This is a genomic window from Myroides oncorhynchi (genome assembly GCF_020905415.1).
Taxonomy (GTDB): domain Bacteria; phylum Bacteroidota; class Bacteroidia; order Flavobacteriales; family Flavobacteriaceae; genus Flavobacterium; species Flavobacterium oncorhynchi_A.
This window is the reverse complement of the sequence record NZ_JAJJMP010000001.1, coordinates 587,501-818,186: the sequence shown is the minus strand read 5'-3', so window position 1 is coordinate 818,186 and position 230,686 is coordinate 587,501. Positions and strand designations below refer to the sequence as shown.

Genomic DNA, 230,686 nt, shown 5'->3' with positions numbered 1-230,686 from the left:
TTGTACTAGCACGTAAGTGGTTGTTTCCACATATTAAGTTAAAACAGGTTGTGGCAGGGGATCAAACAATCTCTTTTTATAGAGCTGATAAAGTACTTAGTATGCGCTATGAAGACGTGACTAAAGTAGATGTGGCAGTGGATAAGTACGAAGGAGGAGATGCTATAATGAAGGTCTCTACATACTATTTTTATACGACTAAAGGTAATTTTAGCTTAATAATGGATTATAGTAAAGAAAAAACGATGCTATCAGACGAATTTCATCAAGTCATTAGGGCTAGACTTCGTATGGAGGAGTATAGTGTAAAACAGAATGGGGGTACTAATAAGTTCGTAAGGACATATAAGCTAAAATTATAAGTTATGCAGAAGAGTGATTTTGTGTTTAAGGGTAGTAAGAAGTTGAGTAATCTGTGGATGACTGCTATCGCTATAGCATTGAGTTTTTTAGCGTTCTACGTGATTTCCTTTATAGTGGAACGTACTTATGGAGCATTTACAGTCAAGGAACTTCATCGCATAGTGGCGATAGGGTATTTCGGTGTATGTTATGGTATAGGATATGGTATCGTGTCTTTATATGTAAAGATGAACCTATCTGGAGTATGGCAGATAGAAATTGAAGGAGATAGTGTCCTTATAAGTTTTAAAAAGGAACAATGGAATATCGCTGTCAAGGATATAAAGAAACTATCTATTTCAGGGGATAAGTGCCAACTAGTCATGGAGATATACACTAATACTGCATCATTATCAATAGAGACAGCATGGGATAAATCTAATAAACAACAGAATGCTGGTATCTATGCTTTTGTTAATGTATTATGCCAAAAGGTAGATCAAGAACAATTAACAAGTGTCAGCGGTATGCCTCTGATAGAAGGGGATAAAGTAGAAGTAAGGTATGAAGTAAAATAGGGCTGTAATAGTTGTTTTTTTTCTCACGATGTTTAACCTTCTAAGGTATGTCAAGACAGTTTAGACTATTGAAAATTGCCATGAGTGATTTTTTGAATTACAGCATCCTAGGGTTTAAAATATTTATTATAAGTTGTTTTGTGTTAAGCACAACAGGTAAACATAATATAACTCCGATTTTTTAATATATGAAAAATGTTATTTTTGACTTAGATGGTACATTGTGGGATTCTCGTAGTAGTATTGTTAATGCATGGAATCAAGTGTTTGTTAGACGTGGTTATGAGTTGATTAACGCTGATAAGTTAACTCCTTTAATTGGCTTGTCTCAAAAGGACATTATAAGAAGCCTTTACAAATTATCTGACAAGGAGATTAATGATTTGCAAAGGGAGTTGTCTAGTGAGGAATTATTATACTTAAGAAAGTATGGTGGTGTCTTATATCAAGATGTGGAAAAATGTCTGAATACTCTAAAGAAGGACTATAATTTGTTTATTGTTAGCAATTGTCAAGATGGGTATATTGAGGTGTTTCTGGAATACTATCAGTTACAAAATCTGTTTCAAGATTTCGAATCAGCAGGTAGAACTAAGATGGAGAAGTCTGAGAATATTAGGCAAGTTATAAATCGAAATAATATAACTGATACAGTGTTCTATGTTGGAGATACTGAGTATGACTTAATATCTGCAAGGAAAAACAATATCCCTTTTATATTTGTTGATTATGGTTTTGGTAATACACAGGATTATGATTTTGTGATAAAAGAGTTTAAAGAACTACCTGTATTATTAGATAGCTTATAATGATTAATTATTGCAATAAAGTCGTAGAGTGAAGAATACCTATAATGAGCATTATAAGTTAAAATAGTCTACCCCTTCCTCTTAAAATAAAAATGCAAAGACTGATCTTTATGTGTCAGAATCTCTGTAGGGGATAAGTTTGTATAGGTCATACAGTCTTTAATAAAGTGAGACTGATCATAGTATCCACTGTCTAACACAATAGATAAGTAGTTAGTTTCAGTAGTTAGAAATAACTTGCGCAGGGTACTTTCGAATCGACTTACTACTTGAAACTTCTTAGGGGTAAAACCAAACTCTTCTTTAAACTTGCGTTCGAAGTGGCGAGTACTCATTGTAAGTTGCTTACTGATATCACTGATACAAGTGGCATTGTGATTAGTATATATCGTACGCATTGCTTGATCTAGAATGCTGTTCGTCTTTTGATGTTTTAAGAGTTGAATGGAAAAGAACTCATTTAAGAGTTGTTCTCTGTGAGTGATTTCTTTAGCGTAATATAGTTGGTTTATTAGTATGTCACCATCTTCTTTCCACAAGTCCTGTAGAGTCAGAAAATTATTATTTAGCTCATTAAAATTGATGTCACAGAAATGTCTAAAAGCACCGTGGTTAAAACGAATAGCGATAAAATCTAAACTGTCTGCCATACTAATATCCATATACTGACGAGGGCAGAGGATATGAGAGGTTGGTAACGATTGTTTATTAACAGAGAATGAGGTGTCGAAATGTATATATACATCGACACCTGTACCCGCTACTAGAGGAAACATAGTAATCGCTTCTACTGCTGTAGTAGAACTTCTCCAATAATATCTATTGATATAAGCTAATAGATTAGCTGTAGGCTTACGATGTGTTAATTGCATTGTTATTTTATAATCTCGATAATTGGGTCTTTAACATAGGTATGACCTACCGCATTAATAAATGTAGTGAAATGTGCTGTCTGCGTATGAGTATCAAAGCTAGCTTGATCTTTAAATTTCTCATTGAACACAAAATGAGTATCATCCTCTACATCTTGATATAAATTATACGCTATATTACCCGCTTCTAGTCTAGTGTGCTTGATTAATGCACTAGTCAACGTTCTGAATTCATTGATGTATTCAGGTTTGATATAAAACTGTGCAACTACAAATTTTTCCATATTGATAAAGATAAGTTATTAATTAGAACAAATGTATTTCTTGTGAATATAGTACCATTGTAAAAATGCGACATATTTGTAAAGTCGTATATATTTATCTCATAGCAGGTACATCTGTAAAGTTCTCTTTTTTCATTCTTTCTGTTCTTCTGTTATAGTGTCAAGCTCTAATATAGAACGTGAGTCATTGTTCGGTTTTTTATCCATTTGGTTCGTTTTTTCCTCATTTTCTGTTGTTTTAGCGTGCTTGATAATCTCTTTGTTTACTTTTCGGATAAAGCCAGGAGGAGTCCACTTCTTTAATTTTTCTTCTTTGAAGGGGATCCTGAAAGGTGGGATAGTTTTATCTTCATTAGAGCATTTCTCTGAATCTATAGTTGGATTTTGATCCAGAGTATGTACTTGATCTATTACCTGATTTTCTTTGAAAGAAAGTGTAATGGGAGATATAGTCTCTACTTCAGTTTTTGATTCCACTTCTTTAATTTCTCTTCTTTGAAGGGGATCCTGAAAGGTGGAATAGTTTTATCTTCATTAGAGCATTTCTCTGAATCTATAGTTGGATTTTGATCCAGAGTATGTACTTGATCTATTACCTGATTTTCTTTGAAAGAAAGTGTAATGGGAGATATAGTCTCTACTTCAGTTTTTGATTCCACTTCTTCTAGAAAGTTTTTAAGAGAGATATTTCTAGCTTGTTCTATAGGTATAACCTCAAAATGTAGCTGGTTTCCGTTCTAAGCTCCCTGTTCCCCGTTTCCTGCTTTCAGTTCCCCGTTTACTGTTTCCTTCTCTAAATTTCCCAATTCTATTATTCCGTGAAAGCAACTTGTACTATTGACACTGCCATCAGCGGCTTTCCACATACTCCAAAAGTAAACAGTACCCTTGTCCCAATCAGCAGGTATGCTAAAATGAGCGTACTTATCTACGCGATTTCCCACATCAGATATAGCTAAAAATTGATCCAAGGTCTCGTTATACAGCATCATTGTTAGTTTATCTGTATTTAGTGTTAGGGCATTAATCAATCCATTTCCCATTGTACTTTAAACTAGCCAGTCTTTAGACGATTAATCTTTTTAATTACTGCAGGGGCGAGGTTGCCGATAGATAATAAAGCTTCTTCTACTTTGACATGTTGTTCCCCATTGATTAAATTGATGCCTTGTGTCATTAGTCTAGAGATCATTTGTTCCTTACCTGCTATCCATTTTTTTCCCTTCAGCACAGGTGGACAATTTGCATTGACAAAATCCTTGAATTTACTTGCAAACGTTGATACTAGGCTCATCTTATCCCATTGGAGTAATTGCTTCATTGATGGTTTTTTGCTTGATTTACGAGGTTTAGCGCGGATGTAATTTACTCCTCTCCACGTTACTCCAACTACTGTTCCTATCTTACCATTTACGGGACCTAGTATACCCTGTTTGATTTCTGCCATGATTTTTGTTTTTTCGTGATGTTGTTTTTTTGTTGAGTCGAATTGTAATTCGTCCATACTATTCCCTATTTTCTAATATATAAAAATCTGAATGCCAAGTATATAATTGTTGAGAAAGTTTTATCGGTCGTTCAGCCCTTTGATGCTCTGACTTGATGGTTGAATGCGAATGGAATAGGTGTTCAAAAAGAGTGAAATATTTCCTTTTTTAGTCAGATTTCATTTTGTACAGGTTATAATTCATATTATAGTAAGTAAAGAATGAATGCTGAATAATAGATGTATGACAGCTGGTTTCTTGGAGATTTAAGCATTATCCCCAGTTATTGTCCTATCATTCTCCTATAATTGTCCTAGGAGTTAAGTATAAGGTAGATGTAGAGTAGGATTGAAGGTTGTTCTTGAGAAGTTCGTTGTTTTTATTTTTAAAATTAAGGTGTTGTTTTATAGTGTTTTGTGTTTTTTTGGATAGAAAAAAGATTTGTTTTTTTTTAGAATTTAGGTGTGTTAGATACTATATATGGATGAAAGAGAGGTAAAAAGATTTCATATTAAGGGATTAGTTCAATCTTTCTATACAGTTAAGGGATTAATTAAAAAAAATACGAAGTATTATTTTGAACATGAAGGTGCGTATTTTGAAGGATTTTTTTTTGTACTAATTTTTTAGATGACTATTAAATAGAACAATTAATTGTAATTCGATTGTAGTGAGGTTAGGTATAGATTAGTTGTATTATTCTTTGCTAAATGATATATGCACAAGTATAAAAAAGGACTATCGAAGCCTAGTTGAAGGTAATAATTAAAATTTTTAGAGAAATGTTATTAAATTGTATTATCTTTTGATTTTGTTTGTAAAAAAAATTAAAACATTGATTTGTGAACCTATTACTGGTTTATATTATGGATAATTTGGTAATTATTTTATAAAATATAGATTGGGATATTAGTTAAAACGGGTATTAATAAGTAGTAGCACGGATATATTCAAAAAAATCATATATTTTTGCTTCACAAAATAATGAAGTATGGCAAAGAATTTAGTGATTGTTGAGTCACCTGCAAAGGCAAAAACCATTGAAAAATTTTTAGGACAGGATTATCAGGTAGAATCTAGTTATGGACATATAGCAGATTTACCTTCTAAAGAAATAGGAGTAGATGTAGAGAATAACTTTAAGCCTAAATATGAGGTTTCATCCGATAAAAAGGCATTAGTTAAGAAGTTAAAGGATCTTGCAAAGAAAGCTGAAATGGTTTGGTTAGCATCCGATGAGGACCGCGAAGGGGAGGCTATTGCATGGCACCTAGCGGAAGAACTAAATTTAAAAGATACAAATACTAAGCGTATTGTATTTCATGAGATTACAAAAAATGCGATATTAAAAGCAATTGATAATCCTCGTCAGATAGATTATAACTTAGTGAATGCTCAGCAAGCTAGACGTGTATTAGACCGATTAGTAGGATATGAGCTTTCACCTATATTATGGAAAAAAGTAAAAGGAGGGTTGTCGGCAGGACGTGTGCAGTCAGTAGCTGTACGTCTTATCGTGGAGAGAGAAAGAGAGATTAACGACTTTAATGTAGAGTCATCATATCATATATCAGCAGAGTTTAAAACTGCTGAAGGAAAAACATTAAAAGCTAAACTACCTAAGAATTTTGCGACTGAAAAAGAAGCAAAAGATTTCTTAGCGATTAATATTGGTGCAGCATATAGGGTAGCTGATTTAGAAACTAAACCAGCAAAAAAATCTCCAGCAGCACCATTCACCACTTCTACACTTCAACAGGAAGCTGCTAGAAAACTTCACTACTCAGTAGGTCAAACGATGATGTTAGCACAACGTCTATATGAGAGTGGGTTAATTACCTATATGAGAACGGATAGTGTGAACTTATCAAAAGATGCAATGGGAGCGGCTGCGGCTGAAATCACAAAGTCTTATGGTGCGGAATATTCTAAACCACGTACTTATGTAACGAAAAGTAAAGGTGCTCAAGAAGCTCACGAGGCAATTCGTCCAACTAATATGGCACTTCATAATGCTGCTGTAGATAGAGATCAAGCTCGCTTATATGACTTGATTTGGAAGAGAACATTAGCTTCTCAGATGAGTGATGCTCAACTAGAAAGAACTAATGTACGTATCGAAGCAAACAAGTTTAAAGAACAGTTCGTGGCTTCTGGGGAGGTATTGTTGTTCGAAGGGTTCTTAAAAGTGTATTTAGAAGGGCATGATGATGAAGATGAAGAGGTAGAAGGAATCTTGCCAGCATTAAGAGTTGGAGAAGGATTAGAGCAGAATGCTTTAGTAGCAACACAGCGTTTTACGAAACCAGCAGCTAGATATACAGAAGCTTCTTTGGTTAAGAAATTAGAAGAGCTTGGTATCGGTAGACCTTCTACATATGCACCTACAATATCTACAATTATCGCAAGAACGTATGTAGAAAAGGGACAGACAGAAGGAAAAGAGCGCAACTATAAGATGATGATGCTTAGAGGTACTGAGGTGAAAGAGACAGTTCTTACGGAGAAAACTGGTTCTGATAAAGGGAAGTTAATCCCTACAGATATTGGTATGATTGTGAATGATTTCTTAGTTAAAAACTTCAAAACAATCTTAGATTATAACTTCACAGCTAAAGTTGAAGAAGATTTTGATGAGATTGCAGCTGGAAATGAAGATTGGGCAAAGATGATGAAAGAGTTCTATGACCACTTCCATCCAACAGTTAAGGATGTAGAGGAAAATGCAGAACGCGAATCAGGAGAGCGTATATTAGGAGTAGATCCTAAATCTGGACGAACTGTATTAGTTCGTTTAGCTAAGTTTGGACCTGTGGCTCAAATCGGTAATCCAGAGGATGAAGAAAAGCAATTTGCAAGTTTGGCAGCAGATCAAAATATTGGAACTATTACATTGGAAGAAGCTTTAGCTCTATTCTTGCTTCCTAAAACGCTTGGAGATTATAAGGGAGAAGAGGTAGAGGTAAACAATGGTAGATTTGGACCTTATGTTAGAGTAGGTAAAACGTTTATTTCATTGCCAAAAGGTGAAGAACCAGCTGATGTGACTTTAGACAGAGCTTTAGAGTTAATCAAGGAGAAAGAACAAGCAGATGCTCCTATCGCTACTTACCAAGGATTAGCTGTTCAAAAAGGTGTTGGCCGTTTTGGTCCATATCTAAAATGGAATGGTGTTTTTATTAATGTTAATAAGAAGTATAATTTTGATAACTTATCTCAGAATGATATTAATGAGTTGATAGAAGATAAGATTCAAAAAGAAAAAGATAAAGTTATTCACGACTGGACAGCAGAGGGAATAAGAGTTGAGAAGGCTAGGTGGGGACGCTCTGTAATTCTTAAAGGCAAGACTAAAATAGAATTGAGCAAGGATATAGATGCGGCTGCATTGTCTCTAGAAGAAGTAAAAGCGATGATAGAGGCAAAAGCTCCTGCGAAGAAAACTGCTGCTAAAAAGACTACTACAACGAAGAAGGCTACTGTAAAGAAGACAACTAAAAAGTAAAGAAAAATGATTTACGAACTATTAAAACCTATAGATAAAGACCTTATCAATTATATTGATGGGCTTCAAAGTCAATGTATAGGGAAGAAAGTTACTTTTTTTTCTGGTGGAAAATTTGATAATGAGGGTCGTTATTCTATTGCTATTATCGGTGTGAATGATAATAGAGGAAATGCAGATGCTATTGGTATCGTTGATATTTCTAAAATACGAAAAGCATGGTATTCTTTGTATCCAGGGAATTGGGGCGTAAATATTATAGATCTTGGAAATGTAGTTGCTGGGGAGCGTTTAGAGGATACTTATTATTTAATTAAAATGTTGGTAGCTGACTTGATTAAGCAAGGAGTTGTTCCTGTTTTAATCGGTGGGTCTCAGGATATGACTTATGCTATGTATAGAGCATATGATGTGTTAGAACAATCTGTAAATTTGGTTTCTATAGATGCTAAATTAGATTTGTCTAAATCTGAAGGGGATGTAGCGAATAGTTATTTAACACGTATTATTTTAGAAGAACCAACTAATTTGTTTAATTTTTCTAATATAGGATATCAGACGTATTTTAATGCACAGGAAGAGATTGATTTAATTAGTAGTTTATTTTTTGAGGCGTATCGCGTAGGAGAAATTTCAGGTAATGTTAAATTAGCAGAACCTGTATTAAGAGATGCTGATATTGTGAGTATAGATATGACATCTGTTAAATCTGCAGATTCAGGAAACTTTGAATTCTTTAATCCAAATGGATTCGATGGAAGAGAGATTTGCGCTTTAGCAAGATATAGTGGATTAAGTGATAGAGTTTCATCTTTTGGTATATTTAATTATAATAATAATAAGAATGAAACGTTATTAATAGCACAAATGCTTTGGTATTTCGTCGAAGGAGTAAATTATAGATCAAATGAATATCCCTTTGTTAGTAAGGCAGGGTATCTGAAGTATATCGTACCTGTAGAGGGATATGATGACCTGATATTTTATAAGAGCGATATCTCTGAACGCTGGTGGATAGAGGCTTCTATAGAGGCTGAACGCAAAGTATTATTACCTTGTAGTTATGAAGATTATGAGCTGGCTATAAGCCAAATTGTCCCAGAAAGATGGTGGCGAACAATAAAAAAAAGTATAGTGTGAAATTAATTTAACAAAAATAAATAATTTAGTTAAATTAATTTTTAGCTTTGTTTTGTGAAATAAAAGAAAAAAAAATTACTTGTTAGTATTTTAATTAATACGTAAAAAACCTAAAATTATATGAAGAAGATCATTACGTTAGGAGCAGTTTTGGCCTTAATGACCAGTTGTGGAACTGGGGATAAAGGAGAATTGATGCATGGTGTAGAAGGGAAGAAATGGATGAGTGATAAACCACAAGGGATGTCACTTATACCAGGAGGAACTTTTACAATGGGTCAAGCAAATGAGGATTTCTTAGGAGCTCAGGATGCGCCAACAAAAACAGTTACTATCGGTTCATTTTATATGGATGAAACTGAAATATCGAATAACCAGTACCGTAAGTTCGTAGAATGGGTAAAAGACTCTGTTGTTCGAACTAAATTGGCTGTTGCAGCTGATGAGATGGGTGTGTCTAAAGAAACTGGAGGTATCGGTGCTTATGCATTCGTTGATGCTGAAGAAAATTTAGAAAAGATGTCCGCTTACCAAAAGTATATGTATGAGAATTACTATAGCCTTCAGGTCAGTGATGATATCTATTCAGGTCGTCGTTTAAACAAAAAAGTGCCTTTAATTAAAGACACTAAGAGATATCCAGATGCAAATTATGTTGAGGTGATGGATTCATTGTATATCCCAGCTAGTGAGACATATAATGGGATGACTACTTTTGACAACTCTAAACTTAGATTTAAGTATTCTTATGTAGATGTAGATGCAGCTACTAGAGATAGATCTAATGAGAATAGAGGAAAGAGAAATAGACACTTAAAAACAGAGACACTATTAATTTATCCTGATACTACTCGTTGGATTAAAGAATTCCAATACTCGTACAATGAGCCAATGCACAATGATTATTTTTGGCATGAAGCATTTGGTGATTACCCTGTAGTAGGTGTTAACTGGAACCAAGCTAAAGCATTTGCTGCTTGGAGATCTATGTATAAAAATAATTTCCTTAAAGATAGTAAGCAAACTATCGAAATTAATGAGTTCCGTTTACCAATGGAAAGTGAATGGGAATATGCTGCAAGAGGTGGTCTAGAAGGGGCTATGTATCCATGGGGTGGACCTTATGCAACAGATGAGAAAGGTTGTTTTATGGCTAACTTTAAACCAACTCGTTATGATTATGCTGCAGATGGAGCACTTTATACTGCAAGTGTAAGATCTTATCCTCCTAATGGATACAACTTATACAATATGGCAGGTAACGTAGCTGAGTGGACTAGTACTACGTATGACCCATCAAGTTATTCACATATGTCTGCTTTAAAACCAAGAAATAGACCTAGTGATAGCCCTCTTAAAGTAGTTAGAGGTGGTTCATGGAGAGATCCAGCTTACTTCTTACAAGTGTCTACTCGTGATTCAGAGTATGCAGATTCAGCAAGAAGTTATGTTGGATTTAGAACAGTACAGTCAGTGTCAGGTTCTTTATCTCGTGTAAACCAAGCAAAAATGGCTCGTTAATAATTAAGTAAAAAAATAAGAAAGAAAGAAAGCTATGGTAATACCAAAAAGAGTGATGAACTTCTGTTATGGAATAGGAGCATCAATAGTAATCGTCGGTGCATTATTTAAAATTACGCACATGGAATTCGGACCGTTAAATGGTAACAATATGTTAACTATAGGTCTATTAGTAGAGGCGTTTATTTTCTTCTTATCTGCGTTTGAGCCAGTTGATGACGAACTAGATTGGGCAAAAGTATATCCAGAATTAAAAGATGGTAAAGCAAGAGAAGTTAAAGTTGCAAAACAAGCTGTAGCTGCAGAACCACAAGATACAGAAGGAATGCTTTCTAAAAAGTTAGATCAAATGTTGAAGGATGCTAAGATTGACGGTGAGTTAATGAATAGCTTAGGAAACAGTATTCGCAACTTTGAGGCAGCTTCTAAAGAGATGTCTCCTACAGTTAATTCTGTTGCTTCAACACAAAAATATGCACAAGAGATGACATTAGCTGCACAGCAGTTAGAGTCTTTGAATATAGCTTATAAAGTACAACTAGAAAGTGCAAGTGCGAATGCTGAGATTAACAAAGCAGTAGCAGAAAACAATGCTCAGTTAAAAGAGCAAATGCAAGCATTAACAAACAATTTAGCGTCATTGAACAACGTTTATGGTGGAATGCTTTCTGCTATGGGTGGTGGAAACAGAAATGCTAATTAGTTTATAATTTAAAAACATTATAAGGTAATGGCACAACAAAAATTGACACCTAGACAAAGGATGATTAACCTTATGTACCTTGTGTTCATCGCAATGATGGCTCTTCAGGTATCTACAGAGGTTTTATCAGCTTTTGGAGTAGTGAATGAGAAATTTGAGGCTGCTAATGATAATGCAGTTAAGAATAATGAAGGGTTACTTTCAGGTTTAGAAAAGAAAGCTGAGGATGATCCTACGCGTTTTAAAGAGCCTTTTAAGAATGCTCAGCAAATTGCTAAAATCACAGAAGAGTTTTATGCTTACATTGGTAGTGTAAAGCAAAAAGTATCTGCTCCTTTTGAAGGTGAACGTACAGAAAATGGAAAATTACCAGCTGAACGTATGGAAAAGGGTGAGGTATTAGATAACCTTTGGTTTAAAGGGGATAAATATTCTGCTGAAGGGGATGCGTTTGTTACAGAAATTGAGAAGTACAAAAAAGCACTTACTGATATTTTAACAAAAGATGTCAAATTTAAATTTATTGTGGATGATATCAACAGTAAGTTTGATTTAGGTGAAGTAGTGGATGGAGAAGGTGTAAAAAAGAAGTATTTAGATTACAACTTTAAGAAATTCCCAGCTATCGCTTCTTTGACTAAGTTATCTACTATGCAGAATGATGCTAAGATAATCGAGTCTGAAATCTATAATGCTTTTATGGGGAATACCCTTAGTAAAGCAGCTTCTATGAAGAATTACCAAGCAATTGTAGTGGCTGAGAAATCAACATTATTCGCTGGTGAAGCTTATAAAGCAAAAGTAGTTTTAGGACGTTATGATAAATCAACTGTCCCTACTAAAGTTGTAGTTAATGGTCAAACAGTGGACTTGTCTAAAGCATTAGTTGATGGACAAGTGCAAGTTGGGTTTACGGTAGGTAATGTAGGAGAACACCAGATAGGTGGTAAGTTTACATTTATCGAGGATGGACAACCTGTAGAGATTGATATCAAAGGTAGTTATGTAGTAGTACCTAAACCTAATTCGGCTAATATATCAGCTGATAAGATGAATGTTGTGTATCGTGGTGTTTCTAACCCAATTACAGTTTCATTCGCTGGTATTTCTAATGATAAAGTTGTGGCTTCAGCACCTGGCTTAAGTAGTCTAGGAGGAGGGAAATACACATTGAGACCACAAGGAGGTAGAGAGGTTGTTATTAATGTAACAGGAACTTTACCTGGAGGACAACAAGTGTCAGATCGCAAGGTGTTCCGTATTAAAGATATTCCTGCACCAAGAGGTACGCTGCGTGGATCTTCTAATGATAAGGGACCAAGAGCTAATCTTGAAGTTATCACAGTTAACGCTTCATTAGATGACTTTGACTTCGATTTAAGCCTTACAGTTACAGGTTTCGTTGTACAAGTGCCAGGACAACCAAGTATCGTGGTAAGCGGAAATAGAATGAACGATAGAGCTAAAGCAGCCATTCGTAGAGCTCAGGCTGGGGATGTTGTTGTAATATCTGATATTAAGACTCGTCTAGATGGTGTAAGTGATTACGCGTTAAAGAAAACAGCACCTTGTACTTACGAAATTACGCAATAGTTTGCCTAGAAATTATAAGAAGAAAATTTTGAAGAATATGAACTGGAAGAATTTTTCACTATATATAGTGTTTACGATGTTTTCAATAGGAGCTTTTGCTCAGACTAACCTATTGAATGTTAAATCTGCTGCGGATATTGGTATTGTACCAATAGAACAAATTTTAATTAGAGCAGAAGGACCTATTCCTTATGGATTTGTTCGTGAGAAGGATATCTTATTTGGTATCAAAGTTTGGGAGAATATTTCTTTAGCTGAAAAAGCAAATGAAATGTATTTATATCCTTTGGATGAATATACAGAAGGAGGAAATAAACCTCTTTTTAAAGTACTATTAGACGGAATAAAATCTGGAGATATTGATGAAGTATATGATGATAGTGATTTTAAGAATAAGCGTAACTTAAAAGATATTCAAGATTCGTTCGTTAAAATAGATACTTTAGATGCAGGTATTGAGTATTTAAATGCAGGAGAACAAGTTCCTGCTGAGTATATCCAAAGAACAGAACTTACAGCTGCAGATGTAAAAGAGTATCATATTTTAGGGATGTGGTTTTTTGACAGAAACGAAGGTCAGTTAAAATATAGATTGCTTGGTATTGCTCCGGTTGTAGCAGATTTGTATACAAAGGGATCAGCTCGTGAGAATTATGTGGAATTGTTTTGGGTTTTCTTTGCAAATGCTCGAGAAGTTTTGTTCCAAAACTATGCGTTCAATGCTAAGAATCCACTTAATCCAATCAACTTTGATCACTTGTTAAACTCAAGAAGATTTAGTGCTACTATTTACAAAGCAGATAATCAATACGGAAACCGTAAAATTGACGATTATATCAAGAATAATGATTTAAAACGTTTATTTGAAGGAGAAAGAATTAAAGAATTGATTCGAAACCTTGAAGATGATATGTGGAATTACTAATTTTGTAGTTTCTAATTTATTAAGCTCTTATCTATTAGATTAGGTAAGAGCTTTTTTAATGCTTATAGGTATGGTAGATTATATTGTAGTTGGAACTGGTTTGGCAGGGATCTGTTTTACTGAGAAACTTGCATCTGAGGGTAAGACCTTCGTAGTAATTGATAATGAACAACGCTCTTCGTCTTTAATGGCTGGTGGGATGTATAATCCAGTTGTTCTAAAGCGTTTTACAGATGTGTGGAAGGTAGAGGAGCAGTTAGAGATAGCAATGCCTTTTTATGCTGCTTTAGAAGATAAATTGGGAGTTCAGTTTATGTTTGAGATGCCTTTGTATAGAAGATTGTTATCTGTAGAAGAACAGAATAACTGGTTTCACGCAGCTGATAAACCTAATCTAGAGAAATTTCTTAAGCCTAAGTTAGTTAGGGAAGATGTAAACGGGGTGAAGTCTCCGTTTGGCTTTGGAGAAGTAAGTTCTACAGGGTATGTAGAGACCAAAACGTTGATAGGAGCTTACAGAACTTATTTGTCTTCGATAAGCAGCTATAGACATGAAACATTTGATTATGATCAATTAAGTTATACTGAAGATAGTGTTACTTATAAAGATATTGAGGCGAAGCATATTGTATTTGCTGAGGGATTTGGTATGTTGAATAATCCTTTCTTTAAAGATCTGCCACTTGACGGAACTAAGGGAGAAGTGTTATTAGTTAAGATTCCAAATCTAAACATCGACTTTATCCTTAAGGCGAACGTGTTCTTGATTCCTATTGGTGATGACTTGTATAAAGTCGGAGCTACTTATGATTGGGAGGACAAGTCTGATACGCCTACAGAAGAGGGATTAAAAGAGCTTATAGAAGGATTAAAAGACGTTGTGGAATTAGACTTTGAAGTAGTAGCTCATAACGCTGGTGTGCGACCTACAGTGAAGGATCGTAGACCATTATTAGGAAGAAGTAGAGAATCAGCAAGAGTTCATGTTTTAAATGGACTGGGAACTAGAGGTGTTCTTTTAGGTCCTTTCCTAGCTGATAAATTATATAATAATATTGAAAATGCTATGGTGTTAGAAGAGAATATCTCTATCCATAGATATAAGAAGTTTAAATTTTAGTACAATCTAAGTATGTTAAATATACACAATCTATCAGTTTCTTTTTCTGGTGAGTATTTATTTGAGAATGTGACATTCCGCATCGGCGCAGGTGACCGAGTGGGGTTAGTTGGGAAGAATGGAGCTGGTAAGTCCACTATGTTGAAATTATTATCAGGAGATTTAGAACCTGATACGGGAAGTATGGCTATTGAGAAAGAGCTCCGTATCGGATTCTTAAGACAGGATATTGAATTTACACCTGGTAGAACTGTACTAGACGAAGCTTATCAAGCTTTCGTAGAGATCAAGAAAGTCGAAGCAGACCTTGAAAAAGTTAATATTGAATTAAATGAGCGTACAGACTATGAGTCTGAAAGTTATAGTGAGTTAATCGAGAAGCTAAGTGACTTGACGCATCGTTTTGAGATTATCGGAGGATATAACTACGTGGGTAACACAGAGCGTATCTTAATAGGTCTTGGTTTTAAGCGCGAGGATTTTAATAATCAGACGGATACTTTCTCAGGGGGATGGCGTATGCGTATTGAGTTAGCGAAGTTATTATTGCAAGATAATGATTTGCTACTTCTGGATGAGCCGACGAACCACTTGGATATCGAGAGTATCATTTGGTTAGAACAATTCTTAAAAGCTTATGCTGGAGCAGTAGTGATTATTTCCCATGATAAGATGTTCTTAGATAATGTAACTAACCGTACGATAGAAATATCATTAGGTAAGATATATGACTTTAATAAGCCTTATTCGCAGTATTTAATACTACGAGAAGAGCTTCGTGAGATGCAATTAGCTTCTCAAAAGAATCAAGCGAAGAAGATAGAGGAGACTGAGAAACTTATCGAGAAGTTTAGATATAAAGCTACAAAGGCTTCTATGGCGCAATCTCTTATCAAGAAACTTGATAAAGTAGAGCGTATAGAAGTAGATGAGGATGATAATGCGGTAATGAATATCTCATTCCCTGTAAGTATTGATCCAGGAAGAGTAGTTCTAGAGATTGATAAAGTAACGAAGCGTTATGGGGATAAAGTTATCTTTAAAGATATTGATTTATTAGTAGAGCGTGGAATCAAAGTAGCATTCGTGGGACAGAATGGTCAAGGTAAATCTACGTTAATCAAAGCTATAATGGAGGAGTTTGAATACGATGGTACTATTAAGTTAGGACACAATGTTCAGTTAGGATATTTCGCACAGAATCAAGCAGATTACTTAGATGGTGAGAAAACTGTACTAGATACAATGTTAGATGCAGCTACTGATGGTAATCGTGTGAAGGTGCGTGATATGTTAGGATCGTTCTTGTTTAGAGGAGATGTTGTAGAGAAGAAGGTTAAAGTCCTTTCAGGAGGTGAGCGTAATAGACTTGCGTTATGTAAGATGTTGCTTCTTCCTATCAATGTGTTGCTGATGGATGAGCCGACGAACCACTTGGATATTAAGTCTAAGAACGTATTAAAGAAAGCGCTAGAGAACTTTAAAGGGACTTTGCTATTAGTATCTCACGATCGTGATTTTCTTCAGGGGTTAACACAGTTAGTTTATGAGTTTAAAGATCAAAAGATAAAGCAATACTTAGGTGATATCAATTACTTCCTAGAAGAGCGCAATGCACAGAATATGCGTGAGATTGAGAAAGTAACTGTTGCTCCAGTGGCTAAAGCAGTAGTAGTGGAGGAGAAGAAAGTACCTGTGTCTTATGAAGATCAAAAGAAGCAAAAAACACTTCAAAATAGATTGAGCAAGATAGAGAGTGAAATAGCTGAACTTGAGAAGAAAGTAGCTAAAAATGATGAACGCCTAGCTGTAGAATATGAAAAGCTAATGGCTGATGCTAGTTTCTTTAGTGAATACGAAAAGAAAAAAACTAAGATAGATGCATTAATGACTGAATGGGAAGAGATTCAAGAGCAGTTATCGTAGATATAATAAATAGTAGAGCCGTTATAGACGGCTCTAGTTTTATCCAATAAAAAAAGGGATTACGTTAAGTAATCCCTTTTTTTATAAAATAGGCGTAATAAAGTTATATTATTTCAAGAAAAAACCACTTCATATTATGAAGTGGTTCTCACTTAGTAGCGGGAACAGGACTCGAACCTGTGACCTTTGGGTTATGAGCCCAACGAGCTGCCTACTGCTCTATCCCGCGCTATTGTGGTACAAATGTACAACCAATATTCGATTTGACAAAATGGAACAAGTTGCAATAATCTTACTAATCGACTTTGGTTGTTAATATTTGTTTAGGTAAAATGGTTTTTGTTTAGGCTTTTTTGTATTGTTTTATTTCTTTAGTTATAATCTGTTTAGTGTGTTAGGGTATAAGGCAGTAGATAGGGTGTGTAAGTGTTGTTTGTTAATTAATAAGGGTATTAAATTATTATTTTGTGATTTATTTAGTATTTTAGTCGCTGTAATAATCAATTTAGACAAATTAATATCGTCATTTTATCGACTTATGAAGAATATAGAAAGAACTTTCCAAATCATTAGTTACTTACAGTACCCGTTTATGTTATTGGCGTTGTTTTATTGTGGCAAATCTATTTATGACATTTTTGTTTTAGGTATTAAAGATACCTTTCTACCAAATTTTAATACCGCTTTAATGTTAATGGGGATTGGAGTGAGTTTTTCTGCGTTGCAGGATTCAACGAAGACTCAGAATAACTTCTCAAAAAAGATATGGCAGAATAAAAAGAAGGGAGCTATCGGGTTGTTATTGATGACTTGTATGGTTTTGTTCTTTTTCGTAGCAGGAGGAATTGGCTATTTTACTGCGACGAGCAGTATTTTAGAAGAGATATCTATCGGGTTGATAGTCTTAGGTATTGGATATATGGGGGTGCTTAGTGTAGCGATAAATATGTATAAGTATCAACAAAGTTTACTAGAAGAATAGGTGGTCGCCTAATCTTATCAGTTAGTATTCGTTACTATTTACTCCGCTTTGCTTAGTTTAGCTCAGTTTTGTAAGAATATTTTCTGTAAAATTAAAGCATAAAAAAAAGCCACTTCGTTAGAAGTGGCTTGACTTAGTAGCGGGAACAGGACTCGAACCTGTGACCTTTGGGTTATGAGCCCAACGAGCTGCCTACTGCTCTATCCCGCGTTATTGTGATGCAAATATAGAACGAATATTCGGAACTCACAAACTAGTTATCGAAATATTTTAAAGTTTTTTGCTATTAGATATCCTGTGAAGCTTGATTGTACCTATGATGAGCATCTATTAGTGATTCGATATCATTGGAACATAGTTGCTTAAGTAGTTTGTTTAGCTTTTCTTCTTGCCACTCATATATTTTTAAATCAATCAAGTTTTTTATTGTTTCTTCTGAGAATCGCTGTTTTATTGGCTTGGCTGGGTTACCTGCTACTATAGTATAAGGGGCCACATCCTTTATAACGACAGCTCCTGAGGCAATAATAGCGCCTTCACCTATCTTAATGCCTGGCATAATCATAGAACGCATTCCTAACCAAGCTCCATCACTAATGATTGTGTTCCCCTTAGCTTGATATGATTCTTGTATTGTCTCACTAAAGGGATATAGGCTAAACCAATCTGTGCGATGAGTATTATTGCCTCCCATTAGGATTACTACTTCTGCTGCTATACAGACGTGAGATCCTATATATAGCTGATCGATATGCCATAGAGGTTTCCAAGTCTGAAGACTATAGTCATCTCCATATAAGTATCTCACAACACTTTCTTCAAAGTTACCTGACCAAGCATTGCTATAATAACTTGTTGTTCCTTTAATATGTATGTTTGGATTCTTCACTGTTTCGTGTAGATATTCTACTTTAGACCAATGTTTATTATGCTCTTCTGTCATAGTATTTGCTCTTTATTTTTGTCCTTTTACTTATATGTTGCAATATATTCAATGAATATTTAAAACTTAAATATATATAAAGTGTTGTTATAAATATTATTTAATTTTTCCTATGTCATTGATATAAGCTACCTTTGCCACTGAAAAAATTAAATAATATGACGCATAAAGCTGGTTACGTTAACATTATTGGTAATCCAAATGTAGGTAAATCAACACTAATGAATGCTTTAGTAGGAGAGAGATTGTCTATCATCACTTCTAAAGCACAGACAACTAGACATAGAATATTAGGTATCGTGAATGGAGATGATTATCAAATCGTATTCTCTGATACACCTGGTATTATTAAACCTGCATACGAATTACAAGAGTCAATGATGGACTTCGTTAAATCTGCTTTTGAGGATGCGGACGTATTGATTTATATGGTAGAGATAGGGGAAAGAGAGTTAAAAGATGAAGCATTCTTCGCTAGAATTAACAACTCTAAGGTACCTGTGATGTTGTTACTTAATAAGATTGACAAATCTAATCAGACTCAACTGGAAGAACAAATAGCGCTATGGGGAGAGAAAGTTCCCAATGCAGAGATATTCCCAATTTCTGCGTTAGAGAAGTTTAATACACAGGCTGTGTATGAACGTATCATCGAGTTATTACCTGAATCACCACCTTATTTTCCTAAAGACTCTCTTACAGATAAGAATGAGCGTTTCTTCGTGAGTGAGATTATTCGTGAGAAGATATTGCTTAATTATGATAAAGAAGTACCATACGCAGTAGAGGTAGAGACAGAAGAGTTCTTAGAAGATGAAACTATTATCCGTATTAGAGCAGTTATTATGGTAGAACGTGATAGTCAGAAAGGAATTATCATCGGACATAAAGGAGCTGCGCTTAAACGTGTAGGTATCACTGCAAGAGAAGAGATGGAAAAATTCTTCTTAAAGAAAGTACACTTAGAGCTTTTCGTGAAGGTGAATAAAGATTGGAGATCTAACGACTATCAATTACGTCGTTTCGGATATAACCAAAAGAAGTAAGGAATAGTAAAATAATCAGTATAATATCGCATTGAAACACTAACTTTGCGACATATTTAAAATATTTATGAGTAGTATAGTAGCCATAGTTGGTAGACCAAACGTAGGAAAGTCAACCTTTTTTAATCGTTTGATTCAAAGAAGAGACGCCATCGTAGATTCGGTTAGTGGAGTGACACGTGATAGAAACTACGGCAAGTCGGAGTGGAACGGACGTGAGTTCTCAGTGATAGACACTGGAGGATACGTTAAGGGTTCTGACGATATTTTTGAAGGTGAAATTAGACATCAAGTTACCCTAGCGATAGAGGAAGCTGATGTAATAATATTTGTAGTAGATGTAGAAGAAGGTATCACACCTATGGATGCTGAAGTAGCCCGTCTATTGCGCAAAGAGACTAAACCTGTATTAGTAGCTGTTAATAAAGTAGACAGTTCTAAACGTATGAATGATACTTTCGAATTCTATAACTTAGGATTAGGTGAGGTATTTCCTATTGCTAGTATTAGTGGTAGTGGTACAGGGGATTTATTAGACGAAGTAATTAAAGCTTTACCTCCAGAGGAAGAGAAAGATGAAACTGAAGAGGAGTTACCACGTTTTTGTGTGGTAGGTCGTCCTAATGCAGGTAAATCTAGTTTTATCAATGCACTTATTGGAGAAGATCGTTATATTGTTACTGATATAGCTGGTACTACACGTGATGCTATTGATACGCGTTTTACTCAGTTTGGTTTTGACTTTAACTTAGTAGATACTGCGGGTATCCGTAGAAAAGCAAAAGTAAAAGAAGATCTTGAGTTCTATTCAGTAATGAGATCTGTGAGAGCTATTGAGCACAGTGATGTATGTATCTTGATGATTGATGCTACACGTGGTTTCGAAGGACAAGATCAAAGTATATTCTGGTTAGCTGAGAAAAACAGAAAAGGTATCGTAATCCTTGTTAATAAATGGGATTTAGTTGATAAAGATACAATGACTGCTAAACAGTATGAAGATAGAATTCGCGAAGAAATAGCGCCATTTACTGATGTGCCTATCATATTTACGTCTACGATCACTAAACAACGTTTATTAAAAGCGTTAGAAACTGCTGTAGAAGTATATCAAAATAGAAAAGCGAGAATTTCGACTTCTAAATTTAATGAAGCAATGTTGCCTGTAGTAGAGCAGACGCCACCTCCAGCAATTAAAGGAAAATATATCAAGGTAAAATATTGTATGCAATTGCCTACACCTACGCCGCAATTCGTATTTTTTGCTAACTTGCCACAATATATCAAAGACCCTTACAAACGATATATCGAGAATAAGTTAAGAGAAATGTACAACTTCAGTGGTGTGCCTATTGAGATTTATTTCCGTCAAAAATAGTAGATAATATATTTTATATAATCAAGCGGTCTTTGTGTACTAACATTGACCGCTTTTTTTATGAGAAAATTTCTGAGCTTACTTCTAGTAATATCCTTTGTGAATGCCTATTCACAAAGTACGGTGAATATGACTGGAACTGTACTAGATAGCCTTAAGAAACCTATTGAGGTTGCAACTGTCTATCTTTCTAAAGAGCGGGATTCTAGTCTGGTAGAGTACACGATGACAGATGCAAAAGGAAATTTTAAACTTGCATTTAATAAAGTAAGTGAGCCTGTGCTATTTAAAATTTCGATGATTGGATATAAAGACTTTACCAAGAAGTTTGATAAAGGTATATCGGAAGATATTGATCTTAAGATACTTATTCTGAACGAATATGGCAACCAGCTTGATGAAGTAGTTATTGTGGCTGAAGCTCCGCCTATCCGCATAAAGAAAGATACCTTAGAGTTTAATGCTTCTTCTTTTAAAGTCCGCCCTGATGCGAATCTAGAGGAACTATTAAAAAACTTACCAGGTGTACAACTTGATGAGAATAAAAAGATAACTGTCAATGGTAAACCTGTCAATGAAATACTTGTGAACGGTAAGCCTTTTTTTAATGAAGATGGAGCTGTTGCTCTAGAGAATCTTCCCGCTGAGATTATAAAGAAAGTTCAAATAACGGATAAGAAGACGAAGAGAGAGAAATTCACAGGCGAGAAAAGTCGATCTGATGATGCGAGTATTAATATCACAATAGACGAAGATAAGAATAAAGGGCATTTCGGAAGAGTTTCTGGAGGATATGGAACCGATGATCATTATGAGAGCGGACTGTTCTTAAACACCTTTAATAAGCATAGAAAAGTCAGTTTGATCGGTTCTGCTAATAATATTAATGCAGTAGGATTCTCTATGGATAAGGTCTTTGATAATATGCGAACTGGTCGTTCTCGTGGAGGATTGACAGAGTCACGTATGTTTGGACTTAATTTTGTAGAGGATGTGTCTGATAAATTAAAGGTCAATGGTAGTTATGATTATAACTTCGCAGAGACAGAACAGGCGAATAAATCTTCGAGTACTAAGTTCTTGCCTTCAGGACAGTTTAGTACAGATTCTAATTCTGCTTCACTAGGAGGGAACGAAGGGCATAGAGGAAATGTATCTATTGACTATACAGGAGAGAAAGACGCTTTTTATTTTAGTCCTCATTTTAGTAAAGATCACACTTTCTCTAATAGTAATAGTGATCAAATGTCTTTTGACGAGAAGGGTGATAAATTAAATAGCAGTACTTCTACTAATTCATCTACTGGGAATTCTATTAGTTTTGGGAGTTCAGCTCGCTATACTCGAAAACTTAAGCAGAAAGGGCAATATTTTAGTGTTGAGATGAATAATTCTAATCAGAACTCTACTCATGATGCATTGAGAGAGTCGCTAACTCAGTTCTACCAATCTGAAAAGGTAGATGATAGGCGTAGACAGTATAGACAAGATTATAGTACAACAGATAATTATGGTATCTCTGTAGAATTTACACAGCCTATCACAGACTCGTTAAGTGTCTCTGTAGGTACAGAGTGGAGTAGAAGACAGAGTATAAATGACCTTCAAGTATTTAATTACAATGAGAAGGAACAAGGATATACTGATCTGAATATATTAGAAACGAATAGATATACGACCATAGGTAACACAGTGTCGCCTTATGTGAATTTTGCTCTTAATAAGAATAAGTATAATGTTAATGTAACTACGAATACCCAAATAGTTAAGAATACTGCTACAGCTCTTTATAATGAGAAATGGTATGATTTAGATACACGTTATGTAAATCCGAATGTGAATGCGATGTTTAATTATCGCTTGTCTAAGGATAACAGTTTATTCGCTATCTATCGTTATAATGTTTCTTATCAGAGTGCCAATCAGCTCTTAGATATTACAGATATTTCTAATCCATTAAGCACTACGATAGGTAACCCTGATCTTAAACCGACAGGACAGCATAATGCTAATGTTAGTTATCGCTCTTATAACTTCCAGACTAGAGCAGGATATAGTATCTCAGGAAATCTGAGTGTATATGATAACAGTATCGTAGGCTCCGTGATTTATGATGAAGATAAGAAGGCTATTTCTACCTATAAGAACATTAATGGTAATTATCAGTGGGGAGTAACGGGAGATTGGTTTAAGAATAGCAAGTGGGGAGAACACACATTGAGATACGGTATTATGCTTAGATATAATCAAACAGTGAGTAACGGTTATATAGATGGAGCTACTTATACTGCTACTAGTAATACAATAGGCCCCCGTGTGTATCTAACGTATGATTATGGCGAGTGGTTATCCATCAAGCCATCTTATAACTATAATCACAATAGTACCAATTATACAAACTTCTCTGTGGATAAAGCGTCTAATTTTACTCATCGATTTAATATACAGACGACTTCCTATTGGCCAAAGAAAGTAACTTTCGGTAACGACTTTGCTTACAATTTTAATTCGCAGATTGCTTCTGGCTTTAAGAAAGACTTTTATATGTGGAATATCAGTTTAGCGTATGACTTTTATAAGGATAAGTTTAGTGCTAAGGTAAAAGTATATGATGTGTTAAATCAAAATACTAGTAGTACTCGTACTATCGACCCCATGCAGATCGTAGATTCAGAGAGCTTAGTACTTAAGAGATACGCGATGTTCTCTATTACTTATAAACTAAATGAGTTCGCAGGAACTAAAAATAAAGGCAATAAAGGGAGAATGGGAGGAAGTAGACCGATGAGAGTGATGAGTTATTAGATTGTAACAAATAATAGAATTAAATAAAACAAGAGGGTGATGACTGCAAAAACAGTTGTAATCCTCTTGTTTTTTTATTTGATGTTGAGTGAGTCTATGATGAGTCCATAGTGAGTCCATAGTGAGTCCATTAAAACAACCTTTTTAATGCTGTCAATATGGATGCACGATGTTGTTAATATGTAATGATTAGAAATGTACTAGTATAAAAAAAAGCAGGTAATATAAACTCTGGTTGAGAGCTATATTACCTGCTTATGTATTATTTGTTTAAAATGTTTACCAGCTACCGCTAGATCCTCCACCAGAGAATCCACCTCCGCCAAATCCGCCTCCAAAGCCACCGCCTCCTCCGCCGAATCCACCACCTCCACCGAAGCTACCTCCGCCTCTGCTACTTCCACTGCCAAGGCTACTAAGAACTAAGATGTCAAGTAGGGTACCTGCTACATTGCGATTGCGGGAGTTACCGCCGCCACCGCCTTTATTGTTCTTGTTACTAGAGATAATAGCGAATACGATCATAAAGATAATAACACCTAAACATACAAGACCTCCTATACTATTCTCTCCATCTGAGCGAATAGTCTTATCTGCTTGATAAGTTCCAGTTAGTAATTCGAATACTGCATCAGTACCTTTATCAAGTCCAGCGTAGTAGTCGTTTCTTTTAAATTCAGGAATAATGATATTACGGATGATTTCTCCTCCTTGTCCAGCTGTTATCTTATGTTCTACACCATAACCTGGATAGATACCTATCTTGCGTTCTTTAGCAGCCATTAAGATAACGATACCATTGTCTTTTCCCTTTTGGCCGATTCCCCACTCTTGTCCCCATTTAGGTCCTAGCATACCGATATCTTCTCCTTTAAGGGATGGAATGGTAATTAAGACTATTTGGGTAGAAGTAGAGTCACTATACGCTATTAATTTTTGTTCTAATTGTTGTTTTTGATTTGTATCTAAGATTGTTGCATAGTCATATACTGAAGTCTGAAACGATGGTTTCTCAGGTACGTCAAATTGAGCATAAGTGAATTGTGATAATAGCAAGGCTATAATCACTAATATGAAATGATATGCTTTTAATATTAGCTTGATCATTGGTGTTTATGCTTTAGATATTTCGTTTGGTAATTCGTTTTTATTTTCGTCAGAAGAGGGGAAATGAACTTTTAGTTGGCTTCCTGCTTTAAGAATACCATAGATTAGACCTTGTTTAAATAAGCCTTGCTTAAAGTGGTTAATCACTAGTTCTTTTGTTCCTTCCCAGAAATTCTCTACTTTGACTTTATCATCTATTCCTTGATCTCCTAATATCACGAAAGCTTTAGAGGTCGTACAGATGTAGAATAACACACCATTTCTAGCAGCAGTTTTATCTATTCCTAGTTCGAAGAATACCTCTTGTGCTCTCTCGTATGGAGGCTTTTTAGATGTAGTCTCGATGTGTACTCTTATTTCTCCAGAAGTGTTCTTCTCTGCTTGCGTTATTGCTAGCACGATTTCCTCTTCGTCTGTCTTGGTTAGATAGTCTCTTAGCCCGCTCATAGTTGATTAGATTAGAATTTTACTTCAGGAGCTTTCTCTGATCCAGCTTCAGCTTGGAAGAAAGGTCTTTCTTTATACTCACTTAAGAACCATTTAGCAGGTACTTTTAATACATAACCATTGTATGCAGCTACAGCATCGTTAAAACGAGTACGTTGCGTTAAGATTTGGTTTTCAGTACTAGCTAGTTCGTCTTGTAGTTTTAAGAAGTTTTGATTTGCTTTTAAGTCAGGGTACTTCTCTACAGTTACTAATAAACGACCTAAAGCACTAGATACACCAGATTGTGCTTGTTGGAACTCTTGTAATTTTTCAGGAGTCATATTCGTTGGATCTACAGTTACTGAAGTCGCTTTAGCACGAGCATTAACTACTGCTTCTAGTGTTGATTTTTCGAAGTCAGCAGCACCTTTTACAGTGTTTACTAAATTACCAATAAGGTCAGTTCTACGTTGGTAAGCACCTTGTACATCAGCCCAAGATTTGTCAGTAGCTTGTTTATAAACTAATGCAGAGTTGTTATAGTTCATTGACATCATAAAATATCCACCAACTAGGACAACTAATACGATAATAATAGGTAACGCTTTTTTCATTTCTTTTTTATTTAGAGTTCATTTTTAATATTTAGTAGAGCAGTTTTGATTCCTTCTAACTTTTGTATAATCTCAAAGTTATCCATAATATCTTTAGCATTTTTTTTCATGTGTTCTTTTGCACCCTCTAATGTGAAACCTCTCTCTTTAACAAGGTGATAGATAAGTTGTAAATTTTGCACATCTTGAGGAGTGAACATACGATTTCCCTTAGCGTTTTTTCTAGGTTTTATAATATCAAATTCTTTTTCCCAGAATCGCAATAAAGAAGTATTTACGTCAAATGCTTTTGCTAGTTCACCAATACTATAGTATCTTTTATCAGGTAAGTTTAATTCCATTAGTCAAGTGATTGATTTTCTTGGTTAGCTTCTTGAGATAGAAGTTCAAATTCTTTAGCAGAGATTTCTCCATAGTAGTAGTTCAGTGGATTGACTACGTTCCCTTGGTAGTGTACCTCATAGTGTAAGTGTGGACCAGAACTTCGTCCTGTACTACCAACATAACCAATGATATCACCTCGTTTAACTAATTGTCCAGCCTTAGCCTGATATTTACTTAAGTGAGCGTATCGAGTGAGATATCCATATCCATGATCGACCTCGATAAGATTTCCATATCCTGATAATTCATTATTAGCACGTATCACTTTACCATTACCTGTAGCATAAATAGGAGTTCCTACTTCAGCAGAGAAGTCCATACCAGAGTGAAATTTCTTAATTTTCGTAAAAGGATCGCTTCGGTAACCATATCCTGATGCCATTCTCTTTAAGTCTTCATTTTTGACTGGTTGTATTGCTGGAATAGATGATAGAAACTCTTCTTTTTTCTTAGCTAGAGCGATGATATCGTCTAGTGACTGCGATTGAATAGCTACTTGCTTTAGTAGTTGGTCCATCTTGACATTTGTTTCCGTTAATAGTCGTTCATTATTTAATCCAATAAATGTGCGATATCGATTAATCCCTCCAAGGCCTGATTTGCGTTGTTCGTCTGGAATAGGAGCTGTATTAAAATAGGCTCTGTAAATATCATTATCTCGAACTTCTAATTCATCTAAAACTTCTGCGATAAGATCAAGCTTCTTGTTTAGAAGAGTATAATTCGTTTTGAACTCAGCTATTTCTCTTGCTTGCTTCTTTTCTTTAGGAGTTTGGAGGATATCACTGTTAATTAAAAAAATCAATCCCATTACACCAAAAATAGCCGCAGTAATGATAAATAGGAGTATATTTCCTAGTTGTTTAAACTTTTTAGGACGTATTTTTAGAAACGCTAATTTTTCAGGGTCGTAATAATATTTTACCTTAGCCATATTTTAAAAAAACCACTATTTTTGCACTATCTTTTTGAACCTTCTTAGAAGGGATGAAGTTGGTTAGATAACAAATTTAAAAAATGTTTTCGTTATATCAGTAATTTAAGTGTCAAAGAGAATAAAATAAAGTATAGTTATTCGTTAATTTATAATATGTTTAACAAGTAAGCGACTAACTTAATAATAAGAATATAAAAGAATAATTTAGTTTCCAAAGGATATGAAATCACAAGAAATTCGTCAGAAGTTTTTAAGCTTTTTTGAAGAGAGAGGTCACATGATAGTGCCTTCTGCGCCGATCGTTCTAAAAGACGATCCAACATTAATGTTTAATAACTCTGGGATGGCCCAGTTTAAAGAATATTTCTTAGGAAACGCCAAGCCTAAAAGTAACCGTATCACTGATACACAGAAGTGCCTTCGAGTATCAGGTAAACACAATGACTTAGAAGAGGTAGGTATTGATACTTATCATCATACGATGTTTGAGATGCTTGGGAACTGGAGTTTTGGAGATTACTTTAAAGAGAAAGCGATTAATTGGGCTTGGGAGTTGTTAACTGAAGTTTATAAGATTCCTAAAGATATTTTGTACGTTACTGTATTTGAAGGTAGTGAGGAAGAGAATGTCCCTTTCGACCAAGAAGCTTATGATATCTGGAGTGGTCTAATCGGTAAGGATCGTATCCTTATGGGTAATAAGAAAGACAACTTCTGGGAAATGGGAGATCAAGGACCTTGTGGACCTTGTACTGAGATACACGTAGATATCCGTAATGCTGATGAGAAAGCACTTATTCCTGGTCATGAACTAGTGAATGGTGATCACCCACAGGTAGTAGAGATATGGAACAACGTATTTATGGAATTTAACCGTAAAGCGGATGGTTCATTAGAGAAACTTCCTGCTCAACACGTAGATACAGGTATGGGATTTGAACGTCTATGTATGGTGCTTCAAGGTGTACAGTCTAACTATGATACAGATGTATTCTCTCCGCTTATCGCTAAAGTATCTGAGCTGACAGGTGGTAAATACACGATGAAGGCTAAGGATGAAGAAGAAGAGAAGATAAATATCGCTATCCGTGTAATTGTTGACCACGTTAGAGCTGTAGCATTTGCTATTGCTGACGGACAGTTGCCTTCTAATGGAGGTGCAGGATATGTTATCCGCCGTATTTTACGTCGTGCTATTCGTTATGCATTTACTTTCTTAGATAAGAAAGAACCGTTTATCTATCAGTTAGTAGATGTATTAAGCGCTCAGATGGGTGAGTTCTTCCCAGAAATCACTAGTCAAAAAGACTTAGTAAAGAACGTAATTAGAGAAGAAGAGGCATCTTTCTTAAGAACGTTAGATCAAGGCTTACACTTATTAGATAATGTAATCGCTCAAACAGAAGGTAAAGTAGTTTCAGGAGTGAAAGCTTTTGAACTATACGATACATTCGGATTCCCTATTGACTTAACTGCTCTTATCTTAAGAGAAAGAGGATTTGAGTTAGATGAGGCTGGATTTGACGCTGCGATGTTAGAACAAAAAACTCGTTCTCGTGCAGCATCAGAGGTATCTACAGACGACTGGAGTGTATTAATACCAGGTAACGTAGAACAATTCGTAGGATATGATCAATTAGAGAATGAAGTAAAGATTACACGTTTTAGAAAAATAGATAGTAAAAAAGATGGTAAGTTATTCCAAATCGTATTAGATGCTACTCCATTCTATCCTGAAGGAGGAGGTCAAGTAGGAGATAACGGAGTGTTGGTATCTGCTAATGAAACTATCGAAGTTATCGATACAAAGAAAGAGAATAACTTAATCTTACATATCGTTAGAGAGCTTCCTGCTAATGTAGAAGCATCATTAGTAGCAAAGGTAGACGTAGATGCACGTAAACAATCAATGGCTAACCACTCTGCAACGCATTTATTACACCAAGCGTTGCGTACTATATTAGGTACACACGTAGAGCAAAAAGGTTCGCTAGTATCACCTACGCACTTGCGTTTTGACTTCTCTCACTTTGCTAAAGTGACTGAGGAAGAGCTAGCACAAGTAGAGGCTTTCGTTAATGATAGAATCCACGATCACTTGCCTTTAGTAGAACGCAGAAGTATTCCGATGGCTCAGGCTATCGCAGAAGGAGCTATGGCTTTATTTGGTGAGAAATACGGTGATGAAGTACGTGCTATTAAGTTTGGTGAGAGTATGGAACTATGTGGAGGAACCCATGTAACAAATACTAGTGATATCTGGCAGTTTAAAATAGTAAGTGAAGGAGCTGTAGCAGCTGGTATCCGTCGTATTGAGGCGATTACTAATAAAGGAGCTCGTCAGTTCTATACTGAGCAAGAGATCTTGTTAAAAGAGATTAAGATGGTATTAAAGAATCCACAAGATACTTTAAAAGCTGTAGGAACTCTTCAAGATGAAAATACTAAGCTTAAAAAACAAATAGAGCAGTTATTAAAAGAAAAAGCAAAGAACTTAAAAGGCGACCTTAAAGGTCAAGTCCAAGAAGTGAATGGTATCTCTTTCTTAGCTGTAGAAGTTGATTTAGATGCTTCAGGCGCTAAAGATTTAGCGTATGAGTTAGGGAATGAATTTTCTAACTTATATGTATTATTCGGAAGTGTGGCAAATGACAAACCGATGTTGACTTGCTATGTATCTAAAGATGTAGTAGAAAGCAAAGGACTTAATGCTGGTACTATCGTACGCGAGTTAGGTAAATATATCCAAGGTGGAGGTGGAGGACAAGCGTTCTTCGCTACAGCAGGAGGTAAAAACCCAGCAGGTATGGCAGAAGCTATAGCACACGCTAAAGATTACTTAAAATAGTGATATACATAAAAAAGATTCTCAGTAGAGAATCTTTTTTTATACAACCTTAAATACGCAGAAAACGTTTAAACGAGAATAAATTATACTAAACAGAGTAAAATTTGATTAAAGCACACTACAGTGTGGTTTTAGAGCTAATTGAAGCTATGTGAAGTAGAATTAATTCGCAGTAAATGGTAGTTGTGGATTTAAGGTTCAAGAGATAATAGGATATGAAGTTTAGTACAGTCGTGCCCATAAAAGAGGCAAAAGATAGAATTAAGTATGACGATAAGATCTTGTCTATAGGATCTTGTTTTGCTGTTAATATAAGTGATAAGCTTAAGAACTTTCAGTTCCAGAGTGTGGTGAATCCATTCGGTATTCTGTTTCACCCGATCGCGATAGAGCGTGTGATAGAATATGCTGTTAATGGACACGAGTTCACAAGTGAAGATGTGTTTTGTCATAATGAAGTATGGAGTAGCTTTATTGCCCATTCGGATTTGAATGAGTTAGACGAAGAGGATATTGTGACGAAACTAAATGTAAAGCTGTTTGACTTGCAGACTGCTCTAAGAGAGAGTACATTCTTATATATTACACTTGGGACGGCTTGGGTGTATGAGCATATAGAGTCAGGCATGGTAGTTGCTAATTGTCATAAAGTAGCTCAGAGTAACTTTAAGAAGAGATTACTTTCTTATGATGAAGTATATGCTAGTCTATCTAATATTATTAAATTAGTAAAGACAATCAACCCTATGATACAAATAGTCTTTACAGTCTCTCCTGTGAGACATTTTAAAGATGGTATCATAGAGAATCAGAGAAGTAAATCTGTCCTGTTTGCTGCACTTCACGATGTGTTAGATCAGCAGAATGAGGGAACTGTAAGTTACTTTCCGTCTTATGAGATCGTGATGGATGAACTGAGAGATTATCGCTTTTATAAAGCAGATATGCTGCACCCTAATGAACTAGCAATAGATTATGTATGGGAGCGTTTTAATACTATTTGGATTCATCCAGATATGTATCCGATAATGCAAAAGGTAGATGATGTACAGAAAGGTCTAAATCACAGACCATTTAACCCTACGGCAGAACAGCACTTAGCATTCTTAGATACATTAGTAGAGAAAATAGATTACTTGTTAGAGAAATATCCATTTATGAGTTTTAGATAATTATGAGAAAGTTGTTACGTGTAGTTTTCGGAATATTTGTAGTGCTCTTTTTTATGTTTTCAGGAGTAGTAGTGTATAACTACCTAGTGAAAGGAAAGAGTGATGATATGCAATATAACACTGCCCTGATCCAAGAGCAGTTAAAGAATGTGAGCAAATTAGTGGTGACAGAGGCTACTTTCTCTCAAGTGATGACTTATAAAGATCAGCAGAAGTATCTGATGAACTTGGTTTCTTTTGATAAGAAGGCTGTTGTAATCGTCAATGCTAAAGCGACAGTGTCTTATGATTTGAGTCAACTGAAATATCAGATAGATGAGAAGAATAAGGTAGTTCAGTTATTATACATACCTGAAGCAGAAGTACAGATATATCCTGATTACCAAATACTCGATGTCGAGCAGAGTAAGTTTAATCCTTTTAAAGGGGATGATTATAATAAAATTAACGCTAAGGTTAAGAAAGACTTGGAAGATAAAATAGAAAAGTCCACTTTAAAATCGAATGCAGAGAATCGACTTATAAGCGAACTTTCTAAAATATTAATAGTTACCCAAACTTTAGGTTGGAAACTAGAGTATCAAGGTAATGTGATACAACAAGACAAAGACTTGGTCTTCGATATGGCTTTATAAGCTTTTATTGATTATCTCAATACCGTCTTTGATTAAATGAGCTACCTCAGGTCTGTTACTTTGAACAGATGTTAGGTGGCTCATTGCTTTTTCAGCTAATGGTGTATTAGAAGCTTTTTTAGCTAGTTCTAGTATTTCTACTGTCAACAACCAATCTGTAGCGTAATCTTCCTTTATAGTATCTAAAATAAGGTCTAGATTAGCAGCTTTATTCTCTTCTCTCATTGCTCTAACTTCTTGATATAAGTTCTCAAGCTTTATCTTCTTTTCGTCTCTCTTTGCCTTTATTGTTTGGCTAGAAGGAACGTGATTAATTAAATCAAAACTGTTGTAATCTGCAGGTCCTGAGAACGCAGAGATAACATTAGCTCCTACGGCCATATCATAAGTTCCCCATTCAGGTTGGAACAATACTTCATCATAATGCTTTACTGTACAGTCGCTGAAACTAATCAGAATAATCTTACCCTGTATATTTCTAATTCCAGTGATATTTGTTCCTGACACAGTGATACCGCCTTCAAACTCTAAGGTTACAGGTTTTCCTTCATATAGATTATAAGCTTTTAAGTCTCTAGGACTCATATCTTCGATAGCTAAGTTGATTCCTTTTAGGCGACCTAATGCAGTACCAAATCCATGAGGATGTGTATCTGTACCATGTCCTACTAGTTCTTTTTCTCTATAAGATAGAGCTGTTTTACCAATAGTCTGTACATAGGCAGGTTTGCCTTCGTGTTCGATAGCACGTGTGAATACACCTGATATTTGCAACCCTGTATTCAGTTCTATCGTACCTAAAGCTTTAGAATCAATCAGTTTGTTTATTCCCATTAAACCTCCTTTTCTTAAAGCCATCTTATTTGCGAACTCTTCTAGGACTTCACTTAGGTAAGCAAAGTCAGGTGTTACATATAGCTGAGGTTGAGGTTTAGTAATATCAAAACCTTGAAAAGCTGCCTCTATGCTATAAGGAAGTTTCTTTACATTGTCAGTCATACACCAAGCACTCTCTCCAATAGAAGATAACAATCCTGCTCCATATATCTTTGGGGCTTCAGGAGTTCCTATTAGACCATACTCAACAGTCCACCAGTGAAGATTGCGTATTAACGCCATTTCAGAAGGTTCTTCTGTTAGATTCTGTAGATAATCTACTTGCTCTTCTGCTTTTTTGATTTGGTCAGAATCTACACCCTCAGCCTCTTTAAGAATAGACAGTAGTCGGATAGCTTCATATATTTCATAATCTCTACCTGAAGAAATAGCTTTACACCCTATCTCGCCAAATCGTCTTAAGTATTCAGCATACTCTGGATTAGCGATAATAGGTGCGTGCCCTGCTCCCTCGTGTATAATATCTGGTGCGGGTGTGTATTCTATATTTTCTAATTGTCTAATATCTGATGCAATAACAAGTACTTTATAAGCCTGAAACTCCATAAAGGCATTAGGTGGTATAAAGCCATCTACTGCTACAGCAGTCCAGCCTATTTCTTTTAATATTCTATTCATCCCATACATACTTGGGATACTTTCTATAGAAATACCTGTTTTAGCTAGACCTTCAAGATATGATTCGTGAGCGACTTTAGATAGATAATCAACATTTTTACGCATTACATATCTCCATACAGCTTGATTGATAGGTGTATAGTCTTGATAGCTCTGCGGCTTGATAAATTGTTTCAAATGCTGTGGTAATCTTTCGATCAAGTCGTTACTTTCATATTCTTGTGTTTTCATAAATGAAATTTGTTATTGTTTGATGTAAATATAATAAAAACAATGAATCAATTAAGCTTAGAATTAATATCAAGTCTAAGCTGTTGATTTTGTTTTTTTAAGATAGTAAGTCATAACATGATATCCTAGCTATTTGAATAGTGTTAAAGTAAATAAAATTTGTTTGAATAGGTTTAGTAATAGATTTGATAGGTTTTGAATGATATTGTTATTTAGTAATCACTAATTAACCAATATAAATATAAAATTATGAAAAAATTATTATTGTTTTTTTCTGGGTTTTTATTAGTTCTTTCTGCATTTTCTTGTAGTGAGGACAATACACCAGATGACACAATACAAAAAGAATTGTTTGTGATAATTCCTAAGAATGCAATAAGTGTAGGTAGTTCAGTATCACTTAAGGCTGTAGATAGGGAAAGTAAAGAAGTTTCTGATGTTGATTTTTATGTTGATGAAACAAAAATTACCAAAGAGCATAAATTTGACAAGCGCGGTATATATAATATTGTTGCTAAAAAAGTAGGGTATATGAATAGTACACCTACAGCTATCATGGTGGGAGATGTTGTATCTCAAAAGTTAGAACTAGCAGTGACTAGTATAGATATTACAGTTAGAGAAGAGGTTGAGTTTAAAGTTTCTTTAGGAGGAAAAAGCATTTCAGGTTACTATATTGAGGCTATTGATAATGGATTACTAAGTGGAAATAAATGGAGTAGCAATGTTCCAGGTACATTTAAGTTTTTTGCATTTAAAGAAGGTTGTTTTAATAGCGAAGAAATTATCATCACTGTAAAACCTAAAGAAATTAAAGACAATCAGGCTTTCACAGTCAATGGTAAAAAGTATGGTGTAGATAAAGTATTCTTATATGTGGATGTAAAAGAGGAAAATCAGCAGCAACCATATTTTTATAAAACCGAGAAAGGAGATACTTATTTACTTTATAATCTTCATGCTTTTGATGATCAGACTGCTCTATGTACTTATCAATTTGCCGTATTTACTCCTAACAATAAAGAGGTTTTCGTTTTGCCAAGTGAAGTTAATCCTTCAGATGTGGTATTTATTGGGGGGATTGCTGTGCTAGAAGAAACTGTAGTTTTAAGTTATGGAGTTTCTAGATTTGATAAGAATTGGGTAGAATGGCAAGCTCCTTTTGATGGTCCAAGTAAAAAACCAGGTAAGATTAAGTATGGTTTCAAATCTAAAGATGGAAAACTAGGTCTTAATTATGAAGGAGAATTCTTTGGTCTATTGCCTCAGCCTGTAAAGAAAAGAATAAGTAATAGCACGCTAGAGGAACCTAAGTACGGAGAAGTTAGGTTAAATAATTTGAAAGTAACTCCAATAAAGTAACGTCTAGGATACAACTGTAAGTCAATTTTTAGTAATTGATTTTAATACTCAAATTTAAATTTAAACAAAATGAAGAAGTTATTTATATATTTTTCTATTGCCATCTTCTCTTTAATTGCTATTTCATGCAGTAAAGATGATGATAAAATAGATGAGACCTCTTTGAAGGAATTGTTCGTTAAGTTGAATAAGAAGACAATTGTTCCAGGAGAGAAAGTTGTTTTTAAAGCTGTAGATATTCATAATAAAGAAGTGCTAGGAGTAGACTTCTATGTTAATGATGCGAAAGCAACAAATGATTATGATTTTAACAAAGAAGGAGTTTACTCAATTGTAGCAAAGAAGCAAGGGTATAAGGCTAGTTATCCTGAGAATCTAATGGTCGGCAATGTTATTGATTTAAAATTAAAACTTGTGGCTAATAAAAGTGAAATTATAGCAGGTGAAGAAGTGAGCTTTACTGTTACATCTGGTGGAAAAGTGGTTACAGGTTTTTATATCGAACAGATTGGCTCAGGGCTATTATTGTCAGAAAAATGGACTGCTCATAAAGCGAGTACTTATAGCTTGTATGCTTTCAAAGGTGGATATGTAAAGAGTGAGGTAATAACTATTAAAGTAAATCCTAAAGAGATTAAGGATGATAAAAGTTTTGTAATCAATGGTACCAAATATGGTGTAGAAAAGGTGCTTTTAGTAGCTGATGCAAAAGACGAAGGAAGTGATAAACCAATACCATATTTATATACAGATATAACAAATGGAAAGAAATATCAAGTATTTAGACTCTATGCTATAAATTATCAATCTCAAGCAATAGGAATTTATACGATGGGGGTTTATGTGTCTAATGAAAAAGATTTTGTTTTACCTAGTAACGCTAATCCAGCTGACGTGTTTCCTCTTGGTGGAATTGGAGTTGTTGGAGATAAAGAAGTTATTAAGTTTGGCAAAGAGGGTATTGATCGTGCTTTTTCAAATTGGTTAGCGCCTTTTGATGCAGTAAATGAAAGACCAGGTAAGATAAAATATGAGTTGGTTTCGAAGGACAAGAAATTAGAAGTGAAGTATGAAGGTGATTTTTATGAATTGTCATTTTTTCCTATTAAAAGTAATGTAAAAAATATTTCTTCAAATAAGAAGCAAGAATATTTAGGTTTTAGTGAACTTCAAAGAATAGATTTTAAATAATAAGTGTAAAGAAATTAGATATGAACAAAATAGGCGTATATTTTTCTATTGTATTATTGACTATAGTTACCATATTAGGTTGTAGTAAAGATGATTCAATAGATAATTTGAATAAAAAAGAACTTCTTTTAACCGCAAATAAGAGAAGTGTAGTAGTGGGTGATGTGGTAACTTTCTCTGCTTTAGATAAGTCAAATAACGAAGTGTCTGACGCTGTTTTTTACATCAACCAACAAAAAATAACAAAGACATATAAATTTGATAAAAAAGGAGTGTATAATGTTATAGCTAAAAAAGTTGGCTATCAGAATAGTACTGTATTTTCTGTTTTTGTATCTGATTCGGGTGAAGCAATTGTAGAGCCTTTAAAATTAGATGTTGATAAACAAATTATTAATATTGGAGATAAAGTCCAATTCTCTGTAACTACAGAAGGCGGAAAGGATATAAAAGATTACAAAATACAAGAGGTAGGGGGGACTGTTTTGAGTTCTAATATTTGGACTGCAGAGAAGGCTGGGAAATATAAGTTTATTGCTACTAAAGCAGATTATGCTAATAGTAATGTTATTGAAGTGGTAGTAAAACCAAATTCAATTGTTGAAGCTCAAACTTTTGTAATCAATGGAGTTAAGTATAATATAAAAGAAGTTGTATTAGCTGTAGATGTGAATGAAAGTACTAAGAAAGCAATTCTGTATACTGAAGGTAATAGTGCTTATTTTGTATTTAAATTATTTGCTGAGTATTCTAACTCTACTTTTGCAATGACTGTAATGAAAGTGCTGGTACCGAGTGATACACAAAAAATTGTTTATCCTTATGAAGTAGAATCATCGAAAGTTATATCAATAGGGGGAGTGGGAGTTGTTGATGGTCAATTACTAGCAGAAGTGGATGCAGAGGATATAGAGAAAACCAAAGTAAAATGGATATCTCCATTGGTAGATAGAAAAGGAATGGTAGAGTATGATTTTAGTTCTAAAGATAGAAATTTGGAAATTATATATAAAGGAATTTATAGTGGACTGAGTGGTGTTCCAGTAAAACAGAATAATGCAAATTTAAAAGTTGAAAACAGAAATACAGGGTATGTGGATGACCGTTTAAAGTAACGCATAATAAAAAAGAAAGGCTCACTGATCAAGTGAGCCTTTCTTATAATTTATTTTTTTTCTATTGTTGGAGGAAACTTAGTTAATATTTTTTCAATAAAATCATTAATACGTTCTTCTTTTTTATCAGGATTAGGAGCTTTGTCTAGATAGCCTGTACCTATTCCTTGCCAGATTAATACTTTTTTGTTTGTATCTAAGATGTCTACATATAATGTACCTTCTATAGAAGTAGAAACTGTTGTGTTATTTGGTCCCCAATATGGCCCCCATCCCCAACCATAATACCCATAAGGAGAGTAAAAGTTGTTATTGGTTGTTACATTGACTTTTTCTTGTGCTTTAGTAAAGATGTTGATTACAAAGTCAGGGTTCTTATCCGTTTTAGAAAAACCTTTAGCAGTTAGATTTGCATCTATTGCAGTAAGTATTCTTTTTTTGTCTAAGTCGTTAATTTTAGCCTGATCAATCCCTTCTTTAAAGAACGCATAGGTCTTGTATTGCCTAAAGTCTACAGCTTTGTCGTAATCTGCTGTTACTCGAACACTACTACATGACGCTATAAAAAGCATCAATAGTGCGAATGGTAATAATTTAATAGCTTTCATGAGTTTATTTTTAATGGTTATTTTAACAAATCTTCATTTACAATATTAGGTATTGTCACTTTTAAAAGTGGTTCTACTTCCATTGCTCTTTTTATAGCAAAGATTGCTTCGTCATTACGAGCCCAGCTTCTTCTAGCAATACCGTTATTTACATCCCAGAATAACATTGATTCTAATCTCTTCTGAGCATCTAATGTACCATCAAGTAACATGCCAAAACCTCCATTTATTACTTCTCCCCATCCTACTCCACCACCATTGTGTATAGATACCCATGTAGCACCTCTAAAACTGTCACCGATGACATTGTGTATTGCCATATCTGCAGTGTACTTAGAGCCGTCATATATGTTAGAAGTTTCTCTGTATGGTGAATCTGTACCTGATACATCATGATGATCTCTTCCTAATACCACAGGACCTATTTTTCCTGCTTTAATAGCGTCATTAAAGGCTCTAGCAATATTAATACGTCCTTCAGCATCTGCATATAAGATACGAGCCTGTGAACCAACTACTAATTTATTCTCTTGTGCACCTTTTATCCAACGAATATTATCAGCCATTTGTTGCTGTATTTCTATTGGAGAGCTTTTAATCATCTCTTCTAGTATTTCACATGCTATCTGGTCTGTCTTAGCTAAGTCCTCAGGATTACCTGAAGCGCATACCCATCTAAAAGGACCAAAACCATAATCAAAACACATCGGTCCCATAATATCCTGTACATAACTAGGATATTTAAAGTCTATGCCATTAGGAGCCATAATATCTGCCCCTGCACGTGATGCTTCTAATAAGAATGCATTACCATAGTCAAAGAAATATGTGCCCTTAGCAGTGTGTTTATTGATAGCTGTAGCCTGACGTCTTAGGGAATCTTGTACTAATTCTTTAAACTTCAAAGGATTATTAGCCATTAGATCATTTGCTTCTTCAAAAGAAACACCTACAGGGTAATATCCCCCAGCCCAAGGATTGTGTAGTGATGTTTGATCAGAGCCTAAATCAATATACAAATTAGCTTTGTCAAACTCTTCCCATATCTCTACAGCATTACCTTGATAGGCTATAGATACTATTTCTTTGTTTTCTTGTGCTTTTCTTACTCTTGTTATTAAGGTAGTTATATCAGTAATTACTTCATCTACCCATCCCTGAGTGTGTCTAGTGTGTACTGCTTTAGGATTTACTTCTGCACATACAGTGATGCACCCAGCTATATTACCAGCTTTAGGCTGAGCACCGCTCATACCACCTAATCCTGAAGTAACGAATAACTTACCTGCTAGCCCCTCTCCATTCTTAGCGATTTTTCGCCCACCATTAAGAACAGTGATTGTAGTACCATGTACTATACCTTGTGGGCCAATGTACATATAACTACCTGCTGTCATTTGACCATATTGTGTCACTCCTAGTGCATTGAATTTTTCCCAGTCGTCAGGTTTAGAATAATTAGGAATCATCATACCGTTTGTAACTACTACACGTGGAGCGTTCTTATGCGAAGGGAATAAACCCATCGGGTGGCCTGAGTACATTACTAATGTCTGTTCATCTGTCATTTCCCCTAGATACTTCATTGTTAGCAAATACTGAGCCCAGTTAGAGAACACAGCACCATTACCACCATATGTGACTAGTTCATGAGGGTGTTGTGCTACTGCATAGTCTAGATTATTCTGTATCATTAACATAATGGCTTTAGCTTGTAAGCATTGTCCCGGATAATCTTCTATAGGTCTGGCATACATTTTATAATCTGGACGCAAACGATACATGTATATTCTTCCATACTTTTCAAGTTCTTCTTTAAACTCAGGAATCAGTGTACTGTGGTGCTCACTAGAGAAGTAACGAAGTGCATTTTTTAGAGCTAATACTTTTTCATCATCAGACAGTATGTCCTTTCGCTTAGGAGCGTGATTTATAGTAAGATCATAATCCTTCTTAGGAGGCAGTACAGTAGGAATTCCCTGTAAAATATGTTCTTGGAAAGTCATGTTTATATTTTTTAGTTTGTTAATAATTTTTACTTAAATACTAATGGATTAGCAAAAATCATTAAGTACTTTTGCTAAGTTACATTTATATTACACAGGTGTGTAATAAACTGATGGGAAGATAGTAATAAAGTCGGAGAAAATTAATATCCCTTTTATTAAAAAAGTTCTAAAAAGAAGATGATTGTTGTATGTAAATATTTAGTGCCCGAGGGATTTGATGGAATAACTCTATATCCATTTATATTTTTGAAGTCTAAAGACAGTAAGAATAATCTCTATTTAGTAAATCATGAGCGCATACACTTACATCAGCAAGCAGAACTCTTGATTGTTTTTTTTTATCTATGGTATCTGATGTCATTTTTTTATTACTATCTCAGATTGAGGAGTGTGAAGCTAGCTTATAAAGAAGTTATATTTGAAAGAGAGGCTTACCAAAATGAACATAATTTAGAATATTTAAAGACGAGAAAGTTCTTTTCATTTTTAAGAAATAACGCCCATGTTTGAGAGTGAGAATGTGTATAATGAACAACTTAACCTTGAGTTACCTCAGGGTATTTCTGTTTTTGTCAAAAGAGAAGATTTACTTCACGCTGAGGTATCGGGAAATAAGTTTAGAAAGTTAAAGTACAATATTATAAAAGCGAAGGAGTTAGGATATAGTAGGCTGCTGACTTTCGGAGGAGCATATTCTAATCATATAGCTGCTACAGCTGCCGCAGGACGAATATGTGGAGTGGAGACTATTGGGATTATCAGAGGAGACGAGTTAAAGGATAACTATGAAGATAATCATACATTGACTAAAGCAGTTGAAGATGGGATGCAATTAGGTTTTTTATCTCGATCTGATTATAGACAAAAAACTTCACCTGAGATTTTAAAACGACTTGGAGATGTTTATGGTAATTTTTATCTTGTTCCTGAAGGAGGTACAAATGAAGAAGCTATTAAGGGAACAGAAGAAATATTAAAACAAGGTGATGAAGCATTTGATTATGTATGTACAGCTGTAGGAACGGGAGGTACTATTGCTGGTATTATAAATAGTTCATTCACTAATCAGACAATTATTGGCTTTCCTGCTTTAAAAGGTGATTTTCTATATGAAGATATTCGTAGATTTGCCAATAAATCTAATTGGGAATTAATTTTAGATTACCATTTTGGTGGTTATGCTAAGTATAACGAAGAGTTGTTATCTTTCTTAAGGGAACTATATAGAAGAACAGGAGTTTTATTTGATCCTATTTATAATGGAAAAATGATGTACGGGCTTATAGAAGAAATAAAAAAAGGAAGATTTATAGAAGGAAGTAAAATACTTGTAATACACACAGGAGGATTACAAGGTTGGAATGATAAAATTAAAATTTAGTAATAGTTATTTATGTTGAAAAAAGTCGTTTTTATTTTTTGTATAATGTTTGTTGTTGGTTGTGCTAGTAAGAAGGCTCCAGCACCAAAGAGTAAACCTTTGACAACGAATAGATACCCTACCCCTACAGGGAAAAAGGTAAAGGAAAAAGAACTAGTTTCTAAATCAGAGTATAGATCTCAACTACACAAGAGTGAAACTGAAAAGAAGAAAGTAGAGAAAAAGAAAAGCGAGAGCGAAGTTTTAGAAGCTACTTCTAGGCTAAGTGTGACTAGTGATATGATACGTGACTATATACTGAAGTACAAAGAAACAGCAAAGGAGAATATGGCTAACCATGGAATACCTGCTAGTATAAAATTAGCTCAAGGTGTTTTAGAGTCTGGATCAGGTCAAGGAACACTGAGTAGAAATGCAAATAATCACTTTGGGATAAAATGTCATCAAGGATGGGAGGGAGAGTCTGTACGCCATACAGATGACGCACCTGATGAATGTTTTAGAAAATATAGCAATCCTGAAGAGTCTTATGTAGACCATTCTCTGTTTTTAACTAATAGAGGTCGTTATAGCAATTTATTCCTATTAGAAAAAGATGATTACGAAGGGTGGGCTGTAGGTCTAAAGAGTGCTGGCTATGCTACAGATCCTAAATATGCAGATAAGTTAATCAGTCTTATAGAGCGATATGAGTTGTATAAATATGATGCAGAGGTTTTGAATAAGAAAGTATCAGGACCAAGACCTCGTACTATAAGTACTGCAAAGGATAGTACTAATGTTGCAAATACAACTAAAAATACTTCTAAAACAGATAAGAATAATACCAAAAGTAAGGGAGGGACACATATCGTAGAAAAGGGAGATACTCTTTATAATATATCTAAACGATATAATCTTACAGTAGAGCAACTTCAAAAAATGAATAGCTTAACTAATAATACAATTTCAATAGGACAAACTTTAAAAATTAAATAATATGTTATACCAAAGAAGTAGTAAGCTTTTTGCAGAAGCTGAGAAAGTAATACCTGGTGGAGTGAATTCTCCTGTACGTGCTTTTAAATCTGTCGGAGGAACTCCTATCTTCGTGAAGGAAGCTAAAGGAGCATATTTATATGATGAAGATGGTAATAAACTAATAGACTATATTAACTCATGGGGGCCGATGATCCTAGGACATGCTTATGAGCCAGTAGTTAATGCAGTAATCGAAAAAGCAAAACTAGGAACTTCTTTTGGTATGCCAACAGAGATAGAGACGGAAATAGCAGAGTTAGCTGTATCTATGGTTCCAAATATTGATAAGATTCGCTTTGTTAATTCAGGGACAGAAGCATGTATGAGTGCAGTGCGTCTAGCTCGTGGGTATACAGATAGAGAAAAGATAATTAAGTTTAAAGGATGTTACCACGGACATTCAGATTCATTCTTGATTTCTGCTGGTAGTGGAGCTGTAACGTTCGGATCTCCGAATAGCCCTGGTGTAACAGCAGGTACAGCTAAAGATACTCTATTGGCTACTTATAATGATCTAGCTAATGTAGCATCTATCTTAGAAGCTAATAAAGGAGAGGTGGCTGCGATCATCGTTGAGCCAGTCGCTGGTAATATGGGGTGTGTGCCTCCAGCTAAAGGGTTTTTAGATGGATTAAGAGCACTATGTGATACACATGGAGCTTTATTAATCTTTGATGAAGTGATGACAGGATTCCGTCTTGCACAAGGTGGAGCACAGGAGTTATTTGGTGTGAGTGCAGACATTGTTACATTCGGTAAAGTTATCGGAGGAGGTTTGCCAGTAGGAGCGTTTGCAGCTCGTAATGAGATTATGAATTACCTTGCGCCAGTAGGGCCAGTGTACCAGGCAGGTACCCTATCAGGTAATCCTTTAGCAATGGCAGCAGGTCTAACGATGCTACAAGAGATTAATAAAGATAAGAATCTATTTAAACGTTTAGAAGAGAAGACTGCTTACTTAGAAAAGGGAATGCGCAAGGTATTAAGTGATAATAATGTATCTTATACTATCAATCGCGTAGGGTCAATGATTTCCGTCTTTTTTGATGATCGAGAAGTAGTGGATTTTGAGACAGCAGGGTATGGTAATAATGACAATTTTAAAAAATTCTTCCATGGGTTGTTAGCAGAAGGAGTGTATATAGCCCCTTCTTCTTATGAGACTTGGTTTATTACAGATGCATTGACTTATGAGGATTTAGATTACACGATTAATGCAGTGAACAAGATTTTTGCTAAATAGTATATATCTGTTGTAATACATATAAAAAGGACTGTTTTCTATTTTTGTAGAAACAGTCCTTTTTATATGGTGTTTTTTGATTTAAATAGGTAGTGGTCGGCATATGATCGGCATGTGGTCGGCTTAAAAGTGCATAAATTGCCTATCACTATGCTATCACCTCGAGAGTACCTACCAATCATCTAAAAGTGTAGAGCAAAAAAACGGGGCTGTCTCATTGCAAAAAGAGACAGCTCTCTTTGTTCTGATATTTTAGATATTGTTTTTAGAGGATTTTCTTAAAATATGCAAACCTCAGAGGATTGAAAAAGGATATTAAAGAAAAAAGGAACTAAAAGAGCCTTTTTAGGCAGCTCTCTTTCTAATATTTTGTGCAATTGCCAATAATCCCCATTCTATTGCGACTTTTTCCTTACCACGAAGCATAAATCGGCGGAACCCATGGTTCTGTTTAATGTTTCCGAAAACTGTTTCTACATCGTGACACCTTTGTGTACGCTTGTCAACACCTTCTTTTGTAGTGAGTAATTTACTTGCTTTTTTTCGGTGTCGTTGTAATTCAAAGTTTATTTCTATAGTCCGATTGCCTTTTGCTTTATGGCATACACCATTTAAAGGACAACCTTGACAATTTTTAGCTTGATATTGCCTTAATGTTTGGATAAAGCCTGTAGTTGTAGCTTTTGTTGTATCTCCAATATAGTGCATTTCTTGTCCCATAGGACATACAAAATAATCACCTTTGTGTTGGTAAAATAATTTATCTGTTGCAAAAGGCTTTGTACTTTGCTTAGCATTCTTCCTGGTTTTTTTTTCTACTTGTTCTTGCTCTTGCTCAAAAGTATTATACTTCACAAAAGCTTTAATTTGTTGATCCTCTAAATAGGTGTAATTTTCTTGACTACCATACCCTGCGTCTGCTATAACAGACTTTGGATATTCGCCATAATTCTCTTTGAATTTTTCTAAGTGAGGTATTAATGTAGTTGTATCAGTTGGGTTTGAATGTATACTATAGGCAAGGATATATTGATTGTTGGTTGATATTTGAACATTGTAGCCTGCTTTTAGAAAACCACTATTCATATGATCTTCCTTCATACGCATAAAAGTAGCATCCTTATCTGTTTTAGAATAAGAATTGCGATCTTCTAGTATAGCTTCATGCTCTTGGTACTCTTGAATTTTTGTAGGGTACTCTTTGCTGATATACTTAAGTTTGTTCTTTACTTTCTGGTCAACATCTGGATTGTCTTTTAACGCTGCATTTAATGTGTCAATGGCTTGATTTATAGTCTCTGCATCTATTTTCTTAAAGTCTGGGGGTGGTGGAAGTTCACTTTCTTGTCTGGCAATAGAGTCTGCATAACCCCATATTTCTAGAATCTGCTGAACCATCTTTTCTTTATAATTTGAAATAGCTTTCTTCCAAACAAAGGTGAATTTATTAGCATTGGCCTCGATTTTAGTTCCATCAATATAAGCCTCTTCAATACTAATAAAACCTTCCGCTATGAATAACTCAACAATCTGAGTAAAGATTTGCTCTATATAATCCTTAAGTTTTGAAGAGCGAAAACGATTAATTGTATTGTGGTCTGGGTAGGACATACCACTTAACCACATATAATGAACATTCTCTAAACAGGCTTGCTCAAGCTTGCGACTACTGTACACATTGTTTAGGTAACCATAAATTAGAACCTTTAGTAACATCTTTGGATGATAACTGATACCACCACATTTAGAGTAGCTATCATATAAGCTTTCTAAGTCTAACTTATCTATTACTGTATTAATAATACGTACAGGATGTAACTTAGGGATAAAATCATCTAAGGAATGAGGAATTAAGCTCATTTGATTCTGAGCGTAGTATTTAAATCTAGGGGATTGTTTTGCCATAAATACATTGATTTATCAACTTAAAAATACTGATAATCAACTAAATAAACAAATAATAAGAGTGTAAATATACTAAATATGACTAAAAAAAGAGGCTGTCTTTATGAGACAGCCCCGTTTATATAAAATGAACTTTGATTATAGTTCTAACTTTAGTTGATCAGGTAAGAGTTTAAATGACATTCTATGATACTTGCAAGCACCGAATTTTACAATAGCTTCTCTGTGCTCTTTAGTTGGATATCCTTTATTCTTTTTCCAATTATACATCGGAAACTCTTCGTGTATCTTATCCATATAGTCATCTCTGTATGTTTTAGCTAAGATAGAGGCGGCAGCTAGGCTAAGATATTTTGTGTCTCCTTTGACAATACACTGGTGGAGTAAGTCAGGGATAGGAGTGAATCGGTTGCCATCTATGATGAGAAACTCTGGTTTAGGATCTAAGTCTAACACTGATAGTGTCATGGCTTTAATAGAGGCATGTAATATATTTAGTTCTTCGATTGTATCTTCATGTAGATGAGTTACTTTGTAAGTTAACGCATTCTCTTCTATTAATTCTCTGAGTTTGTACCGTGTTTTGGCAGTTATCTGCTTAGAATCATTTATTTCCTCATTTAGAAAATCTTTTGGAAGAATTACAGCAGCGGCTGTTACAGGACCTGCTATGCAGCCTCTGCCAGCTTCATCTGTTCCTGCTTCTAGTGTGTATGAAGAATAGTTTGGTAATAACATAATAAGATAAACTTTATTTATAATACAAAAGTAAGTATTAATCTATTGTCTAGTAATAAAAGTCTTATTATAAAATTGATATAAATAGATTCAAACTTATGTTAAAAAGGATGCTTTTTTTTGGCACTTGCTTTTAATAAATAAGCATTGATAAAGCATTGAGAATAATTATGTGTTAATTAAATTAATTGTGTTTTGATTTGTTTAGTATTTCAAATTGTTTTTGAGTTTCTTAATGTGTATTATTTGATTTTAATATTTGTAATATTGTTTGATATTGTGTTGTTTTGTTGATGATAGTTTAATTTGTTATGATTTGTTTTTGTTAGTATAGTTAATAGTGGTGCTTCTGGTTAGGTTATCTAATTACTTTTTTAGATTTGTGAACTAACTAATTCAATTTAATAATGATTTCTAAGTTAAGATGGACTTTAGCTCTGGCAGCAGGGCTAGCTGTGCAAGTTTCTTTTGCACAACAAAAGACTCTATCTGGAGTAGTATCTGAGGGAGGACTTCCATTGCCAGGGGTAACTGTGGTAATTAAGGGAACTCAAGAGGGAACTCAGACAGATCTAGATGGAAAATATTCTTTAAAAGTAAAACCTGGAGATGTATTGGTATACTCTTTCATTGGTATGAACGATAAAGAATATAAGGTGTCTACAGCAAATAACTATAACGTTGCTTTAGAATCTGAGGATTCTATGTTAGATGAGGTTGTAGTAACTGCGTATGGTACTCAAACAAAAACTTCTATTGCAGGATCTATTGCTGTAGTTGATAGTAAACAAATTAGAGATGTAACTACTTCTGATGTAACTCAAGGTTTAGTAGGTAAAGTTGCTGGGGTTCAAATTATGAATAATAGTGGTTCACCTGGTGATAATGCAACAATTCGTTTTAGAGGTTTAGGATCTATTTCTGCGAGTTCTGATCCGTTATTAGTTGTTGATGGAGTTCCATTTAATGGATCTTTAAGTGCTATTAATAATTCTGATATAGAAACTATCTCTTTCTTAAAAGATGCCTCTGCAGCTGCTTTATATGGAAATAGAGGTGCAAACGGAGTTATTATTATTACAACAAAACGTGGTCAATCAGGACAAACTAAAGTATCATTTGATACTAAAGTAGGTATTGCAAGTTCTAATTTCCAAGACTATAATAAGATGAGCAGCCCCTCAAAATACTATGAGTCTTATTATGCTGCTTTGAGAAATAGTTATATGACAGCTGGTAACAGCTTTGATAAAGCTTCTCAGATGGCTTCTCAAGGACTTATTTCTGAAAGTGCTGGTAAACTTGGTTCTGGGTTAGGTTATAATATTTATAATGTTCCTAATGATCAGTTAATCGATCCTACTACAGGAAAGATAAATCCAAATGCTCAATTGATGTATCATGAATTATATGATGATTATTTATTTAGAGATGGGTTGTTTACTCAGAATAATTTAAGTTTTTCAGGAGGAAGTGATAATACAACATTCTCTATGTCTTTAGGACATGAGAAAAATGAAGGTATTGTTGCAAATAATGACTACCAAAAAATTACAGGGCGTTTAAGTGTAGATAGTCGTATTAACAAAACTTTCAAAGTTGGTGGTAGTGTTAATTATTCTCATGTTGAGAGAGAAAATCCAATGGGAGGAGATTACATTAGAGGTAATAATAGCGCTTTTTCAAATCCATTTTTCTGGTCAGCTTCAATAGCACCTATTTACCCTGTTCATGCATATGATAAAGAAGGTAGTATCATGAAGGACAAAAGTGGTAATGTATTATATGATGATGGTTCTGGAAGTATTACTCCTTATGTAAGACCTTTTGGACAAAATTCTAATCCATATGCATCAGGAACTAATGATTACAGAAAATTTGTTTCTGATCAGGTATTTACTTCGACTTATTTAGACATGAAATTAGCTGAGGGATTAACTTTTAAATATGTTCTTTCTGCTGATTTATATAGTAATGTATTACGTTACACTATGAACCCTGTTTACGGTTCAGGTACTGGTGTTAATGGTCGTGCTAACCAAGAAGATGATAAAATGTTTGCTGTTACTAACCAACAGTTATTAAATTATAACAAATGGTTTGGACAACATTCTGTTGACATCTTATTAGGGCATGAAACAATGAATAGAAAGAAAGAAAACTTATATGTGCAACGTACAAATATGTTATTCCCAGATAGTCCATTTGTTGATCATGCTGCTGTTATTCGCAGTGCTAATGGAGGTAATGAAACTTATTCGTTAGAAGGATACTTCGCTAAACTTAACTACGGGTATAATAATAAGTACTTCGTTAATGCTAGTATTAGACGTGATGCTTCTTCTTATTTTCATCCAGATAACAAATGGGGTACTTTCTTTGGTGTTGGAGGTGCATGGGTTATTTCATCTGAAAACTTCATGAAAGACATTGCTTGGATTGACCAACTAAAACTTAAATCAAGTTATGGTGAACAAGGGAATGACAATTTATTAATGATGAACCCTTATCAAAACCAATATTCAATTAAGCCTTCTTTTGATCCAGATGCACCTATTACAATTATTGGTGAAACTAAAGGAAATAAAGATATTACTTGGGAAGTAAATAAAAACTTTAATGCTGGTTTTGAGGCTTCTTTCTTAAATGGAAGAATAGCTGTTGAGGCTGAATATTTCATTAGAAAGGTTGATGATATGTTGTTCTTTGTACCAACACCTCTTGTTACTGGATTTAAGCAAATGCCTTATAATGCAGGTAATATGAAAAATACTGGTGTTGAGGTTAATTTATCTAGTGAAATCGTTCGTACTAATGATTTAAAAGTTAGCTTGAACATAAACGGAACTCATTATAAAAATGAGATTACAAAATTGCCTGCAGGACAAAAAAGTATTAAATCAGGACAGTTTGTTAGAGAAGAGGGAGGATCTATATATGAATACTATTTAAAAGAATATGTAGGTGTTAACCAAGAGAACGGAAATGCACAATTTATCAAAATTGATGATAAAACAGGAGAACGTTCTATTACAGAGAACTGGAATGATGCAACATTACAAAAAATAGATAAATCACCTATACCTACTGTGTATGGTGGATTTGGATTAAATGCAGAATATAAAGGATTTGATTTGTCAGCTAATTTTGCGTATCAATTTGGTGGGTATGGATATGATACTAAATACACTAGCTTCTTCTCAGTAAAACCAGGTCAGAACTTACATAATGATTTTAGCAAAACTTGGGATCCAGTTACAAAACAAGGAAGTTTGCCAAGAGTTGATGTTAGTGATAAAGCGAGTGCTTACGGTGGTTCTACATTAGCATTAATTAAATCAGATTATTTAAGTTTACAGAATATTACTGTGGGATACACATTTAACAAAGAAGTTACAGATCACTTAGGGTTATCTAAATTGCGTTTATACGCTATGGTTGATAATGCTGCTTTATGGTCTAAACGTCAAGGATATGATCCAAGGTTAAATCTAACAGGACTTTCGGGTACAGGTTATCCACTGTATAGAACATTTGCATTTGGTGCTAATATTCAATTTTAATCATTAGGTCGTAATTATTATGAAAAAAATATTATATTCAAGCTTTGTTCTTGGAGCAGTGTTATTAGCTTCTTGTTCAAAGGATTTTACAGAAAATAAATTAAATTCTAAGTTTTCAGATGAACAAATGGCTGCTTTAGCAGCATTTCCTGAGTCAGCTCTTATTCTTAATGAAGGATTAGAAAATGGAGGTTTAAACTTAATGTTTAAATCTGGAGTAGCTGAAGTTGGTCAACATGAAGATTTTGGACAAAAAGGAGTTGATATCGCAGTAGATGCGATGAGTAATGATGTTGCATATGCTAATATGAACTGGTTTTCTTATCAGTATAACTATACAGATAGACTAGAGAATAATAATACTGCAACTATCTATAATTATTATAATAAATTAGCTCATAATGCTAATCAAGTTATTCAATCTTTAATACGAACTAATCCTGATTATAAGTCAAGTGTTATGTATGGTCGTGTACTTGCATTGCGAGCGTTTGCAAATCTTAATTTGATACGTTTATATGAATACAATGGAGACGGAATAAGTTTAGAAACTGTTAATGATAAAGGAGAATTTGTTTATCAATATAACCGTGTTAAAGCCATTGAAGTGAATAAATTCATTGAGCAAGATTTAAAAGAAGCATATAGCTTATTGGAAAAGTATGCTCGTCCAAATATCAATTTTATTGATAAAAGTGTTGTGGCAGGTTTATTGTCAAGATTTTATCTTTATACAGAAAAGTTTGATTTAGCTAAAGAATATTCAAATAAAGCACTTAATGGTAGTGTAGAAGCTAATAGCTATTCTGTAGTAAATAATGGTAACTTTAGTTCAATGTCAAATATTGATTGGATGTGGGCTACTGATATTAACGGAAGTAATACTGGTACCTATGCATCATATTTCTCGCATATGGACGCATTTAATGTTGGATATGGTAAAGTTGGAAATACGACTAAATCTATTGATAGACGTTTATATGACGAAATGAATACTAGTGATATTCGTAGAACAGATTGGTTTGCGGATGGTAAGAAGGTTTATACTTCTCCTAAGTGGGGTAATGATAAAGATGGTAAGCCTGTAACTAAAGTTATTCCTAGATATGTTAATACTAAATTTGTTGATCCAACAATGTTTTTAGGAGATTACTGTTATATGAGAAAAACAGAGATGGTGTTTAACTACATTGAAGCTTTAATTAAACTTGGTGACGAAGGAAGTGCAAAAACTATGTTGGCACAATATATGTCCTCTCGTGATAAGTCATATGATATTAATGCAAGATTAACCAAACATAGTTTGTTTAAAGAATTCCAAATTCAAAAAAGAATTGAACTATGGGGAGAAGGTTTTGGATTACTTGATATGAAACGTTGGAATGTTTCTCTAGAGAGAAAATATGAAGGAACTAATCATATTGTTAATGGACAGATTAATATAGCTGTACCTAGTGCGCAGTTTACATTACAATTCCCATTAGCTGAGCGTAATGCTAATGCTTTATTAGCACCTCAGAATCCAATAAAATAATTATAATGAAGAGGTTGTTTAAAACAACCTCTTTTTTTATTTAACTATCCTAAACAATAAATATGAAAAAATTAAAAATATTTGCAATTCTAGCACTTGTAGGATTGAGTCTTGCATCATGTAGTTCTAGTGATAAGGAAGAGTATTGGCCTAATCCTGATAGAGGTGATTATATGAAAGTTTCGCGTATGGAAGTTATTCGCGACGTAGAGAAACAACATTTACTAGAAGCACTATACACCATTGAGTATAATTATTTTCTTAAGCTTCATAAACTTAAAGAGTTTCAGAATGTTGATTTAACTGCATTACCTGCTAAAGCTCCTATTAGCTATTCGTTTAGTTATCTAAAAGATGATAGTCTAAATAAAATAGTGATTAAGAAAGATGAAGAGATTGATTTAGATGAGTTAACTGCATCTTATCAAGGTGGAGACTTGGTAAGTATAAAAGGAAAAAAAGAAGAGTCAGAAGTTTTATATCAATCAGTGAATGCTAATAATCTTAAAGTTACTCAAGGTTATAAAACTTATGATTATGAGTTTGATAATACTGGTAATTTGATTGCGGTATCTGATAATACAGGTAGATTATTTAGTTATAAGTATGGAGTAGGTCATAATCCTTTTGAGCATAGTGAGTACAATTTGACTTTTGACTATATACCAGGTGGAGAACTTATTCGATTTGTGAAAAGTTCGAGAAATGAGATAATATCTGCAAAGAATGAGAAGACTGGTGAAGAGCTTAATTTTGGTTATAAACTTCATGATTTTGGTTATCCAACTGAAATGATAGTTAATGGAAGTACTACTAAAACATTATTTAAGTTTGAGTATAATATTATTCGCGAACGTGAATAGTTAGAAAGTGACAATATAGTTATAAAGCCTTAGATTCCACTCTAAGGCTTTTTTACTATTATTTAGATAAATGTTAAATTAATGTTATTTGATTTTTATGTAATTGTCAAAATGTTTGATTTTATGGATTGGATTTTTGTGACATTTTGTATAAGATTAGTATTTTGATGCTTTTTATTTGTTAAAATGAGGGTTATTTTTTAAGTTTTGTTTGGTTTGAGAAATCTAAATCTTAATTTAATTATAAAGTTATTCAAATATTTTGTTAGATTTGTTTCAATTACTAATTGAATTATTATGAAATTAAACTACAAATGGATTGTGGCTGCAGGTGTGATGCTTCTATCGCAGAATATCTCGGCGCAACAAAAAGCTCTGAAAGGAGTGGTTACTGAAGGAGGCTTACCTCTTCCTGGTGTAACTGTAATGATTAAAGGTACAGATAAAGGTACCCAAACAGACTTAAGTGGTAATTATACATTAAATGTTCAAAAAGGAGATGTTTTAGTTTTCTCTTTTGTTGGGATGAATGATGCAACTCATAAAGTTGGCGATGCTCCAGTTTATAACGTAAGCCTTACAGCAGAGGGTAATCAATTAGGAGAGGTTGTGGTTTTGGCTTATGGTCAAAGTAAGGGACGTAATGAGGTTACTGGAAACGTTGTAACGGTGCAAGGAGATGTTATTGGAAAAACTCCTACTGTTTCTGTTGATCAAGCTTTACAAGGTAGGGTAGCAGGATTACAAATGGCAACTACATCAGGGTCACCAGGAGCAACGCAAAACATTCGTATTCGTGGTCGTAACTCTTTATCTGCTAATAATGAGCCATTATTCGTAGTGGATGGTATACCGCTTACAAGTGGAAATATATCTGGAAATAATGAAGGTACTTCTCTTTCTTCTATCTCAGGGATAAACTCAGAGGATATCGAGACTATGACTGTCCTGAAAGATGCTGCTGCAACTGCTGCTTATGGAGCTCGTGGAGGTAATGGGGTTATCGTTATTACAACTAAGAAAGGAAGAAAAGGAGAGCCTAGTTATAGTTTAAAAACTTCTATTGGATTTCAGAATTTAGCAAGAAAGGGACCTGACTTCTTAAGTGGAGAGGAGAAAAAAGATTTGTGGTTAGAAGCTAATTTCAATACGCATGGTGCTTCAAAAGGATTTACGATGGATAATGTTTGGGATTGGTATACTGGATATTATGGACCAAATAACGTTTTGACACGATGGGTGGCTAATGGGTCTCAAGATAATGATTGGAGAAATGCGGTACTGAATAAAGATGCGATTACATCTACGGTCTCTCTAGGTGTAAATGGAGGAGATGAGAATGGAACATATTACGCTAATTTCGCTCATGAGAAGTTCGATGGAGTTGTGATAGGTTCTGACTTTAGGAAGGTTTCTGGGGCATTTAATATGACTAGAAAGTTAAATGATAGATTAGATATTAAGATAGGGGCAAACGTATCTAATATTCTTCAGAATGGAATTAACGAGGCAGGAGCATATTTTTCTAATCCTAACTTATCAGGAATGTTTATTTCTCCTTGGGCATCAATCTATAATGAAGATGGGACGTATAACCTTAATATTCCTGCTGGATTGCATAACCCACTGTATGTAACAGAGAATAATATTTCTCGAAATGATGTTATACGAGTGATGTCAAGTAATACTTTAGGATATAAGGTTCTTGATAATTTAAAATTTGAGTCAACTTTAGGATTAGATTATCTATTGGCAAATTATAAAACGTATCTTAATCCTCTTCACGGTGATGGTAGATCTTATGATGGATCTGCTAGTGAGACTGATCGAAAAAGATTTAACTATGTATGGCAAAATAGTTTAAATTATAAGTTTTATGTTGGTGATGATCACAAGTTTGACGCGAGAGTGTTGATGGAGTATCAAAAGAATAAAGCAAATATTTTAGAGGGTAGGGGGGAAGTTTTACCTCCTGGAATGATTAGTCTTGGTGCATCTGCTACTAATTACCAGGCTAGTGCAGGATATACTGATTGGACTAACTTAGGATTCTTAGGATTGTTAAACTATAATTACAATGATAGATACTTAATTGACTTAACTTTGCGTAGAGAAGGGTCTTCTCGTTTTTCTGAAGACAAGAGATGGGGAACGTTCTTTGCTGTAGGAGGTGCTTGGAATATTAGTTCTGAGTCATTTATGCAAGATGTGGAGTTTATTAACTTATTGCGTTTAAGAGGATCTGTTGGTTCAACAGGTAACTCAGAGATTGCTTCTAATACTTATGCTCAACTTTTAAGTCCAGGTCAGTACAATGGAGAATCAGCTATGACATCAACTCAGTTTGGGGGATTGTTAGGTTGGGAAAAACAATCTAAAACGGATATAGGTATTGAATTTGGGATGTTTGACAATCGTTTAACAGGATCGTTCACTTATTTTATGAGTAAGAGTAAAGATCTATTGTATGCAAGACCATTATCACGTACGTCAGGATTCGCTAGTCAATGGACAAATTTAGGGGATTTAAAGAATAGCGGTATTGAAATCGAATTAAACTATGATGTAATTCGCTCAGAAGATTTTAATTGGTCTATAGGTGGAAATTTAGGAACTGTTAAAAACGAAATGGTAAGTATGCCGATAGTTGATGGTAAACCTCTAGAGGTGTTAGGAAGCTTTAAAGGAACTGCTGAAGGAAAAATATTAGAAGAGTGGAGATTAAAAGAGTATGCAGGTGTAGATGCTCAGACTGGTTTAGCACAGTGGTATATGGCTGATGGAACTAAAACATCAAACTATAATGCTGCTGAAACTAGGTATTTAAATACAAGTGCATTGCCAAAAGTTACAGGAGCAATAAATACACATATTGATTACAAAGGATTCTATTTAGATGCTTTGTTTTCTTTTGCTGCGGGTTATAGTGTATATGACTATTGGTCTTCTTATACAAATTCTGTTAATAGTAGATCATTGTATAATTATAATGGAACTACTGAATTGTTAGAAAGATGGCAGAAACCAGGTGATATTACTGATGTACCTATGCTTACAGTGGGGGGTGGGGCAACTTATACATCACCTAGTACAAGATGGTTATATGATGGGGATCATATCCGTTTAAAACAGATAACTTTTGGTTATAATTTGAAACCAAAAGTTGCAAAGTCGTTAGGATTAGATGCAGTTAATTTATCTGTTTCTGCACGTAATCCTTTAACTTGGGTGAAAGATAGTAGATTGAAATGGGACCCAGAGGTTGATGCTACTGGATATATTGAAATGGCAACACCTCCGTTGAAATCATTTGTATTTACGTTAAACGTTAAATTTTAAGAAGAATGAAAAATATAGTTAAAGTCTTTTTACTTGCAGGATTCGTGGGATTAGCAAGTACAAGTTTTACAGCATGTTCATTAGACTCTATAGACTCTAATACGAAAGATAATGAGAAATTTCCTATAAAATCAGTAGAGGAGCTAGCTGCAAGTTTGAATGGTTCTTATGCTCGTATGGCAGCAGAAACGTATTATGGTCGCGATATTATAGCGTTTTCAGAAAGCCGTTCATCGTATATGTATTCAACAGATGAAACTGGTCGTTTTGGTTCTATTTCAGGATTTACAATTCTTCCCACACATGCTTATTCGTTAGATACTTGGGGGCAAGTATATAGAGTGATTTCGAATACTAATCGAGTTATAGAAGCAGATATCGAGGAGAATAATACTGTTAAGTATTATAAAGGTCAGGCTTATGTACTGAGAGCGATTGCTCATTATGATTTGGTTAGATTGTATGGAGAACAATATGTAGGGGGATTAGGGTTGAATGCATTAGGTGTGCCTTATAAAACTTCTTTTTTAGATATTGATGAAAAGATTTCTCGCCCAACCGTAAGAGAAAATCAAAAATCAATATTAGCTGATTTAGAAAAGGGGATCAAAATGATGACTGAAGCAGAGAAGGCTATTGGAGTTGGTAGTCGCGTTCGTTTGAACGTTGCAAGTGCTTATGGTTTTAAATCAAGAATTGCTTTGTTTTTTAGCAAATATGATGCTAGTATGTTAAATGTAGTTGTAGAAAGTTCTGCAAAAGTTATGGAGCTGGCACCTAGTTCTAATGTTGCTGTAATGAGTAGAAGTTCTTTTTTAGATGCCTATAAAGGTGATGGAATTATGAGTAATTCTCTATTTGAATTAGCACAGTCAGGAACTGATAATTTATCTACGAATAGTTTGTTTTATATTTATTCTTTAGATGGATATGGTGATTTGGTTTGTATGGAAGATTCTGTGATAGATATATTTCCAGAATTAGAAGGAGATTTATCTGTAGATGATATTCGTAGTGAGATTGTTGGATTAGATGAAGATGAAGATAATATTCGAAATTTAGGAAAATATACAGTTCGCACATCTAATATTCGTGTTATGCGAATAGAAGAAATTATGATGAACTATATTGAAGCAACTCTAAAAGGCGCTTCTAATGGTAATAATGCATTGGCTCTAGATTATTTGAATGCTATTGTTTCCCAACGTGTTACTCTACAAAAACCGCAAGTAGGAACTGAGGTGCGCCCTTCAGCTGTAGCTAAGAAGTACACAACATTAACATTTGAGGATTATAAGAAGGAAAGGGTTAGAGAATTAATGTTTGAAGGATTCGCTTATGAAGATATTATGCGTTGGGGTGGAGAAGTTTCAAATCCTAAGAGTGAGGTAAATAAGCTTCTAAGTAATGGTAAAGTTGTATTTGGAGATAAATTTGCTGCATTTCCAATACCTCAATCAGAAATTAACGTAAGTAAGATTGAACAAAATCAAGCATACAAATAATAGTTAATAAGTATTATAATTTAATATAGGGCTATCTCAGGTAACAATGAGATAGCCCTTTTTATTTGAATACTTTTAGCAATACTATATTGCTATTTGTTTATGTTAAGTTTATGTTAAGTTATGTATTTAGATTTGTCAAACTAACTAATCAAAGTTTTTATGAAGAAATCTAGACTACATTGGTTTTATGCTAGTTTGTTGTTATGCTCAATAACTACAGGCTATGCGCAAAACAAAACCCTTACAGGTACTGTAAGTGAAGGAGGAACACCGCTGCCTGGTGTTTCTGTCACAATAAAAGGCACGACTGAAGGAACTCAGACCGACTTAAGTGGGAAATATTCATTAAAAGTAAAAGCAGGTGACGTTTTAGTTTTTTCTTTTATTGGTATGAAAGAGACTACTTATAAAGTTGGTGCGGCTAGCTCTTATAATACTTCTTTATTAAGTGAAGACAATCAATTAGACGAAGTAGTAGTTCTGGCTTATGGACAAGTGAAAAAGAAAAATGAAATCACAGGTAATGTTGTTGCTATTAAAGGAGAAGATATTTCAAATACTCCGACTGTTTCTGTAGAGCAAGCTTTACAAGGACGAGTTGCTGGTTTGCAAATGGCTACTACATCAGGTTCGCCTGGAGCAACACAAAACATTCGTATTCGAGGACGTAACTCTGTTTCTGCGACTAATGAACCTCTTTATGTAATAGATGGAATACCTGTTATTAATAGCAATTTGTCTAATTCTACAAGTGTAACTTCTATATCACCATTGGCAGCACTGAATTCAGAAGATATTGAATCAATGACAGTATTAAAGGATGCAGCAGCTACTGCTGTATATGGAGCCAGAGGGTCTAATGGGGTAATCTTGATAACAACTAAAAGAGGAAAACAAGGAAAACCTTCTTATAGTTTTAAATCTTTGATAGGGTTTCAAAATAAAGCAGTCAAAGGAGCTCGTATGCTGACAGGTAACGAGAAAGGAGATTTATGGGTTGAAGCTATTAGTAACACAACGGGGCAATCTAAAGAGAGCGTGATAGATAATTACGCTTCTATTATTGGAAATGACTTATTTCTTTATTGGCATAAAAATGGTCGTCAAGATACGGACTGGTCTGAACTTGTAAAAGTAAAGAATGCGCCTATGTCTAGTTTAAATCTATCTGTTAATGGAGGTGATGAAAGAGGGAGTTATTTTGCCTCGATAGGACATGAAAAAAGTGAAGGTGTAGTCATTGGAACTGATTTTAGGAGAGTATCTGGAAATTTTAGTTTCAACAGAAAATTAAGTGATAAGATAGATATAAGCATTGGAGCTAATGTTTCTAATATTAAGCAAAATGGAATACTTGAAGGTGGAGCTTACTTTAGTAATCCAAATTTAAGTGGGATTTTAATGAATCCATGGGCTGCAGCTTATAATAAAGATGGTAGTTATAACTTGAATAATGGATTGTTAGGTGGGTTACCTAATATTCGATATGTCATTGATAATAATATTAATAGAAATGATATGACTAGAGTGCTTTCTAGTAATACATTTGGATATAAAATTTTAGATAATTTAAAATTTGAATCTACTTTAGGATTAGATTATACATTTATAAACTTCCAAAGTTATAATAATCCAATGCATGGTGATGGAAGAGGGGTTGGTGGTAGTGCTTCTCAATCTGATCGTCGAGTTTTTAATTATGTGTGGCAAAACTCCCTAAATTATAATTTCTATTTAGGAGAGAATCATCGTTTTGATGTAAGAGCATTAATGGAGTTTCAGAAGAATAAGTACAATATGCTTAGCGGAAGTGGTCAAGTTATGCCTCCTGGACTAATAAGTTTAGGTAGTACAGCTGCTAATTATAATGCTACATCTAACTATTACGATTGGGTTCAATTGAGCTACCTTGGATTGTTGAATTACTCTTATGATAATCGTTATCTAGTTGATATGACATTAAGAAGAGAGGGGTCTTCTCGTTTTTCAGAAGATAATCGTTGGGGTACTTTTTGGGCAATAGGAGGAGCTTGGAACATGCATCAAGATTTTTTCAAAGAGTCAGATGTTATAAATACTTTAAGACTTAGAGGGTCAGTTGGGTCAACAGGGAATTCTTCAATTAATACGAATGTATATCAACATCTAGTAGAGGCTGCATCTTATAATAACGAAGCTGGTTTAGTATCAAAGCAGATTGGCGGTGATTTAGGCTGGGAAAAACAATTTAAAACAGACATAGGTATTGAGTTTGGTTTCTTTAACAATAGAATTAGTGGGGGATTTGCTTTTTATAAAAGTAAAACAAAGGATCTTTTATATAGTTTACCTCTGTCTCTTACTACTGGTTTTAGTTCAAAGTGGATTAATCAAGGAGAGCTTGAGAATAAAGGATTCGAAGTTGAGCTTAATTTTAATATAGTTGATAATGCTGATTTTAAGTGGTCGCTTGGAGGAAATGTTGGTTTTGTAAAGGATAAGTTGACAAGTATGCCTACTGCTTTAAAAAGCTATACTGCGGATAAAGAAGGGCATAAGATTAATGAGTGGTATATGCCAGAATATGCAGGAGTGGATTCTCAAACTGGTTTAGCTCAATGGTATAAAGCTGATGGTACTAGAACAAGTAAATATGGGGATGCAGAGAAACGCTTTCAAGGAGCAAGTGCATTGCCTAAAGCAAGTGGAGGTGTTAATACACATGTTGAGTACAAAGGTTTTTATGTAGATGCATTATTTACGTTTGCAACAGGATATAAAGTTTATGATTATTGGTCGCAAATTACAAGTATGCCTAATTCATCTGCTTTGTACAATTACAATGGTAATAGTGAGTTATTAGATCGTTGGCAGAAGCCAGGAGATATTACTATGGTTCCTAAATTGACTATAGATGGTGGTAATGCTTATACTCAACCTAGTACAAGGTTTTTATTTGATGGAGATCATATTCGCTTTAGACAATTAACAATAGGTTATAATCTTAATAAACAAGCGGTTAAAACACTTGGATTAGATAGTGTTAATTTTTCTGTAGCAGCACTAAATCCATTTACTTGGGTTAAAGATAAGCGATTGAAGTATGATCCAGAAGTGGATGCTAGTGGTAATATTGAATTTGCATCGCCTCCTTTGAAATCGATAGTATTCTCATTAAATGTCAAGTTTTAAATATGAAAAAGAAAATAATTAAAATAGTATTAATGTTTACACTGTGTAGCAGTGTAACATTTGTATCGTGTTCTTTAGATCCAAAATTAACAGAGGAAATAGATTTTGATAAGAGTCCTATTAAAAATGACGCAGAGTTAGGTGCTGCTACTATCGGAATCTATGCATTAATGAAGTCGAATGAATATTATGGTAATAATATTATTGCTTTTTCTGAAGTGCGATCAGATAACGCTTATTCTAATAACGCTACTAACCGATTAGGGAATGTTAGTGGTTTTGGGTTGACACCTACAGCTAGTTATGCAGTTGGTACTTGGACTCAAATATATAAAGTAGTATCTGCTTCTAATCGTGTTATAGAAGCATCTTATAATGATATGGGTGGATTTGCACAGATATGTAAAGGAGAAGCACATATTATAAGAGCGTTAGCTCATTATGATTTGTTAAAAAATTATGGGGAGCAATATGTGGAAAATGGAGGACTTGATGCATTAGGAGTTCCTTATGTTAAAAAATATGGAGCAATAAAGACTAGTATAACTAGGAGCAATGTTGCTGCTAATAGAGTCGATATTTATGAAGATCTTGATCGTGGTATTGAATTACTTAAAAATGGCGATCAAAAAAGTAAGGTTAAAGTGACTCTCGCAACTGCTTATGGAATTAAAGCGAGAGCGGCGCTTTTCTTTTCAAATTGGGATACAAAAGATTTAGTAATCGCAAAGGAGAATGCAAAAAAAGCAATGGAACTATCTAGAGGTGATATCATTAGTAGATCTGCATTTAAAGACACTTATAAAGCAGACGATCCTCAGAATAACTCTATTTTTGAAATTAAGTTTTCTGGATCAGATAATCCAGGAACAAACTCACTATACTATGTGTATAATTCTAATAAAGATGAAGGATACGGACCAATTGTAGTGAATTTTAAGGTGTCTAGCTTATTTGGTTTAGATGCACCAATAGGTAAAAATGAAGCAAATGATATTCGTGCTGACATTGAGATGATTGATAATAACTACCGAGGAGTGCTACAAAATATTGGAAAATATGTCAAAATGGCGTCTAATATCAAAGTACTTAGATATGAGGAAATGTTACTGACTTTTATAGAAGCAGATTTTAGACAGAATAATCAAATAACAGGAGAGTCTTTAAAATACTTTAATGATTTACGTGCTAAAAGATTAGTCAACTATGAAGCTGTTAGAACTTATTCTTTGGAGGATATTCGTATAGAGAGACAGAAAGAACTCTTGTTTGAAGGATTTGGCTTTGAAGATGCAATGAGATTTCGAAGAGCAATCAAGAATCCTAGAATTACAGGAGGTATAATGGATTATGGAAAGCCGTTATTAGCATTTCCAATTCCTCAAAGTGAAATTAATGCAAGTGGTATAAAACAGAATAGAGCTTATTAAGTTTATATTTAATAGGAGGGAGAATTTAAATCTCCCTCCTTTTTTTCTGTATTAATTTATAATTCAAAAATGCTAAAATATTTTAGTTGTTAACTTTTGTTTTGATTATTTATTTGATATTTGTTTTGGTTTGTATTGATTATTTTGTATTATGTATTTTTTTTGGTTAAAAATTGTATATTTTGTATAAATATGAAATAATTAAAAAACTTAAAAAAAACTTAACATGTTTAAAATCTTTTGTTAGATTTGTCATACTAACTAATCAATAATTAAAATGAAATCAAAGTTTAAATGGATCTTGGTGGGCTCACTTGCTTTTTTAGTGCAAGTTGGTTTTGCTCAAGAAAAGACTTTTAATGGGGTTGTAAGCGAAGGAGGCTTGCCTCTTCCAGGTGTTTCTGTTACGATTTCGGGTACTGCGGAAGGTACTCAGACAGATCTGGATGGTAAATACACATTAAAAGTAAAGAAAGGTGATGTTATCATCTATTCTTTTGTTGGAATGAAAGACATTAAGCACATTGTCGGTGGTGAAGCTACTTATAATGTGACAATGACTGGAGACGAAGAAATGCTTGACGAAGTTGTAGTAACAGCTTTAGGTATTAAGCGTGATAAGAAAAAGTTAGGTTATTCTTCTCAAGAAGTTAAAGGAGATAATTTATCTGGATCAGGTCAGACAAATGCAGTTAATGCACTTTCAGGAAATGTTGCAGGATTACAAGTTACGTCTCCTTCTTCTATGGGAGGATCTGCTCGTATTGTGTTACGTGGTGTTAAGTCTGTAACTGGTAATAACCAACCTCTTATCGTAGTAGATGGTGTGCCATTAGACAACAGTAACTTCGCTGATGCGAATATGCAACGTGGTTCTGGAGGACGTGATTACGGAGATACATCTGCGGATATTAATCCTGACGATATTGAGTCTGTAACAGTACTAAAAGGAGGGCCAGCATCTGCTCTTTATGGAAATAGAGGAGGAAATGGAGTTATCATCTATACAACAAAGTCTGCTAAAAATGGTAGAACTGATATAGAAGTTAATACTGGTCTAAGTTTTGAAAGCATAAACATTATGCCTAAACTTCAAACTTTATATGGAGGTGGATCTTCAAGTAAGTTACCTACAGCTGTAATCGGTGGAAAGACGTATAATATTGCTGAGTACAAGGTTGATGAAAGCTGGGGTCCAAAACTAGATGGTACACCTTATTTACCATGGTATGCATTTGACCCAGAGTTTGGGGATGACTTTATGAAAGAAGTACCATGGCAAAAGTCTAAAAATGATGTGAAGTCTTTTTTCAATACAGGGATTACACATAATCAATCTGTTTCTATTGGTAAGTCTTATAAAGACAGTAATGTTAGAATGTCTTTTAGTAATAATGTTACTGAAGGAGTTGTGCCTAATTCTAAATTACAACGTAATAATTTTGCTGTAAGTGCTTCAACACAATTAACAGATAAGTTAAAAGCAGAGACTAACTTTAACTATGTTTATACAAAAGGATTTAATCGCCCTGAAGTAGGTTACGGAGATAACTCTGTTGCACAAAAATTCTGGCAATGGGGACAAAGACAGTTAGATTATACTAAATTAAAGGATTATAAATTAGCAAATGGAGATCAACGTTCTTGGAATAGAACTGCTTGGAATGATGGTACACCAGCTTATTCTGATAACCCATATTGGGTAGTCTATGAAAATACATCTCAAGACGTTCGTAATAGAACTTACGGAAATGTTAAGTTGACTTACCAATTCTCTGATAAGTTATATGCTGTAGGTACTGTTTATGGCGACCGTTATAGTTTTACGGTTGAAGAGCAAGTGGCAGTAGGTTCTCAAGCTGAGTCTAAATATACTATCATGAAACGCGATGTATCTGAATATAACTATGAAGGACGTGTTCATTACGACGATCATTTTGGTGATTTTGGAATTAATGCTTTCGTAGGGATTAACAGAAGTGAAAAACGTAGAGATTATGTATTTGGTACTACAGTAGGAGGATTAGATATAGCTGGGTTATATAACTTAAGTAATAGTGTTTCGGATGCAAAAGCTAGTAATGAGAAATTCCATTCAAGAACTAATAGTATATTTGGGTCGGTTAGTTTAAACTATAAGGAATTTTTATTCTTAGAAGGAACAGCTCGTACAGACTGGTTCTCTACAGTTAAAAAATCAGTTACTTATCCATCAGTTACAGGAACTTTCCTTTTTTCTCATTTATTACCTGAGTTAGATTGGTTGTCTTTTGGTAAACTTCGTTTAGGATGGGCTCAAGTAGGTAATGATACTGAGGCATATAGAACAGCTAATTATTACAACCTTGATGGACCGTTCCAAGGGAATCCTACTTATTCTTTAAGTAATACGGCTAACAATCCTGATTTAAAACCAGAAATGATGACTACTAAAGAAATTGGTTTAGAAGCAGCATTTTTGAATAATAGAATTGGATTTGAATTATCATATTACCAAATTGACACAAAAGATTTGATTACACGTGTTCAGTATGATGCTGCAACAGGGTATGCTTATAAGTGGAAGAATGCTGGTGATATGAAAAATAAGGGTATTGAGGCTACAGTTAATTTAGCTCCAATTCGCTCAAAAGATTTTTCATGGGATATTACTTGGAACTTCTCTAAGAATAAGAATGAGTTAACTAGATTGGCAGAAGGAGTGGAATCAGTAGAGATTACACGTGCTCCTTTCCAAGTTTCATTACAAGGTAAAATAGGTGAAGCTTATGGACAAATCTATGGAACTGATTACGTTTATGACGATAATGGAAATAAAGTAGTAGGTGCAGATGGTCTATATAAAAAGACAGGTATTCAACCTTTAGGAACATATCTTCCAGATTATAATATGGGTATTCGCAATAGCTTTAAATACAAGAGCTTTAGCTTAGGTGTATTAATAGATATGCAAAAAGGAGGTAAATACTTCTCTACTTCTCATATGTTCGGAATGTACTCAGGTATGTTAGATAAGTCTGCAGAGAATGATATTCGTGAGAAAGGACTTATTTTGGATGGTGTTAAAGAAGATGGAACTAAAAATGATAAAGTTGTATCTGGGCAAAAATGGGCTCAAAGTCACTATGGTGGTGTAGATGCACAAAACGTGTTTAGTTCTGATTATATTAAATTACGTGAAATTTCGTTGGGGTATGACTTACCTGCAAAATGGATAGGACCATTTAAAGGTATTACAGTTTCAGCTTATGGCCGTAATTTATTCACATGGAACTTAGACTGGAAAGGGATGGATCCTGAAATGGCTTCATACGGAAGTGGAAATATTCAAGCTATTGAAGGTGCTTCATTGCCATCGACAAGAACTTATGGAATGAATGTTAAATTTAAATTCTAAGAACTCTAATGAAAAAGTATATATATAAAATATCTCTTTTAGCTTGCTTTATGGCTTTTGTAAGTTGTGATAAGGACTTAGAAGAGATTAACGTAAACCCTAATAAACCACTAGAAGTACCAACAGGAGGATTATTCAACAAGTCTAATAAAAACTTGATGACAAATACTAGAGGAGGATTTCCTTCGGGTCGTATGACTTTGCCATGGGTACAGTATTCTGCTCAAAGAAATTACACTGATGAGGATCTATATCTATTCCGTACAGGTGTTAATAATAGTCTTTATACAGATATTTATTTAGCTGCAAAGGGATATAAAGAAATTATTGATATTGTTACAAATCCTGCTAATGCTGCAAAGGCTCCAACTTATGGTAACCCTGCAAATATGGTTGCTGCTGCACGTATTATGTTAGTATATTCTCAGCTACAAGCTTTAGAGACTTATGGAGATGTACCTTATTATTCATACGGAAGTGATGATCCTGATTTTCAGGCTATGACATTAGGAACTAGTAATGAAATTACTAACCCACAGTTTGCTCCTCAAGAAAAGATATATAAGGATATGATGAAGGAGCTAAAAGAAGCTTCTGTGGCAATTGAATTAGATAAGACAATTTTTAATCAAGGAGATTTTATTTTTGAGAGTGCTACTAAAATGAAGCGCTTTGCGAATTCACTTCGTTTGAAGATTGCGAATCGTGTTAAAAGTGTTATTCCTGAAGCAAAAGACCATATAGCTGATGCTATTAAAAGTGGTGTGATGTTGTCAAATGACGATACTGTTGGACTACAATTCCAAAATGACAAGGTTAATCCTGCTCCTTTCTATAGAGCTGCGTTTATTGATAATCGTAACGATTTTTCTCCAACAAATACATTCGTTGAGTTATTAAAAGGAGAAGAAAAGATGGTAGGCAAAAAGAACCCATTTAAGAATCTTGTTGATCCTAGATTGTATAGAATGGTTGCTCCTAAAACACAATTACTAGAAGTGACTAAAGATGATGGTAGTAAAGTGAAAGAAGAAGTAACTGTTCGCTTTAGAAGTCATGCTACTATTCCTAGTATTGAAAGTAATAACTATGTAGATAGAACAGCTGATTTTTATGTTGGATTACCTATAGGTATTCTAGGTTCTTTTACAGGATCTCAAACAGATTATGTTTCTCAGTTTTCTGGAAATGTATATAAAGGTGATTATGTAGAGATTTTAATGGAGTATGCTGAAGTTGAGTTTATTCTTGCAGAAAATAACGGATGGAGTGATGTTCATTATAAAAATGGTATTAAGGCTTCTATGGATAGATGGGGAGTAAGTAAAGCACAAGTAGATGCTTATCTTACAAAAGTCCCTGCTGCTAATGAAGAGAATGTAATGACGCAAAAATATATTTCGTTGTACATGCAACCTTATGAAGCTTGGGCTGAGTATCGTAGAACTAAGTTTCCAAAAACATTTTTATTACCAGGAGAGAGCCATGAGTTAGTAGCTGATGGACCTAATGGAGAAAAGAGTTATACATTTGTACCTAGTGTAGCATTGAAAGATTTACCAGACAGAATTACATATCCTTCTGATATGGATCTTGTTAATAAAGTGAATAAAGATGCTGCTGCTGCTCGTATGGGCGGTGACAAAATGGATACAAAACTTATATGGGCTAAGAAATAGTTAGCGTACTAAGTATAAAATAGAAAGCCATCTTCGGATGGCTTTTTTTATTTAATTCAAAAATAAAATTACCTTTGTCCAAATTATAATTTTATGCGAAAGTACTTAAGTGTATTTCTAGTGTTTTTTTGTTTTGTGACTGCTAATGCGCAGTTTCAAACTTTAGACATGCAAGGTAGTTACCGTCCTGACGGTGACCCAAATAAGAAAGAGAAGAAAGAGATAGGTAGCCTTAGACAAAAAGCTAAGAAAGATTCTGTTGCACCTATTAGAGATTATAAGATTATATCAATTAAGAACGATACCATAGCTGTTGATACTGCTCTATCAGTAAAGAAGCACTATGAGTTTAATTATTTAAGAAAAAACCCTTTTGGTCTATTGCAATTTGCAAATGAAGGACAAACGTATAATGTTTTAAAATATAACTATAAAAAAAACAATGTTTTGCCAGGATTTGGATTTGAGGCAAAGCAGATGGCTTATTTAAATATTGAAGATATAAAGTACTATTCTGCACCTACACCTTATACTGATTTATATTATAGGTCAGTAATGAAACAAGGTCAGAATTTAGATGCATTTATCACATTGAACACAAGTAAGAACCTTAACTTTTTTGTTGGTTATAAAGGACTTCGTTCTTTAGGTAAGTATATTAATCAATTGTCTTCTACTGGTAATTTTAGAATAGGATCTAGTTATCAATCTGAGGATAAGAAGTACCTGATGCGTGCGCACTTCACCGCCCAAGATATAATGAACAAAGAGAATGGTGGTATTCGCGATATCGATCTTTTTGAATCTAGTGTAAAACCATATAATAAACGTGAACGTCTTAATGTGTACTATCGTGATGTAGAGACAATGTTAAAAGGGAAACGACTATATTTAAATCACCAATACCAATTAAATAATTCGTTTAAGAATGGAATTTTGTTAACGCATGAATTTACTTACGAAGATAAATTTTTTGAATATAAACAAGCTGATATTAATAGTCAATATACAGATAAAAAGCACTTCGGAGACGCATTTCGTAGCAGTATAAATAATAAAACAAGATACTATAATATCTTTAATAGAGTAGGTGCTGCTTATCAATCTGATGTAGCTGGTCGTTTTGAAGGTTTTGTGGATTTTTATAAATATAACTATCATTATAAAAGTATAGCTCACGTTAATGAAGGTTTGGTTCCTGATCAGATAGAGAAGAATATTACTATGATCGGAGGACGTTATATTTATCATAAAGATAACTGGAGAGCGAATATATTGGTTAGTTCTTCTTTAGGAAATGACAAAACAAGTAATATAGAAGGAAGCCTTAATTATAAGTTATCTGATAATATAGCATTTGATTTGGGGTATCAAAACCTTAAGCGAATGGGAAATCTTAATTACTATTTATATCAAAGTGATTATGTGAATTACAACTGGTATAATGAGTTTAAGAACGAAAAGATTAATCAATTCGATGCTTCGTTTACTACACCTTGGGTAAAATTGTCTGGAACATACTCTGTCTTAAAAGACAAGCTTTACTTCTCTAACGATGCTACAGAGTTTGATAAGTTTGGTATTCCTCAGCAAGTGTTGGTTACTCCTAAGCAGTATGACGGGACAATTAATTATTTGTCTATTCAAGCAGAGAAAGACTTTCGTTTTGGGAAGTTTGGTTTAGACAATACTGTATTGTACCAAAAAGTTGATCAGAAAGATAATATTCTTAATGTACCTCAGTTTGTAACTAGGAATACATTGTATTTTACTGATGCATTCTTTGATAAGGCATTAAAATTCCAAACAGGAGTGACACTTAGCTACTTTAGTAAGTACTATGCGAATGATTATAATCCATTGATAGGAGATTTCTTTGTGCAAGATAAAATTGAAGTAGGTAACTATCCAGTGTTTGACTTCTTTATTAATATGAAGATTAGAACTGCCAGAATCTATATTATGCTTGAGCATTTTAATTCTAGTATGACAGGATATAAGTATTATTCTGCACCTAATAATCCTTATAAAGATTTTACATTGAGATTTGGTGTTTCATGGAATTTCTTCTCTTAAACGGGAAGTTATATAAACAAAAAGAGCTGTTTTAAAAAAATTTAAAACAGCTCTTTTTGTTTAACCCCAAATAGGTAATAGAAATATCAACGAGAAGTAATTATACAAAGTAGGTCTGAATTAGTGACTAAAGCATACTCTAGTGGGGGTGAGAAGCTAATGAAAGAGCGATGAAGTAGAATTGCTTTGTAGTATTTGACTAAGGCAGATTCTAGGTTTACTCTCCGAATAGTACACCGGATACATTCCAATAGCTAAAACTATTTCCTTCTCTTCTTCCTTGGGGTATTTTTATCTCTATAGTATGTACTCCCTTTTTAATGTCTCCTAGAGGTACCCATATAGGGGGGGTGATAGTGCCTGGACACCAATTAGAGCGACTTAAGTCTGATGATGATAATCCTGTATCAAAGTTACCTGAAGCTGGATTGTACTCTCTATAAGAGCCACAGTCTTGTCGCCATGGGTAGTAATCTAATACCTTATTTTGATCTAATGAGATAGAATTGAGTTTTGGGTTAAACTCATCTCCATTTTCCCATCCTCCATGACCTGTTGTGATATATCTTAATCTTGCATTTTTTATATCTGTAGTAGCGGTGAAGGTTATCTTTAATCCTTCAGGTGAAGCAAACATAATCGGATAATTCTGGCCAGCCATTTCCATTAGATTAGTAGTGTTAAAGATTGGCATCATCGTTGTAATTTTGTTTTTTTCTTCTTGTCCATCAGGATGAATAGTGATATCAGCGCTGATCTTATGACCGCCTTTGTCATAGTTTCCAATATATACACCTATATACCATTCACTATTACTTAATAGCGGCAAGAACTCTGTAATCTCCTGTCTGTAGTAGGCTTTGTCCTGCCATTTATAATCTAAGACATCGATATGATTAAATCCTTTTACACCAAATGGAGTGAAAAAACGCATTAATTCTATAGGAGGAGTGTAATTATTCGTTGCGATTACTCCTTGAAATTGCTCTGGGGAGTCCTGATTCTGATATATAGGCAATACTCTAAGACCTTGCTCTAAAGCATCCATAAAAGAGATTTCGTGATAGTGTGGGATTAGAAACATACTGCCTGTTCTGTCATAAGCATCCCCATTAGACTGTTCTGTTAAGTTAATAAATAGCTGATCAGTTGACTTTAGAGCAGGTATCTTGACTTTTGTGACGATAATCGTACCTTTCGCAAACCTCATTAAGTTAGGTTTGGTGATAATTGAGTCAGAGAAATTAAGTAAGTCATCTTCAAATAACTTTATAGTAGTGAATCTACTTTCCCACAGTTTAGTTTTATAAGTTTGGGTATCGACTAAGGTGTTTTCTTCTAATTTAAAATAGTCTCTAAGATCTAGTTTTAAGTCGGTATTGATTTTATTTGCAAGTGTTTTATAAGTTCCATTGCGATCTATCTCGAGTACCAAGCCTAGGTTTATGCCTAAAGTCGTTGGGCTTCCCTTAGTTTTTAGTTCATTCGTGTACCATAGTGTTATGTTGTTAGAGTTGATCTTAATGGTTGCTTTCTTACATCTATAACCAAGGATAAACTTCGTTTCATTGTGAAGGGTAAAGTTTTGATTAGACTCAGGCAACAACATCTTGATTTTATCTTTCTTTGTGAGGTGGGCAATGCTATAATGTGCTTTGCTGTCGTAATCTATGAAAGTTTGTTCATTAGGATATTTTTCTAAACCAATATTTATTTGGTTTTTCTTTGCTACAAAGGTGGTGTGTTCATTTGCAATCAACATTATAGGATCCTCAGCATTAATTATTTTACCATTTGAGTAAGTAAAGTATTCTATAACTGTATTTTGGATAGTTTTTTGTGCGTGTATAATACTAGAAAACAAGATCGTAGTAATACAAACGAAGTAGAATAGTATTCTCATAAGTTTGGTTGGTGTGATTATAGTTTTTTATAAAAATAGAGAAAACCATTTGAATATAACGAACTCACGACTACTTTTATGAAAGAAGCTTTTTTACATTATGTTTGGGCTAATCAGCTCTTTAATACAGACGAGCTATATACAGCCTCTAACGAATCATTAAGTATTATTTCAGCAGGAACGTTTACTGGGTTAGATGGACCTGATTTTTTTAATGCCCGCATATTGATTGGTACTCAGGAGTGGGCTGGCAATGTGGAGATCCACATTAATGGCTCAGACTGGTATGCACATCATCATGAGGTAGATCAGCGCTATGACAGTATTATACTTCATGTGGTTTGGGATAACGATACTCCTGTATTTAGAACAGATGGGAAGGAGGTAACGGTTTTTATTTTAAAGAATTATGTTGATGCAGATGTATTCGCTAAATGCAATGAACTCTTTATTAGAAAGCCTCATTTTAACTGTGAAAAGATAATCTCTAATGTAGCACCTCATATCTGGACAAACTGGAAAGAGAAACTGTTCTTAGAACGCTTAGAAGAAAAAATAGTACCAATTCAAATCTTGTTAACAGCTACTAATAATCATTGGGAACATGTTTTTTTTTGTTTCTTAGCTAAGAGCTTTGGTCTTAATGCTAATGGGGAAGCATTCTTCAATGCAGTGAAAAACTTGCCAGTACTTTCTATTTATATACAATCTCAATCTCTTTTGCAGATTGAAGCATTGTTATTTGGTATCACAGGGTTATTGTCAGAGGAGCAGGAAGTAGAAGATAGCTATGTCAAGGAATTAAAGAGAGAGTGGATATTCTTAAAGCACAAGTATAATATAGTGGAAGAATCAGCAACCGCGATTCGTTTTTTTCAATTGAGGCCACCTAATTTCCCAACTATTCGGTTAGCACAGTTGAGTAGCTGGTTATACCATCATCAGATTCCGATTCACACTATTTTGAACTGCAGTGATATGAGTTATTTTTACACTCTGTTTGATGTCAAAGTCAGTGAATATTGGGAAACACATTATGTGTTTAATAAAGTCAGCAAAAAACAAGTAAAGAAAGTATCTCGAGAGTTTATTGATTTAGTAGTTATTAATGTAGTATTACCAATACAGGTAGCTTATAAACAGTCTGTGGCTATAGATGATTACGATGTAAGTGAGGTAGTTGACTTAGGACTAAAGATAAAATCAGAAAAGAATAGTATTATTACTTTATTTGAGGAGTATAAAGTAGAAGTAGATAATGCTTTAGATAGTCAAGCATTAGTACATCTTAAAAAGAATTATTGTGATCAAGGGAGGTGTCTGGAGTGTCAGATAGGTAAGCAATATCTAAAGCGAACATAAGTTTTATTAACCTTGTTTGTTATTGGATTTACACTGTATTAGTGAGGGATGTTTAGAAAAATAATCATTACATTTGCTTTAGCATATAAATAAGTAAATATGGTTACGGGATTAAGACATTATTTTGAAAAACGTGGTTTTAGAGTATCTAGTCGTGTTGCTGATAGATTGGGGATTCGCGCCACGAGTGTGCGTCTTTTTTTTATTTATTTGTCATTTTTTACCTTAGGGTTGGCGTTTGCATTATACATTACGTTGGCATTTTTAGCTCGTATTAAAGACTTAGTCTATACAAAGAGATCATCGGTTTTTGATCTATAAGATACTTTGAATACTATATGTTTAACTATAGTTATTCTCGTAAATTTCGGGTAAAACAGTACTATGTTTTCAAACTACCGGAAAAAGTTTTATTACTATAATAAATCACAAAAAAGAGGATTGTTCTTTTTGATTTTTTTAATTGTCTTTGTACAACTATTTATCTACTATTATCCTAGTTCTAGTACGACTTCTCTACAAGAAAAATATCCAACCCTGTTCGATGAACAGTACTATGGCAAAGTAAAAGTTCTTGATAGTATTCGTGTTGTCATGCAGGCAAAACGCGATACTATCTATCCTTTTAATCCTAATTTTATTACAGACTATAGAGGGTCTATATTGGGGATGTCTTTAGATGAGATTGATAGATTATTGACTTTTAGAAAAGGAAATAAGTTTGTTAATTCGGCTAAAGAATTTCAACAAGTGACAAAAGTTTCTAATGAGTGGATTAGTAAATATAGTATTTATTTTAAGTTTCCTGATTGGGTGACTAATCCTAAAGGGAAAAGGGAGTACGTGGATTTTAATAAACCAAAAGAAATTGTGCCAATTGTCGCTAGTTGTATAAATAGTGCAACTTTAGAAGACTTGCAGAAGGTAAGAGGTATAGGTCCATATTATGCTGAAAAGATTATAAAAGAACGAGAGAAATATAGAGGTTTTGTTTCTGTTCAGCAATTAAAATTTATCTATGGCATATCAGATGAGACGTTTGAAGAATTGTCTAAGCACTTCATCGTTGAAAAATCTCCTACTGTAATTAAATTAAATGTCAATGAAGCTACAGTAAATCAATTGAAAGAAACACCTTATATGAACTACTATATAGCAAGGGAAGTGGTGAAGCATAGAAGTATGAATGGCGATTTTGTTAATAAAGATGAATTCTTACAAATTGAGAAATTCCCTATTGACAAAATTGATATAATTAGTTTATATTTGAGATTTACGAATTAAAACTATCAACCATGAATTTTGAATACAATGAAACTCAAGCAATGATTGCTCAATCTATAAGAGACTTTGCAGAACAACATATTCGTCCACATATTATGGAATGGGATGAGGCTCAAATCTTTCCTGTAGACTTGTTTAAGAAGCTAGGTGAGATGGGGTATATGGGTGTTTTAGTTCCTGAAGAATATGGAGGGTCTGGATTAGATTATCACGAATATATTACGATAGTTGAAGAAATCTCTAAAGTAGATTCTTCTATTGGATTATCAGTAGCAGCACATAATTCACTATGTACTAATCATATCCTTACATTTGCTAACGAAGAGCAAAAGAAGAGATGGTTACCTAAGTTAGCGACAGCTGAGTGGATAGGTGCGTGGGGATTGACTGAACACAATACTGGATCTGATGCTGGTGGAATGAGTACTACTGCAGTAAAAGATGGTGACCACTGGGTGCTTAACGGTGCGAAGAATTTTATCACACACGCTATCTCTGGTAATGTCGCAGTAGTTATCGTACGTACAGGAGAGAAAGGTGATTCTCGTGGCATGACTGCTTTCGTAGTAGAGAAAGGTACTCCTGGATTCTCTAGTGGGAAAAAAGAAAACAAATTAGGAATGCGTGCTTCTGAGACTGCAGAACTAATCTTTGACAACTGTCGTGTACCTGACACTAACCGTTTAGGTGAAGTAGGTGAAGGTTTTATTCAAGCGATGAAAGTATTAGATGGTGGACGTATTTCTATTGGAGCTTTATCATTAGGTATCGCTAAAGGGGCTTATGAAGCAGCTCTTAAATATTCTAAAGAACGTGTTCAGTTTGGTAAACCTATTAGTGAGTTTCAAGCTATCAGCTTTAAATTAGCGGATATGGCTACAGAGATAGAATGTTCAGAATTGTTATTACACAAAGCAGCTTTCTTAAAAAACAACAATAAACCAATGACTAAAATCGGAGCGATGGCGAAGATGTATGCGTCAGAAGTATGTGTGAAGGTATCTACTGAAGCGATCCAAATCCACGGTGGATATGGATATACTAAAGACTTTCCTGTGGAGAAGTTCTTCCGTGATTCGAAGTTATGTACTATCGGAGAAGGAACTACCGAGATACAGAAAGTAGTTATCTCTCGTAATATCTTAAAAGAATAATCATATTATTTAAACCCAGAATCAGCGTTAGTCAAATACTACAAAGCAATTCTACTTCATAGCTCTTTCATTAATTCTAAAACCATACTAGAGTATGCTTTAATCATTAATTCGGACCTATTTTGTATAATTACTTTTCGTTTATCTGTCTATCACTTATTCTAGGTTATACAAAAAAGGGAAGCTAACTAGCTTCCCTTTTTTGTTTACGTTCGTGAAAGGCAGTAGCCATAAGACTTAATGCGCCATCACCTACGATATTACACGCAGTACCAAAACTGTCTTGTAGTGCGAATATTGTCAATACCAAGGCTATCCCTGTGTCGTCAAAACCTAATAATGAGGTGATCAATCCTAAGGATGCCATTAGTGCTCCTCCTGGTACTCCTGGAGCACCTAAGGCGAATACACCTAATAACAACACAAATATAATTAGTGTTCCTACATCGGGTAAGTGTCCATATAACACTAATGATACGGTCATCACGAAGAAAGTCTCTGTCACCATAGCACCGCATAGATGTACATTAGAGAAGAACGGAATTGTGAAGTTCGTTATTTCAGGTTTTAGTATTTTACTCTTATGAGCGGACTGTAAGGCTACACCTAGGCTAGCTGCTGACGACATCGTACCTAACGCTGTTAGATAGGTCGGCCCGTAGTGTCTAAGAACCTCCCAAGGGTTCTTTTTAGCATATAGTCCTGCTATGATATATAAGACTGCTATCCATATGATGTGGGCTAGGATAACGATGATAATTACCTTTAAGAAGATAGGCAATTGTGACTGTATTGTACCAACATAGCTTAGTAGCGCAAAGTTACACGCTATGTATAAAGGTAACAAGGGCACCAATACTCTATTGACTAGTAGTAACACAATATCTTTAAAGTGATCGAAGGCTACCTCGAGTGGTTTAGATTGTGTCCATAGTATCCCTAGTCCTATCATTAGCGCAAGTACTAGTGAAGTCATCACATCAAATATAGGTGGGATATCTAGTTTAAACAGCATAGTAGGTAATACTCGACCTGTAGTAGCTGATGCAGGGATATCTAACCAAGGCAATATCGTATACCCTAGTGTACCACTAAAGAACCCTGCGCCTATACTGGATAGGTAAGCAATAGCCAATGAGAATCCTATAATCACTGAGGATTTCTGATCTAGTTTAGCGATAGAGGATACGATAAACCCTAGGATAATAAGAGGAACTAAGAACATAATAAGTTGCCCTAATATGTGTTTAGTTGATAAGATTATTTGCAGTAGTATCTCGTTGAGGTAGGGACCTAATAGTAGCCCGATGATTACTCCTGAGATTAGTCTGACGATAGTGTTATTAGCTAGTTTCTTAAGCATAGTCTATTTATAATAAAAAAGGGAAGACATAATCTTCCCTTAAATATAGTTATTTTTCATTGTATTTGGTTACCATAAGGCTGAGCGCTCCATCACCTGTGATATTACACGCTGTACCGAAACTGTCTTGTAATGCGAATATTGTTAATGTAAGTGCTATCCCTGCATCATCAAATCCCAACACAGAAGCGATAATACCTAAGGAAGCCATTACTGTTCCACCAGGTACGCCCGGTGCCCCGATAGCGAATATCCCTAGTAAGAGTACGAATAGAATCATTGTTCCTATAGTAGGTATTGTACCATATAATACTTGAGAGACGGTCATTACGAAGAATACCTCTGTCAATACTGACCCACATAAGTGAATATTAGAGAAGAACGGTATCGTGAAGTTCGTGATTTCGGGTTTTAAGACTTTGCTTTTGTGTGCGGATTGAAGTGCCATTCCTAAAGATGCTGCTGAAGACATTGTTCCTACTGCTGTTAGATAAGCTGGCGGATAATGCTTGATTACTTCCCAAGGATTCTTTCCTGAATATATTCCAGCGATTGTGTATAATACTCCCAACCAGATAAAGTGGGCTACTATTACGATTAGTATCACTGTTAAGAATACGGGTAACTGTGACTGTATAGACCCTTCATAACTTAATAAAGCGAAGTTAGCCATAATATAAAAAGGCAATACAGGTACTAATACTCTATTCACTAATAACAATACGATATCCTTAAATGAATCAAAGGCACGCTCTAACGGCTTAGACTCTGTCCATAGAATACCAATACCGATCATTAATGCTAGTGTAAGTGATGTCATTACTCCAAATACTGGTGGGATATCTAATTTAAATAACATCTCAGGTAGTTCTTTAAGAGTCTCTACGTTAGTCTCTATTTGTAAATGAGGGATGATGTTAAAGCCTAGTGTAGTACTAAAAAAACCTGCTCCAATACTTGAGATATAAGCGATAATAATCGAGAATCCAATAATACTAGTCTGCCCCTTGTCTAGCTTAGCGATAGACGATACTACGAAACCTAGTATGATAAGCGGAACTAAGAATAGGATAATTTGTCCTAAAATATGTCTAGTTGATAAGATAATCTGTAGTAAACTACTACTAAGGTATGGACCTATAAGTAAACCTACAATCACTCCTAATAGCAATTTTACTATTGTATTATTAAAGAATTTCTTCATCTTGCTTTCTTTTCTTTTTGTTTAAAGTACTACTAAATATTGTGTAAAGATATAGAATCACATCAGGTTTTATTACTGTTTTAAGCAATATACCATATTTGTGGTATGTCTATTCTACGTGGGGTATTCACTATTTTGTTGTGTTTCATAGCATAGCGATTAAGAGTTCGGTTGTAGATATACTAGAGTGCGTATGCTTCTATCTTGTTCTCTGTGCTTGTTTCAGAATAAGACAAGAGTTATACCCTAGTATTTGAAGAGATTCTATCTCCTAATCAGTAGTGTAATAAATACCATGCATTATAATTTGATATTCTATTTTTAGTTTTTATACAAATATTAGTCATTTTCAAGATGTTTTACTTGGTATTTAGTTCTACTTTTTTTCTAAATAATTTGATTTAAGCTTTAAATGGTTCTGTTTCTAAAAATAGTTATCATTTTTTTTGAATGTAATATTTACTTATTATGATCTTATTTGGTTGTTTGTTAGGTTGTTAGTTTTAACTTGGTAAATATAGCTTACTATCTTCAATGGCTCTTAATCGTAGTAAATACAAGGCTTGATAGCAAGTTATTCGACAATTCATGGAGTATAGCAAGTGAATAGTGGTAGTTAAGTGGTCATTTGTCGAAGAACTCTCCTTTTATAGTTCTTGTATTCTTCAATAAGTAGGCAATGAATTTAAACTTAATATAGAGTATGTTTCTAGCAGCCATTTGGATAGGTTAGTGGAGTTAGTATGATTATTAATGAGAAAATCACTTTGTTAAAAAATAGTTGCTACCTTAGATTATAATTTTAGAGAAGGAAAATAGTGGAATATATAATAGAAACAGAACGATTGTTATTAAGAGAGTTGACTACAGCAGATGCAGAAAACTTCTATCAATTAAATCTAAATCCTAATGTGATTCGTTATACGGGAGATGATACATTTAGTGATGTAGAGGAAGCACATGTTTTCTTAGCGAACTATAGCGATTATAAAAGAAATGGTTATGGGCGATGGGCAGTCATACGCAAAGAGGATAATGCTTTTTTAGGATGGTGTGGATTAAAGTATAATGCTGATATAGATGAGACAGATATCGGCTTTCGCTTCTATGAGGAGTATTGGAATATGGGATATGCTACAGAGAGCGCAAAGGCTTGTCTTGACTATGGCTTCAGTCAATTAAGACAAAAGGTAATCATCGGTAGAGCGATGAAGGATAATATCGCTTCGATAAAAGTGTTGGAGAAGATAGGACTGCGTTATGATAGGGCTTTTGACTTCGATGGTCATACGGGAGTGTTGTATGTAATAACACAGTAGAGATACAATTTTTTGTATCTATGTATTATAAAAAAAATGAGCTAAAATGGATACAGAAATAAAGGTACATACAGAAAAAGAAATAGAGTTGTCAGTTATATCCACTGTTCACTTAAGGCGTACAGGAGTGTTGGCAAAAGTGTTATTAATGTTGATCTTGGCACAGTTAGTAATACTGTTAATGTTTGATTTTTTTCTTACGAGTGCGAATGTGCCCTCTGTTGGTCAATATTTGGTCATTGTATTTTTAAGTCTTATAAATCTAAATTTGAGCTATGTGGCTTTGTGTTTCCTATTGTTAATCTTAGTGGTTATTTATGTATGCTACCTTTTATATAGATTTAGTTCCTCTTTAGAATTAGCATTAAAGGCAAGAAATAGTGAGAAATTAGAGCATAGTTTCGGTAACCTTAGTCGTATAATTGTTATTATTACTAGTTCTATTTTAGGGATTATTATGACTGTATTTTTAACTTATATAATAATGAAGTAATGGATAATGAAGTAAGTCAAAATAGTCAAAAGTTGATTTTGACAGTGCAATCATTAATATACTTAAAACGCATTAGTAATTGGATAATTCCTCTAATTGTGTTTTGTGCTGTGATAGCCTTAGTAAGTTTTTTTGAATTATTCGTTAGGTTATCGGTGCAAGAGTACCCACCAGTATTTATGAATCTTCTAAGTTTCGTATTGAGTAGTTATGCTTCGATACGGTTACTATCACTAAACAGATTGCTACGAAAAGGTATGTCACAAGGTTCAGAAGAACTATTAGGTGAAGCTTTCGGGGTTATGAGAAAGTTGTTACTTATTATCTGTATTTTCTTTGGAATTAATTTAGCAATGTTGGTGATTATTGGGTTTGTAGGGTAAATAAAGAGGTTAACAGAAACTGCGTTATGATAAGGATTTAGACTTCGATGGTAAGATGCATAGTTTCAATATTTTCAATGCGTAAAATTATTGATGAGATGTTTCCTATCGTCAACAGGACATATTCTGTGGATAATTATTATGCGATAAGGACGTTATTACCATAGTCCTAAGGTGTATTTTAAAAAGCAACAATAATGAGAGCATATATACAAACAGATAAAGACGGAGAATTTTATAACGTGAATGCTTTTATAGCCAATGAGGGGTTTAAACACTTTGGTTATGAAGTTATCAAATACTATGATGTAGATGGTATAATAGAGATTAGTCCCGAAGATGTTTTAGTAGGTGGTATTGGCAATGTCAGAAAGAGGTTAAAGAATGTGGGTGTAGATTTAGATTTGACAGGAATAGATTATCCACTAGAACTAAAGAAATACTTGAAGAGAGAGATTTGGAAGAGTACTTTAGAGGAGATCTTAGAAAATGAACGCTTTGGGATATTTGTAAAGCCTGATGTGGAAACTAAGAAGTTTGCAGGTAAGGTGTTTAATAGTGAACTTGATTTTATAGGATTGATAGATGCGGACAAGCCTACTGTAGTATTGTGTTCTGAGATAGTGGATTTTAAGACAGAGTTTAGATGCTTTATACGTTATAAAGAGATACTCGATATCAGACGATATAAAGGAGATTGGGGTAAAGTAATAGATGTGGAGGTAGTGCGACGTGCAATAGCAGATTTTGATAATCAACCTAATGCTTATGCCTTAGACTTCGGTGTGACTGAGACAGGAGATACTGTCTTGGTTGAGGTTAATGAAGGACACTCATTAGGTAGTTATGGTTTATCAGCACAGCACTATGCTAAGTTCTTATCAGCACGATGGGCAGAGATGACAGGTACGGTAGATTATTTAAATTTTTAGAGGATATAAATCGGTTAATAGTATAGAGCTATTAGCCGTTTTTGGATTAGTTCTATATTGTCTTGCGTTAATATAATATTTTATTCTTGGTGTTATCTTTATATTTGCGTATTTTTAAACAAATTTAGAAATAATGTATATTCAGGAATTTAGTGTGGGTAACTTTAGGTCCTTTAAAGATATTAATACGCTTAATATGATGGCGACTAAGTCTGTGTCAAAATACGCAGAGGTAGATGATAATAATCGTATCTCTAAGGTAGGTATAGATATAAAGCTGCTAAAGACTAAAGCTATCTATGGTGCTAATGCAAGTGGGAAGAGTAATATTATTCAGGCTTTGTCTACATTTATTGATATTGTACAAAACTCGGTTGTAGATAAAACTTTATTGAAGGGTATTATGCCCTTTCTTTTTTCTGTTGAGACTATAGAGAAACCAGCTTATTTTCAACTTGTTTTTTGGGATAAAGGAGTTCGTTACCGTTATGGTTTTGAGGTTGGTAGAGATGAAGTGCATTCAGAATGGTTATATACTAGAAAAGGTAAGCGTGAGGAGCCTTTGTTTATTAGAGAAGGAATGGTAATAATTGAGTTAAATAAAACGTCATTCAATGAAGGGGAAATGTTACTTAATGTTTTGGGTAGTAAGAATGATGATAAAAAGCTATTTAGGCCTAATGCTCTTCTGTTAACAACATTGTCTTCTTTTGGTATTGCAGAGATTTCATCGAATGTGGTTAAATCTATCTCTTCAATTAATATAGTTAGTGGTTTGGGTGATAAAAAATTACAACAAACTGCTGAAGAAGCAATGAAGGATGAGAAGCTTAAAACGTATATACTTAATATTTTAAAAGTAGGGGATATTGGAATTAGAGATGTGTTTTTTTTTGAGACAAGAGAAGAAAGCTCATTAAGTATGAAGGATTCAGATAAGTTTCTTGCTTCTAAAAGACCAGTATTTGATGAGGAGGGGAAAGAGGTGTTTATGGGAGCTATAGCTTTCTTTGATGAATCCGAAGGAACAAAAAAACTGTTTGAGATGGCGCCGTGTATCTATGAAGCATTTAAGAATGAGACGCCATTGATTATTGATGAGTTTGATGCAAGGTTTCATCCTATGTTAACAAGAGAGATTATAAGATTGTTTCAAAAGAATAGTAAGACTTCGCCACAGCTGGTCTTTACTACACATGATATTAATCTCTTAGATAATAAGATGTTTAGAAAAGACCAAATAGACTTTGTGGAGAAAGATTCTATGGGAGCAAGTCATTTGTATAGTTTGATTGAGTTTAAAGGAGTGCGTAATTCAGCTTCTTTTGAAGAGGAATATATTAAAGGAAAGTTCGGCGCAATTCCTTATCTTGGTGATTTCAATAAACTATTTGACTTGATAGACGATGGGGAAGAAAACTAGAGCTATAAAGGTAACAGATAAGAAAGGGGATAAACCTTGGTTAAGACGTACAGGTGATATTGCTATTAAAGTAAGTCACTTAGAGATGCGCAAGACTATTTTGATTGTTTGTGAAGGACAGTCAGAGGAGTTGTACTTTAAGTCTTTTCCTGTAGTAAGCTGTACTGTAAAGGCTGTGTCTTATGGTCAGACTAAAGAGCAATTAGTTGATTTGACCATAGAGTTGATGAAAGCAGATAAATATGATCAGGTGTGGAGTGTGTTTGATATGGATATTAATCAGGGAGAAAAAGAGATTTCTGCTTATGATAATGCCATAACTAAGGCAAAGGGACATAATATTAAAGTGGCTTATTCTAATGATTCTTTTGAACTGTGGCATTGTTTACACTTTGAATACTTCGATCAAAAAAACAGACGAGAGTATTATTATCTCAAGTTTCGCACCCCTATTTCACAGGGTTTAAAAGGATAAAAAAATAGCATGCAAACCAAGGGGGTTCCCTTGGTTTTATTGTATCTTTAAGTTACCACACACAAAGTACAAAACATGCTACAACACGAAGATATTACTAAAGTTGAAGAATTAAAAGGAAAGTTTAAAAAGGTTTGGATGAGTTCTGAATATCTACAGGCGCATCTAAATATTTTAGGATTCAATAAAAATAAAAACCAATTTAACTGGTGCAAGAAAGCGGGTTATTCTTTTGAACAATTAATCGGTTCACTCTTAGTCTTTTCTATTATTGGTATTCAAAGCATTAATGAACTTGTCAGTAGCAAAAACTCAGGTATAAGTTTATGTGGTAAAGATTCTTACTATCGACTTTTAGCAAATCAAAACATCAATTGGAGATCATTTCTATTTCAGTTTGTAAAACAATATTTACAAAAGGAGGAGCTTTTTACTTCAACAGAAAATGCTACGAAGTGTTTAATTTTTGATGATACAGACCTTCATAAAACAGGAGAAACTATCGAAGGTATCTCAAAAATATACAATCATGTTTCAAAGACATACTATCTAGGATTCAAATTACTAGTAGCAGGATATTGGAATGGGAGTATTTTTATTCCAATTGATTTTAGTTTACATCGTGAGAATAAAAAATCAAAACAAAAATATGGTTTAACAATAAAGCAACGTAAAGAGCAAAAAAAGACCACTAGATGCCCTAAAACGGTTGCTTCAAAAAGATATACAGAACTAAACAAAAAGAAGACGGATGTACTAATACAAATGTTTTCAAGGATTATAAAGCGTAAAATAGCAATAGATTATGTTTTAATGGATACTTGGTTTACTAGTATTAGTTTACTTAAAAAAATACGTAGTCTTGGCAAGACAATTCATATTATTGGAATGTATAAATACAATAGTAAAATTGAAGTTGAATCCAAAGTTAAGACCATTTCACAACTTAAGAAACAGCAACTTAAGCCTAAAAGATGTCGTAAACTTAATTACTATTATTATCACTACATATCTGAAATCGATGGACTTAAAGTTGCTGTTTTTATTTCAAAACGTGGTCAGAATGGTAAATGGCATACTTTAATAGCTACAGACACCACATTAACTTTTATCAAAGCAATTGAAATTTACAGTATTAGGTGGTCAATTGAAGTTTTTTTTAAAGAAGCGAAGCAACTCTTTAAACTTGGAAAATGTCAGTCAACGAACTTCGATGTTCACATTGCACAAATAACAATTACAATGACTCAGTATTTACTTGCTAGTATTCGATACCGTATGGAAGCTTATGAAACCTTAGGCGGGTTGTTTAAAGATTTGAAACAAGACTATATTGAACACAAATTAAATATAAGGATATTAGCTGTTGTAAGTCTAATTTTGGAATTTATTGAAAAATTCATTGACAACATTGATATTGTAGAGTTTACAGCTAAAGTAATATCAAGTATAGAAGATTTTGAACTCTTACTAAATACTGTTAACTTTAAACATCAACCACTTACATAATTTTTTTGAGGTGCGAAACTTGAGTTATTATGAATACTTGAGTAAGAAGCTTGACTTAAATTATAGTAAAGTTGGTAAGGAACGAAAGCAATGTGAGGCGATGTATAGTATACTTGCCGATAAGGGAAGTATAGACTTAGCCATTAAGAATGCAAAGAGGTTATATGAGACACAGATGGAATTATCTTACTCACAACAAAACCCAGTAACATTAGTTTATCAATTAGTTGAGTTGCTTAGAGAAAATAGTAGAAAGTAAGATATAAGTACATAAAGTAAAACGGTTAATGGCATAAGAGCTATTAGCCGTTTTTTTATATCTATAAGTGAACAAGAATCATTCATTCCGCACAGACTGTCAACTGTCAACCGTACACTGTCAACCATTCTCCCCATTCGAGCATTAAAACTAACCATTCGCGCAGGTACTTTTTCTGAGGAGGGAGAGGAGATGTAGGTTTGTGATAGAATTAATCAAGAAGAAAGATGAGAACACTACTATGTCTGTTATTAACCTTATGTTTAGGTGCTGTGCAGGCACAACAGATTCAACTATCGGGTACAGTGGTAAACGATAAGAATAAGCCAATCGAGAATGTGAATGTGTACCTTGAAGATAGCTTTGAAGGAGCATTGACCGATGCGAAAGGGTATTTCAGTTTTACAGTTACAGATACAGTAGTGAGTGGAGTACTGAAGTTAATGCACCTACAATATGGTAATCTCGATGTAGAGATCAATACAAAGGAGAATTATAATGGACATTTTGTATTAAGTGGGCAAGATGAGGTGATGGGAGAGATACTTATTACTACGAATAGCAAGAATATGAGAGGACGCGCAGAGAGTATAGGATTAAATGCAATGGATGTAGTGAGTACTGCAGGTAGCCCTGGTAATATTATGGGAGTATTAAGTACCATGCCAGGAGCGCAGACCAATGGAGAAGACGGGAGACTACTGATACGTGGAGGTAGAGCAGAGGAGAGTGGTATATTCGTCAATGGAGTAAGGGTGTTTCAACCTTATACCTCTTCTGTAGGTAATGTGCCCGTGCGTTCTAAGTTTAATCCGTTTCTGTTTAAGGGGATGTCCTTCTCAGCAGGAGGGTATAGCGCAGAGTTTGGAGATGCGCTATCAGGAGTATTGCAGTTAGATACATCAGATGAGATAGATCCGTCACGTAGAGATTATTCTATCTCTACTGTAGGAGGAAGCTTCGCACAGACACATCAGTGGGGCAAGAACTCGCTGTCATATAGTCTAAACTATCTAAACTTAGGAGCCTATACAGCAGTGGTAAAACAGCGATATAATACTAAAAAACCTTTCTCTACAGCTTCAGGAGAGATGATGTATAAGCGCGAGATTAAGGACGGTGGATATAAGTTATATACTGCTGTAGATTTCTCTACTATCAAGTACGAGCAAGAGGTACAACCAAGTAATAGAGTAGATACATTAGGCTTTAAGTCGAGTAATGTGTATATGAATAGCGTGTACTTTAAGAAGCTAACTCCTTATATGAGATTAGATGTAGGTACGGGATTAGGATATATAGATTATACAGGAGATAGCAATGATTTGAGTATAAAGAAGATTAGTTGGGATGTGAATCAGAAGGTGAAGTTGTCTTATCAGTGGAATGGGCAGTTTCAGTCTTTTGTCGGGATAGATGTACAGGCTTCTAAGTTAGATTTGACAAGAAGTAAAGGAAGTAGATCAGAAGACTTAGGTACAGATGCGAATAGATGGGCACTGTTTTTTGAGAACAATTGGAAGATAACATCAGACTTGTCATTGAGAGCGGGAGTGAGAGTAAGTAAATATTCGGCTATATCGGATTGGACAGTAGAGCCACGTGCAATGTTGACCTATCAGTTGACTCCTAAGCATCAGATGTCTTTCTCATATGGGGTGTTTAATCAAGCGATGAACTTAGAGCAGTCATTAGCAATGAAACAAGAAGACTGGATGCAGGCCAATCATTATATACTGAACTATACCTATGAATTTAGAAAGCGTCTATTGAGAGCGGAGTTATTTTATAAAGATTATAGTAAGTTGCTCTTAACGCCATTAGGTAAGCCAAGTGAGTATGCTCAGTTAGGAGAGGGATATGCAAAGGGATTTGACCTATTTTGGAAAGATAATATCACGTTTAAGAATTTTAGCTATTGGGTAACCTATACTTATATAGACTCTCAACGCAAAGAAATGTATTGGAACGAATGGATACAGCCGTCTTATGTAGTGAAGCACAACTTCTTTGTGGTGACGAAGTACTGGATAGAGCAATGGAAATCTCAGGTGAGTATGACGTATAATTATAGCAGTCCACGTCACTTCCACGATATAAATACAACTAATAAAGCTACTTATGAGAGTAGTCCCATACACAATGTGAGTATGAGTTGGGCTTATCTATTCAGTGGACAAAAGATAGTGTATTTATCTGTAGATAATTTGTTAGGTAGAAATCCTGTATATGCTTATCAGTTTAATCAACATGGAGGACAACCAGATATTACAAATGCTTCTGCAAAGCGATTTGTATATGTAGGGTTTATGTGGACGATAAGTGCAGATAAGAAGAAGAACCAATTAGAGAATTTGTAATACGATATAAACAGTAAAAACAACAGTTCGCGCAGTTCGTTTTTTTAAGGTTTGATAGTCAGTGTAGATTTGTTGTGTAATTAAATAATTAGAAAGATGAAAAAGATGAAAAAGATATTGATTTTATTATTCGGTGTATTTAGTGTAATGAGTTTCGGACAATCTAAATACGAAGTAGGAATGCAAAAAGCGTTGCAACAATGGCAAAGCGGACAATCGAAAGAAGCAGTGGCTATGTTAGACCGTATAGCGATGTCTGATAAAGAGAACTGGATACCTGTGTACTACAAGGTGTTTATTAGTATCACAGGAGGATTTAATAATCCACATACTGATGATATAGAGGATATCGTAGCGGCTAATCGTGTACTAATAGATCAATGGTTAGACAAAGGAGGAAGTGAGTGGTATGTACTGAAGGGAATGAATGAGACGCTAGAGTTGATTACTGATCCGATGAATAAAGGGATGGTGCAGACTCCGATTATTAATAAGACGTATGATAAGGCGATAGAGTTAGATCCTACTAATCCTAGAGCGGTGTACTCTGTGGCAAGTTTTCAGATTAATAGTGCTAAGTTTATGAAAGTAGATATGGTTTATTATTGCAAGATGGTAGAGAAGTCGATAGAATTGTTCGATAAACAGAAGAGTGATGTGCCATTCTATCCAGCATGGGGAAAAGATTGGGCATTAAAAACACAAGAATTGTGTAAAGGAAAATAATTGTTACTGTCTTTGTTGTAATTTAGATTTTTATACATGGGAACTATGGTTATTAATTGGCGTCGACATATTCTATTAGCTACCAGCTTTGGAATAATCTTAAGTTTAACGATATCGTATTTTTCTTTTCAAGATAAAGGAATGAGCTTTTTTGAGTTGTTTGGCAATACTCGTTTTCAGAAGGCTACATTCTTCTCATTTGTTTTATCTGTACTTATTTATTTGGCTAATTTCGTTACAAGTAGTTTTGTCTCTTGGGGAATAGAAAGACATGAGAAGAAGATAAATGGACTGCTGAGTAAAAAGGCTAGTAATATAGCATTCTTTATAAATGGAATGGTAACTTCTGTTGTGTCCTATTACTTGTTTTTAGCCATAATGCTCAATCTCTTTTATGATCTTTCTTTTACAGATTTTTATAATGGAGACCATATGCGTTTTGGCAATTTTTTAGCTATTGTGTTGATTAGTGTATTTATTTTACTTGTTGTATTTGTATTTGCCTATAATGATCAGATGAGATTGTTGGAATTGAAAAATAAAGAGATTGAGATAGCGTTACAAAAAAGTCAGATAGCGAGTATGAAAGAGCAGTTATCACCACACTTCTTGTTTAATAATATGAACGTGCTGATTAGCACTATTCAGGAAGACCCTGTGAAGGCGGAACAATTCGCCCGATCGTTCTCCAAGATATATCGCTATGTGTTAGAGAAGCTTGATTATACGTCGTGTGCGCTATCTGATGAGCTGAAGTTTATAGCGGATTATGTATATTTATTGAATGTGAGATACGACGATGCTATTGATTTTAGCATTGATGATAAGGTATTTAAATATGGTGATGTAGAAGTACCAACATTGAGTTTGCAGATATTAATAGAGAATGTGGTGAAGCATAATACTATTCCTTCAGAAGGGAAGATTCGTGTAGAATTGAGAATAGGAGAGAACGGATTGGTGTTGTGTAATGAGAAATGTGCAAAACCAAAGCAAGTAGATTCGACTGGATTAGGATTACAGAATTTGTCTAAGCGAAGCATGTTGTTGTTTAAACAAGATATCGTGATAAAAGATTTAGAAGATAGTTTTAGTGTTAGAATACCTCTGGTTAGAAAAGATAGCTGATGAAAATAGTAATTATAGAAGACGAGAAACCTGCTGCGAGGTTATTAAGTAGAGAATTAGAAAAGCTTGGATTAGAAGTTCAGCATACGCTGTATTCTGTAAGTGAGGCTATCCCTTGGTTTGTACAGCATGAGCAACCTGATTTGATTTTTGCGGATATACAGTTGGCAGATGGGCTGTCATTAGAGATATTCGAACAAATAGAAGTTAAAAGTGCTATCATCTTTGTTACGAGTTTTGATCACTATGCTATTAAGGCATTTAAGCTAAACAGTGTTGATTATCTACTTAAACCGATAGAGTCAACAGAGTTGTTAGGAGCTATTAATAAGTACAAAGCCCAACAACGCAATACTACGCAAACAGTAGAAAGTCTAAGGCAAAGTATTGGAGGGAATAACTATGCTAAACGGCTAATGATAAAGGTAGGTATGCAGATTAAAATGGTGTTGGTAGATGAGGTAGTGTGTTTTTATAGAGAAGATAGAGGGGTGTATATCTCTACAGTAGAAGGAAGGGCTCATCTGTTAGAAGAAGGCTCTATAGAAGCAGCTGTAAAAATGGTTAATCCAGAGAAATTCTTTCGAGTAAATAGATCTCAAGTAGTGTGTATCGATTATATAGAACAGATTATACAATTATCTACTTCCCGATTAAAACTGTCTATGAAGAATTATGCAGACGAGGTAATTGTGAGTAGAGAAAGAGTAGGTGAATTTAAGAGTTGGTTAGCGGAGAATTAAGTAGAAGTAAAATGGATAACAAGGTTTTGTTGATTTCTCTTTACTTTAATAGAATAATAAACAAAGCTCCAAAAATATCTATAGATGCCTTATGGTGCTTTAGTATAATTGTACTGTGAAAATAATAAGTGTTTTTATAAAAACAATGAGTTTGGTGATGTCTATACTTTTTGTAGGTGTAGCCATAAAAGATGTGAAGTTGACTTTTGTGTTATGTAAAGGACAAGATATTCAAGAATATGCCAAGACTACTTCAATATTGTTTCAAGAAAAAGGGTTATTGTAGACTTAACTATGTAGAAATATTGAAGAAGTGTTGAAGATTTTGTTAAGGTTAAAAGGTTATTGAAATTATTTAATATTTTGATAATTACGGGAATATACTTGTTGAGGTAATGGTTTTTATAGTTATAGTTGTTTTTTTTATTAACAAATATTTGTATTAACATAAAATTAAGTATCTTTAATCCTGATTTAATATTTAAAAAAATTGATTGAAATGGATTTTAACAACATGGTAGATGACAGGGAGCTTATTACAGTTCCAACAGAAACTAGGTTTCATTTAGAAAAAACTAGTTCTTATACTAAAGGAATAAGTATAATAGGATTTGTCTTTGCATTCATTCTAGTTCTAGCTTCTTTAGGATTTATGGTCGGAGGTTCTTCTATGGCTAGTATGGTGCCAGGAATGGCTCTGTTAGGAGCAGGAGTTTTTACTTTCTTAGGATTGTTTTTACTGGTATTTACGGTAATATTCATATTCTTAATGGTTAAGTTACTTCGTTTTGGATCTCAGACAACTTCGGGGATAATGAATGAAGACAATCAGAGTTTAGAATTGGGATTAAAAGACTTGAAGACTTATTTCATGGGATGTGGAATATTGGCAATAGTTTCAATTGTATTTGTCATACTTGCAGTTATTGCATTTGGAGGTATGCTTATGGCTGGACTAAGTGGATTATAGTATAAGAATTTTAAAAAATAACAAATATGGAATTTGAAAATAAAAAACTGGCATTTACAGTTAATGCACAGAATTATATCAAAAGCATTTCTAGTTGGGGAATGTTTTTAGCAGTACTTGGATTTATTGGAGCAGCGTTTTCAATTATAAATGTTTTCTCAGGATTTAAGTTAAGTGTTATTTACGGTCTATTTAATTTGATAGTTTTAGCGGTTCAAGTTTTAGCAGCTGTAGGTTTGTTTACTTTTTCTTCTAAAGCGAAGAATGCTTTAGAGAGCAGAGATAATGGTTTAATAGATACTGCTTTTAAAGGTATGATGAGCTATTTTTTGTATACAATAATTTCGATGATTTTAAGTTTCTGTATGCCACTTGTCATGATGACTATAGGGTAGATTGAAAAAAAAACAATAAAAATTGATATTTTTATTGTGATGAATAAAAAAAGTTTTACTTTTGCACCACTAATGAGAGGAGGTGTATGAAAACATGTTAATCATTCCAATTAAAGACGGAGAAAATATTGATAGAGCACTTAAGCGCTATAAAAGAAAATTTGACAGAACAGGAACTTTACGTCAGTTAAGATCTCGTCAGGCATTCCATAAACCGTCTGTAGTTAAAAGAGACAAGATGCAAAAAGCTGCATATGTTCAACACTTAAGAGATGCAGTAGAAATCTAGTAAGTAATTGAATAAAAAATGTAACCGTTGTAATAAAGTATTAACTTTGTTGCAACGGTTTTTTTATGTCAGAAAATTTAGAAAAGTTTATTGAGTATATTCAGAAAGAGCGAAAGTATTCTGATAAAACGGTAGAGGCATATAAAGGGGATATAGGTGATTTTCTCCTTTTTATGGAGGATTTGTCAATGGACTATCTGATGAAGGGGTATGAAGGGGTGCGTTTGTGGATAGTAGAATTGTCTGAAAGAGGGTTGACTAGTCGTTCTATTAATAGAAAAACTAGTGCTCTGAGTTCGTTTTATAAGTTTTTGCTTCGCATCGAAGCTGTGGACACGAACCCGCTTTTTTTACATCGTTCTTTGAAAGTAGAGAAAAAGTTGCAATTGCCTTTTTCTGTAAAGGAGATAGAGGAAGTACGCGCTTTGTTTGTAGGTAAGGAGGATTTTGAAAGCTTACGGGATTTAGTGATTATAGAGATGTTGTATTGTTTGGGATTGCGTAGGGCTGAGCTTGTCGCTATCGATGTAGATGATGTTGATTTTTATTTGCACCAAGTTAAAATTTATGGAAAAGGAGCAAAAGAACGTATCGTTCCTATGTTGAGTAGTTTAGAAGAGGTTTTGAAAAAATATGTGATAGCAAGACGCAAAGTAGTTGGAGAAGATGTCGGGCAGAAGGCTTTTTTAACAAAAGTTTCAGGGAATAAAGTAGATGAAATGTTTGTGTATCGAATTATAAATGGTTACTTTAGTAATATAACATCAAAGGAAAAGAAGAGTCCTCATATGTTACGTCATTCGTTTGCAACACACCTCTTAGAAGGTGGGGCTGATATTAATTCAATAAAAGAATTAATGGGGCATGAAAGCTTATCAACTACTCAGGGTTATGCACAGATTAATCTTGGAGAGTTAAAGAAAGTTTATCAAAGTTCGCATCCGAGAGGGAAGAATAGTAAAAAATAACCTTTTAAAACCGTTAATTATGAAAGTGAACATTCAAGCAATTAATTTTAATGTTGATCGTAAGTTGGTAGATTTTTCAAATGAACGTTTGTCTAAGATTGAAAAGTTTTATGATAAAATAGTTTCAGTTGATGTATTCTTTAAATTAGAAAACAGTGCGGACAAAGAAAATAAAACAACTGAGATAAAATTATTGGTTCCCGGAGATGAAATGATTGTTAAGAAAACCTGCAAAAGTTTTGAAGAAGGGGTTGATGCTGGAGCAGATGCTTTGGAGAGATTAGTTGTGAAACACAAAGAGAAAATGAAAGCTCATTAATTTAAAAAAATAAGTAAATTGTTTTTTTTAATCAATAAAATATATACATTTGCAGTCCGTTAGAAATAGCGGACTTTTTCTATTGAGTCATTTGCCGGTGTAGCTCAGTTGGCTAGAGCAGCTGATTTGTAATCAGCAGGTCGTGGGTTCGAGTCCCTCCATCGGCTCAAAGAAAAATAAGACAGACAATAGATTGAGGGGAGATACTCAAGCGGCCAACGAGGACGGACTGTAAATCCGTTGGGTAACCTTCGCAGGTTCGAATCCTGCTCTCCCCACAGAGAATAAGAGACATCTGCCGGTGTAGCTCAGGGGTAGAGTGCTTCCTTGGTAAGGAAGAGGTCACGGGTTCAAATCCCGTCATTGGCTCAGGTTTTTTTATTATATTTGAACACTAATTATATAACTAAGATTAAATTATTAAATCATGGCAAAGGAAACTTTTGACCGTTCGAAACCGCACTTAAACATCGGTACTATCGGACACGTTGACCACGGTAAAACTACAACTACTGCTGCTATTACTAAAGTATTAGCTGATGCAGGATTCTCAGAAGCTCGTTCATTTGATTCAATTGATAATGCTCCAGAAGAGAAAGAACGTGGTATTACAATTAATACTTCACACGTAGAGTACCAAACAAAAAATCGTCACTATGCACACGTTGACTGTCCAGGTCACGCGGATTATGTGAAAAACATGGTTACTGGTGCTGCTCAAATGGATGGTGCTATCTTAGTAGTTGCTGCTACTGATGGACCAATGCCACAAACACGTGAGCACATCCTTTTAGGACGCCAAGTAGGTATTCCAAGAATCGTTGTGTTCTTAAACAAAGTTGACTTAGTTGATGATGCTGAGTTATTAGAGCTAGTTGAAATGGAAGTTAGAGATTTATTATCTTTCTACCAATATGACGGTGATAATGGACCAGTAGTTCAAGGTTCTGCTTTAGGAGCATTAAACGGAGAGCAAAAATGGGTTGATGCATTATTACATTTAATGGATGAAGTTGATGCTTGGATCGAAGAGCCAGTGCGTGACAATGAGAAACCATTCTTAATGCCAGTTGAAGATGTATTTACAATTACAGGACGTGGAACTGTTGCTACAGGACGTATCGAAACTGGAGTTGCTAATACAGGAGATCCAGTAGAGATCATCGGTATGGGAGCTGACAAATTAACTTCTACTGTAACAGGAGTTGAGATGTTCCGTAAAATCTTAGACCGTGGAGAAGCTGGAGATAACGTAGGTTTATTATTGAGAGGTATTGACAAAACTGATATCCGTCGTGGTATGGTTATTTGTAAACCAGGTTCAGTAAAACCACACGCTAAATTCAAAGCTGAGGTTTATATCTTGAAAAAAGAAGAAGGTGGACGTCACACTCCATTCCATAACAACTACCGTCCACAGTTCTACGTACGTACAACTGACGTAACTGGAACTATCCAATTACCAGAAGGAGTAGAGATGGTTATGCCTGGAGATAACTTAACTATCAATGTTGAGTTATTAAGCCCAATCGCATTATCATTAGGACTACGTTTTGCTATCCGTGAAGGAGGTAGAACAGTTGGTGCTGGTCAGGTAACTGAAATTTTAGACTAATTATTTAGGATAAATAAACATTAAAGTCAGTGGTTAAGGCCACTGACTTTTATTAACAAACGGGTGTAGTTCAAGGGTAGAATAGCGGTCTCCAAAACCGTTGATGGGGGTTCGAATCCCTCCACCCGTGCAAAAACAATATTAACATGGCAAAGGTTTTTAATTACATATCAGATGCTTTCACAGAGTTAAAAAGTAATGTTACTTGGTCTCCGTGGTCAGAAGTTCAGCGATACACTATAATAGTTGCTATTTTTGCAATTTTGTTTTCTTTAGCAACGTGGGGTGTAGACACTGCGTTCGGAAGAGCATTAGGGGTATTTTATAATTGGGCGACTGCTTAGAGAAATAAAGAATAAATTATGGCTGATACAAGTGTCAAAAAATGGTATGTGGTTCGTGCGGTAAGTGGACAGGAGAATAAGGTTAAGAATTATATCGAAACTGAGATAGCTCGCTTAGGTTTATCAGATTACTTATCACAAGTATTAGTACCTACTGAAAAAGTAGTTACTGTAAAAGATGGGAAGAAGAAAACTACAGAACGTGTTTACTTTCCGGGTTATGTTATGATTGAAGCTAACTTAACAGGAGAAGTTCCTCATGCTATTAAATCGATAACAGGTGTTATTGGTTTCTTAGGAGGTGAAAGAGGTGGAGATCCACTTCCTTTACGTGAGTCTGAAGTAAACAGAATGTTAGGTAGAGTTGATGAACTAGCTGTTAAAGTTGAGGCAGGATTAATTCCTTATGAAGTTGGAGAGTCAGTGAAAGTTATCGATGGACCATTCAATGGATTCGATGGTACAATCGAAAACATTAATGAAGAAAAACGTAAACTAGAAGTAATGGTTAAGATTTTTGGAAGAAAAACACCGTTAGAGTTAAGTTTTACACAAGTAGAAAAATTATAATGTTACAATAATCACATCTTTGCTTCCAATAGAGATGTGCCAAATTTTTTTAAGAAATGGCAAAAGAAATTAGTAAAGTAGTTAAACTACAAGTTAAGGGAGGTGCAGCGAATCCTTCGCCACCGGTTGGACCTGCTTTGGGGGCTGCTGGAGTTAACATCATGGAGTTCTGTAAGCAATTTAATGCTAGAACACAAGATAAACCCGGTAAAATTTTACCAGTACAAATTACTGTGTACAAAGACAAATCATTTGACTTTGTTGTTAAAACGCCACCTGCTGCTGTTCAATTATTAGAGGCTGCAAAAGTGAAATCTGGATCTGGTGAGCCTAATAGAAAAAAAGTAGCTAGCGTAACTTGGGAACAAGTTCGTGCTATCGCAGAAGACAAAATGCCTGATTTAAATGCATTTACTGTTGAAGCAGCTATGAGTATGATTGCAGGTACTGCAAGATCTATGGGAATTTCTGTAACTGGAACTGCTCCTTTTTAATTGTAAAAGAAAGAAGAAATGGCAAAATTAACAAAAAAGCAAAAAGAAGCTGCAGCTAAAATCGAGAAGAATAGATTGTATTCTTTGAAAGATGCATCTGCATTGATTAAAGAAGTTGCTTCTGCAAAATTTGACGAATCAGTAGATATCGCAGTACGTTTAGGAGTTGATCCACGTAAAGCAAATCAAATGGTGCGTGGTGTAGTTACATTACCTCACGGAACAGGTAAAGATGTAAGAGTGTTGGCATTGGTTACTCCAGATAAAGAAGCTGAGGCTTTAGCTGCTGGTGCTGACTATGTTGGATTAGACGAGTACTTACAAAAGATCAAAGACGGTTGGACAGATGTAGATGTTATCATCACTATGCCTGCTGTTATGGGTAAATTAGGTCCTTTAGGTCGTATATTAGGACCAAGAGGTTTAATGCCAAACCCTAAAACAGGAACTGTTACTATGGACGTAGCGAAAGCTGTTCAAGAAGTGAAAGCTGGTAAAATCGATTTTAAAGTTGATAAAACTGGTATTGTTCACGCATCAATCGGTAAAGTTTCTTTCGAAGCTGATAAAATTACTGAGAATGCAGCTGAATTAATCCAAACATTAATCAAATTAAAACCAACTGCAGCTAAAGGTACGTATATCAAGTCTATTAATATATCTAGTACTATGAGCCCTGCTATTGCTTTAGATCCTAAAGCAGTATAATTGGTAAATTAATAATTATTCGTATGACTAGAGAACAGAAAGCAGTAGCGATAGAAGATTTAAAAGCTAAGTTAGCTGACGCTAATATCTTCTATATCGCAGATATATCAGGATTGAATGCTGAAGTTACTTCAAATTTAAGAAGAGCTTGTAACAAAGCTGGAATTAAAATTGAAGTAGTTAAAAATACATTGCTTGCAAAAGCGATGGAAGCTTCAGATAAAAATTACGAAGAGTTACCTTCTACTTTAAAAGGAAATAGTGCTGTTTTATTTGCAGAAGTTGCAAATGGACCTGCTAAAATCATCAAAGACTTCAGAAAGAAATCAGCGATTCCAGCTTTGAAAGGAGCTTATATCAATGAGGAAGTTTATGTTGGAGATGAGAATTTAGATGCATTAGTTGCTCTTAAATCTAAAGAAGAAGTTATTGGAGAAATCATTGGATTACTTCAATCACCAGCTCAAAGAGTTATTTCAGCTCTTAAAAACCAATTTAAAGACGAAGAATAGTCACCGACTAAACTTAGTTTTTAAAGTTCATTAGAACGCACATTAATAAATTATATTTTTACAAATCATTAAAAGATAGAAAAATGGCAGATTTGAAACAATTCGCAGAACAATTAGTTAGCTTAACTGTAAAAGAAGTTAACGAATTAGCAACTATATTAAAAGATGAGTATGGAATCGAACCAGCTGCTGCTGCTGTAGTAGTTGCAGGTGGAGCTGCTGAGGCTGCTGAAGAGCAAACTGAGTTTACAGTTGTATTAAAAGAAGCTGGAGCTTCTAAATTAGCTGTAGTTAAAGCTGTTAAAGAATTAACAGGTTTAGGATTAAAAGAAGCTAAAGATATCGTAGATTCTACACCAGCTAACATCAAAGAAGGAGTTTCTAAAGATGAGGCTGAAGGTCTTAAAAAATCATTAGAAGAAGCTGGAGCTGTAGTAGAGCTTAAATAGTTTTTTTCTAAAAAATATTTTAGGTTTAGGTCTTGGGAGCTTCCCAAAGGCCTAAACCATTTTGCGTATAAAGAGATTTATAAGTAAAATACAATTCAAATTCTAATCAAAATTTTTTGTCCATTGATGATCACAAATCAGACTGAAAGACTAAATTTTGCCTCTACAAAGAATATTCCTGCCTATCCAGACTTTTTGGATATTCAGGTTAAGTCTTTTAAAGATTTCTTTCAATTAGAAACGAAATCAGAAGAGAGAGGTAAGGAAGGTTTATACAATACCTTCATGGAGAACTTCCCGATTACTGATACAAGAAACCAGTTCGTCTTGGAGTTCCTTGATTACTTTGTTGATCCTCCTCGTTATTCGATCGAAGAATGTATTGATAGAGGGCTGACATATAGCGTTCCGCTTAAAGCGCGTTTGAAATTGTACTGTACTGATCCTGAACATGAAGATTTTGAAACTATCGTTCAAGATGTTTATTTAGGAACAATTCCGTATATGGCGCCAAGTGGTACATTCGTAATCAATGGGGCTGAGCGTGTAGTAGTTTCGCAACTACACCGTTCACCAGGTGTTTTCTTTGGACAGTCATTCCATGCAAATGGAACTAAGTTATATTCGGCGAGAGTAATTCCTTTTAAGGGATCATGGATTGAGTTTGCTACCGATATTAATAGCGTAATGTATGCTTATATCGATAGAAAGAAAAAGTTACCTGTTACAACATTATTCCGTGCTATAGGATTCGAAAGAGACAAGGATATCCTAGAGATTTTCGACCTAGCAGAGGAAGTTAAAGTATCGAAAACAGGACTAAAAAAATATAACGGAAGACGTCTTGCTGCACGTGTGTTAAACACTTGGCATGAGGATTTCGTAGATGAGGATACTGGAGAAGTTGTTTCAATTGAGAGAAATGAGATTATCTTAGACCGTGATACAGTCCTAGATAAAGATAATATCGAAGAAATCATTGAGGCTAACGTTAAGACTATCCTTTTACATAAAGAAGATAATAATCAGGCAGATTATGCCATCATACATAATACGTTACAGAAGGACCCTACTAACTCTGAAAAAGAGGCAGTAGAGCACATCTACCGTCAGTTGCGTAATGCAGAACCGCCAGATGAGGAAACTGCACGTGGTATTATAGATAAATTGTTCTTCTCTGATCAACGTTACAATCTAGGTGAAGTTGGTCGTTATAGAATGAACAAGAAACTTAATCTTGATACTCCAATTGACAAACAAGTTTTAACAAAAGAAGATATTATCACTATTGTTAAATACTTAATTGAATTAATTAACTCTAAAGCAGAGATTGATGATATTGACCACTTATCTAACCGTCGTGTAAGAACAGTAGGAGAACAATTATCAGCTCAGTTTGGTGTTGGTTTAGCTCGTATGGCTAGAACAATTCGCGAGCGTATGAACGTACGTGACAACGAGGTGTTCACACCGATCGACTTGATTAACGCTAAGACTTTATCGTCAGTAATTAATTCATTCTTTGGTACGAATCAGTTATCTCAGTTTATGGATCAAACGAATCCATTAGCAGAGATTACACACAAACGTCGTTTGTCTGCACTAGGACCTGGAGGTTTATCTAGAGAGAGAGCAGGTTTCGAGGTGCGTGACGTTCACTATACTCACTACGGACGTTTATGTCCTATTGAGACACCAGAGGGACCAAACATTGGTTTGATTTCATCTTTAGCAGTTTATGCTAAAGTAAATAATATGGGATTCATTGAGACACCTTACCGTCCAGTAGTTGATGGTCAAGTTGATATCGTGAATGCACCAGTTTATTTAAGTGCTGAAGAAGAAGAAGGAATGTTAATCGCGCAAGCGAACATTGCTGTTGATGAAAAAGGATTCATCACTGAACAAAAAATAGTTGTAAAAGAAGAAGGGGATTTCCCAGTAGTTGAACCGAAAGATATTCACTTTACTGACGTTGCTCCTAACCAGATTGCATCTATTTCAGCTTCTTTGATTCCTTTCTTAGAGCATGATGATGCCAACCGTGCATTGATGGGATCTAACATGATGCGTCAAGCGGTTCCATTATTACGTCCTGAATCTCCTATCGTAGGTACAGGATTAGAAAGACAAGTTGCTTCTGATTCACGTGTTTTAATTAACGCAGAAGGTGAAGGAACAGTTGAGTATGTTGATGCTCAGAAGATCATCATTAAGTATGATCGTACTGATGAAGAGCGTTTGATTAGCTTTGATCCAGATGAGAAATCATACAACTTGATTAAGTTTAGAAAAACTAACCAAAGTACAAGTATCAACTTGAAACCTATCGTTCGTAGAGGAGATAGAGTAACAAAAGGACAAGTACTTTGTGAAGGATATGCTACTCAACAAGGAGAGTTAGCTCTTGGACGTAATATGAAAGTGGCATTTATGCCATGGAAAGGTTACAACTTCGAGGATGCTATTGTTATTTGTGAAAGAGTGGTACGTGAAGATATCTTTACATCTATCCATATTGATGACTATACTTTAGAAGTAAGAGATACTAAATTAGGTAACGAAGAGTTAACTAATGATATCCCTAACGTATCTGAAGAGGCAACAAAAGATTTAGATGAGAACGGTATGATCCGCATTGGTGCTGAAGTTAAGCCTGGTGATATTCTTATTGGTAAGATCACTCCAAAAGGAGAGTCAGATCCTACTCCAGAAGAGAAATTACTACGTGCTATCTTTGGTGATAAAGCAGGAGACGTTAAAGATGCTTCATTAAAAGCTTCACCATCTTTAAGAGGTGTTGTATTAGATAAGAAATTGTTCGCAAGAGCAGTAAAAGATAAACGTAAACGTTCAAAAGATAAAGACGAATTGGCTTTATTAGAAACGCGATTCGAAGTTAAGTACAACGAATTGAAAGAGCGTTTAGTTGAGAAATTATTCTTTATCGTGAATGGTAAAACATCTCAAGGTGTATTGAATGATTTAGGAGAAGAGATTTTACCAAAAGGTAAGAAATTTACTCAAAAAATGTTATTTGCTGTAGAAGATTTCGCACATTTAACTAAAGGACAGTGGACAACGGATGAGGATACAAATGGTATGATTACTGATTTGATCCACAACTATAAAATCAAATTAAACGATCTTCAAGGGGTTCTAAGAAGAGAGAAATTTATGATTACTGTAGGGGATGAGTTGCCTTCTGGAATTTTGAAATTAGCGAAGGTTTATATTGCTAAAAAACGTAAATTACGTGTAGGAGATAAGATGGCTGGACGTCACGGTAATAAAGGTATTGTAGCTCGTATCGTTAGAGACGAAGATATGCCTTTCTTAGAGGATGGAACACCAGTAGATATCGTATTGAACCCATTAGGGGTACCTTCTCGTATGAACATTGGACAGATTTATGAAACAGTATTAGGATGGGCAGGTCAAAAACTTGGAAGAAAGTATGCGACTCCTATCTTTGATGGTGCTGAATTGGATCAGATCAATGCGCTTACAGATGAGGCGGGTATACCGCGTTTTGGACACACTTACTTATATGATGGAGGTACAGGAGAAAGATTCCACCAACGTGCAACTGTTGGAGTTATCTATATGCTGAAACTTGGTCACATGGTAGATGATAAGATGCACGCACGTTCTATAGGACCATACTCATTAATCACGCAACAGCCATTAGGAGGTAAAGCTCAGTTTGGTGGTCAACGTTTCGGAGAGATGGAGGTTTGGGCATTAGAAGCTTATGGTGCGTCTAGTACATTACGTGAGATCTTGACGGTAAAATCAGATGACGTTATAGGTAGAGCTAAAACTTACGAAGCAATCGTTAAAGGAGAAACTATGCCAGAACCAGGATTACCTGAATCATTCAATGTATTAATGCATGAATTGAAAGGTCTTGGACTAGACATCAGATTAGAAGAATAAACTAAGGTTATGGAGTAAGCTGGTAAAACAGCTTACTCTTTATCATACACTTTAACAAGTAAGTTTACCATGAATAAAAATAAAGAGAAAAGTACCGTAAAAAGGTTTAATAAAATCTCAATCGGTTTAGCTTCACCTGAGTCTATTCTTGCAGAAAGTAGAGGGGAAGTTTTAAAACCAGAAACAATCAACTATCGTACTCATAAACCAGAACGTGATGGTCTTTTCTGTGAGCGTATCTTCGGACCTGTAAAAGATTACGAATGTGCTTGTGGTAAGTATAAGAGAATCCGTTACAAAGGTATCGTTTGCGACCGTTGTGGAGTTGAAGTTACTGAGAAGAAAGTACGTAGAGATAGAGTAGGTCACATCAATTTAGTTGTGCCAATTGCTCATATCTGGTATTTCCGTTCTTTACCTAACAAAATAGGTTATATCCTAGGACTTCCTTCTAAGAAGTTAGATATGATCATATACTATGAACGTTATGTAGTAATCCAAGCTGGTATTGCTAAGAACGTTGATGGTGAATCAATCAATAGATTAGATTTCTTAACAGAAGAAGAGTACTTGAATATCTGTGATACTCTTCCAATAGAAAACCAATACTTAGATGATACAGATCCGAACAAATTCATCGCTAAGATGGGTGCGGAGTGTATTATGGATTTGTTAGCTACAACTGATTTAGATCAATTGTCGTATACTTTACGTCATGCAGCTAATAACGAAACATCTAAACAAAGAAAAACTGAAGCGTTAAAACGTCTTCAAGTAGTTGAGTCTTTCCGTGATTCTAATTTGAATCGTGAGAATAGACCTGAGTGGATGATCTTGAAAGTAATTCCAGTTATTCCACCAGAATTACGTCCATTAGTGCCACTAGATGGAGGTCGTTTTGCTACATCTGATTTAAATGACTTATACCGTCGTGTAATCATCAGAAATAACCGTTTAAAACGTTTAATGGAGATTAAAGCTCCTGAAGTAATCTTGCGTAATGAGAAACGTATGCTTCAAGAAGCTGTAGATTCACTATTTGACAACACTAGAAAATCTTCTGCTGTTAAGACTGAATCTAACCGACCATTAAAATCACTTTCTGATTCATTAAAAGGTAAACAAGGTCGTTTCCGTCAAAACTTACTTGGTAAACGTGTTGATTATTCAGCTCGTTCGGTAATTGTTGTTGGACCAGAATTAAAATTATTCGAATGTGGATTGCCAAAAGATATGGCAGCTGAGCTTTACAAACCGTTCGTTATACGTAAGTTAATAGAAAGAGGTATTGTTAAGACAGTTAAGTCTGCTAAGAAAATTATAGATAAAAAAGAACCAGTTGTTTGGGATATTTTAGAAAACGTAATTAAAGGACACCCAGTTTTATTAAACCGTGCTCCTACGTTGCACAGATTGGGTATTCAAGCGTTCCAACCTAAGTTAATCGAAGGTAAAGCGATTCAATTACACCCATTAGTGTGTACGGCATTTAACGCCGATTTCGATGGTGACCAGATGGCAGTTCACTTACCTCTTGGACCAGAGGCAATCTTGGAGTCTCAACTATTAATGTTGGCTTCTCACAACATCTTGAACCCTGCTAATGGTGCACCAATTACTGTACCATCTCAGGATATGGTTCTTGGATTATATTACATGACTAAGTCACGTAAATCTACTCCAGAAGAAATCATTAAAGGTGAAGGATTGACTTTCTATTCTGTAGAGGAAGTACATATTGCACTTAATGAAGGTAAGTTAGATCTTAATGCTAATGTAAGAGTTAGAGCTAAAGATTATAATGCTGAAGGTGAATTAGTATATCAAATTATTGAAACTTCTGCTGGTAGAATTTTATTTAATGAAGTTGTACCTGAGGTAGCTGGATATATAAATGAGGTATTAACTAAGAAATCGTTAAGAGATATTATTGGTCGTATTTTAAGTATTACTGATGTACCTACTACAGCTGCTTTCTTAGATGATATCAAAAGCATGGGATATGGTTACGCATTCCGCGGAGGATTATCTTTCAGTTTAGGTGATATTATGATTCCTGAGCGTAAACAAGAGTTGATTGATGATGCTAACCAACAAGTAGATCATATTACTATGAACTATAACATGGGGCTTATCACAAATAACGAACGTTATAATCAGGTAATTGATGTTTGGACATCTACTAATGCTATGTTAACTGAGTTAGCGATGAAGAATATCCGCGAGGATAAGCAAGGGTTTAACTCAGTATATATGATGCTTGATTCTGGAGCCCGTGGTTCTAAAGAACAGATTCGTCAGTTAACAGGTATGCGTGGTTTGATGGCTAAGCCTAAAAAATCAACTGCTGGTGGTGGTGAGATTATTGAAAATCCAATTCTTTCTAACTTTAAGGAAGGTCTTTCGATTTTAGAGTATTTCATTTCTACTCACGGTGCTCGTAAAGGTCTTGCCGATACAGCATTAAAGACAGCAGATGCTGGTTATTTAACACGTCGTCTTCACGATGTGGCACAAGATGTAATTGTTAATTCAGTTGATTGTGGTACATTAAGAGGTATTGATGTTAAACCACTTAAAAAGAATGAGGAGGTTATCGAGTCATTAGGAGAAAGAGTTTTAGGACGTGTTGCTCTTAATGATGTAGTAAACCCATTAAACTCTGAGGTTTTAGTTGGTGCAGGTGAAGAAGTTACTGAGGCAATTGCTAAAGCGATTAATGCTTCTCCAATAGAATCTATTGAGGTGCGTTCTCCATTGACTTGTGAGGCTAAAGTTGGTATCTGTGCTAAATGTTATGGACGTAACTTAGCAACTGCTAGAATGGTTCAAAAAGGTGAAGCTGTTGGTGTTATTGCTGCTCAGTCAATTGGGGAGCCTGGTACACAGTTAACATTAAGAACATTCCACGTTGGAGGTACTGCTGGTAACATTTCTGAAACATCTAGTGTTAATGCTAAGTTTAGTGGTCGTTTAGAAATAGAAGACTTAAAAACTGTAAAAGGTGAAGACAATGAAGGTAATGCTATTGATATTGTAATTTCTCGTTCTACAGAGGCAAAATTGTATGATTCAAATACTGGGATTTTATTAACAACTAATAATATTCCTTATGGTTCAACAATTTTTGTTAATGATACTGATGTTGTAGAAGAAGGAAAAACATTGTTCAAATGGGATCCATATAATGGTGTAATTGTTTCTGAGTTTACTGGTAAAGTTGCTTATGAAGATATCGAGCAAGGACAAACGTTCATGGTTGAGATTGATGAGCAAACAGGATTCCAAGAAAAAGTTATTACTGAATCAAGAAATAAAAAGTTAATTCCTACTTTATTAATTTATGGTAAAGACGGTGAATTAATTCGTTCATACAACTTACCAGTAGGCTCTCACTTAATGGTTAATGATGGAGATAAAATTAAAGCTGGTAAAGTTTTAGTTAAGATTCCTCGTCATACATCTAAAGCAGGGGATATTACAGGAGGTCTTCCTAGAATTACGGAGTTATTAGAAGCTCGTAATCCTTCGAACCCAGCTGTAGTTTCTGAAATTGATGGTGTTGTTTCGTTTGGTAAGATTAAAAGAGGTAACAGAGAGATTGTAGTAGAATCTAAAACAGGTGATGTTAGAAAATACTTAGTTAAGTTGTCTAACCAAATCTTAGTTCAAGAAAATGACTACGTGAAAGCTGGTTTACCACTTTCTGATGGAGCTATTACTCCAGATGATATTTTAAGAATCCAAGGACCATCTGCAGTTCAACAGTATTTGGTTAATGAGATTCAAGAAGTATATCGTCTTCAAGGGGTTAAGATTAGTGATAAGCACTTTGAAGTAGTTATCCGTCAAATGATGCGTAAAGTTAGAATCCAAGACCCAGGTGATACATTATTCTTAGAAGATCAATTAGCTCATGCAGCTGACTTTATTTATGAGAATGATAGATTATATGGTATGAAGGTTGTAGTTGAGGCTGGTGAATCTGATAATTTGAAAGAAGGACAGATTGTTACTATGCGTGAATTACGTGATGAGAATTCATTACTTAAACGTGAGGACAAAAACTTAGTAGTTAGTCGTGATGTTATGCCAGCTACTGGTACTCCAATGTTACAAGGTATTACTCGTGCGTCATTACAAACTAAATCATTTATTTCTGCAGCATCGTTCCAGGAAACTACGAAAGTGTTGAATGAAGCAGCTGTGGCAGGTAAAGTAGATGGTTTAAATGGATTAAAAGAAAACGTTATTGTAGGTCATAGAATCCCTGCTGGTACTGGTATGAGAGAGTATGAAGATATTCTTGTTAGTACAGTTGAGGATGAAGGATTTTCAAATAAAGAAAATGATTTAAACTTCTAATATTATGGAGAAAGAGCAAGATCAATTTAGTTTAGAGTTAGATGAAACTATAGCTGAAGGAGTGTATTGTAATTTAGCGATTATCAATCATTCTAATACTGAATTTGTGGTTGATTTTGTTACCATAATGCCAGGAATGCCGAAAGGTAAGGTAAAGTCTAGAATTGTCTTAACGCCACAACATGCGAAGAGATTAATGAATGCTTTGCACGAAAATGTACAACGCTATGAAAGTAGTAATGGACCTATAGTTGATATGGAAGCTTCTAGTGAATTATCGTCTATTAAATTTGGTACTAAAGGTGAAGCCTAAATCAAACAATATCGTTGAGTAATCAACACAAAAAGGTCTACATTATGTAGACCTTTTTTGTTTAAAAAGAGTTTTTTATTCTTATCATTTTAGAATTATGGCTTTACTAATTAATGGAATAAACTCTTTTAGTTTTAAATATTATCAAGCTTAAGTTTGAAGTTAGCTAGTGTAATCGACATTTCATGATCTTTGTTTATAAGCTCTTTTACATTGTCAATATAGGCGTTAAGCTTAAAGACTAATTTTTTATACTTGTCAGTTTCTTGTTCTTTTCTATATAAGGTAATTAACTTAATGGATATATCTATGTATTGTAGATAGAGTATGGGACCTGTTTTTAGATAAGCTTTGTAAGAAGTACATAATACTTCTAATCGACTTATGGCCTCGATATAGTAGTTAATGGCTAAATCGTTATTCCCTTTTTGCTGCTGCTCGTTAGCAAGTTCTTGCTTTAGTTGACAGCTTTTCTCTATATGCATAATACATTCTATACTCATTTCACTAAATTTTGATTGACAAATTCCCAGTTGATTGCATTCCAAAATAATTGGATAAAGCTCGGTCTTGCATTTCTATGATCTATATAGTACGCATGTTCCCATACATCTATAGTTAGTAATGGTGTATTGCCATGTACTAGTGGTGTGTCAGCATCTTTTAGACTCATAAGCTCCAACTTACTTTCTGGTGTTAATACTAACCAGACCCATCCACTTCCAAATAATTTAGTCGCTTTGTCAATGAATTGCGTTTTTAGGTCTTCTAGTGATCCGAAGTGTTTTCCTATCATGTCTAATAGTTCTTCACTAGGCTGAGTACCTTGGATTGACGTGATGGATTTCCAGAAAAAAGAATGATTATAATGTTGAGCAGCATTGTTAAATATAGCTACTTCTCCTTCTGCTTGAGTACCTGTGATAATGTTCTCTAAACATTCATCTTCCCATTTTGTGTTTGTTATTAAATGGTTAAGATTGTTTACATACGTTTGATGATGTTTTCCATAGTGATAGTCGAATCCCTCAGTAGATATAAAAGAATTGAAAGAACTTTTATCATATGGCAAATCAGGAAGTTTGAATTTCATTACTTATAGTTTTATTTTTATTAGACGTGGCTAAATTAATAATTTAGATTAGACTAAAAAATAATTTAGTTATTTTTTTGTTTACAATTATATAACAATGATTAACTGTTTGGTAATCGTTAAACATTGTGTCTACTAATGGCATTTCATTCTTTTGTGACTGTATTAAGTGAGGTATTTAGTACAACCAACAACAACACAATTTTAAGTAATGAAAAAAGTTAGACGTAATTGTCATCAAATTTGTTTGATTATAGGAAGTGTTTTATTGCTACAATCAAATTCATTATTCGCTTCTAATGTTTCAACTGATGCATTAGATAGTATGACTACTAAATCTTCTTCAGAGCAAAGTAGTGGCTCGATTGTAAAGGGAAAAGTAATTGACAACCTTGGATTGACTTTACCTGGTGCAGTGGTTCAGCTGTCTGGATCTAAGCATATCACATCGACTGATCTAGATGGTAACTTTACACTATCTGTGCCTGATACTTTCTTAAAAGGAGAAATCATCATTTCTTTTATGGGTTTTGAAGAGAAGAAAATGATTGTTACTAAAGGAGACTTTGTGAATGTGACTTTAGTAGAGTCTAGTAGTATGCTTAACGAAGTTGTAGTAACTGCTTTAGGTATTAAAAGAGAAGAGAAACAATTGGGATTTTCTCAACAGACTTTAAACAGTGAACAATTAGACAATACTCGTTCTAATACGTGGTCAGATGCATTAAAAGGAAAAGTGGCTGGAATGACTATGACCTCTGCTAGTTCTGGACCAATGAATTCGACACAAATTAAACTACGTGGAGATCGATCATTAAATGCTGATGCTAATGGGGCATTAGTGGTGGTAGATGGTGTGATCGTCAATAGTACTTTGTGGAGCAGTGGAGCAGGTGATTCTTATATAGGTACTGATGCTCCTGTAGATTATGGTAATGGTATAGCTGATATAAATCCTGATGACATAGAGAGTATCTCTGTGCTTAAAGGGCCTGGTGCAGCAGCATTATATGGTTCTAGAGCGAGTAATGGAGTATTAATGATAACTACTAAATCTGGAAAAAAAGACAAAGGATTAGGTATTTCATTTAATTCTAATGTTAGTTTTGATGTGATTCAGAGATGGCCAAAATACCAATATGAATATGGTCAAGGTAGTGGAAATAGCTTTGACAAGGATGGTAACCCATATTATTCTTTTGGTTTATCAGATGATGGTGCAAATACCGGAAGTACGAGTAGTGCATTCGGACCTAAGTTCGAAGGACAATATTATTATCAGTACGATCCTACAACAGAAACTCAAGGTACGGAAAGAACCTTGTGGAGACCGTATGAAAATAATATAAAGGACTTTTGGCGTACAGGTATAACTACCACTAATACTTTAGGTTTATCAGGAGGAAGTGATAAAGGTGATATTAGAACTACGATAACGCACTCTAAGAATGAGTGGATTATGCCTAACACAGGGTTTGATAGAACTACGCTGTCTACTAAGGCTAAGTATAATATCTCAGATGCAGTTACTTTAAACGCTAATGTTAGTTATACAAACAGAAAGAGTGATAACCTACCAGGTACAGGATATGGTAACCATACGATAGGATATTTTATGATCTTTCAGAATCCTAATGTTGACTTAGAATGGTATAGACCTATCTGGAAAAAAGATTATAACCAGACTCAACAGATTCATCCGTTTAGCTCATATATAGAGAATCCTTATCTAATCGCTTATGAGACGACTAATCCAGTAAATACAAACACTATAACAGGAAGCCTATCGACTGATATTACTCTTGCACCTAAATTAAAATTAATGTTACGTGCTGCGCTGAACTCTCGTAATGATAAACGCGAACAACGTAGACCTTATAGCACAACTAAGTTCGGTAAAGGTTACTTTAGAACACAGCAGATTAACTTCCAAGAGATCAACACGGATGTCTTATTAACCTATACAGATAATGACTCAGATATATTTACATATAGTGGATCTATAGGAGGGAATATGCTTGATTCTAAATATCACAGTGTGACATCTTATGTAGATGGACTAGTTACGCCTGGTGTATATATGTTATCGAACGGGATTAATAATCCTATCACAGAAGTTCTAGATGATGACTATAAAGTGAATTCTATCTATGGAATGGCTTCAGTTGGGTATAAAAATATGGTGTTCTTAGATGGAACTATTCGAAATGACTGGTCGAGTACATTACCTCAGATGAATTGGTCATTTTTATACTCTTCATTAAATGCAAGTTTTGTATTAAATGATATCTTTAGAATGCCAGCCAGTATTGATTATTCTAAATTAAGAGTGTCTATAGCAAAAGTAGGTAATGGTACTAAACCATATCAAACGTTGAAGTATTACTCTAATAGTGCATTCGCGAGTTCTGCTACGTCTGCTACGACTTTACATAATGGAGAACTAAAACCAGAAGGAACTAATTCGTTTGAGATCGGGTATGAGCACAAAATGTTTGGTAATAGATTAGGTCTTGATGTGACGGTCTATGAAACTAATACAAAAAATCAAATTATTACCGTACCATTAAATTATGTAACAGGATACAATAAGGCTGTAATTAATGGAGGAGATGTCCGCAATAGAGGTATTGAACTAATGTTAAGTGGTACACCTATTAAGACCAAAAATTTCTCTTGGAACACTTCAGTGAACTGGGCTAAGAACAAGAATAAAATCTTAAGCCTTGCAGAAGAGTTCGAAGGAGGAGATCAACAAGTATTAGCTACATCTGGTACAGCATCTATTATAGCTAAAGTAGGAGGTACTACAGGAGATTTATACGGATATAAATTTGTGAGAGATGATCAAGGGCAAATCGTATATACAGATAAAGGACTTCCAGAACAATCTAAAGAAATAGAATATATCGGTAGTGCTTATGCAGACTGGACGATGGGATGGACCAATACATTTAAATATAAAGGATTTAAGTTCAGTTTTACGATAGATGGACAGTATGGCGGTAATGTGTATTCACAGTCTCATCATAAGATGAGTGAACAGGGTAAACTAGAACATACCTTATACGGTAGAGAACAAGGTTATATCATAGGAGATGGAGTAGTGAGAAATGGAGATGGAACATTCTCTCCTAATACGACTAAGGTAGATCCTGCAAGTTACTATAAAGAATACTATAGAAGAGCTAATCTAGAGTCTAATACATTCGATGCTTCGTATATCAAATTGAGAGAAGTAAGCTTCGAATATAATTTCTCTAAGCAGATACTAAATAAACTACGTCTGAAGAAACTAAGTGTATCTGTATATGGACGTAACCTAGCGATGTTATCAAACTTCCCGTTGTTTGATCCAGAGACAGCAGCCTTAAATGGAGGTTCTATGATGCCAGGAGTAGAGATGGGACAGATGCCATCAGCAGCTACTTACGGCTTTAGTATTAAACTAGATATCTAATATTAAGAAAACGACAGATGAAAATCAAAAATATATTTTTAGGATTATCAGCAACAGTATTGTTGACAGTGAGTTGTACTTCTGATTTTGAAGAGAAGAATATTGATCCTAACCGTTTACAACAGATTAGTCCAGCTACGTTATTAAATCCTATCATCTATGAGATGGCTAGTCATAATATGTACCGCAGTTGGTCTCATAACAATCATTTAATGCAAGATATCGTAGTTTATCATAGTGATGTACCAGGTATGCAACGTTATGATTTAAGTGATGATGTAGGAGCGTCATCGTGGAATGCCTACTACAGATGGTTAAAGAATGCTAGAGATATGGAGTATGAAGCTGTGAAAGTAGCAGATCCTAACTATGAAGCGATGGCTCTAACTCTAAAAGCGTGGATTACCTCTAACTTAACAGATTTGTTTGGTGATGTACCTTATTTTGACGCTTCTAAGGGAGAAGAGAAAATCCTCTACCCAGAATTTGATTCACAAGAGAAGATCTACGACAGCCTTTTAGCTGACTTAGAAAGAGCGAATAGCCTATATGATCTAAATAGAAAGCTATTATATAACCCTGATATTTTATACATAGACTCAAAGACATATTGGGCTGATTGGCAAAAGTTTGCGAATAGCTTGCATTTGCGTTTATTGCTGAGAATATCAAATAAAGAAAATAAGAATGCATATCAACGTATGCTGACGATACTTAGCGATCCAGATAAGTATCCTATTATTAATGATGTGAAGTCACAGGCTAACTTAAAGATAACAGGTGTGACGCCTAATATATCTCCATGGAGTCGTATTCAAGATTTTACATTAAGTCGTAAGATGGCTTCTTTCTTTATTGATAACTTAAATGATTTTAAAGATCCGAGACTTCCTTTATATGCAACAGAAGCCTACAGAGTAGAAGGAAAGAAGAAAATATATATAGGGTATAAGGGAATACCTAGTGCTTATGATGGTTCGGATTCACAGTTTGATTATGAAGCATCTACATTGAATAATGTTATGGCAGCTAATCCTACAGAAGCACCTATACTGACGTATGCTGAAGTATTATTTATAAAGGCAGAGTTAGCTCAGAAAGGGTATTTGTCAGATGCAAAAGGCTATTATGAGCAGGCGGTGAAAGAGGCTATTACATCTAAGGGATTAGAGATGCCAGCTAATTATTTTGCTTTAGAAAGTACTAGGTATAACGGTACATTAGAGCGTATTATGCTACAGAAATATTATGCATTGTATATGAACGATTATCAGCAGTGGTTCGAATATAAGCGTACAGGATATCCTAAACTACCCAAGACAGAGTCAATGCTAAACGATGGGAATATGCCTAATAGATTTCCATATCCGATCAATATACGTACTCAGAATAAAGGTAACTATGATAAAAAAGTAGCAGAGATGGGAGGAGATAATATTAATTATAAGATGTGGTGGCAAAGCAAATAATAGGTTATTATTAATATTTAATACGAGTTTTTAAAGCTGTCAATTATTTCAGCACTGAATACTAAAGGAGTAAAAATAGTAGTGTACCTGATTTAAATCAGATAGAATTGATAGTTCATTTGTATTTGTTTTACCCCTCTGTAGTTTTTTATTCTATTTGAGAAGTGAAAGGCTATTTACGAGGAGTTTAGTGAATTATATAGTTTATAATGTTTGAAAGGAGTTTGCGTAAGTGAGCTCCTTTTTTTATGTTATTAGTTAGAGATTAGCTCCTTATTTTTGAGTTTAGGCAATTAGTGTATCCTCCCTTACATTGAGAAAGAGAGTCTTGCTGAGAAATATTAAGAGAGTTGACAGTATTAAAACAACCCAAAACTAATCTAGATTATAACTATACTAACTCATTCTCTCTTTTCCTCCATAATGTTTAAAACCTTTAGTATTGATTGCTCTTCTTCTATCACTCCTTCATTAGATTGATCAGTATGTACCTTGGATTTCGTGTTTTTAGACTGTTTGATAATGTCTTTATTCACTTTGCGTATATAGCCAGGTGGAGTCCACCTCTTCAATTCCCCTTCTTTGAAGGGGTGCCTGAAAGGCGGGGTAGTTTCCCTTTCTTTATTATTCTGGTTTAAAGGTGGGGTAGTTTCCCCTTCTATAGGAGTATTCACTTCTTCTAGATACTTTTTTAAGGCTATTACTCGTGCTTGTTCGATAGGGATAACTTCCGTTACTTCTTGATTCTCGTTTTCTTGTTCTGTGTTAGATACCATGTATTGCATCTCTACTTGATGTGTATTGTGTGGTTTAGTTTTTTCTGTTTCTTGATCCCCGTTTCCTGCTTTCAGTTTCCCGTTTTCAGCGTTTTGATCCCCGTTCTCTAACTCTATGATTCCATGAAAGCAGCTTCTACTGTTGACACTACCATCAGCCGCTTTCCACATACTCCAGAAATAAACAGTACTCTCATCCCAATTAGTAGGTATACTGAAGTGAGCGTACTTATCTATGCGATTTCCTACATTAGAGATAGCTATGAACTGGTCTAATGTCTCGTTATACAGCATCATCGTCAGTTGATCAGTATTAAGCGTTAGGGCGTTAATCAACCCATTTTCCCATTGCACTTTAAACTTGCCTGTTTTTAGTCGATTGATCTTCTTGATTACAGCAGGAGCAAGGTTTCCGATAGATAATAAAGCTTCTTCTACTTTGATATGTTGTTCTCCATTGCTTAAGCCAATGCCTTGAGTCATTAACCTAGAGATCATCTGTTCCTTACCTGCTATCCATTTTTTACCCTTCAGCACAGACGGGCAATTCGCATTGACGAATTCCCTAAACTTACTAGCAAATGTAGAGACTAAGCTCATTTTATCCCATTGAAGCAATTGCTTCATTGTTGGGTTTTTGCTTGATTTGTGTGGTTTAGCATGGATGTAATTTATTCCTCTCCACATTACTCCAAGTACAGTTCCTACTTTGCCATTTACTGGACCTAGTATACTCTGTTTGATTTCTGCCATAACTTATGTTTTTTTGTGTTTTAGTTTTTTTGTGTTTTAGGATTAATTCACTGCTATCTAATGTATGGTATTGTGTATGAGATGGTTGTTTTCTGTATTTGTAATATAAAAAAATCAGCATACCTAGTACATAAGTAGTAAGCGAAATTCATAGGCTGTTCAGCCCTTAGTGACACTGTCTTGATGGCTGAATTCGAACTTATTAAGAGTGGTAAAAGGCTGAAATAATTTGTTATTTCGTCGTATTTCCTCTTATACTGTTGATAATTGTATCTAAAACGAAAGAAGCATAGGAGGAGAATAACAGTAGATTGAAAGCTGAATTCTTGGAGAAAGAATCTATATCCCCTGTTATTCTCCTATAATTGTCCTAGGATAGGGTAAGAAGACGCTTATATACTGGGGTAATAGGGTGTTAGATGTATTTCAATAAATCAGTTTTTTATTGTAATATATTGATTATTAGTTTATTGTAGTTTTGGTTCTAAAATAAAAACTGAAGTTATTTTTTAGATCTGAACCTGCTAAAGAGCCTAGAGGGGTATTTGAAGATAAAAACAAGGGAATAAATACTTCTAAAAAGGATTTTTTAGAAGTGGAAGGGAGTGGAAAAGTAAAATAATAGGTTAAAATATTAAAGAAGAGTTTAGTATTGAGTGTTATAGGGGTGGATTGTAGATTGTATTAGCTTGATGAATTAAGAATGTTTATTCTTCAGAGATAGTAGAATTTATTAGCTAAATAAAGAATAGTTCTACTACTTTATTGACTGTAATACTACAAGAGCCTAAGTAATAAGGTGAGATTTGGGGAATGAATTTATGTAAATGTGATTTGGAGTATAATTCTCTTAGTATTAATAACGCAAGTGGTTAGAGAGAAGAGTTAACCTAGAATTCAGACAATTATTGTCCGTGTAAGTGATGTTTTTAAGGTGTATGACTTTTTAAATGAGCAAGATAATAATGATCGTTTAAATGTTATAGTACTTTTAAAAAGCAATATTTGGTTATTTAGGTTTAGAAAGTAAAAATTAGATGTTTAATTAAAGTGTCTAATTATAAGGTATTGTTAAATTAATTATCTAAATACTTATCAAATCTAAAATACTTCAAATAAATTTTTCAGTCTAACGTAGATATATTATTTTTGCTTCTCCACAATTAGTGTGGTTAAATGAGAAAGTCTGTATTTTAAACGGAAGACCGTTTATGAAAAGTAAAGTCATATGAGAGAAATTACAAAAGAAGTTTATCTAAAGTGGTATGAAGACATGCTATTTTGGAGAAAGTTTGAAGATAAGCTTGCTGCTTTATATATTCAACAAAAGGTGAGAGGATTCTTGCATTTATATAATGGGCAGGAAGCAGTATTGGCTGGAGCTTTACATGCAATGGACATGTCTAAAGACAAGATGATTACAGCATATAGAAATCACGTTCAGCCTATCGGATTAGGAGTAGATCCTAAGCGTATTATGGCTGAGTTATTAGGAAAAGCTACGGGTACATCTCAAGGTTTAGGTGGATCTATGCACATTTTTTCTAAAGAGCACCGTTTCTATGGAGGTCACGGTATCGTAGGTGGACAGATTCCTGTAGGAGCTGGATTAGCATTTGCTGATAAGTTTTTTGATAGACAGGCTGTGACTATGTGTTACTTCGGTGACGGAGCAGCTCGTCAAGGATCTCTTCACGAGACATTCAATATGGCGATGAACTGGAAACTACCAGTAGTATTTATCGTTGAGAACAATGGATATGCTATGGGTACTTCAGTAGAGCGTACAGCTAACCATACTGATATCTGGAAATTAGGATTAGGATACGAAATGCCTAGTGGACCTGTAGATGGTATGAACCCTATTAAAGTAGCTGAGGCTATGTACGAGGCTATCGAAAGAGCTCGTCGTGGAGATGGACCTACTTTCTTAGAGATGAAAACATATAGATATAGAGGTCACTCTATGTCAGATGCTCAACACTACCGTACTAAAGAGGAAGTAGAAGAGTACAAAAAAATAGATCCTATTACGCAAGTATTAGACGTAATTAGAGAAAAAGGATATGCTACAGAGGCAGAGATCGAAGCAATGGATCAAAGAGTAAAAGATCACGTAGCTGAGTGTGAGAAATTCGCTGAAGAATCTCCATTCCCTGATCAAAACGTAATGTACGATGTAGTATACGAACAAGAGAACTATCCTTTTATACCTCACAGATTATAATAATAAGAGAACATGGCAGAAGTAATTACAATGCCTCGCTTAAGCGACACTATGACAGAAGGTGTGGTTGCAGCTTGGTTAAAAAAAGTTGGAGATAAGATTTCAGAAGGAGATATCCTTGCAGAGATCGAAACAGACAAAGCAACAATGGAGTTTGAGTCATTTAACTCAGGTACATTGTTATATATTGGATTACAAGAAGGTGAATCTGCTCCTGTAGATTCGTTACTTGCTATTATAGGTACTGAAGGTGAAGATATCTCTGCATTAATCAGTGGTGGTGCTAGCACTGCTCCTGTAGCTGAGGCTCCTGCTGCACAAGTAGAAGTTAAAGCTGATGCTCCTGCTCCTAAAGCGGCTGCTATGCCTGCTGGAGTTAAGATCATTACTATGCCTCGTCTAAGTGATACGATGACTGATGGTACAGTTGCTACTTGGATTAAAAAAGTAGGTGATAAAGTACAAGAGGGTGATATCCTTGCAGAAATAGAAACTGATAAAGCAACTATGGAGTTCGAAGCTTTCGAAGCTGGAACTTTATTATATGTAGGTATTAATGAAGGGGAATCTGCTCCAGTGGATAGCGTATTAGCTATCTTAGGACCAGAAGGAACTGATGTATCTGCTATCGTAGCTGGTGGTTTTGCTGTTGAGGCTTCTGTAGAAGAGGCTCCTAAAGCTGCGACTCCTGCTGCAACTGTAAGTGTGGAGGCTACTGCTTCAACTAATGGGAGAGTATTCATTTCTCCGTTGGCTAAGAAGATTGCTGAAGATAAAGGAATAAACATTACTGACGTTAAAGGTTCAGGTGAGAATGGGCGTATCGTTAAACGCGATATCGAAAACTTCACACCAGCTGCTAAGACAGCATCTCCTGTAGCTGCTGCTACGGCTGCTGCACCTGCAGTTAAGGCTTTTGTACCTGCTGGTGAAGTAAGTGTAGAGGAAGTGAAAAATTCACAAATGCGTAAAACTATTGCTCGTCGTTTAGCTGAGTCTAAGTTTACTGCTCCTCACTATTACTTAACTATCGAGTTAGACATGGATAATGCTATCGAGTCTCGTAAGATTATTAATAATCTACCTGATACTAAAGTGTCATTTAATGATATGGTAGTGAAAGCATGTGCTATGGCACTTCGCAAACACCCACAAGTGAATACGCAATGGACTGATAATGCGACTATCTATAACAATCATATCAATATAGGTGTGGCTGTAGCTGTAGAAGATGGATTAGTAGTACCAGTATTGCCATTCACAGATCAGATGTCTCTTACTAACATCGGTGGTAAAGTAAAAGAATTAGCTGTTAAAGCTAAAACTAAAAAACTTACTCCTGCTGAAATGGAAGGAAGTACATTTACTGTATCTAACTTAGGTATGTTCGGTATCCAATCATTTACTTCTATTATCAACCAACCTAACTCTGCTATTCTATCAGTAGGTGCTATTATAGAAAAACCAGTAGTTAAGAACGGTCAGGTTGTAGTTGGAAACACGATGGTAGTAACTTTAGCATGTGACCACAGAACAGTGGACGGTGCTACAGGTGCTCAATTCTTACAAACATTTAAAGATTATGTAGAGAACCCAGTTACTATGTTGGCGTAATCTATTTATAATATAATACTGAGCCCTCATTCATAATGAATGAGGGCTTTTTTATTGTTGATAATTTATACTTTCTCTTAGATATCCTTGAGCATTTATTTTTCATTAGTTAATATCCTTTTTGTATTTTTGATAAAAATATTTACAAATGAGATTTTTAGGTTTATTGGCGACAGTGTTGCTAGTGGGATGTGCTTCTACTAAGGCTCCGATTGTTGCTAAAGTTAATGCTGAACAAAAGAATATTAAAGAGACGTTATACTATTTAGCTTCTGATGAATTATTAGGTAGAGATACTGGTAGTGAGGGAGGTAAATTAGCAGCTAGTTATTTGGCTAAACATTTAGAAGAGTATAAAATAAAATCGTATTATACGAGTTATAATGATACATTAAAGAATGTAAAAGAGGCTTGGAATGTAGTTGGGGTTATTCCTGGTACAGATGCTGTCTTAAGGAATGAGGTAGTCGTATTAGGTGCACATTATGATCATATAGGAATAGAGAAGCCGGTAGCCGGTGATTCTATTGCTAATGGTGCTAATGATAATGCAGCAGGTAGTGCTATCTTATTAGAGTTGGCTCGTAACTTAAAGCTGCAAAATAATAAGCGTACTATCATTATCGCGTTTTTCACAGGAGAGGAGAAAGGATTATGGGGGTCAAAGCATTTGGCAGAACGTCTAAAGGCTGAAAATGTGAATGTAGTATCTATGCTAAATTTCGAAATGCTAGGATTGGCGATGAAGAGGGATTACACTACTTATTTGACAGGATATGATCTATCTACTATGGCAACTAAGCTAAATGAATTAGCAGGTAAGTCAATCGTGGGTAAACTAGAGAAGGCAGAGGAGTTTCAGTTGTTTAAAAGATCTGATAACTATCCATTCTATCAAATGTTTAAAGTACCATGTCAAACGTTCAGTTCTTTTGATTTTGAAAATTATGAATATTATCACCATGTAAAAGATGAAGCTCATTTAATGGACTTAAACTTTATGACTTCTTTTACACAAGATATAATACCAGTTGTAGCTAAACTTGTTAATTTAGCTCCGGGAGAAATTAGAATGTATTAAAATGAAAAACGTAATTGTTACAGGGACAAGTAGAGGTATAGGCCTAGAGTGTGTGCAGTGGTTGTCTAAATTAGGTCATAATGTATTGGCTGTATCTAGAAAGGTATCTGACAAATTAGTAGGTTTAGATAACGTTACTTGTTTAGCTGTTGATATAACAAAAGAGGAAGACTTACAGCAAGTAGTCGCTTTTGTACAAGATAACTGGAGTCATGTAGATATCTTGATTAACAATGCTGGGGCTATTGTTAATAAACCTTTTGAAGAGATTACACAAGAAGACTTTCAATATGTCTACAATGTGAATGTATTCGGAGCAGCTCGTCTAATGCAGTTGACAGTACCATTTATGAAAGTAAATAGTCATGTGGTAACAGTTAGTAGTATGGGAGGAGTTCAGGGAGTACTTAAATTCGGAGGCTTAGCAGCGTATAGCTCAAGTAAAGGAGCTGTGACTATTCTTAGTGAATTGCTTGCAGAGGAATATAAGGATAAAGGTATATTCTTTAATGTAGTTGCTTTAGGAGCTGTACAGACAGAGATGTTAGAAGAAGCTTTTCCTGGATACCAAGCGCCACTTATGCCAGACGAAATGGCAGAGTATATCGTGAACTTTAGTATTCACGGTAATAGATTCTTTAATGGTAAAGTGTTGCAAGTATCAACAACAACCCCTTAAAAAAAAGAATTAATTGATAGAAACGTTACGTCCATATTTGCCAGAGCAATCTGTAGAAGCTGTATTTGAGTTGATAAAGCATTATCATGTACATTTAAAGATTGTACATGAGCGTGTTACTCGCCATGGTGACTATACTCGTAATCACGATGGAAAGCATCTAATCACGATAAATTCTAATTTGAATCCTTATCGTTTTTTGATGACCTTAATTCACGAGATAGCTCACTTAGTGACATATCAAAAGTATGGTGGAAGGATAAAGCCTCATGGTGTAGAGTGGAAGAGTACTTTTCAGTTATTGATGCTTCCTTTTTTGAGAACAGAAGTTTTTCCTAGTGCACTATTGCCTTTATTAGCGAATCACTTTAAGAATCCTTCAGCGAGTAGTGATACAGATGAACGTCTCTCTATAGCGATGAAGCGATATGATGTACAGGATATAAATAATAAAACATGTTTTATATATGAGATTCCTTTGGGAAGTCATTTTAAAACATATAATGGAAAGATATTTAAACGTGGACCTATTAGAGTGAAACTGTTTGAATGTTTAGAGGTGTCAACGGGACGTAGCTATACTTTTAAAGCAAATGCTGAAGTAGAGTTGCTTACCCATTATGTTGTAAATAGATAAGATATATGAGTTCAAATTATTATGCAGTGATAATGGCTGGTGGAGTAGGGTCTCGTTTTTGGCCAGTAAGTACTCCTGAGTTTCCAAAACAATTTCACGATATGTTAGGATCTGGTGATACCTTGATTCAGAAGACGTTTAAGCGTCTGTCTCAAGTAGTGCCTAAGGAGAATATTCTTATTCTAACACATGCGAATTATAAAGAAATGGTAATGACTCAGTTACCAGCAGTACACGAGAATAATATTATATTAGAACCGGATATGCGTAATACAGCACCCTGTATACTATATGCGGCTATGAAAATTAAAAAGAATAATCCTGATGCAGTGATGGTGGTAGCACCTAGTGATCACTGGATAGAGGATGAATTGCAATTCGTATCTAACCTACAACGTACTTTTGATGTATGTGAGCGAGATAAAGTATTAATGACTTTAGGTATCTTACCTACTTTCCCTAATACTGGTTACGGATATATAGAGTTTAACAAATTAGACTCACGTCCGATTAAAAAGGTAGTTCAGTTTAGGGAGAAACCAGACTATGTAACAGCTCGTAAGTTTGTTCAAAGTCGTCATTTCTTATGGAACTCAGGTATCTTTATTTGGAGTGTAGGTGCTATATTAGAAGCCTTTGCTGAGTTTCAACCTGCTATGATGGAATTGTTTAATGAAGGATATGATTTGCTAAACACAGATGGTGAAAAGGCGTTTATAGAAGAGAATTACTTTAAGGCAGAGAATATCTCTATAGATTATGCTGTTATGGAAAAAGCGAATAACGTATATGTACAACCAGCTACATTTGACTGGAATGATCTAGGTACTTGGGGGTCTTTATACGACAAGTTGCCTAAGGATGAGAATGAAAATGCTGTAGTGAATGCGACTGCTTTCTTTAATAATGCTACGAATAATATCGTTAGAACTGCAAAAGGGAAAATTGTGGTAGTAGATGGTCTTAATGACTATATTATCGTGGATAAGGATGATATCTTACTATTATACCCTAAGAAGAAAGAACAGGAGATAAAGGTAGTGAGTCAGCACGTGTCTGATAAACTTAAATAAAATAGGAAAGTAAAAAAGAGTAATGTGATGAACATTACTCTTTTTTTATGATTCATTCCATAAGCAGCATTAGCCAAATATTACAAAATAATTCTACTTTATAGTTCTTTCATTAGCTCTATAACCATACTATAGTATGTTGAAATCACTAATTCAGACCTATCTTGTATAATTGCATTTCGTTTATCTGTCTATCGCTGATTCTGGGATTATTTCTTTTCGTTTCCGATTTGTTTCATAGCTTGGCGAACCATTCTAAAAAGCTCTGATGAGTAAACAAAGTCTACAACATCTTCATTATCTGTCTGAATGATTTCTTTATGATTACCAGACCATGCTAATACACCATTTTTTAAAAATACGATATGCTCACCTATCTCTAGTACAGAATTCATATCGTGGGTGTTGATGACAGTGGTGATACCATACTCATGCGTAATCTCTTGAATTAAGTTATCGATAACGATAGCTGTTTTCGGGTCAAGCCCTGAGTTAGGTTCGTCACAGAATAAGTATTTTGGGTTATTTACTATTGCTCTTGCGATAGCTACCCTCTTCTGCATACCTCCTGATATCTCTGAAGGTTTCTTTTTGTTTGCATTGATAAGGTTAACTCGGTCGATAACTTCATTAACTCTTTCGGCTATTTCAGCATCAGATTTATTAGTGAACATCTTTAAAGGGAATGCAATGTTCTCTTCTACAGTCATTGAATCAAATAGTGCACTTCCTTGGAAGACCATTCCTATTTCAGTTCTTAGTTCTCTTCGTTCTGTAGAGTTAAGTTCAGTAGATATTCTACCATCAAAACTGATGATTCCCGAATCAGGAGTGTGTATGCCTAAAAGTGTTTTAAGCATTACAGTCTTACCAGAGCCACTCTGTCCGATGATAAGGTTTGTTTTTCCTGTCTCGAATGTAGTACTAATACCTTTAAGTACCTGTGTACCATCAAACGACTTTTGTATGTTTTTTACTTCAATCATTTCTTAGTTGCTTAAAAGTAGAGAGGTTAATATATAGTTGGTTAAGATAATAGCTACACTCGTCCATACGAATGAAGTGGTACTCGCTTTACCTACTTCTAAGGCTCCACCTTTCATATAATATCCAAAATAAGATGGTATAGTCGCTAATAAGAAACCAAATAAGAAAGTTTTGATAAAGGCATAAGTTACGTGAAATGGAGTAAAAGAATCTTGTAGACCAATGATGAACTGTTCTGAACTAACGAAGTTTCCCATCACACCGCCAAACCATCCACCAACAATTCCTAAGAACATACTGATACCTATAACAAATGGATATAACATTACTGCTACTAACTTAGGAAATACTAAGTAATTAAGCGAACTAACTCCCATTACTTCTAAGGCGTCGATCTGCTCCGTTACTCGCATCGTACCAATGCTAGAGGTAATAAATGATCCCATCTTACCAGCCATAATGATGGAAATAAAGGTAGGAGCGAACTCTAGGATTACAGATTGTCTAGTAGCGAACCCGATAAGGTATTTAGGTATAAGTGGGTTAGTTAAGTTAAGTGCAGTTTGGATAGCTACAACACCTCCAACGAAAAAAGATAGGAATGCTACAATACCTAAAGATCCGATGATTAAATCATCTATCTCTTTAAATATAAGCACTTTCATAACTTTCCATTTAGTCATTTTGCTAAACATTTCCTTTAGCATTATAAAGTATTGACCTATATGTCTTAATCCAGATTTTATCATAAAAATTTAAATATTGGCTAAATTACCAATTACAATTGAGTTTTAAGTTTATTAAGTTAAAAAAGTAATCAGATGAGTTTTGATTTAATCTTTTTCCAACGGTAGTTACGGATGAACTCACCTTGCTCATCTGTCACTAAGTAAGGTTGTTTTTCATATTTGGCTTTACAATATCCTTTTATATAATCAATGAATAGAAAAGGTTTCTTCTTTTTCATAGCTAGCTTCAGTGCAGCAATAGACGTAATGATGATACCGTAATGCAGTCTATAGAATGCTTCACCTTGTTTATAGCGCGCAGCTTTGTTATACATTGCGCCAGTAGGTTTAAGGTGTTTTACTTTTAGTGTCTCTACAGTGATTATCTTCCAATTATAGAACCTACATAATAGTTCATCTACAGTATCCCACCCCATAGCAGGCTTAAGACCTCCGATCTGTTTAAAACAATCAATGCGATATGCCTTAAATGCTCCTCTAATATGATCTTTATCTGTCAAACTCTCTATGACCCATTGGTTATCTTTCTCTATATATGCAAAGCCACCCACCATTCCAATAGACTCATCTTCTTTAAATCGGTTAGCGATGGTCATGAAGTAATCAGTTGGCAAGATAAGATCAGCGTCTAGCTTGACGATGAAGTCATACTCTTCTAGATTATCTACTTGTGCTAATCCGTAGTTAAATGCCTGTATAACCTTGCTTCCCGGTAAGTGAATTGCTTCTGAAGTCTTATTGATTAGGTTTATATATGGTACACTAGCATAGTTCGTCTCAACTAGGTTAGCGGTATTATCTGTAGAATTATCATTCACTATTATTACACGAGAGGGTAACAATGTCTGCTGTGTTAAACTATCTAAAGTCTGCTCTATAAAAGCCGACTCATTATGAGCAGGCATGATAACTAGGTATTTCATGTAATAATATTTGTACAACTATAGTACTCTACGATAAAGAACTAAGTTGCTTAAGATTTACAAATTTAAAAAAAATAGTAGTTAAGCACTTAATAGCAAGTATATTTGTATTTGATTAACAGAGTTACGCATTAGTATGCAGGACAAAATATCTACTAAACAGGCATTCCTTTTTACTCTTATCAACTACATTGGTGTATTGATAGGTGTGGTGTCGACTGTATTAGTCTATCCTCAAGACAAAGAATTGCTTGGTATTATCCGTTTTGTAGATGCATGTGCGCAGATTATGTTCCCGGTTATTGTATTAGGAAGTACGCATGCGTTGATTAACTTTTATCCTAAACTTAGTGAGCGCCTGAAGGGTAAACTCTTTAGTTTTAGCCTGCTCTCTATGTCCAAATTAACGATAGGGGTTGGGTTACTGCTCTTCGCAGGTTCTTTTGTATACCAGGGAGCAGAGATGAAATACGTTATTATGGGGTTCATATTAGCGATATCAATGGCATATATCGAACTCTTTAGAAGACAAGCAACCAACTTACAACGTATATCGTTTCCTACCTTCTTTGAGAAGATAATTCCTAAGATAGCTTTACCCACTGTGTTTGTAATGGTGATCTATACAAGCTTTTCAGTAGATCAGGCTGTGTGGTATTATATTATAGCTTATTATATCATAGCTATCGTTATCGGTATTTATATACATAAGCACTTTAAATACAGTTGGCATTGGAAGTATGAAGACTTGTTTGCTTATGTAGGGAAGAAGGAGTACTATGCTTATAGTCTGTTTGCTTTTGCAGGAAGTTTTGGTTCTTTCTTTGCGTTTAGAGTAGACTCTCTAATGATCCCTTACTTTATCTCGTATGAAGCAAATGGGACATATAATATAGGGGTTACATTAGCTTCGACGCTAGCTATACCTGCTACAGGGGTATTTGCTTTATACGCACCTATTATTTCAGATTTGATTAAGAGAGCAGAGTTGCGTACGTTAAATATGAAATATAAAGAAGTCGCTCGTAATCTATTCTTTATTGGGATGCTCTTGTTTAGCTGTGTTGCAGTTGGTATAGATCCACTTTTTAAACTATTGCCAACGTATGATAAGCTAGCTCCCTCTATTCCTATTATATACTTATTGGGAATTAATGTAGTGATTAATATGTCGACGGGCTTTAGTACAGAGATTATTTCCTATTCTAAGTATTATCGTTTTAACCTTGTCTCTATTTTGAGCCTGATGGTTTTAAATGTTGTACTAAACTATGTTTTACTTGCCTATACAGATTTGGGGATATTCGGTGTAGGATTAGCATCATTGTTATCTCTAACATTGTTTAATGTAGCTAAGACCTATTATATCTATCAGAAGATGAAGTTGTGGCCATTTGATAAGAACTTCTTTCTATTATTCTTATTAATGCTTGTGTTTGGAGTAGTTGTATTCTTTATCCCTGCTAGTTCACATACGCTGATAGACTTGATTGTAAAGGTAGGTTTAGTTATAGTACTTAACTTTATCATTGTATTTAAAACTAATTGGGTAGCAGGAGTAAAGGCAATGTTAGATAAATTACTTCACAAGTTTGGGCTGTAGTGAAATGCTAGCCAATGGTTTTTGTATAAACGCAAAACAGTATTAGCTATATATTAGATACAATTCTACATCATTATTCTTTAATTATATTGTGCTAAAAATCAATAATTAAGACCTTTTTGTGTTGTTGTTTTTTCGTTTATAGGTTATATGTCTATTAGATATTCTAGGTTTAACTGTAAGTTCATTATTTCAACAGTGGCTCAACACTGCTTCAAGATTAGTACAGCTAAAGGGCTTATATGTGGAGAAACCTTAAAGAAGTGTTGAGGTAATTCTGTCAATGACAGATTTGCTCTAGTCTTGAGTCAACATTGCATATTAGCCCAATAAGGTGTATAAATTAGAAGGGGTTAAAAGCAACAACGCGATGTTCCTTGTGAGAGACATCGCGTGGCTTATATTTTATGTTTTTAATTCTCTGGAATAACTTTCTTCTTAATCTTCGTTAGAAGAAATATCGTAGCTATAATACACAGGCTTCCTAAGTAATCCATTAATTCAAAGTTGACACCGAAGTACATTACTGCTATTAATGTGGCTGATAGAGGCTCTGCGCAAGCTAGAAGACTCGCACGTTGTGGACCGATATTCTTAATTGCCATTAGGAAGATATAGAACGGGATTAATGTTCCTAAGAAGATGATAAATAGCACTGCTAGGTAAGTATCTCTATCCCATATACCTTCTAGTTTATGAGGAGGGTGTATGATACTCATCGCTATCCCTGCTATCAGCATACTCCATCCTATAATAGCGATGGGGCTATATCTATCTAACAAGTGTACAGGCATCAGTGTATAAACTGCCAGAGCAATGGCAGAAGCAATACCCCAAGATAGTGCTGTAGGTGTGATGTTTAGTGTGTTAATGTCACCATGAGTAACAAGTAAGAATGTACCTAACATCGCCATAGCGATAGCTAAGAACTCTATAGGTTTAGGCCATTTCTTTAGTCTTAAGGCAAGATAGATGGCTATAAATACTGGGCCAGTATACTGTATCACAGTAGCTGTAGCAGCGTTAGAGTGTAAGATCGTTACGAAGTAAGTGTACTGGACAGTTAGCATCCCTAAGATACTAAATAAGACTAGCTGTATAGCATACTTCTTGTCTTTCCAAATGTTCGTTATATCAGGATTCTTCTTAACGATTCCGAATAACAACATTAATACACCTGAGATAAGAAGACGAACGGTCACTAACCATTCTGCGTTAAACTCTTTCTCTCTAAAAAGGAACTGAGCAAAAGCTCCTGAAACTCCCCATAGCATCGCTGCGAATATAGCAGATGCGAAGCCTAAAAACTTATTATTTAATTGCATTTCTAACAACGTACTCTTGGTACACTTAAAGTTGAACGAGATAGAGATAGAGAGCGTTCTCCATGACTAAACACGAGTACAAAATTACAGATAAATAAGTGTGTAATTCAATAAAATCTACTTGAGCATAAGAATTATTTACTCCATATATAATGTAATATTTTAAGAAGGGTATTTCTAGTTTAAACACAGAAGCACTACACATTCGACAATATATTTTTACTTTCACAACTGCCATAATTTGGTAGTCTGTAATAGCTATGTTGGCGAATGTGCAGTGTCTAGTTATTTATATGCTAGTGAATCAGTATTATTCCGCAGCTGTATTTTTCTCTTTATTATATAGCTTGATGCTATATAAGATAGCTATTAGCAGTGCGAGAGCGACTAGTAGGTAACGTGTTCCAAGTTCTGATGATGAAGTTATCTTACCTGTAGAAGAGATTAGCAGTGTCATAAATGAAGTTAAGACATATACTAGCCCTCCCATTAATCCACCTGCTGTTCCAGCATTATTTGGGAACTGCAACATTGTAGAGGTAAAGAAGTTGTTAAACAAGGTACCTGAACAGATGTGTATCAAAAATAAGAATCCGATCAAGATAGGTAAACTTTCTATCCATAGCGTAGAGCATAGTAGTAAGGCAATAAGGGATACCTGAACTAAAGAGGGGTGTAGTGCTTTTGGTTTTAGATCTAAGTGCATTCTTTTTTTGCCAATAACTCCGCCTAACATCCATGAGAATCCTAGTACTAGTGTACAATAGCCGATAACAACAGAGTTAAACTTAAAGGTGTCTTCTATTAAGAATGGTCCTGCGATATTAAAGATCATTACGATAGAGTAACTAAGTCCAAGTATCAATGTACCGATCATAAATCGCTTCTCACTTAGCATCATTTTATATAAACCTAATGTATCTGATAGGTTAAATTTCTTCTTCTCAGGAATACTCTCTCCGCTTATACACAGGTCCAAGATTAGTAGTACACCTGCATAAATGGCTAGGAAGTAGAAGTTAGCGTGCCAATTAAATAACTTCTCTAAGTATCCACCTAAGAATGGTGCTAATATAGGTCCACATGACCATACAATAGTAAAATAGCTTAGGTAGTACTGTCTCTTAGTTTCATCATAGATATCAATAAAGATAGCTCGTGTAGCAACTACTAAGGTAGAAATAGCCATACCTTGTATTATTCTCATTATACAGATATAGAATATGCTATCCATCTGTGTAATGCTTAAATTAGTAATAATTAGGATTAGTAAGGCTACTAAACGCGGTTTATAACGACCGATGTTATCTAATAGACTACCTATGAATATCTGTGAGATTCCATAGCTTAATAGGTAGCAGGTAAGCGTGAGTTGAATATCTTGTTCTGATACAGCTAGTCCTTTTGCCATAGCAGGGAAAGAGGGTAGGTATATATCAGTGACAAAGCCCGATAGGGGAATGGAACAAAAGGCTAGTATGGTGGCTAGTTTTTTTCTTTGTTCGCTTGCTTCTCTTAGCATAAATTACAATTGTTGTTTCAGAAGCAAAAGTAAGTTGATACAGGATTCTGTCAATTAAATATCTCAAAGGGATAATTGCAAAAATCAAAGATTGATTACATTGGGCTTTTATATTTCAAAGGTGTAATACCTGCGTGTTTTTTAAAGAAGTTATTAAAGTGGGATGGCTGGTCGAATCCTAATGTATATCCTACTTCTGCAATATCCCAACAGGTGTTTTTAAGGAGGTTCTTCGCTTCGTCAAATAAGCGTTCTTTTATTAGCTGTGTTGTGGTCTTGTTTGTAGCCAATTTAATAGATGCATTGAGATGATTGACATGTACACTTAATGCAGTAGCATAGTCAGATGCTGTCTTTAGATTTAAAGGGTAAGCAGGTGAGTCTAGTGGAAATTGTTTATTTAGCAAGGCATCGAATTGTCTATACAGCCTAGTGCTACTAGTAGATTCTTCTAGTTTTATGTCTTCTACCTTAAGTTGTAAGGCTTGATGTAAAAGTAGTGCTAAGAGGTTTCTGATAATCTCAAACTTTAATGGATAGGCACTGTGCGCCATCTCATACATCTGTTTAAAGTAAGTAGAGGCAAGTTCTTGCTGTGCTTCATTTAAGAAAATAAAGGGGTTGCTCCATTCTTTGAATAAGGAGGTTTTCTTGAAGAACTCTATCGTGCTGTGCTCTACAAGGAATTCTTGGTTAAATAAACAGAAGTATCCTTCTTGTTGATTGCTTAGGCATTCCCATTCATAAGGTATCGTTGGGCAAGGTAAGAATAAGACAGGTTTATCGATTACTATTCTGTGATCTCCATATTTAAATACCCCTTCGCCTATGATTAAGCAGACTTTATAGTAATCACGTCTGTTATAGGGAGTATTAAAGTTACAGTACTTGCGTATGTTAATATTAAAGTGTGATTTGCCACATTGATAGTCTGATATATCAAAGGCATAATGACTTACTGTATTCTCTCTATAGTGATCACTGATTGTCTCTAAGTCTTTACTCATGGTTTGACATATATCTGAATGAAGAGCAAAGTTACTAAAATCAAATAAATAGCATGATTTTTAATTTGCTTATTTAGTAAGGGTATTCTACTTTTAGAAGTAGTACTCTATTACTGTAGAAACAACTTATGTTTGATGTGTTGAGTTGTAAAGAAAGTAAAGACAATGTATAGCCATTAGTTTTTAAAAGAATAACTTCTAAATTAAGGATTGTTTTGTAAAAATGGCATTACTATTGATGTGTATTTAGTAGTATTGTTATTTGCTTTAACTTTCATATAAATGATTAAAGGAGATACGATGAAGTAATTTGTTTAATTGAAAATAGAACACTTTGATTAATTTAGATCGTTTATTGAAGTTTATAATAGTAATAGCTACGTTGTTATTGATTATTGATCTGTTTGATTTTTTTAGTTATAAAATCATTCGTTATTTGTGTTATGGAGCGCTTGGACTATGCGGAATAGGCTTGTTTTATCTAAGTAAGTATTGTGAACAAAAGGAGCAAGATAAAGAGGATTATTAAGTAGAATCTGTATAAATCATAAAGGGAGAGCAAAAGCTCTCCCTTTATGATTTATACTTGATAAGTAAAAGCATTTATATTCATTCCCGCTCCCACTGAAGCAAAGAGAACTATATCTCCTTTCTCTAAGTTATGAGTTTCTAATTTTTTATTAATAATCATGTCATATAGAGTAGGTAAGGTAGCCACACTGCTATTCCCTAGTTTCTGTATGTTCATCGGCATAATATTTTCGGGCATAGCCATGTCATATAATTCAAAGAATCTTTTGACAATAGCTTCGTCCATCTTTTCATTAGCTTGATGTATCATAACCTTTTTTATACGAGTAATATCTATTCCGCTTTTATCTACGCAGTTTTTCATAGCTAAAGGAACATTACTAAGAGCAAATTCATATATCTTACGACCAAACATCTTGATGTATTTTGTGTCCTTATCTAAGTCAGGGTTGTAAGACTTGCCGAAGTGTATAAAGTTTGCTTCATCAAAAGTGAAACTAGCTGATTCGACCGAAAGTATACCTCCTTCTTCATTAGTCAGCTCTAATATAGTAGCTCCAGCACCATCAGCGTAAATCATAGAGTCTCTATCGTGAAGATCTATTACACGAGATAAAGTTTCTGCTCCAATAACTAGGCATCGTTTAGCCATTCCTGCTTTCATAAATGCGTAGGCCTGTATTACACCTTGTAACCATCCAGGACACCCAAATAGCACATCAAAAGCTACGCATGTAGGGTTTTGTATCTTAAGATTGTGTTTTACGCGTGAAGCTAGACTAGGTACACTATCTGATTGTATTGTTCCGTGTTTTACATCACCGAAGTTATGTGCTAAGATGATGTAGTCTAGTGATTCGCGATCTATACCAGCTTTTTTAATAGCATTTTCAGAAGCAATAGTTGCGATATCGCTACTTACAAGATTGTCTTCTACATATCTTCTTTCTTCTATCCCAGTTATTTGTTGAAGTTTATATGCAGTTCGTGCATTGCTGTCTTTTAGAGGATTACCATGCTCATCCCTAAAGTCAAATTGATCAAAGGTTGTATTATTTATAACTTTAGTAGGAATGTAACTACCTGAACTAATTATTTTAATATTCATAGGATCATTTTCTGGTTAATTATAGAGTAAACTTATGATTTTCTTTTGGTTAATGATAATGATTTGTTTTATTTTTTGAGGTATTGTAAAAATTAGAACGTCAATAGTGATTGTTTAGGATAGAAAGTAAACGTTTTTTATGCTTTTAGTCAATTAATTATTTAAAATAATTCTATTTTAAAAATTTATAAATACTTTTTGAAGGTTAATAATTTGTTGTTATTATATTGTGCAAACTAAAAAATACGTTTTGAGAATGAATAGATTAGTTGTTTTTTGTATAGTATTACTAAGTACTATTATGTCGTTTGGTCAAGTTAGTAAACCGAAAATAGAGATTAAGGTTTTAGACTCTAAAATTATTGATAACAGTATGGTTACTATTGTGCTTATGAATAATTCTAATGATATATACTGGTTTCCTTGGGATACTTCAGAGTTAGCCTATGCGGCAAGTATAGGTAGTACATATGAGAATCAAGTATATGTTTTGCGACAAAAAGTTTACAATGAAAAGACGCGTTCAGATGAACCTACATTAATGAGTGGAGATTATGATTCGGAAGGAGTTTTAAAAAGATGGAATGATAAACTAGCAAGTAAAAAGGTTGAGGATTATGTTATTGTTAAACCTAAAAGCTTTGTACAGCTTAGATTGCCCTTCAAAATTGTCCAAAAAATGTCACCTGCATGGTATGCAGCTGAAGAAAAAATAAATGAGGGGGGATTTAAGTATTATGTTACTTATAATTATAATCAAAAAGCAGTAGATCAAGCATTGAGTCCTCAATTATTAAATGAAGTAAATAATCTAGGATATAAGATATACCATGAACCTTTAGCATCTAATAAGGTACCTATAGTGAAGAAATAAAAAAAGAGAAGTATATCCGTATACTTCTCTTTCCGTTAAAAAACAACTGTATAAAATTATACGAATTATTGGCATGTATAAAATTACTAAAGAAGGACGGTATGTTTTATGATACTTATCAGTTTGCTCATAATTGTTTTTAATTTTCATTAATGTTTGATTTTTAAAATGAATCTCTGTTATTAGTTTGAATTGTTATTACTGTCTTTGCTTTTAGGAAAGTATATTTGTCATGAGGTGTTAGAAGTTATTCATAGTTATTAAATGTTTTTATTCAGAAAGAATTGTCTTAGTGCTAGGCAATTCTTTTTTTTTGTATTTACATGATGTTTCTTAAACTGTGAAATCTAGTTTATCTTTGAGTTTTTAAATCCCAATTCAGTTGCCTTATGCTAGATAATAAACATACTTCACTATACTTTAATTCTCTAGTAAACATCATAAATAGTAAGGATGTAACTACACGTTCTAGATACAGGTTGTTAAGAGGGTTATTAGAGAAGATATGTAAGTATGTTACGAAAGATGAGGTGGTGCAGTTCTCTAATCTGTTCTCTCGTGTGTCTTTTATTTGTAATAAATATAAGGCTAGTCGTGTGATCCATAACTTTAGGATGATTAGCAACGAACTAGGGAAGCATGATTCTGCTGATTTAGATCGATACTTCGCTACCTACTGGATGGATGTGAATAACTTCATCTCATTTATATATGATGTTCCCATCCCTGATGAGAATAGACAACACTTTCCATTTAACATACTTCGATTAGAGGTTAAGCATATCTTGTTTGAACAAGTAATCGATAAACTTCGTGTGAATGTCATCGACTTAAAGGGGAATACCCTTATCTGTGAGGTGGAGGATACAGCTGATGATATACCTATCAAAGTTCAGATTATGGAAGAAGGGGTGAACAGTGCATTTAATACCATAGATCAGGTGTGGGCAGGGGCTACACTTCACTTAATCAATATAGGGGTAGATAATCAACAAATTTACCATCCCAAGATATTTATACTAGAACCAGACTATCTTATAGATGTATCTGCTATAGCAGAGTGTTTTCAAGACTATGGAACGTCTTCTCTAAGCTTTATCAAGTCAAAGTTTGATGAGATTCCTAATAATAAGCATTTGTTATTAGGGAATTTTGCCAATGCTGTGATGGATGAGTTGGTAGGTGCGGAGGATGCATCCACCGTACTGTTTAATACAGTCTTCATTAATCACTTTGAGAACTATCCTTTCGAACATACCGCTTGCCCAGATATCTTAGATATAAAGAACTTCAAACAATATACACTAGACTGTGAGACACACTTTAATACTATCAAAAGAGTGTATCTAGAGGAGTTCGTTTATTACGGAATTACTAAAGAGGGAGATATAAGTCTAGAGCCTAGCTTTATGTGTAATGTATATGGTGTACAGGGACGACTAGATTTGCTGCATAACGTAAAGACAGATCATCTAAAGACAACGATCGTAGAACTTAAATCAGGAGGAACTGTGTATCCTGATGATGGTGTAGGAGTGAAGCCTAATCACGCTGTACAGTTATATTTATACCATCTGATGTTATCTGTAGTTAATAACATACCTTACAAAGATATCGGTAATGAGAAATATCTAAGTGGTTTTATCTTTTACAGTAAGACAAGGACAGGTAATCTACGTACTGACCGAATTAACTTAAGTAGAGTACAAGAGATCTGTGAACTTCGCAATAAAATTATAATCAATGAACAAGTCTTAAAGTCTGATGATCTAGAGAAGATAGCGTCAAGACTTGATTATATAAAGGGGGAGTATATAGTACGTGACCCTAATGTAAATACAAAGTTTAAGGCCATGCTGTATAAGCAGATAAACGAGTTTACTCAAGTATTAGAACGTTGTACATCCTTAGAGCGAACCTACTTTTATTCGTTTGTGAGTTTTATCGCAAGGGAGCAGTATATCAGTAAACTTGGCGCGGGTAATCAAGAGGGAAGTCACGGCTTAGCGAGTCTATGGATAGACTCTGATGAGGTGAAGAGGGATAAGTATAGTATCTTAAGTGATCTTGAGATTAGAGAGAATAAAATATCTGAACATGAGAAGATGATTTGCTTTAACCGTACGCTATCAGATGACTTTGTCAATTTCAGAAAGGGTGATGTATGTGTCTTATATCCTCGTAAAGATGAAAAAGATACAGCAGCTAATCACCAAATATTTAAGTGTACTATACAGCAGATTACTAAAGAGAGTGTGACAGTAGTATTTAGACATAAACAGAGAAGAATTGCATATTTTAATCAGTATAATCGATGGGCATTAGAACGCGACTCTATGGATTCTTCATTTACGAGTATGTATAGGAGTCTGTATGCTTTCATGAGTGCTCCGAAGTCTAAGCGCGATGTAATACTAAATGTACTTCCTCCTAAACAAGGTGTAGATTATGGGTATTATAAACCGACGTTATCTACTGAGCAAAATAGAATACTTAATAATGCATTATCTACAGAAGACTATTATGTACTAAATGGTCCTCCGGGTACAGGGAAGACTTCTCATATCATTAAGGAACTAGTAAAAGAATTATATACAAATACAAAGCAAAATATACTACTATTAGCTTATACGAATAAAGCAGTAGATGAACTATGCGGTGCTGTAGAAGAGGCACTTGTTGATATAGAAAATATAGATAAATATGTGCGCATCGGTAGTCCGCTATCTAGTAGTAGCAAATATGAGCATAGATTATTAAATACGATTATCAGTAGAGAGAGTGAGACATTAGAGTTGTCAGGGCGCAAATTTACTCGTAATGTATTGTCAAATATTATCCGCAAGAACCGAGTTTTCTTATCTACTGTAGCGACGATGTCTGGTAAGAATGATGTGTTTAAGCTAAAGCAGTTTGATACTGTAATTATAGACGAGGCATCTCAGATATTAGAGCCTCAAATCATAGGCTTATTGCCTAAGTGCAAACGAGTGATTATGATAGGAGATCATAAACAACTGCCTGCTATCGTAGTACAGAGTGAAGTACTGTCTAAAACGAATAACCCACTCTTAGAACAAATGGGACTGAAGGATAGACGCAATTCACTATTTGAGCGTATATATAACTTCTGTGAGCTACATAACCTACACTATGCCTACGATACACTAACGTATCAAGGACGTATGCATAGAGAGATAGCGGCGTTTCCGAATATTGCTTTTTATGAGGGAAGGTTGAAAGAAGCGTATACTTTAGAGAATCTGACTCCTGAAGCAAAAAAAGGACTGAGCAGACAGTTAGTGCCTCTAGCATTTAAGAGTTTAGAGAATGATTTGTTAGGTAATGTGTTAGGACATAATAGGGTATTATTTATCAATATAGAAGAACAAGAGCTAGGGCTTCAAAAGAAAACGAGTACTAGTGAAGCAATGTTTGTTATCAAAGCTCTTCAGAAGATAGTGATGTTATATCAATCTAAAGGCGAGGATATAGATCTGAGTAAACAGGTAGGTATTATAGCCCCATTTAAAAATCAGATCGCTCTAATTAAGAACAAGCTTGAAGAGAGTGGATTAGAAAATGCAAATGATATCGTAGTGGATACAGTAGAACGCTTTCAGGGTGGGCAACGAGATATTATCATTTACTCTTTTACAGTCAATGAGGTGTTGCAACTAGATAGTGTCGTTAGCTTTAATGAAGATAAGACTGTAGATAGAAAACTCAACGTAGCACTAACACGTGCTAAAGAGCAAATGATTATTATCGGTAACGCTAGTGTGCTTAGTTATAACCCACTATATAAAGACTTAATCACTTTTATAAAGGAGCAAGAGGGATATTATGATTTGAATAGTTTAGAGTAATTAATGCTATTGTTAGTAACTGTGTTGATAACCCTGTTTATAACTGGAGCTATTGTAGAATTCATTGTTGATAACTATATGTTTAATAGTGGGTGAATATTAGATTAATTTGTTTTAATTAATTGTATTATAGGGATATAAGTTTGTTTTTAAATGTGTTTTTATTGTTTGTAACTGTTGATAATAGGTTTAAATGTTGTTAACAATATTGTTGATAAGTGTGATGTGTTGTTTATAGACTGAGCATATTTCGATTAGATATAAAGTATAAATGGAATGACATAAAAAAAACGCCATCGTGATGATGGCGTTTTCTGTATAGTTAAAGCGATTAAGCTTAGTTCTCCATATAAACTTCAATAGGAGCACAAGAACACACTAAGTTTCTGTCACCATAAGCGTCATCGATACGACGTACAGTAGGCCATAACTTGTTCTCAGCTACGTATGGAAGAGGGTAAGCTGCTTTCTGTCTAGAGTAAGGAAGATCCCAGTTATCAGCTGTTAATAAAGCTAATGTATGAGGCGCATTCTTAAGTTCGTTAACAGGGTTATCTAGTGTTGCATTCTCAATTTCTTGACGGATAGATGCCATTGCATCACAGAATTTGTCAAGCTCTTCTTTGCTTTCACTTTCTGTTGGTTCGATCATTAAAGTACCAGCAACAGGGAAAGAAACAGTAGGAGCGTGGAAACCGTAATCGATAAGACGCTTAGCGATATCTGTTACTTCAATACCTTTTTCTTTAAACTCACGTACATCAACGATCATCTCGTGTGCAGCACGTCCTTTCTCTCCTGTATATAGGATAGAATAGTGCTCCTCAAGACGAGACTTCATGTAGTTAGCGTTTAAGATCGCTTGTTGAGTTACTTTAGTAAGTCCTTCAGTACCTAACATCGTGATATAACCGTAAGAGATTAAACACACTAATGCAGATCCATAAGGAGCAGCAGAGATAGCAGTGATACCTTGTTCTCCACCTACTTTAACCACAGGGTTAGTTGGCAAGAAAGGTACTAAGTGCTTCGCTACACAGATAGGTCCTACACCAGGTCCACCACCACCATGAGGGATAGCGAAAGTCTTGTGTAAGTTTAAGTGACATACGTCAGCCCCGATATTAGCAGGGTTAGTGATTGCTACTTGCGCGTTCATATTCGCACCATCCATATATACCTGTCCTCCGTTATCGTGAATGATTTGAGTAATCTCCATAATAGCAGACTCATATACACCATGTGTAGATGGGTAAGTAACCATAAGACAAGATAAGTTGTCTTTATATTGTTCAGCTTTAGCTTTTAAGTCAGCCACGTCGATGTTTCCTTCAGGAGTTGTTTTAGTAACAACTACTTTCATACCAGCCATAGCCGCAGATGCAGGGTTAGTACCGTGTGCAGATGCAGGAATAAGCGCGATATCACGTTGGAAGTCATTTCTAGAGTGGTGGTAAGCACGGATAGCCATAAGACCAGCATACTCTCCTTGAGCACCAGAGTTAGGTTGTAATGTAGTACCAGCAAAACCAGTAATCACGTTTAATTGTTGCTCTAAAGCGTGTAACATCTCTAAATATCCTTGTGCTTGATCAGCAGGAACGAATGGGTGAACATTGTTCCACTGTGCGTTACTCAAAGGCAACATCTCAGCAGCAGCATTTAGTTTCATAGTACATGAACCTAAAGAGATCATAGAGTGGTTAAGAGCTAAGTCTTTACGCTCTAGTTTTTTGATATAACGCATTAGTTCAGTCTCTGAGTGGTAGCTGTTAAATGCAGCGTGCTCTAAGAATTTAGAAGTACGTTTTAACTTCGCTTGGTATTTCACTTCAGTGCTTAATGCAGTAACTTCTGTAGCAGGCTTACCTACTACTTGAGCGAATACATTCACGATAGCATTAACATCAGCTACCTCTACTGTTTCGTTTAACGAAATAGAGATAGTGTTCGCATCGATATAGTTGAAGTTGATATTATTTGCTTCAGCGATAGCTTTTACTTTAACAGCATCAGCTTTCACTAAGATAGTGTCGAAGAAGTTAGCATTAACTTGCTCAATACCTAATTTACCTAATTCAGTAGCTACAGTTACAGCTTTAGCGTGGATTAAAGAAGCGATATTAGTCAATCCTTTAGGTCCGTGGTATACTGCGTAGAAACTAGCCATAACAGCTAATAATACTTGAGCAGTACAGATATTAGATGTCGCTTTTTCACGTTTGATATGTTGCTCACGAGTTTGTAAAGCCATACGTAGAGCGAAGTTATCATCAGCATCTTTAGATACCCCTATGATACGACCTGGCATACTACGCTTGTACTCTTCTTTAGTGGCGAAGAAAGCAGCGTGAGGACCTCCAAAACCTAGTGGAATACCAAAACGTTGAGTAGTACCTACTACTACGTCAGCACCCATTTCTCCAGGAGGAGTTAATAGTACTAATGACATAATATCAGCAGCTACAGCTACTTTAATATCTTTTGCTTTTGCTTGGTTGATAAAGTCAGCATAGTCAGCAACTACACCGTGTTTACCTGGGTACTGTAAGATAGCTCCAAAGAACTCTTCTGAGAAGTCAAATTCTTCGTGGTTACCTACTACTAATTCAACACCAAACGGAGTAGAACGAGTCTGTAATACAGATAAAGTTTGTGGTAAGATTTCTTCAGATACGAAGAACTTAACAGCATTATTTTTCTTTTGATCTCTTGTTCTAACATCGAATAATAAGATCATTGCTTCAGCAGCAGCAGTAGCTTCATCAAGAAGAGAAGCATTTGCAATCTCCATACCTGAAAGTTCGATTACAGTAGTTTGGAAGTTTAATAAAGCTTCTAAACGACCTTGAGCTACTTCAGCTTGGTAAGGAGTATAAGCTGTGTACCATCCTGGGTTTTCAAATACGTTACGGATAATAGCTGCTGGAACTACCGCCTCGTTATATCCTAACCCGATGAAAGTACGGAATATTTTATTCTTGTTTCCCAATGCTTGGATATGAGATAAATACTCATACTCAGTCATAGCTGGAGCAAGATTTAAGTCTTCTTTTAGACGAATAGTGTCTGGAAAAGTTTCGTTGATTAATTGATCAATGCTGTCAGCTTTCACTGTTTTAAGCATTGCTGCCATGTCCTCAGGACGAGGACCAATGTGTCTTAATGCAAATGCGTTTGTTTTCATTTGGACAATAAATAAAAGTTGTGTTTAATCACACAAAAATAACCATTAATCTGACAATTGTATATTTATATCGATTAATTTTGAAAAGTGAATAAGCATAACAGTAGTAGAAGGAATAAGTAATATGGATTTGTTAAAAAATAGAATAGTTGCACTTTATTTAAACGGAAGTATTCACGTTTCCTTAGCGGTATTCGCTTTGGTGCAAATGACTTTTTATTTTTGTCACCTTCCTTTTGATGGAATAGTTTCTCTTTTAGCTTTTAGTGGAACATTGTTTTCTTATAATTTCATTAAGTATGCAGAAGTAATTTATAGACATAAGAATTCATTTACCTTTCGGCTAAAAGTAATAATAGGGATGAGTCTTGTCGCTTTGGTGTTAGGAGTAGTTAGTTTCTTTTTACTAAATCTTAAAGCACAATTAGTAACCATAGGACTTTTGGTATTGGCGATACTCTATGCAATACCTGTGAGTAGTAATGTTAGTAATTTGCGTAATCTCGCTGGGCTAAAGGTCTATATAGTGTGTTTGTGTTGGGCTACTGTAACGCTTATAGTACCAGTGATGAATGCTGATATCCCAATCAGTTGGGATATTGTAGTTAAGTTTATACAGCGTTTTATCTTAGTATTTATTCTAATTGGGATATTTGAAGTCGTTGATTTACAATATGATGATAAGTATTTGAAGACCTTACCTCAGATGTTAGGAATAGCTAATACCAAATGGTTGTTAGGATTGTTGCTAATTCCTTTTTATGTGATTGAATTCTTTAAAGTAGGATATCAGCCTATACAGGCATGGAATAATCTATTGATTGTATCATTAACGCTGTTTTTTATTGTATATGCTTCTCCCAAACGCACCAAGTTCTTTACCTTGTTTTGGGTAGAGAGTGTTCCTATTATATGGTGGTTAATTGTTGTTATTCAGGGTAATGCTTCTATATTAAAGTAGCAAGACTAATTTTGTTTACTGAATTTATAGTATCTTAGATATTAAAGAAAACGTGTATGCATTATATTGAAATATTAAGAAGTTTATTGAAGAACAAGAAATTCTTGTTTATATGTAGTATTGTATTAGCATTACTTTTGTCAGTATTCTTCTTTTTTTTATGTGTAGATTTAATTGATAGATTAAGTATTGAAAAATATAAAGGAGTTGATATATTAAAGTCTGTTTTTTATCTTGTTTTAAGTTTTTCAGTTGTTTTAGTCTTGTTTTTTGCCTATCTGTCATTTGGAACATTATTTGGTGTTTTACTTTGTAGAGAGAAAAGATATAGATGGATATACTTTTGTGTATTTGGGGTATGTAGTCTTTTTGTTTCGATTTCAGTGTCTAGTAGTATGATTAGAAATATGTTGTAAAATAAGATTAAGGATATAGTTTAGTCTTCATTTACATATTCTAATATATCAGCTGGTCGGTAGTCATGCTTTTACCTTATTTTGAGTGGAGAGCGTTCCTATATTGGAGTAAATGTAGAGTATATTAAAACTAAATAGAGTGTATGTCTGATATTGTTTTAATGCATAATTATAGGGGCTTATTCATATTAGGGCTTGTACTGCTAAGTGGTTTGATACATCTGTTCTGTTTATTCAGTAAGCTTATAGTGCAATTCCTTACAGGTGAAATCGTATGGATAGGATTAAAAGGAGTAATAGGTATTCTTTTGTATGTCGTAACTGTAGTGGCTATGACACTTATTTTTATTGGAGCTTATTGTTTGTTAAGTTATGTGATTAAAGAGGTTAGTTGGCAAGGTTATCCAGATCTAGTTTATTATTTTATCTCAATTATGGGATTGTTGATAAGTGGTGGTTACGGGATAATAGTTGTTAAGTGGTAATTATTTAAAGTAAGAAGACCAAGCGCTTAGCTTAGTCTTCATTTACATATTCTAATATATCAGCTGGTTGACAATCTAATTCTTTACAGATTGCCTCTAATGTACTAAAGCGTATGGCTTTCGCTTTATTGGTCTTGAGTATGGATAGATTACTCACTGTGATACCTACACGCTCAGCCAACTCATTAAGCGATATCTTTCGCTTAGCCATCATTACATCAAGGTTTACTATTATCGGCATATCGTGGGGGTTATATGATTAAGTCAGCTTCTTCTTTTAACTTTAAGTGCTGTTTAAGCACTTCTACTATCATTAGCAAAATTAAGGGAATAAAGAAGATTGTAAAATTAAAGTCACCTTTTACAGCTTCTAGGTTATATAAAGATGCTATTCTCGATGCTTCGTAGGTAGATAGATATTCGAGTATGTTCTCGTAAATAGCAAGACCTAAAAGTATAGAAGCTAGTACTTTTATACGTTTAATTTGAATACGGCTAACAGTTTCTCCTTTGTATAAAAACTTTAGAATAATAAAGCTATTGTATAAGGCATAGACTATAAAAACGATAAAAATAAATGAACTCATTATCATAACAGTTCTAAGAAGTGAATAACTAAAAGGAACATCGTCTACACGAATTCTACTTGTTGAATCAGTTACAGCTATTTTAGGTGAGTTATGATTAGTCGTTAGTTTTGCATTGTATTCTATACTGTTTTTGATTGTTATATAGTAAGGATTTGTCAAAGTAGTGCTCCCGCTGTCATAACCTTCATTAAAACCTCTTTTCATATCCTTAAAATGATTGTTAAAGGAAAATAAATAAGCAATGATTAATAATATAGTTAGAAATTTTAGTTTCATAAGATCAAGTTATATGGTTAGTTCAGCATTTTCTTTTAAAGTTAAATGTTGCTTTAATACTTCAACAATCAATAACAGAATTAGAGGAATAATAAATAACGAAAAATCATAGTCATACTTAGCTAGGTCGAGGTTATAGATATTAGCTACTTCTTGTTGTTCTTTGTTTGAATAATAAATAAATATATTCCCTAATACAGGTAGAAGTAGTTGAAAATAAGCTAGAATTTGTAGTCGTCTTATTTGACTATTAGATACTATGTTACCGTTATATAAGTTTTTAAAGAATTTTATAAATACAACAATGATAACTGGGGAAAGGAGTATAGTAAGGATACCTAATAAACCTATGAAGAAATTACTAATCCCGTTTAAATGTTGTTTAGGAACTTCTACTTCAATAGTCTCTTTTATTTCACGTATTTGTATATCAGTAGTTTTTTTATCTGTTAGAGATAAATGAAGGTCAGAGGTATCACTAGGAGTCTGTTTAACGACCAAAGTAGTATACGCTTTATCATCATGACATTCTGTTTCATTATACCCTTGTTGAAAATCTTTAAAGTGTACACAAAGATTGGCTATATATAATACAATAAATATAACTGTAAGTAATTTCAGTTTCATAGTGTTTAGTTTTAAAATAAGACATTAAATATCTTTTCGCATAACTCTACTAATAGAGAACCTAGTTGTATTAATATTTTAATCATAGTACATAATGTTAGTTGGTTAAATAGTTCTCCAAAAGTAGCTGATAATTTTTAATAAACAAATAATATTTATTGTTTTTCGATAAATAATAGTCTAATTACAGTAAATATATCCTTTTGAGATACTTTAGATATATTGACAGACATTTAAGAGTAGCTCTTTTTTAGTTGAGTCTAAAAATGTTATATTTGCCATAACATAAATCGACAAAGATGATACAATTAGTAAATAACATTAAGGTAAACGGAAATGTAGTTTTCGTTTTGAGTAATGACAATAAAGGAACTGTTGAGGTTCCTGCACTTCTAAATGACTTCGTAAAAGCATTTGAAGAAGGAAAGAAAGAAGAGGATTTCGCTAAAATAGGGAGTCAGTATTTCTTCTTTGTGAAAGAGAACGCGACTTTGGAGAAAATGCGTTTAGCAGGTAACAATATCCGCAAACAATTAGACAAAAAGGCTGATAACTTGACTATCGTAGGTAACGGTGCTTCTACATTAGCTTTAGTAGAAGGATTAATGTTGTCTAACTACCAATTCTTAAAGTATTTCAAAGAGGCGGAAGATATGAAGTTCACTTTATCAAATGTTGAGGTAAAAGGTGACTTCACAGCGAAGCAAATCAGTGATTTAAATAATACAGTAAAAGCTGTCTACTGGGCGCGTACTATGGTAAACGAGCCAGTAAGTTTCTTAACTGCTACACAGTTATCTAAAGAGATAGAGTTATTAGGTAAAGAGGCTAACTTCTCTGTAAAAGTATTAGGACGCAAAGAGATAAACGAATTGAAGATGGGTGGGTTAATCGCCGTGAACAAAGGTTCTATCGAGCAAGCAACTTTCACTATTATTGAGTACAAACCTGCTAACCCTATCAACAAAAAACCTATCGTATTAGTAGGTAAAGGTGTGGTATATGATACAGGAGGATTAAGCTTAAAACCAACTGCAGGTTCTATGGACTCTATGAAGAGTGATATGGGAGGTGCTGCTTGTATGGCTGGTACTATCTATGCTGCTGCTTTAAATGAAGTAAATGTACATGTGATCGGGTTAATCCCTGCTACAGATAACCGCCCTGGTGGTGATGCGTATGCTCCTGGAGATGTTATCACGATGTATGATGGTACTACTATCGAGGTATTAAATACAGATGCTGAAGGGCGTATGATCTTAGGGGATGCTATTGCTTATGCTAATCAATATGAGCCTGAGGTAATCATCGATGCGGCTACACTTACGGGTGCTGCATTAGTAGTAGCTGGAGATATGGCTGCGTGTATTATGGGGAATGCTGAGCAAACGATGGATGCTATCATCGCTTCAGGATATAATGTACACGAGCGTCTTGCTAAGTTACCTTTCTGGGATGACTATAAGGATTTGCTAAAATCTAATGTGGCTGATATGAAGAATATCGGTGGACGTTATGCAGGTACTATCACAGCAGGTAAATTCTTAGAGCACTTCGCTAAAGCGCCTTATGTACATATGGATATCGCAGGTCCAGCTTGGATGGATGCACCTAGAGATTATAAAGGTAATGGTGGTACAGGAAGTGGAGTACGTACTCTAGTTGACTTCTTGACTAACTATAAAGGATAATAGTCTTATAGATATAAAATAATATAAACGAGGGTAGTTTTGACTATCCTCGTTTTTTTTATTCTTGTTTTAAGTTTTATCGTATTTTCGTGTTTCTATAAAATGACTAAAACAATGAATAACTTAGCAGAAACAACGACTTTTACGACTGTAGATAAAAGTAATATACACTTAATACTACCTTTAGCAGAGAAGATATGGGAGGATACATACCTTCATATTATCGGACAAGAGCAGATAGATTATATGCTACCGATGATGTATGGTACTGAGCGTATCTTAGGTGAATTAAAAGAAGGGTATAAGTGGGAACTGTTAATGCAAGGGGAGGAGTTATTAGGCTACACGAACTATAAGCTTATGGAAGACAACCGTGTGTTCCTTTCTAAACTATACACGAATGTGTATAAGCAAGTAAAGGGATTAGGTGTGTTTATGTTTGAGCACGTAGTAGAGTATGCTAGACGAGAAGGTGCTACTGCGGTATATCTTACAGTAAATAAGAATAACCAACGTGCCATAGACTTCTATATTCGCAGTAATATGAAGTGTATCGACTCTAAGACTTTCGATATCGGACAGGGATATGTGATGGATGACTATATTTATCAGTTAGATTTATAATAAGAAAGGTTAGCTTATGGGCTAACCTTTCTTATTACTCTACTATATCAATTTCCTTATACACGAATTCATAATCATAAGTTGTACTAGCTTGATCGGAAGGATCTAATTTTACTAATTTTTTGACTTGTGCAGTTATAGGCAAATCTTTAGTGTTATAAGTATAGTCTATTGTCGTCATTAATTCTCTAGTATCTATTTGGACTACATTGTTCTGTTGGATGTAGTTCGTGTACATTAGGTCATCAGGACTTAAATCATTAGAAATATTAAAGGCATAAGGAAGGAAAGAAAAAGGGTATTTCTTTTTGTCGTATGTATAAGTTGTCTTGTTGTTGTCTAAGTTTACAAGTTTAGCATTGTTATTAGGGTCATAGATAAAGTTAGTTGTTTCGGGATCAGAATATTGAGGGAGAGATTTTTTTTCAATTGTTCCTGGTAAATCAAGTTTGTTATAGGTAATCTCACTTACTCTTGATTCATCATAATATTGATCTTTAAATTCGGTGGTTTGTAGTATGTTTTTTTCGTATACTAAGTCTAAAGTCATCTTTTTTTCGCCAAAAATCACTTTGTTTAATTTGTTGTTCTCGTTTAATTCCATTGTTGTTGTAAAGGAATCAGTGGCATTTCCATTTTCTACTAAATATGATTTGATAGAAGTTAATTGACCTAGAGTATTGTAAGCGAAATCATATTTGGTGATAGAAGTTTGGCTTTGACTACTCGATCCTGATACTACATTCATATCACCTTCTAATACTGTTTCGTAAATAGGTACGTGAGTCTTTTCTATTATTTGACTTACAACAGTCATTTTTTTATGTATCTGACCGAGTGCATTTCCTACTGTTAGTAGTAATACAGGAATTAGTAACAACCTTCTTTTCATAGCGCTTTTTATTATATATCAATAGATTAGTTTTTCTTTGGCTATAGTAAAAGTACTGATAAATTAGGATATGTTGTGTATAAAATATAAAGACATCTGTGTACAGATACGCAGATGCCTTTTATACTTTACGTTATTTAGTGATAGGAACTTCTATCTCTTTATAGTAAAACTCCTGTTCGGCAGTCACTCTACTATCTTTATCGTTTGACTTGGATGACTTAGTAATCTTAGCAGTTAGTGGCATGTCCTCTTCATTATATGTATAGTCAATAGTAATAATGTAGTCATTATCCTCTGCCTTGATGATATTATTCTTAGGGCTGTAATGTGTAAAAGTCAACCAATCTATTGATAAATAATAGAATGGATTATTATAATATGGCTGCCCACTTAGTAGATATTTTTTATCATCATAAGACAGTGTCATTACTTCATTAGCATAAGTACTTACTTTTACATTGTACTTCTCATCATATTTAAAACTCAACTCTATTACTTGATTTGGTTTAGTAGCATTACCTAACTGTGCTCTGATGGGTAGCTTCTGTTTATCATAACTGTACGTAGTAAGTACTAACTCTTTAAACTCTGGTTCATAATGTGAAATCTGGTGTAGTAAATTGTTGTCATACACTACTTTTAGTTTATCTGTATCATCATCTAATGATAATGCTATTATCTGCTTTTTAGTATTTAGTTCTACTCCTAAATTAGAAGGATTAATCTCTTTATCTTGTTGGATATTACACGAATAAGTATTGATTATTTGACCTTTTTGGTTATAAGTAAATGAGAATTTGCGCTCTTCTACTTCAGTAGTGATATTTTCTTTGGAGCTGTTAACTTTTTTAGGATCTAATATTGTCTCTGTCACTAAGAGATGGCTTTTCTCTATGGCATAGTCTAATACAGTTACCTTTTTAGTTTTGATTTTCTTTGCATTGCGTGCAGTATTAGAAGTACCGCAGTTCGCTAGTATTAAGAATAGTGGGGCTAGTATAAATATTTTTCTCATTGTTGTTTTGACTTGGTATTAAACCCAGAATCAACATTAGCCAAATACTACACAGCAATTCTACTTCATAGTTATTTTATTTGCTCTATAGTTATGCTATTGTATGCTTAAATCGCTAATTTAGAAATATCTAGTATATTTCTTTTTCGTTTATCTGCCCAATGTTGATTCTGGGCTAAAAATACAATTAATTTCAAAAAACAAAAGTTGTAGTCAAGTTAATTCCCTGTGATTATTACATATTATACAGTGGGATAGTTTTAACTCACATTATGTATTAACTAAATACACTAAGCAATTCTATTTCATAATAGTTGTCTATCTCAATATTCAATATTTAAGTTCTATAATCATGTTAAACAACATTCTTATTTTTATTTAGTTTAAATAATTTATTATATTCGCTACATAAAATATATAAGAGATGAGTACAGATACAATAAACCCAAATTTTGACCAACATAAAGTAAAGCCAAAAGCACCTAAGGTTGCAGAGTTAGTTGATTCATGCAAGTCAGTGATGATGGCTACTATCAGTGAAGATGGTACACCACTAGTAAGTACTGCTCCATACTCTAGAGTAGGGAATGAGTTTCAGATACTAGTGTCTTTTATGGCAAAACACACAAAGAACTTACGCGATCGCAAACAAGTATCGTTTATGTTTGTAGAAGATGAGGCTGCTTCAAAACAGTTGTATGCTAGACACCGCCTTACATTAGATACTCAAGCAGAATTAGTAGAGAAAGACAGTCCACTATATGAGCAAGCTATTGCAGATTTAAAAGTGAGACACGGTAAAGTAGTAGAGATATTAGATAATCTTGAAGACTTCATCATGTTTAACTTTAAACCTATCAAAGGATCATATGTAAACGGATTCGGTAGTGCATACTTCGTAGATGAAAACCTTGAAGTAATGGAACACAGAAGAGGTGCTCATGGTCAACATAACGTAGAGCAAAAATAATAAGTATATTTTTATTAACGGAAGAAGCCTTTAAGCCCTTTTAGGGAGTGGAGGCTTTTTTTTATTGTATTAGAAAGCAGTAGCTTTGAAGATTAAGCTTAAAACCCTGTCATGTCTAAAGGTCAAGTTCATATTCGTTGCTCTAGTTGTGGAACATTTAATGTAGATGTAGAGATCTGCGCTACGTGCGGTCATTCTTTAAATGTGGTAAGACAAAGAGAACAAGTACGCAAAGCTGCTGAGCGAGAACGTATCGCTAAAGTTCTAGCAGAAGAACCAAACGTGATAGAGAAGTTCTTATTAAAGATGACGAAGCATCCTTGGTTAGTCGTTCGCTTATTTTTTAAAGTCATTTATGGAGTATGGTTTGCCGTTATGGCGATAGCTATGTTCTTAGCGTGGTTAATCGGAATGATAGTAGCATGAGGGTGTTAAGACATTGGACTTTTGTAGCGATGGCATTAGTAGGGATGCTTATCTACATTCTCCAGCGATTAGGGATACCATTGCCTTCGATTATCAATAACTACCTTAATGATATGCTGTCTATTCCTATAACCTTATTTATTATATTAGGTGTAGTTCGCACGTGGAGAGGTAAGGCTTATCTATTATCTGTTCCTATGATCATAAGTGTTGTGGCGTATTATGCTATCTATTTTGAATATTATTTACCCATGTACCACCCTCGATATACTGCCGATATACTAGATATCGGTTGTTACAGTCTAGGAGGAATTATATTCTATCTCAACCAAAGGTATTTATTGACAACTCAACATTGATTTAGTACAAATGACAATTTTCTATTGTCATTTTTTAGAGCACAACATTTGTCAAAAAAGGATAAATGTTTTTTTTCTTTTCAAAGCCAAATCAATGTTCTTGAAAGGCATTTCAACCATTTCTATCTCATTTTTTTATGAAATAACCTGCTTTTAAAGGTATTCAATACTTTAAACAAAAAATGAGTGTCAATTTTTTTGAACTAGAAAAACGATTAAGTTATTGGTATTTAGTTGTTTGTTGTTTATTTGTCCTATTCGCTATTTTGACTATACTGCTCTTAACCCTAGTAAATACGTGCTTTGTTTTGCATTCCTTCGAGTATTCCTTCGAGTATTCCTCGAGAATAAGTAGAGAATGGTGGGCTAGAGAGGCAGTTTGTCGAATAAATCTCCTTTTATACTCGAGCTATTGTTCTAGGAAGGAAAAAGAAGAGTTACATAAAAGAGGAATATCTGTGAGGTATGGAATAGTTGATCTCAACAAGAACCCCTCTGCCAATCAAAAAAACAATACCTTTGTGTCCTTACTGGGTTAAGATCATGACTACGCTACACCAGTGAGTTTTATAAAGAAAACAGACTATGATTACAGTATTTTATACAGATTATTATGAGCATGTCTCAGAGGAGAATCTTGAGTTAACGTTAGAAGAATGCCTTGAGTTGTTCGATGAGACTATAAACTTAGTAGATAACTTAGTTGGTATTCAGGTAGGGAAGCACACGATGCAGTTTCACTGTGATGAGGATCACATCTTAGTAGAGGTGATTAATCCTTCTACACTTATTAACGCGCAGATGTATGCTGATAAGGCACAGTGTCTAGAGATCATCAGAGAGATATATGATAAGCAACAACTATTCGTCTATCCACAGATGAAGCTAGTGGATGTTCGCAAAGAGAGTCTTGATGATGTCTTAGAACGAGGAGATCAGTAATCATACAGATCTAGAGTTAGAAGATAAAATATAAAAGCCTGCTAGTAAGATATTGCTAGCAGGCTTTTTATATTTATACAGATGACTGTTTTATATTTTTAGTTCTTTTTTGATATGATAACTAATGTCACAGCCCCTAGTACGAATGCTAGACCTAGTGCTGACATCCAATCAAAATGCTCAGCAAAAAACAACGTACCTACTAATACAGCTACTACTGGTTCCATTGAGCCTAAGATGGAGGTTACTGTAGATCCTGCGTGCTTCACTGCTAGTACTAGACATAAGTCAGAAATAAATGTAGCGAATACTCCTAGTAATATCAGATTTATCCAATCACTTCTTAGTAATATAGGCTGTATTCCTGAAGTGAATAAACAGTAAAATAAGAAGATCAAACACCCCATTAGTAGAACGTAGAATGTCAGTGAATCGAAGTTCATCTCTGCTATTCTACTTTTATTAAGCCCTACGATGTATAATCCGTAGGTAAATATCGTTAATGCTGATAGTATTAATCCTGTGAATAGTGAGGGAGAAGCCTCTCCGTGTATGCACATCATTCCAACTCCTATTAATGATAATACAGAAGCTATGATAAGCGCCATCGACTTCTTTTCTTTATAAAACATAATCATCACTATACTGACGAATATTGGGTATAGAAAGTGCACTGTGGTAGCTAGTCCGCTATCTATATACTCATACGCATCAACTAAAAACTTAGCTGTAGCGGCATATAGTAGCGCCAAGAAAAAGACGACTGCAAGGTCTTTAATAGATATTTTTAAGCTCGTTTTTTTGTATAAACACACTGCACCCATCGTAACAGATGAAAACAAAAATCGGTAAAATAGAATGGTCGGTATACCAATTGCTACCATTCCTTCTGGTCGCAAATTAGGTAAGATCATCGGCAGGGAAAATAAAGGTACCAAGCCAAATGTACCTGAAGAAATCAAAGCGAATAGAATTCCTTTAAGGTTTTTCATTGTTTTAAATTAAAATCTGCGCAAAGGTAAGATTTCATTATTGGCTATTGTGAGCAGTGTGTATTATTGTTAAACTCTTGTTTTAGCTAGGTTAGGACTGTTTGTTTTGACAAGGGATTTGGTAGAGAAAAGTCAAGATGATAACGTTTTTCGTAATTGTTTTAGAATAAGATAATTAAGGAATAGTGTATCTTTAACATAAAATTCGATATGGGAAAAACAATAATGTTGTTTATTCTGATACTTTCTCTATCAGGATGTAAAGAGCAGGGAGTGGTTATCCCTGTACCAGATACACAATTAGAAGGGGTAAAAGGAAAGGTGAAGAGTAGAGTGGCTACTAGTTTTGTTGCTTTATTAGGAGCAGCAAGTAAGCAAATCACTCTGTATGATGAGCAAGGATATAAGATATCAGAAGAGGTACTCTTAGATGAAATTAAGACAGGAGAATATTCTTTATTGGCTAGAATGGAATATACACCATATCAAGATAGTACTAGAATTAGTAAAACGTATGGGGCAGACCACAAGTTATATGATGTGACAACGACTAAATGGCTTACTAGAGATGAGTATATGACAACTATAGATAATGAAGAAGAAAAAGGAGAGATGCATAAGGAGGTAGTAAAGACAGATGATAAGGGGAGGCAATCCTATAAAGTAGTATTAAGAGAGTATATAGGCAAAAGTCAAGTGGATATTATCTCTAAAAATATATATGAGTATGATGATAAGGGGTATAAAGTGTTGGAGAAATCAAGTTTTATGACTGAGTCTTATGGTAAGATTAAAGTAACTAATTTGACATTTGATAAGTATGCTAATATAGTAAGGCAAAAAATATCTAGTGAGGACATAGATGCTAATTATGAAGTAGAGTATACATATGAGTATTATGAATAAAGAATGTTTAGAATAGAGATGAGAAAGATATTATTTTTAGTGTTACTATTAGGGCTGCAAGGATGTAAGGCAGAGGTGAACAATACTCCTCCTACAGATTTGCAACTTGAGGGATTAAGAGGTGAAGTGAAGAAATTAACCGAGGTTACTCGTATGCCAAATACAGCTGTAGTGACTCAGCAGGTGAGTACTTATGGGATAGATGGATATAAAACATCACTAGAATCATTAGATAACGAACTAGACCCTGAAGTATTAGAGTTTAGCACGAATGGTATCGTTAAGTATGAGCCCTATATTAATATGGTGCGCAAAGTAACTAGTTATGACTATGAGGGTAAACAATTAAGTGAAGGCAAACAAAAGTGGTCTACTCTTAATGAGTATACACAGACAACTACCTATATCACTACTCCTGATGTCATCACTACTTTAAAAGGAAAGAGTAATAAGGAAAGATTGCTATTATCGATACAAATAATCAGTAAACTTAAGGCGGATAATCAAGAACAGTTAAACGTTTTGAGTACAATGACCTATGAAGGAAATAGTTATCAGAACGGATTAGTTCAGAAGGACGCTATACTAAAGGAAGAAGAGAAATATGTGGTAGAGAATAATGCCTTTGATAGTTTTGGCAATGTTACACAACAAGTTATTTATACAAATGAAGGAGTGTTGTTTCAGGAGAAGGTGATTAGTTATGAGTATTATTGATTGTGATTGTTATAATAAAAAGAAGTGAGTTTTGTATAATAGATTCTTTTGAGTGGTGATTATTGTGAAATCATTTGTATAATCTAGTATCTTAAGGTAGAATGTGAATTATAAGGTTTGGTTATTTGAGTTAAATGTGTAATTTGCTCAGCTAAACAAAACACCAAACAATAATGAAATTAACCACTACGATTACGAAGTCGATAGCACAAGGGGTATTGGGAGTAGCAATATTCTCTAGCTCATTAGCTATCGCACAAAAACAAGACCCTATAGTAGATGCTATAGTAAAAGAAGGAACGACTAACTCACAGTTGAGAAACTATGCATTCGAACTAATGGATGTGATAGGGCCTCGCTTAGTAGGTACACCACAGATGATGCAAGCGCATAACTGGGTAAAGAATCAGTACCAATCTATGGGATTTGAAGCACGCAATGAAGAGTATGGAACTTGGAAAGCTTGGGAACGCGGTACTACACAAATCACAATGACTTCTCCTCGTATTAAATCAATGGAAGGAATGCAGCTAGCTTGGAGTCCAGCTTCTAAGAAAGGTGGAGTAGATGGCGAAGTAGTAGTACTGACAGATGCAAAGACTAAGGCTGACTTTGAAGCTTGGTTGCCATCTGTAAAAGGGAAGTATGTATTAATCTCTATGCATCAGCCTACAGGTCGTCCAGACTACCAATGGAAAACGTTTGCAACAGAAGAATCATATACGAAAATGACAGAAGAGAAAGCTGTAGCTGAAAAAGCTTGGGCTACTCGTATTAAGAATACTGGGTATACAGCTAAAGAGTTGCCAAAAGTATTAGAAGATGCAGGTGCTGCAGGTGTAGTGATGTCATACTGGACTGGTATCATGGGATCTAATAGAATCTTCGGTGCTGAGACTAAGAAGGTACCGACTATTGATATTGCTGTGGAAGATTATGGTATGCTATATAGATTAGCGGAGAATGGGAAAGCACCAAGAATTACAGTTAATGCTCAGTCTAAAGATCTAGGTACTGCTAAGACGTATAATACAGTAGCAGAATTAAAAGGAGGAGCTAAGGCAGATGAGTATGTTATCTTATCAGCTCACTTAGATAGTTGGGATGGTGGTACAGGAGCTACTGATAACGGTACAGGTATTATCACAATGATGGAAGCTGCTCGTATCTTAAAGATAGTATTGCCTAATCCTAAGCGTACGATACTTATCGGTAATTGGGGAAGTGAGGAGCAAGGACTTAATGGGTCTCGTGCGTTCGTAGCTGATCATCCAGAACTACACAATAAAATACAAGTAGTGTTTAACCAAGATAATGGAACAGGTCGTGTGGCTAATATCTCAGGCCAAGGATTCTTAAACTCTTACCAGTATATTACAGATTGGTTATATGCGGTGCCTGAAAAATATAAGAAAGAGATTAAGACTAGCTTTCCTGGTTCTCCATCAGGGGGAGGTTCTGACCACGTATCATTCGTGAGTAAAGATATCCCTGGATTTATGATGAGTTCTTTGAGTTGGGGGTATGGTAACTACACTTGGCATACTAACCGAGATACAGCAGATAAGATCGTGTATGACGATGTACAGAATAACGCTATCTTAATCGCTATTATGGCTTATAAAGCTAGTGAAGAAGCAGAGTTAGTATCTAGAGAGAAGATAGTACTTCCTCTAAACAATAAGGGTGAACGTCAAGAGTGGCCTGAGTCAAAAGGACCTAAACGTACAAGTAATTAATATAGTAGAAGGATGTTCGAGAGAGCATCCTTTTTTGTAATAGATTCTTGTGTACTAGTTTCTGGTATTTATGTTTGTTATTTGGGGTTAAATTAAATGTAGTATTTATTATAATCTTAATTTTATTGTTTTATGTTTTTATTTTTAGTTAAATAATGTTTTTATAACATATACTTTTATTCTGTTATTTTACATTGCGTACTTAAAATAATAGAAATATGAAAAATATGAGTTTGGTTGTGGTGATGTTGATTACTGTGTTATTAGCTAGTTGTTCTAAAGAGGATATGCCTGCTAATGATAGAGATATAAATGTTCAATACACAGGTACGTCCGTAGAAAACAGAAGTGAGAAAGAGTACACGAATTTCTACTTTACTGTGAAGTCTAAGGTAAAGACTCCTATGGAAGGATATGTAGAGGCGATAACTACTATGAATGAAAAACTAAAGACAGAAAGATTCTCGCTAAGTTTAGGAGAGACGAAAGAAATCTCTATTAAGAAGGAGGGAGTTATAGTGAGTAAAGATTATATCAAAAGCTATAAGGTCTATGCTATACCTGTCAATTTGAATCCTGCATTTCCTAATAAAGGAATACCAGGTTTTATGAATAATCCTATTCCTAATTTACCTGTTAGATGGAGAGAAAGTAAATAAGAAAGGAGCCGCTTGGCTCCTTTTATTATCTGTGAAAGATTATTTATTTAAAAATATCTTTTATTACTTTTCCCTTGCTGTATTCTAATTTTACACCTAATAACTCAGCCATTGTATTTGCAACATCTATCTGTTCATAACTTCCTGTTGTAATGGTAGCATTTTTCTTAAAGTCTGGTCCCATAGCGAAAAACTCTATATGGCGACAACCTCTACAGCTATCGCCGTGGTTTATAAAACCATTTTTCACTCCATCTAAGTGACGTCCATGATCATTAGAAACCATTAGTGTTGTTTTGCCTTTGTAGTTAGGTTGAGTTTGTAAAAAGTCCCAAATCTCTTTAATACTTTGATCAGTAGTTTTGATTGCTTGGATATATTCATTCCATTTGTTAGCATGACCATAGCTATCTACATCTTTTAAGTTAATTACAACCACGTTAGGTTTGTCAGATGTAATTACCTTTTTAAAATTAGCGATGGTCACAGCATCCTCTCTATATCCAGATGGGTTACCTGATATACCAGCATCTGCTTTAGGCATAAACTTGCCATTCCATTCTTTGTTTTTCGTATTGTTTAGCACTTCTAGTTTGTCTTTCGATACGATAACCCAAGCTTTGCTATTGTCTTTTTTAGAGTGTTTAAGCCATTGTTGTAATACAGAAGGATTTGAAGGAAGTTCTTTCCCATTATTCTGTATACTGTCATAGACTCCTGTAATTAAAGCTGTATGACCAGCATTGGTATTTGTCAATCCGTTGTTTTGAAAGTTGTTAATAAATACTCCTTCTTTTAGCAATGATACCCGGTTAGGGATATTCTTCTTCGTTTTATCTTCCCATGTTTCAGACATCCTAGGTCCGTCAATTACCAATAATACCACATTCTCTGTTTGGTATTTTTTGTTTTCTTTTTTATCATCTTTATTATCGTCATTAGAGCAAGATACTAATGAAGCACAAAGTAATAGACTAAAAATAATTCGTTTCATATTTGTTTTTTTTTATTGAGTCAAAGAAACAGTGAATATGTTTTTTAAATGTTATCCTCTTATAAAGCTTGAGTTATCGTACTGTTTATAGAATAATTGAAAGTTGTATTTATTGGAAGTAAATATGTTATTTGTGAAATAAAATATGCTGTTGTGTTAAGATAAATCTAGATATAAAATCTAAGTTAATTAGTAAAGTATGGTAATAGTGAAGTTAATTTATTGAGATAATAGAGACTTTTAAAATTCTTTTAAGTAATTTAGAAACAGCAAAAAAAAGGTGCTATATATATATATGAAAAAAACTAGCTTATATCTTATGATACTTGCTCCACTTATAGGGTTTGGTCAGAAGCCTGATAATCGCATACAAGCGTTATGGGATATTATTCAGAAGCAAGAAGTGAATGCTGAGGTAAAAAGTATGTTACCTAATATTAGGGAAGTATTGTCTTTATCTAAGAAGAATAAAGATTATCCGAGTATGATGAAGGCGATGTTCTATGAAGCAAAGGTTAATATCATTATTCAAGAAGACGAGAAGTATGATATTAATAGTATTATAGATCAGTTTAAAAAAGAAAGTAATACTGCGACAGGTTCTACAAGAGCTATATTAGATACTTATGTAGCTGAAATATATAAGTTGTACTTCGATGCCAATAGATATAAACTGAGAAATAGAACTGCTATAGAAGGAGGAACCTCTTCTTCTATTGAGTACTGGACAGAAGCAGATTTTAAACGCGAAATAGATAAACTGTATAACAGAGGATTAACTCTAGCAGCAAAAGATCAGCAGGCGCTTATCGGTAGTTGGGCTGATGTGTTTTACCTTTCGAATCAGAACTTAGGGATAGATTGGACTAAGTTTACTGTATATGATGCACTAAGATTAAACTTCATAGAGAATTTACAGTATAACTCGTTTGACTTATCAGACGAAGAAAGTGTATTGGTTAAGAATAAGAAAGAACAGCTAGAGACGGAGTTATTAAAGGACTTAAAGGCTAGAGCGAATACTTCTATGTATGTTTATGTACAGATGTATCTCGCAGAGTCAAAGGGTGATGAAGCTGTAATCAAGAAAACATATGCTTCTTTATTAGAAGAGTTTCCTAAAGAACCCTTAGTGTATGAGGGATATGCTAATCATCTTAGAGGAGTTGAGTTAATCGCTTTAGTAGATAAAGCTGTAAAGCTATTCCCTAATACAGATACAGCAGAGGACTTGTTAACAATGAAACAGTATGCTGAAGCTAAGCGATTAAACTATACGCTTAATGCTTATGTGTTAGATGAGCAGGCTATTCCTTTAAGTATAGGGCATCAGAATACGGATAAAGTATATGTGAAGATTTTAAAGAACACAAGTAATCTTAAGAGCACAGATGAGCACTTCTATTCAGGAGAAGAACGCTATCTGAAGCTACTAAAGGATTATCCTGCTGTAGATACGTATGAGCTAAACTTGAGTGCGTTTAAAGACTATGAGATGCACAGAACGATAGCAGCTCTTAAGCCTTTAAAGACGGGTAGATATTATGTGTTAATATCTAGTGTGCCTTTTAATAAGGTAGAAGCAGATAAAACGGATGTACAGATCAGTCATATCAATGTAACGCCTAATATTATAGAGGTAAACAATGGTAAACTAAGAGCATATAACCGCAAATCAGGTAAGCCTCTTAGCAATACCAAGATTCACATAGCAAATGAAGACGAGAGACGTGACAATAATAATTATTGGGAAACTGTCATCACTACGGATGCTAATGGTCAAGCTAGCATAGATATATCTAAGTTAGGACATTATCTATATATGAATGTAAAAGGAGAAGGAGTATACTACTCTCCTTATGCATCTAGTTATTATGGAGATAACGAAACAGAGGAAGCCGATGTTTCGTATAAAGCAACTATCCTTACTGATAGAGCAATATACAGACCTGCTCAAGTGATGTACTTTAAGTCTATCGTAGGTAAGAAAACACTGACTACAGAACAAGTAGTAGGTAAATCAAAAGTAACAATACTACTAACTGATGCAAACGGCACTGAGGTATCTAAACAGGAGCTGACGACGAATGAGTTTGGTTCTGTTAATGGGCAGTTTATATTACCTTCATCAGGAAAGTTGGGATACTATGGTCTAGAAGTGAAGCTAAACGAAGAGTCGATAGGATGGAGTAGTGTAAGAATGGAAGAATATAAACGTCCGAAGTTTGAGGTAGCCTTTGATGAGCTTAAAGGTATTTATAAGCTAAACGAAGAAGTAGCTGTTACAGGTAGCGCAAAGGCTTTCTTAGGAACGAATATAGATAAAGCGAAAGTAGTGTACCGTGTAGTACGCCAAGAGATATGGCCTCGATGGATATGTGGTACTTCATTTCCTTATAGATACGATAAGGGGGAAACGATGATACAGGGTGAGACTGTGACAGATGCTTTAGGTAAGTTCACTGTGAGCTTTAAAGCATTGCCTAAAGGAGAAGCGACTTCTACATTGCCTCGTACATTCACTTATACTGTATATGCGGATGTGACTGATCAGAATGGGGAGACACATAGTCAGAATCATAGTGTAGTAGTAGGAGAGAAGAATATAGAGCTAAGTGTCAACTTGCCTGTGATAACGACTGCTAAAGATTTAAGTAATTTTACTATTAGTACAAGAAACTTAAACGGTATAGATTATGCTTCTCAAGGGGAGTTAACTATCTATCCGTTATTAGCTCCTAATCCTAATCGTATTACTGATGAGTTCGGATTGGTTACAGGAGATTATCAGTTGTATAACTATGATGAGTTCGTAGCCTTATTCCCTAATCTAGTATATGGTGAAGAGAAAGATAGTTCTAAGTGGAAAGAAGGAGTATCTGTGTTTAATACTTCATTTGATACTGCTAAAGGAAATAGTATCGTATATAACGGAGCAAAACAATTGACTTCCGGTAACTATATCGTAAAAGGGTATGTACTAGAGAATGGTATAAAGAATGAGATAGAGAAGACTTTTATCTTAAGAAATGAAGAGCTTAAAGAAGCACCAAAGGCATTAGTAGAACTTAAATCAGAACAAAAAACGTATAAGGTAGGGGATAAAGCTACGGTAGAAGTACGAAGTGCTGAGGATAATACGTATGCTTTCGTTGAGGTAATGGCTAATGGAAAGACTGTTTCTCAAAAAGTAATGAAGATCAGTAAGAAAGGAACGAAAGTAGATATTCCTATCAAACTAGAGTATAAAAAGGTAAATGTATATGCACTAGCTTTAAAGCATAATATGGCGGTACAAGATGCTGCTGAAATAGCTTTAAAAGAAGATGCAGATAAACTACAGATAGTAATAGAATCGTTTAGAGATAAGGTAGAGCCGGGAGCGAAAGAGAAGTGGTCTCTAAAAGTGAAGGGGGAAGAGAAAGAGCAAGTAGTAGCGGAGTTATTAGCAACTATGTATGATGCTTCATTAGATGAGTTCGTTTATCACAACTTGAATGTTGGGTTAAAAGAACCAAAGTATTATTATAACTCACCTTCATTTAATAAATATAACTTCGGTACACTGCGCAGTACAGGATACTTTAGTTCGTTAATGAGTGAAAGGATAGATCAGATTACGCTGACAGTAGATAGACCTGTTATTTTAAATACGTTTGGACTTAGTATATTTAATAATGGATATGGACGTCAAAGAGTAATGTCTGTAAGTCTTAAAAAGGATCTTAGTTATGATTCTGAGAAATCTGTATCCAAAGTAGCTATGACAGGTGCGCCTAGTGCTCTACAAGGTCAAGCAGCAGGAGTAAGTGTTTTGGAAGAAAACGCTGTAACAGAGACTAAAGCAGTAGGTGGAGCAAGTGATAACAAAGAAACCACACCGACTCCAACAGTTCGTAAGAACTTACAAGAGACAGCGTTCTTCTATCCTACGTTAAAGACTGACGAGAACGGTGATGTGAAGTTTGAGTTCACGATGCCTGAGGCATTGACTAAGTGGAAGTTTATGGCTGTTGGTCATACGAAGAACTTACGTCAGGCGTATGCAGAGCAAACTGTAGTAACACAGAAGGAATTAATGGTAGTACCTAACTTGCCTCGTTTCTTACGTCAAGGAGATAAGTTGACTTTATCGACTAAGGTGATAAACCTATCTGATACTACACGTAAAGGGAAAGCAACATTACAGTTGTTTAACGCTTATACAAATGAGTTGATCTTAGAGAAGTCAGGAGAGTTCTCTGCTAATAAATCTGAGTCAACTGCAGTTAATTGGGATATAGAAGTGCCTAATGGTGTCGATGTCGTGACGTGTAGAGTAGTGGCAGTATCTGATAACTTCAGTGATGGAGAAGAGTCTGCATTACCTGTACTATCTAATAGAATACTCGTGACTGAGACAATGCCTATCTATGTGAAAGAGGGACAGAATAAGCTATTCTCGTTTAAAGCATACGAAAAGGAAATTAGCAATACACTACAGAATCACAAGTTGACGCTAGAGTTAACAGCTAATCCGATATGGAATGCTGTATTTGCTATTCCTTATTTGCAAGAGTATCCTTATGATTGTTCAGAGCAGTTGTTTAGCAAAGTATTTGCTAATGCAGTGGCTACAAAAATAATGAATGACAATCCTAAGATTAAGACTGTTTTTGATCAATGGAATGCCAAAGGACAAGTAACCTCTAAGCTTGAGCAAAACCAAGAATTGAAGAGTATCTTATTAGCGGAGACACCGTGGGTGAGAGAGACTGTAAGTGAAGAAGAACAAATGAAGCGTATCACTATCCTGTTTGACTTGAATAAAATGCGTATGGATTTACAGACAGCATTAGAGAAGTTAGCAGAACAGCAGAATAGTGATGGAGGATTCACTTGGTTTAAAGGAGGAAAGTCTGATTTATATATTACACAGACTATCGTAGAAGGTTTTGGAAACTTGAAGAAAATAGGTGTGTTAGAAGAGGATTGGATTAATGAACTAGGTTATAAAACACTTTTATCAGATGCGATTAAGTACATAGATGCTACTCAATACGCTGATTATCTAAACAGAGATAAGAAGGTCAACCCTAATGAGGTGACGAGTATTAATACGCATTATCTGTATGCACGTAGTTTCTTTATTGGAGAGTATGGTATCAATGAGAAGTACGCTCCGATGGTAGCTTCTATTCGCAAGGGAATAGAGAGTGCGAAGCCGTCAGGAAACTTGTATAAAGACGCTATGCGTGCTGTAGTAGCGAAGAGATTAGGATTGGTTAAGACTGCAGATACTATTATCAAGAATATTATGGAGACAGCCGTATCATCTGATGAGAAGGGAATGTATTGGAAGCATAATGTGCCAGGATGGTTATGGTATCAAGCGCCTATAGAAACGCAAGTGGCAATTATAGAAGCTGCTAATGAAGTCGATAAAGACAAGTATGCTAATGATATTGAGCAAATGAAAGTTTGGTTGCTTAAGAATAAACAAACTACTGGCTGGTCTTCTACGAAAGCGACTACTAAGGCTGTGTATGCTTTAATGTATACAGGGAAGTCTTGGATTGATGCTGAGAAAGGACTAGAAGTAAAAGTAGGCGGTTATCCTGTTGACTTGACTAAAGATGCTCAGTTAGGTAGTGGTTATATTAAGCAGACTTGGTCTAAAGCAGAAATGACAGCTAAGAAAGGTATTGTTGAAATAACGAAGACATCTCCGGGTGTTGCTTATGGAGCGATGTATTGGCAGTATTTTGAAGATATAGATGCAGTTAATTCTGCTAACACAAGTATCAAAATGGCTAAGAAGCTTTATATAAAGGTAAATACAGATAAGGGGCAAACTCTTCGTGAGATTGCGAAAGACACTCCGATTAAAGTAGGGGATTTAGTAACAGTACGACTAGAGATTAGCGTAGATAGAGATATGGATTATATCCACTTAAAAGATATGCGCGCTAGTGGATTTGAACCAACGAATGTATTGTCAGGATATAGATGGAAAGGAGAGTTTGGTTATTATGAAGAAACAAGAGATGCTTCAACGAACTTCTTTATTAATAGACTGAGAAAAGGAAACTATGTATTCGAATATGAATTAAGAGCGAATGTAGGAGGTGACTTCTCTAATGGTATTACTACTATGCAGAATATGTACGCTCCTGAGATGAGTGCTCATAGCGAGGGTGCTAGAGTAGAGATTAAGAATTAATATGTAACAGAGTTTATAGGAAGAGGTTTGCTTAGGCAAGCCTCTTTTTTTGTATCTACTCTATACAGATATAGCATAGTGTTCTTCTTGTTGTAGATTAAGTGTTTAAGGCTTGATGAGGTTGTAAATTTGTAATACAAAAACAAAGAGATATGAAAACAAGAAATATTAAACAGATCGTAGCACCACAGCCTGCACACTTTGTAGGGGATGGTTTTAGAGTGCATAACTTTATACCAAGTATGCCAAATATGAATATGCAACAAATGGATCCGTTCATTATGTTTGATTACAATTCAAAATATACATTCGGTCCATCAGAAATACCTAGAGGAGTAGGTGTACACCCACATAAGGGATTTGAGACAGTGACTATCGCTTATAAAGGACGTGTAGAGCACGGAGACAGTAGTGGAGGTGGAGGAATTATCGGTGAGGGTGATGTACAGTGGATGACTGCTGCCTCTGGAGTATTACACAAAGAGTTTCACGAAACTGAATGGAGTAAAACAGGTGGAGAGTTTCAGATGGTACAGCTTTGGGTTAATCTTAAGAGAGAAGATAAGAAAAGACCTGCTAAATATCAAGCGATTGAGAATAAAAGCGTAGCCAAGTATCCTTTAGAAAATAATATGGGAGTAGTGGAAGTAATAGCAGGAGAGTATAATGGCACTAAAGGTACAGCGACTACATTCTCACCTATCCATATGTACAACTTAAAAGCAAAAGCAGGTGCAAGTACTAACTTTGCTTTCCCTAGTGGATATACTACTTTATTATTAGTGTTAGAAGGGGAAGTAAAAGTAAATGGAGAAGTGGTCTTAACAGATCACGTAGCACTTATGGAAAGAGAAGGAGAAGAGTTCTCTGTTGAGGTAACTAAAGATGCTGTAGTACTTGTGATTTCTGGAGAACCGTTAAATGAACCAATTGCACACTATGGTCCTTTTGTAATGAATACATCAGATGAATTAGTACAAGCAGTGGATGATTTTAATTCTGGGAAATTCGGGGACTTAATATAATTAGAATGTCATAATAAGTAGTGAGGCTATATTTTTATAGTGGTTTTGTTTTGGTTAAGGGAGAGGAGTTGATTACCTCTCCTTTTCTTTTTGTATGTAAAATAGCTGTTTATAGCTATTGCATATTTAGTAAGTATGGTTTTACATTTGTGCTTTAATAGACAGGTATGAAAAAACTTAGTATAATAGTATTAGCACTATCTCTTTTTGCAGTTGGTTGTAAGGATAAAGAAGCGGAAACAACAGTGGTAGAAGAGACTCAGGTAGTAACTCCACAAGAACAACCACAAGTAACAGAATTAAAGTTATCTGGTGACAATATGGATATCTATCTAGAGTCAGAGAACAAGATGATGTTGTCTCTAGGTGAAGCAGATCAGTTACGCCTTCAAAAGGCAGTTCAGATTATTGGAAATCTGAATGTGATCTACGCAGAAGATGATGGAATAGACCATGACAAAACTGATGCCGCATTCTTAAAGCAAGTAGGAGACAAAACATTTAAAGAAGTCTGCGTAGTAGCTGAAGGTTATTTGAAAGCAGATCAACAACGTGAGTTTGACCGTATCAATATAATATTAGGTAGTATAAAAGATCCTAAGGCTACTTCTGATGCTGAGCGTTATAATGAAGCACAGCACGATCTGAAAGAAGCTAATAAAATACCTGTTACATTAGATGCTTATACATATAGTGAAGAGTGTTTTCTGTAAAGGTTTACAGTTGTTAGTTAATGGTTGACGGTTAGTAGAGACGGCAATAGATTGCGTTTAGCACGTAATAACCACAATATGGATAATCTTATAAAACAAATAGGGGCTGTCTCATTGCAAAAAGAGACAGCTCTCTTTGTTCTGATATTTTAGATATTGTTTTTAGAGGATTTTCTTAAAATATGCAAACCTCAGAGGATTGAAAAAGGATATTAAAGAAAAAAGGAACTAAAAGAGCCTTTTTAGGCAGCTCTCTTTCTAATATTTTGTGCAATTGCCAATAATCCCCATTCTATTGCGACTTTTTCCTTACCACGAAGCATAAATCGGCGGAACCCATGGTTCTGTTTAATGTTTCCGAAAACTGTTTCTACATCGTGACACCTTTGTGTACGCTTGTCAACACCTTCTTTTGTAGTGAGTAATTTACTTGCTTTTTTTCGGTGTCGTTGTAATTCAAAGTTTATTTCTATAGTCCGATTGCCTTTTGCTTTATGGCATACACCATTTAAAGGACAACCTTGACAATTTTTAGCTTGATATTGCCTTAATGTTTGGATAAAGCCTGTAGTTGTAGCTTTTGTTGTATCTCCAATATAGTGCATTTCTTGTCCCATAGGACATACAAAATAATCACCTTTGTGTTGGTAAAATAATTTATCTGTTGCAAAAGGCTTTGTACTTTGCTTAGCATTCTTCCTGGTTTTTTTTTCTACTTGTTCTTGCTCTTGCTCAAAAGTATTATACTTCACAAAAGCTTTAATTTGTTGATCCTCTAAATAGGTGTAATTTTCTTGACTACCATACCCTGCGTCTGCTATAACAGACTTTGGATATTCGCCATAATTCTCTTTGAATTTTTCTAAGTGAGGTATTAATGTAGTTGTATCAGTTGGGTTTGAATGTATACTATAGGCAAGGATATATTGATTGTTGGTTGATATTTGAACATTGTAGCCTGCTTTTAGAAAACCACTATTCATATGATCTTCCTTCATACGCATAAAAGTAGCATCCTTATCTGTTTTAGAATAAGAATTGCGATCTTCTAGTATAGCTTCATGCTCTTGGTACTCTTGAATTTTTGTAGGGTACTCTTTGCTGATATACTTAAGTTTGTTCTTTACTTTCTGGTCAACATCTGGATTGTCTTTTAACGCTGCATTTAATGTGTCAATGGCTTGATTTATAGTCTCTGCATCTATTTTCTTAAAGTCTGGGGGTGGTGGAAGTTCACTTTCTTGTCTGGCAATAGAGTCTGCATAACCCCATATTTCTAGAATCTGCTGAACCATCTTTTCTTTATAATTTGAAATAGCTTTCTTCCAAACAAAGGTGAATTTATTAGCATTGGCCTCGATTTTAGTTCCATCAATATAAGCCTCTTCAATACTAATAAAACCTTCCGCTATGAATAACTCAACAATCTGAGTAAAGATTTGCTCTATATAATCCTTAAGTTTTGAAGAGCGAAAACGATTAATTGTATTGTGGTCTGGGTAGGACATACCACTTAACCACATATAATGAACATTCTCTAAACAGGCTTGCTCAAGCTTGCGACTACTGTACACATTGTTTAGGTAACCATAAATTAGAACCTTTAGTAACATCTTTGGATGATAACTGATACCACCACATTTAGAGTAGCTATCATATAAGCTTTCTAAGTCTAACTTATCTATTACTGTATTAATAATACGTACAGGATGTAACTTAGGGATAAAATCATCTAAGGAATGAGGAATTAAGCTCATTTGATTCTGAGCGTAGTATTTAAATCTAGGGGATTGTTTTGCCATAAACACATTGATTTATCAACTTAAAAATACTGATAATCAACTAAATAAACAAATAATAAGAGTGTAAATATACTAAATATGACTAAAAAAAGAAGCTGTCTTTATGAGACAGCCCCTTATTTAGTTAATGGTTGAGGCTGTAGCTAACGGTCTACAGTTGTTAACTGCAAACCGTCACTGTTAACTTATAGTAACTTGTTTATTTGATGAAAATGTCTATCATTGTGATAAACCACTATGCGTAGACCATCAGCTATTTTTAGTTTAAACCAAGTAGAAAACATTGTAGTAATTCCCTTTTTATTTAATACTTCTATTGGTATTATACTTATAATCTCTTTTAGGGTAATTAGATTGTTCTCCATCTCAGAGAGAACAACGATGGATAAGTTGTTGTTATTAATAGGATTAGTATGTTTTGGGCTTTTAATCTTCTTTTGGTTTTCTTTATACTGTAGTACATTAGCAAAGTAATTACCAACAATACCAGGGTTGAACTCTTGATTAGAAGTGCTTATATGTAGCTTAGTTGCAACAGTAAACTGAGGCAAGTAGAAATCGAAGTAATGGTTGAGATGTGCTGCACATTGTAGAATATTCCATTGCTCTAAAGTAGGAGTATATTCTAATTGTGCTATAGGAAGTTCTTTTATTCGTTGTAATTGCTCTATATGTTTCTCCGTAAGTAAACGTAAATCATCTAATACTTGTTGGTTTGTCATAGCTTATCATATTTATAGCAAAGATGCAATAATACTTTATTGCAAATCTTGATTCAAATCAAGCTTTTTCAATCGGGAGAACGTCTCAGGTGTCATTCGTAAGTAGCGAGCGATGTATTTCTGTGGTACTTCTTGAAATAATGTAGGAGAACGATGTAGAACCCTTCTGTATCTATCAATTGGTGAATCTGTCAACAAGTCTATTTCTCTTTCTTGAAACTGTATTACAAGCTTCTTTAGTCCTTCCATATCATTTAGTAATGCTGTTGTTTCTTCAAGTGAAGGAACCATAACTTCGGTCTGTCTAATGGCTTGGAGGTAATACACGGTAGATTGGTGAGTTATCAAACTATCTAAAGCACAGATATAACTTCCTTTATATCCAAAACGGATAATGCGTTCCTCACTTTGATCTAAGATATAGAGTTGTAGACATCCACTTACGACATAGTATAATAACTTATTTACATCACCTGCTTGAAAGAGGTAATCTCCCTTTTTAAGTGTGATGCTCTTTGCCTTGTCAGTCATTAAAGGAGGTATGCTCATAGATAAAATAATTTAGCTAACAGCTAACGGTCTACAGCTGTTAACTGTAAACCGTCCACCGTTAACCTATAGTAACCCTGCTCTTTTCAGTAAAGCGTCAGGTGTAGGTTCTTGTCCTCTGAACTTTTTGTATAATGTCATTGGGTGATTTGTACCTCCTTGAGACAATACATTGTTCATAAACTTAGTAGCGATCTCTTTATTAAAGATACCATTAGCTTTAAAGTAAGCGAATGCGTCAGCATCTAATACCTCTGCCCATTTATAGCTATAATATCCAGATGAATATCCACCTTGGAAGATATGAGAGAATGAAGTACTCATTGCGTTTTCTGCTACATCAGGATATTGTTGAGTTGAAGCAAACTGTGTTGATTCGAACTCTTTTAAGCTTTTGATAGCTGTAGGATCTTGTCCGTGCCAAGCCATATCTAATAATCCGAAACTCAATTGACGCATTGTAGCCATTCCCTCTAAGAAGCTTGCGCTCTCTTTAATTTTTTCAACTAATTCCATAGGGATAGTCTCTCCTGTTTGGTAGTGTTTAGCGAATAGCTCTAAAGCCTCTTTCTCATAACACCAGTTTTCCATTACTTGACTTGGTAATTCTACGAAGTCCCAGAATACATTAGTACCTGATAGTGATGGGTAAGTAGTGTTAGCTAACATTCCATGTAATGCATGTCCGAACTCGTGGAATAAAGTCGTCACCTCATTAAACGTAAGTAACGAAGGCTTAGTAGCCGTTGGTTTAGTGAAGTTACACACATTAGAGATATGTGGTCTTTCATTAATTCCATCTTTAATATATTGATTCTTGAATGAAGTCATCCAAGCTCCATTTCTCTTTCCTTTGCGTGGGAAGAAGTCAGTATAGAAGATAGAGATAAACTCTCCTTGCTCATTCATAACTTCAAAAGTACGTACGTCAGCATGGTATTTCTCTATATTGTGTACTTCTGTGAATACTAATCCATATAACTTATTTGCTACTTGATAAGCACCATCTAGTACATTTTCTAATTGGAAGTAAGGTTTTAATAACTCATCGTCTAAGCTAAAGCGCTCTTGTTTTAACTTCTCTGAGTAGTAAGAACCATCCCATTTCTCTAAGCGGTCTATGTTGTCTAACTTCTTTGCAAATGCAGTTAATTCCACAAACTCTTTATCAGCAGCAGGCTTCGCTTTTGCTAATAACTCATTTAAGAACGCATTTACCTTATCAGGACTTTGTGCCATACGCTCTTCTAATACGAAGTGTGCGTGTGTAGCATAACCTAATAGATTAGCTCTTTCGTGACGTAGGTTAACGATGTTTAATACATTTCCCTCGTTGTTGTGTTCATTGTCTTGAAAGGCTTTTTTACCTGAAGCAATCGCCATTTCCTTGCGCAATTCACGATTATCAGCATACGTCATAAATGGAATATAACTTGGATAGTCTAATGTGAATACCCAACCTTCTTTTCCTTCTTGATCAGCTAGTGCTTTCGCTTCTTCTATAGCACCTTCTGGTAATCCTGCCAAGTCCTGTTCAGCAGTGATGTGTAGTTGGTATTTATGTGTTTCTGCTAATACGTTCTCTCCAAACTTAAGAGCAGTAGTCGATAATTCCGAGTCTATAGCTCTTAAACGTTCTTTCTTGTCCTCTGATAACAACGCACCATTGCGTACAAAACTTTTATAGTTCTTTGTCAACAGAGTTTCTTGTTCAGTATTTAAGCTCAAGCTGTCTTTTTGTTCGTGAACTGCTTTTACGCGTTTAAACAACTTTTCATTAAGTGAGATATCATTGCTTAGTGCTGATAACATAGGAGCTACTTCCTGTGCTATTTTTTGCATTTCATCATTTGTTTCTGCAGAGTTGAGGTTAAAGAAGATGTTAGATAATACATCTAATTCCATCCCTGAGTAAGCTAGCGCTTCTAGTGTATTCTCAAAGGTAGGAGTAGCGCTATTAGAAGTAATAGCGTCTATTTCGTTCTTTGTATCTTGTATTGCTTTTTGAAAAGCAGGTATATAGTCTTCCGTTTTAATTTGAGTAAATGGTGCAGTGCCGTGTACTGTGTTAAATGGATTATTTAATGTCGACATAAGTTTTAATTTCTCTATTTATTTAATACTATAAAAGTAAGATTTTTTAAAAGAATTCAGTGTTAGGGATAGTTTAAAATTTAGTTTATAGCATTTACCTATGGTCTAAATTAAGACAACCCCTTGTTTTAGTATGATATATGCCTATTTTAAACTTTAAAGTAATTTAATACAGTTATGGAATGTTTTTTGCACTATATGAGAATAATCACATATTAATGGTACCTTAAGGTAGTTAAATTAATATGTTTGTTTTAATAGATAATTAATCAATCAATAGTATGTTAGAGATTGTATCAGAGGATTTAGATATCCTAAGAAATGAAGTTAAGGAAGCAAAGAAAGTCGGTACACTTACAGAGAAACAATTGAAAGTAATTTTTAGTAATAAGTTGTTTAATATGTTTGTGCCTAAAGAATTTGGAGGATTAGGACTTCATTTAATAGAAGCTTTACAGGTAGAAGAGCAGCTGGCTAGGATAGACGGAAGTCTTGGATGGACGGTAACGATGGGAGCGGGTGCTAATATGTTCGTAGGCTACCTAGAGAGCTTTATGGCTAAGATGATTTTTCAAGACAGTAAAGTGTGTTTTGGGGGTAGTGGTCAAATAGATGGTATAGCTACTGTATCTAAAGATGGCTATGTTGTTAATGGAATATGGGATTATATCGTTGGATTACCACATTGTACTGTACTAACACTTAATTGTCATATAGAAGATAAAGGCAAATTACTATATAAAGCAGACGGATCACCTTATTTTAAGACTTTCTTTTTCTTTCCTAAGGAGGTGACTATTGTTGAGGACTGGAGGTCTATAGGACTTAAAGCTACGGCAAGTCATAGTGTGAAAGTGAACAATTTTAGAGTTAGTACTAATCGTGCTTTTGAAATAGATAGTACTAATCCCGTTATCAATGATCAGACGTATCAATTTCCGTTCGAACAGTTTTCTCTACTTACTTTAACAGCGAATCATATGGGAATGCAAGAGCACTTTATGGATGAACTTAGGAAGTACTTCACAGGTGAGTTATATAATAAATATTTTGAGTTTAAAGATGAGATATTTCATCAGTATGAAGAGAAGTTTTTAGAGCGTAGAGTTGCTTTTTATGCTTTAGCTAAAAGTGCAAGTGATGAAGTACTACTTAACGGTTTTCTTTCTGAAAAGATGCTTAGGGAAATAGAAGAGATGTGTAAGGGCTTAGTGTATAAAGGTCGTAACTCTGTACTTAAAGTTGTTCCTTATTTAGGTATGGCGGCTATGGACTATACAACAGAGATGAACCAAATAGTATGTGATATTCTTACTGCAAGTCAGTTTAATCTGTTATTACCAGATTCTCTAGATTAATTAGCGGTTTTGGAGTATACAGAAAGAGGGTTCTTAATACTCTAGCAAGTGCTTTAAAGTTTCTATTTGTTTAGTAGCAGTTGATATGTTTGATTATTATATGATTTTCGTATTGATTATTATTAATTTTATCATTCTAATTTTAAGTGTATTAATATGAAACATGTAGCTTTTTTTATCAGTTTGTTATTTGTAATGGCTTGTAGTAGTAATGATGAATCAAAGCCAATGGTGATTGATACTTATTATACTATTATGCTTAAGGATGTAAATGGTAATAATTTGCTAGATCCTTCTTTTAAAGGCTCATTCGCTCATAAGGAAATAATGTTATATGGTGCAGATGAAAAAGGTGTAAAAACATCTGTTGTTCTTGAAAAGGAATTAACGTAATTAAGTCTGCATCTATTAATGGTAAGGTTGAATATTATATAGGAGTAAATGTTGGATCGTATGTTGCTCCTAATATGAGTATAGTATACTTGTTATTGCCAAATGGTGACTTAGATAAGCTGGAAATGAAGTATAGACAGAGGGGGAATAGTAAAATGAAATATGAAATTTATTTTAATGATAAAATGATATGGAGTGAAGGAGGAGTTGATTCAGGTTTTGTTATAATCAAGTAAATAGATATAAAAAAGGGAATAGTTGATAATCTTTATAAATCGATTTATCACTTATTCCCTTCTTTTGTATGTAATATAATTCTTAATTATTTTATACTTTCTGCTGCTTTAAGAACAGCTTCTTTTAATCCGTTTTTATATTCAATCATCTTGTTTAGAATATCTTGGTTTTGACTACCTAAGATCTGTAATGCTAGTAGTCCTGCGTTCTTAGCTCCATTAAGCGCTACTGTAGCTACAGGTACACCACCAGGCATCTGTAAGATAGACAGTACACTATCCCACCCATCGATAGAGTTGCTAGACTTAACAGGTACACCGATTACAGGAAGTGGAGACATCGAAGCTACCATACCTGGCAAGTGCGCTGCACCACCAGCTCCAGCGATAATTACGTTATAACCGCGTAAATGTGCATTAGCCGAAAAGTCAAATAACTTCTCAGGTGTTCTGTGAGCAGATACGATATCTACATCTACTTCCACACCGAATTCTTTAATAATATTGATTGCATCTTGCATTACAGGCATATCAGATGTACTGCCCATTACTACTGCTATTTTCATAAGATTTATTTGCTGATTACTTTAATAGTTTCTTTTACAGTTTGTGCTATTTGTCTAGCCTTAGTCATATCACTATTCACGATAGTTACGTGTCCCATCTTGCGGAACGGACGAGTTTCTCTCTTGCCATAGATATGAGGAGTAACCCCATCTATCGCTAAGATATTTTTCATCCCCTCGTAGAATACCTGACCTGTATATCCTTCGGCACCTACTAAGTTCACCATAATACCTGCCACTTTGCTATCTGTATTCCCTAATGGCAATCCTAGGATAGCGCGGATGTGTTGTTCGAATTGTGAAGTATAACTAGCTTCGATAGAGTAATGTCCAGAGTTATGTGGACGTGGAGCGACCTCATTAACTAAGACGTCGTCTTCTTGTGTTTGGAACATCTCCACAGCCAGTAAACCTACGTGGTTAAATTTATCAGACACTTGAAGTGCGATAGCTCTAGCCTTATCAGCTACAGCAGTATCTATACGAGCAGGGCATATTACATACTCTACTTGATTCGCCTCAGGGTGAAACTCCATTTCTACCACAGGATAAGTCTTAATCTCTCCAGTAGCAGAACGTGCTACGATAACAGCCAATTCGTTTTTAAAAGGAACCATTACTTCTGCGATACACTCTACATTAGGCAGTGTGTCTAAGTCAGTAATCGTGCGAACTACTTTTACTCCATTACCATCATAACCAAACTGTGCACATTTCCATACGAATGGCATCGTTAGCTCATTTGCTACAGTAGCAACCTTAAGCTCTTCTATCGTAGAGAATCTCTTATAAGGAGCAGTTGGGATGTTATGAGTAGTATAAAAGTCTTTTTGATTTCCTTTGTTTTGGATAAGACGAAGCGTTTTTGGAGAAGGGAATACTTTTAGCCCTTCCTCCTCTAACTTATCAAGTGCGTCTAAATTGACATTCTCTATCTCGATAGTCAAGGTGTCAACTGTTTTTCCAAAGCGATAAACAGTCTCAAAATCCATTAAATCCCCTTGAAAGAATTGGTGCGCACCATATTGTGCTGGTGCATCTTTGCTAGGATCTAATACATTAGTTGCGATGTCAAATTTGCGAGTGTCAGATAGGAGCATCTTACCTAATTGACCTCCTCCTAATATTCCCAAACGGAAATCAGTAGAAAAGTAATTCATTGTGTAGTTGTATTGTTATTGAGCAAAGATAAATTAAAAATATAAAAGAGGCTGTTTAAAATTTACTCGCCAAAAGGTTTGCTTTTTTATTTTGAAAATAGCTCTTGAATACAGTGAGTTTTACTATTTGTATTAGTTTGAGAAAAGAAATAAAGGATGAATTGTAAAATTGTAGAAATAAGATTAGAATCTAAGTAATAAATGATTTAACTCTAAGTGGTTTATTTTGAGGTTTTTTTTTAACATGACATAGAATGGGGCGATAGTATTTCCGCTTGCTATGTCCTCTTGGCGTAAGGATGGATCTCATTAAATCGGATATGTATCACTCAATGCATTGTGAGTATAGTCGCTATATATGAATGTTTGTTTTGTATGGGAAGTTAAATTGGAAGTCTAAAAGCCTTTTGTTTCAAGACAGTAATTGTCAATATATTATGAATGATAAAAATAAATGAAAAATTGTGATTGTTTGATTTTTGATAATTAGTTGAGGGGTTCTTTGTTTTTACCGTATTTATTGTTTTTATTTTATAATTAATATTAATTATTGATATTAAGTTTAGTTTTTGATATTTTGTTTGATTTTTGTTTACTTTGTATTTGTAATGTTTTATTAAATAAATATTTTTTAGTTAAAAAAATTAACTTATATTTGTTAGGATCGAGCTGTTGAAACAGCTTTTTATAAATTGAAAATTACGTTTTAAGTAGTGAAGATAATCTCAACAATGAAACTATAAACTTTGGTTTTAGAGTTAGATTGAATTAGTTTGTTTTAGGCGTAGCGTTTATATAAACGCTACGTTTTTTTTATTTCAAAAAAGGAATCAAACGAATAGTAAATAACTTGATTATAGATACGTGTTTTTTTAATTTAGGAGGTAATTCCTTTGCATAGAAACGAATAAAGCTGTATTCTTTTTGTATATTTGCAAATTACGAACAATTTCAACACAATGGAAATACAAGTATTAGATAAAGTATTCGTTCCTTTTATATCAGCGGAACGAATCGATGCTAGATTGAGTGAAATAGCACAACAGATAGAAGCAGATATGAATGGGGATGTTCCTGTATTTATAGGGGTTTTAAATGGTTCGTTTATGGTTGTTTCTGATTTAGTAAAGCACTATAAAGGAGCATGTGAGATGAGTTTTATCAAGATGGCTTCTTATATTGGAACACAATCTACTAATCAAGTGAATCAGTTATTAGGCCTAGACATCGATGTTACCGATAGACGCATTGTGATATTAGAAGATATTGTTGACACGGGTAATACTTTAGTCGCTCTAAAGAAGTTATTTGATCAGCACCGTCCAAAAGAAACACGTATTTTTACATTATGTCTTAAGCCTGAAGCGTATAAAAAGGATATCCCTTTAGATTACGTAGCGTTTGAGATAGAGAATAGGTTTATTGTAGGATATGGAATGGATTACGATAAACACGGTAGAAATCTACCAGAGATATACCAAATTAAAGAATAAAGATTAGACTAACAGAATAAACAGTAGATAATGATTGCAATAGTTTTATTTGGAAAACCAGGGGCTGGGAAAGGAACACAAGCTGAGTTTTTAAAAGAAAAATATAATTTAACACATATCTCTACAGGAGATGTTTTTCGTTATAATTTAAAGAATGGTACGGATTTAGGTAAACAAGCTCAGGTATATATGTCAGAGGCTAAGTTGGTTCCAGATGAAATAACGATCAATATGCTAGCTAATGAAGTGGAGAAGAACATGGATAAAGATGGTTTCTTATTTGATGGTTTTCCACGTACAATAAAACAAGCAGAGGCACTAGAGGCATTGCTAAGAGAAAAAAAAATTAGATTAGCTGGTACAGTGGCATTAGAGGCTAATGATGATATTTTGGTAGCACGTATCTTAGAAAGAGGTAAGACGAGCGGTAGAGCAGATGATCAAGATGAAGCTAAGATAAGATATCGTTATACAGAGTATAATGAAAATACAGCGCCATTAATAAAGTATTATCAAGATAAGAATGTATTTCATGCTGTAGATGGTATTGGCAGTATTGAAGAGATTACAGGACGATTAAGTAAAGTTATAGATACTTTAATATAACGTACTCTTTTACCTTATATTTGTAACTACCGTTACTGCGAATTAATTCTACTTCACATAGCTTCAATTAGCTCAAAACCACACTACAGTGTGCTTTAATTACTGATTTTACTCTGTTTTGTATAATTCATTCTCGTTTAAACGTTATCTACAGATTTAAGGTATTACATTAATTAAAAAATATTACCTTTGCCGCCCGATTCCGATTGTATGGAATAGTTTAGGGTTAAAAAATTATAGGAAATGACTGAAGGGAATTTTGTCGATTACGTAAAGATATATGTGGCTTCTGGTAAGGGAGGTAAGGGTTCTATGCACTTACACAGAGAAAAGTTTATAGAAAAAGGAGGACCTGACGGTGGTGATGGTGGTCGTGGAGGTCACGTTTATATTGTAGGAAACGAAGGTCTATGGACGTTATTTCATCTTAAATTTGCTCGTCACATTAAGGCGGGACATGGTGGAGATGGAGGAAGTTCTCGTAGTACGGGGTCTGACGGTGATGATAAAATTATCGAAGTGCCGTTAGGAACTGTAGTAAAGGACAAAGAAACAGGAGAAGTATTATTCGAAATAACTGAACACGGTGAGAAGAGAATCGTGGTAGCAGGTGGTAAAGGAGGGTTGGGTAACTGGCACTTTAGATCATCTACTAACCAGACTCCTCGTTATTCGCAGCCAGGGATGCCTATTAATGAAATGGACATCGTATTAGAATTAAAAGTGTTAGCTGATGTAGGATTAGTTGGATTTCCTAATGCAGGTAAATCTACTTTGTTATCAGTACTTACTTCTGCTAAACCTAAGATAGCTGATTACCCTTTCACCACGTTGAAACCGAATTTAGGTATTGTATCTTATAGAGATTTTAAATCTTTTGTGATAGCTGACATCCCTGGTATTATCGAGGGAGCTGCAGAAGGGAAAGGTTTAGGACACTACTTCTTAAGACACATTGAAAGAAACTCAACATTGCTATTTATGGTGCCTGCTGATGCAGAAGATATCGCCAAGGAATATGCGATTTTAGTAGATGAGCTTAGAAGATATAATCCAGAGATGCTGGATAAAGATCGTCTTTTAGTAATTACGAAATGTGATATGCTAGACGACGAGTTACAAGGAGAGTTAAAAGAGCAGTTAGATGCTGAATTAAACGAAGTACCATATATGTTTATTTCTTCTGTAGCTCAACAAGGGCTGACAGAGCTAAAGGATAAATTATGGGAAATGTTGAATAGATAATATTTTATTAAGAGAATAATCTTCTATTCTCTAATAGGGAGAGTAAGGGTGAGAAAAATGTACTATTAATTATTGTATTACTGATGGTTAGACGTTAATTTTTGTTTTTTTTTGTATATATTTACGACAAACTGAAAATATATATTTAGAGAAATAAAAAAATATGCTAACATTACTTTTTCTCACTTTTGTTCTTGCTTTTGTAGTACTATTTCTAAAAAAGTTCGTACAAAGTAAATTTGTTGCATTAATATCCCTACTTCCATTTTCAATTTTTTTATATCTATTATCTTTTTTACGTTCTGTAAAAGATGGAGTGAATAGTGTGCTATATACATCTGAGTGGGTACCGTCGTTAGGTATCAATTTAGATTTTAAGATAGATGGATTATCACTGTTATTTGGATTATTGATTTCAGGAATTGGAACGCTGGTATATTTATATGCATCTTCTTATTTAAGAGGGCATCCTCTGTTACATCGATTTATTTGTTACCTCACTATCTTTATGGGGGCGATGCTAGGAGTTGTTACTTCTGATAACCTTATAACCTTATTTGTTTTTTGGGAACTTACCAGTATAAGTTCGTTCTTCTTGATTGGATTCAATAATGAAGAAGAAGAATCCAGAGTTAGTGCTCTATGGGCTTTAGCAATAACTGGATTAGGAGGTTTCTTTTTACTGACATTTGGTGTAATACTAGGGACTATATCAGGTACCTATACTATAAGTGAATTACTTACACAAGGTGACGTATTAAAAGAGAATCCATACTATTTACTAATAATTATTCTTTTATTTGTAGCAGCCTTTACAAAGTCAGCACAGTTTCCATTTCACTTTTGGTTACCAGGAGCGATGAAAGCACCTACACCTGTATCTGCCTATTTGCACTCAGCGACTATGGTAAAAGCAGGAGTCTATTTATTAGCTAGATTTACTCCAATCTTAGGAGGAACTATGGAATGGAGTACGATATTATTAGTCGTAGGCGGGGTGACGATGACTTTCGGAGCATTTCACAGCGTATTTAGAAAAGATATGAAAGGTATATTAGCCTACTCTACAATCTCAGCCTTAGGATTATTAGTATTCCTATTAGGAATAGGTACGGAATTAGCGTTATATGCTGTGTCTGTATTTGTATTGGCACACGCTTTATACAAAGCAGCTTTCTTCTTAATTACAGGAATTATAGATCACGCATTACATACTCGAGATATTAATGAGTTAGGTGGATTGCGTAAATACTTTCCTCTGCTAGCAGTAGCAGGTGGGGTAGCTGCATTATCGTGTGCAGGTATACCTTTAACTTTTGGATTTATTGGAAAAGAGTTAATCTACGAAAGTGGATTACATTATAATGACTATAATCTTTCTTTAGTATTAGTAGGAGCATTGTTCTTTACTAATGTTTTCTTGACAGGTTCAGGTTTTTTAATCGGTATTAAACCATTCTATGGCAAACCAGTTAAAGAGTTCTGTGTTTCGCATAAACCAGATTGGCGATTATTAGCACCACCTATTGTATTAGGATTCTTTACCCTGTTATTAGGGATATTACCTGTAATAGCTTACAAAGAGATTATTCTTGCAACGTTTAGCGCGATCAATGGTAGTATGGTAGAAATGCCGCTGGCTATATGGCATGGAGTAAATACAAGTTTGCTTTTAAGTGGATGTACTATTGTTTTAGGAACAGGAGTGTATTTTGCTTTTAAGTGTTGGAAAAACTCAATGAGTATTGTTGAGCGATTTGAAGTAGCATCACCTAAGCATATTTTTTCTATTATCATTGAGTTTTTTAGAATTTTAGCTTATCGATATACTTGGATTTTCCACAATGGATATTTGAGATCTTATCTTGCAGTGATTATAGTATTCTTTATAGGCTTAGTAGGATATAAGCTTTTTACAGATGTACCATTAGCTGTGAATACAATTGGACTATCTGAGTTTAGGGTATATGAGTTAGTTGTGTTTTTGATTACAGTAGCAGCGGTATTATTTGCAATCAATACATCCTCGCGACTAACTGCTATTGCAGCTACAGGAGTAGTGGGATATTGTATCTGTTTAATCTTTGTGTTCTATGGAGCACCTGATTTAGGGATGACACAGTTCGCCATAGATACATTGACAACAGTATTATTCCTACTTGTGATGTTTAAACTTCCAGCATTCTTAAAGCTTGGAAATAGCAAGATACAATTTAGAGATGCTATTATAGCAATCTCTTTTGGTACACTGATTTCGATTATTACATTACAAGCATTAGTATCACCTGCTGATAAGGATATAAGTCGCTTCTATGCAGAAAATGCTTATGTATTAGCGAAAGGTAAGAATGTTGTAAATGTCATATTAGTTGACTTCAGAGGATTTGATACGATGATAGAAGGTATTGTATTGTCTATTGCGGCTCTAGGAGTATTTAGTATGTTAAAATATAAGGAAGATGAAGATTAAACCAAAACACGACGTTAGAAAGTTAAATTCGACTATTCTTAGAACAGCGACGAATTACTTATTACCACTGTTATTATTGTTTTCTCTTTTTGTATTATTAAGAGGGCATTATTTATCTGGTGGTGGATTTGTAGGTGGGCTTATTGCTTCTATTGCATTTGTACTTCATTCTTTTGCTTATACGACAAGACAAACTTTAAGATTGTTTCAAATACCACCACGTCAGTTGATACCTATTGGGTTGACACTTTCTTTTATTAGTGGTTTTTTACCAGTGATATTGGGAAGGTCATTTATGACAGGAGTGTGGTTTGCTGATAAAGTGGCGGTGATTGGTTCTGTAGGGACTGCCTTGTTTTTTGATATTGGGGTTTATTTAGTAGTAATTGGAGTAGTATTGACAATATTGTTGACTATTTCAGAAGGTGAATAAAAAGATAGATTATGGAATTACTTTTAGTGGTATTAGTAGGGGTCTTATATTCTGCAGGTATTTATTTGATATTGCGAAGAAGCATGGTCAAGTTATTATTGGGGTTTATGATGTTAGGTAATGGAGCTAATATTCTGATTTTTTTGATGGGGGAACTTACTAAAGGTAAGGCTCCTATTATAAATGGAGAGAATATACACTTTACAGATGCCTATGCAGACCCTGTGCCGCAAGCATTAATATTGACAGCTATCGTAATTAGTTTTGGGTTAACTGCCTTTGCAATTATATTGTTGAAGAAAGTACACGAAACTACAGGAACGGATGATTTGGATTCACTTAATATACAAGATTTAGATATATGATTTCGAACTTTATACTAGCTCCCATATTTACACATATGTTAACAGCAATTGTATTATTATTCTTTTGGAAAAATGTACAAGCACAAAAAACAGTGAGTGTAATAGGTAACATAATTGGCTTCTTTGTAAGTTGGAGATTGTTTGCTTTGATTTGGGAGAATGGAAATATAACAATGCAAATGGGAGGTTGGCAAGCCCCATTTGGAATTACCTTTGTAGGTGATACTCTTAGTGCAACGATGGTTATGCTTACAGCTATTGTATCATTAGCAGTAGGAGTGTATTCTACTGCTGCGACTAATATTAGTCGTATACGTTATGGACATTTTTTTATCTATCATTTCTTGATTATGGGATTGATGGGAGCTTTTTTAACAGGTGATATCTTTAACCTATATGTATGGTTTGAGGTTGTGATTATTTCTTCATTTGTCTTGTTGACATTAGGAGGAAAGAAGCTACAGATGGAAGGAGCGGTAAAATATGTTACAATGAATATGTTAGCATCAGCTATATTTCTAACAGCTATTGGTATATTATATGGTATCACAGGAAGTTTAAATATTGCTGATTTACCTGAGCACGTTGCTGCAGTAGAGAATAGAGGATTGGTCACTGTGACGGCCTTATTATTCTTTGTGGGGTTTGGTATTAAATCAGCGGTATTCCCTATGTATTTTTGGTTGCCATCTTCTTATCATACTCCACCGTCTGCTATTGGAGCGGTCTTTGGAGGGTTGTTGACTAAGATGGGAGTGTACTCTATGATTAGAGTATTTACAGTGGTTTTTGAACCAGATGATTTTATGTTACAAGTATTCGTAGTCATAGCTATCCTAACGATGATAAGTGGTGCTTTAGGTGTAATCAATAAGCGTAATATTAGAAGAATCTTGTCATATTTTATCGTGTGTCATATTGGGTACTTAATAGCAGGTATAGGAATATATACAGAATTAGCTTTTGTAGGAGTTGTCTTTTATTTGATTCATGATGTTATTGTAAAAAGTAATTTCTTTATGATGAATGGGCTTATACAGAAGATTCGCGAAACACAAGATATTTATCGATTAGGCGGATTTTATAAAGATTATCCTAAGCTATCTATCGTATTTGCCGTTATCTTATTTTCATTAGCAGGTATTCCTCCTTTATCTGGTTTTTGGCCTAAGATTATGTTGTTTCAGGAAGCATTTAAGCAGGAAAGTTATGTGTTATTAGGAACGATGATATTTGCGAGTTTTATAACATTATTCATTGTAGCTCGTATTTGGTCAGAGGTGTTTTGGAAGGATTTACCTAAGCCCAATGGAGAGGAAGTTGATCACTTTGCTCCTTTTCACAGGAGAGGACAGTTAGCTTTAGTATTGCCTGTTGTAGGTCTTGCTATAGTATCATTGTTGATAGGATTTAAAGCATCATTCGTTTTCGAAGTAGCAGAACGTGTAGCGCATGAGTTAAAGAATCCTTCGATTTATATAGATTCAGTAATGCATCATTTAAAATAGAGGAGTTATGTTAAAGTATTTTATACTTAATTTATTATTAATGTTTGTCTGGGTAGCATTAACTGGGCAATTAAATTACTCCAATTTTATTTTTGGGAGTGTAGCAGGATTCTTTATATTATGGATGCTAACACGTCGCTCTCGTGATAAAGATAAGGAGTACTTCTATCGTGTACCTAAGATATTGATCTTTATCTTATACTTTTTGTATGATATGATGGAGGCGAACTTAAGAGTAGCGATAGATGTAATGACACCTAAATATCATACTACACCGGGTATAATCAAATATCACTTAGATGCTAAGACTGATTTTGAGATCACAATGTTGACTAATATTATCGCATTGACGCCTGGAACTATGGTGATTGATATAGCTGAAGATAAGAGTTATGTATACATTCATACGATGTATCTAACAGATAAAAAGAAGTTCATCAAGAACTTAAAGAAAAGAACGGAGACTAAACTATTAGAGATATTGCGATGACAGTAGAAGAGTATTTTATATATGTGATAATGCCCATACTAAGTTTGTCTTTAGTCCTTATATTTATTCGTTTTCTGAAGGGACCTACTGTGGCAGATAGGGTAGTAGCATTAGATTTGTTGATTACAGTTGGTGTAGGTGTTATCGGAGTATTTAGTTTGATAGCTGATGATCCAGTGTTTCTAGATGTAGCAATGATTCTTGCACTGATAGCCTTTTTGAGTACGGTAGCTTTTTCTAATTATTTAATAAAAAGAAATAGAGATGATTGATATGTTTATTATGATATTAAGCACTGTAGGAGCAGTGTTTGTATTAATAGCTTCTATCGGAATAGTGAGGATGCCAGATTTTTATACAAGATTATCTATCACGATTAAAGCAGCTACATTGGGTATAGGCTGTATTTTAACGGGAGCTGCAATACACTTTGCAGAATTCTCTACGACAACTAAAGTATTGGCAATTGTGTTTTTCTTGTTTATCACTTCTCCTGTTGCGGCATTCTTGATTGCAAGAAGTGCGTATATAACAGGGATAAAGTTGTGGAAAAGGTCTGTAATAGATGAATTACAAGACAAATATGACAATAGAAATAATATTCCTTCTAGTTGTTCTAAGGAAGAAAGCAAGGAATAAGTGACAATATTTGAATAATTACCTTAATTGAAGATGAAATTGTCGAATAACATTTATCTTCGCATTTCTAACATACTAATTAATATGAAAAAAATAATTTTATTTTTAACTGCATTTATCTTAGCGATACCTACAACGGTAAAGGCTGATGAAGGAATGTGGTTCTTAATGTTCATAGAGCGCTTGAATCAGCGTGATATGCAAAAGATGGGACTTAAGTTAACGTCTGAAGAGATTTATAGTATTAATAATCATTCATTAAAAGATGCTATAGTTCAATTCGATGGTGGGTGTACTGCTGAGATTATTTCTAATCAAGGTTTAGTATTGACTAATCACCATTGTGGATATGATAAGATAGCTAATCTATCAACTCCAGAGGATGATATCTTGACAAATGGTTTTTGGGCAAAGGACAAAGCAACTGAGCGTCAGGCAAAAGGGTTGTCAGTTCGTTTCTTCGTTAGAATGGATGATGTTTCTAAACGTATCTTAAGTGTTGTTAATGATAAAATGACGGAGTTAGAAAGAGAGAAAGCGATTAACCAAGAAATAGCTAAGATTCAAAAAGAGAATGATGGAGATGGTAAATATACTGTGTCTGTGAAATCGTTCTTCCAAGGGAATGAGTTTTATTACTTCGTGTACCAAGATTATACAGATGTACGTTTAGTAGGTACTCCTCCTAATAGTATAGGTAAATTCGGAGGAGATACAGATAACTGGGAGTGGCCACGTCACACTGGAGATTTCTCTTTATTCCGTGTTTACACAGATAAGGATGGTAATCCAGCAGAATATTCTGCTAATAATGTACCAATGGTACCTAAACACCATTTGCCAGTATCTATCACAGGTATTCAAGAAGGTGACTTCTCTATGATCTTAGGTTATCCAGGAAGAACAAACAGATGGATGCCAGCTCAAGGTGTAGAGCAAAATATCAAATATGCTTATCCAGCTTGGGTAGAAGGTTCTAAACTGGGAATGGATGTAATGAAGAAATATATGGCTTCTAATGATGCTGTACGTCTTAATTATGCATCTAAATATGCTGGTGTAGCTAACTACTGGAAAAATCGTCAAGGTATGATAGATGCTTTAACGCAACACAAAACTGTAGCTACTAAAACGAAAGCAGAGGTAGAGTTCCAAAAATGGGCTTCTAAGAAAGAAAATGTTGCTAAGTATGGTAGTGTAATCGGTGATATCAATGCGTGGTACAAAGCTACTAATGAGAAATCAAGACATGATAATTACTTAATGACTATGATGCGTACTTCTGGATTAGTGTCTGCTCCTTACAGATTAGCTGGAGGGATGGAAGCTTATGTGGCGGCTGATGAGAAGAAGAAGGCTGCGATGTTACCAGAGTTTAAAGAATACATTAATAGTATTTATGATGGTAAATATGAACCTTTAGAAAGAGAAATGTTAGCGAAGCAATTAGCTTTATACGCTACAAAATCTACCGGGTATGAAATAGCTCCTTTTGTAACTCAAATCAATGCAGAATACAATGGTGATTTTGAGAAATATGTGGATGAGATTTTCGAGAAGAGTGTATTTGCTGATATCGAATCGGTTAATGAGTTCTTGGCTAATCCTAAAGATGTAGTTATTTCTCGCGATCCGATGTTCAAACTGTCTCTAGCTATTATGGAGTACAATAGAGCGAAATCTGATGAATTAGCTGCTTTAGAAGATAAATTCCAAAAAGCATATAGATTATTTGTTGATGGTGTTCAGAAAAGTAATCCAACAGGTAAATACTATCCAGATGCAAATTCTACATTGCGTTTAACATATGGTACAGTAAAAGACTTACCTAGAGGAACTAAAGTTAATGATGCTAAAGAGAATTGGTTTACTACCTTAAAAGGAACTATCGCTAAGCATAAAGCAGGTGATGAAGAGTTCGAGGCGCCTCAAAAGTTAATTGACTTATATAAAGCAAAAGACTATGGTGTGTATGCTGATAAAGCTGGACATATGCCAGTTAACTTCTTAACTAACCACGATATTACAGGAGGTAACTCAGGTTCTCCAGTATTAAATGGTAAAGGAGAGTTGATCGGTCTTGCATTTGATGGTAATATTGAGGCTATGGCTGGAGATGTTATCTATGACCCAAAATTACAACGTACTATAAACGTAGATATACGTTATGTATTATTCATCATAGACAAGTTCGCTGATGCTAAACATATCGTAGATGAGATGACGATTATTAAATAGTCGACTATGTTAAAATCACAAAACGCCTAAATTATTTAGGCGTTTTTTTTTGTACATATCTCAATCGTAGTTTAAGTTTACACAATGAAAAAGTATGTGTTATTTCTATGCCTTTTGCTAGTAGTAGGCTGTAGTTTTAAGAAAGACAATCAAGTAGATACGAAGTTGTCTTTTTACTATTGGCGAACGAACTTTCAACTTGATTCATTAGAACGATTTACTCTAAAAGACTTAGAAGTAGAGAGATTGTATATCCGTTATTTTGATATTGGACTACAGATGGATAATACGTTACCTATTCGTCCGATACAGTTTAAAGATTCTATCCCTAATCTAGAGATAGTACCTGTTGTTTATATTAAGAATGATGTGTTATTACATAGAGGCTTGGATCGTGGTTTAGCAAAGAAGATCATAGATTATATCAATCAGATTAATAAGCATAATCATATCGCGACAAATGAGATACAACTTGACTGCGACTGGAGTTTAAAGAGTAAAGATTCATTCTTCGAATTGATTGAACAGATAAAGAGAGAAAGCAACTGGAAAGTGTCATCTACTATCCGATTACACCAAGTGAAATATGCTAGTAAGACTGGTATTCCGAAGGTGGATTATGGGGTACTAATGTATTATAATATGGGAACTATTGCTTCAGATACGCTTAACTCTATTTACGATAGGAATATAGGGAAGAAGTATATCGGTGCTCTAGTTGATTATCCATTGGATCTGAAGTATGCTTTACCAATATATGCATGGGTGATACATACTCGAGAGAATAAAGTGTTGCGTATGATCAGTAGGGTTAGAACAAGTGACGTAGACAAGATAGCTGCTTTTAAGAAAGTAGATAGTACTAGATATATCGTAGTAGAAGAAGGGGTATATTTCGGTCAACTATTCTTAGCAGGAGATCAGATTAAAGTTGAAACAACAACTAGTGAACAGTTATTAGAAATGAAACAAGATCTTCAGAAGGCAAGTGGGAAATGCCCATCTGAGATTATATTATATGATTTAAATTCAAGAAATATTCCTTATTATGAAAAAGAAGTTTGGAAAGAGATTGTTATATGTAAGTAGTTTATCACTGCTATTGGGAGCAGGGGTTTACTCTTATGGATGTGCTGATGGATGGTGGAGCTATTCGTCCATTTCTAGTTTTACACCAGAAGCGTTTGTAGATAAATCATACAAACCTTTATTTTTTGCACCTAGTGAGCGTTTTTACGATGGTGCATATATGTATAATACTGGAATGTATAATGATGATATCGTAAGTGATTGGGTGAAGTATTTAGGTAATGCTATTCCTGAGGCTGTAGTAAAAGAGTGTTTAATCTCAAGCGAGTTTGAGATAGGAACAATGCATACTATCTACAGTGAACTTAAAAAAGGAAAAAAGAGAAGTAGCATCTATGACTTAGATTTAAAAAATAAGAAAGTAGAGAACTTTATTAACTTCCTAAACTTCGCTAAAACGATAGAACAATATTCTGCACAAGATTTTGAATATTGGAACTATGAGAAGCAATTAAGAGATCAACTGCCAAATGATTATGTAGCCAAAGTTCAGAGTTTCTATGAGAAGATGGATAAGAAAGATACTTTCTATATGAACAGAATGTGGTTTCAGGTGATGAAGGCGAAGTTCTATTCAGCAGATAAGGGAAGTGTTATATCTTACTTTGAAACTACAGCTAGTAGCCAACCTCATAATACACTATACTATAGAGCAATGTCTTATGTAGCAGGAGCTCATTATGAGAAGGCAGACTTTATGAAGTCAAATGTACTATATGCAACTGTATTTGATAAAGAACCTTCTATGCGTCAAGTGGCTTTGTATAACTTTAAACCATTAGATAAACCTACGATGACTAAGGTAGTCAATAGTACTTCAGATAAAGAAGTAAAAGCTGCTATTTGGGCTATTATGGGATACTATGGTGATTTAGGTGAATCAATGAAGAATGCTTACGAAGTGAATCCAAAAAGTCCGCATATAGATTATGTATTGACTAGATGGGTGAACCTTCAGGAGCAAGAAGTAAATGTATTTACAGAGAGTAGTTTTAAATCTCGTGATGAGTACTTCAAAGCCATTAAGAAGAAAATAGATCAGAATACACTGAAGTGGATTAAGACTATAGCTGATAAACCTCAAAATGTTGCTAATCCTGTACTTTGGAAATTAGCAGCTGGATATATGGATATCTTCCAAGGTGATTATAAAAGTGCTACGAAGCAAATCGAAGAAGCAAGTGCTTATGTAAAGAAAGGCGATAAACTGCTTGAAGAGCAAGTGAGATTATTTGCGCTTATTAATACTGTATCTCAAATCAAGAAGTTGGATAAGAGTACAGAAGAGAAGTTACTGCCTGAATTAAAATGGGTATATGTTGATTTAGTTAAGAATGACTATAGTGATCCTTTTAGATATGAATATGCAGCAGGATGGATACGTCAGTTTCTATCTGTGGTATATAAGGAACAAGGTAATGCTATTATGTCTGAGATACTAAATTCAAAAGGAGTAGAGTATTATAAAGATGGCAAGCAGTCAGTGGCTATGGAGAACTTCCTATTGCGTACTAATCATTCTGGGATAGAGTCTTTGTTTGCGTTACTATATCAGTTTAACTTAAGTGATATCTATGAGAGTCGCGCTATTCACCTGTTCTATGAAGATAAAATAGATGAGGCAATCGTTGAAATGAAAAAGGCAAAGCCAGTTAAGAAGAAAAATATGTATGATGATGACTATACAGAGATGACGTATAGTTCTAGTCAGCTATATGGCAATCCGTTTAATGGTAAGATTAAGGACTGTAATGACTGTGATCACGCTGCTAAGCAGACTACAGTATATACAAAATTATCGTTCTTAGAGAAACTAAAAGATATGGAGAGCAATGTAGCTAATGGAGTAGACGTCTTTAACAATGCAATGCTAGTTGGTAACGCATTCTATAATGTTACTTATTATGGTAATGGACGTAGCTTTTATTATAATAGTATTTGGGATGAGTATGGAAGTAATACGATCAGTACAGGTAATCGTTCTAATATTCTGAATATGCGCAATGCTCGTAAATATTATGACATCGCTAAAAAGAATGCAACTACTAAAGAACAGAAAGCAAAGTTAGCATACTTCGAAGCAAAATTAGAACGAAATGATTTCTATTCTCTTACATACCACAGTGGGGATTACTACAGTGGTGGATGGGGAGATGCTGTTATGTTTAAAAAGTGGAAGGGATTCGTAGACTTAAAGAATAATTATAGTGATACAAAGTATTACCAAGAAGTAATCAAGGAATGTGGTTACTTTAGAAAATACTTAGGTATAGAATAAAATGTATAAAAAAGCTCAAGATTTCTTGAGCTTTTTTTTATGGGATGTATTTTGATAGAAACCTATAGTATTACCAATGGTAAAAAGGCTACTAAAAAGAATATACTTATGAGGATGATATCAATAGTTATAAATACTTTACTAGTCCATCGGTATGGGAGTAATGAAATCAGTATTCTACTTGTCCAACTGTATAAGAAAAACGAAAATATCTTTATACTATAAGGATTGATAAGATTCGTATTATTACATCCGTTGTGTAGTATAGTGATAAAGTCTCTAGTAAGACCTCTACTTTTACATAAGTATTCAGGTAAGCCTTCGCAAGATGATTTGATGCGCAATTCGTTAGTATCTAAACTATCTATAAAGTATAAGTATAGAAACATCACTGAAAGTAATATAGCAAAGCTTATATTGATGATGAAATACGCAGAACTTTTCTTCACAGATAACTATTGAATAGTATCGGTTTCTTCTGTGAAAATCTCTACCTCTTGATTGTCAGTGTCATCTTCATAATAATAAGGTTCTTCTACTGTATCGTTTATGTTATAACGATCTTGGTTCTCTCTGAGGTCTTTTTGGATTTGACTTCCTATACCCCCTAATAGAGTACCCCAAAATATACCAATAAGTAATGCAACACCTCCAATGGCTAACCCTGCAATAGCTAACCCTTTAGGCTCTCCTGTTTTTTTAGCTTGAACTAATACAATAATTGACGCAATGATTGGAATAAGTGCGATAAAAATAGCAAAGTAACCAAAACAAGGAATAAATGAAACAATTAAAGCAATGATTGCAAACACTAATGAAATAATACCTAATACTGATGTTTGTTGTTGTGGTTGCTGTGGAGGGTAATTATAATTTTGCATGATTTTTTTGTGTAAAGATATTAATATTATTTTAACATTCAATATCGTCTTTGTTTAGCTATGATGAATGTGAAACCTTGAGTTAAGATATTTAAATCAAATGAGAGATGAATTGCAATAAAGTCGTATTTTTACCTATTGAATTAGAATACTAAAAGTCAAAAGAAATATATAATGCGTATACATTTTATCGCAATAGGAGGAAGTGCAATGCACAATTTAGCATTAGCTCTACATGCTAAAGGAGATATAGTGACAGGTAGTGATGATACTATCTTTGAACCATCTAAGTCTAGATTAGCCGCTAAAGGATTATTACCTAAAGAAGAAGGATGGTATCCGGAGAAGATAACAAATGATATAGATGTTATTATACTGGGTATGCATGCTAAAGGAGATAATCCTGAGTTGATTAAGGCCAAGGAATTAGGTTTGACTATATACTCATATCCAGAGTTTATTTATGAGCATTCTAAGAATAAGACTCGTGTAGTTATCGGTGGTTCACATGGCAAGACTACGATTACTTCTATGATCTTACACGTGATGCATTATCATAATGTAGAGGTAGATTATCTTGTAGGAGCACAGTTAGAAGGATTTGACCGTATGGTTAATCTAACTTCTGATAATGAGTTTATGTTGATCGAGGGGGATGAGTATTTATCATCAGCTCTAGATCTTAGACCTAAGTTTCACATCTACCAACCTAATATAGCTTTGTTAAGTGGTATCGCTTGGGATCACATTAATGTATTCCCAACGTTTGATAACTATGTAGACCAATTCAAGATTTTTATAGATAAGATAGTTAACGGAGGTATTCTTGTATATAATGAGGAAGATCCTATCGTAGCTAAGTTAGCAGAAGAGACTGTTAATCCTATCAGAAAGATACCTTATGGGACTCCATCATTTACAATTGATAATGAGAAAACGTACTTAGACACTAATGATGGACCTATGCCATTAGAAGTATTCGGTAAGCATAACTTGAGCAACATCAGTGGTGCGAAGTGGATTTGTCAGAATATGGGAATAGATGAAGAGGATTTCTATGAAGCGATAGCATCATTCAAAGGAGCGTCTAAGCGATTAGAAAAATTAGTAGAAACGGATAGTACTGTTATCTATAAAGATTTTGCTCATTCACCTAGTAAAGTGAAAGCGACTACTGAGGCAGTGAAAGCGCAATATCCAAGTAAGAAAGTTATAGCATGTCTTGAACTGCATACTTATAGCAGTCTTAACTCTGCATTCTTATCTCAATATGAAGGCGCATTAGACAAGGCTGATGAAGCTGTAGTGTTCTACTCATTAGATGCATTAAAGATTAAAAATATGCCAGAGATTTCTCAAGAGCAAATGCAAGCTGCATTTAAACGAGAGGGACTAGCGACTTATACAAATGCAAGTGATTTTAAGAGCTACCTAGATCAACTAGATTTAGCTAACTCAGTATTATTATTTATGAGTTCAGGTAACTATGGCGGACTTGATATGCAAGCTTTTAGTGATAACATAAAGAATAAGTAAGTATAGTTTAATTCTTATAAATGAAATAGAAGTCATCAGCTACTCTTGTAGTTGATGGCTTTTTTTATTAGGAATCAAGTAGATGGGATATATGGCTAATACTGATTTTGGGTTAAAGTAAACATTCTGAATCCTTATTTTTTATTACAACCACTTCAATACTTCTTCAACATTATCACAACATTGTTCTGCTAAAAAGTCTTTTTCCTGAAGAATTCTTGACTCACTCTTGATGAGCTCTTGTCTCAAATAAATTGCTTAATCTCTAATTTTTAATGTTGATCATAGAATGTTGGTAATGTATGTAATTATTTGAATAGTGGTAGTAATTTTACAATTCCTTCATATCACTTTAATACCCAAGGCTTAGTTTTTGATTCGATGTACTGTTCAAAACTATTGATTATGGACAACCAAAAGATTACAATAAAACAGTGGGCTGAAGATGATAGGCCTCGTGAAAAGTTAATGCTTAAAGGAAAGACTATTTTAAGTGATGCCGAGTTATTGGCTATCTTGATAGGATCAGGACATAGGGATGAGTCTGCTGTAGATTTGTGTAAACGGATACTGGCTACTTATAATAATAACTTAAGTGTATTAGCTAAACAGAATATCGCTAAACTTACTGCTTTTAAGGGAATAGGGGAAGCTAAGGCAATCTCTATTATCGCAGCTTTAGAAATAGGACAGCGCAGGAGATTAAGTGAGAGAATAGAAGATCCAATGATTAACTCTAGCAGTGATGTATTTGAGATAATGAATCCGGTGATAGGTGATTTAGAACACGAAGAGTTTTGGGTACTTTATCTCAATAATTCGAATAAGGTTAAGTCTAAATTCTCATTGAGTAAAGGCGGGATAACATGTACAGTAGTAGATGTACGACTTTTATTTCAGACAGCATTAGAACAGAAAGCTGTGGGAATTATCTTAGTACATAATCATCCTAGTGGTAAGGTGAAACCTAGTGATGCAGATATTCAAATTACCAAGAAGATAAAGGAAGGTGGAAAGATTATGGATATTCACCTCTTAGATCATTTAATCATCACAGAATATAGTTACTACAGTTTTGCTGATGAAGGAATTTTATAAGTACTTTTGCTATTCAAATAAAAGATTATAAAAATGGGAGTAAAAAGCTTAACCAGTAAGACAGATATCTTCTTTGATCTAGATCATACCCTTTGGGACTTTGAGAAGAATTCTGCTTTAGCTTTTAATGATGTTATTGAGGAGTTGAAATTACCGTTTAGCACAGAGTCATTCTTAAGCCACTATGTTGCAATTAATAATATGTATTGGGATCAATATAGTTTAAACCAAGTTACAAAAGAAGAATTACGTATCGGTAGAATTAGAGATACATTTGCTAAGTTAGGATATCAGTCTACGGCAGAAGAAATGTTAAAGATGGGAGATGATTATTTAAAAGCAATGCCTAATCACAATTACCTTTTTGATGGTGCAATAGAAGTATTAGATTACCTGCAAGAGAAGTATAAGCTTCATATCATCACGAATGGATTTGATGAAGTGCAGACTAAGAAGTTAGATCGTTCAGGTATATCAGGATACTTTAAGACAGTGACTAATTCTGAAATGGCAGGAGTGAGTAAACCTAATCCAGAGATATTTAACTATGCTTTAGATAAGGCAAAGGTAAAAGTAGGAGAATCTGTAATGATAGGAGATAATTTCCTAGCAGATATAGAAGGTGCATTAGGAGTGGGAATGGATGCTATCTATTACAGTCAATCAAAAGATAAAGTAATACCACAGATTTATCACGTACAGAAACTAATAGAATTAAAAGACCTGCTATAGCAGGTCTTTTTGATTTATGTCGGACTATATTAATAGTTGTATTTAAACTGCCATCTGTTGCGAAGAAATTCTCGAGTACCATTCTCTCTACTATTAGTGCCAGGTTCATAGAGAACTGTACCTTGTATCTCATCAGGTAAAAACTCTTGTTCTACGAAGTTGTTTGCATAGTCATGAGAGTATAGGTATTCTTCTCCATAACCTAGTTCTTTCATTAGTTTAGTTGGTGCATTTCTAAGATGGATAGGTACAGGTAGATCTCCTGTCTGCTTTACTAATTGCTGAGCTTGACCTATGGCTAAATAGGTAGAGTTACTCTTAGGAGAAGTCGCTAAATAGATAGCACATTGACTAAGCAGTATTCTGCTTTCAGGATATCCAATAAAAGATACTGCCTGAAAGGTATTGTTTGCCATAATTAAAGCAGTTGGATTAGCATTACCGATATCCTCTGATGCCGAGATAAGTAATCTACGAGCGATAAACTTAACATCTTCACCACCTTCTATCATTCTAGCTAGCCAATAGACTGCTCCATTAGGATCACTCCCTCTGATTGCCTTAATAAAAGCAGAAACAATATCATAGTGTTGCTCACCAGTCTTATCGTATAGTACAGTGTTTTTCTGAACGATCTGCATTACCTTGTCATTAGTGATGATTATTTCATCCTCATTGGTTGAGTTAACAATAAGCTCAAAAGTATTCAATAGTTTACGTCCGTCTCCTCCAGACATTCGAAATAGTGCTTCTGTTTCGGATAGCGTGATTTTCTTTTTCTTTAATAGAGAATCTTTACTAATCGCACGATCTAGTAATAGTTTTAAATCATCCTTGGTGAAGGCATTTAATGTATAGACTTGACATCTTGATAGTAGAGCAGGTATAACTTCGAAACTAGGGTTTTCTGTTGTGGCACCTATAAGAGTTACCCATCCACGTTCAACAGCAGCGAGAAGTGAATCTTGTTGAGATTTGCTAAAGCGATGTATCTCATCAATGAATAAGATAGGGTTTCTCGGAGTGAATAATCCACCACTAGACTTTGCTTTCTCTATGACTTCTCGGATATCTTTTACACCTGAGTTAATCGCACTTAATACATAGAATGGTCGTTCACTTTCCTTAGCTATGATCTCTGCTAAGGTGGTTTTACCAGTGCCAGGAGGTCCCCAAAAAATTAATGAAGGAATAAATCCTATTTTTAATTGATTGGTTAATATTCCGTTCTCTCCGACTAAGTGATCTTGGCTTACATAATCACTTAATGTTTGAGGGCGTACGCGTTCTGCTAAAGGTGCTTCCATAATGGTAATTAAATGTCTCTTACAAAAATACAATCTCTTTTTTACAATATAATGTTTTTCTACTTCTTCTATGTAATAAGATAGGTGGTATTCGAATGTGGATATGCTAAAATGATGTGAATGGAAAAACAATCAACAGCAAAATACAGTATATTTATAGTAGTAAAGGAATTTAATTATGAGTAAAGAAAAATTACCTCCTTTATCTATTAACCTACTATTGTTGCCAATATTCTTTATTGTATTGATATGGGGGGTATATTGGGTAGATTGGAATAACTATTATGAGTTACATGAGTATGGTGTACGACCTAGAACAATAACAGGATTGAAAGGGATTTTTTTTAGTCCTTTTATACATGGAGGACTAAAGCATTTGTATAATAATTCAGTTGCTTTGTTTGTTTTGCTATTGATGTTGCAATATTTCTATAAGAAACAAGCATTAGTCGTTTTGGTCTTTGGATTATTATTATCAGGATTAGGAACTTGGATTATAGGTAGAGACAGTTATCATATAGGAGCAAGTGGATTAGTATATGTATTAGTGAGCTTTATGTTCTTTAAGGGAGTGCAGACGCGATATTACAGATTAATGGCTTTATCTCTATTAATAGTTATCTTATACGGAAGTACGATTTGGTATATGTTTCCTGATATAGAAGAGGGTATCTCATGGGAAGGTCATCTGAGTGGATTTGTTACAGGGTTATTGTTGAGTTTTTTAGTGTCATCTCCGGACCACATTGAGAAAGGGTATAAGTACGCTTGGCAAGACCCGAACTTTGATCCGCAGTCAGATCCTTTTATGAAATGCTTTGATGAGAGCGGCAACTTTATTATTATTCCAAAAGTTGTAATAGATAAAGATCCTTATAGAAAGACATTACCTGTCTTAGTAAGTTATTATAGTGTGGATAGAGTATAAACTATAAAAGCACCTTAGAAGGTGCTTTTATAGTTTTTGATTGTAAATTCAATAGCTGTTTCTAGGACTTCTCCCATAGTGCTACAGTACTTGAACGATTTCTCATGTACATACTCATATAAGTCTGTTTTGAGTTGATCTATATGCTCTTGAGGAGCAATGGTGTCATGCTTCATGACATTAAGAAGATCGTCTAGACGTTCCTTGTTGCTAAGTACTCTTCTAACTAATACAGAGCGAATCTCTTTTCGATATTGTTCTATCGAAGTATCTTTAAACTTCTCTAAGACAAGTTGAACGATAGTGCTGTTCTCTTTGAAGAACTGTGGTAGGTAAAACTTTAGGTTACCTTCATAGCACTGCTGATCAAAGTCAATAGGACGTATGCGATATACGACATGGTCAAAATCATGTGTAGGAATAATCACATAGTTATAAGAGCGCATATCACCTAAAAGTCCGATTAAACAACGTTCATTGAACTTGACATATTCTTTAGCTATTTGAGATTTCTCTAGTTCACTGCATATAGCGAGGTGCTCTTTGATAAAAACGTCACCAGGAATTCCCATGATATGTTCTTCTATTAATGTATCCTTATGTACAATGTAATTCATCGTATAAGGAGATAACATTTCTTCTAATTCTAAACCATAGATACGAGAAGCATCAGCCTTTTTAATATAGAAGTTAGTATAGATATCATTTAGCTTATTTCTTACTTTTACACGGAAAGGTTGTGAGTTGCCAAAAGAACAAAAATCGATAGAGTCAACTGTCAAGTGCTGTAAGGTATCTACATCTCCATCTGAGTGGAGTAGGGTGTATATCTTAGTTAGGCTTGCTTCAATCTCTGTATATTCATGTTCGGGATAGTAAACTCTTAACCATAGTGTATCATTACCACATTTATCTTCGACACTAATGCAACCACTGAATCTTAGCAAATCTTCATATAATATACTCGTCTTCGTTACACGTTTATATTTATCAAGGTAATTTGCTAGTTCTACCGAAACAGGGTAGCTCGGTTTTTTTTGTTGTCTCTTAGTGTCTTTTTCCATGATGATTATCTTCGTTGACGGATAGCTTCATATAAGAAAGCTCCACAAGCAACAGATACATTTAGAGATTCAATCCCTCCAAACATAGGTAGCTTAGCTTTCTCATCGATAATCTTTAATACAGATGGATTAATCCCTTTATCTTCACTACCCATAATGATAGCTAAAGGTACATTAAGTTCTGCATCATATATTTCTTTTTCTGCTTTCTCTGTCGCACCTAGAGTGATTACACCAGATCCTTGAAGATAGAATACAGCATCTTTAATATGATCTACTTTACAGATAGGAATATTAAATACAGCACCAGCCGATGTTTTAACTGTATCTCCATTTACAGGAGCTGCACCATTCTTAGAAACAATGATACCATCAGCACCACAGCATACCGCAGTACGTATGATAGCTCCGAAGTTACGTGCATCTGATATCTGATCAAGAATAACGAATAGAGGTTTCTCTTTAGCTTCTAATACACCTTCTACTAATGTCTCTAAAGAAACAAAAGAGATAGGAGAGATATTAGCCACAGCACCTTGGTGGTTCTTGTTTGTAAGTTTATTAAGCTTTTCGATAGGCACGTACGAAAAGTTAATGTTGTTCTTTTTTAAGCTCTTTAATAAAGAATTCATTAAGTCTCCAGAAGCATCTTTCTGAATGAATACTTTATCAATATCTTTTCCTGCTTCTACGGCTTCGATTATCGCGCGAATACCAAATATTTGATTGTCCTGTTCCATGGGGCAAAGTTAGTTATAATATATTTCTAAAAAACGCGCAAAGATAGATTAATGTAGTGGAGAGCGTTTAAAATTAGTATGTATATTTTGTTGGTGTTTATTATCACTGAGTTTTTGGTATGTTATATTAAGGTAAGTACTCTTATTTATTAGTAAACAGTACCTATGAGTTCATGTGCAGGCTACAGTGTTATACGAAGTATGTAGTTCTAAGGGATGCTTAATGTAGGTAGGCTTGTCGTAGGTAGGCTTGTCGTAGGTAGGCTTGTCGTAGGTAGGCTTGTCGTAGGTAGGCTTGTCGTAGGTAGGCTTGTCGTAGGTAGGTTTATAATGTTTATGAAGTATGGTCTGTGCTATAATAAAGACCATAATAGTGTTGTGGTCTTTTAATATACTTTCTAAAAGTAATTGTGTAACCTTAAATTAACAACTATTATTTACAACAAATCAATTCTACTTTACATTTCTTCTGTTTGGTGTGACAGCACAGTAGAGTGTGTTTTAATCACTGACCTTACTCTGTTTAGTACAAATCATTCCCGTCTCTACGTTATTAGCGGATTTGATACATAAGAGAAATGCATAAAGATGTCTTTTTTAGGCTGTTGAAGAAGGGGTGGTCGGCTGGTGGTCGGTATGTGATAGGCATGTGCTCGGCTTAAAAGTACTATAAAATAGCCTATCACCTGCCTATCATATAGGTATCACTATCCTATTAAATTGAACTCATATGCTATTTGCTGTTTGTTCCATCTTCTTTTAGTGAGGTTGTTAAGGAATTAATTTGTTCATAGTGGAATTAAAAAATCGAAAAGCGCAGTGAATTACGAGCGGATAAGTAATTTGGGATCACAGAATAGTTTTGTAATGGGTGTGAAAACTTATTTTTGACAGTAAAGAATAGGGTGCTTTATTAGAGATAAGTGATATTTAGCTTTTTTGGTGTTATTATTGTTTGATAGATAGGTGTTTAATACTGCATAATTAGCAATGGATATTAAATATAATTGTTGATAACTTTTTTGAAATAGTTGAAAAGGAAAGAAAAAGTTATTGTGAGTAGTATTTTGGATTTAAAAAATTAATTATGTTGAAAATTAATGCTTTGTGATTTGAATAATTGAAAAATAGTTATACATTTGCAACCCCGTATATAGTGCGGAATAATATATTGTAGAAATTATTAATAAACATTATGCCAACAATTCAACAATTAGTAAGAACAGGGAGAACCCAATTGACTAAGAAGAGTAAATCGGTTGCTTTGGATTCTTGTCCTCAAAGAAGAGGGGTTTGTACGCGTGTTTATACTACTACACCTAAAAAACCTAACTCTGCAATGCGTAAAGTTGCAAGGGTACGTTTAACAAATGGTAATGAAGTAAACGCATACATCCCAGGTGAAGGACACAATTTACAAGAGCACTCGATAGTATTAGTTAGAGGTGGAAGGGTAAAAGATTTGCCAGGTGTTAGATACCACATTGTACGTGGTGCTTTGGATACTGCTGGAGTAAGCGGTAGAACTCAAAGAAGATCTAAATACGGAGCAAAACGTCCTAAAGACAAAAAATAATCGTTTAAACGTTTAAGAAGAAGACATGAGAAAAAGACAGGCGAAAAAGAGACCTCTTTTACCAGATCCAAAATTTAATGATCAATTAGTGACGCGTTTTGTGAACAACTTAATGTGGGACGGTAAGAAGTCAACGGCTTTTAAAGTATTTTATGATGCTTTAGCAATCGTTGAAGAGAAAAAACAAGATGAAGAAAAATCTTCATTAGAAGTATGGAAAGAAGCATTGACTAACGTTATGCCGCACGTAGAGGTTCGTTCTCGTCGTGTTGGAGGTGCTACATTCCAAATTCCAATGCAAATTCGTCCAGATAGAAAAATCTCTATGGCGATGAAATGGATGATTTTGTATGCTAGAAGAAGAAATGAGAAATCTATGGCTGGTAAATTAGCGTCTGAAATCTTAGCTGCTGCTAAAGAAGAAGGAGCTGCTGTTAAAAAGAGAATGGATACTCATAAAATGGCTGAAGCTAATAAAGCATTCTCTCACTTTAGATTTTAATCCATACAGAAACTATATACAATGGCAAGAGATTTAAAATATACAAGAAACATTGGTATCGCTGCACACATCGATGCTGGTAAGACTACAACTACTGAACGTATTTTGTTCTACACTGGTAAAAACCATAAAATGGGAGAGACTCACGAAGGATCTTCTACTATGGACTGGATGGAGCAAGAGGCTGAAAGAGGGATTACTATTACATCAGCAGCTACTACTTGTACTTGGAATTTTCCAACAACTCAAGGAGCTGTAATACCTGAGTCTATGGAGTACCACTTCAATATTATTGATACTCCTGGACACGTTGACTTTACTGTAGAGGTAAACCGTTCTTTACGTGTATTAGATGGATTAGTATTCTTATTTAGTGCAGTTGATGGTGTTGAGCCTCAGTCTGAGACTAACTGGAGATTAGCTGATAACTATAAAGTTCCACGTATGGGATTCGTTAATAAGATGGACCGTCAAGGATCTAACTTCTTAATGGTATGTCAGCAAGTAAAAGATATGTTGAAATCAAATGCAGTGCCAATCGTTTTACCTATTGGTGATGAAGCAGATTTCAGAGGTATCGTTGACTTAGTTAAAAACCGTGCAATTGTATGGCATGATGAGAATCATGGTTCTACTTTTGATGTGGTTGCTATCCCAGAAGATATGTTGGCTGAAGTAAAACAATACAGAGGTCAGTTAATCGAAGAGATTGCTGCTTATGATGAGAATCTTCTTGAGAAATATATGGAAGATGAGAATTCAATCACAGAGGATGAAATTCACGTTGCTTTACGTGCCGCTACTCTTGATATGAGTATCATTCCTATGACTTGTGGATCTTCATTCAAAAATAAAGGTGTTCAGTTTATGTTAGACGCTGTATGTCGTTACTTACCTTCTCCAATGGATAAGGAAGCTATCGAAGGAACAGATCCTGATACTGAAGAGCCAATTATTCGTAAGCCATCAGTTACTGAGCCGTTCGCTGCGTTAGCGTTTAAAATTGCTACTGACCCATTCGTAGGTCGTTTAGCTTTCTTTAGAGCTTACTCTGGACACTTAGATGCTGGTTCTTATGTGTTAAATACTCGTTCTGGAAATAAAGAGCGTATTTCTCGTATCTACCAAATGCATGCTAACAAGCAAAATCCAGTTGAATATATTGAGGCTGGAGATATTGGAGCTGCTGTTGGATTTAAGGATATTAAAACTGGAGATACTTTATGTGATGAAAAAAATCCTATCGTATTAGAAAGTATGGTGTTCCCTGATCCAGTTATCGGTATCGCTATTGAACCAAAAACAAAAGCGGATATGGATAAAATGGGTACTGCTTTAGCTAAATTAGCTGAGGAGGATCCAACTTTTACAGTTAAGACTGACAAAGCGTCTGGACAAACTGTAATCTCTGGAATGGGAGAGTTACACCTAGATGTATTAATCGACCGTATGAGACGTGAGTTTAAAGTTGAAGTTAATCAAGGAGAACCACAAGTTGAGTACAAAGAAGCTCTTACACGCGATGCACAACATAGAGAAGCTTATAAAAAGCAATCTGGTGGACGTGGTAAATTTGCTGATATTGTATTCAAAATGGGGCCTGCTGATGACGTTGATGGAAAACCATTCGTTGGATTACAGTTCGTAAATGAAGTTAAAGGTGGTAACGTTCCTAAAGAATATATCCCTTCTGTAGAGAAAGGATTTAGAGAGGCGATGAAACAAGGGCCTTTAGCTGGATTCGAAATGGATTCAATGAAAGTAACTTTAACTGATGGTTCTTACCACGCGGTTGACTCGGATGCATTATCATTCGAATTAGCAGCTAAAATGGGATATAAAGCTGCTGCTAAAGCTGCTGGAGCGATCATTTTAGAGCCTATCATGAAGTTAGAAGTATTGACTCCTGAAGAAAATATGGGTGATATCGTTGGGGATTTGAACCGTCGTCGTGGACAAATCAACAGTATGGATGATAGAAATGGTGCTAAAGTTGTTAAGGCTTCAGTTCCATTATCAGAGATGTTTGGTTATGTAACTACATTAAGAACATTATCATCTGGTAGAGCTACTTCTACAATGGAGTTCTCTCACTACTCTGAAACACCATCAAACATTTCAGAGGCAGTAATCACTAAAGCAAAAGGAAACGCTTAATTTTAGAGTAAAATGAGTCAAAAAATCAGAATAAAATTAAAATCTTACGATCATATGTTGGTTGATAAATCAGCTGAGAAAATCGTAAAAACTGTAAAAAGTACAGGAGCAGTAGTAACAGGACCTATTCCATTACCTACTCATAAAAAAATCTTTACTGTTCTTCGTTCTCCTCACGTGAACAAGAAAGCTAGAGAGCAGTTTGAATTAAGTTCATACAAAAGATTGTTAGATATCTATTCTTCATCTTCTAAAACTATTGATGCTCTAATGAAGTTAGAGTTACCTAGTGGAGTTGAAGTAGAAATCAAAGTGTGATAATTACACGATAACAAGTAAAATCTATAACTAAGTATTAAGATGATAGGTCTTAATACTTAGTACTTTTAGAAAAATAAAAGAATTTATAATTAATAATTAATATTTATGTCTGGGTTAATTGGTAAAAAAATCGGCATGACAAGTATTTTCGATGAAAATGGAAAAAATATTCCATGTACAGTAATCGAATTAGGTCCAAATGTCGTTACCCAAGTCAGAACCATTGAGGTTGACGGGTATGAAGCGTTACAACTAGGTTTCGATGACAAGACAGAGAAGCATGCTACTAAAGCTGAGTTAGGTCACTTTAAGAAAGCTGGAACATCTGCTAAAAGAAAAGTCGTTGAAATCAAAGAATTCGCTGGAGAGTATAAATTAGGTGATGTTATCACTGCTGATTTATTCAACGAAGGAGAATTTGTAGACGTACAAGGTGTATCAAAAGGTAAAGGTTTCCAAGGGGTTGTTAAGCGTCACGGATTTGGTGGTGTTGGACAAGTTACTCACGGACAAAAAAACCGTTTAAGAGCACCTGGATCAGTAGGAGCTTCTTCTTATCCTTCTAGAGTATTCAAAGGAATGCGCATGGCAGGAAGAATGGGAGGAGTAAATGTAACAGTACAAAACCTTAGAGTTTTAAAAGTAGTAGCTGATAAAAATCTACTTGTTGTTAAAGGAGCTATTCCTGGACACAAAAACTCTTATGTAATCGTTCAGAAGTAATGGAAGTAAAAGTTTTAGATATCACAGGAAAAGATACTGGTAGAAAGGTTGAACTTTTAGATTCAGTATTCGGTATAGAACCAAACAATCACGCAGTATATCTTGATGTTAAACAATATTTAGCAAATCAAAGACAAGGTACTCATAAAGCTAAAGAAAGAGCTGAGATATCTGGAAGTACTCGTAAGATTAAAAAACAAAAAGGAACAGGAACTGCGAGAGCAGGAAGTATTAAATCTCCAGTGTTCCGTGGAGGAGGAAGAATTTTTGGGCCAAGACCTAGAAGTTATTCTTTCAAATTAAACAAAGCTTTAAAACGTTTAGCGAGAAAATCTGCTTTCTCTATCAAGGTGAAAGAATCAAATTTAATCGTTGTTGAGAACTTTAGTTTTGAGACACCAAGTACTAAAAATTTCATTAATGTATTGAAAGGTTTAGGATTGGAAAATAAAAAATCTCTATTTGTGTTTGGTGAATCAAATAAAAATGTATATTTGTCATCACGCAATTTAGGGAAGGCTGCTGTTGTAACTAACTCTGAATTAAGTACTTATGGTATTTTAAATGCTGGAAGTTTAGTGTTAACTGAGGGTTCTGTAGCGGGAATAGTAGAAAATTTAAGTAAATAATAGGAACATGAGTGTTTTAATTAAGCCTATAATTACAGAAAAAATAACTAAAGACGGCGAAATTTTCGGTCGTTTTGGGTTTGTTGTTGATAGAAGAGCTAATAAAATTGAAATTAAAAAAGCAGTTGAGGCTGCATATGGAGTTTCAGTTGTTAGCGTTAATACTATGAACTATGCTGCGAAGCGTTCTGTTAAATACACAAAAAGTGGTATGATCAACGCTAAAACTAATGCTTATAAGAAAGCAATAGTTGAATTGAAAGAAGGAGATAATATAGACTTTTATTCAAATATCTAATAAATAATGTCAGTTAGAAAATTAAAACCTATTACCCCAGGTCAGCGTTTTAGAGTTGTGAATAGTTTTGACGCTATTACAACTGATAAGCCGGAGCGTAGTTTACTAGCACCGAAAAAAAAATCTGGAGGTAGAAATAGTCAAGGAAAAATGACCATGCGCTACATGGGTGGTGGTCATAAACAAAGATACCGTATAGTTGATTTTAAAAGAACTAAAGTTGGTATCCCAGCTACTGTTAAATCAATAGAATATGATCCAAACCGTACAGCATTCATCGCTTTGATTGCTTATGTTGATGGAGCTAAATCATATGTTATTGCTCAAAGCGGTATGAAAGTTGGACAAACTGTAGTTTCAGGACTTGAAGCATCGCCAGAAGTTGGTAATGCTATGCCTTTAAGCAAAATTCCTTTAGGAACTGTTATATCTTGTATCGAATTACGTCCTGGACAAGGAGCTGTTATTGCTCGTTCAGCAGGTACTTTCGCTCAGTTAGTTGCTAGAGATGGTAAATATGCTACTATTAAAATGCCATCTGGAGAGATCCGTTTGATTTTATTAGAATGTATGGCTACTATCGGAGCAGTATCTAATCATGATCACCAGTTAATCGTTTCTGGTAAAGCAGGTAGATCAAGATGGTTAGGTAGAAGACCTAGAACTAGACCAGTAGCAATGAACCCAGTAGATCACCCAATGGGAGGTGGAGAAGGTCGTTCGTCAGGAGGACACCCACGTTCTAGAAACGGGATGCCTGCTAAAGGGTACAGAACTCGTTCTAAAGTTAAGTCGAGTAATAAGTATATCGTTGAACGTAGAAAGAAATAAAAGATTAAGACATGGCACGTTCGTTAAAAAAAGGACCTTATGTTCACTTTAAATTAGAGAAGAAAGTTCAAGTAAACGTAGAGAGTGGTAAAAATGGAGTAATTAAGACTTGGTCTAGAGCTTCAATGATTACACCTGACTTCGTTGGACAAACTATCGCAGTACATAATGGTCGTCAGTTTGTTCCTGTTTATGTAACAGAGAACATGGTAGGACACAAATTAGGGGAGTTTTCACCAACAAGATCTTTTAGAGGTCACGCTGGTGCAAAGAATAAAGGTAAAAAATAATAAGAAGCTATGGGAGTTCGTAAAAGAGAAAGAGCTGAGCAAATTAAAGAAGCTAACAAGCAAGTTGCTTTTGCAAAGCTAAACAATTGCCCTACTTCTCCTAGAAAAATGCGTTTAGTAGCGGATTTAGTAAGAGGACAGAAAGTAGAAAAAGCTCTAAATATATTAAAATTCAGTTCAAAAGAAGCTTCTCGTAATTTAGAGAAATTACTTTTATCTGCAATTGCTAACTGGCAAGCGAAAAACAGCGAAGCAAATATTGAAGAAGCTGGATTGATCGTTAAAGAGATTAGAGTAGATGGAGGAATGATGTTAAAAAGACTTCGTCCTGCACCTCAAGGTAGAGCACACAGAATCAGAAAACGTTCTAACCACGTTACAATCGTGTTAGGATCTAATAATAACACACAAAGCAATTAATAAGCAGTATGGGACAAAAGACTAATCCAATCGGGAATCGCCTTGGTATTATCAGAGGATGGGACTCAAACTGGTATGGTGGAAATGACTACGGTGATAAAATCGCTGAAGATCACAAGATCAGAAAGTATATCCATGCTCGTTTATCAAAAGCTAGTGTATCTAAAGTGATCATTGAGAGAACTTTAAAACTTGTAACCGTTACTATCACTACTGCCAGACCTGGTATTATTATCGGAAAAGGTGGACAAGAGGTAGACAAGTTGAAAGAGGAATTGAAAAAGATTACTGATAAGGAAATTCAAATCAATATCTTTGAAATCAAACGTCCTGAATTAGATGGATACTTAGTGGCTGCTAGTATCGCTCGTCAAATTGAGAGCAGAATTTCTTACCGTAGAGCTATCCGTATGGCTATAGCTGCAGCGATGAGAATGAATGCAGAAGGAATCAAAGTAATGATTTCTGGTCGTTTAAACGGTGCTGAAATGGCTCGTTCTGAGACTTTCAAAGATGGTAGAATTCCGTTGTCAACTTTCAGAGCAGATATCGATTATGCACTTGCTGAAGCTCATACTACTTATGGTAGAATGGGAATTAAAGTGTGGATCATGAAAGGTGAAGTTTACGGTAAAAGAGATCTTTCTCCGTTAGCTGGAATGGATAAAAAACAATCTAAGTCAGCAGGATCTCCAAAAGGAAAACCAAACCCACGCAAAAGAAAGTAATTTTTAAACTGAAGAAAAATGTTACAGCCTAAAAGAACAAAATACCGTAAGGTACAGAAAGGTAAAATGAAAGGGATTTCTCAAAGAGGGCATGAACTTTCAAATGGTATGTTTGGAATCAAATCTATGGACTCTTCATTTATCACTTCACGTCAAATCGAGGCAGCACGTATTGCTGCTACTCGTTTCATGAAGCGTGAAGGACAGTTATGGATTAAAATTTTCCCAGACAAACCTATCACTAAGAAGCCTCTAGAAGTACGTATGGGTAAAGGAAAAGGTGCAGTAGAATACTGGGTTGCTGTGGTAAAACCAGGAAAAATAATGTTCGAAGTTGGTGGAGTGCCAATTTCAGTAGCGAAAGAAGCTTTACGCTTAGCTGCTCAAAAACTTCCTGTAAAAACTAAATTTGTAATTGCTAGAGATTTCGAAGCATAATAAAATTTTTATCATGAAACAATCAGAAATAGTAAATCTATCTGTAGCTGAATTACAAGAGCAACTTACACAGTTGACTAGCACATATAATAACTTAAGATCTGCTCATGCAATTTCTCCAATCGAGAATCCAATACAACTTAAAGTTGTAAGAAGAAGTATTGCAAGAGTGAATACAGAGTTAAGTAAAAGAGAGTTACAATAATTGTATTCTGCCGAAAGATGGAAAATAGAAAATTAAGAAAAGAGAGAATAGGTGTTGTTACTAGCAACAAAATGGAGAAATCTATTGTTGTGTCTGAAACAAAGAGAGTAAAACACCCATTATATGGTAAGTTCGTGTTGAAAACTAAGAAATACGTTGCACACGACGAAACAAATGATTGCAACATTGGTGATACTGTAAAGATTATGGAGACACGTCCATTATCTAAATCAAAATGTTGGAGATTAGTTGAAATCATTGAAAGAGCGAAATAATTATGGTACAACAAGAATCTAGACTTAAAGTAGCAGATAATACGGGTGCAAAAGAAGTTTTGACAATCCGTGTTTTAGGAGGAACGAAACGTCGTTATGCCTCTGTAGGTGATAAAATTGTAGTTTCAATTAAAGAAGCAACTCCAAACGGGAGCGTGAAAAAAGGTAGCGTTTCAACTGCAGTTGTAGTTCGTACTAAAAAAGAAGTGAGAAGAGCTGATGGATCTTATATCAGATTTGACGATAACGCATGTGTATTGTTAAATGCTGCAGGTGAGATGAAAGGTACTCGTGTTTTTGGTCCGGTTGCAAGAGAGCTTCGTGAAAGACAATTCATGAAAATTGTATCATTAGCACCAGAGGTGTTATAATTCGTTCTAAACATGATTAAGCTAAAGATAAAAACAGGAGATACTGTACGAGTTATCGCAGGTGACTACAAAGGAACTGAAGGTAAAGTAGTACGTATTTTACGTGAAAAAAACAAAGCTATTGTTGAAGGGGTGAATATTATTTCAAAACACGTGAAGCCTAGTGCTTCTAACCCTCAAGGTGGGATTGTTAAAAGAGAAGCTCCTATCCAAATCTCTAACTTAGCGATCGTAGATCCTAAGACAAATGAAGTTACAAGAGTAGCTATCAAAAATGAGAATGGAAAAAATGTAAGAGTTTCTAAAAAATCAAATCAAGTATTATAGTTATGGCTTATATACCAAGACTTAAAGAAGAATATAAAAGCAGAGTTATCTCTGCTCTTACTGAGGAATTCGGTTATAAAAACGTAATGCAAGTTCCAAAACTTGAGAAAATCGTTGTTAGCCGTGGAGTTGGTGCTGCTGTTTCTGACAAAAAATTAGTTGATTACGCTGTAGAGGAATTAACTAAAATTACAGGACAAAAAGCAGTTGCTACTATCTCAAAGAAAGACGTTGCTACTTTTAAATTAAGAAAAGGAATGCCAATTGGTGCAAAAGTAACGTTACGCGGAGAGAGAATGTATGAATTTTTAGATCGTTTAGTAACTTCTGCTTTACCACGTGTAAGAGACTTTTCAGGTATTAAATCTGATGGTTTTGATGGAAGAGGAAATTATAACTTAGGTGTTACTGAGCAAATCATTTTCCCGGAAATCAATATCGATAAAGTTAACAAGATCGCTGGTTTTGATATCACTTTCGTTACATCTGCTATTACAGATAAAGAAGCGAAATCTTTACTTGCTGAATTAGGATTACCTTTTAAAAAGAATTAAGTATGGCTAAAGAATCAATGAAAGCCCGTGAGGTTAAAAGACAAGCATTAGTTGACAAATATGCTGCTAAGAGAACAGCTCTTTTAGAAGCTGGTGATTACGAAGGGTTACAAAAATTACCTAAAAATGCTTCTCCAGTTCGTTTACACAATAGATGTAAATTGACAGGAAGACCAAGAGGGTATATGCGTCAATTCGGTATTTCTCGTGTTACTTTCCGTGAAATGGCAAATAACGGTTTGATACCTGGAGTAAAAAAGGCAAGTTGGTAATTAAGATTTAAAGGTAAAAACATGTATACAGATCCAATAGCAGATTTCCTTACAAGAATTAGAAATGCTGTGAGAGCTAACCATAAAGTGGTTGAGATTCCAGCTTCGAATTTCAAAAAAGAAATCACAAAAATATTATTCGATCAAGGATATATCTTAAGCTATAAATTTGATGATAGTTCAGTTCAAGGAACAATCAAAATAGCTTTGAAATATGATAAAGACACAAAAGAGTCTGTGATTAGAGATATCCAAAGAATTAGTAAACCAGGTTTGCGTAAATACGCTTCTGCATCAGATCTTCCAAGAATCTTAAATGGTTTAGGAATCGCTATCGTGTCAACATCAAAAGGATTGATGACAGGAAAACAAGCGAAACAATTGAATGTTGGTGGAGAGGTTGTTTGTTACGTATACTAATTTAAAAAGACTACGAGATGTCAAGAATAGGTAAAAGTCCAATAGCAATCCCTGCAGGAGTAACGGTAGACGTTAAAGAAGGAGAGATTGTTGTAAAAGGTAAATTAGGAGAGCTTTCTCAAAAGTTTGATACAGTAAGTATTAAAATTGAAGAAGACCAGATAATTGTTGAACGTTCTTCAGATGATAAAATCGAAAGAGCAAAACACGGATTATACCGTAGTTTAATTAACAATATGGTTAAAGGAGTTTCAGAAGGATTTACTATCAGTTTGGAATTGGTTGGGGTAGGATATCGTGCTGCTAATCAAGGACAAAAGTTAGATTTAGCTTTAGGTTTCTCTCATAATATCGTAATGGATATTGCAAAAGAAGTTACAGTGGAAACTATATCTGAAAAAGGTAAAAATCCAATTATTAAATTGACTTCATTTGACAAACAATTAGTTGGTCAAGTAGCAGCAAAAATCCGTTCATTCCGTAAACCAGAACCTTACAAAGGAAAAGGTATCAAGTTTGTGGGTGAAGAGTTAAGAAGAAAAGCAGGTAAATCAGCTTAAAAATTAAGACTATGTCATTAACAAAATCTGAAAGAAGACAACGTATTAAATTCAGAATTAGAAAGATTGTTAGCGGTACTGCTGCTAAACCAAGACTTTCTGTATTCAGAAGTAATAAAGAAATCTATGCGCAAATCATAGATGACGTGAATGGAGTAACTTTAGCTGCAGCATCTTCAAGAGAAGCTGGTATAGCAAGAGGAACCAATATTGAAACTGCTGCATCGGTTGGGAAACTAATTGCAGAGAAAGCTTTGAAAGCTGGTGTAGAAACTGTATCTTTCGATAGAGGAGGTTATTTATACCACGGTCGTGTTAAATCATTAGCTGAAGGCGCTAGAGAAGCTGGATTAAAATTCTAATTAGTTATGTATCAAAATTATAAAAACGTAGAATTTGTAAAACCAACTGGTCTTGATCTTAAAGATCGTTTGGTTAGTGTAAACCGTGTTACTAAGGTTACTAAAGGTGGTAGAGCTTTCGGGTTTTCAGCTGTAGTAGTTGTAGGTGACGAAAACGGTGTAGTGGGTCATGGTTTGGGTAAGTCAAAAGACGTTTCTGAAGCAATCGCTAAAGCAGTAGAGGATGCAAAGAAAAACTTAGTTAGAGTTCCTTTAAATGGTCATACTATTCCTCACGAACAAAAAGGAAAATTTAGTGGAGCAAGAGTTTTATTGATGCCTGCATCATTAGGTACTGGAGTTATCGCTGGAGGTTCTGTGAGATCAGTTGTAGAGTCTGTAGGGATTAAAGATTTATTATCGAAATCTCAAGGTTCTTCAAATCCTCACAACGTGGTGAAAGCTACTTTTGACGCTTTATTACGTTTAAGAAGTGCTTCTACAGTTGCAAAACAAAGAGGAATTTCTTTAGAAAAAGTATTTAAAGGTTAATTTGAGAGAATTATGTCAAAAATTAAAGTAAAACAAGTAAGAAGTCAAATTAATTGCCCTCTTGTACAAAAGAGAACATTAGAGGCTTTAGGACTTCGTAAGATTGGTCAAGTTGTAGAACATGAAGCTACTTCAGCTATCTTAGGAATGGTAAGTAAAGTTCAACACTTAGTTTCTGTAGAAGAGGCTAAATAATATTGTAGAGTATGAATTTAAGTAATTTACAACCAGCAAAAGGTTCAGTACACAATCAAAACAAACGTGTTGGTCGTGGTGAAGGGTCTGGTAAAGGAGGAACTTCTACAAAAGGACATAAAGGTGCTAAATCACGTTCAGGATATTCTAAAAAGATCGGATTTGAAGGAGGGCAAATGCCACTTCAAAGACGTGTTCCTAAATTTGGTTTTAAAAATATCAATAGAGTAGAATACGATGTTATCAACTTAGAGAAATTACAGTCTTTAGTTGATAATGGAGTTATAAAAGATACTATTGATTTTGCTCTTTTAGTTGAGTTAGGATTAACTTCTAAAAATAGTTTAGTTAAGGTTTTAGGGCGTGGAGAGATTAAAGCAAAATTAAAAGTTTCTGCACACAAGTTTTCAGTATCTGCTAAAGAAGCAATTGAGGCAGCTGGTGGAGAAATTGTAACGTTATAAAATCTTAATAAACAAGATGAAGAAGTTTTTTGAAACATTAGCCAGTATTTGGAAAATAGAAGAGTTAAAGAACAAAATCTTGATAACTTTAGGGTTATTGCTTGTGTACCGTTTTGGTACACAAGTTACCCTTCCAGGTATTGACGCAACGAAATTGCAAGCTTTAACTGACCAAACTGATCAAGGTATCGGTTGGTTAATAAATGTTTTTACAGGTGGTGCATTTGCGCAAGCATCTGTATTTGCATTAGGTATTATGCCTTATATTTCTGCTTCCATTGTAGTTCAGTTAATGGGAATTGCGGTTCCTTATTTGCAAAAATTACAGAATGATGGAGAAAGCGGTAGAAAGAAAATGAACCAGATAACAAGATGGTTGACAATTGGTATTACTTTATTACAAGGGCCTAGTTACATCTATAACTTGTATGTGCAATTACCACCAGACGCATTTTTGTTAGGTTTCAACTCTTTCTCATTCTTGTTTTCTTCAGTAATTATACTAGTGACTGGAACTGTTTTTGCAATGTGGCTAGGTGAAAAAATTACTGATAAAGGTATTGGAAATGGAATTTCATTATTGATTATGGTTGGAATTATTGCGAGACTACCAATGTCTTTCATACAAGAGTTTCAATCTAGAATCACAGAAAATAATGGAGGACCAATGTTGGTGGTTATAGAGGTAATTTTATGGTTGTTAATCATTGTTGCTTGTATCTATTTAACTCTTGCAGTGAGACGAATTCCGGTTCAATATGCAAGAAGAAGTGCTTCAGGAACTTATGATCAATCTATGTTAGGCGGTAATCGTCAATGGATTCCATTAAAGTTAAATGCATCAGGTGTAATGCCAATTATTTTTGCTCAAGCAATTATGTTTGTACCAGCTGCCGTAGCAGGTTTATCTACATCAGATACTGCAAAATCGATCAGTACAACATTTCATAATGTGTTTGGTTGGGAGTATAATGCACTTTTTGCTTTATTAATCATAATTTTTACGTACTTTTACACCGCAATTACAGTACCTACTAATAAGATGGCGGATGATCTTAAGAGAAGTGGCGGTTTTATACCAGGTGTTAAGCCAGGTACAGAAACAGGTGATTTCTTAGATAGAATCATGTCTTTAATAACGTTCCCAGGATCTCTTTACTTAGCGTTGATAGCAGTTTTTCCTGCTATTGTGGTAAGTTTATTAGGAGTTCAACAAGGTTGGGCAATGTTTTATGGAGGAACATCATTATTGATTATGGTAAGTGTTGTAATCGATACAATTCAACAAGTCAATGCTTATTTACTGAACAAACAGTATGATAGCATGATGACAAGTGGTAAAAATAGAAGAGCAACAGCTTAGTTTTTATGGCAAAACAATCAGCAATAGAACAAGACGGAGCAATTATAGAAGCATTATCAAATGCTATGTTTCGTGTGGAATTAGAAAATGGACATGTTGTAATCGCACATATCTCTGGTAAAATGCGTATGCATTATATCAAATTATTACCTGGTGACAGAGTAAAATTAGAAATGAGCCCTTACGATTTGACTAAAGCAAGAATTACTTATAGATATTAAAGAGGCTATTAAAATGAAAGTAAGAGCATCAGTTAAAAAAAGAAGTGCCGAGTGCATTATAGTACGTAGAAAAGGTAGACTTTACGTTATTAATAAAAAGAATCCTAGATTTAAACAAAGACAAGGATAATTATGGCAAGAATCGCAGGGGTAGATATACCTAAACACAAAAGAGGAATTATTGCTTTAACTTATATTTTCGGAATTGGTTCAAGCAGAGCGAAAGAAATTCTAGAAAGAGCTAAAGTTAGCGAAGATAAGAAAGTTCAAGATTGGAATGATGACGAGATCGGAGCAATCCGTGAAGCTGTAGGTCATTTCACAATTGAAGGTGAATTACGCTCAGAGATTTCATTAAACATCAAGCGTTTAATGGATATCGGATGCTACAGAGGAATTCGTCATAGAGCTGGTCTTCCATTAAGAGGACAAAGAACTAAGAATAACTCTAGAACAAGAAAAGGTAAAAGAAAAACTGTTGCTAACAAGAAAAAAGCAACTAAATAATAAGTAGTAATATGGCTAAAGCGAATACAAAAAAACGTAAAGTACTTGTTGAGTCAACAGGTGAAGCTCATATTAATGCGACGTTTAACAATATCATCATTTCATTAACTAATAAAAAAGGTGAAGTGATTTCTTGGTCATCAGCAGGTAAAATGGGATTCAGAGGTTCTAAAAAGAACACACCATACGCTGCTCAAATGGCTGCAGAAGATTGCGGTAAAGTTGCACTTGAGGCAGGATTAAAGAAAGTTAAAGTTTATGTAAAAGGACCTGGAAACGGAAGAGAATCTGCAATCAGATCTTTACATAACGGTGGAATTGAAGTAACTGAGATTATCGATATTACTCCAATGCCACATAATGGATGTCGTCCTCCAAAGAGAAGAAGAGTTTAATTTATAGTATAACCAAAGGTAGGAATAGATTATCGGAGGAAAGTGACCTGAATTCATAATCCCTACCTTTTTTCAATTTTTTTAGAAATGGCAAGATATACTGGTCCACAAACAAAAATCGCACGTAGGTTCGGTGAAGCAATTTTCGGAGATGATAAATCTTTAGAAAAAAGAAATTACCCTCCAGGGCAACATGGTTTAGCAAGAAAAAGAGGTAAGAAATCTGAATATGCTATCCAGTTATTAGAAAAACAAAAAGCTAAATATACTTACGGTATTTTAGAAAAACAATTTAGTAACTTATACAAAAAAGCTGCTGCAGCTCGTGGAGTTACTGGTGAGGTATTAATTCAATTATGTGAGTCTAGATTAGATAACGTAGTTTATAGAATGGGAATTGCTCCATCTCGTAGAGCTGCACGTCAAATCGTTTCTCACAGACATATTACTGTTAATGGGGAATTAGTGAATATTCCTTCATACCAATTGAAACCTGGTGATAAAGTTGCTGTTCGTGAAAAATCAAGATCTCTAGAGACTATCGAACGTTCATTATCTAATTCTAGTGCTGTTTATGAATGGATTACTTGGAATCCTGAAACATTAGAAGGAACTTTTGTTTCTGTACCTCAAAGACTTCAAGTTCCTGAAAATATCAAAGAACAGTTAATCGTAGAGTTGTACAACAAATAATAATTGACATTCAGTCGAAACAAATATGGCAATATTTAATTTTCAAAAGCCCGATAAAGTTATCATGATTGATTCGACCGATTTTAAAGGTAAATTCGAATTTAGACCTTTAGAACCGGGATACGGATTGACTATAGGTAATGCATTAAGAAGAGTTCTTCTTTCTTCTCTTGAAGGATATGCTATTACTTCAGTTCGTATCGAAGGAGTAGATCATGAGTTTTCTACTATCGCTGGTGTAGTTGAGGATGTTACTGAAATCATTCTTAACCTAAAACAAGTTCGTTTTAAACGTCAAATTGAAGATGTTGATAATGAAACTGTTAGTATCTCTTTCTCAGGAAAGGAACAGTTGACTGCAGGTGATTTTCAAAAATTCATTTCTAGTTTTCAAGTTCTTAACCCAGAATTAGTTATCTGTAATATGGATAGTAATGTAACTATTAATATGGATCTTACTATTGAGAAGGGAAGAGGTTACGTACCAGCAGAAGAGAATAGAAAACCTAATGCTCCTATTGGTACTATCTTTACTGACTCAATTTATACTCCAGTTAAGAATGTTAAGTATGCTATCGAAAACTATCGTGTAGAGCAAAAGACTGACTATGAAAAGTTAGTTTTTGATATTATCACTGATGGTTCTATTCATCCAAAAGATGCATTAACTGAAGCTGCAAAAACTTTGATTCACCACTTTATGTTGTTCTCAGATGAGAGAATTACATTAGAGGCAGATGAGATTGCGCAAACTGAATCATATGATGAAGAATCTTTACATATGAGACAGCTTCTAAAAACTAAATTAGTTGATTTAGATCTTTCAGTTAGAGCATTAAATTGTTTGAAAGCGGCTGAAGTAGATACATTAGGAGACTTAGTGTCTTTTAACAAAAATGACTTAATGAAATTTAGAAACTTCGGTAAGAAGTCATTATCTGAATTAGAAGAGTTGGTTGCAGTTAAGGGACTTAATTTCGGGATGGATCTATCAAAATACAAATTAGATAAAGAATAAACTAGACTGTGAAGTCTAAATTCTAGTAAGAAATGAGACACGGAAAGAAAATAAATCACTTAGGTAGAAAAGCTGGACATAGAAATTCTATGTTGGCTAATATGGCTTGTTCGTTAATCGAGCATAAGCGTATCAATACTACTGTTGCTAAGGCTAAGGCTTTAAAGCAGTTTATTGAGCCATTAGTTACTAAATCAAAAACTGACGATACTCATAACCGTCGTGTTGTGTTTTCTTATTTAAGAGACAAAGACGCTGTTACTGAGCTTTTTAGAGAAGTTGCTCAAAAAGTAGGAGATCGTCCAGGTGGATATACTCGTATTATTAAATTAGGGAATCGTTTAGGAGATAACGCTGATATGGCAATGATTGAATTAGTTGATTTCAACGAAATTTATAATGTTGCTAAAAAAGAGGCTAAAAAATCTTCTACTCGTAGAGGTAAAAAGAAAGTTACTGAGGTTTCTGCAACAGAAACAACTGAAACTGAATCTGCATCTAATGAATAATATCAACAAAATTTATTTTGTTTATTTATAAAATTAAGGACACCCTTTTTAAGGATGTCCTTTTTTTTTTAATTTTGCAATAGTTTAAATACAACACAACAATTATAATGGAGTATATAGAAAGAAAAAAAGCAGTTATAGTTTTAAAGGATGGTACTGTTTTTTTTGGTAAATCAGTAGGTATCGAAGGTACTGCTGTTGGTGAAATTTGTTTTAATACAGGAATGACTGGTTATCAAGAGATTTTCACTGACCCTTCTTATTTTGGTCAGATTATGTTATCAACTACTGCTCATTTAGGTAACTATGGTGTTAACAAGGATGAAGTAGATTCTAATAGCATTAAGATTGCTGGATTAGTATGTAAGAACTTTAGTTTTTATCATTCTCGTCCTGATTCAGATTCTGATTTGTTAATTTATTTGCAGGAAGCTAATCTTATTGCAATTTCTGATGTTGACACACGTGCTTTAACAGCTCATATTAGAGATAATGGAGCTATGAATGCTATTATATCAACCGATGGTAAATCTATTGATGAGTTAAAATCTTTACTCAATCAAGTTCCTTCAATGGATGGATTAGAGTTGTCTTCTAAGGTATCAACGAAAGAAGCATATTTCTTTGGAAATCCTAATGCTACTTTTAAAGTAGCAGCAATAGACTTTGGTATTAAAACTAATATCTTGCGTTGTTTTGAAGAAAGAGATTGTTATGTAAAGGTTTTTCCTTATAATGTTTCTTACGAGCAATTAAAGGAATTTAATGCAAATGGTTACTTTTTGTCTAATGGGCCTGGTGATCCTTCGGCTTTAGCTAGGTTAGGTGTTTTAGATACTGTGGATAAAGTTTTAGAATCAGGTATACCAGTATTTGGTATTTGTTTAGGACATCAATTGATTGGATTATCTCAAGGTGTTAGTACTTTTAAGATGTTTAGTGGACATCGTGGAGTTAATCATCCAGTCATGAACTTAGGGTCTACTCAAGGAGAAATTACTTCGCAAAATCATGGATTTGCTATTAATAAAGAAGAATTATCTAATCATAGTAATTTGGAGTTAACTCATGTGCATTTAAACGATGGAACTGTCGCAGGAATGAAGATGAAAGATAGGGATGTGTTCTCTGTACAATATCATCCGGAATCTAGTCCAGGGCCACATGATTCACGTTATTTATTTGATAATTTTGTTGAGAATATGAGAAAATTGGAAGGAACTATTTAGTAGTTCCTTTACTATATATGTTAATTTTATTCCTTCTGTTATTTATTTAGGTAGAATTAAAGTTGTAAATTTGTTATACTAAATTTTTAAGACACAATTTATGAGTACAATTATTAGTGTGCACGCACGTCAGATATTAGATTCGAGAGGTAACCCTACTGTTGAAGTAGATGTAATTACAGAAAATGGTACGTTAGGTCGTGCAGCTGTTCCATCTGGAGCTTCAACTGGTGAACATGAAGCTGTTGAATTACGAGATGGTGGTAAAGCTTTCTTTGGGAAAGGAGTTTTAAAAGCTGTTGAAAATGTAAATAGCATTATTTCTGAGCATGTAGTTGGTGTTAGTGTTTTTGAACAAAATACAATAGATCAATTAATGATTGAATTGGATGGTACAAGTAATAAAGGTAATTTAGGGGCAAATGCTATTTTAGGTGTTTCTTTAGCAGTAGCTAGAGCTGCAGCTGCAGAGCTTGGTATGCCTTTGTATCGTTATGTAGGGGGGGTTTCTGCTAATACGTTACCTGTTCCTATGATGAATATTATAAATGGTGGATCTCATTCAGATGCTCCTATTGCCTTTCAAGAGTTTATGATTATGCCTGTTAAGGCAATCACTTTTAGTCATGCAATGCAAATGGGAACCGAAATTTTTCATCATTTAAAGAAAGTGTTACATGAACGTGGTTTGAGTACAGCTGTTGGGGATGAAGGAGGATTTGCGCCTACTTTAAAAGGAACAGAAGATGCATTAGACTCTATTAAATTAGCAGTTGAAAATGCTGGATATAGATTTGGTGATGAAATTATGATTGCTTTAGATTGTGCTGCATCTGAGTTCTATGTAGATGGTAAGTATGATTATACTAAGTTTGAAGGTGAACTAGGTAAAATACGTACATCTCAAGAACAAGCTGATTATCTAGCAGATCTTGCTAGTAAGTATCCTATTATCTCAATCGAAGATGGTATGTATGAAGATGATTGGGATGGATGGAAATATTTAACTGATAAGATAGGAGATAAGGTACAATTAGTTGGAGATGATTTATTTGTTACAAATGTAGCTAGATTAGAAAGAGGAGTTAATGAAGGAATAGGTAATTCTATTCTAATTAAGGTAAATCAGATAGGTACTTTAACAGAAACAATTGCTGCTGTAAATATGGCTAAGAATGCTGGATTTACTTCTGTAATGTCTCATAGATCTGGTGAAACTGAAGATAGTACTATTGCTGATCTAGCTGTAGCATTGAATTGTGGGCAGATTAAGACTGGTTCTGCTTCTAGATCTGATCGTATGGCTAAGTATAATCAACTATTGAGAATTGAGGAAGAATTAGGCGATATTGCTTATTACCCTCAAGGCAGCGCATTTAAAATTAAGAGATAAGCATATTGATTAAGATTTAAGCGGTAGATATCATTGATATCTACCGCTTTTTTATTGGTGGAAATCAATATCTACAGTTTAAGATTGAATTTTCCTGTTTTTAACTGTTAGGGGTGATTGAGTTAATTTTTAATATTTAACTATTTTAGTGTTTATATGGTAATTTTAGTAGTCATATTTTTTCATTCGTTTTGTTTGAATGCAAAAGGATTTTTTATGATGCTATTTAATGTTTTGTTTTGCCATATAACTTGTATGTATGCATAATAATTCCTATCTTTCCTACTGAAATGCTATTGAGAATTTTAAATAAGTAGCATATAAAACTTGTATAAAATAAAAAAACAACAATATGTCTAAAACAGCTTATATAGAAGTTGACGGTGTAAGACACGAGTTTCCTGTGTTAGTTGGTACTGAGAATGAAGTAGCAATTGATATTTTAAAATTACGCTCTTTAACTGGCGCTATTACATACGATCCAGGTTACAAAAATTCAGGTTCATGTAAAAGTGCAATTACATTCTTAGATGGAGAAGAAGGAATCTTGAGATACAGAGGTTATTCTATTGAAGATTTAGCAGAGAATTCTAACTTTTTAGAAGTATCTTATCTAATTATTTTTGGTGAATTACCTACTCAGGAACAATTAGAGAAATTTGAAAATGATATCAGAAAATATTCATTAGTTAATGAAGAAATGAAGAATATCATTGATGGTTTCCCTAAAACAGCTCACCCAATGGGAGTGTTGGCTTCTTTGACTAGTGCTTTAACTGCATTTAACCCTAAAGTTGTCGATGCTGATTGTCAAAAAGATTTATATGAAGCTGTGTGTAAGACAATGAGTAAATTCTTAGTAATTGCTACTTGGACGTACAGAAAAGCTAAAGGATTCCCTCTAAATTACTACGATAACACTAAGAGTTATGTTGATAATTTCTTGAGATTAATGTTTGCTTTGCCAACATCTCCTTACGAGATTGACCCGGTGATAAAGAATGCAATTGATAAATTATTTATTCTACACGCAGACCATGAGCAAAACTGTTCTACTTCTACTGTACGTATTGTAGGATCTTCTCATGCAGGTTTGTTTGCTTCTATTTCTGCAGGTGTTTCAGCGTTGTGGGGACCATTACATGGTGGTGCTAATCAAGCGGTATTAGAGATGTTAGAAGCTATTCAAAATGATGGTGGGGATGTAGAAAAGTATTTAAATAAAGCGAAGGATAAAGATGATTCTTTCCGTTTAATGGGATTCGGACACAGGGTGTATAAAAACTTTGATCCTAGAGCACGTATTATTAAAAAAGCTGCTGATGAAGTGCTTTGTAAATTAGGTGTTGATGATCCTGTATTAGATATCGCTAAAAAATTGGAGGAAGCTGCATTAAAAGATCCTTATTTCGTTGAAAGACACTTATATCCTAACGTAGATTTCTATTCAGGTATTATTTATAGAGCATTAGGAATTCCAACAGAGATGTTTACTGTAATGTTCGCTATTGGACGTTTACCAGGATGGATTGCTCAATGGAAAGAAATGAGGATTAACAAAGAACCAATAGGACGTCCTAGACAGTTATATATTGGTGAAGGGTTAAGAACTTTCGTTCCAATGAAAGATAGAAAATAGTATATTTTTATAAAAAAAAGGCATCAATTAGTGATGCCTTTTTTTATTGTATTTACGCAGTAGTTAGATTAGGAGTGATGAGTATTTTACTATATTTGTAGAAAATCACAAATTATGCTTAAGTTAAATGTAAATAACGAAACTTCAAGATTGCGGGCTGTGGTCCTTGGTACAGCTAATAGTATCGGACCCACACCTACAGTAGATGAAGCATACGATCCTAAATCATTAGAGCACATTATAGCGGGTACTTATCCTCTAGAAGTTGATATGATTAAGGAAATGGATGCTTTTAATAAAGTATTTGAAAAATACGATGTACAGGTCTTTAGACCTGACTTAATTGAAGATTATAATCAAATCTTTACTCGCGATATTGGATTTGTTATTGAAGACAAATTTATTAAAGCTAATATTCTTCCAGATAGGGATCGCGAATTAGAAGCAATCCAATATGTCTTAGATCAGATCAATCCAAATTCTATTATATCAGCTCCTGAAGAAATACATTTTGAAGGTGGAGATGTAATGTTATGGAATGACTACATTTTAATCGGAACGTATAAACGTCCTGATTACAAAAATTATATTACAGCAAGAACAAATCAACTAGGAGTTGATTTTATTAAAGAATTATTCCCAAATAAAAAAGTACTTTCATTTGACTTAGTTAAATCTAAAACTGAGCCACGCGATAATGCTCTACATTTAGACTGTTGTTTTCAACCCGTTGGAAATAACAAGGGAATTATATATAAAGGTGGCTTTTACGATGAAAAGGAGTACTATGGCTTAGTAGAACTTTTCGGTAAAGACAATTTATTCCACATTGAAAGAGAAGAAATGTATCATATGTTTTCAAATGTATTTTCGATAAGTCCTGAAGTTGTTGTCTCTGAACGAAACTTTACTAGATTGAATAATTGGCTAAGAGGAAATAATTTTACAGTAGAAGAAATACCTTACGCAGAAATTGCTAAACAAGAGGGATTATTAAGATGTTCTACACTACCTTTGATACGCGATTAAAATATAAGATATGAATCAAACAACTAATACCATACTAATGATTCGTCCTGTGGCGTTTCGTATGAATGAACAAACAGCAGTTAATAATTTTTATCAAAAAGTTCTTGATAACACTACACCTGCTACAGTTAATGCTAAAGCACAACAAGAGTTTGATGCTTTTGTTGAAAAGCTTAGAGGAGTAGGAGTGAATGTTATTGTTGTTGAAGACACGCTTAGTCCTGATACACCAGATAGTATTTTTCCTAATAATTGGATCTCTTTTCACGAATCAGGAGAAGTAGTTCTTTACCCTATGTTTGCAAAGAATCGTAGATTAGAAAGAAGAGAAGATATATTCGAAATCTTAGAGAATGAAGGATTTGAAGTAAATGATGATATTTGGGACTATACTTCAGCAGAAGAAGATGAATTATTCTTAGAAGGTACAGGTAGTTTATTGTTAGATAGAGCTAATGAAAAAACGTATTGTGCACTTTCACCTCGTGCAGATGAAGGCTTAGTAATTGAGTTCTGTGAGGATTTTGAAAATGACCCTGTTATTTTTGAAGCTTATCAAACTGTTGATGGTGAGAGAAAACATATCTATCATACTAATGTAATGATGTGTTTAGCTGAGACATTTGCAGTTATCTGTGCAGATTGTATTGATGATAAACAAGAAAGAAAGACTGTTTTAAATAGTTTAAAAAGTAGTGGTAAAGAAATTATTACCATTACAGAAGATCAGGTTAATAACTTTGCAGGGAATATGTTGCAAGTGAGAGGAGCTAATGATCAACGTTATTTAGTGATGTCTACTCAAGCTTATAATAGTCTAGATGCAAATCAGATTAAAGTTATTGAAAAACATTGTCCTATACTACATAGTAGTCTAGATACTATCGAAGCTTGTGGTGGAGGTAGTGCTAGATGTATGATGGCAGAAGTTTTCTTACCAAAAAAATAGCGTATATTTGCACCCTTATCAAAAACGAAGCTTTGTCTTCGTTTTTTTATTTTTAAATATATTATTTAAAATCAATTTAAATAATATATTTATTTATATTTGCAATCAAGAATCTATCTAAATAAATAAAACAGATAAATGAAGCGTAATAACATATTAGTATTTGGTGCTTTTTGTGTAATGCCTATATTAACAATGGCACAAGTACATGATACGATAACGCCACCGAATTCTAATCTAGGAGAAATCGTAATATCAGGACAATTTAGTCCACAGTCTATTAATAAAGCGGTTAATAATGTTACAGTTTTAAATAGACAACGTTTAGAAAATTTAGGTGCGGTAACATTAGCTGATGCTTTGAATCAAGTAATGAATATATCTATTCTACCTAACGCTGGTACTGGTAGATCTTCAGTTAAAATGTTTGGTTTGGATGCACAGTATTTTACTATCCTAATTGATAATGTTCCTATGATTTCTGATGAAGGTATTGGAAATAATACAGATTTGACACAGATAAACTTAGACGATATCGAACAAGTTGAGATTGTAGAAGGGGCTATGGGAGTAGACTATGGTGCTAATGCGGTTACTGGAATTATTAATATCATTACTAAGAAAAATAACCTACATGACTGGAATGTAAATTTCTTTACGCAAGAAGAGACTGTGGGGAATGAATATAATCTAAAGAATAAAGGTAAACATGTACAAGGACTAACTTTAGGACATAATATAAATGATAATTTATATGCAAGTGTAAGTTATACACATAATGATTTTAAAGGTTGGTATAATGATAAAAAAGGATTTACATATTTTGGTGATGAGAATAAACGTGGCCATGAATGGTTACCGAAAAACCAGAATAATGTAAAAGCTCTTTTAAATTATCATCATAAGTCATATAGAGTTTTTTATAAGTTCGAGTATTTTGACGAAAGGATGAAAGATTATGCTAAGACTTTTGACATGAATGAAGACCCTGTTTTTGAAACGATAGATCCTATAGCGAAAGATAGAATAGTCAATACTAAACGCTGGGCGAATATTTTAAATACTTCGGGAAATCTAAAAGATATTCTTCGTTTTGATTTGTCTTTTACTTATCAGAAGCAAGAGCGTGATATTGATTTCTATCGTTACCGCATTAAGTATGATGAGAAGTTTGATAGGAATTCTTATAAAAGTGAGAGTAGAGAGGTGTTTTTCTCTAGAGGAACTTTTAGTGACTTTATTAAGTGGGAGAAAGCTAAGTTCCAAGTAGGTTATGAAGTGGCTAATAGCAAGGGGTATTCATTAATGAGTGAATCACTAGGGGAGTCTCCTCAGAACAAGTCTCTAGGAAGTTATGATTTTTATGCGTCTTCAGAGATTAATGTATTACCTAATTTTATGATTAGACCAGGATATCGTTTAATGACATCTAATACATTTGATAGTCAGCATGCGATGAGCTTAATGCTAAAGTATGTGTTGCCTTATGATTATGAAGTCAGAGCTACTATTGGTACTTCTCCACGTTTACCTAATTATGAGGAATTGTACACGTATTTTGTGGATGTTAATCATGACTTACAAGGTAATCCTGATTTAAATCCAGAAAGCGGAAAGACTTTTTTCTTGAATGTAAAAAAGACTTTTGAGTTTACAGATGACTTTGAGTTTAGTACGAATCTTACTGGACGTTATCTAAATATTCAAGATAAAATAGATCAGATACAGGTTATTGATCCTGATGGTTTAAAGTTTAAATATGAAAATGTAAACCGTTATCGCAATGTAGGTGTTACATTTTTAAATCAAATGCGTTGGAAGACATTGGATGTAGGGTTAGGATTTACTTATTCAGGTTCAGCTCAACAGATTTATGGAGCTCCTGGTGATACTGATAAGTTCTTGTATACTCCTGAGGTAACAGCTAATATTAGTTATAAGTTACCTTCTACAGGAACTACTTTTTCATTATATTATAAGTATAATGGAGAAGAGTATAGATATAAGATGGAAACAGATATGTTTGGTGAATACTATATTAAAGGGAAACAACAGAGTTACTCTTGGATGGATTTCAGTATTCGTCATCCTTTCTTTAAGAATATGCTTTTTGCTACTGTAGGTGTACGTAATATGTTTGATGTATTATCACTTACTTCTACGACTAGTTCTGGTACGGCGCATAGTACTGGAAACGCTACTCAGCAGTTAGGTTATGGACGTAGTTTCTTTTTGAAATTACAGTATAAATTAGGTTTTTAATAATGATGAAGTATTTATTACATATAGGATTAGTTCTTTCTTCTTTTTTCATGTTGACCTCATGCGAAAAGGATTCTAAGAATGGTAATAATGGGACAAAGGAATTCATAGTTGCTTTTGATGAGCAGTCTATAAGTTATAGTGAGATAAAAGATAGTAAGGAACTTAAGATTGTTTTTTCTGAGCCTGCACTATCAGATGGTAGTGTGGAGTTACGTCTTACTCCTACTAAAGCGATATATGATGTTGACTTTAGTACTGTGCCTAGTGCTAAGGAGAGTATTGTTACTGTACCTTTTATTAAAGGAGCTAAGGATGTGTCTTTTTTATTTAAAAACTTGATTTATCCTTATGATCGAACAGATAAGACGGTTCAGTTTGATATCGTTAAAGTAAATTATTCTGCTAAAGAAGCTAAAGTTCGAGGTTATAATGTGATGGTAGTTAGTTTCGATACAGCTATCGGAGGAGTACTAACACCTGAGATAGGAGGGCCTAGTCAACCAAAACAAGTATATGTAGATCTAGGTGGTAAAGCGATGTATGCTGTGCAACGTGATTCTTGGGATTTAGCATTTTACTCTGATAAAGATTTCCGTGTGAAGCTAAACGGATCTATTTATATGGCCACTGGCTCTATTTCTTCGATAGATATAGATAAAGTTAAAGAGAGTGATGTTTCTGATTTAAAACAAAAGGTTCAAATTGGAACATTTGAAGCTAGTAATGTCGCATATATAGATTACCCTTCAGGATTTATTGAATCTACTGCTATTAATGAGATTAAACTAAATGATTTTGATAATAAGGTATATTTAGTTAATCTAGGGTTTAAACCAGGTAGTAATAATGTATCTCCAGGTTCCGTAAGTGTAGCTGGAGAAACTAGAGGATGGAAGAAGATAAGAGTATTACGTAAAGAGAATGGTTATTTGTTACAATATGCTAATCTTAATGATACTACTCATAAAGAAGTTTATATAGAGAAGAATCCTGTTTATAATTTTGCGTTCTTTAGTTTTGATAATAATAGTATTGTTGACGTAGAACCAACTAAGAAAAAGTGGGATTTGAACTTTACTGTTTTTACGAATACTGTTGACCAACAAGGTGATCCTAAGGGATCGTATGGTTTCTCTGATTTTATTGTGAATAACCGTTACGGTGGTGTTACCGCATATAAGGTTACTATTCCTGCTAAAGATAAAACAATGTACAAGTCTTTTGCTTTAGCTGATGTAGATCAGTCATTATTGTCACTAGACCTACGTACTATTGGTGGTACTTGGAGAGATGTTGCTAATGATAAGAAGTTGTTTAATAATATCTTTTATGTAATTAAAGATGCTAAAGGAAACTTCTATAAAATGCGTGTCTTAAGCTTTATGAATGATAAAGGAGAGCGTGGATACCCAAAATTCGAATATAGTCTATTGAGATAGTTTATAATATTACATAACAATTTGTTGTCGCAAGTTATGTTTTGATTCAATGTAATCATCAGTACTTTCAGTATTTGTTGTTTATTGAGTTGTTAGTTTATTTTTGTTAGAAAACCCCGAGATTGTCGCTCTTGGGGTTTTTTTATTAACTTAGTTTGCTATAAAGTTAAAAGTATGTTTCTAAAGTTCCAATCTAATAAAATCTTTAATCCCTTCTTCATCATTAGTTTACTAGTACTAGTGTTGAATGATCTTTGGTTAAAGCAGTATTTCTCTAATACTATAACGGGCAAACTTTCAGATTTTGCAGGTTTATTTGTATTCCCGTTTTTTTGGTCTTATTTCTTTCCTCGTTTTACTAAGGAGATACATATACTTACTGCTATATTCTTTTTGTGGTTTAAGAGTGCGTGGTTTTCTCCTATTTTAGGTTGGTTACATTCTTTTGGTATACCGGTTTATCGGGTGATTGATTATACTGACTATATGGCTCTGCTAAGTATTCCTCTATCTTATTTTATTTTCTCTAGATCAGAGTATTTATATTCTAATAGATATTTAAAGTGCGGTATTGTCTGTCTTTCTATCTTTTCTTTCATAGCTACTACTCAGCGGCCTAGTTATAGGGTTGCATATAATATTACCGATAGAGAGTACATCTTTAAGGCAACGCTATCAGAGACGGTAGCTAGTCTTAATGAAGTGGAGCAGGAGAGAGTGGATAAAATGAATGAACGACGCAAAGAATATAAGTATGAATCTATTGTTCTAGATAAGGAGAGGGGCGTTTTTTACGAATCACCTAACGGAATTACTAAGTATGGTGCATGGTTTGACGTTAGTAACATTACGTTAAATAATACTATTAGGTATTCCTCTCATTTTGCTAGATTTTATATTGTCGCAGATCCCAATAATGAGAAATTTAGTAAACTTGTATTAGAGGAACTTTATGACTCTTTAGAGGGGTATCCTCCTGATGACACGTTAGATGTTGTTCTAAAAGAGTATCCTTCTACTGTGTTAAAGGCTTTTGAGAAGATGTATATTCGCCCTATGAAGAAGAAATTGGATAAGAATAGTTGGTTCTCATTTTTATAAAGTGAAGTGAATTATTGCTTTCTATACAGTGCAGGGGGTATATTATACATTCGTTTAAATGCTGTAGTGAAGTGTTGTACATATTCATATCCACAGTAGTTAGCTATTTCTTTTATAGGGGTATCAGTATTTAAGAGCATCTTATGGGCATACTCCATTCTGAGTTGATACACATACCCAAATACAGTGGTATTATACTCCTCCTTAAATCCCTTCTTTAACTTATAATCATTTAATCCAACTCTTTTTGCTAGTTGTATTAAACTTAACGGATTTTGGAAGTGCTGTTCTATTATTTCTTTAGCCTCTGCTAGCTTACTTTTGTCAGTAACAGATATTTTAGCAGTTGTAGACATTGTGTTAGTGAGAATGTATTGTTCGATTTGGAGTAATAGTAGCTCTTTAGACTTAATATCGAGATACATCTGTTTCATTACACCTATTCTATTAGTGTTATACAGTTCCATTATTAAGCTACTCATTTCCCTAGTCACACTTGCATTGTGTCTGAATAGGTGGTCTTTTCTTCTTCCTATAGCAGGCCGTAATGCCTGATAGTTATCGAGCAATTGTTCTATATAGTCATTGTTAAAGATTACTTCTAGATATTCGTTTGTGTTTTCATGTTGTTTGAAATGTCCTTGTAGTTCTTTATACGCATATAGGTTATGTTCGTTTTTGCTAAAGTCTATCGTAGTACTAGGTGAGTTAAAAGCTGAATGACCATTCATACAGAAGTGCATTTCATAGACAGGTTCATCAGCGTACATATCTACATAGATATCTTTTTTGATATCCATTGTCCCAAAGATGATAATAGAATCTTCGTTATAGTATTCCACTACTTTATTATCTATCTCATCATGTTGTATATGTAGTGTTCTACATTTTTCACTATTGCTTGATATAGAAGTATTAGATTGATATTTTTTTTCTAGTAATATCTTTTTTGTTTTAGCATCCTTAATAATCATTTCCATAGTAATCCGTTTAGCGTAATGTTTACTCCTTTTGAAGTAATAGTTCTTTTGGTAGTTTTAGTGAAATTTGTACAAAGATAGTTATTAAGATTTATTCTAAATAGTTATCTTTGGTCAAAATTTATATAATATGGAGCAACAGGATAATATTGAGTTAGCTAAGCAACTGAGATGTCCTAATGGAGATGATGGTGTCAAAGTTGGAAATACGATGTATGCGTCTAATAGTAACATGATTTATAAAACCATTGATCGATTAAACATTAAGGCAGGGATGCAAATTCTTGAATTAGGATTCGGTAATGGTCGTCACTTACCTTATTTGTTTTCTAAAGAGAAGAATATTAATTATAGTGGTATAGAATTGTCAGATGTGATGTTAAGTGAAGCTATTGAGTTTAATAAGGAATTGATTAAGCTCCATAAAATAGTTTTTGGACTTGGAGATGATTCAGGTAAAATTGCTTTTGAAGACAAGTCTATTGACAATTGCTTTTCCATTAATACAATATATTTTTGGGAAGAACCTAATAAGTATTTTCAAGAGGTTTATAGAATACTTAAATCAGAGGGACAACTTACGTTAGCCTTTATCCAAAAAGATTTTATTCAGAAACAACCTTTTGTTACTTCTGAAGTGTTCCATTTTCATAAGACAGAGTGGCTGATTAGACTATTGACCAACATTGGATTTTATAATATAGAACAGTGGCAATATATGGAGAATACCACAGATAAGCTTGGAAAACCCGTGGTCAGACCATTTGTCATCTTAAAAGCTACTAAGTTATAAGAGTGTAATTTTGAAATCCTTGTTTATAGTGTTTATCTGTGTGTACCATTAATTAACTCACTTATAAATATGGATAAACAAAAACAATTAATTTTAAACGGTAATCTGCCAAATGTAATGTGGCAGATGGCTTGGCCTGCCGTGGTAGCTATGGTGCTATTTGGGCTTAATAATTTCTTAGATGGAGTATTCGTAGGACGCTTGATTAATGATCAGGCCCTAGCAGCAGTTGGGATTGCCTTTCCACTTGCTCAGATAGGACAGGCTATCGGTAGTCTGATAGGTACTGGAGCGGGGGCAGGTATCAGTATTTGGATAGGCGCTGAGAATACGCAGAAGTTAGCCAAGTGTCTAGGTACAGTTAATTATCTCAGTATACTTTTTTCTGCTTTATTTATGGTGCCTGCTTATATCTATACAGATGACTTAATATATCTGATGGGTGGTAGAGGGGAGATTGCCGTATTAGCATCACAGTATTATAAGGTTATCGTGTTAGGTACTTTCTTTTGGGTACACGGACTAGCACTTAATATGATGATTAGAGCAGAAGGCAAGATGAAAGTTGCAGCTCTTATGATAGCTATAGGTTTGGTTATTGACATAGCCCTTAAGCCTATTTTTATAGCTACTTTTGGCTGGGGAGTTATGGGTGCAGCTTGGGCTACTAATGTATCTATGTTAGTATATACGATACTAGGAGTTTTATATTATCACCGTTCGAAGGCTTCATTTAAGACTAATATATGGTCTTTACATAAAGATAGCGAGATACAGAAGCTAGTCATTAATCTGGGGATGCCCGCTATGATTATGATGGTTATGGTCGTCATACAGAATATCGTTGTATTTAATGCACTATCGAAGTACGGTTCTGATAGTGATATTACATTCTTTACCGTAGTTAATCGTTTTTACCTGTTGCTATGTACACCGATATTCGGATTAATGCGTGCACTTCAGCCTGTTGCCGGAATGAACTATGGAGTACAGAATTATGTACGGACTAAAAAATCTTATCTCTTATTTACCTGGACGGGTCTAGCTGTATTGATACCTTTTTGGTGTTTAGTAATGCTGTTCCCTCAAGACGTTTTGACTCTAATGATACCGAATCAGTTATTTACTATAAACCAGTTAGTCAATTTTAGAGTATATATGAGTGTATTGTTGATCTTACCTGCTATTTTTATGGCTATGGTGTGGTTCCCATCTGTGGAGAATGCGAGACCTGCTAGTATGATAGCTATATCTAGGCAGCTATTGTTATATGTACCGATTATGTTAGTCGTACCTATATATTATGATATTGATGGTATATATTGGGCAAGTGCATTTATTGATTGGACGATTTTCATAGTAGTAGCTATCGCTTTAAAGAATAATTTCAACAAAATGAGATAAGTATTTTTGATCAATAATATAGGATAAGTAGATTATCCGTAAATTCGCTTGCAACTTTTGTAGGAGGAACTGACCTTCTCTTGACTTTATAATTATACAACACAACAAATATGGAATTATTAAAAGAACGAATTTTGCAAGATGGTAGATGTTTTGAAGGAGGAATACTAAAAGTAGATAGCTTTATTAATCATCAGATGGATCCAGTATTAATGAAGTCTATAGGTGTAGAATTCGTACGAAGATTTGCAGGGACTAATGTAAATAAGATTATGACTATTGAAGCAAGTGGTATTGCACCTGCTATTATGACTGGATATCTTCTGAATTTACCTGTAGTTTTTGCAAAAAAGAAGTTGCCTAGTACAATGGAGAATATGCTACACACCCAGATTCACTCTTTTACGAAAGATAGAACGTATGATGTGGTGATTAGTAGCGATTTCTTACAACCTACGGATAATGTGTTATTTGTAGATGACTTCTTAGCTTATGGTAATGCAGCTGTTGGGGTATTAGATTTAATCAAACAGTCTGGAGCTAATCTTGTAGGAATGGGCTTTATCATTGAGAAAGCTTTTCAAAATGGACGTCAATTGATAGAAGAACATGGAGTCCGCGTAGAATCCTTAGCAATAATTGAAGATTTGTCTAATTGCACGATTACGATCAGATAGTTTTTACCTTCAATATATATTAAATAAGACCCCGAAGCTATTCGCTTCGGGTTTTTTTATGCACTTTAGTGAACAGCAGCCTCTTCAACACTTCTTCAAGAGTTTTTCAATAAAAGGCTCTTCTAGCAGAGCAATCTTGTGGTAATGTTGAAGGGGATGGTATAGAGGTAGATGTTTGTTGGGCTTAGGAGGTATTAGGCAATTTATAGGAAAATAGTAGAAATATGTATTAATAATTGAAAAACAATTAGTTGTAAATTTAAACACACATAATGAGAACGAAAAAAACTATACCACTTTTTGTCCAAAAGCTAGGTAGAAGGTTAAAATAGAACAGATTAACAGAAAAAAGTAGCTGTAAACAATACAATAAACGTACATAATAAGGAATATACACAGCCCAAAACAAGAAAGTAAGGTACAAAGAATCAAAAACACGTTATATAAGAGGTATTCGCATTTCTATCTATATATAAGAGTAAAGAAAGAATTTAAAATCTCAATATTTAACTACAATAGGTATTACAGCCTCAGGACGCGATATAATAGAAAGCAACCAAAACAAGCTCGCTATATATAAGAGTACACTATAATATATAGACTACAACATCAAAACCCCTATCAGAAGCACATCCACAAGAGAAACCTACCAAAGGCAAAAAAAACTTTGCTAGCTAAAACGTCGGATAATAGCGAGTTATAAAATACTTTCAAAAAAAGGTAATATAAAGTTTGCAAGTAAAGGAAAAGATGCTACTTTTGCATCCGCATTAGAGAAGTAGTTACCACGGTAACTAGGGATCGAAAAGCAGACGATCATATAAAAATAGTGAAGCAAGTATTACTTAAAAATAGTTTTAAAAATTTATAAAAATAAATTTGGATAACAATAAAATAAGGTAGTATCTTTGCAGTCCGCTTCAGTAAAGACGAGGGGTTAGCGAAAAAGAGGGATTAAATTTTCTCAAAATAAATTTTGCTAATTCAAATAAGTTTTTTACTTTTGCACTCGCTTTGAAACAGAAGTGAGATAGGATAGAAGAATACGTTCATAGACATATTGGATTGACAGCATACAAATAAGAGAGTAAGGCAAATCGCAAGATTTGGATTATAGTTTTTAATTTACGAAATTAAAAATATACGATGAAGAGTTTGATCCTGGCTCAGGATGAACGCTAGCGGCAGGCCTAACACATGCAAGTCGAGGGGTAGAAGAGGCTTGCTTCTTTGAGACCGGCGCACGGGTGAGTAACGCGTATGCAACCTACCTTATACAGGGGAATAGCCCGAAGAAATTCGGATTAATGCTCCATGGTTTATTGATGTGGCATCACATTAATAATAAAGATTTATCGGTATAAGATGGGCATGCGTATCATTAGCTAGTTGGTATGGTAACGGCATACCAAGGCGACGATGATTAGGGGTCCTGAGAGGGAGATCCCCCACACTGGTACTGAGACACGGACCAGACTCCTACGGGAGGCAGCAGTGAGGAATATTGGTCAATGGAGGCAACTCTGAACCAGCCATGCCGCGTGCAGGATGACGGTCCTATGGATTGTAAACTGCTTTTGTACGGGAAGAAACCTCTCTACGAGTAGAGACTTGACGGTACCGTAAGAATAAGGATCGGCTAACTCCGTGCCAGCAGCCGCGGTAATACGGAGGATCCGAGCGTTATCCGGAATTATTGGGTTTAAAGGGTTCGTAGGCGGCTTTGTAAGTCAGTGGTGAAATTTCCTAGCTTAACTAGGACACGGCCATTGATACTGCAGAGCTTGAATAATATGGAAGTAACTAGAATATGTAGTGTAGCGGTGAAATGCTTAGATATTACATGGAATACCAATTGCGAAGGCAGGTTACTACGTATTTATTGACGCTGATGAACGAAAGCGTGGGTAGCGAACAGGATTAGATACCCTGGTAGTCCACGCCGTAAACGATGGATACTAGCTGTTCGGATTTCGGTCTGAGTGGCTAAGCGAAAGTGATAAGTATCCCACCTGGGGAGTACGTTCGCAAGAATGAAACTCAAAGGAATTGACGGGGGCCCGCACAAGCGGTGGAGCATGTGGTTTAATTCGATGATACGCGAGGAACCTTACCAGGGCTTAAATGTAGATTGACAGATTTGGAAACAGATTTTTCTTCGGACAATTTACAAGGTGCTGCATGGTTGTCGTCAGCTCGTGCCGTGAGGTGTCAGGTTAAGTCCTATAACGAGCGCAACCCCTATTGTTAGTTACCAGCGCGTTAAGGCGGGGACTCTAGCAAGACTGCCGGTGCAAACCGTGAGGAAGGTGGGGATGACGTCAAATCATCACGGCCCTTACGTCCTGGGCTACACACGTGCTACAATGGCAAGTACAGAAAGCAGCTACCTGGCAACAGGATGCGAATCTCCAAAGCTTGTCTCAGTTCGGATCGGAGTCTGCAACTCGACTCCGTGAAGCTGGAATCGCTAGTAATCGGATATCAGCCATGATCCGGTGAATACGTTCCCGGGCCTTGTACACACCGCCCGTCAAGCCATGGAAGCTGGGGGTACCTGAAGTCGGTGACCGCAAGGAGCTGCCTAGGGTAAAACTGGTAACTAGGGCTAAGTCGTAACAAGGTAGCCGTACCGGAAGGTGCGGCTGGAACACCTCCTTTCTAGAGAATAATTAGGATTATAATAACTTTACTCTCGCTGTTAATACCAAAAAAAAAGATACAAACAATAAGTATAGAGTCTCGTAGCTCAGCTGGTTAGAGTACTACACTGATAATGTAGGGGTCGGCAGTTCGAGTCTGCCCGGGACTACTAAATACTTAAGGTTATGTATTAAAAGGAAATACTAGAGGTTAGCTAACCGTTTTGTGGTAGTGATACCGATAGAAAAAACGGGGGATTAGCTCAGCTGGCTAGAGCGCCTGCCTTGCACGCAGGAGGTCATCGGTTCGACTCCGATATTCTCCACTAGGCTTTAAAAGCCAAAACGATCATTGACATATTGATAACTTAACTAACAAAATAAAGTTAGAAAAGAATACAAACAAGATATAGAAATATATTAAAATTTATAGAAAGTACGATTCGAAAGAATTGTAAGCACATAAGCAAAATAAGGGCGTATGGGGAATGCCTAGGCTCTCAGAGGCGAAGAAGGACGTGATAAGCTGCGAAAAGCTACGGGGATCGGCACACACGAATTGATCCGTAGATATCCGAATGGGGCAACCCACTATGTTGAAGACATAGTATCCAATAAGGAGGCGAACCCGCTGAACTGAAACATCTAAGTAGGCGGAGGAGAAGAAAACAAAAGTGATTCCGCAAGTAGTGGCGAGCGAACGCGGAATAGCCCAAACCAAAGTTGTTACGGCAATTTTGGGGTTGTAGGACCACGATATTTCTTGCGGATTGAATTAGAACTACTTGGAAAGGTAGACCATAGAGGGTGATAGTCCCGTATAAGTAAGAGAAGATAAGAATAGTGGTATCCTGAGTAGGTCGGGGCACGTGAAACCTTGATTGAATCCGGCGGGACCATCCGCCAAGGCTAAATACTCCTGAGAGACCGATAGTGAACCAGTACCGTGAGGGAAAGGTGAAAAGAA

The 230,686-nt window shown here is 34.6% G+C and carries 205 protein-coding genes, 8 tRNA genes, 2 rRNA genes and 1 pseudogene (2 of these 216 cut by a window edge); 164 read left to right on the top strand and 52 right to left on the bottom strand.

Translation table 11 applies throughout. From position 1 onward, the window contains the following. The 3 genes from LNQ81_RS03595 to LNQ81_RS03585 all read left to right on the top strand — a co-directional run. Nucleotides 1-362 carry the 3' portion of a hypothetical protein gene (locus LNQ81_RS03595; protein ID WP_229944810.1) on the top strand. Its footprint begins 121 nt before the window's first position, so the window shows 362 of its 483 coding nt (coding positions 122-483); the start codon falls outside the window, past its left edge; it ends in the stop codon at nucleotides 360-362. Between the two features lie 3 nt (nucleotides 363-365). After that, nucleotides 366-920 carry a hypothetical protein gene (locus tag LNQ81_RS03590; RefSeq protein ID WP_229944809.1) on the top strand — a complete coding sequence of 185 codons (555 nt, stop codon included), beginning with the start codon at nucleotides 366-368 and terminating at the stop codon, nucleotides 918-920. 188 nt (nucleotides 921-1,108) lie between these two features. Next, on the top strand, nucleotides 1,109-1,729 hold the full coding sequence (locus LNQ81_RS03585; protein WP_229944808.1) for an HAD family hydrolase: 621 nt from the start codon (nucleotides 1,109-1,111) through the stop codon (nucleotides 1,727-1,729). 68 nt (nucleotides 1,730-1,797) lie between these two features. Here the strand turns inward: LNQ81_RS03585 and LNQ81_RS03580 are convergent, their stop codons facing one another. The 5 genes from LNQ81_RS03580 to LNQ81_RS18245 all read right to left on the bottom strand — a co-directional run bounded on the left by LNQ81_RS03580 (nucleotide 1,798) and on the right by LNQ81_RS18245 (nucleotide 4,332). Beyond that, a complete protein-coding gene (locus LNQ81_RS03580; protein ID WP_229944807.1) occupies nucleotides 1,798-2,601 on the bottom strand; it encodes a helix-turn-helix domain-containing protein in 804 nt (267 codons plus the stop codon). 2 nt (nucleotides 2,602-2,603) lie between these two features. Beyond that, complete coding sequence (locus LNQ81_RS03575) at nucleotides 2,604-2,885, bottom strand: putative quinol monooxygenase (protein WP_229944806.1); 282 nt, start codon at nucleotides 2,883-2,885, stop codon at nucleotides 2,604-2,606. Between the two features lie 132 nt (nucleotides 2,886-3,017). Next, complete coding sequence (locus LNQ81_RS03570; RefSeq protein ID WP_229944805.1) at nucleotides 3,018-3,362, bottom strand: hypothetical protein; 345 nt, start codon at nucleotides 3,360-3,362, stop codon at nucleotides 3,018-3,020. A 260-nt stretch (nucleotides 3,363-3,622) separates the two neighbouring features. Continuing rightward, the gene (locus LNQ81_RS18250; protein ID WP_418887947.1) at nucleotides 3,623-3,928 is read right to left on the bottom strand and encodes a hypothetical protein; all 306 of its coding nucleotides are present in this window, start codon (nucleotides 3,926-3,928) and stop codon (nucleotides 3,623-3,625) included. 11 nt (nucleotides 3,929-3,939) lie between these two features. Continuing rightward, entirely contained in the window at nucleotides 3,940-4,332 is a 393-nt protein-coding gene (locus LNQ81_RS18245; protein WP_418887946.1) for a DUF6266 family protein, read from the bottom strand. Between the two features lie 1,031 nt (nucleotides 4,333-5,363). Here LNQ81_RS18245 and topA point away from each other — a divergent pair. The 8 genes from topA to LNQ81_RS03525 all read left to right on the top strand — a co-directional run bounded on the left by topA (nucleotide 5,364) and on the right by LNQ81_RS03525 (nucleotide 16,805). Continuing rightward, nucleotides 5,364-7,877: a type I DNA topoisomerase gene (gene topA / locus LNQ81_RS03560; RefSeq protein WP_229944804.1), complete on the top strand. Its 2,514-nt coding sequence runs from the start codon at nucleotides 5,364-5,366 to the stop codon at nucleotides 7,875-7,877. A 6-nt stretch (nucleotides 7,878-7,883) separates the two neighbouring features. Further along, on the top strand, nucleotides 7,884-9,017 hold the full coding sequence (locus LNQ81_RS03555) for a formimidoylglutamase (RefSeq protein ID WP_229944803.1): 1,134 nt from the start codon (nucleotides 7,884-7,886) through the stop codon (nucleotides 9,015-9,017). A 120-nt stretch (nucleotides 9,018-9,137) separates the two neighbouring features. Then, the gene (gene porK / locus LNQ81_RS03550) at nucleotides 9,138-10,538 is read left to right on the top strand and encodes a T9SS ring complex lipoprotein PorK/GldK (protein ID WP_229944802.1); all 1,401 of its coding nucleotides are present in this window, start codon (nucleotides 9,138-9,140) and stop codon (nucleotides 10,536-10,538) included. Nucleotides 10,539-10,572: 34 nt separating this feature from the next. Further along, nucleotides 10,573-11,241, top strand: coding sequence for a type IX secretion system motor protein PorL/GldL (porL, locus tag LNQ81_RS03545; protein ID WP_229944801.1), 669 nt, complete (start codon nucleotides 10,573-10,575; stop codon nucleotides 11,239-11,241). Nucleotides 11,242-11,268: 27 nt separating this feature from the next. Then, nucleotides 11,269-12,834 (top strand): type IX secretion system motor protein PorM/GldM, encoded by a 1,566-nt coding sequence (gene porM / locus LNQ81_RS03540; protein WP_229944800.1) that lies wholly within the window; start codon nucleotides 11,269-11,271, stop codon nucleotides 12,832-12,834. Nucleotides 12,835-12,871: 37 nt separating this feature from the next. After that, nucleotides 12,872-13,759, top strand: a complete 888-nt coding sequence (gene porN, locus LNQ81_RS03535; protein ID WP_229944799.1) for a type IX secretion system ring subunit PorN/GldN — start codon at nucleotides 12,872-12,874, stop codon at nucleotides 13,757-13,759. 58 nt (nucleotides 13,760-13,817) lie between these two features. After that, nucleotides 13,818-14,879, top strand: a complete 1,062-nt coding sequence (locus LNQ81_RS03530; protein WP_229944798.1) for an NAD(P)/FAD-dependent oxidoreductase — start codon at nucleotides 13,818-13,820, stop codon at nucleotides 14,877-14,879. A 12-nt stretch (nucleotides 14,880-14,891) separates the two neighbouring features. Beyond that, nucleotides 14,892-16,805, top strand: coding sequence for an ABC-F family ATP-binding cassette domain-containing protein (locus tag LNQ81_RS03525; RefSeq protein ID WP_229944797.1), 1,914 nt, complete (start codon nucleotides 14,892-14,894; stop codon nucleotides 16,803-16,805). Nucleotides 16,806-16,961: 156 nt separating this feature from the next. Here LNQ81_RS03525 and LNQ81_RS03520 read toward each other — a convergent pair. Then, a tRNA-Met gene (locus LNQ81_RS03520) sits at nucleotides 16,962-17,034 on the bottom strand. 309 nt (nucleotides 17,035-17,343) lie between these two features. On the opposite strand from LNQ81_RS03520, the gene LNQ81_RS03515 reads away from it, so the two are divergent. Beyond that, nucleotides 17,344-17,787: a hypothetical protein gene (locus LNQ81_RS03515; RefSeq protein WP_229944796.1), complete on the top strand. Its 444-nt coding sequence runs from the start codon at nucleotides 17,344-17,346 to the stop codon at nucleotides 17,785-17,787. 137 nt (nucleotides 17,788-17,924) lie between these two features. Here the strand turns inward: LNQ81_RS03515 and LNQ81_RS03510 are convergent. Beyond that, nucleotides 17,925-17,997: transfer RNA gene (locus LNQ81_RS03510), tRNA-Met, on the bottom strand. A gap of 76 nt (nucleotides 17,998-18,073) precedes the next feature. Beyond that, nucleotides 18,074-18,730, bottom strand: coding sequence for a CatB-related O-acetyltransferase (locus tag LNQ81_RS03505; RefSeq protein ID WP_229944795.1), 657 nt, complete (start codon nucleotides 18,728-18,730; stop codon nucleotides 18,074-18,076). Nucleotides 18,731-18,888: 158 nt separating this feature from the next. On the opposite strand from LNQ81_RS03505, the gene era reads away from it, so the two are divergent. The 3 genes from era to LNQ81_RS03490 all read left to right on the top strand — a co-directional run bounded on the left by era (nucleotide 18,889) and on the right by LNQ81_RS03490 (nucleotide 23,959). After that, nucleotides 18,889-19,776, top strand: coding sequence for a GTPase Era (gene era, locus LNQ81_RS03500; protein ID WP_229944794.1), 888 nt, complete (start codon nucleotides 18,889-18,891; stop codon nucleotides 19,774-19,776). Nucleotides 19,777-19,843: 67 nt separating this feature from the next. Beyond that, a complete protein-coding gene (gene der / locus LNQ81_RS03495; RefSeq protein WP_229944793.1) occupies nucleotides 19,844-21,154 on the top strand; it encodes a ribosome biogenesis GTPase Der in 1,311 nt (436 codons plus the stop codon). A 60-nt stretch (nucleotides 21,155-21,214) separates the two neighbouring features. After that, a complete protein-coding gene (locus tag LNQ81_RS03490) occupies nucleotides 21,215-23,959 on the top strand; it encodes a TonB-dependent receptor (RefSeq protein WP_229944792.1) in 2,745 nt (914 codons plus the stop codon). A gap of 279 nt (nucleotides 23,960-24,238) precedes the next feature. Here LNQ81_RS03490 and LNQ81_RS03485 read toward each other — a convergent pair whose 3' ends face one another. From LNQ81_RS03485 to LNQ81_RS03465, 5 genes are read right to left on the bottom strand one after another with little or no spacing between them, the layout of a single operon-like run. Continuing rightward, a complete protein-coding gene (locus tag LNQ81_RS03485) occupies nucleotides 24,239-25,066 on the bottom strand; it encodes a TPM domain-containing protein (RefSeq protein ID WP_229944791.1) in 828 nt (275 codons plus the stop codon). A 6-nt stretch (nucleotides 25,067-25,072) separates the two neighbouring features. Continuing rightward, a complete protein-coding gene (locus tag LNQ81_RS03480; protein WP_229944790.1) occupies nucleotides 25,073-25,513 on the bottom strand; it encodes a TPM domain-containing protein in 441 nt (146 codons plus the stop codon). Nucleotides 25,514-25,524: 11 nt separating this feature from the next. Continuing rightward, nucleotides 25,525-26,109: a LemA family protein gene (locus LNQ81_RS03475; protein WP_229944789.1), complete on the bottom strand. Its 585-nt coding sequence runs from the start codon at nucleotides 26,107-26,109 to the stop codon at nucleotides 25,525-25,527. Nucleotides 26,110-26,120: 11 nt separating this feature from the next. Beyond that, entirely contained in the window at nucleotides 26,121-26,450 is a 330-nt protein-coding gene (locus LNQ81_RS03470; RefSeq protein WP_229944788.1) for a MerR family transcriptional regulator, read from the bottom strand. Then, nucleotides 26,450-27,427, bottom strand: coding sequence for a M23 family metallopeptidase (locus LNQ81_RS03465; protein ID WP_229944787.1), 978 nt, complete (start codon nucleotides 27,425-27,427; stop codon nucleotides 26,450-26,452). The genes LNQ81_RS03470 and LNQ81_RS03465 overlap by 1 nt, the downstream gene beginning before the upstream one ends. 223 nt (nucleotides 27,428-27,650) lie before the next feature. On the opposite strand from LNQ81_RS03465, the gene alaS reads away from it, so the two are divergent. The 3 genes from alaS to LNQ81_RS03450 all read left to right on the top strand — a co-directional run bounded on the left by alaS (nucleotide 27,651) and on the right by LNQ81_RS03450 (nucleotide 32,085). Continuing rightward, complete coding sequence (gene alaS, locus LNQ81_RS03460) at nucleotides 27,651-30,278, top strand: alanine--tRNA ligase (RefSeq protein WP_229944786.1); 2,628 nt, start codon at nucleotides 27,651-27,653, stop codon at nucleotides 30,276-30,278. Between the two features lie 215 nt (nucleotides 30,279-30,493). Then, nucleotides 30,494-31,450 carry a GSCFA domain-containing protein gene (locus LNQ81_RS03455; RefSeq protein ID WP_229944785.1) on the top strand — a complete coding sequence of 319 codons (957 nt, stop codon included), beginning with the start codon at nucleotides 30,494-30,496 and terminating at the stop codon, nucleotides 31,448-31,450. A gap of 2 nt (nucleotides 31,451-31,452) precedes the next feature. After that, a complete protein-coding gene (locus LNQ81_RS03450; RefSeq protein WP_229944784.1) occupies nucleotides 31,453-32,085 on the top strand; it encodes a DUF4230 domain-containing protein in 633 nt (210 codons plus the stop codon). On the opposite strand, the gene LNQ81_RS03445 is transcribed toward LNQ81_RS03450, so the two are convergent. Then, entirely contained in the window at nucleotides 32,080-33,831 is a 1,752-nt protein-coding gene (locus LNQ81_RS03445) for an aromatic amino acid hydroxylase (protein WP_229944783.1), read from the bottom strand. The two genes, LNQ81_RS03450 and LNQ81_RS03445, sit on opposite strands and share 6 nt — an antisense overlap. A 249-nt stretch (nucleotides 33,832-34,080) precedes the next feature. Between LNQ81_RS03445 and LNQ81_RS03440 the strand changes: the two genes are divergently transcribed. The 3 genes from LNQ81_RS03440 (at nucleotide 34,081) to LNQ81_RS03430 (ending at nucleotide 37,499) form a co-directional block, all read left to right on the top strand. Then, complete coding sequence (locus tag LNQ81_RS03440; RefSeq protein WP_229944782.1) at nucleotides 34,081-35,193, top strand: hypothetical protein; 1,113 nt, start codon at nucleotides 34,081-34,083, stop codon at nucleotides 35,191-35,193. Nucleotides 35,194-35,262: 69 nt separating this feature from the next. Beyond that, nucleotides 35,263-36,384, top strand: a complete 1,122-nt coding sequence (locus LNQ81_RS03435) for a hypothetical protein (protein ID WP_229944781.1) — start codon at nucleotides 35,263-35,265, stop codon at nucleotides 36,382-36,384. A gap of 20 nt (nucleotides 36,385-36,404) precedes the next feature. Next, nucleotides 36,405-37,499 (top strand): hypothetical protein, encoded by a 1,095-nt coding sequence (locus LNQ81_RS03430; protein WP_229944780.1) that lies wholly within the window; start codon nucleotides 36,405-36,407, stop codon nucleotides 37,497-37,499. Nucleotides 37,500-37,549: 50 nt separating this feature from the next. Here LNQ81_RS03430 and LNQ81_RS03425 read toward each other — a convergent pair whose 3' ends face one another. Beyond that, complete coding sequence (locus LNQ81_RS03425) at nucleotides 37,550-38,107, bottom strand: DUF4136 domain-containing protein (RefSeq protein WP_229944779.1); 558 nt, start codon at nucleotides 38,105-38,107, stop codon at nucleotides 37,550-37,552. Nucleotides 38,108-38,124: 17 nt separating this feature from the next. Beyond that, on the bottom strand, nucleotides 38,125-40,113 hold the full coding sequence (locus tag LNQ81_RS03420; RefSeq protein WP_229944778.1) for a urocanate hydratase: 1,989 nt from the start codon (nucleotides 40,111-40,113) through the stop codon (nucleotides 38,125-38,127). A gap of 180 nt (nucleotides 40,114-40,293) precedes the next feature. Here LNQ81_RS03420 and LNQ81_RS03415 point away from each other — a divergent pair, with 180 nt between their 5' ends. Genes LNQ81_RS03415 through hemL form a run of 4 tightly spaced genes read left to right on the top strand, consistent with a single transcriptional unit; the run spans nucleotide 40,294 to nucleotide 43,760 of the window. Further along, the gene (locus LNQ81_RS03415) at nucleotides 40,294-40,626 is read left to right on the top strand and encodes a hypothetical protein (RefSeq protein WP_229944777.1); all 333 of its coding nucleotides are present in this window, start codon (nucleotides 40,294-40,296) and stop codon (nucleotides 40,624-40,626) included. Then, a complete protein-coding gene (locus LNQ81_RS03410) occupies nucleotides 40,619-41,497 on the top strand; it encodes a 1-aminocyclopropane-1-carboxylate deaminase/D-cysteine desulfhydrase (protein ID WP_229944776.1) in 879 nt (292 codons plus the stop codon). Before LNQ81_RS03415 ends, LNQ81_RS03410 begins: the two co-directional genes overlap by 8 nt. A 45-nt stretch (nucleotides 41,498-41,542) precedes the next feature. Beyond that, nucleotides 41,543-42,475, top strand: a complete 933-nt coding sequence (locus tag LNQ81_RS03405) for a glucosaminidase domain-containing protein (RefSeq protein WP_229944775.1) — start codon at nucleotides 41,543-41,545, stop codon at nucleotides 42,473-42,475. A 1-nt stretch (nucleotide 42,476) separates the two neighbouring features. Next, a complete protein-coding gene (gene hemL, locus LNQ81_RS03400; protein WP_229944774.1) occupies nucleotides 42,477-43,760 on the top strand; it encodes a glutamate-1-semialdehyde 2,1-aminomutase in 1,284 nt (427 codons plus the stop codon). 345 nt (nucleotides 43,761-44,105) lie between these two features. On the opposite strand, the gene LNQ81_RS03395 is transcribed toward hemL, so the two are convergent. Both LNQ81_RS03395 and LNQ81_RS03390 read right to left on the bottom strand, forming a co-directional pair. After that, nucleotides 44,106-45,665, bottom strand: coding sequence for an IS1182 family transposase (locus tag LNQ81_RS03395; RefSeq protein ID WP_229944683.1), 1,560 nt, complete (start codon nucleotides 45,663-45,665; stop codon nucleotides 44,106-44,108). A gap of 138 nt (nucleotides 45,666-45,803) precedes the next feature. Beyond that, the gene (locus tag LNQ81_RS03390) at nucleotides 45,804-46,403 is read right to left on the bottom strand and encodes a ribonuclease HII (protein ID WP_229944773.1); all 600 of its coding nucleotides are present in this window, start codon (nucleotides 46,401-46,403) and stop codon (nucleotides 45,804-45,806) included. A 407-nt stretch (nucleotides 46,404-46,810) separates the two neighbouring features. Here LNQ81_RS03390 and LNQ81_RS03385 point away from each other — a divergent pair, with 407 nt between their 5' ends. From LNQ81_RS03385 to LNQ81_RS03340, 10 genes are all read left to right on the top strand, one after another. After that, nucleotides 46,811-49,966, top strand: coding sequence for a SusC/RagA family TonB-linked outer membrane protein (locus LNQ81_RS03385; RefSeq protein WP_229944772.1), 3,156 nt, complete (start codon nucleotides 46,811-46,813; stop codon nucleotides 49,964-49,966). A 19-nt stretch (nucleotides 49,967-49,985) separates the two neighbouring features. After that, on the top strand, nucleotides 49,986-51,500 hold the full coding sequence (locus LNQ81_RS03380) for a RagB/SusD family nutrient uptake outer membrane protein (protein ID WP_229944771.1): 1,515 nt from the start codon (nucleotides 49,986-49,988) through the stop codon (nucleotides 51,498-51,500). A gap of 62 nt (nucleotides 51,501-51,562) precedes the next feature. Beyond that, the gene (locus LNQ81_RS03375) at nucleotides 51,563-52,363 is read left to right on the top strand and encodes a hypothetical protein (RefSeq protein ID WP_229944770.1); all 801 of its coding nucleotides are present in this window, start codon (nucleotides 51,563-51,565) and stop codon (nucleotides 52,361-52,363) included. 336 nt (nucleotides 52,364-52,699) lie between these two features. After that, nucleotides 52,700-55,702, top strand: a complete 3,003-nt coding sequence (locus LNQ81_RS03370) for a SusC/RagA family TonB-linked outer membrane protein (protein WP_418887959.1) — start codon at nucleotides 52,700-52,702, stop codon at nucleotides 55,700-55,702. A 5-nt stretch (nucleotides 55,703-55,707) separates the two neighbouring features. Then, nucleotides 55,708-57,207: a RagB/SusD family nutrient uptake outer membrane protein gene (locus tag LNQ81_RS03365; RefSeq protein WP_229944768.1), complete on the top strand. Its 1,500-nt coding sequence runs from the start codon at nucleotides 55,708-55,710 to the stop codon at nucleotides 57,205-57,207. 162 nt (nucleotides 57,208-57,369) lie between these two features. After that, nucleotides 57,370-60,381 carry a SusC/RagA family TonB-linked outer membrane protein gene (locus tag LNQ81_RS03360; RefSeq protein ID WP_229944767.1) on the top strand — a complete coding sequence of 1,004 codons (3,012 nt, stop codon included), beginning with the start codon at nucleotides 57,370-57,372 and terminating at the stop codon, nucleotides 60,379-60,381. Between the two features lie 2 nt (nucleotides 60,382-60,383). Continuing rightward, nucleotides 60,384-61,811 carry a RagB/SusD family nutrient uptake outer membrane protein gene (locus LNQ81_RS03355; RefSeq protein WP_229944766.1) on the top strand — a complete coding sequence of 476 codons (1,428 nt, stop codon included), beginning with the start codon at nucleotides 60,384-60,386 and terminating at the stop codon, nucleotides 61,809-61,811. Nucleotides 61,812-62,088: 277 nt separating this feature from the next. Further along, on the top strand, nucleotides 62,089-65,208 hold the full coding sequence (locus LNQ81_RS03350) for a SusC/RagA family TonB-linked outer membrane protein (RefSeq protein ID WP_229944765.1): 3,120 nt from the start codon (nucleotides 62,089-62,091) through the stop codon (nucleotides 65,206-65,208). An 8-nt stretch (nucleotides 65,209-65,216) separates the two neighbouring features. Beyond that, on the top strand, nucleotides 65,217-66,887 hold the full coding sequence (locus LNQ81_RS03345; RefSeq protein WP_229944764.1) for a SusD/RagB family nutrient-binding outer membrane lipoprotein: 1,671 nt from the start codon (nucleotides 65,217-65,219) through the stop codon (nucleotides 66,885-66,887). A 93-nt stretch (nucleotides 66,888-66,980) separates the two neighbouring features. Continuing rightward, on the top strand, nucleotides 66,981-68,963 hold the full coding sequence (locus tag LNQ81_RS03340; protein WP_229944763.1) for a putative porin: 1,983 nt from the start codon (nucleotides 66,981-66,983) through the stop codon (nucleotides 68,961-68,963). 217 nt (nucleotides 68,964-69,180) lie between these two features. On the opposite strand, the gene LNQ81_RS03335 is transcribed toward LNQ81_RS03340, so the two are convergent. Next, complete coding sequence (locus LNQ81_RS03335; RefSeq protein ID WP_229944762.1) at nucleotides 69,181-70,866, bottom strand: PNGase F N-terminal domain-containing protein; 1,686 nt, start codon at nucleotides 70,864-70,866, stop codon at nucleotides 69,181-69,183. Nucleotides 70,867-70,944: 78 nt separating this feature from the next. On the opposite strand from LNQ81_RS03335, the gene LNQ81_RS03330 reads away from it, so the two are divergent. The 4 genes from LNQ81_RS03330 (at nucleotide 70,945) to LNQ81_RS03315 (ending at nucleotide 74,666) form a co-directional block, all read left to right on the top strand. Beyond that, complete coding sequence (locus tag LNQ81_RS03330) at nucleotides 70,945-72,228, top strand: DUF2851 family protein (RefSeq protein WP_229944761.1); 1,284 nt, start codon at nucleotides 70,945-70,947, stop codon at nucleotides 72,226-72,228. A gap of 99 nt (nucleotides 72,229-72,327) precedes the next feature. Then, the gene (locus tag LNQ81_RS03325) at nucleotides 72,328-72,549 is read left to right on the top strand and encodes a PspC domain-containing protein (protein WP_229944760.1); all 222 of its coding nucleotides are present in this window, start codon (nucleotides 72,328-72,330) and stop codon (nucleotides 72,547-72,549) included. 129 nt (nucleotides 72,550-72,678) lie between these two features. Beyond that, a complete protein-coding gene (locus LNQ81_RS03320; protein WP_229944759.1) occupies nucleotides 72,679-73,512 on the top strand; it encodes a ComEA family DNA-binding protein in 834 nt (277 codons plus the stop codon). A gap of 11 nt (nucleotides 73,513-73,523) precedes the next feature. Next, on the top strand, nucleotides 73,524-74,666 hold the full coding sequence (locus LNQ81_RS03315; protein WP_229944758.1) for an acyl-CoA dehydrogenase family protein: 1,143 nt from the start codon (nucleotides 73,524-73,526) through the stop codon (nucleotides 74,664-74,666). Nucleotides 74,667-74,850: 184 nt separating this feature from the next. Here the strand turns inward: LNQ81_RS03315 and LNQ81_RS03310 are convergent, their stop codons facing one another. After that, entirely contained in the window at nucleotides 74,851-76,029 is a 1,179-nt protein-coding gene (locus tag LNQ81_RS03310) for a cation:dicarboxylate symporter family transporter (protein ID WP_229944757.1), read from the bottom strand. Nucleotides 76,030-76,078: 49 nt separating this feature from the next. Continuing rightward, nucleotides 76,079-77,233 (bottom strand): cation:dicarboxylate symporter family transporter, encoded by a 1,155-nt coding sequence (locus LNQ81_RS03305; RefSeq protein ID WP_229944756.1) that lies wholly within the window; start codon nucleotides 77,231-77,233, stop codon nucleotides 76,079-76,081. A gap of 818 nt (nucleotides 77,234-78,051) precedes the next feature. Here LNQ81_RS03305 and LNQ81_RS03300 point away from each other — a divergent pair. The 32 genes from LNQ81_RS03300 (at nucleotide 78,052) to LNQ81_RS03150 (ending at nucleotide 105,233) form a co-directional block, all read left to right on the top strand. Continuing rightward, on the top strand, nucleotides 78,052-78,552 hold the full coding sequence (locus LNQ81_RS03300) for a GNAT family N-acetyltransferase (protein WP_229944755.1): 501 nt from the start codon (nucleotides 78,052-78,054) through the stop codon (nucleotides 78,550-78,552). A gap of 46 nt (nucleotides 78,553-78,598) precedes the next feature. Beyond that, nucleotides 78,599-79,045 carry a hypothetical protein gene (locus LNQ81_RS03295; protein WP_229944754.1) on the top strand — a complete coding sequence of 149 codons (447 nt, stop codon included), beginning with the start codon at nucleotides 78,599-78,601 and terminating at the stop codon, nucleotides 79,043-79,045. After that, nucleotides 79,045-79,428: a hypothetical protein gene (locus LNQ81_RS03290; RefSeq protein ID WP_229944753.1), complete on the top strand. Its 384-nt coding sequence runs from the start codon at nucleotides 79,045-79,047 to the stop codon at nucleotides 79,426-79,428. Before LNQ81_RS03295 ends, LNQ81_RS03290 begins: the two co-directional genes overlap by 1 nt. A gap of 197 nt (nucleotides 79,429-79,625) precedes the next feature. Beyond that, a complete protein-coding gene (locus LNQ81_RS03285) occupies nucleotides 79,626-80,360 on the top strand; it encodes an ATP-grasp domain-containing protein (RefSeq protein ID WP_229944752.1) in 735 nt (244 codons plus the stop codon). A gap of 133 nt (nucleotides 80,361-80,493) precedes the next feature. Next, nucleotides 80,494-81,783 carry an AAA family ATPase gene (locus LNQ81_RS03280; RefSeq protein WP_229944751.1) on the top strand — a complete coding sequence of 430 codons (1,290 nt, stop codon included), beginning with the start codon at nucleotides 80,494-80,496 and terminating at the stop codon, nucleotides 81,781-81,783. Beyond that, nucleotides 81,767-82,258 carry an RloB family protein gene (locus LNQ81_RS03275; protein WP_229944750.1) on the top strand — a complete coding sequence of 164 codons (492 nt, stop codon included), beginning with the start codon at nucleotides 81,767-81,769 and terminating at the stop codon, nucleotides 82,256-82,258. Before LNQ81_RS03280 ends, LNQ81_RS03275 begins: the two co-directional genes overlap by 17 nt. Before the next feature lie 75 nt (nucleotides 82,259-82,333). Then, complete coding sequence (locus LNQ81_RS03270) at nucleotides 82,334-83,767, top strand: IS4 family transposase (RefSeq protein ID WP_229944749.1); 1,434 nt, start codon at nucleotides 82,334-82,336, stop codon at nucleotides 83,765-83,767. 10 nt (nucleotides 83,768-83,777) lie between these two features. Then, nucleotides 83,778-84,026 carry an RloB domain-containing protein gene (locus LNQ81_RS03265; RefSeq protein WP_229944748.1) on the top strand — a complete coding sequence of 83 codons (249 nt, stop codon included), beginning with the start codon at nucleotides 83,778-83,780 and terminating at the stop codon, nucleotides 84,024-84,026. Between the two features lie 227 nt (nucleotides 84,027-84,253). After that, a complete protein-coding gene (locus tag LNQ81_RS03260; protein WP_229944746.1) occupies nucleotides 84,254-86,386 on the top strand; it encodes a TonB-dependent receptor in 2,133 nt (710 codons plus the stop codon). A 96-nt stretch (nucleotides 86,387-86,482) separates the two neighbouring features. After that, nucleotides 86,483-87,112: a hypothetical protein gene (locus LNQ81_RS03255; protein WP_229944744.1), complete on the top strand. Its 630-nt coding sequence runs from the start codon at nucleotides 86,483-86,485 to the stop codon at nucleotides 87,110-87,112. 45 nt (nucleotides 87,113-87,157) lie between these two features. Then, on the top strand, nucleotides 87,158-88,240 hold the full coding sequence (locus tag LNQ81_RS03250) for a sensor histidine kinase (protein ID WP_229944743.1): 1,083 nt from the start codon (nucleotides 87,158-87,160) through the stop codon (nucleotides 88,238-88,240). Next, nucleotides 88,240-88,983, top strand: a complete 744-nt coding sequence (locus LNQ81_RS03245; RefSeq protein ID WP_229944741.1) for a LytR/AlgR family response regulator transcription factor — start codon at nucleotides 88,240-88,242, stop codon at nucleotides 88,981-88,983. The genes LNQ81_RS03250 and LNQ81_RS03245 overlap by 1 nt, the downstream gene beginning before the upstream one ends. A gap of 157 nt (nucleotides 88,984-89,140) precedes the next feature. Then, complete coding sequence (locus tag LNQ81_RS18170) at nucleotides 89,141-89,269, top strand: hypothetical protein (RefSeq protein ID WP_255669397.1); 129 nt, start codon at nucleotides 89,141-89,143, stop codon at nucleotides 89,267-89,269. Between the two features lie 213 nt (nucleotides 89,270-89,482). Continuing rightward, nucleotides 89,483-89,953, top strand: a complete 471-nt coding sequence (locus tag LNQ81_RS03240) for a DUF5362 family protein (protein ID WP_229944740.1) — start codon at nucleotides 89,483-89,485, stop codon at nucleotides 89,951-89,953. Nucleotides 89,954-89,979: 26 nt separating this feature from the next. Next, nucleotides 89,980-90,348: a hypothetical protein gene (locus LNQ81_RS03235; RefSeq protein WP_229944739.1), complete on the top strand. Its 369-nt coding sequence runs from the start codon at nucleotides 89,980-89,982 to the stop codon at nucleotides 90,346-90,348. 94 nt (nucleotides 90,349-90,442) lie between these two features. Beyond that, entirely contained in the window at nucleotides 90,443-90,637 is a 195-nt protein-coding gene (rpsU, locus tag LNQ81_RS03230) for a 30S ribosomal protein S21 (protein WP_121964128.1), read from the top strand. Nucleotides 90,638-90,702: 65 nt separating this feature from the next. Continuing rightward, entirely contained in the window at nucleotides 90,703-91,605 is a 903-nt protein-coding gene (locus LNQ81_RS03225; protein ID WP_229944738.1) for a tyrosine-type recombinase/integrase, read from the top strand. A 19-nt stretch (nucleotides 91,606-91,624) separates the two neighbouring features. After that, the gene (gene hpf, locus LNQ81_RS03220; protein ID WP_229944737.1) at nucleotides 91,625-91,924 is read left to right on the top strand and encodes a ribosome hibernation-promoting factor, HPF/YfiA family; all 300 of its coding nucleotides are present in this window, start codon (nucleotides 91,625-91,627) and stop codon (nucleotides 91,922-91,924) included. A 93-nt stretch (nucleotides 91,925-92,017) separates the two neighbouring features. Further along, nucleotides 92,018-92,091 (top strand) — tRNA-Thr (locus LNQ81_RS03215). Between the two features lie 30 nt (nucleotides 92,092-92,121). Next, nucleotides 92,122-92,202 (top strand) — tRNA-Tyr (locus LNQ81_RS03210). Between the two features lie 19 nt (nucleotides 92,203-92,221). Further along, nucleotides 92,222-92,293: transfer RNA gene (locus LNQ81_RS03205), tRNA-Thr, on the top strand. Nucleotides 92,294-92,351: 58 nt separating this feature from the next. Next, nucleotides 92,352-93,539, top strand: a complete 1,188-nt coding sequence (tuf, locus tag LNQ81_RS03200; protein ID WP_229944736.1) for an elongation factor Tu — start codon at nucleotides 92,352-92,354, stop codon at nucleotides 93,537-93,539. Nucleotides 93,540-93,598: 59 nt separating this feature from the next. Beyond that, a tRNA-Trp gene (locus LNQ81_RS03195) sits at nucleotides 93,599-93,669 on the top strand. Between the two features lie 16 nt (nucleotides 93,670-93,685). Continuing rightward, complete coding sequence (gene secE, locus LNQ81_RS03190) at nucleotides 93,686-93,883, top strand: preprotein translocase subunit SecE (RefSeq protein ID WP_229944735.1); 198 nt, start codon at nucleotides 93,686-93,688, stop codon at nucleotides 93,881-93,883. Between the two features lie 18 nt (nucleotides 93,884-93,901). After that, nucleotides 93,902-94,453 (top strand): transcription termination/antitermination protein NusG, encoded by a 552-nt coding sequence (gene nusG, locus LNQ81_RS03185; protein ID WP_121964124.1) that lies wholly within the window; start codon nucleotides 93,902-93,904, stop codon nucleotides 94,451-94,453. Between the two features lie 56 nt (nucleotides 94,454-94,509). Continuing rightward, nucleotides 94,510-94,947: a 50S ribosomal protein L11 gene (gene rplK, locus LNQ81_RS03180; RefSeq protein ID WP_038987515.1), complete on the top strand. Its 438-nt coding sequence runs from the start codon at nucleotides 94,510-94,512 to the stop codon at nucleotides 94,945-94,947. Nucleotides 94,948-94,965: 18 nt separating this feature from the next. Then, on the top strand, nucleotides 94,966-95,655 hold the full coding sequence (rplA, locus tag LNQ81_RS03175; RefSeq protein WP_121964122.1) for a 50S ribosomal protein L1: 690 nt from the start codon (nucleotides 94,966-94,968) through the stop codon (nucleotides 95,653-95,655). Nucleotides 95,656-95,678: 23 nt separating this feature from the next. Then, nucleotides 95,679-96,167 (top strand): 50S ribosomal protein L10, encoded by a 489-nt coding sequence (gene rplJ, locus LNQ81_RS03170; RefSeq protein WP_229944734.1) that lies wholly within the window; start codon nucleotides 95,679-95,681, stop codon nucleotides 96,165-96,167. A gap of 83 nt (nucleotides 96,168-96,250) precedes the next feature. Further along, a complete protein-coding gene (rplL, locus tag LNQ81_RS03165; RefSeq protein WP_229944732.1) occupies nucleotides 96,251-96,616 on the top strand; it encodes a 50S ribosomal protein L7/L12 in 366 nt (121 codons plus the stop codon). Nucleotides 96,617-96,742: 126 nt separating this feature from the next. Next, a complete protein-coding gene (gene rpoB, locus LNQ81_RS03160; protein ID WP_229944730.1) occupies nucleotides 96,743-100,555 on the top strand; it encodes a DNA-directed RNA polymerase subunit beta in 3,813 nt (1,270 codons plus the stop codon). A gap of 69 nt (nucleotides 100,556-100,624) precedes the next feature. Next, the gene (rpoC, locus tag LNQ81_RS03155) at nucleotides 100,625-104,920 is read left to right on the top strand and encodes a DNA-directed RNA polymerase subunit beta' (RefSeq protein ID WP_229944729.1); all 4,296 of its coding nucleotides are present in this window, start codon (nucleotides 100,625-100,627) and stop codon (nucleotides 104,918-104,920) included. A 4-nt stretch (nucleotides 104,921-104,924) separates the two neighbouring features. Then, a complete protein-coding gene (locus LNQ81_RS03150) occupies nucleotides 104,925-105,233 on the top strand; it encodes a DUF3467 domain-containing protein (protein WP_229944727.1) in 309 nt (102 codons plus the stop codon). 134 nt (nucleotides 105,234-105,367) lie between these two features. On the opposite strand, the gene LNQ81_RS03145 is transcribed toward LNQ81_RS03150, so the two are convergent. Next, complete coding sequence (locus LNQ81_RS03145; protein WP_229944725.1) at nucleotides 105,368-105,736, bottom strand: hypothetical protein; 369 nt, start codon at nucleotides 105,734-105,736, stop codon at nucleotides 105,368-105,370. After that, nucleotides 105,733-106,326: a superoxide dismutase gene (locus LNQ81_RS03140; protein WP_229944724.1), complete on the bottom strand. Its 594-nt coding sequence runs from the start codon at nucleotides 106,324-106,326 to the stop codon at nucleotides 105,733-105,735. Before LNQ81_RS03140 ends, LNQ81_RS03145 begins: the two co-directional genes overlap by 4 nt. Before the next feature lie 211 nt (nucleotides 106,327-106,537). Here LNQ81_RS03140 and LNQ81_RS03135 point away from each other — a divergent pair, with 211 nt between their 5' ends. After that, entirely contained in the window at nucleotides 106,538-109,786 is a 3,249-nt protein-coding gene (locus LNQ81_RS03135; protein ID WP_229944723.1) for a SusC/RagA family TonB-linked outer membrane protein, read from the top strand. 17 nt (nucleotides 109,787-109,803) lie between these two features. Then, nucleotides 109,804-111,255 (top strand): SusD/RagB family nutrient-binding outer membrane lipoprotein, encoded by a 1,452-nt coding sequence (locus LNQ81_RS03130; protein WP_229944722.1) that lies wholly within the window; start codon nucleotides 109,804-109,806, stop codon nucleotides 111,253-111,255. Nucleotides 111,256-111,656: 401 nt separating this feature from the next. Here LNQ81_RS03130 and LNQ81_RS03125 read toward each other — a convergent pair whose 3' ends face one another. After that, complete coding sequence (locus LNQ81_RS03125) at nucleotides 111,657-112,784, bottom strand: DUF6266 family protein (RefSeq protein ID WP_229944721.1); 1,128 nt, start codon at nucleotides 112,782-112,784, stop codon at nucleotides 111,657-111,659. Between the two features lie 1,228 nt (nucleotides 112,785-114,012). On the opposite strand from LNQ81_RS03125, the gene pdhA reads away from it, so the two are divergent. The 6 genes from pdhA to LNQ81_RS03095 all read left to right on the top strand — a co-directional run bounded on the left by pdhA (nucleotide 114,013) and on the right by LNQ81_RS03095 (nucleotide 120,095). Next, nucleotides 114,013-115,011, top strand: a complete 999-nt coding sequence (gene pdhA, locus LNQ81_RS03120) for a pyruvate dehydrogenase (acetyl-transferring) E1 component subunit alpha (RefSeq protein WP_229944720.1) — start codon at nucleotides 114,013-114,015, stop codon at nucleotides 115,009-115,011. A 12-nt stretch (nucleotides 115,012-115,023) separates the two neighbouring features. Continuing rightward, entirely contained in the window at nucleotides 115,024-116,625 is a 1,602-nt protein-coding gene (locus LNQ81_RS03115; protein ID WP_229944719.1) for a pyruvate dehydrogenase complex dihydrolipoamide acetyltransferase, read from the top strand. A 148-nt stretch (nucleotides 116,626-116,773) separates the two neighbouring features. Then, nucleotides 116,774-117,706, top strand: a complete 933-nt coding sequence (locus LNQ81_RS03110; protein WP_229944718.1) for a M20/M25/M40 family metallo-hydrolase — start codon at nucleotides 116,774-116,776, stop codon at nucleotides 117,704-117,706. Between the two features lies 1 nt (nucleotide 117,707). Beyond that, nucleotides 117,708-118,385: an SDR family NAD(P)-dependent oxidoreductase gene (locus tag LNQ81_RS03105; protein ID WP_121964104.1), complete on the top strand. Its 678-nt coding sequence runs from the start codon at nucleotides 117,708-117,710 to the stop codon at nucleotides 118,383-118,385. A 13-nt stretch (nucleotides 118,386-118,398) separates the two neighbouring features. Then, nucleotides 118,399-119,022, top strand: a complete 624-nt coding sequence (locus LNQ81_RS03100) for a SprT-like domain-containing protein (protein ID WP_121964103.1) — start codon at nucleotides 118,399-118,401, stop codon at nucleotides 119,020-119,022. A gap of 5 nt (nucleotides 119,023-119,027) precedes the next feature. Further along, nucleotides 119,028-120,095, top strand: a complete 1,068-nt coding sequence (locus tag LNQ81_RS03095; RefSeq protein WP_229944717.1) for a mannose-1-phosphate guanylyltransferase — start codon at nucleotides 119,028-119,030, stop codon at nucleotides 120,093-120,095. Nucleotides 120,096-120,304: 209 nt separating this feature from the next. On the opposite strand, the gene LNQ81_RS03090 is transcribed toward LNQ81_RS03095, so the two are convergent. The 3 genes from LNQ81_RS03090 to LNQ81_RS03080 all read right to left on the bottom strand — a co-directional run bounded on the left by LNQ81_RS03090 (nucleotide 120,305) and on the right by LNQ81_RS03080 (nucleotide 122,754). Beyond that, on the bottom strand, nucleotides 120,305-121,081 hold the full coding sequence (locus LNQ81_RS03090) for an ABC transporter ATP-binding protein (protein ID WP_229944715.1): 777 nt from the start codon (nucleotides 121,079-121,081) through the stop codon (nucleotides 120,305-120,307). A 3-nt stretch (nucleotides 121,082-121,084) separates the two neighbouring features. Then, nucleotides 121,085-121,831, bottom strand: coding sequence for an MlaE family ABC transporter permease (locus LNQ81_RS03085; protein WP_229944714.1), 747 nt, complete (start codon nucleotides 121,829-121,831; stop codon nucleotides 121,085-121,087). A gap of 68 nt (nucleotides 121,832-121,899) precedes the next feature. After that, the gene (locus tag LNQ81_RS03080; RefSeq protein ID WP_229944713.1) at nucleotides 121,900-122,754 is read right to left on the bottom strand and encodes a glycosyltransferase family 2 protein; all 855 of its coding nucleotides are present in this window, start codon (nucleotides 122,752-122,754) and stop codon (nucleotides 121,900-121,902) included. Between the two features lie 136 nt (nucleotides 122,755-122,890). Between LNQ81_RS03080 and LNQ81_RS03075 the strand changes: the two genes are divergently transcribed. Next, entirely contained in the window at nucleotides 122,891-124,357 is a 1,467-nt protein-coding gene (locus LNQ81_RS03075) for a lipopolysaccharide biosynthesis protein (protein ID WP_229944712.1), read from the top strand. 413 nt (nucleotides 124,358-124,770) lie between these two features. Here the strand turns inward: LNQ81_RS03075 and LNQ81_RS03070 are convergent, their stop codons facing one another. The 4 genes from LNQ81_RS03070 to LNQ81_RS03055 form a co-directional block, all read right to left on the bottom strand. Continuing rightward, nucleotides 124,771-125,682 carry a DMT family transporter gene (locus LNQ81_RS03070; RefSeq protein WP_229944711.1) on the bottom strand — a complete coding sequence of 304 codons (912 nt, stop codon included), beginning with the start codon at nucleotides 125,680-125,682 and terminating at the stop codon, nucleotides 124,771-124,773. Nucleotides 125,683-125,992: 310 nt separating this feature from the next. Then, complete coding sequence (locus LNQ81_RS03065) at nucleotides 125,993-127,204, bottom strand: MFS transporter (protein ID WP_229944710.1); 1,212 nt, start codon at nucleotides 127,202-127,204, stop codon at nucleotides 125,993-125,995. A gap of 95 nt (nucleotides 127,205-127,299) precedes the next feature. Beyond that, nucleotides 127,300-128,211 carry a helix-turn-helix domain-containing protein gene (locus LNQ81_RS03060; RefSeq protein ID WP_229944709.1) on the bottom strand — a complete coding sequence of 304 codons (912 nt, stop codon included), beginning with the start codon at nucleotides 128,209-128,211 and terminating at the stop codon, nucleotides 127,300-127,302. A 580-nt stretch (nucleotides 128,212-128,791) separates the two neighbouring features. Further along, nucleotides 128,792-129,850 carry a 3-oxoacyl-ACP synthase III family protein gene (locus tag LNQ81_RS03055; protein ID WP_229944708.1) on the bottom strand — a complete coding sequence of 353 codons (1,059 nt, stop codon included), beginning with the start codon at nucleotides 129,848-129,850 and terminating at the stop codon, nucleotides 128,792-128,794. A 256-nt stretch (nucleotides 129,851-130,106) separates the two neighbouring features. Between LNQ81_RS03055 and LNQ81_RS03050 the strand changes: the two genes are divergently transcribed. Beyond that, nucleotides 130,107-130,724, top strand: coding sequence for a hypothetical protein (locus tag LNQ81_RS03050; RefSeq protein WP_229944707.1), 618 nt, complete (start codon nucleotides 130,107-130,109; stop codon nucleotides 130,722-130,724). Nucleotides 130,725-131,113: 389 nt separating this feature from the next. After that, a complete protein-coding gene (locus LNQ81_RS03045) occupies nucleotides 131,114-134,593 on the top strand; it encodes an AAA domain-containing protein (protein WP_229944706.1) in 3,480 nt (1,159 codons plus the stop codon). 337 nt (nucleotides 134,594-134,930) lie between these two features. Here LNQ81_RS03045 and gcvP read toward each other — a convergent pair whose 3' ends face one another. After that, nucleotides 134,931-137,780 carry an aminomethyl-transferring glycine dehydrogenase gene (gene gcvP, locus LNQ81_RS03040; RefSeq protein WP_229944705.1) on the bottom strand — a complete coding sequence of 950 codons (2,850 nt, stop codon included), beginning with the start codon at nucleotides 137,778-137,780 and terminating at the stop codon, nucleotides 134,931-134,933. Between the two features lie 124 nt (nucleotides 137,781-137,904). On the opposite strand from gcvP, the gene LNQ81_RS03035 reads away from it, so the two are divergent. Together LNQ81_RS03035 and LNQ81_RS03030 are read left to right on the top strand one after the other, a co-directional pair. After that, on the top strand, nucleotides 137,905-138,741 hold the full coding sequence (locus LNQ81_RS03035; protein WP_229944704.1) for a UbiA prenyltransferase family protein: 837 nt from the start codon (nucleotides 137,905-137,907) through the stop codon (nucleotides 138,739-138,741). A 559-nt stretch (nucleotides 138,742-139,300) separates the two neighbouring features. After that, entirely contained in the window at nucleotides 139,301-139,642 is a 342-nt protein-coding gene (locus tag LNQ81_RS03030; protein ID WP_229944703.1) for a hypothetical protein, read from the top strand. Nucleotides 139,643-139,673: 31 nt separating this feature from the next. Here the strand turns inward: LNQ81_RS03030 and LNQ81_RS03025 are convergent, their stop codons facing one another. Genes LNQ81_RS03025 through LNQ81_RS03015 form a run of 3 tightly spaced genes read right to left on the bottom strand, consistent with a single transcriptional unit; the run spans nucleotide 139,674 to nucleotide 141,135 of the window. After that, the gene (locus tag LNQ81_RS03025) at nucleotides 139,674-139,883 is read right to left on the bottom strand and encodes a helix-turn-helix domain-containing protein (RefSeq protein ID WP_006259555.1); all 210 of its coding nucleotides are present in this window, start codon (nucleotides 139,881-139,883) and stop codon (nucleotides 139,674-139,676) included. A 10-nt stretch (nucleotides 139,884-139,893) separates the two neighbouring features. Then, complete coding sequence (locus LNQ81_RS03020) at nucleotides 139,894-140,508, bottom strand: DUF2975 domain-containing protein (RefSeq protein WP_229944702.1); 615 nt, start codon at nucleotides 140,506-140,508, stop codon at nucleotides 139,894-139,896. A gap of 9 nt (nucleotides 140,509-140,517) precedes the next feature. Further along, nucleotides 140,518-141,135, bottom strand: a complete 618-nt coding sequence (locus tag LNQ81_RS03015) for a DUF2975 domain-containing protein (RefSeq protein WP_229944701.1) — start codon at nucleotides 141,133-141,135, stop codon at nucleotides 140,518-140,520. A gap of 299 nt (nucleotides 141,136-141,434) precedes the next feature. On the opposite strand from LNQ81_RS03015, the gene LNQ81_RS03010 reads away from it, so the two are divergent. Continuing rightward, a complete protein-coding gene (locus LNQ81_RS03010; protein WP_229944700.1) occupies nucleotides 141,435-142,826 on the top strand; it encodes a leucyl aminopeptidase family protein in 1,392 nt (463 codons plus the stop codon). Nucleotides 142,827-142,940: 114 nt separating this feature from the next. Next, on the top strand, nucleotides 142,941-143,450 hold the full coding sequence (locus LNQ81_RS03005) for a GNAT family N-acetyltransferase (protein WP_229944699.1): 510 nt from the start codon (nucleotides 142,941-142,943) through the stop codon (nucleotides 143,448-143,450). A gap of 34 nt (nucleotides 143,451-143,484) precedes the next feature. Here LNQ81_RS03005 and LNQ81_RS03000 read toward each other — a convergent pair whose 3' ends face one another. Together LNQ81_RS03000 and LNQ81_RS02995 are read right to left on the bottom strand one after the other, a co-directional pair. Further along, a complete protein-coding gene (locus LNQ81_RS03000; protein WP_229944698.1) occupies nucleotides 143,485-144,342 on the bottom strand; it encodes a hypothetical protein in 858 nt (285 codons plus the stop codon). A gap of 133 nt (nucleotides 144,343-144,475) precedes the next feature. Continuing rightward, on the bottom strand, nucleotides 144,476-145,360 hold the full coding sequence (locus LNQ81_RS02995) for a hypothetical protein (RefSeq protein ID WP_229944697.1): 885 nt from the start codon (nucleotides 145,358-145,360) through the stop codon (nucleotides 144,476-144,478). Nucleotides 145,361-145,784: 424 nt separating this feature from the next. On the opposite strand from LNQ81_RS02995, the gene LNQ81_RS02990 reads away from it, so the two are divergent. The 4 genes from LNQ81_RS02990 to LNQ81_RS02975 all read left to right on the top strand — a co-directional run bounded on the left by LNQ81_RS02990 (nucleotide 145,785) and on the right by LNQ81_RS02975 (nucleotide 148,057). Beyond that, nucleotides 145,785-146,330 carry a HugZ family pyridoxamine 5'-phosphate oxidase gene (locus LNQ81_RS02990; RefSeq protein WP_229944696.1) on the top strand — a complete coding sequence of 182 codons (546 nt, stop codon included), beginning with the start codon at nucleotides 145,785-145,787 and terminating at the stop codon, nucleotides 146,328-146,330. Nucleotides 146,331-146,441: 111 nt separating this feature from the next. Next, entirely contained in the window at nucleotides 146,442-146,756 is a 315-nt protein-coding gene (locus tag LNQ81_RS02985) for a zinc finger domain-containing protein (RefSeq protein WP_229944695.1), read from the top strand. Beyond that, nucleotides 146,753-147,115 carry a hypothetical protein gene (locus LNQ81_RS02980; RefSeq protein WP_229944694.1) on the top strand — a complete coding sequence of 121 codons (363 nt, stop codon included), beginning with the start codon at nucleotides 146,753-146,755 and terminating at the stop codon, nucleotides 147,113-147,115. Before LNQ81_RS02985 ends, LNQ81_RS02980 begins: the two co-directional genes overlap by 4 nt. A 585-nt stretch (nucleotides 147,116-147,700) precedes the next feature. Then, nucleotides 147,701-148,057: a hypothetical protein gene (locus tag LNQ81_RS02975; RefSeq protein ID WP_229944693.1), complete on the top strand. Its 357-nt coding sequence runs from the start codon at nucleotides 147,701-147,703 to the stop codon at nucleotides 148,055-148,057. Between the two features lie 98 nt (nucleotides 148,058-148,155). Here the strand turns inward: LNQ81_RS02975 and LNQ81_RS02970 are convergent, their stop codons facing one another. Beyond that, nucleotides 148,156-149,049, bottom strand: coding sequence for a DMT family transporter (locus LNQ81_RS02970; protein ID WP_229944692.1), 894 nt, complete (start codon nucleotides 149,047-149,049; stop codon nucleotides 148,156-148,158). Between the two features lie 210 nt (nucleotides 149,050-149,259). On the opposite strand from LNQ81_RS02970, the gene LNQ81_RS02965 reads away from it, so the two are divergent. The 4 genes from LNQ81_RS02965 (at nucleotide 149,260) to LNQ81_RS02950 (ending at nucleotide 153,070) form a co-directional block, all read left to right on the top strand. Beyond that, complete coding sequence (locus LNQ81_RS02965) at nucleotides 149,260-149,955, top strand: hypothetical protein (RefSeq protein ID WP_229944691.1); 696 nt, start codon at nucleotides 149,260-149,262, stop codon at nucleotides 149,953-149,955. Between the two features lie 18 nt (nucleotides 149,956-149,973). Then, nucleotides 149,974-150,672 carry a hypothetical protein gene (locus tag LNQ81_RS02960; protein ID WP_229944690.1) on the top strand — a complete coding sequence of 233 codons (699 nt, stop codon included), beginning with the start codon at nucleotides 149,974-149,976 and terminating at the stop codon, nucleotides 150,670-150,672. Nucleotides 150,673-150,845: 173 nt separating this feature from the next. Then, nucleotides 150,846-152,411 carry a M20/M25/M40 family metallo-hydrolase gene (locus LNQ81_RS02955; RefSeq protein ID WP_229944689.1) on the top strand — a complete coding sequence of 522 codons (1,566 nt, stop codon included), beginning with the start codon at nucleotides 150,846-150,848 and terminating at the stop codon, nucleotides 152,409-152,411. Nucleotides 152,412-152,629: 218 nt separating this feature from the next. Next, the gene (locus tag LNQ81_RS02950) at nucleotides 152,630-153,070 is read left to right on the top strand and encodes a hypothetical protein (RefSeq protein WP_229944688.1); all 441 of its coding nucleotides are present in this window, start codon (nucleotides 152,630-152,632) and stop codon (nucleotides 153,068-153,070) included. Nucleotides 153,071-153,113: 43 nt separating this feature from the next. Here the strand turns inward: LNQ81_RS02950 and LNQ81_RS02945 are convergent, their stop codons facing one another. Further along, nucleotides 153,114-154,064, bottom strand: coding sequence for an alkaline phosphatase family protein (locus LNQ81_RS02945; protein WP_229944687.1), 951 nt, complete (start codon nucleotides 154,062-154,064; stop codon nucleotides 153,114-153,116). Nucleotides 154,065-154,359: 295 nt separating this feature from the next. Here LNQ81_RS02945 and LNQ81_RS02940 point away from each other — a divergent pair, with 295 nt between their 5' ends. The 3 genes from LNQ81_RS02940 to LNQ81_RS02930 all read left to right on the top strand — a co-directional run bounded on the left by LNQ81_RS02940 (nucleotide 154,360) and on the right by LNQ81_RS02930 (nucleotide 162,004). After that, nucleotides 154,360-160,266 (top strand): alpha-2-macroglobulin family protein, encoded by a 5,907-nt coding sequence (locus LNQ81_RS02940; protein WP_229944686.1) that lies wholly within the window; start codon nucleotides 154,360-154,362, stop codon nucleotides 160,264-160,266. Nucleotides 160,267-160,418: 152 nt separating this feature from the next. Then, nucleotides 160,419-161,291, top strand: a complete 873-nt coding sequence (locus LNQ81_RS02935; RefSeq protein ID WP_229944685.1) for a pirin family protein — start codon at nucleotides 160,419-160,421, stop codon at nucleotides 161,289-161,291. Nucleotides 161,292-161,458: 167 nt separating this feature from the next. Next, nucleotides 161,459-162,004 carry a hypothetical protein gene (locus LNQ81_RS02930; RefSeq protein ID WP_229944684.1) on the top strand — a complete coding sequence of 182 codons (546 nt, stop codon included), beginning with the start codon at nucleotides 161,459-161,461 and terminating at the stop codon, nucleotides 162,002-162,004. A gap of 242 nt (nucleotides 162,005-162,246) precedes the next feature. Here LNQ81_RS02930 and LNQ81_RS02925 read toward each other — a convergent pair whose 3' ends face one another. From LNQ81_RS02925 to LNQ81_RS02910, 4 genes are all read right to left on the bottom strand, one after another. Next, a complete protein-coding gene (locus tag LNQ81_RS02925) occupies nucleotides 162,247-163,806 on the bottom strand; it encodes an IS1182 family transposase (protein ID WP_229944683.1) in 1,560 nt (519 codons plus the stop codon). Between the two features lie 185 nt (nucleotides 163,807-163,991). Further along, nucleotides 163,992-164,528, bottom strand: coding sequence for a DinB family protein (locus tag LNQ81_RS02920; RefSeq protein ID WP_229944682.1), 537 nt, complete (start codon nucleotides 164,526-164,528; stop codon nucleotides 163,992-163,994). A 36-nt stretch (nucleotides 164,529-164,564) separates the two neighbouring features. Beyond that, complete coding sequence (locus LNQ81_RS02915; protein WP_229944681.1) at nucleotides 164,565-165,077, bottom strand: Crp/Fnr family transcriptional regulator; 513 nt, start codon at nucleotides 165,075-165,077, stop codon at nucleotides 164,565-164,567. A gap of 66 nt (nucleotides 165,078-165,143) precedes the next feature. After that, a complete protein-coding gene (locus LNQ81_RS02910; RefSeq protein WP_229944680.1) occupies nucleotides 165,144-167,171 on the bottom strand; it encodes a M3 family metallopeptidase in 2,028 nt (675 codons plus the stop codon). A 281-nt stretch (nucleotides 167,172-167,452) separates the two neighbouring features. Here LNQ81_RS02910 and LNQ81_RS02905 point away from each other — a divergent pair, with 281 nt between their 5' ends. The 3 genes from LNQ81_RS02905 to LNQ81_RS02895 all read left to right on the top strand — a co-directional run bounded on the left by LNQ81_RS02905 (nucleotide 167,453) and on the right by LNQ81_RS02895 (nucleotide 169,158). Next, complete coding sequence (locus LNQ81_RS02905; protein ID WP_229944679.1) at nucleotides 167,453-168,529, top strand: acyl-CoA dehydrogenase family protein; 1,077 nt, start codon at nucleotides 167,453-167,455, stop codon at nucleotides 168,527-168,529. Between the two features lie 156 nt (nucleotides 168,530-168,685). Next, the gene (locus tag LNQ81_RS02900; RefSeq protein WP_229944678.1) at nucleotides 168,686-168,922 is read left to right on the top strand and encodes a hypothetical protein; all 237 of its coding nucleotides are present in this window, start codon (nucleotides 168,686-168,688) and stop codon (nucleotides 168,920-168,922) included. 74 nt (nucleotides 168,923-168,996) lie between these two features. After that, entirely contained in the window at nucleotides 168,997-169,158 is a 162-nt protein-coding gene (locus LNQ81_RS02895) for a hypothetical protein (protein ID WP_229944677.1), read from the top strand. Nucleotides 169,159-169,244: 86 nt separating this feature from the next. On the opposite strand, the gene purE is transcribed toward LNQ81_RS02895, so the two are convergent. Together purE and LNQ81_RS02885 are read right to left on the bottom strand one after the other, a co-directional pair. After that, a complete protein-coding gene (gene purE / locus LNQ81_RS02890) occupies nucleotides 169,245-169,724 on the bottom strand; it encodes a 5-(carboxyamino)imidazole ribonucleotide mutase (RefSeq protein WP_229944676.1) in 480 nt (159 codons plus the stop codon). A 5-nt stretch (nucleotides 169,725-169,729) separates the two neighbouring features. Continuing rightward, entirely contained in the window at nucleotides 169,730-170,884 is a 1,155-nt protein-coding gene (locus tag LNQ81_RS02885; protein WP_229944675.1) for a 5-(carboxyamino)imidazole ribonucleotide synthase, read from the bottom strand. 959 nt (nucleotides 170,885-171,843) lie between these two features. Between LNQ81_RS02885 and hpt the strand changes: the two genes are divergently transcribed. The 13 genes from hpt (at nucleotide 171,844) to LNQ81_RS02820 (ending at nucleotide 185,738) form a co-directional block, all read left to right on the top strand. After that, a complete protein-coding gene (gene hpt / locus LNQ81_RS02880) occupies nucleotides 171,844-172,377 on the top strand; it encodes a hypoxanthine phosphoribosyltransferase (protein ID WP_229944674.1) in 534 nt (177 codons plus the stop codon). 30 nt (nucleotides 172,378-172,407) lie between these two features. Next, a complete protein-coding gene (locus tag LNQ81_RS02875) occupies nucleotides 172,408-172,983 on the top strand; it encodes an adenylate kinase (RefSeq protein WP_229944673.1) in 576 nt (191 codons plus the stop codon). 243 nt (nucleotides 172,984-173,226) lie between these two features. Then, the gene (obgE, locus tag LNQ81_RS02870; protein ID WP_229944672.1) at nucleotides 173,227-174,228 is read left to right on the top strand and encodes a GTPase ObgE; all 1,002 of its coding nucleotides are present in this window, start codon (nucleotides 173,227-173,229) and stop codon (nucleotides 174,226-174,228) included. Nucleotides 174,229-174,391: 163 nt separating this feature from the next. Beyond that, nucleotides 174,392-176,698: a hydrogen gas-evolving membrane-bound hydrogenase subunit E gene (mbhE, locus tag LNQ81_RS02865; protein WP_229944671.1), complete on the top strand. Its 2,307-nt coding sequence runs from the start codon at nucleotides 174,392-174,394 to the stop codon at nucleotides 176,696-176,698. Then, on the top strand, nucleotides 176,688-177,131 hold the full coding sequence (locus LNQ81_RS02860; protein ID WP_229944670.1) for a Na+/H+ antiporter subunit B: 444 nt from the start codon (nucleotides 176,688-176,690) through the stop codon (nucleotides 177,129-177,131). The genes mbhE and LNQ81_RS02860 overlap by 11 nt, the downstream gene beginning before the upstream one ends. Nucleotides 177,132-177,142: 11 nt before the next feature. Beyond that, on the top strand, nucleotides 177,143-177,496 hold the full coding sequence (locus LNQ81_RS02855) for a Na+/H+ antiporter subunit C (RefSeq protein WP_229944669.1): 354 nt from the start codon (nucleotides 177,143-177,145) through the stop codon (nucleotides 177,494-177,496). After that, a complete protein-coding gene (locus tag LNQ81_RS02850) occupies nucleotides 177,493-179,004 on the top strand; it encodes a proton-conducting transporter transmembrane domain-containing protein (protein WP_229944668.1) in 1,512 nt (503 codons plus the stop codon). Before LNQ81_RS02855 ends, LNQ81_RS02850 begins: the two co-directional genes overlap by 4 nt. A gap of 7 nt (nucleotides 179,005-179,011) precedes the next feature. Further along, nucleotides 179,012-179,494, top strand: a complete 483-nt coding sequence (locus LNQ81_RS02845) for a Na+/H+ antiporter subunit E (RefSeq protein ID WP_229944667.1) — start codon at nucleotides 179,012-179,014, stop codon at nucleotides 179,492-179,494. Next, a complete protein-coding gene (locus LNQ81_RS02840; RefSeq protein ID WP_121964051.1) occupies nucleotides 179,491-179,766 on the top strand; it encodes a cation:proton antiporter in 276 nt (91 codons plus the stop codon). The genes LNQ81_RS02845 and LNQ81_RS02840 overlap by 4 nt, the downstream gene beginning before the upstream one ends. Further along, nucleotides 179,759-180,133, top strand: a complete 375-nt coding sequence (gene mnhG / locus LNQ81_RS02835; RefSeq protein ID WP_229944666.1) for a monovalent cation/H(+) antiporter subunit G — start codon at nucleotides 179,759-179,761, stop codon at nucleotides 180,131-180,133. Before LNQ81_RS02840 ends, mnhG begins: the two co-directional genes overlap by 8 nt. Before the next feature lie 84 nt (nucleotides 180,134-180,217). After that, nucleotides 180,218-182,371, top strand: a complete 2,154-nt coding sequence (locus LNQ81_RS02830) for a S46 family peptidase (protein WP_229944665.1) — start codon at nucleotides 180,218-180,220, stop codon at nucleotides 182,369-182,371. Nucleotides 182,372-182,455: 84 nt separating this feature from the next. Further along, the gene (locus LNQ81_RS02825) at nucleotides 182,456-183,460 is read left to right on the top strand and encodes a hypothetical protein (RefSeq protein ID WP_229944664.1); all 1,005 of its coding nucleotides are present in this window, start codon (nucleotides 182,456-182,458) and stop codon (nucleotides 183,458-183,460) included. After that, the gene (locus LNQ81_RS02820) at nucleotides 183,420-185,738 is read left to right on the top strand and encodes a hypothetical protein (RefSeq protein WP_229944663.1); all 2,319 of its coding nucleotides are present in this window, start codon (nucleotides 183,420-183,422) and stop codon (nucleotides 185,736-185,738) included. Before LNQ81_RS02825 ends, LNQ81_RS02820 begins: the two co-directional genes overlap by 41 nt. 62 nt (nucleotides 185,739-185,800) lie before the next feature. Here LNQ81_RS02820 and LNQ81_RS02815 read toward each other — a convergent pair whose 3' ends face one another. Together LNQ81_RS02815 and LNQ81_RS02810 are read right to left on the bottom strand one after the other, a co-directional pair. Beyond that, nucleotides 185,801-186,187, bottom strand: a complete 387-nt coding sequence (locus tag LNQ81_RS02815; protein ID WP_229944662.1) for a hypothetical protein — start codon at nucleotides 186,185-186,187, stop codon at nucleotides 185,801-185,803. A gap of 6 nt (nucleotides 186,188-186,193) precedes the next feature. After that, nucleotides 186,194-186,619, bottom strand: coding sequence for a DUF4190 domain-containing protein (locus tag LNQ81_RS02810; RefSeq protein ID WP_229944661.1), 426 nt, complete (start codon nucleotides 186,617-186,619; stop codon nucleotides 186,194-186,196). A gap of 174 nt (nucleotides 186,620-186,793) precedes the next feature. Here LNQ81_RS02810 and LNQ81_RS02805 point away from each other — a divergent pair, with 174 nt between their 5' ends. The 3 genes from LNQ81_RS02805 to LNQ81_RS02795 all read left to right on the top strand — a co-directional run bounded on the left by LNQ81_RS02805 (nucleotide 186,794) and on the right by LNQ81_RS02795 (nucleotide 189,985). Beyond that, entirely contained in the window at nucleotides 186,794-188,155 is a 1,362-nt protein-coding gene (locus tag LNQ81_RS02805) for a UDP-N-acetylmuramate--L-alanine ligase (protein WP_229944660.1), read from the top strand. Nucleotides 188,156-188,560: 405 nt separating this feature from the next. Next, on the top strand, nucleotides 188,561-189,253 hold the full coding sequence (radC, locus tag LNQ81_RS02800; RefSeq protein ID WP_229944659.1) for a RadC family protein: 693 nt from the start codon (nucleotides 188,561-188,563) through the stop codon (nucleotides 189,251-189,253). Nucleotides 189,254-189,286: 33 nt separating this feature from the next. Next, a complete protein-coding gene (locus tag LNQ81_RS02795; RefSeq protein ID WP_229944658.1) occupies nucleotides 189,287-189,985 on the top strand; it encodes a YjjG family noncanonical pyrimidine nucleotidase in 699 nt (232 codons plus the stop codon). A 29-nt stretch (nucleotides 189,986-190,014) separates the two neighbouring features. Here LNQ81_RS02795 and LNQ81_RS02790 read toward each other — a convergent pair whose 3' ends face one another. After that, nucleotides 190,015-191,292 carry a replication-associated recombination protein A gene (locus tag LNQ81_RS02790; RefSeq protein ID WP_229944656.1) on the bottom strand — a complete coding sequence of 426 codons (1,278 nt, stop codon included), beginning with the start codon at nucleotides 191,290-191,292 and terminating at the stop codon, nucleotides 190,015-190,017. A gap of 178 nt (nucleotides 191,293-191,470) precedes the next feature. Between LNQ81_RS02790 and LNQ81_RS02785 the strand changes: the two genes are divergently transcribed. Further along, nucleotides 191,471-192,220, top strand: coding sequence for a rhomboid family intramembrane serine protease (locus LNQ81_RS02785; RefSeq protein ID WP_229944654.1), 750 nt, complete (start codon nucleotides 191,471-191,473; stop codon nucleotides 192,218-192,220). A 14-nt stretch (nucleotides 192,221-192,234) separates the two neighbouring features. On the opposite strand, the gene LNQ81_RS02780 is transcribed toward LNQ81_RS02785, so the two are convergent. From LNQ81_RS02780 to LNQ81_RS18240, 3 genes and pseudogenes are all read right to left on the bottom strand, one after another. Continuing rightward, nucleotides 192,235-193,284 (bottom strand): hypothetical protein, encoded by a 1,050-nt coding sequence (locus LNQ81_RS02780; RefSeq protein ID WP_229944653.1) that lies wholly within the window; start codon nucleotides 193,282-193,284, stop codon nucleotides 192,235-192,237. 5 nt (nucleotides 193,285-193,289) lie between these two features. Then, nucleotides 193,290-194,024 carry a 23S rRNA (guanosine(2251)-2'-O)-methyltransferase RlmB gene (gene rlmB, locus LNQ81_RS02775; protein ID WP_121964039.1) on the bottom strand — a complete coding sequence of 245 codons (735 nt, stop codon included), beginning with the start codon at nucleotides 194,022-194,024 and terminating at the stop codon, nucleotides 193,290-193,292. Nucleotides 194,025-194,244: 220 nt separating this feature from the next. Then, a pseudogene (locus tag LNQ81_RS18240) lies at nucleotides 194,245-194,331 on the bottom strand (pentapeptide repeat-containing protein); the annotation flags it as partial. 888 nt (nucleotides 194,332-195,219) lie between these two features. On the opposite strand from LNQ81_RS18240, the gene rpsL reads away from it, so the two are divergent. The 40 genes from rpsL (at nucleotide 195,220) to LNQ81_RS02575 (ending at nucleotide 223,223) form a co-directional block, all read left to right on the top strand. Further along, complete coding sequence (gene rpsL, locus LNQ81_RS02770; protein ID WP_090410210.1) at nucleotides 195,220-195,600, top strand: 30S ribosomal protein S12; 381 nt, start codon at nucleotides 195,220-195,222, stop codon at nucleotides 195,598-195,600. Between the two features lie 25 nt (nucleotides 195,601-195,625). After that, nucleotides 195,626-196,102, top strand: a complete 477-nt coding sequence (gene rpsG, locus LNQ81_RS02765) for a 30S ribosomal protein S7 (RefSeq protein WP_229944651.1) — start codon at nucleotides 195,626-195,628, stop codon at nucleotides 196,100-196,102. Between the two features lie 21 nt (nucleotides 196,103-196,123). After that, on the top strand, nucleotides 196,124-198,259 hold the full coding sequence (gene fusA, locus LNQ81_RS02760; protein WP_229944650.1) for an elongation factor G: 2,136 nt from the start codon (nucleotides 196,124-196,126) through the stop codon (nucleotides 198,257-198,259). 12 nt (nucleotides 198,260-198,271) lie between these two features. After that, nucleotides 198,272-198,577 (top strand): 30S ribosomal protein S10, encoded by a 306-nt coding sequence (gene rpsJ, locus LNQ81_RS02755; RefSeq protein ID WP_006259497.1) that lies wholly within the window; start codon nucleotides 198,272-198,274, stop codon nucleotides 198,575-198,577. 108 nt (nucleotides 198,578-198,685) lie between these two features. Beyond that, nucleotides 198,686-199,303: a 50S ribosomal protein L3 gene (gene rplC / locus LNQ81_RS02750; protein WP_229944648.1), complete on the top strand. Its 618-nt coding sequence runs from the start codon at nucleotides 198,686-198,688 to the stop codon at nucleotides 199,301-199,303. After that, nucleotides 199,303-199,932 (top strand): 50S ribosomal protein L4, encoded by a 630-nt coding sequence (gene rplD / locus LNQ81_RS02745; RefSeq protein WP_229944647.1) that lies wholly within the window; start codon nucleotides 199,303-199,305, stop codon nucleotides 199,930-199,932. The genes rplC and rplD overlap by 1 nt, the downstream gene beginning before the upstream one ends. A 7-nt stretch (nucleotides 199,933-199,939) precedes the next feature. After that, a complete protein-coding gene (gene rplW, locus LNQ81_RS02740; protein WP_229944645.1) occupies nucleotides 199,940-200,230 on the top strand; it encodes a 50S ribosomal protein L23 in 291 nt (96 codons plus the stop codon). 6 nt (nucleotides 200,231-200,236) lie between these two features. Continuing rightward, entirely contained in the window at nucleotides 200,237-201,061 is an 825-nt protein-coding gene (gene rplB / locus LNQ81_RS02735) for a 50S ribosomal protein L2 (protein ID WP_229944643.1), read from the top strand. An 11-nt stretch (nucleotides 201,062-201,072) separates the two neighbouring features. Further along, a complete protein-coding gene (rpsS, locus tag LNQ81_RS02730) occupies nucleotides 201,073-201,351 on the top strand; it encodes a 30S ribosomal protein S19 (protein WP_229944641.1) in 279 nt (92 codons plus the stop codon). A 9-nt stretch (nucleotides 201,352-201,360) separates the two neighbouring features. Beyond that, nucleotides 201,361-201,771, top strand: coding sequence for a 50S ribosomal protein L22 (gene rplV / locus LNQ81_RS02725; RefSeq protein ID WP_229944640.1), 411 nt, complete (start codon nucleotides 201,361-201,363; stop codon nucleotides 201,769-201,771). Between the two features lie 8 nt (nucleotides 201,772-201,779). Continuing rightward, on the top strand, nucleotides 201,780-202,499 hold the full coding sequence (gene rpsC, locus LNQ81_RS02720) for a 30S ribosomal protein S3 (protein ID WP_229944639.1): 720 nt from the start codon (nucleotides 201,780-201,782) through the stop codon (nucleotides 202,497-202,499). Nucleotides 202,500-202,517: 18 nt separating this feature from the next. Further along, complete coding sequence (gene rplP / locus LNQ81_RS02715) at nucleotides 202,518-202,937, top strand: 50S ribosomal protein L16 (RefSeq protein ID WP_229944637.1); 420 nt, start codon at nucleotides 202,518-202,520, stop codon at nucleotides 202,935-202,937. A 13-nt stretch (nucleotides 202,938-202,950) separates the two neighbouring features. Continuing rightward, entirely contained in the window at nucleotides 202,951-203,142 is a 192-nt protein-coding gene (gene rpmC / locus LNQ81_RS02710) for a 50S ribosomal protein L29 (protein ID WP_229944636.1), read from the top strand. 17 nt (nucleotides 203,143-203,159) lie between these two features. Continuing rightward, nucleotides 203,160-203,417, top strand: coding sequence for a 30S ribosomal protein S17 (gene rpsQ / locus LNQ81_RS02705; RefSeq protein WP_121964028.1), 258 nt, complete (start codon nucleotides 203,160-203,162; stop codon nucleotides 203,415-203,417). A gap of 2 nt (nucleotides 203,418-203,419) precedes the next feature. After that, a complete protein-coding gene (gene rplN, locus LNQ81_RS02700; RefSeq protein ID WP_121964027.1) occupies nucleotides 203,420-203,788 on the top strand; it encodes a 50S ribosomal protein L14 in 369 nt (122 codons plus the stop codon). Between the two features lie 12 nt (nucleotides 203,789-203,800). Then, nucleotides 203,801-204,115 (top strand): 50S ribosomal protein L24, encoded by a 315-nt coding sequence (gene rplX / locus LNQ81_RS02695; protein ID WP_229944635.1) that lies wholly within the window; start codon nucleotides 203,801-203,803, stop codon nucleotides 204,113-204,115. Between the two features lie 2 nt (nucleotides 204,116-204,117). After that, complete coding sequence (rplE, locus tag LNQ81_RS02690) at nucleotides 204,118-204,669, top strand: 50S ribosomal protein L5 (protein ID WP_229944634.1); 552 nt, start codon at nucleotides 204,118-204,120, stop codon at nucleotides 204,667-204,669. A 2-nt stretch (nucleotides 204,670-204,671) separates the two neighbouring features. Next, the gene (gene rpsN, locus LNQ81_RS02685; protein WP_006259483.1) at nucleotides 204,672-204,941 is read left to right on the top strand and encodes a 30S ribosomal protein S14; all 270 of its coding nucleotides are present in this window, start codon (nucleotides 204,672-204,674) and stop codon (nucleotides 204,939-204,941) included. Nucleotides 204,942-204,962: 21 nt separating this feature from the next. After that, nucleotides 204,963-205,361 carry a 30S ribosomal protein S8 gene (gene rpsH / locus LNQ81_RS02680; RefSeq protein WP_010251728.1) on the top strand — a complete coding sequence of 133 codons (399 nt, stop codon included), beginning with the start codon at nucleotides 204,963-204,965 and terminating at the stop codon, nucleotides 205,359-205,361. A 17-nt stretch (nucleotides 205,362-205,378) separates the two neighbouring features. Then, nucleotides 205,379-205,921 carry a 50S ribosomal protein L6 gene (gene rplF / locus LNQ81_RS02675; RefSeq protein ID WP_229944633.1) on the top strand — a complete coding sequence of 181 codons (543 nt, stop codon included), beginning with the start codon at nucleotides 205,379-205,381 and terminating at the stop codon, nucleotides 205,919-205,921. Nucleotides 205,922-205,932: 11 nt separating this feature from the next. Continuing rightward, nucleotides 205,933-206,283 carry a 50S ribosomal protein L18 gene (rplR, locus tag LNQ81_RS02670; RefSeq protein WP_121964023.1) on the top strand — a complete coding sequence of 117 codons (351 nt, stop codon included), beginning with the start codon at nucleotides 205,933-205,935 and terminating at the stop codon, nucleotides 206,281-206,283. A 6-nt stretch (nucleotides 206,284-206,289) separates the two neighbouring features. After that, complete coding sequence (rpsE, locus tag LNQ81_RS02665) at nucleotides 206,290-206,814, top strand: 30S ribosomal protein S5 (protein WP_006259479.1); 525 nt, start codon at nucleotides 206,290-206,292, stop codon at nucleotides 206,812-206,814. Between the two features lie 12 nt (nucleotides 206,815-206,826). After that, entirely contained in the window at nucleotides 206,827-207,009 is a 183-nt protein-coding gene (gene rpmD, locus LNQ81_RS02660; RefSeq protein ID WP_229944632.1) for a 50S ribosomal protein L30, read from the top strand. An 11-nt stretch (nucleotides 207,010-207,020) separates the two neighbouring features. Next, nucleotides 207,021-207,473 carry a 50S ribosomal protein L15 gene (gene rplO, locus LNQ81_RS02655; RefSeq protein ID WP_229944631.1) on the top strand — a complete coding sequence of 151 codons (453 nt, stop codon included), beginning with the start codon at nucleotides 207,021-207,023 and terminating at the stop codon, nucleotides 207,471-207,473. A 16-nt stretch (nucleotides 207,474-207,489) separates the two neighbouring features. After that, nucleotides 207,490-208,836 (top strand): preprotein translocase subunit SecY, encoded by a 1,347-nt coding sequence (gene secY, locus LNQ81_RS02650; protein WP_229944630.1) that lies wholly within the window; start codon nucleotides 207,490-207,492, stop codon nucleotides 208,834-208,836. 5 nt (nucleotides 208,837-208,841) lie between these two features. Beyond that, nucleotides 208,842-209,057 carry a translation initiation factor IF-1 gene (infA, locus tag LNQ81_RS02645; RefSeq protein ID WP_002987492.1) on the top strand — a complete coding sequence of 72 codons (216 nt, stop codon included), beginning with the start codon at nucleotides 208,842-208,844 and terminating at the stop codon, nucleotides 209,055-209,057. Between the two features lie 13 nt (nucleotides 209,058-209,070). Continuing rightward, nucleotides 209,071-209,187 carry a type B 50S ribosomal protein L36 gene (gene ykgO / locus LNQ81_RS02640; protein ID WP_002987490.1) on the top strand — a complete coding sequence of 39 codons (117 nt, stop codon included), beginning with the start codon at nucleotides 209,071-209,073 and terminating at the stop codon, nucleotides 209,185-209,187. Nucleotides 209,188-209,189: 2 nt separating this feature from the next. Then, nucleotides 209,190-209,564, top strand: coding sequence for a 30S ribosomal protein S13 (gene rpsM, locus LNQ81_RS02635; protein WP_229944628.1), 375 nt, complete (start codon nucleotides 209,190-209,192; stop codon nucleotides 209,562-209,564). A gap of 11 nt (nucleotides 209,565-209,575) precedes the next feature. Beyond that, a complete protein-coding gene (gene rpsK, locus LNQ81_RS02630) occupies nucleotides 209,576-209,959 on the top strand; it encodes a 30S ribosomal protein S11 (protein WP_006259473.1) in 384 nt (127 codons plus the stop codon). Nucleotides 209,960-210,046: 87 nt separating this feature from the next. Then, nucleotides 210,047-210,652 carry a 30S ribosomal protein S4 gene (gene rpsD / locus LNQ81_RS02625; protein ID WP_229944626.1) on the top strand — a complete coding sequence of 202 codons (606 nt, stop codon included), beginning with the start codon at nucleotides 210,047-210,049 and terminating at the stop codon, nucleotides 210,650-210,652. A gap of 25 nt (nucleotides 210,653-210,677) precedes the next feature. Next, complete coding sequence (locus tag LNQ81_RS02620) at nucleotides 210,678-211,670, top strand: DNA-directed RNA polymerase subunit alpha (protein WP_229944625.1); 993 nt, start codon at nucleotides 210,678-210,680, stop codon at nucleotides 211,668-211,670. 32 nt (nucleotides 211,671-211,702) lie between these two features. Further along, a complete protein-coding gene (gene rplQ / locus LNQ81_RS02615) occupies nucleotides 211,703-212,179 on the top strand; it encodes a 50S ribosomal protein L17 (RefSeq protein WP_229944623.1) in 477 nt (158 codons plus the stop codon). Nucleotides 212,180-212,286: 107 nt separating this feature from the next. Next, a complete protein-coding gene (gene carA, locus LNQ81_RS02610; protein WP_229944622.1) occupies nucleotides 212,287-213,408 on the top strand; it encodes a glutamine-hydrolyzing carbamoyl-phosphate synthase small subunit in 1,122 nt (373 codons plus the stop codon). Nucleotides 213,409-213,508: 100 nt separating this feature from the next. Then, on the top strand, nucleotides 213,509-214,801 hold the full coding sequence (gene eno / locus LNQ81_RS02605) for a phosphopyruvate hydratase (protein ID WP_229944620.1): 1,293 nt from the start codon (nucleotides 213,509-213,511) through the stop codon (nucleotides 214,799-214,801). Nucleotides 214,802-215,153: 352 nt separating this feature from the next. Beyond that, nucleotides 215,154-216,440, top strand: a complete 1,287-nt coding sequence (locus tag LNQ81_RS02600) for a citrate synthase (RefSeq protein WP_229944619.1) — start codon at nucleotides 215,154-215,156, stop codon at nucleotides 216,438-216,440. Nucleotides 216,441-216,554: 114 nt separating this feature from the next. Continuing rightward, nucleotides 216,555-217,469, top strand: a complete 915-nt coding sequence (locus LNQ81_RS02595) for a dimethylarginine dimethylaminohydrolase family protein (protein WP_229944618.1) — start codon at nucleotides 216,555-216,557, stop codon at nucleotides 217,467-217,469. A gap of 10 nt (nucleotides 217,470-217,479) precedes the next feature. Next, the gene (gene ctlX, locus LNQ81_RS02590; RefSeq protein WP_229944617.1) at nucleotides 217,480-218,418 is read left to right on the top strand and encodes a citrulline utilization hydrolase CtlX; all 939 of its coding nucleotides are present in this window, start codon (nucleotides 217,480-217,482) and stop codon (nucleotides 218,416-218,418) included. A 138-nt stretch (nucleotides 218,419-218,556) separates the two neighbouring features. Beyond that, nucleotides 218,557-220,680: a TonB-dependent receptor plug domain-containing protein gene (locus LNQ81_RS02585; RefSeq protein WP_229944616.1), complete on the top strand. Its 2,124-nt coding sequence runs from the start codon at nucleotides 218,557-218,559 to the stop codon at nucleotides 220,678-220,680. A gap of 2 nt (nucleotides 220,681-220,682) precedes the next feature. Further along, nucleotides 220,683-222,122: an HmuY family protein gene (locus LNQ81_RS02580; RefSeq protein ID WP_229944614.1), complete on the top strand. Its 1,440-nt coding sequence runs from the start codon at nucleotides 220,683-220,685 to the stop codon at nucleotides 222,120-222,122. A gap of 174 nt (nucleotides 222,123-222,296) precedes the next feature. Then, nucleotides 222,297-223,223: a hypothetical protein gene (locus tag LNQ81_RS02575; protein WP_229944612.1), complete on the top strand. Its 927-nt coding sequence runs from the start codon at nucleotides 222,297-222,299 to the stop codon at nucleotides 223,221-223,223. Nucleotides 223,224-223,234: 11 nt separating this feature from the next. On the opposite strand, the gene LNQ81_RS02570 is transcribed toward LNQ81_RS02575, so the two are convergent. Continuing rightward, entirely contained in the window at nucleotides 223,235-224,203 is a 969-nt protein-coding gene (locus LNQ81_RS02570) for a helix-turn-helix transcriptional regulator (RefSeq protein WP_229944610.1), read from the bottom strand. A gap of 130 nt (nucleotides 224,204-224,333) precedes the next feature. Here LNQ81_RS02570 and LNQ81_RS02565 point away from each other — a divergent pair, with 130 nt between their 5' ends. The 7 genes from LNQ81_RS02565 to LNQ81_RS02535 all read left to right on the top strand — a co-directional run. Further along, on the top strand, nucleotides 224,334-224,996 hold the full coding sequence (locus tag LNQ81_RS02565) for a class I SAM-dependent methyltransferase (RefSeq protein ID WP_229944609.1): 663 nt from the start codon (nucleotides 224,334-224,336) through the stop codon (nucleotides 224,994-224,996). Between the two features lie 69 nt (nucleotides 224,997-225,065). Continuing rightward, entirely contained in the window at nucleotides 225,066-226,400 is a 1,335-nt protein-coding gene (locus LNQ81_RS02560; RefSeq protein ID WP_229944607.1) for an MATE family efflux transporter, read from the top strand. Between the two features lie 110 nt (nucleotides 226,401-226,510). Beyond that, nucleotides 226,511-227,077, top strand: a complete 567-nt coding sequence (gene xpt, locus LNQ81_RS02555; protein WP_229944605.1) for a xanthine phosphoribosyltransferase — start codon at nucleotides 226,511-226,513, stop codon at nucleotides 227,075-227,077. A gap of 1,143 nt (nucleotides 227,078-228,220) precedes the next feature. Next, nucleotides 228,221-229,738, top strand: a 16S ribosomal RNA gene (locus LNQ81_RS02550). A 77-nt stretch (nucleotides 229,739-229,815) separates the two neighbouring features. Then, nucleotides 229,816-229,889: transfer RNA gene (locus LNQ81_RS02545), tRNA-Ile, on the top strand. Nucleotides 229,890-229,971: 82 nt separating this feature from the next. Continuing rightward, a tRNA-Ala gene (locus LNQ81_RS02540) sits at nucleotides 229,972-230,045 on the top strand. 134 nt (nucleotides 230,046-230,179) lie between these two features. Beyond that, a 23S ribosomal RNA gene (locus tag LNQ81_RS02535) occupies nucleotides 230,180-230,686 on the top strand; it runs 2,388 nt beyond the window's last position. The 16S and 23S rRNA genes sit together here with 2 tRNA genes alongside, the layout of an rRNA operon.

Bases quoted from the DNA above. Each gene is read 5' to 3' on its own strand.
- LNQ81_RS03590 (WP_229944809.1), top strand. From the start codon at position 366: ATGCAGAAGAGTGATTTTGTGTTTAAGGGTAGTAAGAAGTTGAGTAAT.
- LNQ81_RS03585 (WP_229944808.1), top strand. From the start codon at position 1,109: ATGAAAAATGTTATTTTTGACTTAGATGGTACATTGTGGGATTCTCGT.
- LNQ81_RS03580 (WP_229944807.1), bottom strand. From the start codon at position 2,601: ATGCAATTAACACATCGTAAGCCTACAGCTAATCTATTAGCTTATATC.
- LNQ81_RS03575 (WP_229944806.1), bottom strand. From the start codon at position 2,885: ATGGAAAAATTTGTAGTTGCACAGTTTTATATCAAACCTGAATACATC.
- LNQ81_RS18250 (WP_418887947.1), bottom strand. From the start codon at position 3,928: ATGGGAAATGGATTGATTAATGCCCTAACACTAAATACAGATAAACTA.
- LNQ81_RS18245 (WP_418887946.1), bottom strand. From the start codon at position 4,332: ATGGCAGAAATCAAACAGGGTATACTAGGTCCCGTAAATGGTAAGATA.
- topA (WP_229944804.1), top strand. From the start codon at position 5,364: ATGGCAAAGAATTTAGTGATTGTTGAGTCACCTGCAAAGGCAAAAACC.
- LNQ81_RS03555 (WP_229944803.1), top strand. From the start codon at position 7,884: ATGATTTACGAACTATTAAAACCTATAGATAAAGACCTTATCAATTAT.
- porK (WP_229944802.1), top strand. From the start codon at position 9,138: ATGAAGAAGATCATTACGTTAGGAGCAGTTTTGGCCTTAATGACCAGT.
- porL (WP_229944801.1), top strand. From the start codon at position 10,573: ATGGTAATACCAAAAAGAGTGATGAACTTCTGTTATGGAATAGGAGCA.
- porM (WP_229944800.1), top strand. From the start codon at position 11,269: ATGGCACAACAAAAATTGACACCTAGACAAAGGATGATTAACCTTATG.
- porN (WP_229944799.1), top strand. From the start codon at position 12,872: ATGAACTGGAAGAATTTTTCACTATATATAGTGTTTACGATGTTTTCA.
- LNQ81_RS03530 (WP_229944798.1), top strand. From the start codon at position 13,818: ATGCTTATAGGTATGGTAGATTATATTGTAGTTGGAACTGGTTTGGCA.
- LNQ81_RS03525 (WP_229944797.1), top strand. From the start codon at position 14,892: ATGTTAAATATACACAATCTATCAGTTTCTTTTTCTGGTGAGTATTTA.
- LNQ81_RS03515 (WP_229944796.1), top strand. From the start codon at position 17,344: ATGAAGAATATAGAAAGAACTTTCCAAATCATTAGTTACTTACAGTAC.
- LNQ81_RS03505 (WP_229944795.1), bottom strand. From the start codon at position 18,730: ATGACAGAAGAGCATAATAAACATTGGTCTAAAGTAGAATATCTACAC.
- era (WP_229944794.1), top strand. From the start codon at position 18,889: ATGACGCATAAAGCTGGTTACGTTAACATTATTGGTAATCCAAATGTA.
- der (WP_229944793.1), top strand. From the start codon at position 19,844: ATGAGTAGTATAGTAGCCATAGTTGGTAGACCAAACGTAGGAAAGTCA.
- LNQ81_RS03490 (WP_229944792.1), top strand. From the start codon at position 21,215: ATGAGAAAATTTCTGAGCTTACTTCTAGTAATATCCTTTGTGAATGCC.
- LNQ81_RS03485 (WP_229944791.1), bottom strand. From the start codon at position 25,066: ATGATCAAGCTAATATTAAAAGCATATCATTTCATATTAGTGATTATA.
- LNQ81_RS03480 (WP_229944790.1), bottom strand. From the start codon at position 25,513: ATGAGCGGGCTAAGAGACTATCTAACCAAGACAGACGAAGAGGAAATC.
- LNQ81_RS03475 (WP_229944789.1), bottom strand. From the start codon at position 26,109: ATGAAAAAAGCGTTACCTATTATTATCGTATTAGTTGTCCTAGTTGGT.
- LNQ81_RS03470 (WP_229944788.1), bottom strand. From the start codon at position 26,450: ATGGAATTAAACTTACCTGATAAAAGATACTATAGTATTGGTGAACTA.
- LNQ81_RS03465 (WP_229944787.1), bottom strand. From the start codon at position 27,427: ATGGCTAAGGTAAAATATTATTACGACCCTGAAAAATTAGCGTTTCTA.
- alaS (WP_229944786.1), top strand. From the start codon at position 27,651: ATGAAATCACAAGAAATTCGTCAGAAGTTTTTAAGCTTTTTTGAAGAG.
- LNQ81_RS03455 (WP_229944785.1), top strand. From the start codon at position 30,494: ATGAAGTTTAGTACAGTCGTGCCCATAAAAGAGGCAAAAGATAGAATT.
- LNQ81_RS03450 (WP_229944784.1), top strand. From the start codon at position 31,453: ATGAGAAAGTTGTTACGTGTAGTTTTCGGAATATTTGTAGTGCTCTTT.
- LNQ81_RS03445 (WP_229944783.1), bottom strand. From the start codon at position 33,831: ATGAAAACACAAGAATATGAAAGTAACGACTTGATCGAAAGATTACCA.
- LNQ81_RS03440 (WP_229944782.1), top strand. From the start codon at position 34,081: ATGAAAAAATTATTATTGTTTTTTTCTGGGTTTTTATTAGTTCTTTCT.
- LNQ81_RS03435 (WP_229944781.1), top strand. From the start codon at position 35,263: ATGAAGAAGTTATTTATATATTTTTCTATTGCCATCTTCTCTTTAATT.
- LNQ81_RS03430 (WP_229944780.1), top strand. From the start codon at position 36,405: ATGAACAAAATAGGCGTATATTTTTCTATTGTATTATTGACTATAGTT.
- LNQ81_RS03425 (WP_229944779.1), bottom strand. From the start codon at position 38,107: ATGAAAGCTATTAAATTATTACCATTCGCACTATTGATGCTTTTTATA.
- LNQ81_RS03420 (WP_229944778.1), bottom strand. From the start codon at position 40,113: ATGACTTTCCAAGAACATATTTTACAGGGAATTCCTACTGTACTGCCT.
- LNQ81_RS03415 (WP_229944777.1), top strand. From the start codon at position 40,294: ATGATTGTTGTATGTAAATATTTAGTGCCCGAGGGATTTGATGGAATA.
- LNQ81_RS03410 (WP_229944776.1), top strand. From the start codon at position 40,619: ATGTTTGAGAGTGAGAATGTGTATAATGAACAACTTAACCTTGAGTTA.
- LNQ81_RS03405 (WP_229944775.1), top strand. From the start codon at position 41,543: ATGTTTGTTGTTGGTTGTGCTAGTAAGAAGGCTCCAGCACCAAAGAGT.
- hemL (WP_229944774.1), top strand. From the start codon at position 42,477: ATGTTATACCAAAGAAGTAGTAAGCTTTTTGCAGAAGCTGAGAAAGTA.
- LNQ81_RS03395 (WP_229944683.1), bottom strand. From the start codon at position 45,665: ATGGCAAAACAATCCCCTAGATTTAAATACTACGCTCAGAATCAAATG.
- LNQ81_RS03390 (WP_229944773.1), bottom strand. From the start codon at position 46,403: ATGTTATTACCAAACTATTCTTCATACACACTAGAAGCAGGAACAGAT.
- LNQ81_RS03385 (WP_229944772.1), top strand. From the start codon at position 46,811: ATGATTTCTAAGTTAAGATGGACTTTAGCTCTGGCAGCAGGGCTAGCT.
- LNQ81_RS03380 (WP_229944771.1), top strand. From the start codon at position 49,986: ATGAAAAAAATATTATATTCAAGCTTTGTTCTTGGAGCAGTGTTATTA.
- LNQ81_RS03375 (WP_229944770.1), top strand. From the start codon at position 51,563: ATGAAAAAATTAAAAATATTTGCAATTCTAGCACTTGTAGGATTGAGT.
- LNQ81_RS03370 (WP_418887959.1), top strand. From the start codon at position 52,700: ATGCTTCTATCGCAGAATATCTCGGCGCAACAAAAAGCTCTGAAAGGA.
- LNQ81_RS03365 (WP_229944768.1), top strand. From the start codon at position 55,708: ATGAAAAATATAGTTAAAGTCTTTTTACTTGCAGGATTCGTGGGATTA.
- LNQ81_RS03360 (WP_229944767.1), top strand. From the start codon at position 57,370: ATGAAGAAATCTAGACTACATTGGTTTTATGCTAGTTTGTTGTTATGC.
- LNQ81_RS03355 (WP_229944766.1), top strand. From the start codon at position 60,384: ATGAAAAAGAAAATAATTAAAATAGTATTAATGTTTACACTGTGTAGC.
- LNQ81_RS03350 (WP_229944765.1), top strand. From the start codon at position 62,089: ATGAAATCAAAGTTTAAATGGATCTTGGTGGGCTCACTTGCTTTTTTA.
- LNQ81_RS03345 (WP_229944764.1), top strand. From the start codon at position 65,217: ATGAAAAAGTATATATATAAAATATCTCTTTTAGCTTGCTTTATGGCT.
- LNQ81_RS03340 (WP_229944763.1), top strand. From the start codon at position 66,981: ATGCGAAAGTACTTAAGTGTATTTCTAGTGTTTTTTTGTTTTGTGACT.
- LNQ81_RS03335 (WP_229944762.1), bottom strand. From the start codon at position 70,866: ATGAGAATACTATTCTACTTCGTTTGTATTACTACGATCTTGTTTTCT.
- LNQ81_RS03330 (WP_229944761.1), top strand. From the start codon at position 70,945: ATGAAAGAAGCTTTTTTACATTATGTTTGGGCTAATCAGCTCTTTAAT.
- LNQ81_RS03325 (WP_229944760.1), top strand. From the start codon at position 72,328: ATGGTTACGGGATTAAGACATTATTTTGAAAAACGTGGTTTTAGAGTA.
- LNQ81_RS03315 (WP_229944758.1), top strand. From the start codon at position 73,524: ATGAATTTTGAATACAATGAAACTCAAGCAATGATTGCTCAATCTATA.
- LNQ81_RS03310 (WP_229944757.1), bottom strand. From the start codon at position 76,029: ATGCTTAAGAAACTAGCTAATAACACTATCGTCAGACTAATCTCAGGA.
- LNQ81_RS03305 (WP_229944756.1), bottom strand. From the start codon at position 77,233: ATGAAGAAATTCTTTAATAATACAATAGTAAAATTGCTATTAGGAGTG.
- LNQ81_RS03295 (WP_229944754.1), top strand. From the start codon at position 78,599: ATGGATACAGAAATAAAGGTACATACAGAAAAAGAAATAGAGTTGTCA.
- LNQ81_RS03290 (WP_229944753.1), top strand. From the start codon at position 79,045: ATGGATAATGAAGTAAGTCAAAATAGTCAAAAGTTGATTTTGACAGTG.
- LNQ81_RS03285 (WP_229944752.1), top strand. From the start codon at position 79,626: ATGAGAGCATATATACAAACAGATAAAGACGGAGAATTTTATAACGTG.
- LNQ81_RS03280 (WP_229944751.1), top strand. From the start codon at position 80,494: ATGTATATTCAGGAATTTAGTGTGGGTAACTTTAGGTCCTTTAAAGAT.
- LNQ81_RS03275 (WP_229944750.1), top strand. From the start codon at position 81,767: ATGGGGAAGAAAACTAGAGCTATAAAGGTAACAGATAAGAAAGGGGAT.
- LNQ81_RS03270 (WP_229944749.1), top strand. From the start codon at position 82,334: ATGCTACAACACGAAGATATTACTAAAGTTGAAGAATTAAAAGGAAAG.
- LNQ81_RS03260 (WP_229944746.1), top strand. From the start codon at position 84,254: ATGAGAACACTACTATGTCTGTTATTAACCTTATGTTTAGGTGCTGTG.
- LNQ81_RS03255 (WP_229944744.1), top strand. From the start codon at position 86,483: ATGAAAAAGATGAAAAAGATATTGATTTTATTATTCGGTGTATTTAGT.
- LNQ81_RS03250 (WP_229944743.1), top strand. From the start codon at position 87,158: ATGGTTATTAATTGGCGTCGACATATTCTATTAGCTACCAGCTTTGGA.
- LNQ81_RS03245 (WP_229944741.1), top strand. From the start codon at position 88,240: ATGAAAATAGTAATTATAGAAGACGAGAAACCTGCTGCGAGGTTATTA.
- LNQ81_RS18170 (WP_255669397.1), top strand. From the start codon at position 89,141: ATGTCTATACTTTTTGTAGGTGTAGCCATAAAAGATGTGAAGTTGACT.
- LNQ81_RS03240 (WP_229944740.1), top strand. From the start codon at position 89,483: ATGGATTTTAACAACATGGTAGATGACAGGGAGCTTATTACAGTTCCA.
- LNQ81_RS03235 (WP_229944739.1), top strand. From the start codon at position 89,980: ATGGAATTTGAAAATAAAAAACTGGCATTTACAGTTAATGCACAGAAT.
- rpsU (WP_121964128.1), top strand. From the start codon at position 90,443: ATGTTAATCATTCCAATTAAAGACGGAGAAAATATTGATAGAGCACTT.
- LNQ81_RS03225 (WP_229944738.1), top strand. From the start codon at position 90,703: ATGTCAGAAAATTTAGAAAAGTTTATTGAGTATATTCAGAAAGAGCGA.
- hpf (WP_229944737.1), top strand. From the start codon at position 91,625: ATGAAAGTGAACATTCAAGCAATTAATTTTAATGTTGATCGTAAGTTG.
- tuf (WP_229944736.1), top strand. From the start codon at position 92,352: ATGGCAAAGGAAACTTTTGACCGTTCGAAACCGCACTTAAACATCGGT.
- secE (WP_229944735.1), top strand. From the start codon at position 93,686: ATGGCAAAGGTTTTTAATTACATATCAGATGCTTTCACAGAGTTAAAA.
- nusG (WP_121964124.1), top strand. From the start codon at position 93,902: ATGGCTGATACAAGTGTCAAAAAATGGTATGTGGTTCGTGCGGTAAGT.
- rplK (WP_038987515.1), top strand. From the start codon at position 94,510: ATGGCAAAAGAAATTAGTAAAGTAGTTAAACTACAAGTTAAGGGAGGT.
- rplA (WP_121964122.1), top strand. From the start codon at position 94,966: ATGGCAAAATTAACAAAAAAGCAAAAAGAAGCTGCAGCTAAAATCGAG.
- rplJ (WP_229944734.1), top strand. From the start codon at position 95,679: ATGACTAGAGAACAGAAAGCAGTAGCGATAGAAGATTTAAAAGCTAAG.
- rplL (WP_229944732.1), top strand. From the start codon at position 96,251: ATGGCAGATTTGAAACAATTCGCAGAACAATTAGTTAGCTTAACTGTA.
- rpoB (WP_229944730.1), top strand. From the start codon at position 96,743: ATGATCACAAATCAGACTGAAAGACTAAATTTTGCCTCTACAAAGAAT.
- rpoC (WP_229944729.1), top strand. From the start codon at position 100,625: ATGAATAAAAATAAAGAGAAAAGTACCGTAAAAAGGTTTAATAAAATC.
- LNQ81_RS03150 (WP_229944727.1), top strand. From the start codon at position 104,925: ATGGAGAAAGAGCAAGATCAATTTAGTTTAGAGTTAGATGAAACTATA.
- LNQ81_RS03145 (WP_229944725.1), bottom strand. From the start codon at position 105,736: ATGAGTATAGAATGTATTATGCATATAGAGAAAAGCTGTCAACTAAAG.
- LNQ81_RS03140 (WP_229944724.1), bottom strand. From the start codon at position 106,326: ATGAAATTCAAACTTCCTGATTTGCCATATGATAAAAGTTCTTTCAAT.
- LNQ81_RS03135 (WP_229944723.1), top strand. From the start codon at position 106,538: ATGAAAAAAGTTAGACGTAATTGTCATCAAATTTGTTTGATTATAGGA.
- LNQ81_RS03130 (WP_229944722.1), top strand. From the start codon at position 109,804: ATGAAAATCAAAAATATATTTTTAGGATTATCAGCAACAGTATTGTTG.
- LNQ81_RS03125 (WP_229944721.1), bottom strand. From the start codon at position 112,784: ATGGCAGAAATCAAACAGAGTATACTAGGTCCAGTAAATGGCAAAGTA.
- pdhA (WP_229944720.1), top strand. From the start codon at position 114,013: ATGAGAGAAATTACAAAAGAAGTTTATCTAAAGTGGTATGAAGACATG.
- LNQ81_RS03115 (WP_229944719.1), top strand. From the start codon at position 115,024: ATGGCAGAAGTAATTACAATGCCTCGCTTAAGCGACACTATGACAGAA.
- LNQ81_RS03110 (WP_229944718.1), top strand. From the start codon at position 116,774: ATGAGATTTTTAGGTTTATTGGCGACAGTGTTGCTAGTGGGATGTGCT.
- LNQ81_RS03105 (WP_121964104.1), top strand. From the start codon at position 117,708: ATGAAAAACGTAATTGTTACAGGGACAAGTAGAGGTATAGGCCTAGAG.
- LNQ81_RS03095 (WP_229944717.1), top strand. From the start codon at position 119,028: ATGAGTTCAAATTATTATGCAGTGATAATGGCTGGTGGAGTAGGGTCT.
- LNQ81_RS03090 (WP_229944715.1), bottom strand. From the start codon at position 121,081: ATGATTGAAGTAAAAAACATACAAAAGTCGTTTGATGGTACACAGGTA.
- LNQ81_RS03085 (WP_229944714.1), bottom strand. From the start codon at position 121,831: ATGATAAAATCTGGATTAAGACATATAGGTCAATACTTTATAATGCTA.
- LNQ81_RS03080 (WP_229944713.1), bottom strand. From the start codon at position 122,754: ATGAAATACCTAGTTATCATGCCTGCTCATAATGAGTCGGCTTTTATA.
- LNQ81_RS03075 (WP_229944712.1), top strand. From the start codon at position 122,891: ATGCAGGACAAAATATCTACTAAACAGGCATTCCTTTTTACTCTTATC.
- LNQ81_RS03070 (WP_229944711.1), bottom strand. From the start codon at position 125,682: ATGCAATTAAATAATAAGTTTTTAGGCTTCGCATCTGCTATATTCGCA.
- LNQ81_RS03065 (WP_229944710.1), bottom strand. From the start codon at position 127,204: ATGCTAAGAGAAGCAAGCGAACAAAGAAAAAAACTAGCCACCATACTA.
- LNQ81_RS03060 (WP_229944709.1), bottom strand. From the start codon at position 128,211: ATGAGTAAAGACTTAGAGACAATCAGTGATCACTATAGAGAGAATACA.
- LNQ81_RS03055 (WP_229944708.1), bottom strand. From the start codon at position 129,850: ATGAATATTAAAATAATTAGTTCAGGTAGTTACATTCCTACTAAAGTT.
- LNQ81_RS03050 (WP_229944707.1), top strand. From the start codon at position 130,107: ATGAATAGATTAGTTGTTTTTTGTATAGTATTACTAAGTACTATTATG.
- LNQ81_RS03045 (WP_229944706.1), top strand. From the start codon at position 131,114: ATGCTAGATAATAAACATACTTCACTATACTTTAATTCTCTAGTAAAC.
- gcvP (WP_229944705.1), bottom strand. From the start codon at position 137,780: ATGAAAACAAACGCATTTGCATTAAGACACATTGGTCCTCGTCCTGAG.
- LNQ81_RS03035 (WP_229944704.1), top strand. From the start codon at position 137,905: ATGGATTTGTTAAAAAATAGAATAGTTGCACTTTATTTAAACGGAAGT.
- LNQ81_RS03030 (WP_229944703.1), top strand. From the start codon at position 139,301: ATGTCTGATATTGTTTTAATGCATAATTATAGGGGCTTATTCATATTA.
- LNQ81_RS03025 (WP_006259555.1), bottom strand. From the start codon at position 139,883: ATGCCGATAATAGTAAACCTTGATGTAATGATGGCTAAGCGAAAGATA.
- LNQ81_RS03020 (WP_229944702.1), bottom strand. From the start codon at position 140,508: ATGAAACTAAAATTTCTAACTATATTATTAATCATTGCTTATTTATTT.
- LNQ81_RS03015 (WP_229944701.1), bottom strand. From the start codon at position 141,135: ATGAAACTGAAATTACTTACAGTTATATTTATTGTATTATATATAGCC.
- LNQ81_RS03010 (WP_229944700.1), top strand. From the start codon at position 141,435: ATGATACAATTAGTAAATAACATTAAGGTAAACGGAAATGTAGTTTTC.
- LNQ81_RS03005 (WP_229944699.1), top strand. From the start codon at position 142,941: ATGAATAACTTAGCAGAAACAACGACTTTTACGACTGTAGATAAAAGT.
- LNQ81_RS03000 (WP_229944698.1), bottom strand. From the start codon at position 144,342: ATGAAAAGAAGGTTGTTACTAATTCCTGTATTACTACTAACAGTAGGA.
- LNQ81_RS02995 (WP_229944697.1), bottom strand. From the start codon at position 145,360: ATGAGAAAAATATTTATACTAGCCCCACTATTCTTAATACTAGCGAAC.
- LNQ81_RS02990 (WP_229944696.1), top strand. From the start codon at position 145,785: ATGAGTACAGATACAATAAACCCAAATTTTGACCAACATAAAGTAAAG.
- LNQ81_RS02985 (WP_229944695.1), top strand. From the start codon at position 146,442: ATGTCTAAAGGTCAAGTTCATATTCGTTGCTCTAGTTGTGGAACATTT.
- LNQ81_RS02980 (WP_229944694.1), top strand. From the start codon at position 146,753: ATGAGGGTGTTAAGACATTGGACTTTTGTAGCGATGGCATTAGTAGGG.
- LNQ81_RS02975 (WP_229944693.1), top strand. From the start codon at position 147,701: ATGATTACAGTATTTTATACAGATTATTATGAGCATGTCTCAGAGGAG.
- LNQ81_RS02970 (WP_229944692.1), bottom strand. From the start codon at position 149,049: ATGAAAAACCTTAAAGGAATTCTATTCGCTTTGATTTCTTCAGGTACA.
- LNQ81_RS02965 (WP_229944691.1), top strand. From the start codon at position 149,260: ATGGGAAAAACAATAATGTTGTTTATTCTGATACTTTCTCTATCAGGA.
- LNQ81_RS02960 (WP_229944690.1), top strand. From the start codon at position 149,974: ATGAGAAAGATATTATTTTTAGTGTTACTATTAGGGCTGCAAGGATGT.
- LNQ81_RS02955 (WP_229944689.1), top strand. From the start codon at position 150,846: ATGAAATTAACCACTACGATTACGAAGTCGATAGCACAAGGGGTATTG.
- LNQ81_RS02950 (WP_229944688.1), top strand. From the start codon at position 152,630: ATGAAAAATATGAGTTTGGTTGTGGTGATGTTGATTACTGTGTTATTA.
- LNQ81_RS02945 (WP_229944687.1), bottom strand. From the start codon at position 154,064: ATGAAACGAATTATTTTTAGTCTATTACTTTGTGCTTCATTAGTATCT.
- LNQ81_RS02940 (WP_229944686.1), top strand. From the start codon at position 154,360: ATGAAAAAAACTAGCTTATATCTTATGATACTTGCTCCACTTATAGGG.
- LNQ81_RS02935 (WP_229944685.1), top strand. From the start codon at position 160,419: ATGAAAACAAGAAATATTAAACAGATCGTAGCACCACAGCCTGCACAC.
- LNQ81_RS02930 (WP_229944684.1), top strand. From the start codon at position 161,459: ATGAAAAAACTTAGTATAATAGTATTAGCACTATCTCTTTTTGCAGTT.
- LNQ81_RS02925 (WP_229944683.1), bottom strand. From the start codon at position 163,806: ATGGCAAAACAATCCCCTAGATTTAAATACTACGCTCAGAATCAAATG.
- LNQ81_RS02920 (WP_229944682.1), bottom strand. From the start codon at position 164,528: ATGACAAACCAACAAGTATTAGATGATTTACGTTTACTTACGGAGAAA.
- LNQ81_RS02915 (WP_229944681.1), bottom strand. From the start codon at position 165,077: ATGAGCATACCTCCTTTAATGACTGACAAGGCAAAGAGCATCACACTT.
- LNQ81_RS02910 (WP_229944680.1), bottom strand. From the start codon at position 167,171: ATGTCGACATTAAATAATCCATTTAACACAGTACACGGCACTGCACCA.
- LNQ81_RS02905 (WP_229944679.1), top strand. From the start codon at position 167,453: ATGTTAGAGATTGTATCAGAGGATTTAGATATCCTAAGAAATGAAGTT.
- LNQ81_RS02900 (WP_229944678.1), top strand. From the start codon at position 168,686: ATGAAACATGTAGCTTTTTTTATCAGTTTGTTATTTGTAATGGCTTGT.
- LNQ81_RS02895 (WP_229944677.1), top strand. From the start codon at position 168,997: ATGAGTATAGTATACTTGTTATTGCCAAATGGTGACTTAGATAAGCTG.
- purE (WP_229944676.1), bottom strand. From the start codon at position 169,724: ATGAAAATAGCAGTAGTAATGGGCAGTACATCTGATATGCCTGTAATG.
- LNQ81_RS02885 (WP_229944675.1), bottom strand. From the start codon at position 170,884: ATGAATTACTTTTCTACTGATTTCCGTTTGGGAATATTAGGAGGAGGT.
- hpt (WP_229944674.1), top strand. From the start codon at position 171,844: ATGGAAATACAAGTATTAGATAAAGTATTCGTTCCTTTTATATCAGCG.
- LNQ81_RS02875 (WP_229944673.1), top strand. From the start codon at position 172,408: ATGATTGCAATAGTTTTATTTGGAAAACCAGGGGCTGGGAAAGGAACA.
- obgE (WP_229944672.1), top strand. From the start codon at position 173,227: ATGACTGAAGGGAATTTTGTCGATTACGTAAAGATATATGTGGCTTCT.
- mbhE (WP_229944671.1), top strand. From the start codon at position 174,392: ATGCTAACATTACTTTTTCTCACTTTTGTTCTTGCTTTTGTAGTACTA.
- LNQ81_RS02860 (WP_229944670.1), top strand. From the start codon at position 176,688: ATGAAGATTAAACCAAAACACGACGTTAGAAAGTTAAATTCGACTATT.
- LNQ81_RS02855 (WP_229944669.1), top strand. From the start codon at position 177,143: ATGGAATTACTTTTAGTGGTATTAGTAGGGGTCTTATATTCTGCAGGT.
- LNQ81_RS02850 (WP_229944668.1), top strand. From the start codon at position 177,493: ATGATTTCGAACTTTATACTAGCTCCCATATTTACACATATGTTAACA.
- LNQ81_RS02845 (WP_229944667.1), top strand. From the start codon at position 179,012: ATGTTAAAGTATTTTATACTTAATTTATTATTAATGTTTGTCTGGGTA.
- LNQ81_RS02840 (WP_121964051.1), top strand. From the start codon at position 179,491: ATGACAGTAGAAGAGTATTTTATATATGTGATAATGCCCATACTAAGT.
- mnhG (WP_229944666.1), top strand. From the start codon at position 179,759: ATGATTGATATGTTTATTATGATATTAAGCACTGTAGGAGCAGTGTTT.
- LNQ81_RS02830 (WP_229944665.1), top strand. From the start codon at position 180,218: ATGAAAAAAATAATTTTATTTTTAACTGCATTTATCTTAGCGATACCT.
- LNQ81_RS02825 (WP_229944664.1), top strand. From the start codon at position 182,456: ATGAAAAAGTATGTGTTATTTCTATGCCTTTTGCTAGTAGTAGGCTGT.
- LNQ81_RS02820 (WP_229944663.1), top strand. From the start codon at position 183,420: ATGAAAAAGAAGTTTGGAAAGAGATTGTTATATGTAAGTAGTTTATCA.
- LNQ81_RS02810 (WP_229944661.1), bottom strand. From the start codon at position 186,619: ATGCAAAATTATAATTACCCTCCACAGCAACCACAACAACAAACATCA.
- LNQ81_RS02805 (WP_229944660.1), top strand. From the start codon at position 186,794: ATGCGTATACATTTTATCGCAATAGGAGGAAGTGCAATGCACAATTTA.
- radC (WP_229944659.1), top strand. From the start codon at position 188,561: ATGGACAACCAAAAGATTACAATAAAACAGTGGGCTGAAGATGATAGG.
- LNQ81_RS02795 (WP_229944658.1), top strand. From the start codon at position 189,287: ATGGGAGTAAAAAGCTTAACCAGTAAGACAGATATCTTCTTTGATCTA.
- LNQ81_RS02790 (WP_229944656.1), bottom strand. From the start codon at position 191,292: ATGGAAGCACCTTTAGCAGAACGCGTACGCCCTCAAACATTAAGTGAT.
- LNQ81_RS02785 (WP_229944654.1), top strand. From the start codon at position 191,471: ATGAGTAAAGAAAAATTACCTCCTTTATCTATTAACCTACTATTGTTG.
- LNQ81_RS02780 (WP_229944653.1), bottom strand. From the start codon at position 193,284: ATGGAAAAAGACACTAAGAGACAACAAAAAAAACCGAGCTACCCTGTT.
- rlmB (WP_121964039.1), bottom strand. From the start codon at position 194,024: ATGGAACAGGACAATCAAATATTTGGTATTCGCGCGATAATCGAAGCC.
- rpsL (WP_090410210.1), top strand. From the start codon at position 195,220: ATGCCAACAATTCAACAATTAGTAAGAACAGGGAGAACCCAATTGACT.
- rpsG (WP_229944651.1), top strand. From the start codon at position 195,626: ATGAGAAAAAGACAGGCGAAAAAGAGACCTCTTTTACCAGATCCAAAA.
- fusA (WP_229944650.1), top strand. From the start codon at position 196,124: ATGGCAAGAGATTTAAAATATACAAGAAACATTGGTATCGCTGCACAC.
- rpsJ (WP_006259497.1), top strand. From the start codon at position 198,272: ATGAGTCAAAAAATCAGAATAAAATTAAAATCTTACGATCATATGTTG.
- rplC (WP_229944648.1), top strand. From the start codon at position 198,686: ATGTCTGGGTTAATTGGTAAAAAAATCGGCATGACAAGTATTTTCGAT.
- rplD (WP_229944647.1), top strand. From the start codon at position 199,303: ATGGAAGTAAAAGTTTTAGATATCACAGGAAAAGATACTGGTAGAAAG.
- rplW (WP_229944645.1), top strand. From the start codon at position 199,940: ATGAGTGTTTTAATTAAGCCTATAATTACAGAAAAAATAACTAAAGAC.
- rplB (WP_229944643.1), top strand. From the start codon at position 200,237: ATGTCAGTTAGAAAATTAAAACCTATTACCCCAGGTCAGCGTTTTAGA.
- rpsS (WP_229944641.1), top strand. From the start codon at position 201,073: ATGGCACGTTCGTTAAAAAAAGGACCTTATGTTCACTTTAAATTAGAG.
- rplV (WP_229944640.1), top strand. From the start codon at position 201,361: ATGGGAGTTCGTAAAAGAGAAAGAGCTGAGCAAATTAAAGAAGCTAAC.
- rpsC (WP_229944639.1), top strand. From the start codon at position 201,780: ATGGGACAAAAGACTAATCCAATCGGGAATCGCCTTGGTATTATCAGA.
- rplP (WP_229944637.1), top strand. From the start codon at position 202,518: ATGTTACAGCCTAAAAGAACAAAATACCGTAAGGTACAGAAAGGTAAA.
- rpmC (WP_229944636.1), top strand. From the start codon at position 202,951: ATGAAACAATCAGAAATAGTAAATCTATCTGTAGCTGAATTACAAGAG.
- rpsQ (WP_121964028.1), top strand. From the start codon at position 203,160: ATGGAAAATAGAAAATTAAGAAAAGAGAGAATAGGTGTTGTTACTAGC.
- rplN (WP_121964027.1), top strand. From the start codon at position 203,420: ATGGTACAACAAGAATCTAGACTTAAAGTAGCAGATAATACGGGTGCA.
- rplX (WP_229944635.1), top strand. From the start codon at position 203,801: ATGATTAAGCTAAAGATAAAAACAGGAGATACTGTACGAGTTATCGCA.
- rplE (WP_229944634.1), top strand. From the start codon at position 204,118: ATGGCTTATATACCAAGACTTAAAGAAGAATATAAAAGCAGAGTTATC.
- rpsN (WP_006259483.1), top strand. From the start codon at position 204,672: ATGGCTAAAGAATCAATGAAAGCCCGTGAGGTTAAAAGACAAGCATTA.
- rpsH (WP_010251728.1), top strand. From the start codon at position 204,963: ATGTATACAGATCCAATAGCAGATTTCCTTACAAGAATTAGAAATGCT.
- rplF (WP_229944633.1), top strand. From the start codon at position 205,379: ATGTCAAGAATAGGTAAAAGTCCAATAGCAATCCCTGCAGGAGTAACG.
- rplR (WP_121964023.1), top strand. From the start codon at position 205,933: ATGTCATTAACAAAATCTGAAAGAAGACAACGTATTAAATTCAGAATT.
- rpsE (WP_006259479.1), top strand. From the start codon at position 206,290: ATGTATCAAAATTATAAAAACGTAGAATTTGTAAAACCAACTGGTCTT.
- rpmD (WP_229944632.1), top strand. From the start codon at position 206,827: ATGTCAAAAATTAAAGTAAAACAAGTAAGAAGTCAAATTAATTGCCCT.
- rplO (WP_229944631.1), top strand. From the start codon at position 207,021: ATGAATTTAAGTAATTTACAACCAGCAAAAGGTTCAGTACACAATCAA.
- secY (WP_229944630.1), top strand. From the start codon at position 207,490: ATGAAGAAGTTTTTTGAAACATTAGCCAGTATTTGGAAAATAGAAGAG.
- infA (WP_002987492.1), top strand. From the start codon at position 208,842: ATGGCAAAACAATCAGCAATAGAACAAGACGGAGCAATTATAGAAGCA.
- ykgO (WP_002987490.1), top strand. From the start codon at position 209,071: ATGAAAGTAAGAGCATCAGTTAAAAAAAGAAGTGCCGAGTGCATTATA.
- rpsM (WP_229944628.1), top strand. From the start codon at position 209,190: ATGGCAAGAATCGCAGGGGTAGATATACCTAAACACAAAAGAGGAATT.
- rpsK (WP_006259473.1), top strand. From the start codon at position 209,576: ATGGCTAAAGCGAATACAAAAAAACGTAAAGTACTTGTTGAGTCAACA.
- rpsD (WP_229944626.1), top strand. From the start codon at position 210,047: ATGGCAAGATATACTGGTCCACAAACAAAAATCGCACGTAGGTTCGGT.
- LNQ81_RS02620 (WP_229944625.1), top strand. From the start codon at position 210,678: ATGGCAATATTTAATTTTCAAAAGCCCGATAAAGTTATCATGATTGAT.
- rplQ (WP_229944623.1), top strand. From the start codon at position 211,703: ATGAGACACGGAAAGAAAATAAATCACTTAGGTAGAAAAGCTGGACAT.
- carA (WP_229944622.1), top strand. From the start codon at position 212,287: ATGGAGTATATAGAAAGAAAAAAAGCAGTTATAGTTTTAAAGGATGGT.
- eno (WP_229944620.1), top strand. From the start codon at position 213,509: ATGAGTACAATTATTAGTGTGCACGCACGTCAGATATTAGATTCGAGA.
- LNQ81_RS02600 (WP_229944619.1), top strand. From the start codon at position 215,154: ATGTCTAAAACAGCTTATATAGAAGTTGACGGTGTAAGACACGAGTTT.
- LNQ81_RS02595 (WP_229944618.1), top strand. From the start codon at position 216,555: ATGCTTAAGTTAAATGTAAATAACGAAACTTCAAGATTGCGGGCTGTG.
- ctlX (WP_229944617.1), top strand. From the start codon at position 217,480: ATGAATCAAACAACTAATACCATACTAATGATTCGTCCTGTGGCGTTT.
- LNQ81_RS02585 (WP_229944616.1), top strand. From the start codon at position 218,557: ATGAAGCGTAATAACATATTAGTATTTGGTGCTTTTTGTGTAATGCCT.
- LNQ81_RS02580 (WP_229944614.1), top strand. From the start codon at position 220,683: ATGATGAAGTATTTATTACATATAGGATTAGTTCTTTCTTCTTTTTTC.
- LNQ81_RS02575 (WP_229944612.1), top strand. From the start codon at position 222,297: ATGTTTCTAAAGTTCCAATCTAATAAAATCTTTAATCCCTTCTTCATC.
- LNQ81_RS02570 (WP_229944610.1), bottom strand. From the start codon at position 224,203: ATGGAAATGATTATTAAGGATGCTAAAACAAAAAAGATATTACTAGAA.
- LNQ81_RS02565 (WP_229944609.1), top strand. From the start codon at position 224,334: ATGGAGCAACAGGATAATATTGAGTTAGCTAAGCAACTGAGATGTCCT.
- LNQ81_RS02560 (WP_229944607.1), top strand. From the start codon at position 225,066: ATGGATAAACAAAAACAATTAATTTTAAACGGTAATCTGCCAAATGTA.
- xpt (WP_229944605.1), top strand. From the start codon at position 226,511: ATGGAATTATTAAAAGAACGAATTTTGCAAGATGGTAGATGTTTTGAA.